Raw genomic sequence first — 229,813 nt, 5'->3', positions numbered from 1 at the left:
CGCCTCGACGGTGCCGGGAATCGTGACGAACATCGACTTCCTGCGCACCCTCATGAGCCTGCCCGAAGTCGTCGCCGGTGACCTCGACACCTCACTCATCGACAACCTCGGCGAGGATCAGCTGGCGCACACCGCCGGTGAGATCCACGCGCAGCTGGCGGCGGCAGCCGTCACCGCCACCGGGGGAGCGGCCGGCACGACCCTTACCGGGCCGGTCACGGCAGCCGAGCTCTCCGCGAATCGGTCGGCCGCCTCGGCGTGGGCCGGACCGAGTGCCTGGCGCAGCTCCCGACCGGACTTCCGCCCTACGATGGCCCTGGCGACCGGCGGGCAGACGACCGAGGTCGCCGCCGGTGCTGCAGCCGTCGACGTGGATGCCGACGGTCTGTGGCATGTCACTCTCGACGGGATTCAGCACACGGCGCGGATCTTCTCCGATGCCCGTGACCGCAGCATCTGGGTGAGCACCGACACCGGAATCCACGTCTTCACCCGGCCTCTGGCAGATTCGTCGCTGACGCCTGGGCTGGAAGGCGCCGAGGTGCTCGCACCGATGCCCGGCTCCGTCGTCGATATCAAGGTCGAGACCGGCGACACCGTCGCCCAAGACGACCCGCTCGTCGTCGTCGAGGCGATGAAGATGGAGCACGTGCTCACAGCGCCCGCCGACGGGATCGTCACCGTCGTCGCCGTCGAAGGGACTCAGGTCGGTCTCGACGAGGTGCTCGCCACCGTCGTCGACGAAGCCGCTGCCGAGGCCCCCGCGGACACCGGCGAGACCGCCGCCGAATGATCACCAGTCATCTCAACCACAACCACGCCACAAGCGGGGAGGAAACAATGGAGACCTTTGTTCCGGGCATGCTGCCCGAAGAATACGAAGACCTGCGCCAGGGCGTCGCGAAGTTCGCCGACGAAGAGGTCGCGCCCGTCTCGGCCGAACTCGACGCCAAGCACGAGTTCCCCTACGAGCTCGTCGCGAAGATGGGCGAGATGGGCCTGTTCGGCCTGCCCTTCGACGAAGAGTACGGCGGAATGGGCGGCGACTACTTCGCCCTGTGCCTGGCCATCGAGGAACTCGGCCGGGTCAACCAGTCCCTGGCCATCACCCTCGAAGCCGGCGTCTCGCTCGGTGCGATGCCGATCTACCGATTCGGCACCGAAGAGCAGAAGAGGGAATGGCTGCCGGGACTCACCGACGCCTCGGGCCTGGCCGCCTTCGGCCTGACCGAACCCGAAGCCGGATCCGATGCCGGAGGTACCCGCACCAAGGCCACGCTGGAGGGCGGCACCTGGACGATCAACGGCAGCAAGTGCTTCATCACGAACTCCGGCACCGACATCACCCGGCTGGTCACCGCGACCGCCGTGACCGGAACCCGAACCTCTGCTTCGGGCCGCGAAGTGCCTGAGATCTCGACGATCATGATCCCCACCGGCACACCGGGCTTCACCGCCGAACCGGCCTATGACAAGGTCGGCTGGAACTCCTCGGACACGCACCCGCTGACCTTCGACAACGTGCAGGTGCCCGAAGAGAACCTGCTCGGTGAGCGCGGCCGCGGCTACGCGAACTTCCTGCGCATCCTCGACGAGGGTCGCATCGCCGTGGGCGCACTGGCCGTCGGCGCCGCTCAGGGCTGCGTCGACGAATCCGTGAAGTATGCGAAGGAACGCCGGGCCTTCGGCAAGCCGATCGCCGACTTCCAGGGCATCTCCTTCAAGATCGCCCGCATGGAAGCTCGTGTCGTCGCCGCTCGCTCGGCGTACTACCTCGCGGCCTCGCGGATGCTGGCCGGACTGCCGTTCAAGAAGGAAGCCGCCATCGCCAAGATGATCGCCGGTGAGGCGGCCATGGACAATGCGCGTGACGCCACTCAGATCCACGGCGGCTACGGCTTCATGAACGAATACCTCGTCTCCCGCCATTACCGCGACTCGAAGATCCTCGAAGTCGGCGAAGGCACCACCGAGGTCCAGCTCATGCTCATCGCCCGCGAACTCGGACTCTGATCCGCACTCGCACCTCCCGATCGCCCGCCGCGGCGGACCCGCATCTCCGTACGGACGTGCCGGGCCGCCTCGGCGGGCGATATTCTGGTCCGACAACACCGTGAGGTGAGACGGCGACCGAAGGGGAAGTGGGAGCAGATGGATCTCAGCGTGGTGGCATCGGTGGTGACGACGACGTGGATCGTCATCGAATACATCGTGAAGATCATCGCGATCGGTGTGGTGCCGGAGAACCGCCGGCCGTCATCGTCGTCGGCGTGGCTGCTGCTCATCCTGTTCCTGCCGATCATCGGAATTCCCGCATTTCTGCTGCTCGGCAGTCCGTACATCGATCAGCGCCGGGCCCGGATCCAGGCCGAAGCCAATGAGCTCATGCACGAAGGTGCAGATGCTCTGCCCGACGTGCCGCCGTCGCTGGTCGCCGCACCCGAATTCGTGTCCGTCGCCAAGCTGGGACGGGCACTGACCGCGCTGCCGATGGTCACCGGTGACAGCCACGGTGTGCTCACGGACTACGAAGCCTCGATCGCGCGGATGGCCGAACTCGTCGACGAGGCCGAGGACTACGTCCACGTCGAGATCTACATCATGGCCTGGGATTCGACGACTGATGTCTTCTTCCGAGCGCTGGAGCGGGCGTCGGCGCGCGGGGTCGAAGTCCGCGTCCTCTTCGACCACATCGGGTCGAGGAAGTATCCGGGATTCCACAAGCTGGGCAGACGACTGAACGCCGCCGGAATCGAATGGCACCTGATGCTGCCGTTCATTCCATGGCGAGGCAAAGCCCGGCGCATCGACCTGCGCAACCATCGCAAGCTGCTCGTCATCGACGGCAAGAGGGCGATGATGGGTTCGCAGAACATGATCGACTCGAGTTATCTCAACAGGAAGAACTCGCAGATCGGTCGGAACTGGCACGACATCATGGTCGAACTCTCCGGGCCCATCGTCGCGGGAATCGAGGCGGCGTTCTCCACTGACTGGTACTCCGAATCGGGACAGGCACTGGGCATCCGACCCTACGAACGTGACGGCAATGAGCCCGAGGTCGGTGGGGCGACGAGCGCGATGCAGCTCGTTCCCTCTGGACCCGGGTTCACGACGTCTCCGAACCTCAAGGTATTCACCTCGATGATGTATCTGGCGCAGACGCGCCTGGCCATCGTCAGCCCCTATTTCGTGCCCGACGAATCCCTGCTTGCCGCAGTGGAGACCGCGGCCCGCCGCGGAGTCGAGGTCGAACTCTACGTCAGCGAACAGGCCGACCAGTACATGGTCGACCGAGCGCAGTCGTCCTATTATCGGTCGCTGCTCGAGGCGGGCGTGCGGATCTTCCTGTACCCGAAACCCGCCGTGCTCCACACGAAGTGCTTCATCGTCGACGACATCTATGCCGTCATGGGCTCATCGAACATGGACATGCGCTCCTTCGGTCTCAACTACGAGATCAGCCTGCTGACCACCGGCGGCGACCTCGTCGATGACATCATCGAGGTCGTCGCCGACTATCAGGACGTCAGCCGAGAACTCACCCTGGAGGAATGGGAGAAGCGGCCATGGCCCCGCCGCTATATGGAGTCGGTCATGCGCCTGACTTCCGCGCTGCAGTGAGGGCGCTACGACTGCTTCACCGAGAAACGGGCTGCGCGTCGAGAAACGCATGTGCGCACCCGTTTCTCGACATTCAGCCCGTTTCTCGCTGAATCGACGTCTTGATAGCTCGTTTGATCTCGGCGAAGATACGGGGTCTGAAGAGGTCGCCGAAGCTCAGGTTGAAGACCTTGAAGCCGGCATTGAGCAGATCCATGTTGCGCTGATGACTTGTTTTGGACGCTGCGTCCGGACCTTGAGGGTTGAGGTAGAACTTGCCGACACCGTGGACCTCCACTGCGACAGCAGCTGACTTGTGCCGAAAGTCGTTGCGTCCGATGAATCTGCCCGCTTCTGTGAAGGTGTCGACCTGCGGGACCATCCCGGTGATTCCGAAGCGATGGAATTTCACCGCGCAGACCGCCTCGGCCGGGGACTCGTATTCGGTGCTGGAGATCTCTACGGCCAATAGGGCTCGTCTGCGTCCCCGCTGCCCTTTCACCAGCAGGTCGGTGATGTCTGTCCGGTCCACCTTCCCCGAACGCAGCGCTTGAGAGATGAGCGGTACGGAAACCTCGAGCGAGCGGTCCAGAGCAACGTCAGCCAGGGTTCTGGGCAGCGTGGTGACCGGATAAGCAAACTCGGATGAGACCTCCTCCGGTGGAAGTCTCCGCGAGTAGATGAGCACGCCATCGTAGTTGCGCGTAGGGGAATCTCTGGAGATCTCGACTTTCGACGATTCGACCAAGGCTGGATCAAGACGGTGGATGAGCGCAGCCGAAACATGGGAGAACACGTCTCCCGGTAGAAGCGCATCGAGGCGGCATGCGATCTGGACCCGCAGTTCTTCGGCTTCATCCCGCAGATCTCCGAATACAGTCGGGAACGAAGTGTCGTGATCCGTGGAGAAATCGCGGATGGGTCCGTGATGTTTATCGTCACAGGCCTTGCGGATCACGTAGTGACCCTTCCTGACTCTGCGCAGGCAGCACCGTTCCGCTTCGGCTATCTGTGTACGGGACATGCCGAGTTCACGGAGCTGTCGTGTCGTCAGCACTTGCAACATCTATAAAGCATGAACGCAAAATTATCCAAATGCAAGCAAATAACAGTAAACGATCGTTGCATTCATGGTTAGCTGGCGGCAATTTCGATGACGACACGGGCAGGATGCAACGCTGGCCTGGATTGGTGGTCAATTCCAGCGAGAAACGGGCTGAGTGTCGAGACACGCATGTACACGCCCGTGTTTCAACACTCAGCCTGTTTCTCGGCGAAGCGGTGTCTGCCTCAGGCGGAGCCGGTGGTGTCGGGGCCGAGCTCGCTGCGGCTCTCCAGCGGCACATCCAGCAGCTCGTGGACTCCGTTGACGATCTCGTTGGGGCGGAACGGGAAGCGGCGGACATTCTCGGCGGTGGAGATTCCCGACAGCACGAGGATTGTGTGCATACCCGCTTCCATGCCGGCGATGATGTCGGTGTCCATGCGGTCGCCGATCATGGCGGTGCTCATCGAGTGGGCGCCGATCCTGTTCAGGGCCGAGCGGAACATCATCGGATTCGGCTTGCCCACGACATAGGGCTCACGGTTCGTCGCCTTCGTGATGAGTGCGGCGATGGCGCCGGTGGCCGGCAGGACCCCTTCGGGGCTGGGGCCGGTGGCATCCGGGTTCGTGACGATGAAGCGGGAGCCGGCATCGATGAGGCGGATGGCCTTCGTGATCGCCTCGAACGAATAGGAGTGGGTCTCGCCGACGACGACGAAGTCCGGATCGTGCTCGGTCATGACGAAACCGGCCTCATGGATCGCAGTGGTCAGCCCCGCCTCGCCGACGACATAGGCCGTGCCGTGCTCGACCTGATTGGAGAGGAAATCCGCGGTGGCCATCGCCGATGTCCAGATGTTCGACTCGGGGACATCGAGTCCGTTCGAGCGCAGCCGGGCGGAGAGATCACGGGCGGTGTAGATGGAGTTGTTCGTCAGCACCAGGTAGGGGATGTCTGCCTGACGCCATTGGGCGAGCAGCTCGGCGGCTCCCGGCAGGGGGTTGCTCTCCTTGACCAGGACGCCGTCCATATCGGTCAGCCAGCAGTCGATCGAATCGCGATCCATGTCTCTCCTCGAACTCGGGGTGGGCCGAAGCGGCTGCTTCCAGCCTAGTCGGGTTGAGCGCAAGTGTGCTGAGAAGTCCGATCCCGTGATGCCGTACCCCTTGACGAGATCCCCGTGAGGTGTATTGTAGTAATTACTTAATTAAGGGGATGCTTAAATGAGTATAGATCTCGTCTTCGCGGCGCTCGCCGATCCGACCCGTCGGGCGATCATCGATCGCCTGCGCGGGGGAGACAGGAGCGCAGGTGACCTCGCGGCACCGCTGCCGATCAGCCGTTCCGCGGTCTCCCAGCACCTCAAAGTGCTCGAGACCGCAGGGCTCATCACCCGATCGAAATCCGCGCAGCAGCGCATCGTCGCACTCAACGCGGGTTCCCTCACCGAGGCGGCCGAATGGCTGCAGGCGGCCCATGACGAATGGCAGCAGCGCTTCGACGACCTCGACCGCATCCTCGCCGAGGAGGTGCCCACCGACCTGCCGACGGCCGATCCGCCGCCAGCGGATCGAAAGACTGCGAACTGAACGATCACCTGAACGACTCAGACAACAGGCACGAACCAAGGAGGAGAACAGCGATGAAACCCGAGAACACAGACAACACAGTGACCGATCCCTTAAGCGCACAGTCCGAGGAACCCGGATTCACCATCGTCCGCGAATTCGCCGCACCACGAGCCCGCGTCTGGGAAGCCTGGACGAACCCGGACGTCATGGCCCGCTGGTTCCATCCCGAAACGCTGGTGACGCCACGCGAATCCGTGTCCGTCGATCTGCGCGTCGGCGGCGAATACACTTACACGATGCGCATTCCCGACGCGGGACAGGAATTCCCGACCGCGGGGAAGTACCTCCACATCGACGAACCCGCCCGACTCGACTTCACCTGGGGAAGCCCCGGAAAGATCGAAGACGCCCCACGCGTGAGCGTCGAACTCGAGGAGCTGGCCGCTGACCGCACCCGCATGACCTTCACTCTCACCGGCCTGCCGGGCGACTCGGGCTCGGACGAGAGCGCCTACGACGGGTGGTCCTCGGCGTTCAGCGAACTCGACGCCGAGCTCACCGACTGACCGATGCGCCGCCGATCAGGCGGCGAACTCGCCAGGTGACCGCCGAACTCACCGGCTGACCGGCGAGTGCTCGGTGCTCGCGGCGGTGGACCGCCTCAGGAATCGCCGAGGTGGTCCACTGCCGCCAGCGAGCGCAGGGTCCGATTGCCGAACAGATCGTCCTCGGTCAGTTCGGTGATGCACCCCGGCTGCGCCGCGAAAGTCGCCCGCCCCATCGCCTCGAGCGGCAGCTCGAGCCACCGGCCGATGACGAACGTATGGGTGAAGCCGTGCGTGACGACCACCTGGTGCGAAGACTGCCGGGCAAGGACCTCGTCGACCGTTGCATAGACTCTGGCGCCGGCCTCGCGTCGGGTCTCCGCGCCGTCGATGCCCTCGAAGTGATCGAGCCGCGTCGCATGGTCGAAGGCATCGTCGGGCACCGGCGGGAAGACGAAGCGCTCGTCCAGCCAGGACTGCTCCCGCCCCTCCGAGACTCCGTACGACTTCTCGCGCAGGCCCCTGAGCTCGATTGCGCGGCTGCCGAGCCGATCGGCGATCACTTCGGCGGTTGTGCGAGTTCGCCTGAGATCGGAGGTGAACACCTGCGCCGAGGCGGTCGACGGGATCCGTGAGCGCAGCTCGGCGGCGATGAGATCGGCTTCGAGTTCGCCGCGGACGGTGAGCTCGGAATCGTGCCACCCGCCGACCCGCGCCTCGAGATGGTGCCGAGCCTCCGGGTGGGTGACGACGAAGAGGGATCGCGTGATGGCCATGGTGGACTCGATCCTACCCACCCCGAGGTCGCAGGGGTCCAGTGAATGGCGATAAACTGAAATCACGACTAGTGAGGAGCGTTACATGAGCGACAAGGTCATTGCACAACGAGGTCTGTGGCTGGACGAGATGGAAGTCGGCGCCACCTATCGGCACGCGCCGGGCCGCACCATCACCGAGGCGGACAACACCCTGTTCACGGCCGTGACCATGAATACCCAGGCCCTGCACCTCGATGCGGCCTGGGCCGCGACCGAACCCTTCGGCGAGCGACTCGTGAACTCGATGTTCACCTTGGCCACTCTCATCGGTCTGTCCGTCTCCCAGCTCACCCAGGGCACGACGGTCGGCAACCTCGGCTTCTCCGAAGTCAGCTTCCCGGCTCCGATGTTCCACGGCGACACCCTCTACGCGGAGACGACGATCCTCGACAAACGCAATTCGAAGTCCCGGCCCGGCCAGGGCATCGTCACGTTCGAACACCGCGGCTACAACCAGGACGGCAAGCTCGTGGCCAAGGCCGTGCGCCAGGCGATGATGTTCGACTCCAGCCACGAATCAGCAACCGCGCAGTCCGCAGACACCACGGCCACCGCAGCCGACACCAGCGAATCCGGAAAGTGAGCACTCACATGGCACTCGACTTCAAACCCGCCTGGCTCTTCGTGCCCGGCGACCGCCCCGACCGGTACACGAAAGCGGCCGAACGCTCCGATATCGTCATCCTCGACCTCGAGGACGCCGTCAACGAAGCGGACAAAGCCGCCGCCCGAGAGTCCGTCGTCGACTTCCCACTCGACCCCACCCGTACGGTCGTGCGGGTGAACTCCCACGATTCCGGCCACCTCGGCGAGGATCTGAAGATGCTCGCACGCACCGAGTACAGGGCCGTGATGCTGCCGAAGGCGGAGCTCGCTTCGGATCTGACGATCCTGTCCGATTTCCAGGTCATCGCGCTCATCGAGACCGCGCTCGGGGCCGTCAACGTCGCCGAGATCGCCGCCGCCCCGAACGTCTATGCGCTGATGTGGGGCTCAGAGGATCTCATCGCCGACCTCGGCGGAGGGTCATCACGCAAGGACGATGGTGACTACCGGGACGTGGCCAAGCACGTGCGCGGCCAGACCCTGCTCGCCGCTCGGGCCCACCGCAAGTTCGCCCTCGACTCGATCTGGGCCGACATCCCGAACCTCGAAGGGCTGGCAGTCGAAGCCGAGGACGCAGTGCAGTCCGGGTTCTCGGGCAAGGTCTCCATCCACCCCAACCACGTCCCTGTCGTTCGCGAAGCGTTCCGTCCCAGCGACGAACAGCTGAGATGGGCGCAGTCCGTGCTCGACTCGGCGAAGACGGAGAAGGGTGCGTTCTCTTTCGAAGGCAAGATGATCGACGCTCCGCTGCTCAAACACGCCGAGCTCATCGTCGCCCGCGCGAGCTGAAGAGCGTATGACCATGACCGACGACGAGGTCATCGCCGATCAGATCCGCGCCGTCCTCACCGCCGCCGAGGCGGGGGACGGGACCGCGCCGATCGTCGAAGCCGGGGCCCCGTCCTGCGCACCGACACCCGTCCCTTCGACGGACAGGTCGACGATGCCGAGCTTCAGCAGCTCGCTGAGGTGATGCGCACGACCATGCTCGCCGCCCCCGGAGTCGGCCTGGCCGCCCCACAGGTGGGAGTGAGCTTGTCGATGTTCGTCGCCGAGGATCCCGGCGCCCGCGATCCCGAGGTCGCGAAGGTACGCGAACGGGAGCCGATGCCGCTGCGCGTCGTCCTCGACGCGAAGTACGAACGCGCAGGTTGTGACGACGTCGCCTTCTTCGAGGGGTGCCTGTCGATCCCCGGCTACCAGGCCGTCGTCGCCCGGCCCCGCGAAATCGCCTTGACGGGCATCGACCTGCAAGGCAACTCCATCGCCGAGGTGGTCTCCGGTTGGTCGGCACGCATCGTCGCGCACGAGACCGACCACCTGTCCGGAATCCTGTTCCTCGACAAGGCCGAGATGCGGTCGCTGGCGACGAACGCCTCGGTCGCGAAGCTCTGGAACCAGCCGTCGACGCAGCAGGCCGCCGCAGAGCTCGGTTTCCCACTGCCGTCCGGACTGGTCATGTGAGAACCCTCGGCCGGAAGCGGCACAGGCTCTCACCTGCGACTCAGGCGGACATGCTTCGATGAGGGCATGCGACTTCCCGACATCCCCCTTCGTCATCACCGAATCGTCCGCACCACCGCCGCATTCGGCACCGGCGCCCTCGCACTGGTGCGCCGCCGCGACGTCCCCGCCCAGCACCGAAGAAGCCTGAGAGCGGGCACCGCCCTGGCCAATGCGGGGCTGACCTGGCTGACCGGGTCGAGCGCCTTCCTCGGCAGAGTCGGCGGGTCGAGCGGCCTCGACGAGTTCCTCGAGCTCTTCACCAGCAGAGGCAGCGGACCGGTGCGATACGCCTCCGCGCCGGCTTGCGACTTCGGCGGCGAAGCGCTCGCGGGCGATGAGGAGCAGGATGCATGGTGGCACGAGCACGCGAGCGTGACATCACCGGCGTTCCTCAACGCGGTCACAGCCACGGCAGCGGGAGCGGCCAGCTGGGCGATGTGGCCGCTGACGGAACGGCTCGCAGAGAAGATCGACGAGAGGCTTCCGCGCGGAGTCGGCCGCGGACTCAACGCCGCCGTCAACGGCGGCCTGGTCGCACTGGCAGCGGTCCTCATCGACAAGATCGACGACTGGGCCGACGACGTTGAGGATGGCCACTGGGCCCCGCTCGAGATCGAACTCCCCGCCCATATCCGCAAGTCGGTCGAGGCGCTGCTGTCTCAGCCGCACCCGAACTCCCCGTCCACCGCCGAAGCGATCCGTGAGCAGTTCGCCTCCGCACAGTTCTTCGTCTGGGTCTCCTGCCCCGATGCCCTGCACTCGAGCGATGAGCCCGTCGTCCTCGACCCTGAGCAGGTCGAGCAGCTGCTCGAGGACGAGGACATCGTCTCGATCGACGTCCGACCCGACGAATCGGCCCCGAGTGTGACACCCGCCCGACACACCTACCCGGTGACGGGAACGACCGGCAGCATCGGCGACGAGGACGGCGCCGTCGGTCCTGGTGACCGCGCCGGCATGTCGACCGGACGACTGGAACTCACCCTCGACATCGTTGACGGTCGTCTCACCAGCGTGGATCTCAGCGAGGTCGACGACGAGCCGTTCGCAGACATGCTCACCGCCGAGGCCCTGCGCGAATCCGTGCCCGGCACCCTGCACCCGGAGAACCTCGACGACGAAGACGGGGGCCACTCCTCGAGCTTCGAGATCACCGACAGTGAATTCGAGGACGTCGCCCGCACCCTCGAGCGGTGGCCGCGCCCGGACGAATACACCTTCCGCACCGACGGGGGAGGCTCGTGAACTCCGACGAGGGACGGTCGCAGACGGGAATAACCTGAGCGCGTCATCGTTATACGTCCTATGAGCGATCTTCGTACCCTCACCCTCGGCGCCGGCTGCTTCTGGTGCCTCGACGCCGTCTACCAGCGGACCACCGGTGTGAGAGAAGTGGTCTCCGGCTACACCGGCGGACACACCGACAACCCCGGATACCGTGAGGTCTGCTCCGGCACGACCGGCCACGCCGAAGCACTGCAGGTGACCTTCGACGCCGACATCGTCCCCGAAGAGGTCATCCTCGGCCTGTTCTTCACCGGCCACGACCCCACGAGCCTCAACCGCCAGGGCTATGACGTCGGCACCCAATACAGGTCGGCCATATTCTACCGCGATCAGGCTGAGAAGCAGCATTTCGCCCAGGCCATCGAATCCGCGCAGGCCCTCTTCGACGATCCGATCGTGACCACGCTCGAACCCCTCGGCACCTTCTACACCGCCGAGGCGGTCCACCAGGACTTCTACACCGCGAACCCCGACAACGGCTACTGCCGTGTCATCATCGACCCGAAACTCAGCAGGGCCCGCACCGCCTTCGCCGAGTGGGTGAGCTGATGGGCAGCCACAAAAAGGACAAGTGCAAGAAGTCCAAACACAAGGACCGCAAGCGGTCCAAGGACGCGGGCGGCGATGCCTGCGAAGTGACCAAAGACCGTGTGCGCGCTCATTTCCTCGACGGCAACACCGGCCCGTGGGCCAAGAACCTCGCCGCGCAGGACGCACAGACTGCCAACTCGGCGCAGAGTGAAGCGAACACCGACCCTGCCGAGGCTGCTGCCGCCTCGGCGAAGGGCGGCACCGCAGCCATCGCGCCCACCCGCCGCGGACCCGACTATTCAGTGTCGGCATCGATCGACATCGTCGCCGATCCCGTTCTGCACGCACTGAGCACACGACGGTCGATCTCGAAGGTCGACCCGGAGACTCCGAACGACTCCGACCTGCTCGAGATCATCCGTTCGATCTCCTCGGTCGCCGACCACAAATCCCTGCGCCCCTGGCGCTTCCTCATCATCCGCGGTAATGACCGACACCGCCTCGGCGACGCCCTCGACGAAGCCGCCGGAGTGGACCGCGGGCCGGGTGAGTCCAACACGAAGCCTCTGCGGGCCGAACTTCTGCTCGCCCTCGTCTCCTCACCGGTCAAGCATGACAAGGTCCCCGAATGGGAGCAGCACGCCACCGCCGCCGGTGCCGGACATCTTCTCGAACTCGCCCTGTGGCAAGCCGGCTGGGGAGTGATGTGGCGGTCGGGGACCCTGACGAACACCGAACCGGTGCGTCGTCTCCACTGTCTGGACGATCACGAACTGCTCATGGGCTGGTTCTACATCGGAGCCGTTCCCGAACGCTACCGACAGCGACTGACCACGAGCACTCGCCCCCTGCCGAAACCCGAACAGTTCCTCGATACCCTGTGAGCACTCCCGACACCGAGACACCAGAGACGCGCCGCCTGCCCAAGGAGATCTACGTCCTCGTGGCAGCGGCCTTCATCGTGGCCCTGGGCTACGGCATCATCGCCCCTGTTCTGCCGCAGTTCGCGGCGAGCTTCGACTTCGGGGTCACCGCCGCGACCATCGTGGTCTCGTCCTTCGCGTTCTTCCGGTTCGTGTTCTCACCTTCGTCGGGCCGCCTCGTCGATGCCTTCGGCGAACGCCGCATCTACATCACCGGACTCCTCATCGTCGCCGCCTCCACAGCGGCCGTCGCATTCGCCCAGGACTACTGGCAGCTGCTGATCTTCCGCGGGCTCGGCGGCATCGGGTCGACGATGTTCAGCGTCTCCGCGATGGCGCTCATCGTCCGACTCGCCCCGATCGACGCCCGTGCGAAGGCCTCCTCGACCTATGCGACAGCGTTCCTCGTCGGCAATATCGCCGGTCCCGTGCTCGGTGGGGCGATGGCCGGATGGGGGATGCGCATCCCGTTCATCATCTACGCCGTCGGTCTGCTCATCGCCGCCATCGTCGTACGCGTCTTCCTCGCCTCCACCGCCGCCTTCGGCTCCTCGACGAAGTCCGGGCGCGCCCGTCTGGAAGCGGAGAAGGACGAGAAGCAGCAGGAAGTCATGTCCTTCAGGGAAGCCTGGAAGGATTCGGCGTACCGCTCGGCACTGATCTCCGCTTTCGTCCAAGGCTGGTCGGCGATGGGCATCCGCGTGGCCATCTACCCGCTCTTCGCCATCCAGGCGCTCAGAGCCGATACCGGTGTGGCCGGCCTGGCCCTGACCATGTTCGCCATCGGCAACGCCTCGGCCGTCACGGTCGTCGGACGCTTCGCCGACACCGTCGGGCGCAAGCCATTCATCCAATGGGGTCTGTTCGTCCTCGGTGTGACCACCGCGGCGCTGGCCTTCATCGACTCGATCTGGCTGTTCTTCGCCTTCTCCGTCGTCGCCGGGGTAGGCTCCGGACTGGCCAATCCGGCGCAGCAGGCCACCGTCGCCGATGTCATCGGCCGCGAACGCAAGGGCGGCCGAGTGCTCGCCCGCTACCAGATGGCCCTCGACGGCGGAGCGATCGTCGGTCCGATCATCGCCGGAGCCGTCGTCGACCGGTTCGACTATTCGTGGGCGTTCCTGCTCACCGGCCTCCTCGGCGTCATCGCAGCGGGACTGTGGTTCTTCGGCCGCGAGACCCGTCCTCGTCAGCCCGCTTCGGCGGGGTGACGCACCAGCTGCTGCCCGCGGTAGGCTCCTGATTCCGAGAAGTCAGGTTTTCCTCATGTGCTCTTCAGGGGACACTCACTAGGATGGTGGAGTCGGCGTTCTGCGTCGTCGCCCCGCCTACGACAAAGAAAGTCCCCTCTGTGAGTTTCCTGACCCGGCTGAGCTTGAAGAACCGGGCGCTCATCGCGCTCATCTCCGTCGTCGCCGTCATCTTCGGCGTCATCGGCGCCGGTGCCCTCAAGCAAGAGCTCTTCCCTTCCCTCGACAACCCGCAGGCCACGGTCACTGCCTCCTATGAGGGAGCCACCCCCGAGGCCGTCGAATCCGAAGTCACCGACCCCCTCGAAGGGGCGCTGACTGCACTTCCCGAGGTCGAGGACATGACCTCGACATCTTCGGCGGGCAGTGCGCAGATCACCGTGAGCACGAAGTACGGCGACGACTCCGACGACGTCGTCCGTGCCCTGCAGCGCGCAGTCTCTCAGGTGCAGCCCACCCTGCCCGACGGGGTCGAACCGAACGTCATGATGATGGGCACCGACGATATTCCGGTGCTCGCCCTGTCCGTGACCTCCGATGCCGACGAAGACCAGCTGGCGGCGAATCTCGAAGACATCGTCGAACCGGAGCTGAAGAAGGTCGACGGCGTCTCGCAGGTGCAGATCGCCGGAGCGAAGTCCAAACAGGTCGAGATCAGCATCCGACGCGACGATCTCGAAGACGAAGGGGCCAACCTCGACGAGGTGGCCGGAATCCTCCAGTCCAACGGTGTTCCCACCTCGGCGGGTGAGCTCAACGGCTCCGACGGCACGGCCCCGGTCGAGGTCGGCACACGCATCCGGTCGATCGATGCGATCAAGGATCTCGTCATCTCCGGCAAGGACGGACCGATCAAGGTCTCCGATGTCGCCGACGTCGAACTCGTCGACGAGCCGATCGAATCGATCTCGCGCACCAACGGCGAACCCTCACTGTCCGTGTCGGTGATGAAGGAATCCGACGCGAACACTGTCGACGTCTCGCACGCGGTGGCCGACAAGCTGCCCGAGCTCGAGAAGATGATGGGCGAGAACACGGAGTTCGTCTCCGCATTCGATCAGGCACCGTTCATCGAGCAGTCCATCCACGACCTGCTCAACGAGGGCGGGCTGGGCCTGATCTTCGCGGTCCTCGTCATCCTCGTCTTCCTGCTCTCGGTGCGGGCGACGATCATCACCGCCATCTCCATCCCGCTGTCCCTGCTCATCGCCATGATCGGGCTGTGGATGGGCGGAGAGACCCTGAACATGCTCACCCTCGGTGCGCTGACGATCTCCGTCGGCCGAGTCGTCGACGACTCCATCGTCGTCATCGAGGCGATCCGCAGGCGTCACGCCTCCGGTGGGGACAAATTCTCGAATATCCTCGCCGCCGTCTCCGAGGTGGCCGGAGCGATCACCGCATCGACGCTGACCACGGTGGCTGTGTTCCTGCCGCTGGCGTTCGTGACCGGGCAGACCGGAGAGATGTTCCGCCCCTTCGCCCTGACCGCGACGATCGCTCTGCTCTCGTCCCTGTTCGTGGCCCTGACGATCGTGCCCGTTCTCGCCTACTGGTTCCTGCGTCAGCGGGAGGCGAAGGTCAGACTCACCCGTGGGGAGAAGGCGGAGATCCGCCGCAGTCGCAAGTCGATGCTCTCGCAATGGCGGGCAGAGAAGAAGGAAGCGAAGAAGGCCGACAAGAAGCGCGACCTCGTCGCCGCCGGTGCCGAAGCCGAAGACACCGGCCCACGCGAGGGCACCGATTCCACGCTTCGGGCCGATGCATCCGCCTCCACTCGTTCCGAGCCGACAAGGGTCGCAGCGGGCGGTCCGCGCTACGGCGAATCCGAGGACGGAACGGAAGCAGTCGACGAGCTCGCCGGAATGCATTCGCCGGTGACCCGTCTGCAGAAGACCTATATGCCGGCGATCTCGTTCTCGACGAAGCACCCGATCGTCATGATCCTCATCGCCGTGCTCGTGCTTGCGGGCACAGGTGCGATGATCCCGCAGCTGAAGACCGAGCTCTTCGGCGACACCGGGCAGGATTCCCTGCAGGTCTCGCAGACCTTCGATCCGGGCACCGATCTCGATGAGGCGTCGAAGCAGGCGGAGAAGGTCGAGGACATCCTCGCCGACGAGTCCGATGTCGATAACTACCAGCTGTCGCTCGGCGGCACGACGTTCGGCTTCACCGACGACTCGTCGCTGACCGGCACGTATATCGTCAACACGAAGTCCGGAGTCTCGGCGCAGTCGATCTCGGCGAATCTGCAGAAGCAGTTCGACGACCTCGAAGGCGCCGGCGACGTCGAGGTGGCGAGTCAGAGCTCGACCCCGGGCGCGCAGACGATCGACGTCACGCTCACGGCCACCGATCCCCAGGAACTCGAGGACGCCACGGAGAAGGTCAGCGACAAGCTCGAAGGCGTGTCCTCGGCGCAGTCGGTGACCAGCGATATCGCTGCGGTCCAGCCCGTGATCGAGGTCAAGGTCGATCACGAGAAGGCCGCGGAGGAGAACCTCACCGAGGCGGCCATCGGCCAATATGTGCAGCGTGCCATGCATGGTCAGCAGATCGGTGAGGTCGTCATCGACGATGTCTCGCATTCGGTGCTGCTCTTCGACCGCAACGCCGACACCGTGGAGAAGCTGCGCGAACTCAAGATCCCGGGCAAGCCGGAGGAGACGGCCCCTGCCGGCGGTGCCGGTGCGGGCGGTGCTGATGCAGCCGGAGGCGCCGGTGGCTCAGGTGATGCCGGCGCGGCCGGTGGCGGCGCTGGAGGAGCCGGTGGTGCCGGAGCAGCAGGTGGAGCCGGGGGAGCAGGTGGCGCCGGAGGCGCCGGTGGCGGTGCCGGAGCAGCCGGTGATGCCGGCGCGGCCGGAGGCGATCCGAACGCCGGGGCTCCTGTGACTTCGGAGCCGCGCTTCATCGAGCTCGATGACGTCGCCGAGGTCAAGGAGGTCAAGACCGCTCCGACGATCCGCCACACGGATTCGCAGCGCTCGACCACCGTGTCCGTGACTCCGGAAGGCGATGACCTCGGGGCGGTGTCGACCGAGGTGCAGTCCGCCCTCGACGAGGTGGACCTGCCCGATACGGTGGCCGTCGACACCGGCGGTGCCACCCAGGAGCAGAACGAGGCGTTCTCGCAGCTGGGACTGGCGATGCTCGCGGCGATCCTCATCGTCTTCGTCATCATGGTCGCCACGTTCAAGTCGCTGCTGCAGCCGCTGATCCTGCTGGTCTCGATTCCGTTCGCGGCCACCGGTTCGGTTGCGCTCTCGCTCCTCACCGACACCCCGCTGGGGCTGACGTCGATGATCGGTCTGCTCATGCTCATCGGCATCGTGGTCACGAATGCGATCGTGCTCATCGACCTCATCAACCACTTCCGAGTACGCGGGGTCGATCTGCGCACAGCCATCGTCCACGGCGCCCGGCTGCGTTACCGTCCGATCCTCATGACCGCGGCCGCGACGATCTTCGCTCTGCTGCCGATGGCCCTGGGGCTCACCGGCGGGGGAGTGTTCATCTCGAAGCCGCTGGCGATCGTCGTCATCGGCGGTCTGGTCAGCTCGACCCTGCTCACGCTCATCCTCGTGCCCGTGCTCTACCTGCTCCTCGAGGGCGTGAAGGAACGCCGGGCGGAGAAGAAGTACGTGAAGAACATGGCCCGCGGAGAAGTCCTCGATGCCGCCGAAGCCCGGGCGAACGAGCGGGAGACCGCAGCGGTGCCCGCCGCTGCAGGGGCTGCAGCCGCCGATTCCGGCGCCGCCCGGACACGGACAGAGGGGGAGACGCCCACCGAGGCGGACCAACCGACCGCGGACTCGACGTCCGATGATTCGAAGTCGTCCGCCTCGGCGCCGAACGATTCGGAGGGGGCCGACCACGTCGCTGACGGACGGGATGAGGACGACGGAGGCCACGTCGACGACGGAGGGGGCGCTGCGTCGGGAACGGACTTCACTCTGCGCAGCCAGCACCCGCGCCGCGACGACGGGGACGGTGAACCCAAGCACTGAGCCGTCCCGGTTAGAGTTGAGTCCATGACGACCGAGCTCGAACCACAGGAGAGAAAGCGCCTGTGGTTCGAGCTCGGCGTCGTTGCGGCCCTGTCCTTGGGACAGTCCGCTGTCTATGCGTTCGTGCGCCTGGCCGATATCGCCACCCGCGGACCGATCAGCGATGCTCAGGCGAAACTCAACACCTCGATCTCGCCCCGGCCGGGTTTCGACCTGCTCTACCAGCTCCTGGACATCGCCTTCGCCCTTGTGCCCGTCGTCCTCGCCCTCTACCTGCTCACCCGCGATCGGGAGCACCGTGGCCTGGGTCCACGGTTGGGCGTCGTCGGGCACAGACTGCGCGACCTCGGCCACGGCGGTCTCATCTTCCTCATCATCGGCATCGGCACCCTCGGTGTGTACGCGGGCGGCCGGGCGCTGGGGATCACGGCCGAGATCCAGCCGTCCAACCTCGGCGATCACTGGTGGACGATTCCTGTGCTGCTGCTTTCGGCGGCGAAGAACGGCATCCTCGAAGAGGTGCTCATCTTCGGATTCGGGGCGCTGCGACTGCGGCAGCTGGGATACGGGCCCTGGACGATCATCATCTCCCTGGCGATCTTCCGCGCCAGCTACCACCTCTACCAGGGGATCGGCCCATTCCTCGGCAACGTCGCCATGGGCATCATCTTCGGCTGGTACTTCCTGCGCAAGGGCAGACTCATGCCGCTGGTGTGGGCGCACTTCATCATCGACGCCGTCGGATTCCTCGTCCCCGGAGTGCTCGCCCTCGTCGACATCGACTGAACGCCGAAGCCCGCGGCAGGGGACACTCATTCCTCCTTCCGGGTTCACTTCCAGTTCACCGACGGGTAGTTCCAGGGCCGCTTGCCGGTGACAGTCTCGATCGGGTGAGTCCTTCCGGCTCCGCCCCTGTACCGGGCGGGCCGCGAACTGGGAAGATAACCCGATACGAGGAGAGAACCGATGCGAACCCTTCTGCCGATGGCCGACCACGTGCGTGGCAAGCGCAGCCCCGTCACCTGCGCACTGAAGTGCGACAACGCCTGCCTGAAAGCCACCTGCAACACCTCGTCGAATGGGTACTTCCGCGATATCGTCAATGCGAAGCTCAGCCGTCGTGCGGTCCTCGGCGCCTCGGCCGCCGGTGCCTTGGCGATTGCTGTGACCTCCGCCCCGAGTCCGACCGCGCGCTCTGCCGCAGCCGCCACCGCAGGCAGCCTGGCCTTCACCGCCATCGACCCGATCCACCATGAGGTCGACGAATTCATCGTCCCCGACGGCTATTCCTGGCACCCGATCGTCCGCTGGGGAGACCCGCTGTTTCCCGACTCACCGAAGTTCGATCCGGAGAACCAGAGTCCCGAGGCGCAGCGCCGCCAGTTCGGCTACAACAACGACTTCCTGTCCATCCAGGTCGATGACAGTGATTCGAACCGTGCGCTGCTGTTCTCCAACCAGGAGTACACGAACGACGCCATCATGTACCCCGAGGACATGGACGGAGCCGATCAGCGGGCGATCAGCCGCGAAGCGCACGGACTGACGGTGGCCGAACTCGTCCGCACGGACGAGAAGTCGACGTGGACGGTCGACGTCAACGGGCAGAAGAACCGGCGATTCCTCATCGACACCGAATACGAGTTCACCGGACCCGCCGCCGGCTCCGACCTGCTGCGGACGAGAGACTACCCGAACGGCGACAAGGTGCAAGGCACCCTCGGCAACTGCGCCGGTGGACTCACCCCATGGGGCACCCTCCTCTCCGGTGAGGAGAACTTCAACTCGTACTTCAAAACCGCGGGGACCTCGGCGGCGGACAAACGCTACGGGCTGAGCAGCGAAGACTCGGCCAACGGCTGGGAGGCCGATGTCGACCGTTTCGACACGAACAGCTCCGGCTACGCGAACGAAGCGAACCGGTTCGGCTGGATCGTCGAGGTCGACCCCTGGGACCCGAAGTCCACCCCGCACAAGCACACGAACATGGGCCGCTTCAAACACGAAGGCGCGAACATCACGATCTCCGAATCGGGTCACGCCGTGGCCTATATGGGAGACGACGAGAAGTTCGACTACCTCTACAAGTTCGTGTCGAAGGGCACCTATGTCGAGGGCGATCGCGCACACAACAAGACCCTGCTGACCGCAGGCGACCTCTACGTCGCGAAGTTCACCGGCAACTCGCCGAAGTCCGAGATCGACGGCAGCGGCGATGTGCCCGCCGACGGCGAATTCGACGGCAGCGGCCAGTGGCTGCCGCTGCTCAAGGACGGCAAGTCCCAGGTCTCGGGCTTCTCCGCCGAAGAGGTCCTCGTCCACACGCGTCTGGCCGCCGACAAGGTCGGGCCGACGAAGATGGACCGCTGCGAAGACGTCGAACCGAACCCGGTCAACGGCCGCATCTACGTGGCGTGCACGAACAACTCCGATCGCGGCACCGATGGGAAGGCCGCCGCCGATGAGGCGAACCCGCGCACCGAGAACCGTGACGGGCACATCGTGGAGATCACCGAGCGCTCCGGCGACCACACGGGAACACAGTTCGACTGGACCCTGCTGCTGGTGTGCGGTGACCCGAAGCAGGGAGACGCCACCTACTTCTCCGGCTTCCCCGCCGACCAGGTCTCACCGATCTCGTGCCCGGACAACGTCGCGTTCGACACCGCCGGGAACCTGTGGATCTCCACCGATGGTGCTCCCGACGGCATCGGGTACTGCGACGGCCTGTTCAAGGTCACGATCGACGGTGACCAGCGCGGCCGTGTCGAACAGTTCCTCTCTGTGCCGCGGGAGGCCGAGGTCTGCGGACCGCTTGTGCACGACGAGTACGATTCGGCGTTCGTCGCCGTCCAGCACCCCGGCGAAGACGGCTCGTGGTCCGACCAGCATTCGCAGTTCCCCGACTACGTCGATGAGACCGACGTCGACAAGGGTGTGGCCGCGATGCCGCGACCCACGGTCGTGCAGGTGATCAAGGGCGACGGCGGCTCGGCACCGGATCCGACGGAACCGCCGAAGGACCAGGACGCCGACGCAGACGGCGCAGATGAGGGCTCGGAGAACTCGGACGAGAACGGCGACGCCGACGGCACCGGATCGGATGAGAACGCCGATGCCGAGGGCGACAAGACCGGAACGGATGCCGACGGCTCCGGTTCGACCGCAGGGTCGCAGGACGGTGCGAAGGAGGCTGCGGCTGCAGCGGCGGCGTCGGGCGCCGGAAGCGACGGCGGCTCCTCGAACGGAGGCTCCGGCGGCTCCGGTTCGAGCGGAGGCTCAGCCTCCGGCGGGTCAGGTTCGGGAGGGCCCGGTTCGGGCGGATCCGGATCTGAAGGCGGCGAACTGCCGTGGACGGGAACGGACAGCACCCTGCCTCTGCTCGGCGGAGGTGCCGGCCTGCTCGCGGTCGGCGGAGCCATGGCCACAGCCGCACATATGCGGCGGAAGAATGCAGCCGGAGCCGACAGTGCAGGCGATCCGGTCGAGGAGCCATCCGGCGAGACCGGAGCCGCATCCGACGCCTGACCGTCGGGAGCAGGCTGCCGGCGGCAAGGAGCCGTTGACGATGAGTTCAGGACGATCGGTGCGGAATCCGCCATCGGATTCCCGCACGGATCGTCCTGAACTTCTTCGTCCGGTTGAATCCTCCGGCCGACCAGTGTGCTCGACGGGTCAGCGACCCCGACCTGGGCTTCAGATGACGACGGGGCCGTTCGTCGTCTCGAAGCTCACCGACATGATGCCCGGCGTCCCGTGCGGCGAGGACCAGTCGATGTTGATCTCCGGGATCGGCTTGGCGTCCTGAGTCCCCAGCCAATCGCGCAGGCGATCACGGTCGCCCGCGATCTGCAGAGTGTCGATGGCGACGTCGGAATTCGTCTTGTACGTCGAGGGGTGCTGCGAGGAGTCGGCAGACCACTTGATGAAGAACGGCAGCTGGGGATCGGCGATGAGCCCCTTGACGCCGATCTGCAGCCACTTGAGTTCCAAACCGGACTCCGGAGTGCGGTTGCCGTCGACGGCCTTGCGTTCGAGGCGGGATTCGACCGCGGCGAGATCTTCGACCGAGACACACCAGCCCATCCAGCCGCCGCCGAGCTCGGAACGAGCCCGCACGGCCTGGCCGAACGGCGTTGACAGAGCGGCCGGGTGCTCCAAGGCTTCTACGACTTCGAGGTAGTGGCCGTTCGCGAGGGGGAAGATGAGATTTCTGGTGCCGAATCGAGGATGCACACCGCCGTCGTAGGGAACCACTCCGAGCTTCTGCGAGATCCGCTCGGCCGTCGCACGATATCCGTCTGGTTCACTGGCGAATGACACATGATCGAGTTTCATGACTCGACGATGGCATAACCTGGCTCAACCTGCCCCTTAGGGTCACCTAAGAAATCGTGATGATCGTCACGTCACGGGCGGCCGGACGGCGCCCGACACGACTCGGCCGCCCGGATGTCGTCATCCGGGCGGCCGAGATTCGGGAGTGCAGAAGGGAAGGCTCAGTGGCCCTCGGCCTTGAAGCGTTCGATGGAGGCGTTGATCTCCGCCTCGGCGGCTTCACGTCCGGCCCAGCTCGAACCCTTGACGTACTTGCCGGGTTCGAGGTCCTTGTACCGGTTGAAGAAGTGCTCGATCGAGTCGAGCATGAACTGGTCCACATCCGAGATGTCGGCAAAGGAGTCCCAGCGGGGATCTCCGGCAGGAACGGCGAGGACCTTGTCATCGCCGCCGGCTTCGTCTTCCATCTGGAACATGCCGATGGGCCGGATGTCGATGAGCACACCGGGGAACAGTGGCTCTGGCAGCAGCACGAGCACATCGAGAGGGTCGCCGTCGTTTCCGAGCGTGTCCTCGATATAGCCGTAGTCGGCGGGGTACTGCATCGAGGTGTAGAGGTAGCGATCGAGCTTGACCCGACCGGTCTCATGATCGACTTCGTATTTGTTGCGGGACCCCTGGGGGATCTCGATTGTGGCCAACAGTTCCATAGTGCTCCTTCACGTTAGGGGTGCATCACTAGAATAGATGGTACAAGTCCCCGTCACCGCCCACCGACGGCGACCACCGCACGGTCGTCGAGGAATGAGAGCCTGCGTTTGAACGACACCGATGCGCCGCAGAATCCGTCGGACTCCGGCTCCCCGCGCCGCGAGCGCAGAGCGGCGAGATCGCGGCGGAAGAAGGCCGGTGCGATCACCGCCGGTGCCATCGTCCTCGCTCTCGGTGCCTATGCCGCCGTCGACGCCTATGACCTCGTGCCCGGCCTGCCCGGCGTCCTCACCACCGAACCCCAGGTCGAGGTCCAGACCGTGCCCACCCCGCAGGCCCGCGCCCAGCAGGTGCCCGCCCCCGCCTCGGCGGTCGGCGATTCCGCTCCCGTGCCCACACAGATCCCGAAAGAGATCGACGCCGTGCTCAAGGAATCGAAGGTCAAGGGCTTCGGTCTCGAGGTCCGTGATGGGCTCAGCGACGATGTCCTCTACGCGAAGAATGAGACGAAACCGCGCACTCCCGCCTCCGTGACGAAGGTGCTCACCGCGGCTGCCTCCCTGTCCGCGATCGGCGGGGAGACGCGACTGGAGACGACGACGGACTTCGACGCGGACACGAACACCCTGACCCTCACCGGGGGAGGCGATGTGCTCCTGTCGGCAGGTGTTTCCGACCCCGGCTCGGTCAACGGGCACGGCGGGCTGCGGACCCTGGCCGAGGACACCGCGGCAGCTCTCAAGGACGAGAACATCACCGAGGTGGCGCTCAACCTGGACACGAGCCGTTATGTCGGCGAGGACTTCGACTCCGGGTGGGAACGGGTCGATATCGCCAAGGGCGTGATCACCCCGATCCAGCCGATCATGGTCGACACCGCCTATATCGGGTCGAAGCAGGCCGAATGGCGCGGCCGCAGCGAACACCCGGCCGAGGATGCGTTCACAATCTTCGAAAGAGAGCTGAAGAAGACCGGGATCACCGTCACCGAGGCGGCCGCCGAGTCCGAATCCGAGGACTCGAAGGAGCTCGCCCGGGTGGAGTCGGCGACGATCTCCGAGATCGTCGAGTACGCGCTCGTGCACAGCGACAATGTCGTCGCCGAGATGCTCGGCAACGAGGTCGCCATCGCCCAGGGCAAGGAAGGCAGCCTGGACAACGGCCCGGACGCGGTGCTCGAGGCCCTCGGCGAATCCGTCGACCTCGGCCGCACTCACCTCGTCGACACCTCGGGGCTGTCGTACGACAACCGGATCGCCCCGCACGATCTCACGACCGTCCTGCAGGCCTCCGTCGTCGCCGACGATTCTCTGGCCGGGCTCATCAGCTACTTCCCCGTCGGGGGTCTGACCGGGACCCTGCATGATCGGTTCGGGGATGAGGAGAACGCCTCCGGGGTGGTGCATGCGAAGACCGGGACACTCTCGACAGTGACCTCTCTGGCCGGGGGAGTCCTCGACGCGGAGGGGCGCTACCTCGTATTCTCCATCCAGATCGACGACGTGGATAAGGACAAGATCTTGGAAGCCAGGAAGACCGTGGACGATATCGTCACTGCACTCGCGAATTGCGGCTGCCGATGATCATCGATGAGGATTTCGCCGCCCGCACCGCCCGTGAGCTCGTCTCCGCGGCGAAGGTCCCCGAACCGGGGGTGCTCGACGCACTCGTCGAGGGGATGAAGGACAATGCGCTGACCGCCCAGGATCTCGTGCTCGACTCGTTCCTGCTGCCCTCGGAACATGCCGATGATGTGCGCGGCCGGCTCGCCGCCGGTTCCGTGCTCGTCCTCGACCAGGTCAGCTGGGTCAAAGCCAATGCCCAGTCCGTCAACGGAATGCTCGATGAGGCGGCCCTGCCCGCCCCCGTCAGCCCCGCCACCGCGAAGGCCGGTGCCGTCGAGGTCGCGGGAGTGCTCTCACTCCTGTCGACTCGCGTGCTCGGCCAGTTCGACCCCTTCGCCGTGGAGACGGGACGACTGATGTTCGTCGCCCCCGCCGTGCTCATCGCCGAGAAGGCCATGGACGTCGACCCGCGTGACTTCCGCATGTGGGTGGCCCTCCACGAAGCCACCCACCAAGTGCAGTTCGCGACCGCCCCCTGGCTGCGCGAGCATATGCGCACGCTGCTCTCCGGGGCCGTGTCGACCCGGCTGACGATGCCGGGAGTCGGCGGAATCGTCGACCTCTTCGCCACCTTCGGGCGCATCATCAAGGGCGACGCCAGTCTCGTCGACTTCATCCGCGACGAGACCATGCGCACCGCTCTCGACGAGGCCACCGCGATCCTGTCCCTGCTCGAAGGCCATGCCGATGTCGTCATGGACGAGGTCGGCGCCGGAGTCATCCCGAGCGTGCGCAAACTCCGCCGCAGGTTCGAGGCCCGCCGCGACGCCGGCCAGGGTGGGTTCCTCGCCAATCTGCTCGGAATGGACCTCAAGCTCGCGCAGTACCGTGACGGGGCGAAGTTCGTCCGCGCCGTCCGCCAGGAGGTCGGGCAGAAGGGCTTCTCCCGCATCTATGCGAGACCTGCGAACCTTCCGCGCACAGCGGAGATCCACGAACCGCAGCTCTGGCTCGACCGTGTCCACGGCTGAAGGTCCGCACGCCGGCTCCTCGCCGAGGCGGCCGACCCTCGACCCGGCCAGCGGAGCCGTCCGAGGCGCAGTCCGGGCCGGACTCGCAGCGGCAGGAACCTCGGATCCGGGGGTCATCGTCGCGGTGTCCGGGGGAGCGGATTCGATGGCGCTGCTCCACGCGAGCGCGTTCCTCCATCGTCGCGGTGAGATCCGTGCTCGTGCCGTCACCGTCGACCACGGACTCCAGACCGTCACCGCCGAGGTGGCAGCCAGGGTCGCCGCCGCCGCCGAATCCTGGGGTGTGCCCGCCGAGGTCGTGACGGTGAGCATCGACGCCGGCGAGGAAGGGCTCGAAGCCGCGGCACGCACCGCCCGCTACGCCGCCCTCGAAACCGCACGGGTCGCGGCCGGAGCCGACTGGATCCTCACCGCCCACACCCGCAGCGACCAAGCCGAGACCGTTCTGCTCGGCCTCATGCGCGGATCGGGCACCCGGTCTCTGGCCGGGATGAGTCCGCTGACCGGCCACCTGATGCGACCCCTGCTCGGACTCGACCGGGACCAGACCGAAGCGTCGTGCCGGGCGCAGGGAATCGGGATCTGGAACGACCCGATGAATGCCGACACCGCCTTCACCCGGGTCCGGGCCCGGCAGCTGCTGGCCGGACTCGAAGCCGAACTCGGCCGGCCGATCACCGCGAACCTCGCGCGGACCGCCGACCTCTGCCGAGCCGACGCCGACTTCATCGACGCCCGCGCCGAGGCGGCGGGACGGCAGATCCGAGGAACCGCCTCGGTGCCGGTGGACTTCTTCTCTGACTTTGACGAGGCGTTGATCGGCCGTGTGATCAGACGGTGGCTGATCTCGCTCGGCGTCCCGGCTCAGGAGTTCGGAGCCGTCCGGGTGGGTGAGATCGCGGCACTCGTTCGAGCGGGCCGATGCGGACGCCTGTCCTTGCCCCAGGACACCGAGGTTGTCGTCGCCGGCGACCGGATTATTCACAGACGTGCGTTGAAAGCCCGCTGAGAGCCCAATAAAAGCCGGTCATCTCGTTCTCGCCCCAAACTCAGTGGCCGAGCCCCGGGAGAACGCCCCCAACCCGGAGTTTGCGCACATTTTCGATCCGGTCCAGAGAATCCGCCCACAGGTGAGCGTTCCGGAAGGTTCATGCTCAACGTCACAGATCTTTGAACGACCTCGTCAGGTCTGACAGACAACATTGCATCAGCATGAGCAGTAGGTATGCAAAGAAATTGCGTGCCAGCGAGATTAACGTATCAATGTTTCCAAAGCTGTTGAGTGCGCCGCCGAACCGCGCTGAAGTTGATGCCATGACTAAAAACACCGAAAGTATCGTTGCTCAATGGCGGCAACATTTGCATGGAATCCCGGGCACAGAATTCGACGTGGGTGAAACAGCAAATTTTCTCGAGGAGAAATGCCTCGAATTTGGGTGGGAAGTGTCCAAAGGCATCGGTGGAGCCGGTCTGGTGGCATCGTACAAGGCTGGTACGAGTCCTAGGTCAATCGGCTTAAGGGCAGACATGGATGGACTTCCGCTCCGGGAAGAGAGCGGTGTGCCCTACAGCTCTCGCAATCCTGGCATCACGCATGCTTGTGGCCACGACGGTCATATGGCAATGCTTCTAGGTGTCGCATCCAAGTTGGTTGAGCGTGATGACTTCGATGGAACTGTGCGGTTACTCTTTCAACCGGCCGAGGAGCCTGGAACCGGGGCTCAAGCCATGCTCGATGACGACCTCCTCGAGCAGCTACCCATGGATGCTATTTACGGACTGCATAATACGCCAGGGCTTCCGGAAGGAGAGATTCATGTTAAGCCTGGGCCTATCATGGCGTCTGAGGACAATTTTGAGATTCGGATAACTGGGCGCGGGGGCCATGCCTCGACACCGCACGTCGTCATCGATCCAATGATCATTGCGGCCGAGATCGTACTGGCTTTACAGACGATAGTCTCACGAAGCATAGACCCTCTAGAATCCGTTGTCGTTTCCTGCACTGAGATCAGAACTGATGGTTCTCGGAACGCAATACCTGAAGAAATTGTAATAAGCGGTGACGTCCGAACGTTTACGGATCAGAATAGCCAGCTCGTTGAGACGCGAATGGGACAGCTGGTTCGAGGTATTTCGGACGCTCACCGCGCAGACTCCGCGCTAGTATACAACAGGGTATTCCGTCCTACGATAAATGCGGAGGCCTGCGTCGAACATGTCGTAGACGCTGCAACCTCCGCGCTGGGCTCGGATCGGGTCAACGGATCCTGCCGTGCAATCACTGCCAGTGAAGACTTCGCCGTATATGCGAGAAAGGTACCTGCATGTTTCGCCTTCCTCGGGGCAGGCGAAATTGGTGATACAGGCACAGCTCCTCTACATAGTCACAAATTTGACTTCAACGATTCCATCCTTGATGCCGGAATTGCATTTTACCTGGAACTTGTGCGTTCACGCCTGCCAAAGAAGTGGCGCTGATCGGGCCGAAAAGTCACGTCATGGGATCATATCTTTTTTGGAGGTTTGACGAGATTCCGTGTGCGGTGAAGTCACCTCGCTCCATATGCCGACTGTAATCATATATTGACACGATGCCTCGAGTCCGCGTTACTGCCGAAACGGGCTATACGTTAGCCCGTGGCATGTCAGGAATGTATACTTCAAATCAACGTAAAGACTATTTGTGTTTGAGCTGAAAATACGCCTAAGTCGCTTCTTTGATGTAGTCTTCCCAAGTCATAGCCTTGCCTTTCAGAATATTGTTACCGGTGTTTCAAATAACGGAACGCAAATTAAAATCAAGTAGAAAAACATCGCCTGATCGTAGATTTGGCGTAGAGGAACGAGAGGAATCGGCCAATGGTGACCGAGGAAACCAAACTGCACTCCGGGCTCAAGCGGAACATTTTCAAAATTCCCCATCCTTTTGTGATACTCACGTCCGCCGTCGCTATAATGGCGATGCTCACCTATATAATTCCTGCTGGGGTATATGATCGTATCACTAACGATGAAGGCGTGGAGGTGCTCGACCCTAAGAGTTACCATTTGGTCGAAAGCACGCCAGTAAGCATTCTGCAGTTCCTTACAGCGATTCCACGTGGATATGTCGAAGCGGGATGGATCATCGCGTTGTGCTTTTTTGTGGGTGCCGCGTTTGAAGTCATAAACCGTATTGGAATAATTCCGGCGATGGTTGAGAGTCTAGCGAGGCGATTCTCCACTAAGAGAACTCTGATTATACCCGTACTTGTATTTGTCTTCGCACTTATTGATGCGTTCATCGGAACGCCGGAACTGATCATTATGTATGTACCAATCGTAATGCCATTGATGAGGCGTCTGGGCTTTGACTCGGTTACCGGGGTTGCAGTTGTTTTATGTGGTTCAGCCGCTGGCTTTTCTGCAGCGATGACTAATCCGTTCACTATTGTCATCGGACAGACCATGTCGGGCCTGCCGGTCTATTCAGGCTGGCAGTTTAGAATAGTTATGTTCTTTGTGACGACTATATTCGCGGCCGGGTACGTGATGTATTACGGGTATCGGATTCTTAAGAACCCGGAAAAGAGTCTTACCTATGCATCTGATAGGGAGGCGCTCGAAAAAGACTCTGCTATTCAGAAACACGGAAATTCGGTTGTTTTGGGTTTTCGCGAAAGGGTTGCCGGTATTTTTTCGCTTGCGATTTTCGGTTTCATGGTTGTCGGTATGATACTATGGAAGTGGGATCTACCGGAGATGTGTGCGGCATTTCTCGTAATTGGTATCGGTGCTGGCCTCATCGTTAGAATGAATACCGACACTATGTGTGAGACAATGATGCTCGGCGCGCAGAATATGATGCTAGGTGCTCTTGTCATTGCAATTTCTAGAGCAATTTCCGTCGTGATGACGGATGGTCAGATCGTTGATACTGCTGTTCATACGCTTGCCGGTGTATTGTCCCAGTTGCCGCCAAGTGTGACAGTCTTCGGGGTACTCGCCGGTGTTACTCTTCTTAACTTTCTTATTCCTTCAGGCAGTGGGAAGGCTGTGATTCTTTTTCCAATTCTTTCCCCGTTGGCGGACGCAGTTGGGGTGACGCGGCAAACGATGGTTTTGACCTACCAGTTTGGCGACGGTTTCACAAACGTCCTATGGCCCACGGTTGGTCAGTTTATGGCAGCTCTGGTTTTGGCTGGCGTGAGTTGGACTAAGTGGTTCAGATTCTATTTTCCACTCCTGATTATTTTCCTGATTTTGTCTGCTGTCTATCTTATGATTGCTGAGTATATTAGTTACGGTCCATTCTGATCCTCGTAGGCGGGCGTCGATTTTTTTGCTTGTATCAATGCGAACGTTGATGGCGGCGAGGCGGGCGAACAGTGTTCAGCTCGTTAAATATCTTGGCCTGTAGAGTGGCGATGGTCTACGGGGCCCTGCGCTGGTGCTTGTCGGGTCTGAAAGGATGAGTCCATGACGACTTCGCCCGAGCAGGGATTCCGACGCTCCCGCGGCCTCGACGTTCTGGCCCTGGCCTGTCTCGTCCTCATCGCCGCCTCGCTGCGCCCAGCCGCCTCCTCGCTGGGGCCCGTGCTCTCCGAAGTCACAGACGGGTTCTCTCTGGCCGAATGGCAGACCGGTCTGCTCACCGCCCTGCCGGGACTCGTGTTCGCCGTCTGCGGCATCATCGCCGTGCCCCTGCTCAGACGACTCGGCCTGTTCTCCGCTCTGGCCATGAGCGCCGCCTTCATCGTCGCAGGCGTCGGACTGCGCGCGATCGCCACCGAATGGGTGGCCTTCGCTCTGCTCACCGTCCTCGCCCTGGCCGGAATGTCGATCGGCAACGTCATCCTGCCCGTCTACGTCAAGTCCCGCTTCCCGCATCGGCCCACGCTCGGAGCCACGACGTTCACCGTCTCGCTGGGCATCGGATCGATGCTGCCCTCGCTGTTCACGGCACCTTTGGCCGAGCAGTTCGGCGGGTGGCGTCTCGGCCTCGGCTTCTGGGCCGTGCTGCCCTTCTCCGCCCTCATCACCTGGACGGTGCTGCGGACCCTGAAGTCCGTTCCCGTGCTCTCCGAGCCGGCAGTGGAGGCCGGTGGGGAACGGGTGGAAGCGCCGCCTCGGCGAGCGGTCTTCACCTCACCCAAGGCCCGGTACATGGCGATGTTCTTCGGGCTCCAATCGGCCAACGCCTATGTCCAGTTCGGGTGGGTGCCCCAGATCTACCGCGACGCCGGACTCGACCCGTTCCTCGCCGGAATCATGCTCACGATCGTGACCTTCGGCGGCCTGCCCGGCGGATTCCTCGCCCCGCAGATCATCGTCCGGGGCATCGCCCCACGCGCCTTCCTCGTCTCCTTCGGCATCAGCGCCGTCGCCGGCTACACGGGACTGCTGCTCAGCCCCGCCGCCACCCCCTGGCTGTGGGCGGTTCTTCTCGGCTACGGCGGATTCGCCTTCCCCGCCGCGCTGGCACTGATCACCTCCCGCACCCGCGAGGTCTCCGTCACGGCCTCGACGTCGGCATTCGTCCAGTCTTCGGGCTATGTGCTCGCCGCGCTGGGCCCCCTGGCCGTGGGCGGACTCCTCGGGTGGAGCGGTGGCTGGCAGGTGCCGCTGTGGTTCATGGTCGTCGTCTCTGCGCTCATGGCGATCACCGGGTGGCTGTCTGCCGGTCCGGGGAATGTCGACGACGAACTGGCATCGGCACCCGGGCCCACTGGCACGGGTGAGGCGAAGTGACCCATAATGGAATCTCCAGGACCCACTTCTGAGGAGAATCGACACTCGTGGACATCAACGATCTCGGCAATGACATCGAAAAAGTACTCGTTTCGGAAGAACAGATAGCCGCACGACTCGTTGAACTGGCCGCCGCCATCGATGACGACTACAAAGACAAGGACATTCTCCTCGTCGGTGTCCTCAAGGGCGCTGTCATGGTCATGGCCGACCTCGCCCGCGCCCTGCACTCACCGGTGACGATGGACTGGATGGCCGTGTCCTCCTATGGATCGGGCACCAAATCCTCCGGCGTCGTGCGCATCCTCAAGGACCTCGACACCGACCTCACCGACCGTCACGTCCTCATCGTCGAAGACATCATCGACTCCGGACTCACCCTGTCCTGGCTGGTCCAGAACCTGCGCACCCGCGGGGCTGACACTGTCGAGATCTGCACCATGCTGCGCAAGCCCGAAGCCGTCAAGGTCGACATCGACGTCAGGTACGTCGGCTTCGATGTGCCCAACGAGTTCGTCATCGGCTATGGCCTGGACTATGCGGAGAAATACCGCAACGTGCCCTTCGTCGCGACCCTGGCCCAGCACGTCTACAGCTGAGCCCGCCCGCACCGCTTTTTACGCCCGCGGCGAACCCGGGCCGAGTCCGGGGCATGTGACGGAACAGATCTGGCGCGCATTCGGGCTATAGGGGTGCGAAGTACTAGGCTGTGGGGGATGTTCCCAGGCAGCCTCGGTAGCCTGAAGCGGTTGCCCACATCTTTTTCCTGAGAGGACTTATGGCCGAGTCGAACAAACGTCGCCCCCTGCTGAACAAGGCGACGAAGGGCCCATTGGTCTGGATCGTCCTGGCACTGCTCGTCGTATCGGTCGGTGCTCTGCTCTTCAGCCAGTCCGGATTCAGCCAGATCGACACCGAACAGGGTCTGCAGCTGCTCAAGGACGACAAGGTCGAACAGGCCAAGATCGTCGACAAGGACCAACGCGTCGACCTCACTCTCAAGGACGACTTCAAGGTCGACGACAAGGACTTCGGCAAGAAGGTCCAGTTCTTCTACGTCGAACAGCGCGGCGAACAGGTCGTCAAGGCCGTCGACTCCGCCGGCCCGGACAAGGGGTTCACCGACGAGGTGCCCAAGCAGAGCTGGCTGATGTCGCTGCTGGGCACGCTCATTCCGTTCGTCATCATCTTCGTCGTCTTCTGGTTCCTCATCTCGCAGATGTCGGGCGGGAAGATGATGAACTTCGGCAAGTCGAAGGCGAAGCTCGTCAACAAGGAGAACCCGGACGTCACCTTCACCGACGTCGCGGGAGTCGACGAAGCCCTCGAAGAGCTCGAGGAGATCAAGGAATTCCTCGCCGAACCGGAGAAGTTCAAGGCCGTGGGAGCGAAGATCCCCAAGGGGGTGCTCCTCTACGGTCAGCCCGGCACGGGCAAGACCCTGCTGGCCAAGGCCGTCGCCGGTGAGGCCGGAGTCCCGTTCTATTCGATCTCCGGTTCCGACTTCGTCGAGATGTACGTCGGCGTCGGTGCCTCGCGTGTGCGCGACCTGTTCGAACAGGCGAAGTCCAACGCCCCCTGCATCATCTTCATCGACGAGATCGACGCCGTCGGCCGCCAGCGCGGCGCCGGAATGGGCGGCGGCCACGACGAGCGCGAACAGACGCTCAACCAGCTGCTCGTCGAGATGGACGGATTCGACGTCAAGACCAACGTCATCCTCATCGCCGCGACCAACCGCCCCGACGTCCTCGATCCGGCGCTGCTGCGCCCCGGCCGCTTCGACCGCCAGATCCCCGTCGAAGCCCCGGACATGAAGGGCCGCAAGCACATCCTCGAGGTCCATGCCGCCGACAAGCCGCTGGCCGATGAGGTCGACCTCGGTCAGGTCGCGAAGCGGACCCCCGGATTCTCCGGTGCCGACCTGGCCAATGTCCTCAACGAGGCGGCCCTGCTCACCGCACGTGAGGACGCGAAGGTCATCGACAACCGGATCCTCGACGAAGCCATCGACCGAGTCATCGCCGGCCCGCAGAAGCGGACCCGACTGATGAACGACAAGGAACGCCTCGTCACCGCCTACCACGAAGGCGGACACGCCCTCGTCGCCGCGGCCATGAACCAGACCGACCCGGTCACGAAGGTCACGATCCTCCCGCGCGGACGGGCGCTGGGCTACACCATGGTGCTGCCGAGCGAAGACAAGTACTCGACGACCCGCAATGAGCTGCTCGACCAGCTCGCCTATGCGATGGGCGGCCGAGTGGCCGAAGAGATCGTCTTCCACGACCCGACCACCGGTGCCAGCAACGACATCGAGAAGGCGACGAACATCGCCCGCAAGATGGTCACCCAGTACGGCATGAGCGAGAAGCTGGGCATGGTCAAGATCGGCGACGACCAGTCCGAACCCTTCGCCGGACGCGGCTACGGCGGCGGTGACGAATACGGGGACTCGACCCTGTCGTCGATCGATGCCGAGGTTCGTGGTCTCATCGACTCCGCGCACGCCGACGCCTACTGGGCGCTGACTCACAACCGCGACATCCTCGACGACCTCGCCTACCAGCTGCTCGAACGCGAGACGCTCGACCAGGCGGCCCTCGAAGAGATCTTCGCACCAGTTGCCAAACGCCCCACCCGCGATGTGTGGCTGGCCCACGATGACCGTCCCGTATCCGAACGCGGACCCATCGACCCGCCCGCACCGCAGAGCGAACGCAGCGCCGATGATGGAACGACCGGCACCGAGGTGGACACCACCGACATCCCCGGAGCCGGGCCCACCGGGGTCAGCGGACCCCAAGTTCCGCACAACCCGCCGGGACCCGAGAACCCGAACGGTCCCACCGGCCCGACGGGCGGACCGACCGGCCCCACCGGCGGACCCGGAACCGGGGGACCGGCGACGAACGGCACGAACGAAGACAGAGGGAACAACGACTGATGGCCGATATCGAAGAGGTCTCCGCCGGTCTCGGCCCCGCCCCCGCAGGGCACGAGAACAAGGTCGACCAGGAGCGCATCGCCGCTGCAGTGCGTGAGATCCTCATCGCCGTGGGAGAAGACCCCGATCGGGAAGGTCTGCTCGAGACTCCGGGCCGAGTGGCTCGGGCCTATGAGGAGATCTTCGCCGGGCTCCACCGCGACCCGGCCGAAGTCCTCGGAGTCACCTTCGACATCAGCCACGAGGAACTCGTCCTCGTCCGCGACATCGACCTGTACTCCACCTGCGAACACCACCTCGTGCCCTTCCACGGCGTCGCCCATATCGGCTACATCCCGAGCAAGAACGGCAAGGTCACGGGACTGTCCAAACTGGCCCGCCTCGTCGAGGTCTATGCTCGTCGGCCCCAGGTGCAGGAACGCCTGACCGCACAGATCGCCGATGCACTCGTCGACCACCTCGACCCGCAGGGCGTCATCGTCGTCGTCGAAGCCGAACACCTGTGCATGACCATGCGCGGAGTCCGCAAACCCGGAGCCTCGACGATCACCTCGGCCGTGCGCGGGCAGCTGCGCGACAGCGCCTCCCGCGCCGAAGCGATGAGCCTCATCCTCGGTCGCTGAGACTCTAGCCAGGATCACACAGCGATGGACGATTCAGCAGTGAAGACGACGCAGATCATGGGCGTCCTCAACGTCACCCCCGACTCCTTCTCCGACGGCGGACTGTGGTTCGACCACGACCGTGCCGTCGCCCACGGAATCGAACTCATGGCCACCGGTGCCGACATCATCGACGTCGGCGGCGAATCGACGCGTCCGGGTTCGGCCCGCGTCGACGAAGCCGAAGAGCTGCGCCGCGTCGTCCCCGTCGTCCGTGAACTCGCCGCCGCCGGAGCCGTCATCAGCGTCGACACGATGCGCGCCGGTGTCGCCGCAGAATCCCTGGCGGCCGGCGCTCACATCATCAACGACGTCTCCGCCGGACAGTCGGATCCCGCCATGCTCAGCGTCGCCGCCGAGTCCGGCGCCCCCTTGGTGCTCATGCACTGGCGCGGCTACCTCGATCAGGCGTCGGCGACCTTCCACTACGACGATGTCGTCGCCGAGGTGATCGCCGAACTGCGCACCCGCATCGACGAAGCCATCGCCGTCGGCATCACACCTGCGAACATCATCGTCGACCCCGGTCTCGGATTCTCGAAGAACGCCGAACACAACTGGCAGCTGCTCTCCGCCCTCGACGAATTCGCGGCACTCGACCATCGTCTCCTCGTCGCCGCCAGCAGAAAGCGCTTCATCGCCTCCCTGCTCAGCCCCGACGACCCGAAGCAGGCAGAGCAGGCGGCGAAGGATCAGGCCACGGCCACGATCTCCGCGATCTCCGCGCAGGCCGGAGCCTGGGCGGTCCGTGTCCACGATCCGGCCACCTCGGCGATCGCCTGCAAGGTCATCGCCGCGGTCAGGGAACACTCCGCGGCAGCGGGCCCTGCAGCGAACTTCGGAACCGACGGAGTCGCGCAATGACCGGCACCGAGTCGGCCCCCGACCGCATCGAACTGCGCGGGCTGACGGTGCGCGGCAACCACGGGGTCTTCGACTTCGAGAAGCGCGAGGGGCAGGACTTCGTCATCGACGTCACCCTGCACACGTCGGTCGCACGGGCAGCAGCCACCGACGACCTCACCGAGACGATCCATTACGGAGAACTCGCCGAAGACGTCGTCGGCATCGTCGAGAACAACACCTTCGACCTCATCGAAACCCTCGCCGAACACATCGCCGACCACTGCCTGAGCCTGTGCGACCACGTCGAAGTCGTCGTCCACAAACCCTCCGCGCCGATCCAACGGACCTTCGACGATGTGCGCATCCGCGTCGAACGGTTCCGCACCACCCCCGTGGCCGCCTCGAAGGGGGAGACCGGCACCGCCGTGCCCGGTGCGGGCGGCACAGACGATGGTGGGACCGAGGCGTACCTCAACCTCGGGGCGAACCTCGGCGACGCCGCGGACACCCTCGACCAAGCGGTGGCCGCCCTCGACCGGCACCCGGACATCACCGTCACACGCCGGTCCTCCCTCTTCCGCACCGCACCCTGGGGCGGGGTCGAACAGAACGACTTCCTCAACCTCGGAGTGCTCGTGTCCACCACGCTGTCGGCGCTCGAGCTGCTGTCGGTGGCACAGGGAATCGAAGTCGCCTGCGGGCGAACGAGGCAGCTGCGGTGGGGACCGCGCACCCTCGACATCGACCTCATCCGCTTCGGAACCGAAGACGCAGAGCTCGGCAGCAGAACCCCGCGGCTGACGCTGCCGCATCCCCACGCCCACGAACGCGCCTTCGTGCTCGCCCCCTGGGCCGAACTCGTCGGCGACACCCGCATCGACACCCCGCAGGGGCGCCGGCCACTCAGCGCAGTTCTGGCGGAACTCGACGACCAGGACATCTCCCGGATCACCTCTGGATAACCGCCCGCGATCTGAGAGACTGGGAACCATGCAGAGAACCTCCACGTCCACCCTCGCCGTCTGGGCCGTGATCGGCACGGTTCTCGCGATCGTGGTCGATGTGGTGCTCGAACGCCAAGGATTCTCGCTGCCCGGTCTGCCGTGGTTCGCCGTCATCGGCATGCTCGTCCTCGCCGCCGTCCTGTTCCTGCTCGGCTGGCCCATCAAGAAATGGAACGACGGGGACCGGACGAAGGAGATCGACCCGATCCAAGCGGCGCGAGTGGCGATCATGGCCAAAGCCAGCGCCCTGACCGGGGCCGGACTCTCCGGCTGGTATCTCGGAAACGCGGGCTACTATTTCCTGTCCGCACCGGGAATCCGCAACGATTTGGCCGCAGGTATGCTTGTCGCAATGATCTCTGCCGCCGTGCTCATGATCGTCGGTATGATCGTCGAGGGATTCTGCGAGATCCCACCCCAAGACCCGCCGGGAGCTGAAACCGCATGAACCGCGACCATTCCTTCACCATCGGACCCGATGTGCCCTTCAACCGGGTCAGCCCGAAATACGGGACGAAGGAGGTCCTCGCCGGCCTGATCCTCCTCATCCCGCTGTTCATCGCCGCACTCGTCCTGGCCATCATCTTCACCTCCGAGGTGCCGTGGCTGCACCTGGCATGGGTCGCCGTCCTCGCATACGGCATCATCTCGACGCTCATCATCCTCCGCCAGGCCCGCGCCATCGGCTACGCCGAACGTGAGGACGACCTGCTCGTCCGCCGCGGCATCATGTTCCACCGCGCCACCGTCGTGCCCTACGGTCGCCTGCAGTTCGTCGACGTCGACGCCGGCCCCGTCGACCGCATGTTCGGCCTCGCCACCGTCAAACTCCACACCGCCTCCGCGGCCACCGACGCGACGATTCCCGGTCTGCCCCGCGCCGAAGCCGACCGCCTGCGCGACAGTCTCGCCGGACTCGGCCAGGCCAATCTCGCCGGACTGTGACCATGAGCGACGAATCCTCGCCCGGAAACCCGGACCCCGCCACCGAGGCGGCCGCCCCCGAAGTCTGGCACCGTGTCCACCCGCTCACGCCGATTCTCGAGAGCCTCGGCGTCCTCGTCGGCATCTTCATCGCTGCGGCCTATGGACTGCAGAACTTCTTCCAGAGCGCCGTCGAAGACCTGGCTTCCGGCCGCTCCGTCAACCTCACATTCGCCGATTGGCTGCGCAGCCATCCGCTGGTGATCCTCGCCGTCGTCGGCGGAATCATCCTCATCCTCTTACTCACCGCGCTCTTCAGCTGGTTGGCGTGGCGGGTCATGGGCTACCGGGTCGATGCCGAGGCGATCTACTATCGGCGCGGACTGCTGTCGAAGAAGCTGCGTAAGGCCCGTCTGGACCGAGTGCAGTCCATCGACCTGCAGCAGAAGCTGCTGCCGCGCGTGCTCGGAATGGCCGAACTCGTCTTCGACGTCGCCGGCGGCACCGACTCGAACATCTCGCTGAAGTACCTGTCGAAGAAGCGAGCCGAGGAGCTGCGCGACGAACTGCTCGCCGCCGTCCGCTCCCGCAGACAGGAACACAACCGCACCGAGGCGGCCCCCGGGCTCCCCGGTTCCGGTTCGACCGCAACCGGTTCGACCGGTCCCGGTTCGGCCGGTCCTGATGGGGCAGCGACCGGAGCGGCAGGGTTCGGTGCGTCAGGGAACTTCGCTGCGGGCCCGCCCGGGCCAGCCGTGTCCGTTTCCGACACCGGCGGACAGACCTCGGGACCTGGTGGGGAGACCGGAGTCGATCGGTCGGTGCCCGAACGAGGCGGGGACAGCCTCGGTGTGCGACTGAGCAAACGGCTCGGCAGCCTGGCCGACGATGTCTCGGGCGAAGCCGAATCCAGCCTCAGCGATCTGCTCGCCCCCTACCATCTCAAGCCTCGGGTCGGCGAAGAAGGCGAGATCATCCGGGTGCCCGTCCACCGGGTCGTCGTCGCCTCCCTGCTCAAGACCGAGACCCTGGTGTCCGTGGCCGTCGTCATCGTCGTCGTCATCGCGGCGATCGTGTTCTTGGCCCTCGGCATCAAGGAGGCGTTCATCCCGATGCTCGTCGGTGTTCTGCCGGGAGTCTTCGCGGCGTTCTCCGTGTTCCGGAAGAACCTCGACAATGCGAACTTCGTCGTCCGCCTCGGCGAGAACGGGCTGGCCGTCAACCACGGACTCTTCTCCACCTCACGCAAAGTCATCCCGCTCGACCGGATCCAGGCGGTGGCCCTGCACCAGCCGCTGCTGTGGCGGTGGGCCGGCTGGTGGCAGGCCCAATACAATATCGCCAGCGACGGTGGGACGACCGAATCGAATCTGCTGCTGCCCGTCGGCGACATCGACCAGGCCCTGCTCATGGTCGGCCTCTCACTGCCGGACCCGCAGCTGCCCGACGACATCGGCGCGGACACCTTGGTCCGTTCGGCGATGTACGACCGGAAGTCTGCCCACCCGAACGCCGCCGCGGCCGAGGAGCTGTTCCACCCGCAGCCGCGCTCGTCACGCCTGGTCGATCCGCTCGTCTGGAAACGGCGCGCCTATGCCCTGACCGATTCGATGCTGGTGCTGCGTCTGGGCGTCCTCGACCGCCGCGTCGACTTCGTGCCCCATGTCCGCGTCCAGTCCCTGCGCTACTATCAGGGACCGCTGATGCGGGCGCTCGACCTGGGCACCGTGGCCGTGCATTCGACCGCAGGGCCCATCACCCCGCTCGTGAAGCACCAGAGCGTGGACGGAGCCAAACGCTTCTTCACCGAACACGCCGAACGCACCCGGATCGCCCGCCAGCACTTCGACGCGGCGGCGAAGCGTGCACACACCGACCCGACACAGACTCCCGAGGAGGACGAAGGATGAGCCAAGGCGACGCACCGAGGCTGGGCATCGGAATCATCGGCTGCGGTCGAGTCGGAGCCAGCATCGGTGCCGCCTGGAGGCAGGCGGGTCACGCCGTCATCGGAGTCAGCGCCACCTCGGCGGCGAGCCTCGAACGCGCCGAGGACATGCTGCCCGGAGTGCCCGTCCTCGACCCGGACGAGATCACCGAGCGCGCCGAACTCGTGCTCCTCGCCGTTCCCGATGACGAGATCGCGCCGCTGGTCACAGGCTTGTCCGAGCTCGGACGCATCCACGCCGGGCAGATCCTCGTCCACTGCTCCGGCCGGTACGGAGCCGACGTCCTCGAAGCCGGGACCAGCCTCGGCGCTCTGCCCATCGCCCTGCACCCGTCGCTGACCTTCACCGGAACCGAGGTCGATCTCAGCCGCCTGCGGCAGGCGACGATCGCGGTCACCGCGCCCGCACCGATCCGGCCGGTGGGAGAAGCCCTCGTCGTCGAACTCGGTGCCGAACCGATCGACATCGCCGAGGCCGACCGTCCTCTCTACCACGCGGCCATCACCCACGCATCGAACCATTCGATCACGATCCTCACCGAAGCCATGGAGCTGCTCACCGAGGCGGGGGTCTCCGATCCATCAGCCGTCCTCCACGCCCTCGTCGATGCCAGCGTCGCCAACACGATGCAGAACGGACCCAAAGCACTGACCGGTCCGATCAGCCGCGGTGACGTCGGCACCATCGAAGCGCACCTGGCGGCACTGAGCGAATTCAGCCTCAGCCGGTCGAACCCGGCGGTGCGCAACAGCTACATCGCACTCGCCCGATCGACGACTGCGAAAGCCCTGGCGATGGGACGGATCACAGAGGCCCAGGCACAGCAGATCCTGACCGCTCTGGACTGACCGCCGAATTCCCCCGCACGGGCCGTCCACGGTAGCCTTGAAGCATGGCGAACACCGACTCGAAGACACCTGAGAACGCAGACCTTTCACCCGAACACCTCGATCCGGAACAGATCCGGATCCGAAAGGACAAGCGCCAGCGTCTCCTCGACAACGGAACCGACGCCTACCCGGTCACGGTGCCCCGCACCCACAGCCTCGCCGAGGTGCACGCCGCCCACGACGGTCTCGAAACGGGGGAGGAGACCGAGGATATCGTCGGCGTCATCGGTCGAGTCGTCTTCGTCCGCACCACCGGCAAACTCTGCTTCGTCACACTGCAGGCCGGTGACGGCTCCCGCCTGCAGGGGATGCTCTCGCTGCGCGAGGTCGGCCAGGAACGCCTCGACGACTTCAAGTCCGACGTCGACCTCGGCGATTTCCTGTTCCTGCACGGGCGTGTCATCAAATCCAAGCGCGGTGAGCTCTCCGTGCTCGCGGACTCCTGGACCATGGCGTCGAAGGCCATCCGTCCGCTGCCGGGACTGCACACCGAACTGGCCGAAGACACCCGTGTCCGCCAGCGCTACCTCGATCTCATCACCCGCGAACAAGCCCGGGAGACGATGCTCACCCGCGCAAAGGTGATGTCGTCGCTGCGGAGGACCTTCGCAGACCAGGACTTCATCGAGATCGAGACGCCGATGCTGCAGACCATGCACGGCGGAGCGTCCGCGCGTCCGTTCAAGACGCATATGAACGCCTACGACATCGACATGTACCTGCGAATCGCCCCGGAGCTGTTCCTCAAGCGGGCTGTCGTCGGCGGAATCGAGAACGTCTTCGAGATCAACCGCAACTTCCGCAATGAGGGCGCAGACTCCACTCACTCTCCGGAATTCGCGATGCTCGAGGCCTATCAGTCCTTCGGTGACTACCATTCGATCGCCGATCTGACGAAGACGCTCATCCAGAACGCCGCACAGGATGCCACCGGGTCGCTCGTCGTCACTCTCGACGACGGCACCGAATACGACTTCGGCGGCGACTGGCCGGTCGTGAGCATGTATGATTCCCTGTCCGAGGAATCCGGCGTCGCGGTGACCCCTGAGACCGGAATGGACGTGCTCGACAAGATCGCCGCTAACAACGACGTCGACCTGGGCGGTGTCTTCCGCTCGCACGGCAAGTACGTCGAAGAGCTGTGGGAGCACTTCTACCAGGACAAGCTGTGGGCTCCGACCTTCGTCACCGACTTCCCGGTCGACACCTCACCGCTGGTGCGCGAGCACCGGACGAAGAAGGGCGTCGTGGAGAAGTGGGACCTGTACGTGCGCGGCTTCGAGCTGGCCACCGGCTATTCGGAGCTCGTCGACCCGATCATCCAGCGTCAGCGCTTTGAGTCCCAGGCCGCGGATGCCGCGCGCGGAGACGATGAGGCGATGGGCCTCGACGAGGACTTCCTCATGTCGATGGAACACGGAATGCCGCCGACCGGCGGAATGGGAATGGGACTCGACCGTCTGCTCATGGCATTGACCGGTTTGGGAATCCGCGAAACCATTCTGTTCCCATTCACCAAGCCATTGGCTTCTTCGCAGGAGGACTCGGCTCAGGAGGGCTGATTATGATGTTGGATATCCTCAAAGCGCTGCTTCCGTCGATCTGTGTGGGATTGCTGTTCTGGTATGTGTTCCGCAATATCGTCCGCGCAGATCGCAATGAACGCGAACAGGTGGATAAATACTATTCAGAGATTGAAGTTAGCGGAGTCGACGATAATCCGGAAACGGATGTTAAGATGACATCGACAAAATCCTCTGATTACGAAAAGAGTGAACATGGCAAGGGAAATGCGCCTCGTTCTCACGGATGATTTCGACGGAAGCGAAGCGGCGGAAACCGTTCGTTTCAGCCTCGACCAGGCTACGTACGAACTCGAGCTCTCAACAGAGAATGCTGAAAAGCTCCGCGAGACGTTCGCCCCATTCATCGCCAAAGCACGTCGTGTAGCCAATACCGGTGGCCGTGGCCGCCGTGCGGGATCGTCGGGACCCAAGCGGGATACGGCGAAGATTCGCGAGTGGGCTCAGAGCAACGGATACCAGCTCGGTGATCGTGGACGGATCCCGCTGGAGATCGTCGAAGCATACGAAGCAGCGGAGAAGTGAGAGGCTCATTGGAAAGCCGATAACTTCCGAACAGACCTGAGGGGTCAGCGAATTGAAACGCTGGCCCCTCAGGTCTTTTATATGCGGTCTCGGCATTTCCAATACCCGGCATCCAGTGCTGCGGCAGAACAGCAGTGATGGAACATCACAGACAATTGCCAGGCAGGAAGTAGTTGAAACTCATAACGGTCAATGATGCGTGCAAATGATTCGATGATGTGAGCCACGAAGCAAGGGGCCCTGAACTGTGGTCGAGGAAAGTCTTCTGCTCATCGGGCAGATGATGAAGTCGGTTCAGACGTTCGGATTCAGTTGGGCTCTGGCCGCAGCCAGATGCTCTGGCTCTCCCGTCTGCAGTGCGAAGAGCCCCAACTCGACAGGAGAAGTCGAGTAGAGCTCGGCGCAGTGCTCGGCGAATCGGGGCCAGACCCGACCACCGTCTGCCACATATCGCGCCGTCGTCGCCTCGAATGCCGAAGCAGAGACGGTGGCGCAGTGGAACATGAAATCCTTGGCCGGATCGCCGATCGACGCGGTCGTCCAGTCGAGAATGCCCACATTGACCGGCCCATCCATCAGCTGGTGGGCCGGATACACCTCGCCATGAGTCACTGTCGTGAAAGTCGGCCAATAGCTGTCGTCGTCGAGCCACGCAGCCCAACGCTCGAGCAAGGTGGGCACCACATCGAACTCGGCGGTGACATGATCGATGTCCTCACGCTTGCGTTGTCGAACCTCGGTGGGGGAGAGCTCCGGGATCCCCGAGCCGCGAACGGCGGCGGGGTCGACGGTGTGAAGTTCGGCGAGGACGGAACCGAGCGACTCCGCGTATTCGGGGGACTCGACATCGAAATGCCACCGCGGCTGTCCATCGTCGTCGATGGTCAACCCGGGATGTCCCGGCCGCAGCGGGTAGGCGATGAGATTCTCTGAGTGGATCTGCCAATCCGGGACCGCGATGCTCAGGCGAGGTGCGATGGCAGTCAGGAAGCGGCCCTCGACGGCGGCGCGAGTGGCGACATCGGAGCGCCGAGGTATCCGAAGGACCCAGGATCGGCCGTCGACCGCCTCTGCCAAGGCGACCTGGAAGTCGAGGCCGAGCTCATTGACGACGATGGAATCGGCAATGATGTCGAGACCATGGGCCCGGGCCAGCTCGAGGATGGTCGAATGATCGGTGGGCATGTCTGCAGCCTTTCTGAACTCAACGATCACGGTTCAATGCTCACGCCTCGAGTTTAGTCTTCGCTCGGATGCGAATACGGCGAGTTATCGGGAACGATCCGGTGGAGGCAGATCCTCGATGGCAATGGAATTTCGCCCACAGCCAAACCCTTTCGGCTCATGGCGAAACCTGCAATAGATCCGCGCTCATGGTGGTTAGGCTCAGAAGAATCAGAAGACCGAGGAGGATGAATATGTTCGAGCGGTTCACCGACCGAGCACGACGCGTAGTGGTGCTCGCGCAGGAAGAAGCGAAACTTCTCAAACACAACTACATCGGCACCGAGCACATTCTGCTCGGCCTCATCCACGAGGGTGAAGGCCTGGCGGCGAAGGCTCTCGAGGGTATGGACATCTCCCTCGAGCAGGTGCGTGACCAGGTCCAGGAGATCATCGGCCAGGGCCAGCAGGCTCCGAGCGGCCACATTCCCTTCACACCGCGTGCGAAGAAGGTCCTCGAGCTCAGCCTCCGTGAAGCACTGCAACTGGGACACAGCTACATCGGCACCGAGCACATTCTGCTCGGCCTCATCCGTGAGGGCGAAGGTGTTGCCGCGCAGGTGCTCGTCAAGCTCGGCGCGGACCTCGGACGCGTCCGCCAAGAAGTCATCAAGCTTCTGTCGGGCTACCAGGGCAAGGAACCCGTGTCCGCCGGCGGCCGGGAAGAGGGAACTCCCTCGGGATCCCTCGTGCTCGACCAGTTCGGCACCAACCTCACCGCGGCAGCCCGCGAGGCCAAGCTCGACCCGGTCATCGGCCGTCACGAGCAGATGCAGCGCGTGATGCAGATCCTCTCGCGCCGCACGAAGAACAACCCGGTGCTCATCGGCGAACCCGGTGTCGGTAAGACGGCTGTCGTCGAAGGCCTTGCGCAGGCCATCGTCAACGGCGAGGTCCCCGAAATCCTCGCCGACAAGCAGCTCTACACCCTCGACCTCGGTTCGCTGGTCGCAGGTTCCCGCTACCGCGGTGACTTCGAAGAGCGCCTGAAGAAGGTGCTCAAGGAGATCCGCACCCGCGGCGACATCATCCTCTTCATCGACGAGATCCACACCCTGGTGGGTGCCGGAGCCGCCGAAGGCGCGATCGATGCCGCTTCGATCCTCAAGCCCATGCTGGCTCGCGGAGAGCTGCAGACCATCGGTGCGACCACTCTGGATGAGTACCGCAAGCACATCGAGAAGGATGCCGCTCTCGAACGCCGGTTCCAGCCGATTCAGGTTCCCGAACCGTCGCTGGCGCATTCGATCGAGATCCTCAAGGGTCTGCGCGACAAGTACGAAGCGCACCACAAGGTCACTGTCACCGATGGTGCCCTGGCTGCCGCCGTGAACATGTCCGATCGCTACATCAATGACCGGTACCTGCCGGACAAGGCGATCGACCTCATCGACGAAGCCGGTGCCAAGCTGCGCATCTCACGGCTGTCGGTGCCGCAGGAAGTGCGTGACCTGGAGGAGAAGATCCTCGAGGCCCGTCACCGCAAGGAAGCCGCCATCGATGCTCAGGACTTCGAACTGGCAGCCTCGGAGCGTGACTCCGAGATGAAGCTGGTCAAGGAGAAGGAAGAGCAGACCGAGGCCTGGCGCAGGTCCGGCACCGACACCTCGAAGGTCGTCGACGCCGATCTCATCGCCGAAGTGCTCGCCTCTGCCACCGGCATTCCGATCTTCAAGCTCACCGAGGAAGAGTCCTCGCGTCTGCTGCGGATGGAAGACGAGCTGCACAAGCGCGTCATCGGTCAGGACGATGCGGTCAAGGCGATCTCGCGGGCGATCCGTCGTACCCGCGCCGGGCTGAAGGATCCGAAGCGTCCCTCCGGCTCGTTCATCTTCGCCGGCCCCACCGGTGTCGGCAAGACCGAGCTGGCCAAGGCGCTCTCGGAGTTCCTCTTCGGCGATGAGGATTCGCTCATCAGCCTGGACATGTCGGAATACTCGGAGAAGCACACCGTGTCGCGACTGTTCGGTTCGCCTCCGGGATACGTCGGCTACGAAGAGGGCGGTCAGCTCACGGAGAAGGTCCGCCGCAAGCCGTTCTCGGTCGTCCTCTTCGACGAGGTGGAGAAGGCCCACTCGGACATCTTCAACTCGCTGCTGCAGATCCTCGAAGACGGTCGCCTGACCGACTCGCAGGGTCGTGAGGTGGACTTCAAGAACACCATCATCATCATGACGACCAACCTCGGTACGCGCGATATCTCGAGTGGACTCCAGCTCGGATTCCAGGTCGAGGGTGACACGAAGACCAACTACGACCGGATGAAGCAGCGGGTCAACGAAGAGCTCAAGCAGCACTTCCGCCCCGAGTTCCTCAACCGTGTCGATGACACGATCGTGTTCCCGCAGCTGAGCATGGTCGAGATCATCAAGATCGTCGATCTCTTCCTCGAGCGCCTCGACGTCCGTCTGGCCGATCAGGGCATGAAGGTCGACGTGACTGCTGCGGCCAAGGATCTGCTCGCCGAGCGCGGCTACGATCCCGTCCTGGGTGCCCGACCGCTGCGTCGGACCATCCAGCTCGAGATCGAGGACACTCTGTCGGAGAAGATCCTGTTCAAGGAGATCGGACGCGGAGAGACCATCAAGGTCGACGTCAAGGGTGAAGGTAAGGATGCTGAGTTCACCTTCGAGGGCATCGAAACCGAGAGCCTGAAGCCCGCTGAGGATGACGACAGTGAACTCGCCGGTGCGGGTTCGTCCGGTTCGAGCGGATCTTCGGAGACCTCGGCCTGATCGTCACGTTCTCGGATGACATCGAAGAGTCCGGGGAGTCGGCAGCCGTCGACTCTCCGGACTTTTTCGTGTCCGCGTCCGGTGATGGTGTTGAATGTCGTTATGAGCTCACACGCAGGCGACTTCGATCATGGACGGATCTCCGGGGACCACCATTCCAAGCATGAACTTCCCGGAGGTCTGTACCTGCGACGGGCGAGGACCGGCGACGTCAAGGACATCGAAGCCCTGGTCGCCCCGCTGGCCGGTGAGCGGATCCTGCTCGCCAAGGACACAGTGACGTACTTCGAATCTCTCCAGGAGTTCTGGCTGGTCGTCGACCCTCAGCCCGACGGTTCGGAGATCCTCGCCGGCTGCGGTGCCCTGCATATCATCTGGGCGGACCTGGCCGAGGCACGCACGGTCGCGACATCACCGGACTACAGGGGCAGAGGAGTGGGCAAGGCGATCATCAACCAGCTGCTCGCCGATGCCCGTGAGATCGGAGTCGACCGGATGTTCTGCCTGACCTTCGAGACCGGATTCTTCGGTTCGCTCGGCTTCGAACCGATCAAGGGCATCCCGGTCTCGCCCGAGGTCTATGTCGAGCTGCTGCACTCCACCGATGAAGGTGTCGCAGAGTTCCTCGACCTGGCCCGGGTCAAACCGAACACCCTGGGCAACTCACGGATGATCAGATACCTCTGACTCAGGTACGTGTCCCACCCGATCGGGTCTCACCCGCCGCCGGCGAACTGTCGGAGGCACTGCTCCTCAGCTCTTCGGCAGAGCCAATCGCCCATCGACCTGTTGAGCCAGACCGTCGGCGACGAGATCGGCGATGAGGCGAGAGATCCTGTCCTGGTCGGCGCTGAGTTCGCGCACCCGTGCCACCGCGGCGGCGGTCGATTCGGCCAGAGAGTCCAGAAGCGAGGGATCGAAGTCGGTCACCGAGGTGGTGAAGACGTCGAGGCCGACACCGCCCTGATCGTCCCCGGCGACATGTGCGGCCTTGAGCACGTCCATGATCGCTCCGCGCAGCTGTCGATCCGTGCCCGCCCATTTCTGAGTCTTCGGTTTCGTCACCGAGGTGGGTCTGCCCGACTGGTTCCATGTGCAGATGTCCTGGAGCGGGCAGGCGGGGCAATCGGGGCTGCGTGCCGTGCAGACGAGGGCCCCGAACTCCATGACTCCGGCGTTCCATTCCACATGCTTGTCTTCGGGCACGAAGTCGGCCGCCCAGGCGGTCTCCCTCCGGCCGGGTGAGGTGGTCGGGCGTTCTCTGCCGGCGAAGAGGCGGATGAGGACCCGACGCACGTTCGTGTCCAGGACGGTTGTCTTTCGGCCGAAGGCAAAGGAGGACACCGCGGCGGCGGTATAGGAACCGATGCCCGGCAGGCGTTCAAGTTCTTCGCTCGTCTCAGGCACCCGGTTGTCCAGTTCAGCCGCGATGACTTCGGCTGCTTCCTGCAGTCGGAGAGCCCGGCGGGGGTAGCCCAACCGGTCCCAGGCGTGGAGGACTTCGGCGGTCGGTGCGGCGGCGAGATCGGCCGGTGTCGGCCACCTGTCCAGCCAGTCGTGCCAGCGTGGTTCGACGCGGGCGACAGGGGTCTGCTGAGACATGATCTCGCTGACGAGGATCGCCCAGGCGCTCGTGTTCGGATGTCTCCACGGCAGGTCGCGAGCGGCCTCCTCGAACCAGGCGATGATGGTGTCCTGAACGCGTCTGAGCACCGGTTCTGTCACCTCGGGGAAGACGGCGGAAGACCCGGAGGGATTCGTTTCGGGGCCGGCTCGGTGTGTCATTTGGATGCTCGTTCGCTTCGGCCTAGGCTCAAAGCGATGACTCCTTCCAATCGTGGTTCGCAGCCGAACAGAGCTGCCGGGCAGCCTCGCCAGTCTAGCGGGAAGCTGCCTGCTCACGTGTACCGCAGACGCCGCGTCATTCTCGGCGTGGCCAGTCTCCTCGTCCTGGGACTGCTTGTGCTCGGAATCGTCGGCATCGTCAAGGCGATCGGCGGCCGCAGCGACGAATCGGGCAAGGCAGGCGTCGAGGAGACGACTCCGGCCGAATCGACGACGGCGGCACCGGTACCGGATGAGAAGGCAGCGAGCGGAAAATGCCCCGAGGGCAAGGTCTCGCTGAAGGCGAAGGTCGATCCGAGATCCGTGAAGGACGGCAAAGAACCCGAATTCGGCATGGTCATCGAGAACAACCACACCGCCACCTGTCTCATCGAGGTCGGCACCGACGAACAGGAGTTCATCGTCGAGAAGGACGGTGACGTCGTGTGGTCGTCGAAGTACTGTGCGGCCTCAAAGGATGAGAATGCGGAGGCTTCGACCGAGTTCGCACCGCAGTCGGAGAAGACCGCGAAGCTCAAGTGGAACCGGATCAAGGTCGATAAGAACTGCAATCGCACCGATGAGGACTTCGCCCCGGGCGACTATGACCTCATCGTGAAGCTCGACGACAAGAAGAGCGAACCGACGACATTCACACTCGAAAAGGACGCTGCCGCCAAGGCCAAGGAGAAGAAGGCCGCGGAGGAGAAGAAGAAAGCCGAAGACGAGAAGAAATCGGAGGAGGAGTCCGGCGAGAAGGCCTCCTCGGATGAGGAGAAGTCAGAGGAATCGCAGGACTGAGGTCTCAGGCTCCGCGGTAGGAGCCGACTCCCCAGGAGTTCCCGTCGTGGTCGCGGAAGTCGAATTCGCGGCCGCCGTGGTCTTGGGTCGCGACCGGTCGGACGATGGCATGCCCCATGTCGACGATCTCCTGGTAGAGCCGGTCGACTTCACGTTCGGTGTCGACGACGACGTAGATCGAGCTGCCGCCCACTGCGTCGAGGGCTGATCCGTCATTGCGGACCGAGCCGATCATGATTCCACCGGTGTCGCCGAGCGCGAATTCGGCATGATCGACGAACGCAGGATCCTGCTCGTTGCGCACCATCAGCCGTTCGGTGAATCCGAGCGTGACCAGCAGTTCGATTGTCGCTTGTGCATCCGTGGTCCGAAAGGCCGGAAAAACTGTCGTGGTCATGACACCAGGATGCTCCAAAACCGTGTGAAAGTCCCGAACTTTCTCATTTCGGCTCCCGAAGTCCTTCGTTCGTCAGCATGAGTTCGACCGCTCCGGCGATGTGTTCGCACTCCTTGATCTCCATCTTGTCGGGTGCCGCGACATTGGTCATCGCTCCCTTGGCCACGACGGCATGGGTGATGCCTAAGCGTTTGGCTTCGTTGAGGCGCTGGCCGAGGTTGGGGACGTTGCGGATCTCTCCGGACAGGCTGACCTCGCCGATTGCGACGAGGTGGCGAGCCAGTGGTCTGCCGAGCAGCGCCGAGGCCAGGGACATGCAGATCGCCAGGTCACTGGCCGGCTCCGACAGCTTCGCTCCGCCGACCGTGGCCGTGAAGACATCGCTCTTGGCCAGGTTCGCCTGCGTGACGTTCTGGCTGAGCACGGCCAGCATCATCGCCACTCGGGATGAGTCGACTCCGGAGACGGACCGGCGGGACTGTCCGCCGGCGGACTCGGTGATCAGCGATTGGACTTCGACGAGCAGCGGCCGCTTGCCCTCCTGGGTCACCGTCAGGCAGGTGCCCGGCGGGTTCGCTCCGCTGCGGGAGAGGAACAGGCCCGAGGGGTCTTCAAGGCTCTTGATCCCGTTCTCCTCCATATCGAAGCAGCCCACATCGTCGGTGGGACCGAAGCGGTTCTTCACCGCCCGCAGCATACGCAGTCGCGAATGTCGTTCTCCTTCGAAGGTGCAGACGACATCGACGAGGTGCTCGAGCAGTCGGGGACCGGCGATCGTGCCGTCCTTCGTGATGTGGCCGACGAGCACGGTGGGCAGCGATCGGGCTTTGGCTTCTCGGATGAGAGCAGAGGCGACTTCCCGGACCTGGGTGACTCCACCGGGGATGCCCTCGACCTCGGAGGAGGCCAGTGTTTGGATCGAGTCGACGACGAGCAGCTCCGGCTGTTCGGCTTCGATCATCCCCAGCACCGAACCCAGATCGGTCTCGGCGGCGAGCAGCAGCGAATCGGCCAGGGCGTTGATCCGTTCGGCGCGCAGCCTGACCTGACCGGCGGATTCCTCACCGGTGACGTAGAGGACCTTGACTCCGAACATGGCGATCTTCGCAGCGACGTCGAGGAGCAGAGTCGACTTGCCGACACCGGGCTCGCCGGAGAGCAGAACGACGGCGCCGGGGACGATGCCACCGCCGAGCACCCGATCGAATTCGGGGACGAACGTCGACCTCGCCTGTGCGAGCGTCGAGTCGATCTCGCTGATCGGCTTCGCGCCGCCGGACTTCTTGACCTTCGTCTTCACCTTCGACGAGTTCGCACCCTTTTCCTCAAGGGTGCCCCAGGCCTGGCATTCGGGGCAGCGCCCCAACCATTTGACCGTCGAATAGCCGCATTCGGAACACGTGAAAGACATATCGCAATTCTGGCACGGACGACTGACACGAGAATCCGGGCACAGGAGTCCCGGCCCGAGTGAGAGCGGGAGTCAGCCCGCGCGAAAAGCAGTGGGGGATTGGCGGCGAACCAAAACGGAGGCAGGGGAGCTGCGGCGATTGCGAAGGGGCGCCCGACGATCAGTTCGTCGGGCGCCCCTTGAGCGCAGGTGCGGAAGCTCGATCAGTCGAGCGTGGTGAGGATTCGGGGACCATCCTCGGTGATGGCGATCGTGTTCTCCGAATGGGCACCATTCGAACCATCGGCCAGACGCAGGGTCCAGCCGTCCTTGTCGACGGAGAGCTTCTTCGACGTGAACGACCACCACGGTTCGATCGCCAGGGTCAGACCCGGTTTGAGGACCAGGCCGCGACCGCCCTTGCCCCGGTTGGGGACGTGCGGATCCTCGTGCATCGTGTGGCCGAGGCCGTGCCCGCCGAAGTCGAGATTGACTGGGATGCGGTGGGCGTCGGCGACGTCACCGATGGCCTTCGAGATATCGCCGAGGCGGTTGCCTGCCTGGGCGGCATCGATTCCGGCTTCGAGGCCGGCCCAGGTGGTGTCGATGAGGCGCTGGTCCTCTTCGCTGCCATTGCCGACGACGACGGAGCGGGCGGCGTCGGCGACCCAGCCGTCGATGGACACGGCGAAGTCGAGGGTGAGCAGGTCGCCGTCCTTCATCACATAGCTGTGCGGCTTGCCGTGGAGGACGCCGTCGTTGACGGACAGGCAGATGACGTTGCGGAAGGGGCCGGAGCCGAAGGAGGGGGCGTAGTCCCAATAGCAGGACTTCGCGCCGGCGTCTTCGATGAGCTTCCGGGCGGTCTTCTCCAGGTGCATGATGTCCATGCCCGGTTCTGCGATCGAGGTCAGCTCAGCCAAGGTCTTGGCGACGAAACGGCCGGTCACCGCCATCTTGTCGATCTCGGCGGGCGTCTTCAGCTCGATCACAGGGGTCTCCTTCTACGAAGTGCAGGGTTTATGCGGCGTTCACCGGTCCAAGCTCGATTTTAGTCCTCGGCAGTCCCGAAGTCGCGGCCGCGCCCACATCTGTGGGCAAGGAGACAGCCGCAGGAAGGGAGCCCGGCCCGCCGTGGGCGTGCTGGCGCTGCGGACTCTTCATCCCGCCGCGATCGGCGTGAGGTAAGGCGAATCTCGAAAAAGTCGTCGCCGGTGACGCGTTCTTCGAGATTCGCGTGACTTGAGCGGAGCGACGCACTATAGGACGGGATAGTCGTGCTGCTTGAGCGGAGTCCTGAGGTGGCAGCAAGACGTCTTGTGTTGTGGTGTTTCGGAACCTAGAGTACGGGGCATGAGGGACATCATTGTGGCGTTCTGCGTGGGTATGGGGCTGGCGAGCTCGGTGCTGGCGGGCGAAGAGGATCTCCGGACCGGCGGCCCTTGGATTCTCACGCTCATCGTCTTTCCCGCCTGCGCGCTGCTCTGCCTCGCGTTCATTATCCGCGACCACCGGCGACGGGTGTCAGCGGAGGAGAGGCGTTCAGACTCAGCAGAGGAGAGGCATTCGGACTCGGTGGCGGAGAAGCGTTCGAACTCTTCGGCTCGTGCGGCTGATCGCGATGCGCGCTCAAGCCCCTTCAGCTGAGGTCGGTGTCCGATTTCTGCGATCGCGCGATGAGCCAGCAGATCGGCCCGACGACGGCAGCAGCGGATTCTCATTCACGTCATCAGGATACCTTGTCCTGTTGTGTGCGTCCGGTTCGCTCGGTCAACGCGAAACTCGAAAAAGTCGTCACTGGCGACGACTTTTTCGAGTTTCGCGTGACCTGAGGGCGATCGCGCGTCAGAGGAACTCCACACCCTGCGCCAGCGGCAGCTCGCCGGAGTAGTTGATCGTGTTCGTGGCCGGCCGCATGTAGGCCTTCCACGAGTCCGAGCCCGACTCGCGTCCGCCGCCGGTCTCCTTCTCGCCGCCGAAGGCGCCACCGATCTCAGCTCCCGAAGTGCCGATGTTGACGTTGGCGATTCCGCAGTCGGAGCGGGACAGGAACCTCTCGGATTCGGCGAGTTCGGCAGTGAAGATCGCCGAGGACAGGCCCTGCGGCACACCGTTGTGGATCTCGAGTGCCTCATCGAGATCCGAATAGGTCACGACGTAGAGGATCGGGGCGAACGTCTCCTCCTTGACCACTGCGCTCTGTCCGGGCATGCGCACCACGGCCGGTTCGACGTAGTGGGCCTCAGGGCGTTCATCGGCGAGCACCCGGCCGCCGCCGCAGAGGACCTCGCCGCCTTCGGCCTCTGCCTGCTTGAGGGCCGCCTGCATCGCCGCGAACGACGTCTCATTGATGAGCGGTCCCACGAGCACCCCGTCATCGGTCGGCGATCCGATGCTCAGCGTCTTGTACGCGGCGACGACCTTGTCGACGAACTCATCGGCGATCGACTCGTGCACGATGAGCCGCCGCAGGGTCGTGCACCGCTGACCTGCGGTGCCGGCGGCGGCGAAGACCACTCCGCGCAGAGCCAGGTCGATGTCCGCGCTCGGGGCGACGATGGCGGCATTGTTGCCGCCGAGCTCGAGCAGGATCTTGCCGAAGCGCTCGGCCACGACGGGTCCGACCTCGCGGCCCATCCGCACCGATCCGGTCGCAGAGACCAAGGCCACGCGTTCATCCCGGACCATGACATCACCGATGTCCCGGCCTCCGACGAGGACGGGTGCGAGGTTCTCCGGGGCCCCCACCTCGGCGGCGGCCCGGGCCAGCAGGGACTGTGCCCCGAGGGCCGCGAGGACGGCGTTCTCCGACGGTTTCCACACGACCGCATCACCGGCGACCAGGGCCAGGGCGGTGTTCCAGGAGTACACCGCCACGGGGAAGTTGAACGCGGAGATGACCCCGACGACGCCGAGGGGGTGCCACGTTTCCATGAGCCGGTGACCAGGGCGTTCGCTGGGCATGGTCTTGCCCCACAGCTGCCGGGACTGACCGAGTGCGAATTCGCAGATGTCGATCATCTCCTGCACCTCACCGGCCGCCTCCGATGGGGTCTTGCCGGCTTCGACGGTGATGACCTTCGCCAGATCCTCCTTGTGCTCGCCGAGCAGCTGTCCCCACCGCTGCACCAGCTGGCCGCGGACGGGAGCGGGCACGTCCCGCCAGGTCTCGAACGCAGTCTGAGCTGCGGCGACCTTGTCCGCCGCCGTCTCTGCAGTGTCCGCGGCGATCGTGCCGAGGTCCTGTCCCGTGATGGGGGAGCGGGCAGGAAGGCTCGCCGAGGCGGCCGACCCCTCAAGCACGGAGGTGTCCACCCCGCAGGCGCTCAGTCCCGAGGTGAGGAGGTCGGTGATGGTCTGGTCGGTGGGCAGTGCGGTCATTGCTGTCCTTTCGTTGTGCCGGTCGGCTGCTTGGCCGGTCGGAGGTGGGTGGCCGATTCCGGGGAGGTCGGGTGGCGAGGTCGCGTGGGCGGAGGGCTCAGATCACATTGAGCTCCTTGCGCAGTCCGGTGGTGGTGAAGCGTCGTTTGTCCATGGGGGTCACGTCGACGAACGGGGTGCGACCGGTCATGAGGTCGGCGACGACCTCTCCGACGGCCGGGCCCATGAGGAAGCCGTGACCGGAGAACCCGCAGGCGTAGAAGAATCCCGGCAGCTCCTCGGCCTCACCGATGAGCGCATTGTGGTCGGGAGTCATCTCATACAGTCCCGCCCACCCGTGCCCCGCTTCGACATCGTCGAGGTCCGGGGTGCGGGCTTCGATGTGCTCGGCCAGGGTGGCCAGCCAGTTCGGGTCGCGTTTGTCATTGAAGGACCAGTCATCGACCTCATCGGGGCAGCCGAACAGCAGACCTGACCCTTCCGGGTGCACGTAGTAGCTGGTGGAGAAGTCGATCGTGAAGGGCATCCGCGAGGTATCGAAGCCGACGGGTTCGGAGACCATGATCTCCCGCCTCAAGGGCTTCACCGGCAGGTCGACCCCGGCCATGTCCCCGATGGGCCCGGACCAGGCTCCCGCCGCGACGACGACCTGTTCGCACTTGATCGTGCCCAGATTCGTGATCACCGAGGCGACCCTGCGATCCGTCCCGCCGTCGGTGTCGAACCCGGTGACCTCACAGTGCTTGACCACCGTGACTCCGCGCTCGCGGGCGGCGGTGACGTAGCCTGCGACGACGGCCTCGGGGGTGCAGTGGCCGTCGCCGGGGTTGAAGGCCCCGGCCACCAGCCCCTCGGTGTTGACGTACGGGGCCAGCTCGGCCACCTCGGCGACGGTGAGCATCCGGGAATCAAGCCCCATCTTCCGCTGCAGGGCCACATTCGCGGCGAAGGTCTGTGCGCACTCGTCGGAGTCGAGGAGGAATAGGTAGCCGTTGCTGACCAGATCGATGTCGACGCCGAAATCGTCCTCGAAGTTCCGCAGCACCTCGAGCCCGCGGGCGGCCAAAGCGATGTTGACCTCGTCGGAGAACTGGCAGCGCACCCCTCCGGCGGCCTTCGACGTCGATCCGGCTCCGGGAGTGTCGCGTTCGACGATGACGATGTCCTCGACTCCGCGTTCGGCCAGATGGTAGGCGATGGCTGCCCCCATGACGCCGGCGCCGATGATGACGACGGAGGCCTCGGCGGGCAGGGTTCCGGTCGTGTCTGGGTCGGTGGTCGATGCGGTTGTGGATTCCATGGTTCACCTCGCTGTCTGCCGCTGAGGCGACCGCCGTTGATCGCCTCGGCAGCGGAGAAGGCCGACGACGATGTCGGCGATTGTGCCTTGACTTCATTGTGGTTGCCATCACACTTAAGGGCAAGGGAGAGTTTGTGAACACTGCGTTCAAGAAACCTAAAGACAGAGGAGTGCTGGTATGACATGGACGCTCGGACAGCTGCGCACCTTCGTGGCTGTGGCCGAACTCGGATCGATGACGCGGGCGGCCGACCATCTCGGCTACAGCGTCGGTGCCGTGTCCCAGCACATCGCCGCGCTGCGCAAGGTCGTCGCTTCCGATCTGTTCCGGCGACGCGGTCGTGGTCTCGTCCTCGCTGAGGCCGGGCGGACACTCTTGCCCCGAGCCCGGAACATCCTCGCCGCTCAGCAGCAGGCGGAGATGGCGATGCTCGGCCGGGACTTCCGCAGCGAAGCCATGGTCACCCTCGGCGTCTTCGGGTCCGCGTCGACGACGGCGCTGCCGAAGGTGGTGCGGGAACTGGCGCAGCGTCATCCGCATATCGAGGTCCGGGCGCGGGAGATCAACGTCGAAACCATGTCGGCGGCCGTGATCGACGGAGTCATCGACTTAGGCATCGGAATCAACTATCCGGCCGTGCCGCTGCCGCCGATGCGCGGACTGCGCTGGGAGGCCGTGGCGGACGAGAACTTCGGCATCGTCGTCCCCGCGGGGACGCCCCGACCCGGCAATGCCGATCTGGCCGACGCCGATTGGATCCTCCCGCCTGCCGATGAGCTCTTCGGCCGAGCGATGCGGTTGGCCACCTCGGCGCTGGGAATCAATGCGAAGGAGACCCACATTGTCACCGACACAGCGGTCGCACTGGCGCTCGCCGGAACCGGGCTCGGCCTGACCCTGGCGACGCCGATCATGATGTCGTTGGGCGGGCCCGATGTCGACCTCCATCCCGTCGCCGAGGCGGGCGGACGAGAGATCATCGTGCTGACCTCCCCGGATCCCAGCGATCCGGTCCGCGCCGTCGCCGAGGTGGTCGCCGACGTCTTCGCATGAGGTTCCGGCCTAGGATGAGGTCATGAGCTTCGACCATCAGTGGAACAGAGTACGCAGGGCCAACCCCGACCATTCGGCGAATTACGCGCAGCGGTGGCGAGATCTCGCCGCCGCCGGTCACGACATCGGCGGCGAGGCGCGGTTCGTCAACGCCATGGCCCCGCGAGGCTCTCGCATCCTCGACGCGGGCTGCGGAACCGGCCGGGCGGGCGGACTGCTCATCGATGAAGGACACACCGTCTTCGGCGTCGACCTCGACGAATTCCTCATCTCCGTCGCCGAGGAGGACTTCCCCAGCGGTGAATGGCACACCGGCGACCTCGCCGACTTCGACTTCGCCGGTGCCGGGGTCAACGAGATCGACGTGGCCTTCTGCGCCGGAAACGTCCTGTCCTTCCTCGACCCGGCCTCCCGCCGACAGACCCTGGGCAACATCAAATCAACGCTCAAGCACGGCGGTCGCTTCGTCTCGGGCTTCGGAGCAGGCCGCGGCTACGACTTCGACGAATTCATCGACGACGTCAAGGCCACGGGGATGTTCGTCGAGCAGAAGTTCTCCACCTGGGAACTGCGCCCCTTCGACTCCGACAGCGACTTCCTCGTCCTCATCGCCGAAAGGCTGTAGTCCGGTCGATTCGCAGGTGCGTCCGAACTAAGCTGGGAACGACCCGCACAACTGATCAGCTGAAGGAGAGACCACCATGATCTTCATCGTCGTGAAGTATGACGTGAAACCCGAAAGCGTCGAGAAGTTCCCCGAGGCCGTTCGGGCCTTCACCGAGGCGACCCGCGCCGAACCCGGCAATCTCTTCTTCGAATGGTCGAAGAGCCTGGAGAACCCGAACGAGTTCGTCCTCGTCGAAGCGTTCACCGACGAAGGAGCCGAACCGCACGTCACCAGCGATCATTTCGCCGCCGGTCTCGAAGCGATGCGTCCGCATCTGGTCTCGACCCCGAAGATCATCTCCCGCAAGATCGACGGCGAAGGCTGGGACGAGATGGGCGAACTCAAGATCGACTGATCCGTCCCTGCGTTACCGAGCCGCCTCGGCGCGGCCGACTGCACATCTCTCACCAGGGCCCCTGGAACTCCTCCAGGGGCCCTCTCGACATCGCGATGAAGGCCTCGGTCGCCGGGGAGAGCTCGGCATCGCTGCGCGAGATGAAGGCGAAGTCGACGGGGAACGCGGGGGAGAGGTGGGCCCAAGACAGTTCGTTGCGCAGAGGATGACGCTGCAGTTCGACGAGCGGCAGGATCGTGTCGAAAGTCCCTCTCGCGACGATCTCCAATGCCGCATCGCCGTATTCGACCTGGATGAACGGATCGAGGTCGACCAGCTCGGACTGTGCTCTTTCAGCGAGCAGACGGCGCATCGGGTCTCGGATGCCCCAGCTCGCCTCGGCAAGGATCAGCCGACTGGGCGCGATCTGATCGAGGGCGACCGGTCGCCGGGTCCGCACACGATGAGCGCTGATGTAGACGACATCGTCCGAAAGTACCGGAGCAGAAACCTGCAGGCCGTGCGGATCGACGGGCAGCTCGACTAGGCCGGCCTCGAGATCCCCGCGACGGACGGCATCGGCGACATCGGATGAGTTGAGGCCGACCACCCTGATCCGCACGTTCGGAAACCGCTCGTTGAAGGCGAGGATGAGCGGGGCCAGCAGGTAGTGCTGGGCGCTGCGGAACGAGCCGAAGGAAACCTCTCCGCCCGAGAGGTCGGTGGTCACCTTCGCGACCCGTGAGACCTCGGCCGCGGCCTCGATTGCCGCCTTCGCTTTCGGGACCAGCTGTCGGCCGACGTCGGTCAGCCGCAGACGTGAGTTGGTGCGCACGAACAGCGTCGTCCCCAGTCGCCGCTCGAGCCGTCTGATCTGTTCGGACAAGCTCGGCTGCGCCATGTGCTCCTTTGCCGCCGCTGCCGCGAACGACCCCTCGTCGACGGTGCGGATGAAGTATTCCAGCTGCCTGAGCGTCGGTCCCTCACTCATGGGCACAGCATAACTCGTCTAAGGGTAAACCTTGGGCCGATGCTCTGAATTACCGTCTTCCACCTGTGCCAAGTTCTCGGCAGACTGTTGCCACCTGGTCAGAACGACGGATCCAAAGGGGGACCCATGGCCGCAGTCACCTATCGCAGTGATGCACGATTCAAACGCAGCATGACTCTGCAGTCCGCGATGTTCATCGCCATCGGCGGACAGATCGGTTCGGGATGGCTCTTCGCTGTGCTCTCGGCCGCAGGCATGGCCGGTCCATCGGCCGTGATCTCCTGGCTCATCGGCGGAGCACTCGTCACCCTCATCGCCCTGTCGTGGATGGAAGTCGGTGCGGCCCTGCCGTTCTCCGGTGCGATCGTGCGCTACCCCTATCTCTCCCACGGCGGGCTCACCGGCTGGCTGATGGGCATGTCGTACTGGCTGGCCAACCTCGCGCTGCCGCCGATCGAAGCCGTCGCCGCGATCACCTACGTCGGCGGACTGTTCCCGAACCTCGGCCTCCTCGAGACCCGGCAAGGCATCTCCATGCTCGCCTGGCCCAACGGCATTATCACCGGCATCGTCGTGATGTTCGTCTTCATGCTCATCAACATCTTCGGCGTCAAGCTGCTCAGCGAGGCCAACCGGTGGATCACCTGGTGGAAGATCATCATCCCCACGGCCACCTTCGCCCTCCTCTTCCTTGTCTTCAATGCCGGGAACTACACCGACTATGCATTCTTCGGCAATGCGGGAGGGACGAAGGAGGGATTCGGCGCGACCTTCCAAGCTGTGGCGATCTCCGGCATCGCGTTCGCCATGATGGGCTTCCGCGGGGTCATCGACTTCGCCGGAGAGGTGAAGAATCCCAAACGCAACATTCCCCTCGGCACCATCGGATCCATCCTCATTCCTCTCGGCATCTACACGGGACTGCAGATCGCCTTCATCGGTGCGATCAATTGGGCCGACGCGGGCGTCGCCCCCGGTGACTGGGCATCCCTGATGTCGAGTTCCTGGGCCGATGGTCCGCTCGGCGCAGCACTCAAGGCTTCCGGCATCGCCCTCCTCGGCGCGTTCGTGTCCCTGCTCCTCCTCGACGCGGTCATCTCTCCCGGAGCCGCCGGGTACCTCTATCTCGGCAGCGCCTCCCGGGTGGCCTACGGGTTGGCCACGAACAAGTTCTTCCCGTCCATCCTCACCCGGATGAACCGGCACGGCGTCCCCGCCTGGGCGATCATCGTCAACTTCGCCATCGGGCTGGCTTTCTTCCTCCCGGCCCCGAGTTGGTACCGCCTCGTCGGGTTCATCTCCTCCGCCCTCGTCCTCTCCACGCTCACCGCACCGGCCGCGATCCGCGTCATGCGCCACCACGCCCCGCAGCTGCACCGGCCCTACCGCCTGCCCTGGTCGAAGGTACTCGCTCCGATAGGCTTCATCGCCTCGACGATCATCATCTTCTGGTGCGGGTTCATCACCTTGGCCAACCTCGATGCCCTCCTGCTCGGCTCGATGGTCTGCTACGCGATCTTCTTCAGCGTGAAGAACGGTTGGACGAAGCGAGCCCCTTCGATCGTGCTCTCCGTCGTCTTCCTCATCGCTTGGGTGATCGTGTGCGTCCGCGGAGGGTTCATCCTCGCCCCCTCAGACACGGCGGTCGATGGCCCAGGCCAGGTCTATGAGTTCCTCGTCGGCATCACCGTGCTCACCGTCGCCTTCCTGCTCATCCTCCGTCTGATGACGAAGAAGGAAGGCGTCCGCCACCTCCGCGCCGGCTATTGGCTCGTCTTCCTGCTGCTGGCCGAACTCATCCTCTCCGCCTTCAGCGAGTACGGACCCCTGCCGACTCCGGTCGTCATCTTCCCGTGGGATTCGCTCATCGCGATCGTCATCGGCTACATCGCCTACCTCGGAGCCGACAAGACCGGTTTCGCGACCCCCGAACTCAAGGCACTCGAGCAGGAGAGTATCGAACGCGAGGCCGCCGGAGGCGACGAGGACCCATCGGAATCCAATGTTGAGCCGACTCCTGAAGACGATCACAGCATCAGTGCAACAGACAGGAAGGACTGACATGCCCACAGCAGTCGTCACCGGGGCCGCCAGCGGAATGGGCCTGGCCACCGCCCGCGCGCTCAGCGGTGAGGGGTGGGCGGTGATCGGAATCGACATCGCCGAGGTGACCGAAGACGTCCCGAACGTCACCGCCGTGCGCACCGATATCACCGACCGTGAGAGCCTCACCGAGGCGATCGACTCCGCCTGCGAGACCACCGGTCCCGAGCACGGTCGCATCGACCTCGTGGCGAATATCGCCGGCATCTTTCCACCGACGACCATCGAGACCTATACGACCGAGATCTTCCGAAAGATCTTCGACGTCAACGTCCTCGGCACACTCAACGTCATCGCCGCCAGCCTGCCGCACATGAGCCGAGGCGCAGCGGTCGTCAACTTCGCCTCGGTCGACGCGTTCACCGTCTCACCCGGACAGCTCGTCTACGGAGCCTCGAAGGCCGCAGTGGTCATGGCGACGAAGAGCCTCGCCCTCGAACTCGCCGACCAGGGCATCCGCGTCAACGCGATCGCCCCCGGCTGGGTCGACACGCCGGGCAACAACGCTACCGGCCGGATGGCTTCTGCTGCCGCAGGCGTCCCGCTGGGCCGGGTCGCTCAGCCCGAGGAGATCGCCCGCTGGGTGTCCATCCTCGGATCTGCAGACGCCGGGTTCATGACGGGGGAGACGATCGTGCTCGCCGGAGGAGACGTGATCCGCTGATGGCCCCGACCGATACCGCCGATGTCTGCCCACCCCAGACCACCACGCATGAAGGATCACAGACCATGACCTCACCGAACAAGAAGAAATACGCGATCATCGGCGCCGGCGCCGCCGGACTCTCTGCCCTCGCACAGCTGCACGCTGCCGGAATCGACGCCGACTGCTTCGAGAAGTCCGACCGCGTCGCCGGTCACTGGAACACCGATTACGAAGCCCTACACCTCATCACCGCCCGCGACCAGACCCACTTCGAGTGCTTCCCGATGCCCGACGACTACCCGCACTTCCCGCGACGGGACCAGGTCCGGGACTACATCTCCTCCTACGCCGACGAATTCGGGCTGCGCGAGCACATCACCTTCGACACGGCCGTCGAAACCGTCGACCCGATCGGAGGCGCCGAGGCGGCCGGCCGTCGCGGCTGGAGAGTGCGGACCCGCAACTCCGCCGGGGAGACCACCGAGAACGAGTACGAGGCAGTGCTGGTGGCCAACGGCCACCTCCGCGACCCGAAGATCCCGCAGGTCGAAGGGACGTTCGTAGGCAAGCAGCTGCACTCCTCGCAATATGCGAACACCGACGACATCGAGGGCCGACGGGTGCTCGTCGTCGGCGCCGGCAACTCGGGCTGCGACCTCGCCGTCGATGCCGCACAGCACCGCTTCGACGTCGACATCGTCGTGCGCAAGGGCGTGTTCTTCCAACCCAAGACCTACTTCGGCCGGCCCCGGCAGATGCTCGAATGGATGAACCAATTCACCCCTGAGGAACAGGACTTCATCTCCCGCATGCTTGCGAAGGTCTCCCTGGGCGACAACTCCGAATACCCAGGTCTGCCGTCTCCGGCCGAATCGACGCTGGCCGACGGGTACGCGGTGGTCAACGATCTTCTCCTCTACTGGATTCACCATGGTCGGATCGCCGTGTGTCCCGGAGTGGACCGCTTCGACGGCAACACTGTTCATTTCACCGACGGCACCTCCGGCGAGTACGACACGATCCTCTACGCCACCGGATTCCATCCGAGCCTGCCGTTCCTCGACGACGGACTCGTGGAGAAGGACGGCACCATGCCGGTCAAGCATGCGGCCGGAATCATCCCGGCCGGACTCGACAACCTCTACTACATCGGGCTCATCGCACCGCGGGGTCCGCAGATCCCCATCTACGGCATGCAGGCCAAGCTGGTCGCGAAGATGCTCCGCCTTCGTGAGGCCGGAGACGTCGCCCTGTCCGAATTCCTGGCAGGACGGTTCGAACCGGAGACCGGGATCGACATCGTCAGGGCACCATGGCTTCACGAACTCGCCGAGGTCGAGACCGTCCTCGACTCGCTGGCCTTCGCTCAGGAATCCCGGACCGAAGCGACGACAGGAGCGCGCGCATGAGAACAGCACTCATCACCGGAGCCGCCCGCGGCCAGGGACTCTCGCACGCTCGCCGTCTGACCGACCTGGGGTGGGCAGTCATCCTCGCCGACGTGCTTGATGAGGTGGGGGCCGCCTCGGCGCAGGAGCTTAGAAACGCAGGCCACCGCGCCGACTATCTCCACCTCGACGTCTCGGACCCGGACAGCTGGGCGGAGGTCGCCGAGTTCGTCCGCGACACATGCGGAACTCTCGACGGACTGGTCAACAATGCGGGCATCATCAATGTCGCACCGCTCACCGACGAAACGTTGCAGACCTGGAACCGGATCCTCTCGGTCAACCTCACTGGAACGTTCCTCGGGCTGCAGACTCTCGAACCGCTCCTGCGCGACGGATCCGGGGTGGTCAACGTGTCCTCGGTGTTCGGACCGGTGGGAGCGGCCGGATACGCCGCGTACTGTTCGTCGAAGTCAGGCATCATCGGCCTGACGAAGGTCGCCGCGCTCGAACTCGCACCGAGGCGGATCCGCGTCAACGCAATCTGCCCCGGCGGAGTCTCGACCGAGATGAACGCGAATGAACCCGAAGGCGGAGTCGCTAACGACACTCCGTTCGGGCGGCGGGCCGTGGTCGAGGAGATCTCCGGGACGGTGGCCTTCCTCCTCGGCGACGATTCCAGTTTCATCACAGGTACCGAGATCACCATCGACGGGGGGCTGACGGCCAAATAGGCTTCTGCCATGGCGACCAAGGGGATGAACATTCCGGCAATCGAAAAGGCCCTCGGCGAGAAGTGGGAAGACACCTGCGCTCGCCTCGAAGCGGCCGGGGGAGCGTCGGCGAGCCACAAAGAACTCGCCGACGCTCTCTACCCCCAGTTCGAGGGCAGAGTCGACAACCATGGGTGGTGGGTCCAAGGCGCAGTCGTCGCCTATGAGCAGGAAATCGGTCGTCGCGTGCCCGGTCAGCGTGCCGATGGCACTTTCGACGTCGCCGTGTCCCGCACGATCCCCGGCGACCGTTCCGAACTCATCGTTAAGTTCGCCTCCCTGATCGACTCCACCCTCAACGAGGTGGCCCTCGACGGTGAACCCCGCACCTCGGAGACGGCGAAGCGCTCCTTCTGGCGGGCCGACCTCGACGGCGGCATCAAGGTCGAAGCCGCCGCCGAGACGAAATCCGAGGGCAAGACCCTCTTCGTCCTCACCGTGTCAAAGCTGCCCAGTCCCGAAGCCCTTGAGGTATGGCGGGGGTTCGGCAAGGACTTCCTCAAACAGCTCTGACCGTTCGGTAGCGCAGCCGCTCCGACGATCCGCCTTCGTCTCAGCCGATGATCGGGTTCCATACTCCGAGCAGGTGAGCAGCACCGATCGCGATCCCACAGACAGCCAGGCTGATGAGCAGCGCCGCGTAATCTCGAGCCGCGAAGCTCGACTGTCTGCGCCAGGTGCGCCCCGGTCGGCCGAATGCCCGACCCTCCATCGCCATCGCCAAGGTCGTTGCCCGGCGAATCGAGACGACGAGCAGGACGAACACCCCGCTGAAGAGGCTGCTCGTGCGCCGCAGCAGCGAACCGCCGGCGACGCCTCGGGCCCGCCTGGCCATCGCCAGCACCTGCCACTCACTGACGAGCAGTCCGAGCAGACGGGACGCCGCTAGGACGGAGACCACGACGACCTCGGGCAGACGCAGATGCTGAATGAGCGCATCGGACAGATCGCGCGGATCGATCGTCGACGCGAGCACGATGAGCGGAATCGCCAGGGCCAGTGCACGGACGAAGATCGCCGCGGCCGCGGCCAGCGAACCCGTGGTGAACAGAACGGGTCCGAAGTCGACGACCACGTCTCCGGTCTTCTCCGCCAACAGAGCCGTGCCCCAGGCGGCGAGCAGAGCACCCGCCGGGAGGAACCACAGCCTCGTGGCCGCGGCCACCAGATCGAGTCCCGTCGCCGGCAGCGCCAGCACTGCTGCGAGCAGCACCACCCCGGCAGAGACCAGATCGATGCTCAGCAGCGCTCCCACCATGAGGATGAGCGCGACACCGATCTTCGTCAGCGGATTGCACCGAGCCAAAGCGGTAGAGCGCACCGTGGGGATGAGTCGGCCCGGATCCTCAACGGCAGCCTCGGGGGAGGGGCGAACATGCTGATCGAGACTCTCACTCACCGCGATCACCGGCCCTGAGACGCGAATCCGGCTCGCAGACGGCGCCTCGTTCTGCGCTGCTGCGGTCACCGAGTTCGAGGAATTCGGCGCCGATGGCCTCAAGGAACGAATGATCATGGCTGACCGCGACCACTGCGGATCCGTGGTCCAAGGCATCGAGGAACATCTCCACCAGCCCCGCCCAGGTCAGGGCATCCTGACCGAAAGTCGGCTCATCGACGACGAGCACACGTGGCCGGGGAGCCAGCATCGCCGCCACCGCCAGGCGACGCTTCTCACCACCGGACAGACTCTGCGGATGCGCGCGTGCGAGCTCGGTGAGACCGAGACCCTCAAGCAGCTCGGCCACCCTCGCCTGCGACTCGGCGGCAGACCAGCCGGCCAGCCGCGGACCCAGCTCGAGTTCGGCAGCCACACTCGAGGTGAGGAACTGATGAGCCGGTTCCTGGAAGACCATGCCGATGCGCGCCGCCAACTGCTTCGACGGCCAGGCGAACGGGCGAGCCCGCTTGGCACCTTCCCGCAGCGCCGCCTCGGCGATGACCTGACCGGAGAATTCGGGCAGCAGCCCCGCCAAGGTCAAGGCCGTGGTCGACTTGCCGACCCCGTTGGCTCCGACGATCCCGAGCGCCTGACCGGACCGCAGACTCAGATCCAGATCGGCCGCCGCCGGGGTGCGCATGCGCGGACGAGCAGCACTGAGCTGATCGGCGCGCAGCAGAACCTCGCCGAGGCGGCCGGAGATCCTCTCGGTTTCGCCGTCACTGCCTGACGGGGGCCCCGCCCGAGATGTCGCCGACAGCGGGGACGGGGACACCGAACGGCCGCCTCGGCGAGGGGCGGGGGAGTCCTGCGGCATCCAGATGCCGCAGCCGATGAGGGTGTCGGCGAGCTCCGGATCGGTGAAGATCTGATCGGGCGGACCTTGGGCGACGATTCCGTCGCGGCCGAGCACGATGACCCGGTCGACGTGGTCGATCCACAGCTCCACCCGGTGTTCGACGACGAGCATGGTCGCCGCGGACTCGGCTTGCACGGTGAGCACGGCATCGCGGACCTCGGCCGCCGAGGCGGGATCGATATTGGCGGTGGGTTCGTCGAGGACGATGACGTCCGGGGCCATCGCATGGATGCCGGCCAGTGCCAGCCGCTGCTTCTGCCCACCGGAGAGGGCGGCACTCGGATGCTCCGGCGGCAGATCGAGTCCCAGCGCCCGCAGGGAAGAGGGGACCCGGGCCTCGATGACCGTCGCCGGGAGCCCGAGGTTCTCCATTCCGAACGCCACATCGTCGCCGATGCGGGAGAAGATCACCTGCGAATCGGGATCTTGGAGGACCAGCCCGGTGCTGCCTCGGCGAGGATCCGGTGCCTCGCCGCCGACGAGGAGCTCACCCGTGGCCTCACCGGACTCCACGGGCAGGACACCGGCGACGGCATGGAGGAACGTCGACTTCCCGACCCCGGAGGCACCGAGCAGCAGCACCTTCTCACCGGCGGCGATCTGAAGATCGAGCGGACCGATCGCCGGCTCGTCACGGTCGGTGTGGGTCCATGAGAAGCCTGCGGCCGTGATCGGCAGCGCCATCAGCGCAGACGACCGGAGGCGAAGGAGCTCAGCGCCCCGGTGGCCGCGATCGCCCGGTAGGCGAACCATGCGCCGATTCCGGAGATGACGAGACCGGAGGCGATCGCGCACACGGCGTAGATCGCCTGGAAGCCGAACTGCCATTCGGCATTGTACATGATGTTCTCGCTCACCGCCATGAACGCGGCGGCCAGCATGCCCGAAGCCGCGGTGACCCACAGGGTGAAGCGCTTGTAGCCGAAAGCGGCGAAGACGAGTTCGGCACCGAGGCCCTGCAGCAGTCCAGAGAGCAGAACTGTCGCTCCGAAGTGCGAACCGAGGACGGCTTCGACGATGGCAGCGATGAGTTCGCACAGGAGCGCGGCACCGGGTTTGCGGATGATCGCACCGGCCAGCGGGCCGGCCAGCACCCAGAGGCCGGCGATGAGGCCGATCGACGGCGGGAAGGCCTGGAAGGCGAGTTCGAGGACCTTCCAGCTCAGGGCCAACACCCAGAATACGAGTCCCACGGCGATGCCGAGCACTGCGGTGGTGACATAGTCGACCACCCGCCACTGCTTGGATTTCGGCGCCGCGGTGAAGGCGCGAGCGGTGGGGACGGTTTTCGGTGTGGTGGTATTCGGCATTTCGCCTCCTCTGATCAAGGAGGGGTGAAGAGTCTCGACTTCCTTCGGCGGTGCTAACCGCATCAGGTTCGAGGGTCTGCAGCTTCCTCTGCACTCTCAGCGCCCCTGACGGCGCTCCCCTGTCGTAGCCACCACTGTACAACAGAGGAGCGCGGCGGCGGCCGCGACCGGTTCACTTCCCGTGCCCCTGCTCGTCGACGGGTCTCGAACGACCGGACGCTGCTGATCAGACCACCATGACCGGGCCCTCGGCGTGGTTGAGGACGCCGCGTGAGACGGATCCCAGCAGAGCGCTGCGGATCCGTCCGCGCCCGCGAGTGCCCATCACAGTCAGCTGTGCGCGTGAGGTGATCTCGACCAGCGTCTCGGTGGGGTCGCCGACCGGCACCGAGGTGGTCACCGTCAGATCCGGGAACTGCTCGGACAGAGTTCCGGCCTCCTTCTCCAGCCCTTCGGTCAGCTGCTTCTGCCGACGTGCGGTGACCTCGGAGCTGAGTTCCAGGTCGGGGTACCAGTAGAGCCATTCCTCGCCGGCCGGCAGCACTGCGACGAGTTCGAGTTCCGCCCCGCGCACAGCGGCCTCGGCGGCAGCCGTGAACATGGCGACCCGACCGGTGTCCGAACCGTCGACGGCGACGACCACCGGAGCCTTGTCTGCGGATTCCGAGGTCGACCGTTCGGGGACGACGATCGTCGGGCAGTTCGCATGGGCCGGCAGAGCCGTGGATACGGATCCGAGGACGCGGCCCATGAAGCCGCCGCGCCCGCGGGCACCGACGATGACGACCTCGGCGTCGGCGCTGAGCGTGACGAGCGCACCGGCGGAATTGCCGGGTGCTGTGCGGAAGGACGTCTCACCGGAGTAGTCGCCCAGGAGTTCGACCGCCTTGGCGAGTGTCTTCTCTGCTTCCCTCTTCGCCTTGTCATCCTCGGGTTCGCTGGGGATGGAGGCCATATTCGGATAGATCATCGTCGGCAGCTCATAGGCGGTGACGACGGTGAGAACGGTTTTGCGGCGTTCGGCCTCGACGGCGCCGTAGCGGACAGCCCGGGCGGCGAGTTCGGAGCCGTCGAAGCCGACGAGGACGCCGAGTTCGAGGTTCAGGCCGGATTCGGACGAACTGGATTGAGCAGACATCTCGCACCTCTCGATCGGGGCCTGTCCAACCCAGACGCCGACGACGGCCCCGACTGGCGGTATCGTCTGCGTCGCTTTCAGTCTACCAACAGAGTTCTACGCTATGTAGAAAAACGTGTGCGGCGAGAATCTTCGTCTCACCGGCAAGGGCCCGGACCTCAGACGCGGAAGCCCAGGTGAGCCAGGGCGATGCGCAGGATATGGTCCTGCCCGTAGCAGAGCTCGCCGACGATGTCGGGACGCAGAGTCTCCTCGGGAGTCAGCCAATCGAGGCTGAGCGCATCGGCACGCGGAGTGCATTCGCCGCGGACCTCGAGGATGAAGCACATGGCGATCGCATGCTGGCGCGGATCATGGAGCAGGGCCGAACCTTCGGTGGGGAAGTATTCGGCGATGTGGAACGGGCTGATCGCAGGCGGAATGACCGGCAGCGCCATCGGGCCGAGGTCGTTCTCGGCGTGGCGCATCAGCGAGGTGCGGATGGTCTCGTGGAAGCGGATCCGCCCACCCACGAGCTCTCGTCCGAGGGTGCCGTCCTCGAGGCTGCGCAGCAGCAGGCCGATGCGCTCGACATTGCCGCTCTCGCCCACCCGCACGGGGATGGCGTTGACATAGGGGATCGGCATGCGTCTGCGCAGGCGTGCGTACTCTGCGTCGTCGAACCAGTTCTCATCGAAGTCCAGTGCAGTCCGGGTCATGACCCAATATTCCCATAACCTCTCTCGCGGCAGAAGAGTCCGGAGCCCCTGTTGGTGAACCAGGACACGTATCGGGTAAAGTATCTTGATGTCGAGATAAATTTCCGACCGGCAGAGATCTGCCAAGTGACGTGGCCTACAGTTGTGTCAGCACTATGTGACCATTTCCGGTCAAGGACTATGAAGGGGTATCCATGATCAATCATGAAGTCCGTACCTACAAGAGCTCAGAGAACCTGGCTCGTGAGGATCAGCTCGCATGGAAGATCGCCGAGGTCGCATCCGACCCGACGCCGGTCGATTCCGATGTCACTGAGATGGTCATCAACCGCGTCATCGACAACGCTGCCGTCGCTGCGGCATCCGTGCGCCGGTCCGCTCCGACCCACGCTCGTGAGCAGGCCCAGACCCACCCGTTCAATCCCGGTGCCAACATCTTCGGCCTGCCGGTGAGCGACCGCTTCTCCCCGGAATGGGCCGCTTGGGCCAACGGTGTGGCCGTGCGCGAACTCGATTTCCACGACACCTTCCTCGCCGCCGAATACTCGCATCCCGGTGACAACATCCCGGCCGTGCTCGCCGTCGCACAGCACAAGGGCATCGGCGGCAAGGACCTCATCAACGGTGTGGCCACCGGCTACGAGATCCAGGTCGACCTCGTCAAGGGAATGTGTCTGCACGAGCACAAGATCGACCACGTCGCCCACCTCGGCCCCTCGGCCGCAGCCGGCATCGGTGCGCTGCTCCACCTGCCCACCGAGATCACCTTCCAGGCCGTCCAGCAGGCCCTGCACGTGACCACCGCGACCCGTCAGTCGCGCAAGGGCGAGATCTCGTCGTGGAAGGCCCACGCTCCGGCTTTCGCCGGCAAGATGGCCGTCGAATCCGTCGACCGTGCGATGCGCGGCGAGGGTGCACCGAACCCGATCTACGAAGGTGAGGACGGCTTCATCGCCTGGATCCTCTCCGGCCCCGAGGCCCGCTACACCATCCCGCTGCCGGGCAAGGGCGAAGCGAAGCGCGCGATCCTCGACACCTACACCAAGGAGCACTCGGCCGAGTACCAGGCCCAGGCGCTCATCGACCTCGCCCGCAAGCTCGGCGGACAGATCGAGGACCTGTCGAAGATCAGACGCATCGTCATCCACACCTCGCACCACACCCACTACGTCATCGGCACCGGTGCGAACGATCCGCAGAAGATGGATCCGGGGGCCAGCCGTGAGACCCTCGATCACTCGATCATGTACATCTTCGCCGTGGCCATGCAGGATCAGGGCTGGCACCACGAGCACTCCTATGCTCCCGAGCGTGCCGGCCGTCCCGACACCGTCGAGCTGTGGCACAAGATCGAGACCACCGAGGATCCCGAGTGGACCCGTCGATACCACTCGATCGACCCGAACGAAAAGGCCTTCGGCGGACGTGTGGAGATCGAATTCGAGGACGGCTCGACGCTGACCGACGAAATCGCCGTCGCCGACGCTCACCCCTTCGGCGCGCGTCCCTTCGCCCGTGCGAACTACATCGAGAAGTTCAAGACCCTGGCCGAGGGCATCGTCTCCGACTCGGAGCAGGCTCGCTTCATCGACCTGGCTGAGAACCTCGAGAGCCTCGATGCCGAGGGCGTGGGCGAACTCAGCTTCACAGTCGACGGGCTCGAGCACAGCGGATCGAAGGGCATCTTCTGATGCTCGGCGCACAGGCAACCCCCGCCGAGCGCCGCGCCAAGTTCCGCGAGCTGCTCGCAGGCGATGAGATCGCCGCGTTCCCCGGCGCCATCAACCCGATCAACGCCCAGATCATCGAGCAGATCGGATTCGAGGGCGTCTACATCTCCGGCGGAGCGTTCTCCGCGGCCATGGGCCTGCCCGACATCGGGCTGACCACGCTGACCGAGGTGGCCGACCACGGACGCAATATCGCCCGGGTGACGAACCTGCCGACCTTCATCGACGCCGACACCGGTTGGGGCGAGGCCATGAATGTGGCCCGCACCGTCCAGGAGTTCGAGGACGCCGGAATCTCGGGCATGCACCTGGAAGACCAGGTCAATCCGAAGCGCTGCGGCCACCTCGACGGCAAGGAGGTCGTCACCGCGGCCGAGATGTCCAAGCGCATCAAGGCAGCCGTCAAGGGGCGCCGGGACGAGAACTTCGTCATCTGCGCCCGCACCGACTCCCGCGCCGGGGAAGGCCTCGACGCCGCCATCGACCGGGCGAAGGCCTACGCCGATGCAGGTGCGGACATGATCTTCCCCGAAGCGATGCGCGATCTCGGAGAGTTCGAGAGATTCGCTTCCAGCGTCGATGTGCCGATCCTGGCGAACATGACAGAATTCGGAAAGAGCGAACTGTTCACCACCGAACAGTTGGCGAATGTCGGAGTCAAGCTTGTGATCTACCCGGTCACGACTCTGCGTCTCGCCATGGGTGCGATCAAATCGGGCCTGCAGACCATTCGGGACAAGGGCACTCAGGTGGACCTGCTCGAGGGCATGCAGACCCGTGCGGACCTGTATGACACGATCGACTACGCGGCGTACAACGAGTTTGACGCCGCAGTCTTCAACTTCTCACAGGAGGGTCACCAGTGACCGAAGAAATCAAGAAGGGCCTCGCCGGTGTCGTGGTCGACACCACCGCAGTGTCCAAAGTGGTCCAGGAGACCAACTCCCTGACCTATCGCGGGTATCCCGTTCAGGAGCTCGCCGCCGAACGCAGCTTCGAGGACGTCGCCTACCTCATCTGGAACGGCGAACTGCCCACCGAGGCGCAGCTGAGGGAATTCCAGGAGCGCGAGCGCGCCCAGCGTGCCATCGACGACAAGCTCGTCCAGCTCATCCTCGACCTGCCCAAGGACTGCCACCCGATGCACGTCGTGCAGACGGCCGTGGCCTACCTCGGTGCCGTCGACCCCGAGGCCGACGTCGAAGGCGAAGAGGCCAACCTGGCCAAGGCCGAGCGTCTCTACGCCCAGCTGCCGACGATCGTGGCCATCGACCACCGTCGCCGTCACGGCCTCGACCCCATCGCACCGACGAAGGACCTCGGCTACGCCGCGAACTTCTTCAAGATGGTCTTCGACGAGGTTCCCGCCGACGCGGTCGTGCGCTGCTTCGACGTGTCGATGATCCTCTACGCCGAGCACTCGTTCAATGCCTCGACCTTCACCGGTCGCGTCATCACTTCGACCACGTCGGATCTGTACTCGGCTGTCGCCGGTGCCGTCGGTGCGCTCAAGGGGCCCCTGCACGGCGGAGCGAACGAAGCCGTCATGGCGATGCTCGAAGAGGTCGGCTCTGCCGACAAGGCCTCGGCTTGGATCGACGACGCACTGGCCGAGAAGGCGAAGATCATGGGCTTCGGCCACCGCGTGTACAAGAACGGCGATTCGCGCGTTCCCACCATGCGCAAGGCCTTCGAGGACATGGTCGAGGTCAAGGGGGCGACCGATCTGCTCGATCTGTACAACGCCTTCGAAGAGGACTTCGTCGGGCGCAAGGGCATCTACCCGAACCTCGACTATCCCTCGGGTCCGGCCTACCACCTCATGGGCTTCGACACCGAGCAGTTCACGCCGATCTTCGTGATGGCCCGCATCACCGGGTGGACCGCTCATATCTTCGAACAGCAGGCGGACAACGCACTCATCCGGCCCCTGAGCGCCTACGACGGTGAGGACCAGCGCGAGGTTCCCGACAGCCGGGGCTGACCTCTCGAAAGGCAGAACACAGATGAGACCAGACGGTTCGTACCGTCCGGTCGATCTCGAGGGTTTCGACTTCACCGTCTCCGGTGGGGTCGGAACCCTCGTCATCGATCGGACCGAAAAACGCAATGCGATCTCCCGTTCCATGTGGCGGGCGCTGCCGCAGATCATCGCGAACGTCGACGCCGATGATTCGATCGGGGCGCTCGTGATCACCGGGGCCGGCGGGCATTTCTCCGCCGGTTCGGACATCGCCGACCTCGACGTGCCGCTCGCCGACTTCTGGGATCTCAATTCCACCGCCGAGGCGGCCCTGGCGAACTCTCAGACCCCGACGATCGCAGCCATCACAGGCAATTGCGTGGGTGGGGGAACGGAGATCGCCGCGGCCTGCGATATCCGCATCGCCGCTCCCGGATCGATCTTCGGCGTCACCGCAGCCAAGCTCGGACTCGTCTACCCCGCCGGCCCCACGAAGCGCCTGGCCCAGATCCTCGGCGACGCGTGGGCCAGGTACCTGCTGATCACGGCCTCGATCGTGAAGTTCGAGAAGATGGCCGAACTCGGCTTCTTCCACGAGATCTCCGATACCCCGCTGGCCGACGCGCAGGTTCTGGGGGAGCGGATCGTGGGGCTGTCCCGACTGAGTCAGGTCGGGGCCAAAGCGATCCTCGACGGCGAGCTGCCCGAGGGCGCGGAGCCGCCTCGGTGGCTCGCTGATGCCTACCGGGCAGAGATCACCCGCGGTCAGGAAGCATTCTTCGCCAAGGAGCCGCCGGAATTCGGCTTCACCAAATCTGCGTGGCAGAACGGTTCCCAACTCCGTGATCGCTGAGCCCAGCGGAGAGGATAAACTGGGCGAATGCGCCTAGCAGTCCTCGATATCGGCTCCAACAGCGTCCACCTCCTGGTCGTCGACGCTCATGTCGGAGCACCGCCCCTGCCGGCCACCTCGCACAAGGAGGTGCTCCGACTCGCTGAGTACCTCAGCGACGACGGAACGATCGACGCCGAAGGTCAGGAACGACTGCGTTCCTTCATCACCGATGCCGTCGAGATCGCCGAAGACCAAGGGGCGGAACAGATCCTCGCGTTCGCCACCTCGGCGGTCAGGGAGGCCCCGAACGGGGTCGGGCTCATCGAGTCGATCAACGCTCAGCTCGGGGTCACCCTCAACGTCATGTCGGGTCGGGACGAAGCCCGTGTGACGTTCCTCGCCACCCGCCGCTGGTTCGGGTGGTCGGCGGGAAAGATCCTGCTGCTCGACATCGGCGGCGGTTCACTGGAGATCGCGGCGGGTCAGGACGAGTACCCGCAGGCGGCCGTGTCGATTCCGCTCGGGGCCGGACGAACCTATTCGGACTTCCTGCCCGACCCGATGCCCACGGAAGACGACATCCACCGACTGCGCAAGCATGCCCGGGCGCAGATCGGACGCATCGCCGGCGACATCAACCGGGTCGGAGTGCCCGACCAGGTCGTCGGTTCGTCGAAGACCTTCCGCTCTCTGGCCCGCATCGCCGGAGCCGCCCCGAGCGGAGACGGAATCTATGCGCCCCGGAAGCTCTTCCGCCTCGACCTCGACGGCATCATCGACACCCTCGCCTCACGCACTCCCGAGGAGCGAGCGACCCTGCCCGGCGTCTCCGAAGCCCGTGCCGGTCAGGTGCTGGCAGGAGCGATCATCGCCGAGGCGGCCTTCACGATCTTCGACATCGGCGTCATGAACATCTCCCCCTGGGCGCTGCGCGAAGGCATCATCATGCGCAAGCTCGATCTTCTCGACTCGGCCGAGCAGTCCTCGGCGATGCGCGTCGAACCCGTCGCCGCCCTGGACTGAACCTCCGCCGGAGTTCATTTCAGCGTCTCCCCGACACGGCTGAGCCTTCTGTGCGTCTGTCGGTCGGTATCGGAATTCAGGTTCGCCTGCTAGTTTTTGATTAGTCGCCGAGGTGGCACTCGCACTCATCTGCACGTGCCGACATCGGCCGAGACCCGATACTTCTGACAGAAAGCACGAACCTGCCGATGCGAAATGGTGAGCTGTCCCCGAACTTCCGTGACCAGGCGCTGGAGACTCTGAAGACGACGAGTGCGGCCGACCCGCTCGACGTCTTCGTCGTCGGCGGGGGAGTGACCGGTGCCGGATCGGCCTTCGACGCAGCCACCCGTGGACTCAAGGTCGGTGTCGTCGACGCGAAGGACTGGGCATCGGGAACCTCCTCCCGGTCCTCGAAGCTCATGCACGGCGGACTGCGCTATCTCGAGATGCTCGACTTCAAACTCGTCGCCGAGGCGCTGAAGGAACGCGACCTGCTGCTCCAGCACACCGCGCCCCACCTCGTCGAACCCGTCGCCTTCGTGTTCCCCTTCGAACACCGCCTCATCGACCGGGCCTTCATCGGATCCGGTGTGCTACTCTACGACACGATGGCCACCCGGCCGGGTCGCAAACGCGCTGTGCCGATGCACCGTCATCTGGGGAAGAAGGCCCTGAGCGCCCACTTCCCGGGCCTGGCCGACGACGCCGCCGTCGGCGCCCTCGAATACTATGATGCGAAGGTCGACGACGCCCGCTTCGTCATGACCCTGGTCCGCTCGGCCGTGAGCTACGGAGCCGCTGCCGCCAACCACGTCTCCGTCATCGGCTACCTCCACGACGGCGACCAGGTCACCGGCGTCCACGCCCGGGACGAGATCAGCGGCGAAGAGTTCGACATCCACGCCCGCCGCACCATCCTCGCCGGAGGCGTCTGGACCGAAGAGCAGCAGGATCTGGCGAAGGCCGACGCCGGGCTCAAGGTGCTCGCCTCCAAGGGCGTGCACATCACCGTGGCCGAGGACAAGATCAAGGCCGACCCCAACACGGGAATCATCTCGAAGACGGAGAAGTCCGTCCTCTTCGTCATCCCGTGGGAAGGCTATTGGGTCATCGGCACCACCGACACCCCGTGGACCGAAGACGTCGACGCACCGGTGGCGACCTCGCAGGACATCGACTATCTGCTCGAACACGCCAACGCCATCCTCGCCGACAAGCTCACCCGCGACGACGTCATCGGCGTCTACTCCGGACTGCGCCCGCTGCTCCAGCCGGTCGTCAAGGAGGGACAGGCCTCGACGAAGGTCTCCCGCGAACACACCGTGATGGAAGTCGAGCCCGCTCTGGCCGCGATCGCCGGAGGCAAGTTCACCACCTACCGGGTGATGGCCGAAGACGCCGTCGACTTCGTCCTCGGCGACGATGCGAAGGACCGCCGGTCGCTGACCGAATCCGTGCCGCTGCTCGGAGCTCAGGGAGTGGGGGCGCTGCGGCGCGGCGAGTCCGGGATCGCTGAGAAGTACGGATTGGACGAAGATCGCGTCAAACGGCTCATCCGCCGCTACGGCACTCTCATCGAGGATCTGCTCGATCTCGTCGATGAGGACCCCGAGCTCGGTCAGCCGCTGGAAGGAGCCGAACGCTACCTGCGCGTCGAAGCCCACTACGCGGCCGCCGCGGAGGGGGCCGTCCACCTCGGCGACATCCTTGAGAGACGGATGCGGCTGAACTATGAAACCCGGGACAGGGGAAAGAACGCCGCCGAGGCGGTCGCCGCCATCGTCGCTCCCGTCCTCGGATGGGACGCCGACCGTGAGGCGACAGAGGTCGCGGACTTCCATGCTCACGTCGACGCCCAGGTCGCGGCCGAGACCACGGAGGACGACGCCTCGGCGGCGGCTCTGGTCGGTGCGACCCTCCACTGAAACGGTCACAGCGAAGTGCGGGACCACAACCGAATACCGACAATCGAATATCGAGCGACCCCGGAGCACCCACCGGGTCGGCCATCGACCGGAACACCCACCGGAAAGACAAACAACAGGAGTTTGTGAGATATGGGCACTATCTTCCTCTACGAGATCGCCGGTACGGCGATGCTCATGCTGCTCGGCGTCGGCGTCGTCGCCAATGTCGTCCTGACCAAGACCAAGGGCAATGGGGGCGGCTGGCTGCTGATCTCCTTCGGCTGGGGACTCGCCGTCTTCGCCGGTGTCTACGTCGCCTACAAGACCGGCGCACACCTCAACCCCGCCGTGACGTTCGGCATCCTCACCAGCGGGGCCAGCGAATATGCCGAGGGCATACCGGTCAACTTCGTCAACACGGTGGCGTACCTCGCCGCCGAACTCATCGGTGCGATGCTCGGTGCCTTCCTCGCCTGGGCCGTGTACAAGAAGCACTACGACGAAGAGAAGGACGCCGGGAACATCCTCGGCACCTTCTCCACCGGGCCGGAGATCCGCTCCTATGGGTGGAACTTCGTCACCGAGGTCGTGGCCACGTTCGTGCTCGTCATCGTCATCCTCCTGTTCGGAGGAACACCGGACAGGCTCGGACCGCTGGCGGTCGCGCTGATCGTCGTCGCCATCGGCGCATCCTTGGGCGGACCGACCGGCTACGCCATCAACCCGGCTCGTGACCTCGGACCTCGTATCATGCATGCGCTGCTGCCGATCCCGAACAAGGGCGGCTCCGACTGGGCATATTCGTGGGTTCCGGTCTTCGGCCCGCTCGTCGGTGCTGTGCTTGCCGGCGTCATCTCCCGAGCCCTCATCTGAGCAGACCACCAATAACCACATCGACACAGGAGTCAGAATGAGTCAGGAAAAGTTCATCCTCGCCATCGACCAGGGCACCACCTCGTCGCGGGCGATCGTCTTCGACTACGACGGACAGATCGTGTCCTCCGGCCAGCTCGAGCACGAGCAGATCTTCCCTCGCGCCGGCTGGGTCGAACACGACCCGGTGGAGATCATCAAGAACACCAACGAGGCGATCGGTCAGGCGCTGACCCGGGCGAACATCAACCGCCATCAGCTCGAAGGCGTGGGCATCACGAACCAGCGTGAGACCACCGTCATCTGGAACAAGCACACCGGTGAACCCGTCTACAACGCCATCGTGTGGCAGGACGCGCGCACCCAGAAGGTCTGTGACGAACTCGCCGGGGACGAAGGCGCCGATAAGTACAAGGACCGGGTCGGGCTGCCTCTGGCGACGTACTTCGCCGGGCCGAAGGCCAAGTGGATCTTCGACAACGTCGGCGGGGTCAAGGAAGCCGCCGCGGCCGGCGACCTCCTCTTCGGGACCATGGACACCTGGGTGATCTGGAACCTCACCGGCGGCGTCAACGGCGGAATCCACGTCACCGACGTCACGAACGCCTCGCGGACGATGCTGATGAACATCGACACCCTCGACTGGAATCCTGATATCGCGGCAGATATGGGCATCCCCGTCGAGATGCTGCCCGAGATCAAGTCCTGCTCGGAGGTCTACGGATACGGGGCGAAGAACGGACTCATCATCGACACCCCGATCTGCGGCATCCTCGGCGATCAGCAGGCGGCGACCTTCGGTCAGGCCTGCTTCGAGGTCGGTCAGGCGAAGAACACCTATGGCACCGGCAACTTCATGCTCATCAACACCGGCACCAAGCCAGTGGCCAGCAAGAACGGTCTGCTCACCACGGTTGCGTACAAGATCGGCGAAGACGAAGCCGTCTATGCGCTCGAGGGATCGGTGGCAGTGACCGGTTCGCTCGTGCAGTGGCTGCGCGACAACTTCGGAATCATCAATGACGCCCCCGAGGTCGAGACCCTGGCCAAGCAGGTCGATGACAACGGCGGCTGCTATATCGTGCCCGCGTTCTCCGGACTCTTCGCTCCGCACTGGGAGTCCGATGCCCGCGGAGTGATGGTGGGGCTGACACGGTACGTGAACAAGAACCACATCGCCCGTGCGGCCCTGGAGTCCGTGGCCTTCCAGTCCCGTGAGGTCCTCGACTCGATGAACCTCGACTCCGGCGTCGAGCTCACCGAGCTCAAGGTCGACGGGGGCATGGTCGCGAACGAGACGCTCATGCAGTTCCAGGCCGACCTCCTCGGCGTGCCCGTCATCCGTCCCGAGGTCATCGAGACCACGGCGCTGGGCGCGGCATATGCGGCGGGGATCGCCGTGAAGTTCTGGAACAGCGGGGAAGACGTGCGCAAGAACTGGCGCGAGGACAAGCGCTGGAACCCGTCGATGGACGACGAGACCGTCGACCGTCTCTACCGCCTCTGGAACAAGGCAGTGGAACGGTCGAAGGGCTGGGTAGACGAGGACACCGAAGCCCTCTACGGCTGATTACTACCTGACGGCGGCCCAGCAACCTCGCGCGAGGTTGCTGGGCCGCCGTCAGGTAGTTCGGGGGCGGGGCGTCCGCGTTAGACTGGAATGGATGAGCAAGAAGTCGAAGTCCCAGCGGAAGGTGTTGACCACCAAGAACTCTGCGCGCTCGAATTCGCGGCGCCACAAGGAGTACTTCGACAGTCACGAAGTCTACGAACACGACGCCCATCACGTCTCGGACCACCGAATCCGCCTCGGCCTGTCGAGCTCGTCGGTGTCCCCGATGACCGTCGAGGAGACCTTCACCCAGGCCGCGAAACACGGCTATGACGGCGTCGAGATCATGGTCACGCACAACGCCGAGACGCGAGACGTCGACCTCATCAACGGACTCGCCCGCGACACCGGCCTCGACGTCATGTCCCTCCACGCCCCGACTCTTCTCTTCCTGCCACGGGTGCTGCACAAGGACCACTGGGAGAAGCTGCGGATCACCGCGAACCTCGCCAGAGAAGTGAATGCGGAGACCGTGGTCCTCCATCCGCCCTTCCGCTGGCAGGGCGAATACGCCCTTGGTTTCGTCGACGGGGTCCGAGAGGTCTCCCGGGAGACAGGTGTGAGACTGGCCGTGGAGAATATGTACCCGTGGCGAGCGGGGCTGCGCGAAGTCCAGGTCTACTATCCTGACTGGAACCCGTTGGATGAGGACTACGACGATCTCACCTTCGACTTCTCCCACGCCTCGACGGCCGGGATGAACGCGGTGGAGACGGTGGCCGAGATCTTCGACAAACTCCGACACGTCCACCTCACCGACGGGGCGGGCTCACTCAAGGACGAGCACCTCGTCCCGGGGGCCGGAACTATGCCGGTGGCCGAAACCCTGCAGTACCTGGCCAAATACAACTGGGCCGGCGACGTCGTCGTCGAGGTCAACACGCGCTTCGTGCGCAGACAGTCCACCCGTGAGAAGATGCTCGCCGACTCGATCGCCTTCGCCCGCGATCACCTCGGCCTGGCCGAGGCGCCCCCGCGACGCAACTCCCACAGTCACACCCGCACCTCGGAACGCGGTCCGTCGACCACCGACGGACCCGCCGGCGACTGACCCGCTGGCGACTGACCGCCGACTGTGGAGACCGCCTGCTGCCTCCGGGCGCAGAAGACTGCAGCAAACAGACGACAACCTCGAAAGGCTGACTCGATTTGACCACCATCGCCTCCATCGGAACCGGCAACATGGGCACGGCACTGATCCAGGGGATCCTCAGCGCTGACGCGGACATCACCGTCCGCGCGACGACGAATTCGACCGCCTCGGCGCAGCGTCTGAGCAAGGAACTGCCGTCAGCGACGGTGACGGCAGTGGAAGACGACGCAGAGGCGAACGGAAAGGCCGCGGCCGGAGCCGATTTCGTATTCGTCGGCGTCAAACCCTGGATGATGGCCGAGACCCTCCGCGAACTCGCCCCGAACCTCGATGCAAGCGCCGTGCTCGTGTCGATGGCCGCCGGAGTCGCGGCCTCGGATCTCGCGAAACTGGCCCCCGAGAATCCGATCGTGCGGATCATGCCGAACACCCCGAGCTCCCTCGGCCACGGCGTCATCGCGCTGGCCCCCGACGCCGAGGTGCCCGCCGACAGCGTCGACACACTTCGTCAACTCCTGTCCGGAGCCGGGCTCGTCGTCGACCTCGACGAATCCCAGATCCCGGCGATGACCGGCATCTCCGGGTCCGGAGTCGCCTACTTCTTCCTCCTCGCCGAAGCAATGATCGCCGCCGGAGTCAAGCAGGGACTCAGTGAGGATGACGCCCGACAGATGGTCGTGGCCACCGCCGACGGCGCCGGCCGCCTGCTCAGCCGGAAGCCCGATCCGGGCGCCCAGCGTCAGGCCGTGAGCAGCAAGGGCGGAACGACGCTGGCCGGTCTGTCGAAGTTCATCGATGCCGGGATCTTCGACATCGCCGAGGCGGCTGCGCAGGCGGCGGCTGACCGTTCCCTGGAGATGGAGCGGGAGAATTCCGAGGTCATCGACGGCTGAGGCGTGTCGAGGGCTGAGGTCCGTCGACGGCGCTCGATCGTCGTTCAGGGGAGGACGTTCGAGGACCGAGCGATGGAGACCGCCTCGTGGCGGGTCCTTGCCGAGAGCTTGACCATGGCCGTGTTGAGGTAAGACTTCACCGTCGACTCACGCAGGCTCAGTGCGTCGGCGATGCGGGCATTCGACCAGCCCAACGCGACATGGGAGAGGATGTCTGTCTCCCGCGGGGACAGGCGCACGGCTGGGACCGGCGACGGATAGTTCTCCGAACTGTGTCCTGAGAGGATGTCGGCCAGCCGGGCCTCGACACCGCTGAGCTTCTCGCGAGTCTCATCGTCGAGTATGCCCGAGCGGATGGCTCGCAGCTCCGCATAGGTGTGGCGCAGCGCCTCCCTGCCCGATGGTTCGAGGTCGGGGTAGGACTGTTCGCTTCTGGATCCGCCGCGGGCCTCCTGCCGATGGGCCAGCCGGGCGAGATCGACCGAGAGCTGCCGTACGCGTCTGACGAGGTCCCCCGTCTGCGGAGCCGCGGCATCGTAGTCCGAGCGGTGCCCGCAGTAGACCATGCCCGTGACCTCCCCGCCGAGCAGGGTCGGGACGGCGACGAGGACGCGGATGCCCTCGCCGAGCACCTCCTCATCGTAGTGGTGGGTGATATAAGGATCGATTTCGTAATCGCGGGTCAGCTGGGGAGTGCCTTCGGTCATGGCCCGGCCGCCGAGGCCTCGCCCAGTGGAGACGATGAGCGAGGAGAGCAGATCCTGGTCGGCCCCGGCGACGGCCTCGACAGCGACCGATCCCTCATCGACCGTGCCTCCGAAGACAACGTCCCCCGTGCCGGTTCGATGGAGCGAATCGACGGCCTCGACGAACAGGCGGCGGGTCTCGGCCCTGAGTGCCCGCGTTTTCCTGGCGTTCGCATTCATGTGAACAAGCTACCAACTTTCGGTGGTATTCCCTAGCGCATGCTGAACGTTACCTTTGGGTCATGTGATTCAGGACACGGATGTTCTGGCCATTCAAAGGAGAGAGAATGACTGACTCTGTCAACACCGGGGTTGACTTCCTCGCAGAGGAGGAGCGCCCTGAATTCAAAGCACTCAAACGCAAGAGGTTCTCGGTGGTGATACCACTGTCCATCGCCTTCCTCGTCTGGTACTTCCTCTACGTCATCCTCAGCACGTACGCGCACGACTTCATGTCCACGAAGGTCGCAGGGGAGATCAACGTCGGCCTCGTCTTCGGGCTGCTGCAGTTCGTCACGACGTTCGCGATCACGATGTTCTACGTCTCGTTCGCCAACAAGAAGCTCGACCCGCCGGCGGAAGCGATCCGTGAACGCCTTCAGAACGAAGCGGAAGGACGTCCGTCATGAGCGCACTGGCATTCGGCGACATGCTCGCCTCGGGCAGAGACCTGCTGACCGCAGCGACGGCCGAGGTCGAGAACAATCCCATCCTCAACATCGCGATCTTCGCCGCCTTCGTCGCGGTGACGATGTTCATCGTCCTGCGGGCCAGCCGCAACAACAAGTCCGCCTCCGACTACTACGCAGGAGGCCGGTCCTTCACCGGTCCGCAGAACGGCTTCGCCATATCCGGTGACTACCTGTCTGCCGCGTCGTTCCTCGGCATCTGCGGTGCGATCGCCGTCAACGGCTACGACGGGTTCCTCTATTCGATCGGCTTCCTCGTCGCGTGGCTCGTCGCCCTGCTCATCGTCGCCGAACTCATGCGCAACACCGGCAAGTTCACCATGGCCGATGTGCTCTCCTTCCGCCTCAAGCAGCGGCCCGTGCGCATGGCCGCGGCCCTGTCGACCCTGGCCGTGTGCTTCTTCTACCTGCTCGCCCAGATGGCCGGTGCCGGCGGTCTGGTGTCCCTGCTCATGGGCATCGACGGCAAGATCGGACAGTCGCTGGTCATCGCCGTCGTCGGCGCGCTGATGATCATCTACGTCCTCGTCGGCGGGATGAAGGGCACCACCTGGGTGCAGATCGTCAAGGCCATCCTGCTCATCGCCGGGGCCTTCGCAATGACCGTCTGGGTGCTCGCACTCAACGGATTCAACCTCTCCACGCTGCTCGCCTCGGCGGTGGAGAACGCGGCCGAGGGAGTCGGGGACGGGGTCCTCAACCCCGGTCTGCAGTATGGTGAGAACCCGCTCGACTTCATCTCCCTGGCACTGGCGCTCGTGCTGGGCACCGCAGGGCTGCCGCATGTGCTCATGCGCTTCTACACGGTTCCCACAGCCAAAGAGGCCCGCCGTTCCGTGGTGTGGGCGATCTGGCTCATCGGCGCCTTCTACCTCTTCACACTCGTCCTCGGATACGGTGCGGCCGCACTCGTCGGAGCTGAAGAGATCAAGAACGCTCCCGGCGGCGTGAACTCGGCGGCACCGCTGTTGGCGCTCCACCTCGGCGGGCCCATCCTCATGGGCTTCATCTCTGCCGTCGCCTTCGCCACGATCCTCGCTGTGGTGGCGGGTCTGGCGATCACCGCAGCGGCGTCGTTCGCCCACGACATCTACGCCAACGTGATCAAGAAGGGCAAGGTCGAGGATTCCGAGGCCGAGGTCAAGATCGCGCGTCGAACGGTGATCGTCATCGGCGCTGTCGCGATCATCGGCGGCATCGGCGTGCAGGGGCAGAACATCGCATTCCTCGTGGCCCTCGCCTTCGCCGTGGCCGCCAGCGCGAACCTGCCCACGATCGTGTACTCGCTGTTCTGGAAGCGCTTCACCACCCGCGGCGCGGTGTGGTCGATCTACGGCGGTCTGATCTCGGCGATGGTGCTCATCGCGTTCTCGCCGGTCGTCTCCGGTTCCGAGACCGCAATGATCCCGGGCGCCGACTTCGCGATCTTCCCGCTGTCGAACCCCGGAATCATCTCGATTCCGCTCGGGTTCCTCCTCGGCTGGATCGCTTCGGTGACCGATAGGACGGTGGAGAGTCCGGAGCTCGCCGCCGAGATGGATGTTCGCGCCCACACCGGGTTCGGCGCCGAGGAGGCTGTCGAGCACTGACCCATCTGCCATCCGCGTGTTCAAAGTGCAGGGGCGACCCGCTTCGGTTCGGGCGCGGATGCACTTTGAACACGCGGTTGTCGCTGGCTGCGTCACGCTACTGAGTGGCGGGGGTGTTTGTTCGCCTCGGCAGGGGCAATTGGAGGATGCGCGTGTGCAGAGGAGGTCCGCTGCCGGGCGCTCGTGTGTCGGGAAAGGCAGCTGGAGGATGCGCGTGAGGCGAGACGCTGTAGACTGGTTCGAGTCGCCGACCACGGCATGCTTGCACCGGGTCTACCTGGGCGGGCGGTTGCATTTCGGTGGCGACGCGCGGGCGTAGCTTAATGGTAAAGCTTCGGCTTCCCAAGCCGATGACGCGGGTTCGATTCCCGTCGCCCGCTCTCTTTGTGCCCGCATAATGCGTTTCTTTGTGGAGGCTGCGTGCGCTGCGGCGGGTTGTGAGTCTCGAAACGTATCTGCAGACTGCAGTCCGCGAAATGGTACTGATTTCTCTGAACTGCACACGGAAGAACGTGATCAGTTCAGAGAGACCAGTACCATTCCCGGTGTGAAGCTGGCGCGACGGAGATGCGGCAGGGCGGCGCAAGCGGCCCGCGCCGTGCGGCCTATGGGGCGTCAGATCTACGGGCCGCCAGATCTACGGGCGGCCGGCGAAGCGGCCGAGGAGCTCCACATGCCCGGCGACGATGAGCAGGTCCTGTTTGCCCACACGTGTCGTCGGGTCGGCGTAGGTGAAGTCCCGGCCGGGGCTCTTGATGCCCACGATGGTCACGCCGTATTTGTCGCGGACACCGGACTCGCTGAGCGTGAAGCCCTGGATCTCCCGCGGCGGACGCATCTTCACGACAGCGAAATGGCCCTCGTCGAACTCGATGTACTCCATCATCCGGGAGCTGACCAGATGGGCGACGCGGCGACCGGCATCCGACTCCGGATAGAGCACATGGTGGGCGCCGATGCGATGGAGGATCTTGCCGTGCGACGGTGAGATCGCCTTCGCCCACACCTGCGAAACGCCGAGGTCAACGAGGTTTGCGGTGGTGAGCACACTGTCTTCGATCGAGGTTCCGATACCGACGACGGCAGTCGAGAAGTCACCGGCACCCACCTGACGCAGAGCGTCGATGTTCGTCGAGTCGGCCTCAACGACGTGCGTGAGCTTGCCGCTCCAGTCCTTGACGAGCTCGGGATTGTGCTCGATGGCCATGACCTCGCGCCCCAGACGTGCAAGAGTCGCCGCCGTCGAGGACCCGAAACGTCCCAGTCCGATGACCAGGATAGAAGAGTGTTCGTTAGCCAACGACCGGCCTTTCTTCGGGGTAGCGGTACAGGCGCACCGAATCCTGCATCGACAGTGCGGCTGCCAGTGTAATCGTACCGAGTCGGCCGATGAGCATGATCACCGACAGCACATAGAGTCCCGAGTCCGGCGAGGTCGCCGACACCCCGGAACTCAGGCCCACGGTGCCGAAGGCCGAGATCACCTCGAACAGCACCCGATCGAGAGGCTCGGCACTGATCTGCAGCATCGTCAGGGTGCCGATGAAGACGATCATCGCCCCCGTGAGCAGGATCGAGATCGAGAGTTTGATCGTCGAGGAGGTCAGCCGCCGACCGAACACATGCACGTCCTGCAAGCCCCTGGCCTCGGCGAACGCGGCGAGGACGAGCACTGCCACCGTTGTCACCTTGATGCCGCCGGCCGTCGACGACGAACCCCCGCCGATGAACATCATGAGGTCCATGAGCAGGTGCGAAGCCTGGCTCATATCCGCGACCTCCATCGTCGCGAACCCGCCGGAACGGGGCATCACCGCCATGAACAGGACTTCGACGAAGGTGTGGCCGGCGTTCTTATCACCCAGGGTCGCCGGGTTCGCCGACTCGAACAGCGCCAACAGCAGCAGCCCGACGGCCAAGACCGTCGTCGTGGTCGTCAGCGTCAGCTTCGTATGCAGATCCCACCGGCTGGGACGGTTCCAGAACATCGCGACCATGAGCACGACCGGGAAGCCCAGCGAACCGACGAACACTCCGGCCATGAGCAGCGACAGAATCCACGGATCAGAGGCGAAGTAGGCCGCCCCGCCCTCGTGGATGGTGAACCCGGCATTGTTGAATGCCGAGATCGAGTAGAACACCGAATACCAGACGGAGTCGCCGAGTGATTCCCCGCGGATGAGGAACCGTGGGAACAGCAGCACGGCGAGAATCGATTCGGCGGTGAGAATGGTGATGACCACGGTCTTGAGCAGTGAGCCGACCTGACCCAGATTGAGCGCCGAGGTGGCCTGCTGCGCGATCAGGCGCTGCCGCACTCCCAGCCGACGTGAGACCGCCATTCCCAACACCGAGGCGAGGGTGAGGATTCCGAGTCCGCCGACCTGGATGCCGGCGGTGATGACCGAGATCCCGAAGTCCGACCAGTACTCCTCCGTGACGACAGGGGTCAGTCCGGTCACACACACGGCCGAGACCGCTACGAACACGGAGTTCGCGATGTGCGTGGCCTGATCCACCGAACCGGGATGGCGCATGCTCGCCGGCAGGATCAGCAGGATCGCGAACGCTGCGACGACGGCGACGAAGGAACCGATCGCCAAACGCGCCGGTGATGCCACGGCGAGGTCGTCGACGAAGTCACGGACCCACCGACCCGGCTTGAGCAGCCGGTCGTAGCGCGGCGAGGAATTCTTGGACACAAGCACCATGGTAGAGCCGGTCGCCCCGGAATCGGCGCAAGTGAGCTGTGCCATATAGCATGGTGGGCATGGCCGAAAATGATGTGTATGTCGTTTGGGACGACGAGGTGACCGGTTACAACTTCGGTCCCAGCCACCCCATGCACCCCCTCAGGCTCGACCTGACAGCGAAGCTCGCCGCCGACTTCGGACTCTTCGACGCCGACAACGTCCACGTCAATCCCATCGGTGACATCGATGAGGCGAAGCTGGCCCGCCTCCACGACCCCGACTTCATCGCAGCGGTCAAGCGGGCCGGCACCGAAGAGGGCCTCGACGAGCAGAACGCGAACAGATACGGAATCGGCACCGAGGACGTGCCCGGGTTCGAGAATATGCACACCGCCTCGGCGCTGCTGTTCCAAGGCAGCATCGACGCCGCGAATGCGATCATCTCCGGGGATTACCTGCGCGCAGTGAACTTCTGCGGCGGAATGCACCACGCGATGCCGGACAGGGCCAGCGGCTTCTGCGTCTACAACGATGCAGCCGGAGCGGTCACCGAATTCCTCGAGGCCGGATACGAACGCATCGTCTACCTCGACACCGACGCACACCACGGCGACGGTGTGGAGAGGTTCTTCTGGGACGACCCGCGAGTGCTCACGATCTCGATCCACGAATCAGGGAAGTTCCTCTTCCCCGGCACCGGATATCCTGCCGATATCGGAGGACTCAAGGCAGCCGCCTCGGCGGTGAACATCGCCCTGCCTCCGCGCACCGGCGACGCGGACTGGCTGCGCGCCTTCGACGCCACAATCCCCCAGGTCGTCGCCGCATTCGAGCCTCAAGTGATCGTCTCCCAGCACGGCTGCGACGGCCACCGCGCGGACCCGCTGACTCATATGCGCCTGAGCGTCGATGCCATGCGCATCGCCGCCGAACGCATCCGCGACCTCGCCGTCCAGCACGCCGAAGGACGCTGGCTGTCCGTCGGGGGAGGGGGATACGCGATCATCGACGTCGTGCCCCGCGCCTGGACGAATCTCCTGGCCGTGGCGGCGGGCCGTGATATCGATCCCGGTGCCCGGATCCCCGGCCGATGGGCCGCCTACGCGCAGACGACGACCGGACGAGAGGCGCCGCTGTCGATGACCGACGGATTCGACGGTGCCTTCGAACCCTGGTTGAAGGGCTTCGACCCCGAGGCCGAGCTCGACCGGGCCGTGATGGGCACCAGGAAGAACATCTTCCCCTTCTACGCCCTCGATCCCTACTTCGACTGAGACCCGATCCCTGCTTCGACCCAGCGGAGCGGTCGGCCCACCCGAACCGAGCGCGGTTCCTCACCGAGCCCGGCCCCGCCCCGCGCGCCGCCTGAACCGGCCCCGTCCCGCACGCCGCCTGAGTCGGACCCGAACCCCGCCGCCGCGCGGATCGGTCGGGGACGCCGTTGTGGATCTGGACACAGTTTTGGGAAAGCAGGCGCCCAAGCGATAGAATTGCACGGTTAGTTCAATGGGTGGGCACCTGCTGTTCACCCTCCACCGACAAGCACAAGGGGTACCCGAGTGGGCTCAGTCATCAAGAAGCGCCGCAAGCGTATGTCGAAGAAGAAGCACCGCAAGCAGCTTCGCAAGACACGTCACCAGCGTCGCAACAAGAAGTAAGACCCAACGGTCCTACGCCCCCGCTCGAGTGATTTCTCGGCGGGGTTTGTTGCACCCGATGAGGAGTGAGCCATGGTCGAACTGACCTTCCTCACGCGCGTCGACTGCCATCTGTGCGCTGCTGCGCTGCAGACCGTCACCGAGGTGGCTGCGGGCAGAGACGTGATCGTGACCGAGATCGACATCGACAGCGATGACGATCTGGCCGCACAGTACGGCTGGGATGTTCCCGTCGTTCTCCTCAACGGGCGACAGCACAGTTTTCATCGAGTCGATAAGGATCGGCTGTCCAAGGCGCTCGACGCCTTGGGCGCATGAGATCGATTGAAGGAGTGAGACGGATTCGTGGGCGAGATTCTGTCCGCCAACAGGATTGAGGGTGTCGTTCGCAAGGACGTACCCGAGCGCGTGATATCCCGACTCCCGATCTATCTGCAGACCGTCGAGACGATTGCCGCCACCGGCCAGGACACCGTGTCGTCGGAGGACCTCGCCGCACGCAGCGGGGTGTCCCCGTCGATACTGCGCAAAGACCTGTCCCAGCTGGGACGATCGGGAACCCGCGGTGTCGGCTACTCCTGTCCGGAGCTGGCCGCTACTCTGCGGACCTTCCTCGGCCTCGACCGAGATCGTCGCGTCGCCATCATCGGCGCCGGACGCCTCGGCTCGGCACTGGCCGACTACGCGGGATTCCGTCGCCGCGGCCTGCGCCTGACCGCCGTCTTCGACATCGACGAGGAGAAGATCGGCACCGCCATCGGTGACCTGACCGTCTCCTCCTTGGACGACCTGCCCGCCTGGTCTGAACACATCGACCTGGTGGTCATGGCCGTCCCCGCAGCCGCGGCGCCCGCGGCGGCCCAGAAGGCCGTCGAAGCAGGTGTGCGCGGCATTCTCAATTTCTCACCCACCGTGCTCGACGCACCGGATACCGTCCGTGTCCATCAAGTCGACTTGGCCAGTGAGCTGCAAGTACTCGCATACTATTCGGCGCTGGACACGGCACCGCTCAACCCTGGTTTTGAGGAGCACAGGAATTGACTCTCTTGGTTCTCGGCATTTCACATCAGTCGGCTCCGATCGACATGCTCGACCGAATGGCCTTCGGCGCCGGTGAGGTCGGCACTCTGCGCCGGGACGCCCTGGTCGGAGAGAGTGTCGAGGGCCTCGCGGTGCTCTCGACCTGCAACCGCCTCGAACTCATCGCCGACGTCTCGGCCTTCCACGGCGGACTCGCCGACCTCGGCAACGCGCTCGTGACCTCGATCGACAAAGAATGGTCCGATATCGCCGGGCACTTCTACGCCCACTACGACCACCAGGCCATGGAGCACCTGCTCAGGGTCGCCTGCGGGCTCGACTCGATGGCCATCGGCGAGGCCCAGATACTTGGCCAGCTTCGGTCGGCGTTCACGGATTCGCAGTCGGACAAGGCCCTGACCTCCGAACTCTCCCAAGCACTGCAGCAGGCGCTGCGCGTGGGCAAGCGCGCCCATTCGGAGACCGACCTCGGAGAGGTCGCGCGCTCCCTCTTCGGCGCCGGCATCGAAGCCTCGGCCGCGCACATCGGATCCCTGCGGGCTGCCAATGCGCTGGTCATCGGCGCCGGAGCCATGTCCGGGCTCGTCGTGTCCGGGCTGCACAAGGAGGGCGTCGCCCACATCACGGTGCTCAACCGCACCCTCGACAAGGCCGAACGCCTCGTCGCCGAGGTGGGCGGACGTGCCCGCGAACTCACCCCGCGCATCATGGCCGAAGAGATCGCCGACGCAGACCTCATCGTCTCCTGCACCGGTGCCCGCGGAGTCGTCGTCAGCCGAGATGACATCGTCGCCGGCCTCTCGCAGAACCCCAAAGGCGCTGCGAACAAGGCCTTCATCGACCTCGCCCTGCCGCACGACATCGACCCCAGCGTCCGCGAGTTCGAACATGTCGCCCTCTTCGGCCTCGGGGAGATCCGCGAACTGCTGCGCAGCTCCGACAAGGAAAGCGATGCGAAGGTCGCCGGCACCATCGATGCAGTCCGCACGATCATCTCCGCCGAACTGGACAACATCGCCACCGGCAACAAGGAACGCTCCGTCGCCCCGACCGTGACCGCCCTGCGCTCCCATGCCAAGGACGTGCTCGCCTCGGAGACGCAGCGGCTGGAGAAGAAGCTCGGTGGTGCCGTCGACGAGAAGGCGTTCGCCGAGATCCGCAAGTCCCTGCACCGGGTGGCTGAGAAGCTCATCCACACCCCCACAGTGAAGGTCAAGGAACTCGCCGTGACCGAATCCGAGGTCGACTACGCCCAGGCTCTCATGCAGCTCTTCGACCTGCCCGTGAACAAGGTCGCCCACGCCAAGACGCCGCCGGAGACAAAGGTCGCGACGGCCGCCAGCGCCCACCACGTCGAGGCCGACGGCATCCGCCCGGTCGCCGACCACACCCTCGACATCGTCGAACCCGAGCACTTCAGCGGCCGCACAGTGCGTCTGGGCACCCGCCGGTCACAGCTGGCCCGCTCCCAGTCCACCGCGATCGCCCATCAGATCGCGGCTCTGACCGGCTGGCGCGTCGAGATCGTCGAGGTCGTCACCGAGGGTGACGTCAACATGTCGCCCCTGGCCGGGTTCGGCGGCACCGGAGTCTTCGTCTCCGCCGTCCGTCAGGCCCTCCACCAGGGCAAGATCGACCTGGCCGTGCACTCGCTCAAGGACCTGCCCACCACCCCCGAGGCGGGCATTCAGATGGCTGCCATCCCGCCGCGCGTCGACCCTGCCGATGTCCTCATCGGCCGTGACGGGCTGAGTCTGAATGATCTGCCCGCCGGGTCCGTCATCGGCACCGGTTCGCCGCGTCGCGCCGTGCAGCTGCGTGCCGCACGTCCCGATATCGAGGTCCGCGGTGTGCGCGGAAACGTCGACACCCGCATCGCCCATGTCCGCGACGGCCGCCTCGACGCCGTTGTGCTCGCCGCCGCCGGTGTCCGTCGCATCGGCCGCCTCGCCGAGGCCACGGATTCGCTCAACTTCGATGTCATGCTGCCGGCACCGGGCCAGGGCGCCCTGGCCGTGGAGACGCGCGGGGCCGACAGTGCCTTTGCGACCTCCCAGGACATCCTCGACGGAGACGCCGAGGTTCGTGCTGCCCTGCGCCGGATCCACGACCAGACCACAGACCTCGCCGTGACCTGCGAGCGGGCGATCCTCTCCCGCGCCGAAGCCGGCTGCTCGGCACCCATCGGCGCGCTGGCGAAGATCGAAGGCACCGAATTCGTCGTCGACGCCGTCATGGCCGACGACGACGGCAAGCTCGCCCGCACTCGCCAGAGCACCGAGCTGCCCGCCCTCCTCGACGTCGACTGGAGCACCGGCGGCGAACAGCAGCTGTCTGTGACCGCGAAGGAGCTGGCACGCGTCGCCGACGAACTCGGCACCGCCGCAGCCGAGGACCTCTTGGGACGTCTCGGCATCGACCCGGCCACCAGCGCCGGTCACCTCACCCCCGTCAAGGTTCAGGAGCAGGGATGAACAGCCAACCGACAACGGGTCAGGTGCAGCCGCGCCGACTCCTGCCGGCAGCCCCACGCGTCGTCTTCATCGGCAGCGGCCCCGGCGAATCGGGTCTGATGACGATGCGCGGCGCCGAAATCCTCGCCACCGCCGAAACCGTCGTCTATGACGCCGACGTCCACTCCGAGATCGTCACCGCGTACGTGCCGCAGGCCGCGACCCTCATCGATGCCGCAGACCTCGGAGTCGCCGCCTCGACCCGTGGCCGCCGCATGGCCGAACTCGCCCGTCCGGACAAGACCGTGGTGCGGCTGAGCTCCGATGACGGAATCATCTTCACCACCACGACCGCAGAAGCCGCTGTCTGCCGGAAGGAACAGGTCGAGGTCGAAATCGTGCCCGGAGTCGGACTCTCCGCCTCGACGGCGGCCTACACCGGAACGGCGCTGACGACCAACCGAGTCCGATCCGTGCGCTTCATCGAAGCCGGACCGCAGACCCATGTCGACGTCTCCCGCCATCGCAACACCACCCATGTGCTCACCGGCACCGCCGCCGCCCACGAACAGGCCATCGAGGCACTGCTGGCCGACGGCTGGGACGAGGACACGAAGGTGCTCCTCGGCTGGGGGATCTCCACGATCGAACAGACGAGCGTGGAGACGACCTTGAAGCAGGCGCTGTCCATGGCGCAGTCAGGAACTGATCGTATGGTGGTGATCATGGGGCAGGGAGTGGAATCCAGAGGTGAGCTCGGCTGGTTCGAATCCAAACCGCTCTTCGGCTGGCAGGTGCTCATCCCGCGGACGAAGGAACAGGGAACCTCCACTGCAGAAGCCCTGGCCGAACTCGGTGCCGTCGGCACCGTCGTGCCCACCATCGCCGTTCAGCCCCCGCGCACGCCGACCCAGATGGAGAAGGCGATCCGCGGCCTCGTCGACGGATCCTACGAATGGGTCGGCTTCACCTCGGTCAACGCCGTACGCGCTGTGCGCATGTGGTTCGAAGACTTCGGACTCGACTCCCGCTCGATGGCCGGAGTCAAGGTCGCAGCCGTCGGCGGCCGCACCGCCGCAGCCCTGGTCGACTGGGGAATCACCCCCGACCTCGTTCCCGACGGGGAGCACTCAGCACGCGGCCTGGCCGCGGCCTGGCCGGACTTCGTCGATGACATCGACCCGATGAACACCGTGCTCCTGCCCCGTGCCGATATCGCCACCGAGGTGCTCGTGGCCGGGCTGCTCGAGAAGGGCTGGGACCCCGACGACGTCACCGCCTACCGCACCGTGCGCGCCTCTCCGCCACCGGCGCCGATCCGCGAATCCATCAAGGCCGGCGACTTCGACGCCTTCCTCTTCACCTCGTCCTCGACGGTGCGCAACCTCGTCGGCATCGCCGGCAAACCCGCCCCCACCTCGGTGATCTGCTGCATCGGTCCGGCGACGGCGAACACCGCAGCCGAACACGGACTGCGCGTCGACGTCCTCGCCGAGGAGGCCAACCTCACCTCGCTCATCGACGGTCTCGTCGAATTCGCACTCACCCAGCGCGCCGAAGACGTGGAAACCGGGATCTCCCCGCAGCGTCCGAGTCAGAAGCGCCGCAGAAGGAAGGCCTGACATGTCATTGGTCCCCGGATCCATCCGCCCCCGTCGGCTGCGGTCGACCCCGGCCCTGCGTCGCCTCGTCTCCGAGGTGCGCCTCCACCCCTCCGAACTCATCCTGCCGATGTTCGTCAAGGAGGGCCTGAGCGAACCGCTGCCGTTGGGCGGAATGCCCGGAGTCGTTCAGCACACGCTCGACTCCCTGCTCGAGGCCGCCCGGGAAGCGGTTGCGGCCGGAGTCGGCGGACTCATGCTCTTCGGCATCCCCGAACACAAGGATGAGATCGGCTCACAGGCCGACGACCCCGAGGGCATCCTCAACCGGGCCCTGTCGCTGCTGGCCCGCGAAGTCGGCGACGACACCGTGGTCATGGCCGACCTGTGCCTCGACGAATTCACCTCCCACGGCCACTGCGGAGTCCTCGATCAGGCCGGGGGAGTCGACAACGACGCCACACTCGATCGCTACGCTTCGATGGCACTGGCCCAGGCCCGTGCCGGAGCCGAAGTGCTCGGACTCTCGGGGATGATGGACGGGCAGGTCGCCTACTGCCGGGAGGCCCTCGACGCCGCCGGATTCACCGACACCGTCGTCATGGGCTACACCGCGAAGTACGCCTCCGCCTTCTACGGTCCCTTCCGCGAAGCGGTGGACTCCGAACTCAAGGGCGACCGCAAGACCTACCAGCAGGATCCGGCGAACGGCCGCGAGGCGCTGCGCGAACTCGGCCTCGACCTCGCCGAAGGCGCCGATATCGTCATGGTCAAACCGGGACTGCCGTACCTCGACGTGCTCGCCGAGGTGGCTCAGGAATCCATCGTGCCCGTGTGGACCTACCAGGTGTCCGGGGAATACGCGATGATCGAATTCGCGGCCGCCGCCGGAGCCATCGACCGGGAGAAGGCGATCGACGAATCCCTCATCGCCTTCAAACGCGCCGGCACCGACGCGATCCTCACCTACTGGGCCACCGAGGTCGCCCAGCGCCTCCAAGCCGACGCCGCAGGTCACACCTCGAGCCGCAGCGCAGTCGGGGGCCGGTGATGACCGAGCCTCGCTGGCTGTCCGCCGTCGACCAGAAAGCCTGGCGCAGCTACCTCAACGGCTCTCAGCTGCTCAGCGCACAGCTGGACAAGGAGCTGCGTGAGAGGCACGGCATCGGCCTGCCCGAGTACGAGATCCTCGTGCGACTGTCCGAACACGAGGACCGGACGATGCGGATGGCGCTGCTGGCCACAGACACCACCATGTCGCGGTCCCGGCTGACCCACAGCGTCGCCCGGATGGAGAAGCGCGGACTGCTCGAGCGCTCCGCCATCCCCGAGGACGGCCGCGGCGTCAACTGCGTGATGACCACAGCCGGGTGGCAGCTGCTCCAGGCCGCCGCCCCCGATCATGTCTCCGGAGTCCGCAGCCACCTCGTCGATCTCCTCGACCCTGAGGAGATGGAGACCCTGGGCCGGATCTTCACCAAAGTCTACGACCATATGACCGACATCGACGGCGCCTGAGCCGTCCCCACACGTATCCGACAACGTTCCCGGGACGAAACCCGACTCGCGAAGAATCAGAGGAGAACCATGACGACAGCAGAGACGAACGGTCACACCACCGATCGGTCCGCCGCCCTCTTCACCCGCGCCGAGGCGGTCATCCCCGGCGGAGTGAACTCCCCGGTCCGCGCGTTCAAGGCCGTCGGCGGCACCCCCCGTTTCATCACCGAGGCGACCGGCGCCTGGCTGCGCGACGCCGATGGCAACGACTACATCGACCTCATCGGATCCTGGGGTCCGATGATCATGGGCCATTCCCGTCCCGAGGTGGTCGCGGCCGTCCAGGAAGCCGCCGTCAAGGGGTTCTCCTTCGGCACCCCGTCGACCGGGGAGGTCGAACTCGCCGAGGAGATCGTCAACCGCATCGATCCCGTCGACCAGGTGCGCCTCGTGTCCTCGGGCACCGAGGCGACGATGTCGGCGATCCGCCTGGCCCGCGGATACACGGGACGGTCCAAGGTCGTGAAGTTCGCCGGCTGTTACCACGGTCACGTCGACTCCCTGCTGGCCCAGGCCGGCTCCGGACTGGCCACGTTCTCCCTGCCCGACACCCCCGGAGTCACCGGAGCTCAGGCGCAGGACACGATCGTCGTCGACTACAACGATGCCGCCGGACTCGAAGCCGTGTTCGCCGAACACGGTGAGGACATCGCCTGCGTCATCACCGAGGCCAGCCCCGGCAATATGGGCGTCGTGCCTCCCCGCGACGGTTTCACGAACACCATCCGCCGCCTGACCAAGGCCCACGGTGCGCTGATGATCAGCGACGAAGTGATGACCGGCTTCCGCGTCTCGGCAGCCGGCTGGTACGGCTTCGAAGCCGAAACCCTCGGCTACCCCGAAGGCCCGGCCGACCTGTTCACCTTCGGCAAGGTCATGGGCGGCGGCTTCCCGGCGGCGGCCTTCGGGGGTCGCGCCGAGATCATGGCCCATCTCGCCCCCTCCGGCCCCGTCTACCAGGCAGGAACGCTCTCGGGCAATCCCGTGGCCACCGCCGCCGGGTTGGCCACGCTCAAGCTCACCACCGAACTCGATGTGTACTCGCATATCGGTCGTGCCGCGGACATTCTGCGCCCGGCGGTCGCGGCGAGCCTGGAGGCCGAAGGCGTCGCCCACGTCATCCAGTCCGCGAACTCGATGTTCTCCGTGTTCTTCACCGACACCGACGTGACGAACTACGAGCAGGCACGGGCCCAGAACGTCGACCGCTACACGGCGTTCTTCAATGCCATGCTCGACCAGGGCATCCACATGCCCCCGAGCGCATTCGAAGCCTGGTTCCTGTCCTACGCCCACACCGATGAGATCCTCGACCGGATCATCACCGCCCTGCCCGCAGCTGCCAAGGCTGCGGCCGCGGTGCCGGAGGCCGGAAAGACGCAGTCATGACCACCATCCACCTCGTCCGTCACGGCGAAGTCGACAACCCCGACGGCATTCTCTACGGTCGTCTGCCGCATTTCGGTCTCACCGAGCGCGGGCATGAGATGGCGGCCCGTGTGGCCGAGCATTTCGCGTCGACGGCGAACCGGCCGGTCGAACTCGTCGCGTCACCGCTGCTGCGGACCCAGCAGACGATCGCGCCCCTGTCCGAGGCTCTCGGACTGCCGGTGTTCGACGACGATCGCGTCATCGAAGCGGCGAACTCCTTCGAGGGGCAGAAGGTGGGCGTGCGACGTCTGGCCGAACCGAAGAACTTCGTGCGCCTGTACAACCCGCTCACCCCCTCCTGGGGAGAGCCGTACAAGCAGATCGTGCTGCGCATGCGGGCCGCGATGGCCAGCCTGCGAGCCAAGCTCGACCTCCGCGGTCCGGATGCCGAGGGAGTCATCGTCTCCCACCAGCTGCCGATCTGGATGACCCGCCTGTCGGGGGAGGGGCGCTCGCTCGTCCACGACCCGCGCAGGCGCGAATGTGACCTGGCTTCTATCACCAGTTTCACATTCGATTCATCCACACTGGTGTCCGTGAGTTACGAGAGCATCTGTGCCGATCTGCAGCCGGGCACCGCGGTGGCGGGAGCATGAGTTTCGGTCGCCGCTCCCTCAATCGTCGGGCCCTCTTCACCTCCGCTGTCGCCGCCGGCACAGCCCTGGTCCTCAGCGCCTGCAGCGAGAACGATGAGCTGGCCGATCAGGCCGGATCCGACCAGGGCTATGTCTCCGGTTCGGGAGTCGTCTCGCAGGTGGCGGTCGAGGACCGCGGCGAACCTCTGGACCTGAGTTTCGAGACGCTCGACGGGAAGGCGGTGTCCCTGGCCGATCTGCGCCCCACCCCGGTCGTCATCAACCTCTGGTATGCGGCCTGTCCGCCGTGCCGGAAGGAAGCCCCGGACCTCAAGTCCGTGTCCGAGGAATTCGGGGACGAGGCACAGTTCATCGGCGTCAACGTCCGTGACCAGGAGGCTGCTGCCAACGCGTTCATCCAGAACTACCAGGTGCCGTACCCGAACATGCTCGACACGAACGGTGAGATGGTCTCCCTGCTCTCCGGCGTCCTGCCCCCGCAGGCCACCCCCTCGACGGTGGTCCTCGATGCGAAGGGCCGGGCCGCGGCCAGAGTCGTCGGTGAGGTCGACGCATCGACACTCCAGGGACTCATCGAGGACGTGCTGGCCGAGTGAGTGGGCTCGGGGCGGAATTCGCCCAGACCATTCTCTCGGGACCGCTGCTGCTGGCTGCCGGCGCGGCGGCCCTGGCCGGACTCGTCTCGTTCGCTTCCCCGTGTGTGCTGCCCTTGGTGCCCGGCTACGTCGGGTACGTCACCGGACTCTCCGGATCATCGCTGAAGGACAAACAGACGTGGCGAGTGGTCGTGGGCATCAGCCTGTTCGTCCTCGGCTTCACCGTCGTCTTCGTGCTGCTGGGAACCAGCTTCTCCGCTCTCGGAGCGCTGTTCTCCCAATGGCAGTCGATCATGCTCCGGGTACTCGGCGTCATCGTCATCCTCGCCGGCTTCGTGTTCATGGGCGGTTTCGGTCTGCTCCAGAACGAGCATCGCATCCGCGCCCGACCGAGGGCTGGCCTCTGGGGCGCACCGGTGCTCGGAGCGACCTTCGCCCTCGGCTGGGCGCCGTGTGTGGGGCCGACCCTGTCGGCTGTGCTGAGCATGTCGGTGAGCTTCGGCGGTGACGGGACGATCTGGCGCGGAGCATTCCTCGCCTTCGTCTACTGCCTGGGTCTGGGCATCCCGTTCATCCTCCTGGCGCTGGCGATCCACAAGGGCGCCGGACGACTCGAATGGGTGCGGAGGCATCAGACCGCGATCGTGCGCGCCGGCGGCATCATGCTCATCATCCTCGGTGTGCTCATGGCCAGCGGCGTATGGAACATGTGGATGACCTCTTTGCAAGGTCTCATCAATGGATTCGAAGTGGTGATCTAGTGGCGGGCTCAACCGAAGGCTCGGAGAAGACGCAGCCGGAATCGGGCACGAAACCGACGCCGAAGCAAGGGAAGACACCTGCCGCGAAGTCGACCGTGACCCAGCCGCAGCTCGGTTTCCTCGGGATGTGCCGGTGGGCCTGGACCCAGCTGACGACGATGCGTGTGGCTCTGATCCTCCTGCTCGTCCTCGCTCTCGCCGCGATCCCCGGATCTCTGCTGCCGCAGCGCATCCAAGACCCGGGCCGTGTGAACACGTTCCTGGAGAACAACGGTGCCTGGGGGCAGTTCCTCGACACCATCCAGATGTTCGATGTGTACTCGTCCATCTGGTTCTCCGCGATCTACCTGCTGCTGATGGTCTCGCTCATCGGCTGCATCATCCCGCGGACGAAGCAGCACTGGAAGGCGATGCGCTCGTCCCCGCCCAAAGCACCGAGGCGTCTGTCCCGGATGCCCGGATACGCCGCCTTCGCCTCGGCGCAGGGCGACGCAGAGACCCGCGAGGACGCGGATGAGACGTTCCTCGACGCCGCCGAAACCCGGCTGAAGAAGTCCGGGTACCGCATCAACCGACAGTCCGATCACATCGCCGCCGAACGCGGCTATCTGCGAGAGACCGGCAACCTCGTCTTCCATATCGCCCTGCTCATGGCGACCCTGACCATGGCGATCGGATCGCTGTTCGGCTACGAAGGTCAGCGCATCCTCGTCGAGGGTGAGACGTTCTCGAATTCGCTGGTCTCCTACGATTCCTTCGAACCCGGCTCCTACTACGATGCGGACAATCTGCCGGACTTCCGACTCAAACTCGATTCCTTCACCTCCACCTTCGACGATCAGGCGACGGGCAACCAGTTCGGTCAGCCGCGCAGCTTCGATGCGAAGGTGACGACGACGGCGGACGGGAACAGCGAATCGCACGTCCTCAAGGTCAACGAACCGGTGCGCGTGGGCGGCGTCGGCGTCTACCTCACCGGCAACGGCTACGCCCCCGAGGTGACCGTGCGCGATGCGAAGGGCGATATCGTCCACTCCGGTCCGCAGGTGTTCATCCCGGACGGAGGGGATCCCGGATATTCTTCCGAGGGCGTCATCAAGGTCCCGGATTCGGCCGGCACGCAGATGGGCTTCGTCGGGGTGTTCCTGCCCACCGCGGCCCAGAATCAGGACGGGGAGCTGATCTCGAGCTTCGCCGAACTGCGCAACCCCTACCTCGTGATGAGCGGCTACACCGGTGACCTCGGCCTCGATTCGGGCGTCCCGCAGTCCGTGTACTCCCTCGACGCCGAGAACATGACGGAGATGACAGATGACTCGGGCAATCCGCTCGTCATCCAGCTCGCCGAGGGGGAGACGCAGAAGCTGCCCGGCGGCGGTTCGGTGACCTTCGACGGAGTGAAGAAGTACATCGCCGTCGACATCTCCCAGGACCCGACGCAGGCGCTCATGCTCATCAGCGCGATTCTGGTCCTGGCGGGCCTCGGCCTGTCCCTGTTCGTGCCTCGCCGCCGCGTGTGGGTCCGGATCAGGAACGGCGACGCCGAGGTGGCCGCCCTGGCCCGCGGAGAGGATCCCATGGTCGAACGCGCCGTCGCAGACCTGGTGAAGAACCTGCGCGATCCGGAACCCGAAGACGGCGATGACGACGAAAGATGAACCCGAAGTACTACGCGGAGTAGAATAGCCGCGGAGTGCGCATCGTCTCCGGCTTCTTCACGGAGTCGGGCGGGCGTACAGACAGTCAGTCAGCATGCGATAGAAGAGCACTCTTGTGGTGCGGAGGATGAATGGACGTCAACACTGACCTCGCAATGTGGTCGAATCAGTTGGTCATCTCGGCGATGATCGTCTACGCGGTCGCCATGATCTTCTACGCCTTCGATCTCTTCGGCGCGCGTGAGCTCAAGACGTCGGATTCCGAGGTCGCGAGCTCTGCCAAGGCCAGCACGGTGCGGCGGACGAACCGGAAGACGGCAACGACTGCGGTCCTCGACCGGCCCGACGACGATGTCTCCGGGGCGGTGAAGCCGTCCCGGAAGAACCGGCACCGCGGAGCCCGCATCGGCACCTCGCTGCTCGTACTCGCCATGCTTCTCCACGTCGGCGGAGTGCTCACCCGTGCGCTGTCCGTGGCCCGCGTGCCGTGGGGCAACATGATGGAGTACGTCCTCACTGCCACTGCGATCACCGTCATCGTCTACCTCGTCGTGCTGACGAAGAAGGACGTGCGCTACCTGGGGACGTTCGTCTCCGGGGGAGTGCTGCTGTGCCTGGGCCTGGCGATCACTGTCTTCTACACCCCGGCCGCGAAGCTCATTCCGGCCCTGGACTCGTACTGGATCGCCATCCACGTGCCGATCGCGATCCTCTCGACGTCTCTGCTCTACATCTCTGCGATCCTCGCTGTCTTCCAGATCCTCAAGAGCGTGCACGAGACCAAGGATCCGAAGTGGCTGCGGTTCCTGCACCGTCTGCCCTCGAGCACGGACTTGGAGCGCACCTCGTACACGATTGCGGCCGTCGGCTTCATCACGTGGACCTTCACCCTCATCGCCGGCGCCATCTGGGCCGAGGTGGCCTGGAGCCGCTACTGGGGCTGGGACTCGAAGGAGATCTGGACGTTCGTCGTCTGGGTCATCTACGCCGCGTACCTGCACGCGCGTGCGACCCGCGGTTGGGGCCCGACGAAGGTGGCCGTGCTCAACCTCATCGGCATCGCCTCGGTGATCTTCAACTTCACCGTCGTCAACATGTACTTCAACGGCCTGCACTCGTACTCCGGCCTCGACTGACTCTTCAGGCCGCCCTCCAGGCCGCTCGAACGTACCGCATCGGCAACCAGATCTGCTGACGGCCCAGTTCGAGGTGAATAGCCCAAGTTCAGATGTGTGCTATTCACCTCGAACTGGGCCGTCAGCGTACTGTACGCGTGGACTGGCTGCCTGCGGCGGCGTCAGTCATGATTCCAGCGAGGGGATTTCGCCGTTGGACCGAATAGGTCTCGGCTCTGACAGAAGCGCGGGCCGAAGACGGTTGTGGTCTTGTATTCTCTGAACTCATCACGTTCTTCGGTGGGCAGTTCAGAACAAGGTGTACCGATTCGTCGGAGCGTGCCGTTGCAACGCGCCGCTGTGACTGTTCCGGCGTCCTCATGTGACAGTGTGGCTCACCGCGTCGAAATGCGACCATGCCGGCGGCGACATGTGACAGTGTGCCCCAACCGCGGCGAACGAGATCTGGCTCAAACGCCCCACCGCGGCGAGCGGATGAGGCTCAAATACCCTACCGCGGGGAGCAGGATGTGGCCCAAGGGGGCTCCAGAGTCGGCGACTGTGTGCTGACGCGTGCGGGGCAGGCTCAGTTGGAGCGGCCGCGACCGTCGCCCTTGCTTCCCCGGTCATCGGTGTCGGCTGAGGAATCAGCGGGATCGCTGTCGTCATCCGACTTCCCGGAGTCATCGCGCGGGGGCTCCTGCTCGTCGCTTTCCTGAGCCGGAGGCGCATGCTTGCCGAGTTTGAGCTCGCGATCGACCTGTCGCAGGTAGTCCGGGTCGTCATCGGGAGCGACCTGCCCGCGGGGGCGGGTACCGCGCGAGGGCTTGTCTTCCGAACCGCGTCCGAACAGGTACCAGAGGATGAACCCGAGGACGGGGATGAAGAGGATGATGAGCGCCCACGCGGGTTTGGGCAGGACTCGAATCAGACCCCGATCACGCAACAGGCAATCGAAGAGTCCGTACAGTGTCACCGCTGCCGCCAGGACGATCGCGGCAATGAGTAGTCGAGCCATGCATCAAGGATAGTCCACCAACCTGAGCGCGGCCTCCAGCGGGCGGTGACAAGACTGTCACGATCGGAGGCTAAAATGAGGACAATGCGCACCTTCTGGCTCTACACACTCGCTCGCTTCGGCCTCATCATCGCCGTCGGCCTCGTCCTGTTCCCGTTCCTCGGCCTCAATCTGGTCATGGCAATCGCCGCAATCATCATCGGCGCACTGCTGAGCTACCTGTTCCTCGGAAAGCTCCGCGCTCGAGCGGCGACCGAGATCGAAACGAAGGTGGCCAAGCGGGCGTCCAAGCCCAAACGCGTCGGCGCCGATGAAGCGGCAGAGGATGAGATCGTCGAAGAGCGTCTCGGCGACGACCGCGACCAGCCCAAATGAGCTGAGGCCGCGGCCGAGGCGCTTCAGAGCGCCAGGCCGAGGCCCATCAGCCCGGCAAAGGCCAGCCCGGTCAGTCCCGTGGACTTGATCGGCGGGATCAGCCCTGGACCCGTCGTGCCGCTGAGCACGGTCTTGAGCGGACTGAGCGCCGGGACGAGGGCGAGGATCGCCAGCGCCACAGCGGGATGACCGTCGAGGATCGCCAGCGCCAGCAGCCCGAATGGCAGCAGCACGAGCACCGCGTAGGTGATCCGTGCGGCATTGTCCCCCATCTTCACGGCCAGAGTGATCTTGTCCGCCTCGATGTCGGTGGGGATGTCGCGGAGGTTGTTGACCATGAGTACGGCAGATGCCAACGATCCGATCGCCACGGCGCCGGCCCAGCCGCTGAGGCTGAGATGGTCGACCTGCATCCACATCGTGCCCAAGGTCGCCACGAGGCCGAAGAACACGAACACGAAGACCTCGCCGAGACCCATATAGCCATAGGGCCGTCTGCCGCCCGTGTAGAACCAGGCGGCGGCGACGGCGGCGGCTCCGACGACGAGGAACCACCACGCCTGTGAGATGAGGATGAGCACGATGCCCGCGACTCCGGCCAGACCGAAGAAGATGAAGGCCGCGCGTTTGACGGCACGTGGTTCGGCCAGTCCGGTCGCCGTCAGCCGGACGGGTCCGACGCGTTCGTCATCGGTGCCGCGGATGCCGTCGGAATAGTCGTTGGCGTAGTTCGAACCGATCTGCAGACACAGTGACACGAGGAGGGCGAGGAAACCGCGAAGCAGGATCTGCCCGAAGCTGACATGGTCGTCAGTGCCGGAGATGTCGTCGAGGATGAACGCGGTGAACCCGCCGAGAGAACCGATCGCGGCGCCGGTTCCGATGAGGACGGGTGCGAGAGCCAGGGGCAGAGTTCGCAGTCGAGCTCCAGAAATCCACTGTGCGGCATCAGCCATAGGTCTCGCTCCCCTTCCTGTTGAGTTGTGGAGCCGTCTTATATTACCGATTGTTCACCGGTATGGGTATTCGGTCCGGCCGTCATGAGATCGGCGGCGATCCGGGCCGCAGCGCTGCGATCGGGTTTGCCGATCGACCGGTGGGGGATCTCGGCGACCGGGAAGACGAGCTGCGGCAGCAGCTGCCCGGTCATCCCGTGGTCGAGGGCATTGAGTCGCTGTGCCGATTCTCGCGGATTCTCCGCTCCGGCTCCAGTGCCGTCGGCGAGCCGAACGAGTGCGACGATCCGTTTTCCCCACTCCTCGTCGGGCACCCAGGTCACGAGCATCTCGGCTATTCCCGCCTTCTGCCAGCTCGGCAGCAGTCCGGTCTCCAGGGCATGCGGGGAGACGTTCGTGCCCCCGGAAACGATGATGTCATCGGCACGACCGAGCACACTGAGCACGCCGGAATCGATCCGGCCCAGATCGCTGGTGTGCATGGTCCGCCGTCCCGCCTCGTCGACGGTGAGGTCGGGGGAGACGATCGGGGCGATGGTCCCGTCGGCGCTGATCTCGACGTAGCCGTCGGCCACGACGGGTCCGGTCAGATCGATCGTTCCCGCCTCGGTGATGGTCACCTCGACCCCGTCGAAGGGTACCCCGTCATAGACGCAGCCGCCCGCCGTCTCGCTCATCCCGTAGGTTCGCACGATCGCCAGTCCCGCGGCTTCGGCGCGCTCGAGCAGCGACGGTGAGATCGCCGCCCCGCCGAGGAGGATGTGCGAGACCCGTCCCGCCGCCGCGGTGGCGCGGTCATCCTCGAGGATCCGGTGGAGTTGGGTGGGCACGATCGAGGTGTACGTGGGACGGTCGCCCGCCCGCTCCAGCAGGTCGCCGACCTCGGTGGCGAAGGACTGCGCCGTGAACCTCGCCGAGGCGGCTCTGACCGGTGCACGGCCGGCCAAGCGGGCGCGCAGCTCGACTTGGAAGCCGGCGATGTGGTTGACCGGTAGGCACAGGTGCCAGTCGCCGGGTCCGGAGAGGAACCGTTCGGTCGCCCGCGCCGAGGTGGTCAGTGCTCGGGCGGACAGAGCCACGGCCTTCGCCGTCCCCGTCGACCCGGAGGTGAAGAGGATGAGGGCCGGGGCGCGGCCGTGACCGGCCCACACATTTGGAGCCGCCTCGGTGACGGCACCATCCCGATCCGACGGGAGGATGAGGATCGATTCGCCGGCGAGCGCCCGATCGATGGCGTCGGGCAGCTCGTCGGGGCGCAGTTCGCGTGCAGTCATGCGTGGACCGGGCTCAGTAGTACCAGGGGAACGGTGACCAGTCGGGGTCGCGCTTTTCGAGGAAGGCGTCGCGGCCTTCTACGGCTTCGTCGGTCATATAGCCCAGTCGGGTGGCTTCCCCGGCGAAGACCTGCTGGCCGACGAGCCCGTCGTCGACGAGGTTGAAGGCGAACTTGAGCATGCGCTGCGCGTTCGGGGACTTGCCGAGGATCTCGCGTGCCATCTGCATGCCTGCGGTTTCAAGGTCGGCGTGGTCGACGACCTCGTTGACGGCACCCATATCGGCCATCTCCTGCGCGGAGTAGGTGCGGCCGAGGAAGAAGATCTCGCGGGCCTTCTTCTGCCCGACCATCTTCGCCAGGTACGCGGAACCGTAGCCGGCGTCGTAGGAGCCGACATCGGCATCGGTCTGCTTGAACTTCGCATGCTGAGCCGAGGCGATCGTCATATCGCAGACGACGTGGAGGCTGTGGCCTCCGCCGGCGGCCCAGCCGGGGACGACGGCGATGACGACCTTCGGCATGGTGCGGATGAGACGCTGGACCTCGAGGATGTGGAGGCGTCCGGCCTGTGCCGGGTCGACGCTCTCACGGGTCTCACCGGAGGCGTACTGATAGCCGGAGCGGCCGCGGATGCGCTGGTCCCCGCCGGAGCAGAACGCCCAGCCGCCGTCCTTCTCGCTCGGGCCGTTGCCGGTGAGCAGGACGGCGCCGACGTCCGAGGTCTGGCGGGCATGGTCGAAGGCACGGTAGAGCTCGTCGACCGTGTGCGGGCGGAAGGCGTTGCGGACCTCGGGGCGGTCGAAGGCGATGCGCACACAGCCGATGTCGTCGCCGGTGGCGGGGTCGATGGCCCGGTGATAGGTGATATCGGTGAAGTCGAAGCCGGAGACTTCGCGCCAGGCCGTGGGGTCGAAGATGTCTGAAACCGTCATGGCCCCAAGCCTAGCGCTTGGCCCTTTCCAAACGGTCCCGGGTCGGCCGGTGAGCGTTAGTCTGGGGGCATGGCCGATACTGCGCGACCGCACCCCGGTGCACCTGCCCCCGAACCCATCGCTTCCGCACCGCTCGATCTGCCCGAACGCTTCGATGAGGCCATCGAGGATCTGCATGTGGTGCGGCTGCCGATGGTCACCCGTTTCCGGGGGATCACCGAGCGGGAAGTGGCGCTCTTCTCCGGCCCTGCAGGGTGGGCGGAGTTCTCCCCGTTCGTCGAATACGACACCGAGGAGGCCAGCCGGTGGCTGCGCGCCTCCCTCGAATTCTCCGGGCTGATCCCGCAGAACACCGCCCTCGCCGAGGCGGCCCCCTCCGCAGACCCCGGGCGCGGTTCCGTCCCGGTCCCGGATGGGAGCGGTGAAACCGTCGCCGTCAACGGCACTCTGCCCGCCTGCCCGCCGGATCAGGTCGAATCGATCCTGTCCCGCTACGGTCGGGTCGGCACAGTCAAGGCGAAGGTCGCCGAGCGCGGCTTCGCCTCCCTTGACGATGACCTGGGGCGCCTGCGGGAGTTCCGCAGTCTCTTCCCGGACACGACTCTGCGGCTGGACGCGAATGCCGGATACACGCTGACCGAAGCAGTCGAGGTGTGTGAGGCATTCGCCGATTTCGATCTCCAATACTTCGAGCAGCCGGTGCCCGGCGTCGAGCAGCTCGCAGAGCTGCGCGAAGAACTCGCCCGGAGAGGGCTGCCGATCGTGATCGCCGCCGACGAATCCATCCGCAAGGCCGAGGACCCGCTGCGCGTGGCCGAACTCGGGGCCGCCGAGGTCATCATCGTCAAGGTCCAACCGCTGGGTGGAATCGGTGCGGCCCTCGACGTCATCGGCGCCTCGGGTCTGCCAGCCGTCGTGTCCTCGGCTCTCGAGTCCTCCGTCGGCTTGGCCGCCGGAGCCGAACTCGCCGCCGGGCTGCCGCGCACCGACCGCAGCCGGGACATCCTCGGTGATCGGGTGGCCTGTGGACTGGGCACCGGCCGTCTCTTCACCGCCGATATCGTCGCCGAAGACGAGGCCCTGACTCCGGTCGACGGGGCCATCCCGGTGACACGAATCGTCCCGGACCCTGACCGCCTGCAGCAGCTGGCGGTGGATCCGGGACGATACGAGTGGTGGGCCGGGCGGCTCCAGAACTGTTGGAGCGCCCTGCGCGGTTGAGCCGACTCTGGCTGAACCGGACCGGGGCCGAACTGAGTCAGCCGGCTTTCTTCACAGACTCGACGAAAGCGTCAGCGGCATTCGTCACTGTCGCTTCTTCGACATCAGCGACGTTTGTCACAGCGACAAGGTTGTTGTCGACACGTGCGGCGACGTAGCGAATCTCGGTGGCGGTCTGACCTCCGGTTTCGACTGTGGCGACGATTCCGGCGGTCTCATCGGCTCCGGCCACATCAGGGTCAGAAGCTTCCATCTTCACCTGCATTTCGAGGCCAGCGGTCGTCAACTTCACATCACTGCACTCTTCGGCGACGTTCTCAGTTCCGTCGAGCTGCATCTGAGCATCGTCGACGCTGTCGAAGCTGGAGAGGCCCGCGGACAGAACATTGTCGTTTGAGGCCCCTGTCACAGTCGTGCCGCCCTGGACGAGCTTCGAATTGATCAGGTTGAGAGTGATGTCCTTGCACTTGGCAGGCTCGAACTTCGAACCTTCCAGGGCTTTGGCCATTTCGCCAGTGGCGCCGCTGTCCTTGAACGACTGACCGTCAGCCTGAGTTGATTCGAGGATCTCCTTGAGCTGGGCTTCGTCCAGCTTCTCGGCTTCCGGCTGCGCCTCGGTTGCGGTAGAGGATCCGCCGTCGGCAGTTTGGTCCGGTTCGTCTCCTCCGCCAGTGCAGCCGGCGAGGGAGAGTCCGGCGACGAGAGCGATGGCTGGGAGAATGCGTTTCATTGTGTGCCTCTCTGCTCAGCGTTCTGAGGAATCAGCGGCCGGCGATTCGCGACCGCTCTCAATATAAACGCCAGCGGTCTCTTGCGTCGTTTCTCCGGGGAATTGATCCGGATCATCAGCTGTGTACAGCCCTTCGTCTACCGCCGCCTTACCGTCGGCCTCGGCCGCAGCTGTGTGCCGGCGATCAGCCACCGCCCTGTCGACCTCAGCCGAGCTGTGCCTGCGGTTTTCTGCCGCATCCACCGGCGCCGAGGAGATCCTCACCGTGGTCACTTCGTCCTGTCCCAGCGCGGTGAAGTGCGCAGTGCGCTTCCCGGGGATGATCGGATCGTGCATGGCCGCGGCCAGCCGACCGGTGAACGTCAGCCGCCCCTTCTTGTCCGCCTTCTGCTGGTAGGCGTTGTCTCCGCCGGGCCCGGACACACTGATGTCGTAGCGTCGGCCGGGATCGAAGAGCGCTGGAGTGCGTACACGGAAGCTGCCGGTGCCGGTCAGGGAGAAACCGGCGGCACTGACGGCGTCGAAGCGCACGACCTGCGCGCGACGACGGGAGAGCTCCACCCGCCACCCGTGGATGTCGAAGAGGGCATGACCGCTGAGATAGGTGAATTGTCCGCCATCGGCCACGCGATCGGTCCGGCCACGGTCCGAGCTCGCATAGTCGCGTCGTCTGGCGAGTGTTTTCAGCCATGCTCCGAGTTCCCGTTCCCAGCTCGTCCAGTTGTGGAGGCCGCTGGTGCGCGGAAACCAGGAATGGCGGATGCCGAGGGCGTTGAGACGGGCGGAGAAGCGCTCGCCCTGAGAGCTGATCATCGTCTCCAGCAGGTCGCGATCCTTCGCCCCTTCGAGGCTGCCGGATCCGGCGCTGAACCACAGATCGAGGCCGCGGAGATTCTCAGCCAGAGCATAGGGGGAATTCGCCAGCCATTCGCTGCGGTCGAGGCCGGGATCACCGAACAGGCTCAGCGACCGGGCGCCTTCGCGCATCGCGATGATGTCGAAGGCCGGAACGGTCGACAGCGGATCCAGGGGAGAGGAGAACGCGGCGGCCGAGCCGTACCGGTCGGGATGCCAGGCCGCGTACTTCATCGCCCCGTAACCGCCCATCGACAGTCCAGCCAGCAGCTGGCTGCCCGGTGCCCAGTCGACGGAGAAGTTCGCTGTGAGAAAGGCCGGGATCTCCTCGGTGTGGAAGCGCGGCCAGTCGTGGACCTCGCTGCCGACGGCCAGTCGCGAATACGTCCCGGCCCCGCCGTCGGGCATGACGACGAGGTACGGCGAGTCGAGGGTGAGCTCCTCAGCGGAGCCGAAATCCGTCCATGACCGGAAATCGTCGCCGCCTCCGTGGAAGAGGCAGATGACGGGGCTGACCTCGGCGGGAATCCCCGGCAGCAGCACACGCACGCCGACTGTGCGGCCGAGTGCGGGGGAGTAGAGGAAGAATTCGCGCAGCCTCGGTGAGAGTTTCCGTTTGTCCCGGATATGCCAGGTCCGGGCGTCCTTCCCGCGGGGTTCGGGGCCGAGGAAGGAGGTGGTCTGGTCGCGGGCGGGGTAGCGTCCGCGCTGGGAGCGAGCCGCGGTCAGGGTGCGGATGGCTCGTGCTCCCATCGCGATGATCAACGAGCGGCGCATTTCTCGAGGCTAGAGGGCAGAGATGAACCACAGGTGGTCAGGTGGTTGAATATCAGGTGATGTCGAATTCGAGCGCGGTGGCGCAGCAGATTGCCCGAAGCCTGGTCCTGACCGGGGTCAGTGACGTCGTCTTTGCCCCCGGTTCGCGGTCCGCTCCCTTGGTCTACGCGGTGGCTCCCCTCGCCGAGGCGGGGCTGATCCGCACTCATGTGCGCGTCGATGAGCGCGATGCCGCCTTCCTCGCCCTCGGCCTGGCTCGCGGTCTGCGTGCGCGCGGCAGCGAGTCCGTCGTGGCGGTCGTGACGACATCCGGATCGGCCGTGGCCAATCTCCATCCCGCCGTCCTCGAAGCCGCGTACGGTCACCTGCCGCTGCTCGCGCTCACCGCGGATCGCCCTGCCCGGCTGCGGGCGACCGGAGCCAACCAGACCATCGATGATCAGTCGCAGGTGCTCTCGGACGTCCGTGCCCGCTTCGACATTCCCGCAGGTGACACCGCCGAAGCGGTCGGCCGTGCGGTGGCCGGGGCCGTGACCGCGGCCTCGGGGCGAACCGGAGGCACCCTCGCCGAGGCGGCCGGCCCGGTCCAGTTCAATGTGCAGTTCGACACCCCGCTCGTCCCCACCGAAGACGAGTTGAGGTCGTGGTCGGAGGAGATCGGCGAGTTGATCGAGACCGGTACGGCGGGTGATGGGCAGCGTTCTGCACAGATCGCGCCGGACTCTGCAGCACCCGGACCGCGTGTGAGCGTCGGTGTGACCATCACCGATGGGACGGTCATCGTCGCCGGAGACGCCGGCGGCCATCCGGCCGAGTCCCTGCGGGCGCTGGCCGCCGACCATCACCTTCCGATGCTCGCCGAACCCTCGAGCACGCTGGCGTGGACGTCGACACACTCGGCCGGAAGGTCAGCCGAACCTTCACCCTCGGTGCCTGCTCATGCCCGCGTGCTCGGCGACCACACCGAGCTGCGCGAGGCGATCCGCACCGTCATCGTCCACGGCAAACCGACCCTGACCAGACCCGTCGCCGCCCTGCTCGCCGACGAATCGGTGGATGTGCAGCGGGTGCCCGACGACATCGACGCGGCTGACCTGACCGTCACGGATGAGACGACCGTCGACTCGACGGCCGCAGGAGAGGCACAGAGCAGCGCCGCCTCGGGACCGACCTGGGCGCGCGCGTGGATCGAAGCCGGGACGTCCCTGGTTGCAGCTGCTCGGGCAGAACGGTCCGCGGAACCGGACACAACCGGATCCTCAGGCCCCGCCTCGGCGAGGGAATTCCAGTCGACCGCACGGGCGATCACCGAGCATCTGGCGGCACAGGACATCACCCTGTTCGTGGCGAGTTCGAACTCGGTGCGCTACCTCAGCGACGCCACCGACATCCGCGCCCGCATCCACGCCTCGCGTGGGCTGGCCGGAATCGACGGACTGGTTTCCACCGCCACGGGGCTGTCCCTGGGGTTGGGCGAACCAGTGGTCCTGCTCATCGGCGATATCGCCATGCTCCACGACATCGGCGGACTCCTCACCCCGAGTGCCGAAGATGCCGGGGACGTGACGATCGTGGTGCTCAACGACGACGGGGGAGCGATCTTCTCCGGACTCGAACATTCCCAGTCCCACCTCGAAGGCTTCTTGGAACGGTATTTCACGGTCCCGCACGGACGCGGATTCGAGGGCCTCGCCGCCGCCTACGGCTGGGACCATGTGCAGGTCACCGGCGCGGAGGAATTCGAAGCGACTCTCGGCATGCTCGACGGACAGCGGAACGCAGGCACGAGTGCCCGCCGCATCATCGAGGTGACCGCGTCGCACTGAGCTTCGGAACTCTCAGCGGCCCCCGGAGCGCCGGGAGCACCGGTGAACGACGGAAGGTCAGTCTCGGTCGAGACCGAGCGCCCGACGCATGGGAGCGAGCTTCGCATTCGTCTCGGCGACCTCGGTGGCGGGATCCGAATCGGGCATGATCCCGGCACCGGCATACAGCCGGATCCGATTGCGATCCTCGAGCTGACCGCAGCGCAGAGCGATGCCGAACTGGCCGTTGCCGCGCCCGTCCATCCACCCGACGGGGCCGGAGTAACGGCCGCGGTCGAGGGGTTCGAGTTCATCGACATGGGCGACCGCGCTCGCCTGCGGATACCCGCCGACGGCGGCAGTGGGGTGGACCGCTGCGGCGACGTCGAGGGCGGTGAGCCCGGAGTCGGGGGAGAGGCTCGCCTGCGCGTCCGAGGCCGAATGGATGACATTGGCCAAGGGCAGCAGGTGGGGGCGCTCATCGACGGTGACATCCTCGGCGACCGAACCCAGGCTGCGCTGCAGCGAGGCGATGGCGAATGCATGCTCGGTGCTGTCCTTGTGGGCACTCAGCAGCTTCCGGGCCGCCGGCATCTCCTCCATCGGGTTCTTCTCCACCCGGTAGGTTCCGGCGAGGACACGTGAGGTGACTCTGTTGTTCTCGACTCCGATGAGCAGCTCCGGGGTCGACCCGATGAGACCGGCGATGTCGAAGGTCCAGCAGCTCGGGTAGCTGCGGTTGAGCGCGCCGAGCACCGCACGCACGTCGATGTCCTCCTCGGTGGTGACCACCTCGTCACGGGCGAGGACGACCTTGCGCAGAGTCGGATCATCCGAGAACGCGTCCACTTCCGCCGAGGTGTCGATCGGGGTGAGCACGTCAGCGACCTGCTCGACGAGCCGGGACCACCTCTCGGGATCGAGGTCCCCGGCCTCGGCGTGGGCGGAGTGCACGCGCTGCAGCGGTTCGGCCTGGAGGATCGGCGGCAGAGGAGGCACCTCGGCTGTCGAGATCGACGTCAGCCACACACGGCCGCCGCGACGACCGAGGACGAACTCGGGGACGTGGATGATCGAATCGACAGCGGATTCGCCCGAATACGCGACCGTGGCAAAGCACATGAGTCCGGAGCCGAGCAGATCGACCTCGTCCTCGACCTCAGCCGCCTCGGTGATGGCCTTCCAGGCATCCGACAGGTCGGTGAACCTCTCGGGACCGCGGGCTCGGATGCGCAGGGTGCGACCGAAGCCGATGAGACCGGAGGTATCACGGACCCAGCAGGAGAAGCCGTCGGTCGGCAGCAGTTCGAGGGTCTGCTCCACGGTCGTGGGCAGGCCTGATTCGAAGGGGAAGCCGGGCCCGGGATCGACGTCGTCGACGAAACGGGAGCGCACGTGCAGACGCGGAGGGGCGGAGAGGATGTCGGAAGTGCCGGAAGTCAAAGTCATGTCGCCTCGATTCTAGACGAGGATGTCGGCGGACCGGGATCCGGATTCGCCCTCCCGGTTCAGGTGTTGAGAGAATGTGGTCATGAACCGTGCCAAGCTCGACAAGCAGCCCGCCGACGTCGCGTCGATGTTCGATGATGTCGCCTCCCGATACGACCTGACGAACGACGTCCTCTCCTTCGGACTCGCCCGGGCCTGGAGGCGCACCGTCGCCCATTCCGTGGCCGCCGGACCCGGTGAGCGCGTGCTCGATCTGGCCGCTGGAACCGGCACCTCGTCGATGACGTTCACTCACCACGGCGCCGAGGTGGTGGCCGGGGACATCTCCACCGGGATGCTCACCGAGGGTCGACGCCGGCACCCGAAGATCGATTTCATCTACGCCGATGCGATGGATCTGCCCTTCGCCGATTCCAGCTTCGATGTCGTCACGATCTCCTTCGGCATCCGCAACGTCAATGACGTCGATACGGCCCTTGACGAGATGCTGCGCGTGCTCAAGCCCGGCGGACGCCTCGTCATCTGCGAGTTCTCCACCCCGACGTTCGATGCTTTCAGCCTTGTGTACAAGGAATACCTGATGAGGGCCCTGCCGGCCGTGTCCCGTGCCGTGTCCTCGAATCCGGAGGCCTATGTCTACCTGGCCGAGTCGATCCGCGCGTGGCCGAACCAGGACGCCTTCGCCCACCAGATCCTCGACGCCGGCTTCGATCAGGTGAAGTACCGCAATCTCACCGGCGGAATCGTCGCCGTCCACCATGCCCTCAAACCCGCCGAAGCGACCACGGACTCGGTAGCAGCGGCGGACACCGCGGAGCCAATCAAGCCTTGACGATGAATGAGTTCGATGCCGAAGTCGTCGTCGTCGGAGCCGGCCCGGCCGGCTCGGCGATCGGCGCCTACCTCGCCCAGGCCGGGCACGAGGTCATCATCCTCGAGAAGTCCGGTTTCCCCCGAGACAAGATCTGCGGCGATGCCCTGACCCCGCGTGCGGTCAAGGAAGCCGGCTACCTGGGGATGGATCTGCCGGCCTCCGACGGCTGGCACCCGAACAAGGGACTGCGCCTCATCGGCGGCGGCCACCGGCTCGAACTCGATTGGCCCGACATCGACGGCACCCCGAACTATGGGCTGACCCGTCCGCGGATGAGCATGGACGAGGCCTTCGCCCGTCATGCTCAGCGGTCCGGGGCCAGGCTCTTCGAACAGGTGCGGGCCATGTCTCCGGACATCGGCGATGACGGGTGGATCAAGGGCGTGCATGCCTCGGGCACCGACCACCGGGGTCGCCGAGTCGGCCCCGAAGCCCACTTCAGAGCCCCGATCGTCATCGCCGCCGACGGAGTCTCCTCCCGCCTGGCCGTGTCCATGGGCCTGGAGAAGCGCGATGACCGACCGATGGGCATCGCCGCCCGCGCCTACCACACGACGCCCCGGCACGCCGATGACTACATCGAATCCTGGGTCGAGATGCGTTCGACGAACGCGGCCGGGGAATCCGAGACCCTGCCCGGGTACGGATGGATCTTCCCCCTCGGCGACGGCACCGTGAACATCGGCGCCGGCCTCCTCGACTCCTCGCCCCAGTTCAGATCCGTGGACCTGCGCGCCATGATGAACCAGTGGATCGCGGACATGGGCCATGAGTGGGGCATCGACGAATCGACGTCTCTGGGCCCGATCAAGTCCGCGGCCCTGCCCATGGCATTCAACCGGACACCGCACTTCCACCGCGGTCTGCTGCTCGTCGGCGACTCCGGCGGCATGGTCAACCCGTTCAACGGCGAGGGCATCGACTATGCGCTGGAGTCCGCGCGCATCGCCGCCGAGGTGATCTCCACCTATTCGCGCTACCCGCAGGCCGTGATGCGCCGCCGACTCGAGGAGTACCCGGCGCTGCTCGGGGACTCCTTGGGCGGATACTTCACTCTCGGCCGGGTTTTCGCCTCGATCATCGGCCACCCGGCCCTCATGCAGTTCGGAATCAAGTACGGTATGGGTGTTGACGTTGTGATGGAGTTCGTCGTCAAATTGTTGGCGAACCTCTACCGCGACCCGAAGGTCTCCGAGGCCGATCTCATCGACAGGGTGATCTCTGCCCTGACCCGAATCGTTCCAGCCACCAGCAACGGCACACGGACGACGCTGAGACCACAGTGAAGAACTCTGAGCGCAAGGGCGAGGACAACGGCATGCCGAGACCGACTACGACGAATGACGAGGACATGAGCCACCTAGCCTCTCCGGCCACCTTCACCGGTGACGACGCCCAGCTCGCGGCGGAGATCTCGACTCAGTTGGAAACCGTGGAGTCCCGTCTCTACGAGGTCACCGAGCAGACCCGCAGGCTGCCCGACGCAACCTCGAAGCACCTGCTGGCCGCCGGCGGCAAGCGGGCACGTCCGAATCTCGTCCTGCTCACCGCCCGCCTCGGCGATGCTGACAACGAGGACATCATCGATGCGGCTGCCGCCGTCGAACTCATCCACCTGGCTTCGCTCTACCACGACGATGTCATGGACGACGCTCCCGTGCGACGCGGTGCGAAGGCCGCGCACGAGGTGTGGGGCAATTCGGTGGCGATCCTCACCGGCGATCTGCTCTTCTCCAAGGCCTCCGGGGTGACCGCGAAGCTCGGACCCGAGGCCGTGCGCGTCCAGGCCGAGACCTTTGAGAGGCTCGTGCTCGGACAGCTCAACGAATTCGCCGGCCCGCCCGAAAACGCCGACGAAGTCGAGCACTACATCCAGGTGCTTGCGGACAAGACCGGATCGCTCATCGCCACCTCGGCGCGGTTCGGAGTCATGTTCTCCGGCGCCGACCAGGAACTCGCCGAACCCGTGCGAGTCTTCGGCGAACGCGTCGGCGTGGCCTTCCAGCTCGCCGACGACATCATCGACCTGACCACGACATCCTCGGAGTCGGGGAAGACCCCGGGCACGGACCTGCGCGAACGGGTCCCCACCCTGCCCGTACTCTACGTGCGCGCCGCCGCTGCTGCGGGCGATGACACCGCCGCCGAGGTGGTCCGACTTCTCGATGCCGACCTCAGTTCCGATGAGGCGTTGGAAGCAGCGCGCTCGGCCCTGGCGGCCCATCCCGTGACCGAACGGGCCCGCGCCGAGGCGTCGCGCTGGGCGGATGAGGCCAAAGCCGCATTGGCACCGCTGCCCGAGGGTCGAGTGAAGGAAGCGCTGTTCGCCTTCGCCGATTCCGTCGTCTCCCGCAGTTCCTGAGTTCCCGCCCCTTACCGTTCTCGACTGTTTCTCCGCCGTTTCGGCACTGGCGCAAAGGACGTACCGCGATGACGCACACCTCGGCTTCGGCACCGATGAGGTCTCCGCAGAGACTGGGCGCCGCCGATTGGATCGGACTGGGCGTGCTCGCGCTGCTGCTCGTGATCGGTCTGAGCTGGTCGAAATGGCTGCCGTACTGGGACAAGGCGTGGACGCTGAGCGAGACCTCGCTGTGGGAGGGCACTCCGCTCTTCGATGCCGCGGGGCAGGCGATGTCACTGTCCGGGGCATGGGACTTCACGCTGGTGTATTTCACCGCAGTGTGGAAGGCCCTGCTCGTGGCGCTGCTCGTCGCGGCCGCCATCGACGCTCTGGTTCCTCGCGACTGGCTGCTGCGGCTGCTGAATCGGCGCAGCCAGACCGGTCAGTCCCTCGTCGGCGCGGTCCTGTCGATGCCGTCGATGATGTGCACCTGCTGCGCGGCCCCCGTGGCCGCGAGCCTGCGTGATTCGGGAGTGAGACGCTCTGCGGCCCTGGCGTACTGGGTGGGCAATCCGTTGCTCAACCCTGCAGTGCTCATCTTCCTGGCACTCGTCCTGCCGTGGCAGTACACGGCTGTGCGAGTGGTCTTCGCCGTTGCCATCGCGGTCGGGGCAAGCGCCCTGATCGGAAGGTGGGTGTCCGGGCGGAACGATTCGGCGCCCGAGCCGAGCCCCGCCTCGGTGACGGTGTCGTCCCTACCCGTGCGCTACCTGCGGTCCTTGGGCCGCTTCGCGCTCATCCTCGTGCCCGAGCATCTCCTGCTCGTCTTCCTCATCGGGCTACTCGCCCCATGGCTGACCGGCGTATACGGCCTCGAAGCCCACTTGGGCGCCGGAGCGGTCATCATCGTCGCGATCATCGGCACCCTGCTCGTCATCCCCACCGGCGGAGAGATCCCGATCATCCTCACCCTTGTGCCTCTCGGCGTCGGTGCCGGAGTTACCGGCGCCCTGCTCATCGCCCTGCCGGCGCTGAGCATCCCCTCGATGGTCATGGTCGGCAGGGCCATGGGGTGGAGGACGACCGCGGCCATGGGTGCCGCCGTCGCCGTGGCCGCGGTGCTGGCCGGGGGAGCGCTCGCGGTGCTGAGCTGAGCTTCGGCACGATTCGGCCGCCTCGGCGATGGCGACTGCGGGTCGCCTCGGCGATGGCGACAGCGGGTCGCCTCGGTGAGGCTCCCGCGGTCAGCGGCGGCGTCGGTTCGTGCGCACGAGATCGGTGCAGAGCAGGACGACGGCGATCCAGATGATGAAGAAGCCGATCCACCGCGTCGTCGACATCATCTCGCCGAGGACCGTGACGCCGAGGATGAACTGGATCGTCGGGGTGAGGTACTGTAGCATGCCCACCCAGGACAGGGGGATGCGGCGGGCGGCGGCGCTGAAGAGGATGAGCGGGATCGCGGTGGCGGGCCCGGTGACGATGATGACCAAGACGTGCCAGCCGCCGAACCCGGTGAACGTCTGCAGGCCCAGAGAACCGAGGACGATGAGGTAGATCGCCGAGGGCACGGCGAGGACGAGGCTTTCGACGGCCATGCCTTCGAGCGCTCCCACACGGCTGCCGACCTTGTTCTTCACCAGCCCGTAGAGGCCGAAGGACAGGGCGACGGTGAACGCAAGGTAGGGGACGCGGCCGAGGCCGATGCCGACGATGATGACGGCGAGCAGACCGAAGCCCACGGCCGTCCACTGCAGTCGACGCAGCTTCTCACCGAGGAAGACCACGCCCAAGCCGATGGAGATGAGCGGGTTGAGGTAGTAGCCGAGCGAGATCTCGACGAGCTGATTGGTTTCGACCCCGAAGATGAACGTCGTCCAGTTGATGGCGATGAGCACGGAGGCCAGAAGCAGGAGGCCGAAAAGGCGCGGCGAGCGCAGGATCTGCCAGGTGCGGAGGAACCCGCCGGTGAAGATGAGGAGGATGGCGCAGAAGCCCAGCGACCAGATGACTCGGTGGGAGACGAGTTCAAGGGCGCCGGTGGGTGCCGCTGCTGCGAAGAGCAGCGGCATCACGCCCCACAACAGGTAGGCGGAGAATCCGTTGATCAGGCCGGCACGGCGAATTGCGCTCTCATCGGGGGCAGGGTTCTGGCTCACAGGCTTCAGTCTAATGAGGTGGGGGTGCGGTGGGGGTCGTGGGCCCGTCGGCGAGACGGCAGAGCGTGGAGGACTGCGGCCTGCCGATGAGGCCGTGGAAATGCGAGTTTGATCACGTCATTGTAAGGATGACCTACATTGACGATAGACTCGGTGGGACTGAATAGAGAGGTGTGAGAATGACTCGTCCCTTCCGGGTGGCCATCGTCGGCGCCGGTCCTGCCGGGATCTACGCTGCTGATCTCATGACGAAGGCGGAGCGTGATTTCGATCTGAGCATCGATCTCTTCGACCGCTTGCCGACTCCCTTCGGGCTCGTCCGCTACGGGGTCGCTCCCGACCATCCGCGGATCAAGGGCATCATCAATGCCCTGATCAAGGTCCTCGACCGAGGTGACATCCGTCTGTTCTCCAACGTCGAATACGGTGTCGACCTCCACCTCGAAGAGCTCACCGACCGCTATGACGCAGTGGTCTTCTCAACCGGCTGCTTCGTCGATGCCGCACTCGATCTGCCCGGAATCGATCTGCCCGGATCCTATGGCGCCGCGGACTTCGTCAACTGGTACGACTCGCATCCCGACGTCGGCCGGGAGTGGCCGCTGGACGCCGAACGCGTCGCCGTCATCGGCAACGGCAACGTCGCCCTCGACGTCGCACGCGTTCTGGCCAAGCAGGCCGACGACATGCACACCACGGAGATCCCCGACCACGTGTACGAGGGCCTCAAGACCTCCCGCGTCACCGACGTCCACATCTTCGGTCGCCGAGGACCGGCTCAGGCGAAGTTCACTCCGCTGGAGCTGCGCGAGCTCGGTCAGGTCAAGGACGTCGACATCATCGTCTACCCCGAGGACTTCGAGTTCGACGAAGGGTCGATGCAGGCGATCGAGTCGAGCAACCAGACCAAACAGGTCGCAAAGACGCTCACGGACTTCACCATGCGTGAACCCACCGGAGCGAAGCGGCGTCTCCACCTGCACTTCCTCCACGCACCGGTCGCCATCCTCGGCGAGGACAAGGTGACGGGACTGCGCACCGAACGCATGGAACTCGACGGTTCCGGCGGAGTCAGCGGCACCGGCAGCTTCCACGACTGGGAGCTCGATGCCGTCTACCGCGCCGTCGGATATGCGGGCACCCAGCTGCCCCAGCTGCCGTTCGATGATCGCAGACGGGTCATCCCGAACCACGAGGGACGGGTCGTCGACTCCGACGAACAGGCCAAGGCCGCCGACGCCGACGTCGTTCAGGGCGTCTACACCACCGGGTGGATCAAGCGCGGGCCCGTCGGACTCATCGGCCATACCAAGGGCGACGCGCTCGAGACCATCGGCCACATCCTCGATGACCGGGCAGCCGGGGTGCTCACCGATCCGGTGTACCCGGACGAGTCGGCCATCGTCGAACTCCTCGAGTCCAAGGGCACCGACTTCGTCGACTGGGAGGGCTACCACCGGGTCGAGGCCGCGGAGAAGGCGGCCGGTGAGGTCGAGGGCCGTGAGCGGGTCAAGCTCGCCACCCGTGAGGCGATGCTGGTCGAGGCGCGCGGGCACGTCACCGCCGAATCCGTCGGCCAGCCGTCCGCCGGCAACTGACGTGAGGTGACTGACTCGGGGCGGGTGACCCGAGGCGGCTGACCCGAGGCGGCTGACTCGGAGCCATCGCCCACCGGCAACGTCGCGTTCTCCGCTTGAGCGCCACAACGCCCCGGCAATGACTTCTCCTCCCGTTGCACTGGGAGGACGAGTCGCTGCCGGGGCGTGGTGCGTCTACCGCGTAGAGTCAGAGCATGCGGACCGGTGCGCACCAGGCACCGGCACACACCGGTCGTCCATCAGAATCCGCCGTCGGCAGGCAGGGGAGACCTCGTGAGAAGCGAATCGCTGCTCAAGACGATCGTCGAACGCGCGTATGCCGAACGACTCGACGCCTGGCAGACGGCGGCCGTGCGGATCAAGCACTGGCTGACCGAACAGCAGAAGGGTCTGCTCAAGGACAAGGACATCTCCCGACTCGACGTCGACGGGCACCGGATCAAGGATGCCGCCCGCACCCTCGCGAAGGTGACGGAGAAGATCGAGGACGACCCGCAGCTGACGATCACCTCCACCGAGGATGTCGAAGACCAGATCCGTGACATCGTCGGCATCAAGGTGCTGTGCAAATCCCCGCGCGATCAGCGGATGATGTTCTCTGCCCTGCGCGACCCCGAGCAGCTCGGCTCGTTCGAACTCATCGAATCGCGTGACTACACGGACCCGCCGAAGGCCAGCGGATACCGTGCCTGCCACGTCATTCTGCGCATCCCCTCGGACCAAGGTCAGCCGGTCTTCGCCGAGATCCAGGTGAAGACCCGACTCCAGGACGCGTGGAGCGAGCTCACCCATGAGGACATGTACAAACCCGGTGCGGCGATGAAGCCGAGCAAGCTCCACGGAGAATTCGCCCGCGCTATGGCGAACATGCTCGCCACCGTCGATGACATGGCCGATACCCTGGCCGTCGAGCTCACCGCGCTGACGAACCCGGAACCCGTGCGAGAACTCGACGAACTGCGCGAACAGGTCACCGGCATCGATGTCCGAGTCCGCGCGACGGGCCCGAAATACGCGCTCGCCGTCGACGGTTCGGGACGTCAGGGCCTCATCCCCGCGTTCGCGATCCGCCGCCTCAGCGGTCAGAAGGGCACCATCAAGGTCAACGACTTCATCCACCTCGACGATCGCCTCCGGGCCAGCGTCGAAGAGGACTCGAAGGGCCTGTACTACATCCCGCTCGAACTCCCCGAACACTGACCCGAACCTCGCCGAGGCGGCTCGGACCGTCCACCGAACCTCGCCGAGGCGGCTCAGGCCGTCCACCGAACATCGCCGAGGCGGCTCAGACCGTGACCTGGACCGAATCGAGCATGGCCTGCCGTGCGGCGACGAGGTTGGCCAGGGAGGCGCGCACCTCCGGGTAGTCGCGCGTCTTCAGCCCGCAGTCGGGGTTGATCCACAGGCGGTGCGCGGGAACATGTTTCAGCGCCGCCTCGATGAGTTCGCGCAGCTCCTCGACGGTCGGCACGCGCGGGGAATGGATATCGTAGATGCCGGGGCCGATTCCGCGTCCGAATCCGAATCCGGCGATATCGTCGAGGACCTCCATCCGTGATCGGGCGGCCTCGATGCTGGTGACATCGGCGTCGAGGGCATCGATCGCCTCGATGATCTCTCCGAACTCCGAATAGCACAGGTGAGTGTGGATCTGTGTCTGTGGGGAGACATGGGCGCTGACGAGACGGAAGGCACGTACCGACCAGTCGAGGTACTCGGCGCGGGCGCGGCTGCGCAGGGGCAGCAGCTCTCGCAGCGCCGGTTCGTCGACCTGGATGATGCCGATGCCCGCCGCCTCGAGATCGGCGACCTCATCAGCCAGCGCCAACCCGATCTGGTCGGCAGAGACCCGCAGGTCGACGTCGTCGCGGACGAACGACCACGCGAGGATCGTCACCGGGCCGGTGAGCATGCCCTTGACCGGGTGCGGTGTCCGGGACGCGGCGTAGCGTGTCCAACCGACGGTGATCGGATCCGGGCGGGACACATCACCGAACAGGATCGGCGGACGCGTGCACCTCGACCCGTAGGACTGCACCCACCCGTGCTCGGTGGTCGTGAAGCCGTCGAGGTGCTCGGCGAAATACTGGACCATGTCGTTGCGCTCGGGTTCCCCGTGGACGAGGATGTCGAGACCCAGCTCCTCCTGCAGGTCGATGACCCGGTCGATCTCGGCTCTCATCGCCTGCTCGTAGGCGGCATCATCGACACGTCCGGCTCGGTGATCGGCCCGTGCCCGACGGACTTCGGCTGTCTGCGGGAAGGAACCGATGGTCGTCGTCGGCAGATCCGGGATCCCCAGCGACTCCTGGGCGGCGATCCGTGTCGCAGCATCGGCGCGGAAGCCGTCATTGGTCGCCTCGGCCGCGGTGCGGGCGGCCACCTCGGCGTTGTGGACTCGGGTCGACGAAGCGCGGGTGCGCCGGACGCGTTCGGCACGGTTGAACGCCTCCGGTCGGGCTTCGGCCCCCTCGGCGAGGGCGGTGGCCAGGGCCTCGACCTCGGTCACCTTCTCCTCGGCGAAGGACAGCCAGAAGGCGACGTCGACGGGCAGCGTGGTCTCCTGGGAGACCGTATAGGGCACGTGCAGCAGCGAGGTGGAGGTGGACACGCTCAGCGATTCCCGACCCAGACCGGTGAGCACGTCGAGGCTGGCGGCCAGATCATCGGCCCAGACGTTGCGTCCGTCAATGGCCCCGGCGACGAGGTGGACCGACGGGGGCAAGGTCGCCGCCAGCCTGGGTGCATAGTCCGGGTCGGCCCCGCGGGTCGCGGCGGACAGGTCGACACCGAGGGCGTCGATGCCGGATTCGGCGAGTGCGGGCAGACCGTTCTCGAGGCTTCCGTAGGGGGCAGTGACGAACAGCTGCGGACGAACGGTTGCGGAACTCAGCGTCGCATAGGTGCGTCGGGCCGCCTCGGCGAGCCTGGCATCGGTGGTGCCGGGGATGTCGGCGACGAGAGCCGGCTCATCGAACTGCACCCAATCGACGCCAGCGTCACTGAGTCCCGTGAGAATGTCTCGATAGACGAGGGTGAGCTCGTCGAGTCGGTCGAGCGGCAGAGTCGTGGCACCGGGTGCGGGTTTGGCCAGTGCGAGCAAGGTGACAGGTCCGACGAGGACCGGTCTGACCAAGTGTCCGGCGGCCCTCGCCTCGGCGACGAGGGAGAGCAGATGGTGCGGGCGGGCTGTGAAGACCGTGGAGTCGGCGAGCTCGGGGACGAGGTAGTGGTAGTTCGTGTCGAACCATTTCGTCATCTCCAACGGACTGCGCTGGGATGTACCGCGGGCGAGAGCGAAGTAGGCATCGAGGCCGGCGGCAGCGCCTGTGTTGGTGCCGCCGGTGTCCGTGGGGATGAGCCCGACGGTCAGTGCCGTGTCGAGGACGTGATCGTAGTGGCTGTAGGAGGCCGGGATCGCATAATCCTCGCGCAGCCCCAGCTCGGCGAGTCGGTGGTAGGTCTCGACGCGCAGCGTATGTACGGAACGGGTGAAGTCGTCGGCGTCGATGCGGCCGGCCCAGTAGGCCTCCAAGGCCCTCTTCTGTTCGCGGCGGGCGCCGATGCGCGGGTAGCCGGTGACGGTGGCTGTCGGGAATGGGGTGGTCATGCGTGGTTCTCCTTCGCGGTCGTTGGTGTGTCGTCGGTCGCTGGCGGCCATCGCCGAGGCGGTGGCTGGGGTGGGAATGAGCTCACGGAGATCCCTTTCTGTTCGAGTGCGGTGAGCAGGTCTTCGGTCGTGTTCTGGTCGTTGAAGGTGTAGAAGTGCAGTCCGTCGGCATCGTTCTCGAGGATCGCTGCGGTGTGTTCGGCAGTGATCTCGAGTCCGATCCGCCGCGCGGAGGCGGGGTCGGAGATTCCGTCGAAGCGTGCGAGGAGATGGTCGGGAACGGGCAGACCCGAGAGTCGGGACATCGTGTGCAGGCGGCGAGCATCGGTGAACGGCAGGATGCCGGGGATGATCGGGAGCGTGATGCCGGCGTGTTCGGCACGCCGGCGCAGACGGGCGTAGGCGGTGGGGTCGAAGAAGAGCTGGGTGATGGCGAAGTCGGCGCCGTTGCGCTGCTTGGCCGCGAGCACGTCGAGGTCCTCTTCGGGTCCGGTCGACTCCGGATGGCCCGAGGGGTAGGCGGCGACGCCGATGCCGAGGCGACCGGCGGCCAGGCGAGCGACATTGTCGGATTCGATGCGGCGGAGGAGGCCGACGAGCGCATCGGCGTGGGGGAGGTGCCCGGCGGGGAGACTCGTCCGACCGGCGGGGATGTCACCGCGGATGGCGAGGAAGCCGCGCACGCCGACGCTGAGGAGATGGTCGATCCAGGTGAGCAGCTCGGATTCGGTGCCGGCGGTGCAGGCGAGGTGGGCCAAGGGCCGCAGCGTGGTCGTGGAGGTGACCTCGGCGATGAAGTCGGCCGTGCCCTGCAGCCAGCTGCTGGTGGCCGATGAGGTGACGGCCAGATAGTCAGGACCGAGCGAATCGAGGAATCTCAGCAGTCCCGGCATCCGCGCCGCTTGGGCCGCGGACCGGGGTGGGATGACTTCGAAGGACAGAGCTCGCCGCAGCCGGCGTCGACGGACGGGCAGCCGATCGGGTGCGCTGCCCGGGGCCGAGGCCGAGAGCCGCGGGGTGACGAAAGTGGATGACATGTCGCCATCCTGACGGGGGACCGGGGAACGTGCGGCACGGATGCATGATCGGTGTCACGACCCGTCATGAGCGAGTCTCAGAACGTCCGCGGACGTCAGACGATGACGTGTTCCGACATATTCGCGGGGTGGGGGATGAGGGGAGTGCTGCCTGAATCGTCGACCGGCCGAGCTAGACCGGCTGAGCCGAGCCGTCCGACGGCCCAGCTCAAACCGAGGTGGGATCAGCGGTAGTTGATGAACTGCAGGTCGACGTCGAGGTCCTGTCCCTTGAGCAGGGCGATGACGGCCTGCAGGTCATCGCGCTTCTTCGAGCTCACGCGCAGCTCGTCGCCCTGGATCTGGGCCTTGACGCCCTTGGGCCCTTCGTCGCGGATGATCTTCGAGATCTTCTTCGCATTGTCCTTGTCGATGCCCTCCTTGAGGGAGGCGTCGATGCGGTGCTCTTTGCCCGAGGGGTACGGTTCACCGTCTTCAAGGGACTTCAGCGAGATTCCGCGCTTGACCAGCTTCGACTGGAAGACATCGAGGATGGCCTTGACGCGGTCTTCGCTGCTGGCCTTCATCTGCACGGCTTCGCCGCTCCAGGCGATCGACGCATCGGTGCCGCGAAAGTCGTAACGGGAGTTGATCTCCTTTGCTGCCTGGTTCAGTGCGTTGTCGGCTTCCTGGCGGTCGACCTTGCTGACGATGTCGAATGAGGACTCGCTGGCCATGAATGCTCCTTAGTCTGCGATGGTGTGTGCCCGTCGGGAACGGGCATGGCTGTTGCCTCCGAGTCTAGTCGAGGCCTCGAATTGTGATCTGCGTCTACCGAGTTGGAGATTCGGGTCCGGGCCTTGTATTCTTTTCAGGTGCTCATCGAGCGCCACCTGCGGCAGATTGCCCGAGCGGCCAAAGGGAGCTGACTGTAAATCAGCCGGCATTGCCTTCGAAGGTTCGAATCCTTCATCTGCCACGCAGAGGGAAGCGGTCTCGCGACTTGTGGAAACACAGGACGCGGGGCCGTTTTCCATTTCCCCGCCGAACAACGCTTCCCCACCGACAAGTGGACGCCCACTTCGCCGGCACTGGGCACAGAAGTGGTCGCCCACTGCAGGCGCTGCGCCGAGAATAGGTCGCAAACGGACATTTCCGCCGAAAAGTATCCGATTGTGACCCAAGTTCGGTCCTCTCTGTTCTCAAGCCGCCGGGTGCCCCCTTGCGAACCTCTTGCCGAGGCGCCTACCGTGTGAGGACACTTGGCCGGGGTGCCGCGTCGAGGCGAGCCGCGGCGTTCAGCCCACGGCGTCTGGTGCCGGGAGCCACGGCACTGTGGACCGGGGAGAGGCGAGACCATGAGTAAGGACCCGAGTGAGGGCGAAGCGCCTCGGCGCCTGAATTCGCTCGAGGATCGCAATGCCGTCGTCGAATCGGCCCTTGACAGGGCAATCAAGCGCGGTGATTTCGATGATCTGCCGGGTTTGGGCAAGCCGCTGAGCGGGCTGCACAGTTCCTCTGACCCCGATTGGTGGATCAAGCAGAAGATGGACGCCGAGGGCATCAACGGCGTCGCTCCGGCTGCGTTCCAGCTGAAGAAGGAGAACGCCGTCCTCGAAGACACCGTCGACGCCTTCACCACCGAATCCGAGGTCCGCGATTACCTGACCGGGTTCAACGCCCGGGTGCGGGAGGCTGTGATGGACCTGCGTGACGGCCCTCCGGTCTTCACACCTCCGCGGGATATCGACGCCGAGGTCGCGGCCTGGCGGGAACGACGCGTGAAGAAGACAGACACCGGTTCCGAGGCGGAGCCGAGCGTCCCTGACCTGGAGCGGGGCACGGATGGCTCCGAGCCGGGCGGCCCGCCTCGGCGGTGGTGGCATCTCTTCCGCAGTCGATGACGCCGCTGAGCGGACTGACCTCGGTCGGTGAGTTCAGCGCTCTCAGGAGCTGGCGGGCGGCCCCGCACCGGTCGCCTTCTTCAGTCGCGCGATCGCCAGATGAGCGAGGATCGCGGCCTGGTCGCCGAGCACAGAATCATCGAAGACGACGTTCGGGGAATGATTGTCGCTCTGACGCTCCGGCGGCACGTCCTCACGTCTCGCACCGAGCATGAGATATGTTCCCGGCACCTCTCGCAGCACGAACGAGAAATCCTCGCTCGGCATGATGGGCTGATCCAGCTCGACGACCCTGTCCGCACCGAGCGTTCCGGTGAGCTCGTTGAGTGTCCAGCGCGTCTCGGCAGCGTCATTGACCGTCACCGGATACTGGACCTGGAAGTCGACCTCGGCGGTGCAGTCGTGTGCGGCCGCGATGCCGTCGGCCAGTCGGCGAGACCGGGAGCGGACGATGTCGAGTGACGATTCGGAGAGTGTCCGGATGGTCGCACCCATGCTCGCCGAGGCGGGGATGATGTTGACGGCATCGCTGGCTTTCAGCTGGGTGATGCTCATGACGATGGGATCGAAAGTGCTGATGCTTCGCGTGATCATGTTCTGGCATGCGGTGACGAGTTCGGCCAGCGCAGGCACGGGATCGATGGCCGACTGCGGTTGCGAACCGTGTCCTCCGCGTCCGTGGATGGTGACGTTGAGGACGTTGGAGCCGGCCTGGAGAGTGCCGGGCTTCGTGCCGAGGATTCCTCGCGGGCTCGTCGTGACGTGAATGCCGAACGCCGCGATCGCGGGACGTCCGGCAGCTTCGAGCACGCCTTCGCGGATCATCACCGAGGCGCCGTTGTACCCCTCTTCGCCGGGTTGGAACATCAAGACCACATCTCCGCGGAGCTGATCGCGGTGTGCATGGAGCAGTCGTGCGGCACCGACAAGTCCCGCGGTGTGCAGGTCGTGTCCGCAGGCGTGCATGTTCCCATTGGTCGAAGCGAACGGTTCGTCGGTGTCCTCTTCCAGGGGCAGGCCGTCCATATCGCCGCGCAGCAGGACTGCGGGGGCGTCGGTCGGCCTGTCCGGGTGCGAACCACGGAGGATCGCGACCACCGAGGTGGATTCCTGACCCGTGGTCACCTCGAGATCGAGATCGGCCAGTGCAGAGATCACGGCTGCCTGTGTGCGGGGCAGATGGAGGCCGATCTCGGGATTCGCGTGGAGCTCTCGGCGCAGCTCCTGCAGTTCGGGAAGGAGGGTCTTCCCCTCGGCGAGCAGTTCGTGCATAGCGTCCTTTCGGATGAGGCTTCGGAGCGGTGAGAGATCGTCAGAGCAGACTGACAAGCACACTGGCGATGACGACGGAACCGGCACTGACCGAGGTGAACCCGCCGACGAGCATGGGCGGAAGCATCACATTGAGCAGTGCTTCCTTCTCATCGTCATCACGGGCGATCGATCGCGCGACCTCGTTCGTCAGAAGGTAGTCGGCAGGGAAGCCGTACATGGCGGTGAGGGCGACCGACATTCCGAGCCCGGACTTCCAGCGCAGGAGCTTCGTGGCGACGAATCCGCCGATGACGATGCCCGAGCCGCCGACGACGAGAATGGTGATCGTGGGGAGGAAGGCGTTGATGACGTCTTGGACGGATGCGGTGACGAGCGGTGCCATGACGATGGCGATGACACCGGCCATGGCGATGCCGAACGAGTTCGACCGTTCCATGGCCTTGTCGGGGGAGAGGCCGATCGCAGTGGCGAGGATGCCGAGGATCAGGGCGAGGATGGATGAGGGAATGTGGGTCGGGACAGCCAACAGCGTCGCGAGCGATCCGCCGACGAGGATGAGGAAGAGCATGAACAGCTGATTGTCGACGAGGAATCCCGGCAGCGTGACGAGCTTCTTCTTCTGCGCGGCCGCCTCTTCCTCCTCGTGATGGGCACGAGCGAGTTCGTGCAGCTCTCCGCTGTCTCGCAGCTTCGTGGCATAGCGACGCAGGAGGTAGTTCGTCAGCGGCATCGACGGCAGCGACTGCAGCATGAGGACCAGGGCGGGAAGCACGACGATCGACGAGGCGGCACCGGTGGCGGTGAGCCCTTCTGTCGTCAGGCTGGTGGCGACGATGCCGCCGGCCAACGGGCCGGACCCTGCTACGAAGGTTTCGAAGCCGAAGAGCGGAGCGACGATCGCCAGAATGAGCAGTACGGCCACGAGCATGCCTGAGACGGCGATGATCACAGAACGCCATTGTTTGAGCATCACGCGCAGCGGGATCAGCGAGCCCATGTGGAAGAGCAGAGGTGCCACGAGGAACGAGTAGGCCTGAAGCAGCAAGGAGTCGTCGATGACCGTCTCCGGGACCACGCCCAACTTGGCGAAGACGAAGATGCCGAGCATCGCAACCAGAAGACTGGGAACTCGGGCTTTCGACCAGATTGAGACCAACTCGCCGAGAGCGATGAAGGCGAGGACGATCGCGGCAGCGTAGATAGCTTCCATGGTGAACCTTCGTGTATAGGAAGTGAGGTAACTCACAAGATATCCGCTGAGACCCGGTCTGTGTCGAAATCGAGTTGACTTCCCATCATCTGGGAATTGCTCAGGTGGAGGTGAAGCGGTCACCTGCGCCGAGGCGGGAGCGTGGGTGCGATGGCGGTCGCCTCGGTGGCGGTGGCCGTCATGCGGCTTTGAGCGGTCAGGGCATAGGGTGAACTCATGAGCTTTCTGCAGTTCCTGAACGAACGAGGCATCCATGAGCGCCCCGGCCCCGGGAGTCGACCACTGGTGATCGCGCATCGAGGGTATTCGGCAGTCGTGCCCGAGAACAGTCTGGCCGCGGTCGACGCGGCCCGCGCGCTCGGAGTCGACTTCATCGAGGTCGACACCTCGACCAGCGCCGATGGTGTGCCCGTGATCCTCCACGACCCGGATCTGGACCGGACCACCAATCGCAAAGGCCCAGTTGCCAGCCTCACCGCCGAAGAGCTGTCGTTCGTCGACGCGGGCTCTTGGATGGGGCCGGGATTCCACGGAGTGCGGATCCCCACCCTGTCGGCGGTGATGCGCGATATCCAGCACCGAGGCGGCGAGCTCCTGCTCGAGCTCAAGGGGGAGTGGTCATCGGGTGCGGTGGCGAGGATCTCCGAGTTGGTTGTGGAGACCGGAATCGCCGACCGGATGATCGTCCAGTCGTTCAATATAGAGACGCTCGAGACCTGCCGAGACATGCTGCCGATGGTGGCTCGCTTCCTGTTGCGCATGGTTCCCAAGCCCGAAGATATCGAGATCGCTCGTGAGCTCGGAGCGGTGGCGATCAATCCTTCCTACAAGGGGTTTTCCATGCGCAGATCGGTGGTCACCGAGATCATGGACAACGACCTCGGTGTCTTCGTCTGGACCGTGGATGGGATGAACGAATGGCGGGAGCTCCTCGGGGCCGAGGTCGACGGGATCATCACGAACCACCCCGGTCGCCTGCAGGGATTCCTCGCGGGTCGATTCGACCCCGTGAAATAGGAACCCCCAGTGGTCGTGACGCTGAGGCTGCGAGGACTTCTGCGAGCCTCGGTACGGAATCGATCGCCTGTGAGTGAGGTCACTTTGCCCCGATTTGCCCTAGGAATGCGAACCCGTGTAAATTCTTACCTGTTGCCCCGATAGCTCAGTCGGCAGAGCATCTCCATGGTAAGGAGAAGGTCAAGGGTTCGATTCCCTTTCGGGGCTCTCGTGCCGCCTGGAATGCGGCGCTGGGGCGGGGTAGCTCAGCTGGTTAGAGCGCACGACTCATAATCGTGAGGTCGGGGGATCGAGTCCCCCTCCCGCTACCGTTCAACTCCCTCATCGCGACGAAGAGTCCGGTGGGGGAGTTTCTGTATTCGGGAACTCCCCGTCCCGGTATTGCGCGTCTCCTGCCGACCGTGCAAGTCTTGCCGTGTGAAGCGCGCCACTGGAAATGATGACAGGGAGTCCCGCACGGCGGCTGCCTACCTTCCCACCACGCCTGACGGCGGCGACCGACTCATCCTCCGGGGCGCCAGGCTCATCGACGGCACCGGCGGTGAGGTTGTCGCCGACGCCGAGATCGAGGTCGACGGCGGACGTATCGTCTACGCAGGCCCCGCCCGCCGATGTGACGAGTCCGTGGAAGGCGGCAGGCGCGACGAGCCGACTGTCACTGTCGTCGATCTGACCGGCAAGACCATCCTGCCGGGGTTCATCGATGCGCATGTCCACCTGGGCCTGTCCATCGAAGACCAGCCTGCCGAGGCGGCGCGATTCGGTTCCGAGCGCGTGTTCCGGATGGGGCTGCGAGCGAATCAGACTCTGATGGCCGGTGTGACGACGGTCCGCGATCTCGGCGGAATCGACCGCGGAGTCAGAGACGCCGTCGAGGCCGGCCTCATCCGAGGACCGCGCATGCACATCGCCATCGTCCCGCTCTCCCCGACCGGCGGTCACGCCGACTTCACTCTGCCCAACGGCCGGCCGGTGCCGATGGGGCTGCCGATGGACCCGATCATCGACACCGATGACGACGTTCGGCGGGTGGTGAGGCTTCTCGTGCGAGGAGGGGCTGACGTCGTCAAGGTCTGCACGACCGGCGGAGTGTCGAGTCCGACGGACACCCCGGATGACATCGGTGTCCCCGAGGAGCATGTGCGACTCATCGTCGCCGAGACGGCGAAGCGTTCACACCAGCCGGTCGCCGCCCACGCCCAAGGGGCGGAAGGAATCAAGGCGGCCATCCGCGGCGGCGCCGCATCGATCGAACACGGCTACGGAATCGACGATGAAGGCATCGACCTCATGCTCGAACATGGGATGTTCCTGGTCCCCACGCTCACGAGTGCCCTGCGCGTGCCGGATCCCCGGGACGTTCCCGCTTACCTCTACGAGAAGAAGGCCAAGTGGTCGGCGATCGCCCGCGAACGCGTGGCGGTAGCGCTCGAGGCAGGGGTCCGGACGGCTCTGGGCACGGACTCCGGAGTGTGCCCGCACGGGCAGAACCTGTGGGAACCAGTCCATGCCGTCGAACTCGGGCTGAATCCGATGGAGGCCATCGTGGCCGGCACTCGCAGCGCCGCCGAACTCCTCCGTCTCGACGGCGACATCGGCACACTCGAAGCGGGAAGACTCGCGGACCTCATCATCGTCGACTTCGATCCCATCACCGACATCACGCCGCTGGCCGAACCGGACAACGTCAAAGCGATCCTCCAGGGCGGGGTCCTCGTCAAAGACAGCGACGCATGGTTCCCCGACCCTCCGAAGCGAGCACTGATCTCCCGCTGACCCGTTCAGCGGATGTCTGCGGTGGGCCAGAAGGACGACCTGCCGCTTCCTGCGCCGACTCCCAGAAGGACAGCACACCGTGCCACTCGATTTCACCAGCGAAGCCCGCGCCCTTGCCGACGATCTGCGCGAACTGCGCCGCGATCTCCATCGCAATCCCGAAGTCGGTCTCAACCTGCCGGAGACGCAACGGCGCGTTCTCCGAGCCCTCGAAGGACTGCCGCTCGAGGTCACCCTCGGTCAGGGGCTCAGCTCGATCGTCGCTGTCCTGCGGGGAGCACACCCCGGCCCGACAGTGCTGCTGCGCGGGGACATGGACGCTCTGCCCGTCGTCGAGGCGACCGGACTCGATTTCGCGTCGGCGAACGGAAACATGCACGCCTGCGGACACGATCTCCATGTCTCGGGACTGGTCGGAGCCGCACAGCTGCTGTCCGCCCATCAGGCCGACCTCTCAGGGACCGTGGCCTTCATGTTCCAACCCGGCGAAGAGGGCATGGGCGGGGCGAAGATCATGCTCGAAGAAGGGATGTTCGAAGCCATCGGGCAGAGGCCCGATGCCGCCTACGCGATCCACGTGGCCCCGGGACCGCCGGGAACCTTTGTGACCAGGCCGGGCACGATCATGGCTGGAGCGAATACGCTGCACGTGACCATGCACGGCAGCGGCGGACACAGCTCACGACCGGAAGATGCCGTCGACCCGGTCCGTCCGATCCTCGAACTCGGACAGGCACTGCAGTCGATGGTCACCGGATCATTCAGCGTCTTCGACCCCATCGTCGCCCAGGTGACCCAGCTGGAGGCAGGAGAGGCCGTCAACGTCATCCCCGCCTCGGCGAAACTCGGGGCCTCCGTGCGCACTCTCTCCCACGAGACGACGCGGAAGTTCCCCGAACTCGCCGCACGGCAGGCAGAGTCGATCGCGGCAGCACACGGGTGCACGGCCGAGGTGGTCTGGACCGAGCAGTACCCCGTCACGGTCAATGACGGCGACGAAGCCGCCTTCGCATTGGCCTCTCTGACCGATCGATTCGGCGTCGAGCGAGTGGTGCAGGTCCCGGATCCGCTCATGGGGTCCGAGGACTTCTCCTTCGTGCTCGAGCAGGTGCCCGGTGCCTTCGTGTTCTTCTTCGTGTCACCCGAAGGCATCGATCCGGAGACGGCTGCGATCAATCATTCACCCGAGGTTCTGTTCGACGATGCTCACCTCCCCGACCAAGCAGCCGCGCTCGCGACCTTGGCTTGGGAGCGGTCACTGCGCGGCTGAGCGTAGCTCTGATCTCCCCGTTTCGGAGTCATGCGTCCGCCTCTTCTCGATCCTCCACACCAGCACCACAGCGATCGCCTGGGCGAGGATGAACAGCAGCATGTACGGTCCTGCGGCACCGGCCGAACGGTCCTGGCTGATCCCTCCGCCGAAGGCGAAGAGCGAACCGATCGCCATGGCGAAGACGTTGTTCATCGCGTGGAACGCAATGGACGCCTCCAGGCCACGACCGAGCAGCGCCATGAGAGCCGTGCTCGCACCGAGCCCGAGGTAGCTGAGGAACATCCACGGATCCGAAGTCGTGTGCAGGAGCGCGAACAGCAGGGTCGACAGGCTGATTCCGACGATAAGCGCGGGGCGCGCGGCACGGATCCACGACGCGTACGATGCCGTGAACACTCCCCGGAAGGTGATCTCCTCGGCGGCGGCCTGAAGCGGGGTGGTCAGCAGCACGACTGCCAGCAGCAGGGTCGTCGTTCCGGTGACCTGGAAGGCCGAACCGGGAGAGGGCTGAACGAAGGCGAGGATTACGTTGAGGACGATCATCAGCCCCGCAAGCAGCAGCGTATAGCTTCCGAGCCGGCGCCAGGAGAACCCGGCGGATGGTGGTCATGACGCTGCGCCACGGCGTCTTCGTCGCCAGTCGCAGGACCATGAGCGTCAGCGGAGCCAACAGGATGATCGCGAGGTTCGTCGCCAGATAGGTCAGCGGTGTCAGGGTGGCATCGTGGGGGTCCTTGTCCCACAGGCCGACTTCGATGATCGCGGCGGCGGAGAGGAACAGCGCCTGCAGCGCGTAGGTGGCGCCGACCACGAGGACGGTCAGCAGAATGGGCACCCACCAGCGCATCGTGAGCTGAGCACCGAAGGGACGGGGAGCCTCGTCCAGGCTGTTCGCAGCAGACATCGTCAAGTCCTTTCACTGGTCGTCTCTGTCTGACTGCCATGGAAGCCCCTGTGCTCGGAACAGGGTCAAGGCCCGCCTCGGCGACAATCCTTTCAGCCGTCTTCCGCGACTGGGGTATGGTCATCGCACGGTTCGGCACCTACTCTCGAAGAGACTGTTCGACCGACGTGGGAGATCAACGATGATCAGCACACAACTGTCCGACTGGCTGCTCGATTCCGATCCGGCACTGCGGTGGCAGGTCGAACGCGACCTGCTCGGTGCCGAGGAAACGAGCTGGCAGGCAACCCGAGCGAAAGTCGCCCACGAGGGCTTCGGCGCCGCTCTGCTGTCCCACCAGGGCTCGGACGGGCAATGGGCCGGCGGGGCGTTCTTCCCGTCCGACTTCACCTTCGACGATGACCGAGCACAGCCCTGGACGGCGACGACGTGGGCGCTGAAGGACCTGCGCGAATGGGGGTTGGCCGCCTCGGCGTTGGAGGGAACGGCCGAGAGGCTCAGGGCCGCGCGGTGGGAATACGAAGACCTTCCCTACTGGGACGGTGAGGTCGACGTGTGCATCAATTCGTGGACGCTGTCGAACGGTCTGTGGCTGGACGCCGATGTCGACGGCCTCGTCGACTGGTTCCTCGAGCACCAACTTCCCGACGGCGGATGGAACTGCGAATGGGTCGAAGGCTCGGAGGTCTCGTCCTATCACTCCACCCTCAACGCTCTGATCGCCCTCCTCGACTACCAGAAGCACACCGGTGACGGCCCACGTGTGCAGCGCGCCAGAGCCGGGGGAGAGGAGTACCTCCTCTCCAGGAATCTGTTCCGCCGCCGAGGCACCGGTGAACCCTTCGACGAACGCGCCCTCGCACTGTTCCATCCCAGGCGGTGGTTCTACGGAATCCTGCCCGCCCTCGACTACTTCCGCGAAGCGACGAGCATCGACGGAACCGAACCGGATCCGCGGATGAGCGAGGCCGTGGAGTCGATCCGTTCCCGCAGGAGCGAGGACGGACGCTGGGAACAGGAGCACCGACTCGATGGCGACGTCTGGCTCCACACCGATGTGCCCGCCGGTGAACCGTCGAAATGGGTGACATTGCAGGCCCAGCGGGTCCTCGACTGGTGGGACGGAACTCAGCCCGCCTGAGCATCTACAGTCGCGGCCCAGGAACGCCACAGTCCTGCGCCAGAGCCGGTCACCACGATGGTGTCATCACATCATCGAAGGAAGGACAGCTCATGGCTCGCGTACCCGAACCCGACCAGACCTCGAACGGACCCGCCTACGAAGGACGGCTCCTCGACCGTCCCGACGAGGAGGTCGTCGATCAGGGCGCCTCGTTCGACATCCGCACCCTCTTCAGCCGCCGCGGAGTTTTCGGACTCGTCGGCGCCGGTGTCGGCACCATGGCCCTGGCCGCGTGCACCTCCGCAGCCTCCGGCACGACGGATTCGGCCACGAGCGGCGGCGGATCGGTCACCGAGATCCCCGACGAGACGGCCGGACCGTATCCTGCAGACGGCTCGAACGGCCCGGACATCCTCGAAGAGTCCGGAATCGTGCGCTCGGACATCCGGGCGAACATCGACGGCACCGACACCGTCGACGGTGTGCCCCTGACCTTCACCCTCAAGGTCACCGATATGGCCGGTGACAATGCCCCGTTCGAGGGCGTCGCCGTCTACGCCTGGCACTGTGACGCTCAGGGCCGCTACTCGATGTATTCCGACGGAGTCGAGGACGCGACCTGGCTGCGCGGTGTCCAAGTCGCCGATGCCGCCGGTGAAGTCACCTTCACCTCGGTCTTCCCCGGTTGCTACTCCAGCCGGTGGACCCACATCCACTTCGAGGTCTACCCGGACGTCGACTCCATCACCGATGCCGAGAACGCTATCGCCACCTCGCAGATGGCCCTGCCCGAGGATGCCTGCGACGCCGTGTTCGCCCTCGACGCCTACGACGGATCGGCGAAGAACCTCTCGGCCATCACTCTCGACGATGACAATGTCTTCGGCGATGACGGAGGAGAGCACCAGCTCGCCACGATCAGCGGCGACACGGAGTCCGGGTACTCCGCCTCACTCGACGTCTCCGTCGACACCGACACCGAACCGGCCGGCGGCGCAGCCCCAGGAAGCGGCGGCGGTCAGGGCGGAACCCCTCCTGAGGGCGGAAACCCTCCTGAAGGAGGGGCCGGACCGGACGGCGGAACACCGTCTGCGGGCGGATCGTCCGCAGACGGTTCATCCGGAAGCGACGACAGCTGAACGCCCCGACCGAGAAGTGACCAACCGACACGAACCCGATGGCATAGCCACACCAGACCACCCATTCGAAAGGCCGACCATCATGCTGCACAACCTCACGGGCTGGCACGCCCTCGTCATCCTCGCCATCATCATCCTCGTCTTCGGCGCAGCCAAACTGCCCGCACTCGCCAAGAGCCTCGGACAGTCCGTGCGCATCCTCAAGGACGAAACGACCGACAAGCGGTCGGATGATTCGGCGCCTGCACCGCCCCACCACGAGGCGGTGACCGACCCGGTCATCGCCGATCCCAACCCCACGCCCGCCTCGGCGAGGGTCGATTCCACCGCTGCGGACACCGCATCCGACACGACGCGACCACGGTCATGACCACCGCCGCGGAGAAGACGCCGCTGTCCGCGCACCTGCGGGAGGCGCGGACACGAGCGGTGCGCGCGGCGGTCGCGCTGCTCATCGGCACCGTCATCGGCTATCTCACCTCGGATCTCGTCATGGACGGCCTTCGTGCTCCGATCACCGAACTCGCCGCATCCCGCAGCGCCTCGCTCAACTTCGACAGCGTCACCGGCGCCTTCGACCTTCAGCTGCGCATCGCCGTGTACTCCGGAATCATCCTCTCCAGCCCGGTGTGGCTGGGGGAGGTCTTCGGCTTCCTCACCCCAGGGCTGACGGCGAAGGAGAAGAAGTACACCTTCGGCTTCCTCGGCGTCGCACTTCCCCTCTTCGTCGGCGGCTGCCTCACCGGCCTGTTCATCTTCCCGCGGATGGTCGAGGTGCTCACCTCCTTCGCTTCGTCCGAGGACAGCACGATCCTGCAGGCGTCGTACTACTTCGACTTCGTGTTCAAGATCGTCATCGCCACCGGCATCGCCTTCGTCCTCCCGGTCTTCCTCGTCGTCCTCAACTTCATCGGCCTGCTCTCGGCACGGGCGATCGCCCGGGCCTGGCGTGTGAGCATCGTGGCCATCGTGGTCTTCGCCGCTCTGGTCACGCCGGCCGCCGATGTCCTCTCGATGTTCTTCGTCGCAGCCCCGATGGCGCTGCTCTTCCTCGCAGCGCTGGTCATCGCGTGGATCCACGATCGGGCTCGCGGAGACGTCGATCCCACGCGGATCGAACGGTCACAGGCCGCGCGATCGCAGAACTCGATCACCAGACAGACTCCGCCCGCGGAAAGGACTCGGACATGTTCGGCCTGAATTTCGAGAAGATGATCATCGTCGGCGTCATCGCCGCGATCATCATCGGCCCGCGGCGGCTGCCGCACTGCGCGCAGAAGCTCGGCGAGCTCGTCCGCCTGCTCCGTGTCCAAGTCGACACGGCACGGACTCGTGCGACCGAATCGATGGGCGCCGAGGACTGGCAGACGCTCGATCCCCGACAATACGATCCGCGGCGGATCATCCGCGAGGCCCTGGACGAACCGAGTCGACCTCCCACCGAGGCAGGCGGGCGTTACGTCATCAGCGGTTCGTCCGGTCATCCCCGGAAACGGCTCGTCGCCCGTAAGAGCGAAAGCTCTGCGGACGACGAAAGGAGTGCAGCCGGGCACTCGGCGGCCGAGCGATGACCTGAGGACCCGTCGGTGACCTGGGGACCGCCTCGGTGACCTGAGCGTCACCTCGGTGGCCCGACGGTCCCCTCGGTGGTCAGTCCTTGAAGTCGAAGTCATCCTTGTCGATGCCGGGGAACATGAGCTCGTACTTGACCATCTTGTCCTTGTGATCGACGATCTTCACCGATCCGAAGTACTTCTTCTCACCGTTGTAGGCCTCTTTGTCCTTGATGGTGACCTGGCACGATTTGTATCCGTACCATTCCCTGAGCTCCATATCGGAATCGCATGCGGCTTCCTTGACCTTCAATTCGAGCTTGTTCTCGAACAGGTCGACGAGGTCGGCTTCGATCGATGAAGCGGGCACGACGCCGTTGCCCTTCTTGTCGATCTTCATCCCGGCGTCACTGGCCCAGTTCGTCGTCTTCGCAGCGTCGGCGAACGGGTCGGTCGACTTCGTGTCGGTGGGCTCCGCCTCGGCGGGTTCAGAACCCGGGGCTTCGGCCGCTTCCGACTCGACGGCACCGCCGCCGAACCCGCCCTTTTCGGTCTGGGCTGCTTCGGACTTCTGATCCTCTGCCGGCTTGTCGTCTCCGGAGCCTCCGCACGCTGTCAGGGACAGGGCGAGAGCGGTTCCAGCCGCCGCCGTCAGCAGGCGGGGCGTCCAAGTGGACCGGCGAATCGGGGCCATCTGTTTCTCCTTCGCGCTCTGGCGATCACAAGCGTTGTCGATACACCACGATTCTGCCACGGCCCATTGCCGCAGATCCCCGGTTCGGTGTGCAGATCCGGCGACACCTGTGACGATTCGGGCACATCCGGGCAGTGGAATGATCATCTTTCGGGCAGAGAAGTGAGCATCACTCACCGCTCCTCGCATAACCACCCTTTGCAGCGGGTGTTCATGCGAGGAGCGAGGAGTGATGGGTGAGTACCTGTAGGGGAGCGCGTGGCCGGTGCGGTGCACGAGTGACCGTGCGGTGTGCGGGCAGCGGTGCGTGATGCTCCGCGGTGTCCGGTTCCGACTGCTCCGCGTGGGTGATGACGTTCAGTTCGATGAGGTGGTGGTGACGCTCATTCCGCGGCGGGGGAGTTGACGGCGTTCGCGAGGGCCTCGAAAGCCCGGATCGTCGGGAACATCTTCGTCGCATCCTGCGGCAGCCCCCAACTCGAGAGTTTGACTCCGAGGACGTTCGCACCCGGGTTCATGTAGATCATCTGCCCGTGGATGCCGAGAGCGAGGAAGGCATGAGAGTCGGGGAACGGGAACCAGAACTGGTTGTGATACGCCCCGCCCGGCATCCGATTGTCTCCGGGCCCATCGGCGAACGCTTGCCGCACGTCGTCGGAGGTGGTGAGCGTATCGCCGATCCACGTCGTCGGAGCAACCTGCTGACCGGTCAGCGACTGACCGCGGTTGGTGTAGACGAAGCCGAAGCGGGCGAGATCGCGCAGAGTCGTGTTGATGCCGCCGTCGAACATCCCGACCCCGTACTGGTCGGTGGCGATGAGCGCATCCTGTTCGGCACCGATCCGCGACCACAGAACTCGCGACATGAGCGACTGCATGCGCTCGCCGGCGATCTTCTCACACACCCAACCGAGCACATCGGTCTCGCACGACCGGTATTCGAAGACCCCGCCGTGCTCGGACTTCGCCTCAAGAGTGGTGAGGAACTCGTACATGCCGATGCCCGGGTTCTCCCGCCTCGCCTCTGACCAGCCGATCGACTCCTCGATCTGCCTGACCTCGGAGTTCGGGTCGAGGTAGTTCTCGGAGAAGCGGATGCCCGAACGCATGTCGAGGATGTGGCGCACCGTGGCACCGGCATAGCCGGAGTCGGCGAGTTCGGGCACATAGTCGGAGACGAGGCGGTTCGGGTCGAGGTCGCCGGAACCGACGAGGACCCCGGCGACGGTGCCGACGAGCGATTTGGACACCGACATGAGCAGATGCTCGGTCGACGGGGTCATCTCCCCGAAGTACTCTTCGGTGAGCACTATCCCGTTGTGCATGAGCATCCAGGCATCCGTGTCGGTGGATTCGATCACGCTGCGGACGCTGCGAGCTTCCGAGTACTCCGTCGCGGGAACTTCGACCGCGCCGAGATCCTGCAGATCGGCGGGCAGCTCCGCCACCGGCCCGACGCCCCGGGAGATCGGCGTCGTCGGCAGGACCCGTGCGACGTTCTGGAACGACCAACGGACATTGTCGGGGTCCTGCCAGTTGTCCCGGTCGATTCCGGCCGCCGGATCGACGGGTGCCAACGGGGTCACGGCTTGGTCCGCCGGGGGAGTGGCCGCAGTCTGCTTCGGTGACGGTTCGATCACTCTTCACCTCTGATTCTCGGGTCGGTCTGTCCGCGGAACGGGTCCGCGGACGGCAGCTGAGCGCCGCCTCGGGTCATTTTGAGATTATCACCGAGGCGGCCCGGGTCCGGTTCAGTCGCCCTTGGCTCCGGGCCCGCCGAGGGCCGGTGACGGATCGTCCGGGACGACCGGAACTCCGGCGTACATCGCACGGATCGAATCGATGAAGTGCTTGGCACGGATGCTCAGCGCATCGGGCCCGCCGACGTTCGTCTGCAGCGGATTCTTCGTCACCAGCACTCCGAGGTCCGCGCCCTTCCACCGGTAGTCCCCGGCACCGAAGATGCGCAGGAAGAACACCTCGCTGCCGTTCTGCAGCGGGTGCCAGTCCAGGGCCGCGCGCTTGTAGGTCAGCGTCCCGTACTGATCGAGATAGTACTGACCCGTCAGCGGCGAATGCGTGATGTACTCGGTGATCGGAGCCGTCTCCTTGATGATCATCTGGCTCCACTCATCGGCCCCGGAGAGCTCCTCCCACCGCTCGTTGATCTCCTTGACATCGAGGTCGAATTCGACCTCGAGGTACTCGAGCAGGTGGAACAGGAACAGCGGCACGTCGGCATAGGCTCCGGCGGTGACGTTCGTGATCGCCGACGCACCGGAGATCCGCGGATTGAGTTCGCCGAGGTAGCAGTCGTCGTTGTCGAGGTCGACGAGGACGTCGACTTCGAAGAAGCCTCGATAACCGCGTTTGCGCAGACCTTCGCCCATCCTGCGCACGAGCTCGCGGGTCTTCTCCCGCTGTTCGGCGTTGAGGACATCGGGTTTCATCTCATTGCCGCACCAACCGCCCTTGTACGGGGTGAGCTCGGCGAAACCGGCCAGCTCGGTCAGATACGGACCGACGACGACACCGCTGGAGGTGATGACCGCCTCGACGGCGACCGGGGTGTTGTTGATCCGCTTCATCACCTTCAGCTGCTCGCCGACGATGTCGTCCTTGTGCGTCTGCCAACCTGAGGAATCGGAGATGAAGAACGTCGTCTTGCCCGAATCACCGTACGGAGTCTGCACGACGAGATCCGTGCCCAGCCCCGCCTCGGCGGCCCGCTCATTGAGCTCTTCATAGGTGTCGGCAGTGGTCAGCACATTCGGGACGGAGAACGCACCGGCCTCATTGCCCAGCTTCGTCGTCTCGATCTTCGAATCGAGCTGATTGCGCAGCGCCGCCGAAGGCAGGATGAGGTCGTAGCCGAGTTCCCGGCAGATCCGCTCCGTCTCCTCATCGAAGAAGACCATCGCGACCTTGACCCGCTCACCATGGGGAACACTGCGCGTCATATGAGCACGCACCTCGGCGTTGAGCAGGAGCCAATTGTTGATCGCCTCACCCGATTCGAACTCGACATAGGGCTTGTAACGCGGGGAGAACACCCGCGGATGTCCGCCGTCCCACCCGTCGTAGTAGGTGATGTAGGAGAAATTGCGCACCCACCGGTCGAGGCCGAGCAGGTTGAACGGGGTGGCTCCGACGAAATAGATCGGCGTCTGATTCGTGCGGAAGAAGTGCCGGACCTCGGAGATGTTGCGCAGCGGTCGGCGCAGCTGGACTCTGTCGGCTTCCTTGCCGGCATAAGCTGCATCGGTGGCCACGGCCACCTCGACCTGAGGCGGGGTGAGATCGGCAGGAACAGGCGCCGGACCGGATCCGGAAGCGGCGGCTGCTGGTGCGGCAGCTGCGGGGGCAGCGGGACCGGGCGCTTGCGGTGAGGGGACCGCGACTGCGTCTTTGACTCGGGCCCCGGGTTTCACCGCCTGTGGCTCGGGGCTCGTCGGGTCAGCACTGGGGGACTCGTTCGTCATCGCACTACTCCTTAGCTGATGTGATGTGGACAACATATACCAGTTTCGGGGCCATGAGCCTGATGGTGCAGGAATTGTGTGAACCGGACACGAACGCGCGATCAATTCTTCGCCGGTGAGCGTCGCCCGAGGGCCGTGCTTTAGGCTGGTGTCGATACCGACCCCAGTGGAAGAGAGAGCGCATATGCCGGTGAATACGGAGAAGCAGGGGGCCTCGTTCTCCCTGCCTCGGCCCTACGAGGTCTCCAGGGAGGCGATCGCGGAATTCGCGCTCGCCACCGGAGCGAAGGCCGATTACCATTTCGACACCGAGGCGGCCACCGCGCTGGGTTACCGCGACGTCGTCGCCCCGACCACCTTCGCCGTGATCATCGCGCAGAAATCCGAGGCCGCCTATATCGCCGATCCCGATTCGGGCATCGACTTCTCGAGGGTCGTCCACGGCTCCGAGCAGTTCTCGTTCACCCGCCCCATCGTCGCCGGTGACGTCCTGTCCGCCGTCACCCACGTCGACGGAGTCCGGGCCGCCGGCAGCAACGCCATGATCACCACCCGCACCGAGATCGCCGATGCCGCGCAGCAGCCAGTCGTCACCGTGACCTCGACCATCGTCGTGAGAGGAGACGGAGAATGAGCACCATCGACTTCTCCACACTGACCATCGGTGACACCGTCGTGGAAGCCGAGATCCCGCTGTCGCGCGCTTCTCTGGTCGACTACGCCGCCGCCTCGGGCGACCACAATCCGATCCACTGGAACGAACGCTTTGCCCGCGAGGTCGGACTCGACGATGTCATAGCCCACGGAATGCTCTCGATGGCAGCCGTCATCGCCCCCGTCGCCGAATGGCTCGGCGACCCCGGTGCGATCGTGGACTACCGGACCCGCTTCTCCGCACCCGTCGTCGTCCCCGATGCCGAAACCGGATCACCGGCGACCCCGACGGCCTCGCTCAAGCTCACCGGCACGGTCGGCGCCGTCGACCCCGCGGTCGGCACCGCCCGCATCGACATCACCGTGAAGTCCGGTGAGGCCGATGTCCTCAGCCGCACCCAGGTTCGGATCTCGCGGTGACCGAGGCTCTCAAGCAGGAACTCGCGGCCTTCACCACCTTCCGCCTCGGCGGATCGGCCTCGCAGGTCACCGTCGCGAACACCCGCGACGAGCTGCTCGACTTCTGCCGTGCCCATCCGCTCGAACTCAGCGGTCAAGAGAGGTCCGGGGTGCTCTTCATCGGCGGAGGATCGAATCTGCTCATCTCCGATGCAGGGTTCGACGGCGCGGTCTGTGTGGTCCGGACCACCGGAGTGGAGACGACCGAGACCACGACGACCGACACCCGGGTCACCGCCGAGGCGGGGGAGGACTGGGATGCGTTCGTCTCCCATACGCTCGACCTCGGCCTCTCCGGGCTCGAAGCGCTGTCCGGGATCCCCGGATCGGTCGGTGCGACCCCGATCCAGAACGTCGGCGCCTATGGCACCGAGGTCGGTGAGCTCATCTCCTCGGTCGAGGTCTTCGACCGTGTGGCCGGGCAGGTCCGCCACCTCACCGCCGTCGAACTCGAATTCGGCTACCGCACCTCGGCGCTCAAACGCGCCCAGATCGCGGTCGGCACCCCGCAGTTCGTCGTGCTCTCGGTGACCTTCGACCTCCGACGCAGTGACGAGTCGCTGCCGGTGCGCTACGCTCAGCTGGCCTCGACCCTCGACGTCGAAATCGGTGCCTGCGTCCCGGCGAAGCGCGTGCGCGAGAACGTCATCGCGCTGCGCCGCTCGAAGGGCATGGTCCTCGATGCGGCCGACCATGACTCCTGGTCGGCCGGTTCCTTCTTCACCAACCCCATCGTCGAGGATGCAGAGATCCTGCCGGCCGAGGCTCCTCGCTACCCGGTGACCGATCCGCTCAGCGGAGCGAAGCTCGAGGGGAAGACGAAGACTTCGGCGGCCTGGCTGATCGAGCATGCCGGTTTCGCCAAAGGCTTCAGCATCGGCGAGGGACGGGCATCGCTGTCGACCAAGCACACCCTGGCACTGACGAACCGGGGACACGCGAGCACGGACGATGTGATCGAACTCGCCGCGACCGTCGTCACCGGTGTCGAGGACGCCTTCGGCATCACACTCGAGCCCGAGCCGACCTTCATCGGGTGCTCCATCGATGACGGGCAACGTCCTTAGACTGGTGGCCGTGTCATCACGTCGCAGAATCACCGCGCTCGTCATCACCCTGGCAACGGTTGCACTCGCGACCCTGCCCTGGGCGCTGTTCTCCTCGCGAGCCGACCTCACCTTCGGCCCCCATGAGGCTCAGTACCGGGTCACCGCGGACTCCCGGCTCACCGTCGACTTCGGCCCCCTCGGCAAACTGCTGGTGCCCACCGACGATGTCATCCCCCTCGGCCTGGGTCTGCACGTCGACATCGGCGAGATCCCCGTCTCCGGCGACTCCAGCGACGAAGAGCGCCCCGCGGCCGACCCCGAGGCGGTAGCCGACCCCGGTGGGGGAGCCGTCGACGCCCTCGGCGGCGACATCGCCTCCTACGCCTCTCTGTTCTCGGCCCCGCAGGCGCAGATCGACCAGGTCATCGAAGGACTCAGCCAAGAGATCCTCACCCGGTGGGCGCTGGCCGTCTGCGTGATCACCGGCGGACTCGTGGGTCTGGCCCTCTTCCTCGGACCCATCCGGTTCGACTCCGTCATCCGAGCCTTCGTCGGCAAAGAACTCCTCGGCATCGGCCTGGTGCTCGTGCTCGTGCTCACGGGGCTCGGCGCCGTCGTGCTCAACCGTCCGAAGCCGATCACCGCCGATCCGGCGTTCGAGGGCACGCCCCTGGCCGGTTCCCAGGTCACGGGCCGCCTCGGCGGGATCATCGACACCGCGTTCGGCGCGGTGCAGGACTTCGCCGACGACAACGATGCCTTCTACGACGACGTTCTGGAGACTCTGCGGGCGCAATGGAACGATCGCCCGCTCACCGGCAGCTGGACCGAACGGGGGCTCGTCCCGCCCGCCGGGGTCGGAGGCTCCGCCGCCGACAGCGGTGAGGGCCAGGGACAGAAGGGCGTGTCCACATTCGTCCTCGGCACCGATATCCACTGCAATATCGGAATGGCCCGCGTCGTCGGTGCGGTCGCAGGAATGAGCAGGGCCGACGCGTATATCGACGGCGGTGACATCTCCATGACCGGAACCTCGGCAGAGAACTACTGCCTCGACGTCCTCGACGACGAACTGCCGGATAGACTGCCGCGCATGATCGTCAAGGGCAATCACGATTCCAGGGGCACGACCCAGCATGCGAAGACCCGCGGCTGGAGGGTTCTCGAAGACTCCACCGCGGAGATGGCCGGGGTGACTTTCTTCGGTGCCGCCGACCCCCGCCGCACCGTGTTCGGGTCCGGGCCGCAGCTCGAGACCGACCTCACCGCCGACCAGTATGCGCAGCGGCTGCGTGATGAAGCCTGCGCGGCCGACTTCGACATCATGCTCATCCACGATCCCGCCGTCGGCGGACCGACTCTGCGCTCGGGGTGCGCCGACTACGCTCTGAGCGGACACTGGCACCGCCGGGTCGGACCGGAGAACTTCGGTTCGGGAACCCGCTACGTCAGCTCCACGACCGGGGGAGCACTGGCGAATGCGCTGACGCCGGGGCCCCTGAAGATGAACGCGGAACTGAGCATCATCCGCGTCGACAATGAGACGAAACGCCCCATCGACGTGCAGATCATCACCGTCACGCCGGACAAGAAGGTGCAGATCGACCCGTGGGTGCGGTTCCCCGAACCCAGGCCGCTCGTGGGCCAGCCGCCGGTCGATGAATCCGGCCGGTAGTTGAGCGTCGACACGTTCGAGACAATGCTTCGAGACTCGGTTCGACGAACGACGGTCGGGCACGGTATGCTCGTTTCTCGTGGTCGGACACCACAGAGATCGACAAGATCTCCCAGGTCCGATCAGAGGGGTGTGGCGCAATTGGTAGCGCAACGGTCTCCAAAACCGTAGGTTGCAGGTTCGAGTCCTGTCACCCCTGCGCAGTTGACTCTGCCGAAGTCTCATCGGCCAGGCGCCGTCCTCGACCGGCACGAACAATTGTGAAGCCAAACGAAACCGACCGAGTGAGGATGTGTGAGCGACACACCGGCAAAGAAGACTGGCAGCGCACCCAACAGTGCCTCCAGTCCCAAGAAACTCGGATTCTTCGGACGAATCCTGCAGTTCTTCCGCGAAGTTGTGGCAGAGCTCAAGAAGGTCGTCACTCCGACCCGGAAGCAGCTGCTCAACTACACGCTCGTCGTGCTGGGCTTCATCCTGTTCATGATGCTTCTCGTCACGGGGCTCGACCTGGTCTTCGGCAAGCTCGTCGGATTCGTCTTCGGCGGAACTCCGCTGTGGCCCCTGTGGTGACACGGCCTCAGCCGTGACCCACCCTAAACTCAAACTTCATCCCCATCGGGGAATCACAAAACGCGAAGCGAGGAATTGATCGGTGTCGGATACCAACTCACCTGAGCAGGAGACCCCTGAGACCCAGGACGTCACTCCCGAAGAGTCGGGTGCCGCTGTGGTGCCCGAAACCGAGGAGGCGGCCAACGACGCCGAGGCGACCGCCGCCGAGAACGCAGACGTTGCCGAGTATGCAGACGCCGAGCAGGACGATTCCGCTGAAGTCGGCGACGCTGCGCAGGACGATGCCGCTGAAGCCGCCGACGTTGCCGACGAGGTGGACCCGGCCGAGGAATTCAAGGCCGAGCTGCGCATGCAGGAAGGTGACTGGTACGTCATCCACTCCTACGCAGGCTACGAGAACCGCGTCAAGCAGAACCTCGAGAACCGCACCGTCAGCCTCAACCTCGAGGACTTCATCTTCGAGTCGCAGGTTCCGATGGAAGACGTCGTCGAGATCAAGAACGGTCAGCGCAAGCAGGTCCGCCGTGTGCGCATCCCCGGCTACGTGCTCGTGCGCATGGAACTGACCGACGAATCGTGGGGTGCCGTCCGCCACACCCCTGGTGTCACCGGATTCGTCGGCAATGCCTACGACCCCACTCCGCTGTCGATCGACGAAGTCTTCTCGATGCTCGCTCCGATCTTCGAGGAGCGCCAGGCCGAAGCCGCCGCTGCCGAAGGTCCGGCCGCCGAAGCCGCTGCGAAGTCCGCTCCCGTCACCGAGGTGGAGTTCGAGGTCGGCGAGTCCGTGCTCGTCAAGGAGGGCTCCTTCGAGGGCCACCCCGCCACGATCCAGGAGATCCGTCCGGAATCGCAGAAGCTCACCGTGCTGCTGTCGATCTTCGAACGCGATGTTCCCGTCGAACTCGGCTTCGATCAGGTCTCGAAGCTCTGAGACCACACAGATCTGTCTGATCGTCTCGCCGCTCAACGGCGCGATCATCAACGAAGGGGCCCGGACCATTCCGGGCCCCTTCTGTGTTGCCTGGGCGGCCGCCTCGGCGACGATATCGTCTCATTCAAGGCCGGGCCCGGATGTCTGACCGTCCTCGGCACGGTATTCGCGCCTGCGCTTGAACGACGGCCGGCCCTCGCGCTTGAACGACGGTCGGCCTCGCGCTTGGCGGGGGGCCTCGACGGGACTGAGTCGGGATGGCGGCGTGAGCGTGACGGCGTCGGGGAGGGGGAGGGATCGGCCGCCTCGGCGAGATTTTGCTCCGGTGATGCGCCTCACGCGCATTTGCCCGCAGGTGTGCGCGCATGGAATACTGGTGTGGTTTGATTGCGGCCCTTATCGGAAGGCCGCCGTCGAACGATGTGCTGTATATGTCTGGCACATCGAAACCTCAAGATTAAGGACCGTACATGCCTCCCAAGAAAAAGGTAGCCGGCCTCGTCAAGCTCCAGATTCAGGCAGGTGCCGCTAACCCGGCTCCTCCGATCGGTCCGGCGCTTGCCCAGCACGGCGTCAACATCATGGAATTCTGCAAGGCCTACAACGCCGCCACAGAATCCCAGCGTGGAAACATCGTTCCCGTCGAGATCACCGTGTACGAAGATCGTTCATTCGACTTCGTCCTCAAGACCCCGCCGGCAGCCGAGCTGATCAAGAAGGCCGCCGGAGTGAAGTCGGGTTCGGCCACCCCGCACACCGTCAAGGTCGCTCACCTGAGCGCCGACCAGGTGCGTGAGATCGCCACGACGAAGTTGCCCGACCTGAACGCCAACAACCTGGATCAGGCCGACCGCATCGTCGCCGGAACCGCGCGTTCCATGGGCATCACCACCGACATCGAGGTCTGAGACCTCACCCCACACAGTGGCAGGGCCCACGCAGCCCACACCACGACTGCAAGGAGTAAAGCAGATGGCAAAGCGTTCCAAGGCCTACCAGGCCGCGGCTGAGAAGATCGCCGCAGATGTGAACTACGAACCGGCTCAGGCAATCGCCCTGGCCAAAGAGACCACCGTGGCGAGGTACGACGCCACCGTCGAGGTCGCTCTCCGCCTGGGTGTTGACCCCCGCAAGGCGGATCAGATGGTGCGCGGCACCGTCAACCTTCCGCATGGTACCGGTAAGACCGCTCGGGTCCTGGTGTTCGCTGCCGGCGACCGTGCAGAAGCTGCCCGTGAAGCAGGTGCTGACTACGTCGGTTCCGATGACCTGCTGGAGAAGGTGGCCGGAGGGTTCACCGACTTCGATGCCGCTGTTGCGACCCCCGACATGATGGGCAAGGTCGGTCGTCTCGGTAAGGTGCTGGGTCCCCGTGGCCTGATGCCGAACCCGAAGACCGGCACCGTGACCATGGATGTCGCCAAGGCCGTGACCGACATCAAGGGCGGAAAGATCGAATTCCGCGTCGACAAGCACTCGAACCTGCACTTCATCATCGGAAAGGTCTCCTTCTCCGAGGACGCTCTGCAGGCGAACTTCGATGCTGCGATCGAGGAGATCCTGCGTCTGAAGCCGTCCTCCTCGAAGGGCCGCTACATCAGCAAGGCCACGATCACTACGTCGAACGGCCCCGCCGTTCCGGTCGACCACTCGGGTCTGCGCATCTGATCGATGCACTGTGAGAGGGCGGGAAGCGAGCAATCGCTCCCGCCCTCTCTCTTTCCCCAATTGCTACCCGACGGCGGCTGAACAACCTCGCGCGAGGTTGCTCAGCCGCCGTCAGGTAGATCTGATGAGTGGACGGGCTCTTGTCCAGCGACGGGTTCGCGATTAGATTATGAGCAGTTGAGACTCTCTTCCGAGAACCGCCGATGGAGGTGGACCGTCCGCCATGGATTCGACGCTGCTGCTCGAAGACGCCTATCAGCGCGCCGTTCGACGCGCGCATGAGCGTCTGGCCGGCCCGTCGGACACGAGTCTCCACACCCACTCGTCAGGTCCTGGGGTGCGCACCTCGGTACTGGAATCGTGGGATCGGTCTCTGGCCCGGCTGCGTGACCCCGACAGCGTGCAGGTCCGTGTCGCGTTCGAAACCGACAGGCTCGCCGAGGTGCGGCGACGTCATCCCTTCCACACGATCATGCCCCTGCTGCGGTCTCACCTCATCGAACCCGCCAAGGACGCCGGACTGCTCGCCGCTCTCGGCGACGAACAGGGTCGACTGCTGTGGGTCGAGGGGGAGCGGGGCGTGCGCAACCGTGCCGAAGCCATGGGATTCGTCTCCGGTTCTGACTGGTCAGAAGAGGTCATGGGCACCTCCGCTCCGGCGCTGGCGCTGCGTTCGGGCCGGCCCGTGCAGGTCAGCCGGGCCGAGCACTTCGCGCCCGACGTTCACTCCTGGAGCTGCAGTGCAGTTCCCGTCACGCACCCGCTGACCGGACACGTCATCGGCATCATCGACGTCACCGGGGGAGACGACGCCGTGTCCTCCATCGTGCTGCCCCTGCTGTCCTCGACGGCGAAGGCCGCAGGTGCCCAGCTGTCCCAGCTCTTCACGCCGCATCAGATGCACACCGGCACCGAGGCGGCCGGAACCAGACTGACCGTGCTCGGTCCCAGCCCCGCCCTGGTCGGTCCCGGCGGGACCCGGATCGCCTTGACCCGCCGCCATGCCGAGATTCTGCTCCTGCTCCACCGGTTTCATGACGGCATCAGCGGTGCCGGGCTCGTGGAGCGGCTGTGGGCGGTCGGCGGCAGCGAAGTCACGGTCCGGGCGGAGATCAATCGTCTGCGCAGAACGATCGGCAGCCTCGGCGATCTGCGCATCGACGCCCGACCCTACCGACTGTGCGGGGACGTCGATTCGGATCTCGACCGGACCGTTCAGGCCCTGGCGAGCGGAGACGCGGATTCGGCCCTCGAACAGTACACGGGAACCGTGCTTCCGGACTCCGAAGCGCCGGGAGTGCGCGAGATCGGAGCGGAGGTCGATGCGCTCATGCGCGAGACCCTGCTGCAGGACGGGACCTGGCAGCAGCTGTGGCGGTTTGCGAACCTGCCGGACTTCCGCGACGACGTCGAAGTGCTCATGACCGTGCTGCGCCTCGCCCCTCCCGAGGCCGCCGAACGCAACGCCGCGGTCGTGCGTCTGGAGGCGCTGGGCCTCTGACCCCGCCGAACCCGCTGCGGCTCGGTGTCTGAGGCGGTGCGGCCGCCTCGGCGATGTGATGCAACCCATATGCAACGTCGGACTCGGTAGCGTCGTGGTCACACGGAGACAATCCGGTGGAATCAGACGCATCAAAGGAGTTGCAATGACTGTCTACGCACAGCCTGGTCAGGACGGGTCGCTCGTCACCTTCAAGTCGCGCTACGAGAATTACATCGGCGGTCAGTGGGTGCCGCCGGTCAAGGGCAACTATTTCGAGAACCCCAGCCCGGTCACCGGCAAGGCCTTCACGGAGGTCCCGGCCGGCACTGCTGAGGACATCGAACTCGCTCTCGACGCCGCCCACAAAGCGGCTCCGGCTTGGGGCAGGACGGCGGTCGCCGAACGGGCCAACATCCTCAACAAGATCGCCGATCGCATCGAGGACAACCTCGAGATGCTCGCCGTCGCCGAAACCTGGGACAACGGCAAGGCGATCCGTGAACCTCTCAACGCAGACCTGCCGCTTGCGGTCGACCACTTCCGCTACTTCGCCGGAGCGATCCGGGCGCAGGAAGGCGGACTCTCGCAGATCGACGACGACACCGTGGCCTACCATTTCCATGAGCCGCTCGGCGTGGTCGGACAGATCATCCCCTGGAACTTCCCGCTGCTCATGGCCACGTGGAAGCTCGCACCCGCACTGGCCGCCGGCAACTGCGTCGTCCTCAAACCGGCGGAGCAGACCCCGGTCTCGATCCTCGTGCTTGCCGAACTCGTCGGCGACCTGCTGCCGGAAGGCGTGCTCAACATCGTCAACGGCTTCGGTCTGGAGGCCGGCAAACCTCTGGCGTCGAACAAACGGATCTCGAAGATCGCGTTCACCGGTGAGACCACGACCGGCCGACTGATCATGCAGTACGCTTCGCAGAACATCATCCCGGTGACCCTGGAGCTGGGCGGCAAATCGCCGAACATCTTCTTCGAGGATGTGCTGGCCAAGGACGACTCTTTCGCGGACAAAGCCCAAGAGGGCTTCACGATGTTCGCACTCAACCAGGGTGAGGTCTGCACCTGCCCGTCCCGTGCACTCATCCAGGAATCGATCGCCGATCCCTTCCTCGAAAAGGTCGTGGCCAGGACGGAGCAGATCGTCCAGGGGAACCCGCTCGACACCGACACGATGATGGGCGCGCAGGCCTCCAACGACCAGTTCGAGAAGATCATGTCCTACCTCGACATCGGTCGTCAGGAAGGTGCCGAAGTGCTCACCGGCGGCGGCAAGGCCGAGCTGGACGGGGACCTGGCCGGCGGCTTCTACGTCCAGCCGACGATCTTCAAGGGCACGAACACGATGCGCGTCTTCCAGGAGGAGATCTTCGGACCCGTCGTCTCGGTGGCGACGTTCGGTGACTATGCCGATGCGCTGGCCACCGCCAATGACACGCTCTACGGCCTCGGAGCCGGAGTCTGGTCACGTGATGGCAACACCGCCTACCGGGCCGGACGTGAGATCCAGGCCGGACGTGTGTGGGTGAACAACTATCACGCCTACCCGGCGCATGCGGCCTTCGGCGGTTACAAGGCCTCGGGCATCGGTCGCGAGAACCACAAGATGATGCTCGACCACTATCAGCAGACGAAGAACCTGCTCGTCAGCTACTCCGAGAACGCCCAAGGCTTCTTCTGACCCCAATTGCTGCCCGACGGCGGCCCAACAACCTGGCGCCACGTAGCTGGGCCGCCGTCGGGTAGTTCGACCTCAAGCTCAAACCCCGCATCGTCCCATGAACCATCATCACAAAGGAGCGAATGATGTCCGCAATGAAAGCTGCAGTTGTCGAGGGCTTCGGCCAGGAACTCGTCGTCGGAGACAATGCGATTCCCGAACCCGGCCCCGGTCAGGCGCTGGTCAAACTCATCGCCTCCGGCGTCTGCCACACCGATCTCCACGCCGCACATGGTGACTGGCCGGTCAAGCCGAAGGTCCCGCTCATCCCGGGTCACGAAGGAGTCGGCATCGTCGAAAAGGTCGGCGAGGGCGTCACCGATGTCGAGGTCGGCCAGATGGTCGGCAACGCGTGGCTGTGGGGCGCGTGCGGAACCTGTGAGCATTGCCGTCAGGGCTGGGAGACCCTCTGCGAATCCCAGGTCAACGGCGGCTACGGCGTCGACGGATCCTTCGGCGAATACATGCTCGTCGACACGAGGTTCGCAGCGATCATCCCCGAAGGCGCCGACCCCTATGAGATCGCCCCGGTCCTGTGCGCCGGAGTCACCGTGTACAAGGGGCTCAAACGCACCGAAGTCCAGCCGGGCCAATGGGTCGTCATCTCCGGAATCGGCGGTCTCGGACACATCGCCGTCCAATACGCCGTCGCCATGGGCATGCGCGTCGTTGCTGTCGATGTCGCCGACGACAAGCTGGCGCTGGCGAAGAAGCACGGGGCAGAGATCACCGTCAACGCCTTCGCCGAGGACCCGGCCGAGATCATCCAGGAGAAGATCGGCGGCTCCCATGGAGTCCTCGTCACCGCCGTGCATCCGGCAGCATTCGGTCAGGCGATCGGAATGACTCGCCGAGGCGGCACCATCGTCTTCAACGGACTGCCGCCCGGTGACTTCCCGGCCCCGATCTTCGACATCGTGCTCAAGGGCCTGACGATCCGCGGTTCGATCGTCGGCACCCGGCAGGACATGGTCGAAGCGCTCGAGTTCTACGCCGCAGGGAAGATCCATCCGACGTTCACGAAGCGACCGCTCGAGGACATCAACGCGATCTTCGATGAGATGATCCACGGCAAGATCGACGGTCGCGTCGTCATCGAATACTGACGAACCAGCAACACCCGCCCCAGAACTACCTGACGGCGGCCCAGCAACCTCGCGCAAGGTTGCTGGGCCGCCGTCAGGTAGTGTGGGAGGGGTCTCGGCGGGTGGATTGGACTTGCCGGGACGGACTTAGCTAGACTTGAAATACCCAAGACCGTCGGTCTCTGCGGAATCATCAGGATTCGCCATCGGATTCCGATGCCCGCAGACGAAGACTCCCAGTGAGTGACCCACGCAGGTGAGCTCGAGATTCTTCCGTCGGATTCCCTATGGAATCGTCGGCCAAGCGTTTCACGCCTTCCTGCGTGGAGCGCTTTTTCTGTTGTCGGGACAGACCGGACGACTTATGAAAGGAACACCATGGCGAGGCCAGACAAGGCAGCCGCAGTCGAGGAGATCAAACAGCAGTTTGAGAACTCCGACGCTGTGTTGCTGACCGAGTACCGCGGTCTCACCGTCGCGCAGATGAAAGAGCTGCGCGTCTCTCTCGGTGAGAACGTCAGCTACGCCGTGGTAAAGAACACGCTGACCAAGATTGCAGCCAAGGAAGCCGGAGTCACCGGTCTCGATGAGCACCTCAATGGGCCCACCGCGATCGCGTTCGTCAACGGCGAACCACCTGAGGCTGCCAAGGCTCTGCGTAACTTTGCCAAGGCGAACGACAAGCTCGTGGTGAAGGGCGGCTACTTCGATGGAGCCGCACTCAGCCCCGAACAGGTCAACCAGCTCGCCGACCTCGAATCCCGCGAAGTGCTGCTTGCAAAGGCAGCCGGTGCCATGAAGGCAAGCCTCCACCAGGCGGCTTACCTCTTCACCGCTCCGCTGGTCAAGGCCGTGCGCACTGTCGATGCCCTCCGCGAGAAGCAGGACGACGCTCCTGCTTCCGACGCCTGAGCATCACCCCAAACCCAATCGGTCACCGACCGTGACCAAAACAGGAAGGACTAGCCACCATGGCTAAGCTCACCACCGACGAGCTCCTCGACGCTTTCAAGGAGCTCACCCTCATCGAACTGTCCGACTTCGTCAAGAAGTTCGAAGAAGAGTTCGACGTCGAGGCCGCCGCTCCGGCCGCCGCCGTCGCCGTTGCCCCTGCCGCCGGTGGCGGAGAGGCCGCTGCTGAAGAGCAGACCGAATTCGACGTCATCCTCGAATCGGCCGGCGAGAAGAAGGTTCCCGTCATCAAGGAAGTCCGTGGACTCACCTCCCTCGGACTCAAGGAAGCCAAGGACCTCGTCGACGGAGCCCCCAAGGCCGTCCTCGAAGGCGCTTCGAAGGAAGACGCCGAGAAGGCCAAGGAGACCCTCGAGGCTGCCGGCGCCACCGTCACCCTCAAGTGATCTTCTTCGCAGCAGCCTGACTGCTGCCTAGGCTTCGAACCCCCACAGTCCGCTGTGGGGGTTCTTCGCATCCCGCACCGAGGCGGCCCACTTCGGGTCCCCGGCTGCCCACCGAGGCGGCTCGCATCCCCGAGTGTGACCGATTCGGAACACCACCGGACAGAGGCTGGGCAGAAGCTGAACTATCCTTGACTGGTGACTGAGACGACGAGCTACGCCCGCGCACAACAGCAGCTGCGCGACCGCATCCGCGGCACCTGGGCGCGGCGTCCCCTCTATATCGATGAGATCATCAGGCCCGGACTGACGGCGAACCAACTCGCCTCCATCAGGTACGCCTCGAAACAGACCGAAGACACCGGCCTCACCCATTTCCTCGCCATCGTCCCCGGCCTCCAGAGCATGGGCTACGGAGACTGGGCGAAGTTCACCTCCGATTTCGCATTCGCGATGCACGAGGAGTCAGCAGAGGAGCAGACCCTCGTCCTCTTCAGCGAAGGCGAGACCTCCGCCCGCTCGTTCGCCTACCTCGTCACCGACAACGGGCCCGTCGTCCCCTCGGGTGCTCCGGAGCTGATGCGGTCCCGCAGCGACGACTTCCTCCCCGTCGAACTCGCCGTCCCCTACTATCTGCAGGTTCTCGTCGCCGCCGCCCACGGCACCGAACCTCCGCCGGCGCCGGATTTCGACACCCGCGACCCCGGTTCTCGCAGCGAGGACTACATCGAACGCTTCGGCCTCGACAACGCCGACCCCGACACACTCGTCTTCGGTGCGACCGCCGCCGCGGCCCTCGGCGCGACCGTGTGGCTGCTGCGCCGTCGCAATCGGTATTCCTGGCGAACCGAGCTGACCACAGAACCTGAACTGGTCAGGGCCCGAAACCTGAAGACCGCCGTCGCCGAGGCGGCCGCACCGATCCCCGAACCCGACCATCCCGATGACGCGACGTGGGCCCTCTACGACCGGGGCAGACGAATCCAGGATGCGCTGGCGATCCTGACGAAGGTTCACCCGGACTGGTCCGAATCCGCCGACTTCTCCCACCGCAACGGTGTCTTCGTCCTCGTCACCCTCGACCGCTGGGTGCGCCGCCAGCTGCGCAGACGCTCGACTTCAGCAGAGGACGAACCGCGCTTCTGCTTCCTCTTCCCACACCATCGCAGTGGCATCGACGACCATGTGCTCAAACAGTCCGGCCGCAGCCTCACCGTGGCGCTGTGCGCCGACTGCCGGCAGGAGCTGGACGCCGGCCACGACCCGGAACGACTGATGGTGCCCAAACGCCCCGGCTCCACCCGCGCAGTCCCGTACTTCCAGCGCACGGACGCCTACGCACTCTCCGGTTTCGGCAGCTTCCAATACCTCGACGAGGCGGTGCTGGACGAAATGAGCCCACAGTCGTCCGCTGTCGGAAGGAGCCGATGATGGCAGCTGCCGGGCCCCCGCGACCTGCCGGTGCACTCGACTGGATCATCGCCGTCGTCGCGGTCGCCGCAGTGTCGGTCGGTGCCACTCTGCTCAGCGGATTCCTCTTCGACCAGACGAAGACCGAACGCATCGAGATCGCCGACAGCGGCAGGGTCGACGTCGAATCGATCTACACCGACCGCATCAAGGGATCCACCGACCCCGACTACGACCCGTCCCGCTATCAGGCGATCGCGAAGTCGTTGGCCACAGACCCCGTCTATTTCGACGGGTACCCGGAATTCGACATCAAGGACGAGGAGATCACAGCGATCAGGACCGTCGTCGCCGACGCCGATACCCCCATCTTCGTGGCGTTCCTCAACGCCTCCGACCTCGACGACGCCGACGGCGACCTCGACCTGCTGGCGGCCCGGATCGTCAACGAGATGGACGACGCCGAGGCGGCCGTGCTGACCGTCGACGCCACCGGACTCATGGGAGTCGGTGAGAAGGGGGTGCACCGCCCCGAGATGTCCTACCTGAGCGGTGAGTACGAAGACACCGACTCCCGCAATGCTCTGACCGGTGTCGAACAGCTCCGCTCCGCGGAGACCGTCGACCTCGCCACGAGCCATTCGTACAAGCACGACGACAACGGCAGCCCGCTGCCGGTCAGACCGGAATCCGCGACCGCTCCCCACGACCTCGAGTACAGCACCGGCGGTGCCGTGGCCGGCGCCGTCATCGGCATCATCGTCGGCGGGGGAGCCGGAATCGGAATCCACTTCGTCCGCCGCGCTCTGAAGAAACGGACAGCGAAACAGTGACTCAACAGGCTCAGAAGATCGCCGAGGCGCTCACGACCGATCCCGTCTACGTGACGAACAGCGCGAAGGGCGAGGTCAATGAGACGCTCCTGCAGAAGGCGGATGAGAAGATCGACTCCCTCGACTTCGACGTCTTCGTCGTCGTCACCGGTGAGGCAGGAGCCGACCCGGAGCTGCTCGAACAGATCAAGGTCTTCAACGGCGGCGAAGGCTCCTACATCATGATCGACACGAGCACGGATCTCGCCGTGGACTACTCCTTCGGCGACGACTTCGACCAGCACACTCAGGCGATGGAGCAGCTGTCCGCCGGCCGCGAGCAGTGGAGCTACAGCACGCCGTCGGTGACGAAGCTCAACATGCTCCTCGACCTCTACGCCGACCCACAGGAAGCCCCGAAGCACGAAAGCGGGCAGGAGGCGCCGGGCAGCGATGTGCAGACGGTCGACGGATCCAGCTCGACGGCGACACTGTTCCTCGGGGGAGCCGTTCTGGTCCTGGCGATTGTCATCGCCCTCATCTGGTTCGCACGCTCTCGGCGGGAACGATTGAGCGCCGCACGCACCCGCCGTCGATTCGAACTGCCCGCACGGCTGCTCGAGCGGGTCGATGACCTGCAGCGGAAGACACTTCGGGAAGGTCTCAGCGAGGACACCACGGAGCTGGCCGCCGAGATCACGCAGCTGCAGACCCAGGACCTCAGCAGCGCCGACGCCGAAGGGGTGGAGCGTGCACTCGACGCCTACCAGATGGCCAGAACCATCGTCGATGACGCAGAGGCCGAACGCATCGACCTCGCCGGAGCCATGGTGCTGCTGCGCCAGGCCGGTCGCGAGATCGCCGAGGTGAAGCTGCACAGATCGGCCAAGCGCGGGATTCGAACACGGAAGGCCGGCAGCACACGGGCCTCCGGCTCGACGAGGTCAGCACAGACCAGGGGGCTCCCGCAGAGCCTGTGCACGGTCAACCCCCTCCACGGAGAAGCACGGTCGACGACGCTGGTGAGCACGGAGCGCAAGGGCCATCTGGCCGGAAAGAGCGTCCGCGTACCCGTGTGCGGCAGCTGCCTGTCGGATCTGCACGCCGACCGCGAGCTGCAGTGGATCTTCGACGGCGACCGACCCTACGTCGAGGGCGGCAGCGTCTGGGCGCAGACGCTGTTCGGCGCCATCGGCGGTGATCTCGTCACCGCCCTGCATCGGCGAGGAGCCTAGCCCCGGCCGCTCACACCAGCCGGACCTCCCGCGGTATCGCCCGGTCGTGCTCACCCGGCATGGAGCGGGCGGGCAGGGCCACCTCGGCGTCTCCCTGATCGACCATCAGCCCCTCGATATCGGCGAGCTGCCGGGTGAGGAAATCACGGTCGACCGGGATCCCATGCCCGGGAACGAATGTCTTCGCTTCGGGAAACGACAGCAGAGTGCGCAGGCTCGAGGCCCATTCGCTCAGGGCGGCGTCGGCACCGGCCTGCGGGGGAGAGGCCTCCTCGACGAGGTCGCCGGTGAAGACGATGCCGAGCTCGGGCAGCCGGACGACGAGGTCGGCCGTCGAATGCCCGCCGAGGACATGGAATTCGACCGGGCAGTCGCCGAGGTCGAGGTGCCAAACATCACCGGGCGACGGATCGACGGGCGAGACCTCGACGATGAGGTCGCCGGGATCGTCGGGGAGACTCACCCGGTAGTCATCCGGGAAGTCGCCGCCCGCGACCCCGTCGAGAGCGATCCAGGCCGTGGCCTCCTGATCGGCGGCGAATGACGACGACGCGTACACGGCGGTGACGCCGGCGGACACGGCCGCGGCGGCACCGAAGAAATGATCCCAATGATCATGGGTGATCGCGAGGCCGATCCCGCGCCGATGACCATCGCCGATCTCCTCGCCGAGGCTGCCCGCCCGCTCCACCAGATGTGCGGCGGCCGCGGGGCCGGGCCCCGCATCGACGAGCAGGATGTGATCGGTGCCGACGATGATTCCGCAGTTGACCGCGGCAGGATCGAAGCTGAGAACATTCACTCGTGTCATGCCCGCAGTCTAGAATGTCTGGCATCGCCTGTCGCGCGACGAAGCGCACGACGGTCCGTCTGCGGCCCGCCCGGCGATGCCGTCGAGTGAGGGAAGGCGCGGAGGACCCGGATGGAGATCACGCGGATACGCGCGGGCACGCGGGCTCCTGCCGATATCGATGCGATTCTGCCTGAGATCCTCGCCTTCGACCTCGAGATCAATCGGGCAGCGGGGCTGGAGGAGGACTTCGATCCGATTCCCGACGAGGTGCGTCACTCACTGACCAGCACGAGCGAGTACCGGACATCCGTGATCTGGCTCGGCCGCATCGACGGGGCGGTCGTGGCCAAAGGCGTGGCCGAACTCCGCCTGGACAGCGACACCGACACCGCGGAGGTCTGGACCGGCGTGCACCCGGACCACCGCCGTCGCGGACTGGGTGCCGCACTGCTGACGGTCATGGAGAACGATCTGCGGGCAAAGGGCCGGTCAGCGCTGTCGAGCTACTGTGAGATTCCGCAGTCTGTCAGGAATGCCGATCTGCGCGGTGCCCATCTGGCCGCCGAGACCGGTGCGGGGTCCCTGCCGGTCGCTCTGCCCGAGGTGTCTTTCCTCAGCAGCCGCTGCTACGGGCTCGCTCAGATCGAACGGTGCTCGGTCGCACCGACCGCAGCCGCAGCCGAACTCGACCTCGGCACAGACGCCGACGACTACGTCATCGAGACATGGCGAGGGCCGGTCCCGGAACATCGGCAGGAGCACATCGCTCTGCTCAAGCGTCGGCTGAGCACCGACGTGCCGGGAGCGGCGAAGTTCGGGGGAGAGGAGAGCTGGGACGGAGAGCGCGTGAGGGCCCTCGACGCAGAGAAGAAGGCGAAGGGCGAATCCATGGCCACGGCACTCGCCCTCCTCGGCGGGGAGCCGGCAGGGTACACGCAGGTCGGGCACTCGACCGACAGGCCGACCGTGGGGTGGCAGGGCGGAACCTTGGTGCTGAGGGAGCATCGCGGGCACCGCCTCGGTGCGCGTCTCAAGGTCGCCAATCATCGCAGCCTCGCGGCGAACTCGGCGGTCGAGCGCATCTACACGTGGAATGCGGTGGAGAACAGGTGGATGCTGGCGATCAACGATCAGGCGGGATTCGCCACCTGGGCGTGGGTGGGACTGTGGACGAAGAGCCTGCGCTGAAACCGTCTTGCGAGACTTGACCAGATGCTATAAGCTTGATATTTGCATCGTTCTGCCTGTGGTGTGCCTTCATATAGCGGTGGGCACAGCATTTCCACTCAAGTGAACCATGCCGACGCCGGGAGTCGAAATCCGACACACCCCGTGGACGTCGCCGGAGCGAGTGGGCAGACGAAGTATCAGATGGTGAAGCACTCGGAAGGAACCAATTGGCCGCCGCCAACGACAACACCAGGACCGCTAATCCCCCCAAGAGAATTTCCTTCGCGAAGATTCGCGAGCCCCTCGAGGTTCCCGATCTGCTCGGTCTGCAGACGGACAGCTTCGACTGGCTGATCGGATCGGAGGCGTGGCAGGACCGCGTCGCCGAGGCCATCGAGATCGGGGACGACTCCGTCGCAACCACCTCGGGCCTCGAAGACATCTTCGAAGAGATCTCGCCGATCGAAGACTTCGGCGGATCCATGTCGCTGTCGTTCCGCGAGCACCGGTTCGAAGCTCCCAAGTACTCGATCGATGAGTGCAAGGAACGCGATATGACCTACTCGGCGCCGCTGTACGTCACCGCCGAGTTCATGAACAACAACACGGGCGAGATCAAGAGCCAGACCGTGTTCATGGGTGACTTCCCCCTCATGACCGACAAGGGCACGTTCATCGTCAACGGCACCGAGCGTGTCGTCGTCTCCCAGCTCGTGCGTTCGCCCGGCGCCTACTTCGAATCCAGCGTCGACAAGACCACGGACAAGGACATCTTCACTGCGAAGATCATCCCGTCCCGCGGTGCCTGGCTGGAGTTCGAGGTCGACAAGCGCGACCAGGTCGGCGTTCGCCTCGACCGCAAGCGCAAGCAGTCCGTGACCGTTCTGCTCAAGGCCCTCGGCTGGTCCGAAGCGAAGATCCTCGAAGAGTTCGGCGAGTTCGAGTCGATCCGCGAGACGATGGCCAAGGACACCGTCACCACGCAGGACGAAGCGCTGCTCGACATCTACAAGAAGCTGCGCCCGGCAGAGCCCGCGACCGCTGAAGCCGCCCGCAACCTGCTCAACAACCTGTACTTCAACCCGAAGCGCTACGACCTTGCCAAGGTCGGCCGCTACAAGGTCAATCGCAAGCTCGGCGTCGAAGCCCCGCTGTCGGACTCGGTGCTCTCCACCGACGACGTCGTCGCCACCATCCGCTACCTCGTGTCGCTGCACGCCGGAGTGGACACCGCCAAGGGCACCCGCGACGGCGAAGAGGTCGAGATCAGCGTCAAGCTCGACGACATCGATCACTTCGGCAACCGCCGCATCCGCGCCGTCGGTGAGCTCATCGAGAACCAGATCCGCACCGGTCTGTCCCGCATGGAGCGCGTCGTGCGCGAGCGCATGACGACTCAGGACGTCGAAGCGATCACGCCGCAGACCCTGATCAACATCCGCCCCGTGGTGGCTGCGATCAAGGAGTTCTTCGGCACCTCGCAGCTCTCGCAGTTCATGGATCAGAACAACCCGCTCGCGGGCCTGACCCACAAGCGCCGTCTCTCCGCACTGGGACCGGGTGGTCTCTCGCGTGACCGTGCCGCCATGGAAGTCCGTGACGTGCACCCCTCGCACTACGGCCGCATGTGCCCGATCGAGACCCCCGAAGGTCCGAACATCGGTCTGATCGGTTCGCTGGCGTCCTACGCCCGCATCAACCCCTTCGGCTTCATCGAGACGCCGTACCGCAAGGTCGTCGACGGAGTCGTGACCGATGAGACGCAGTACCTGACCGCCGATGACGAACTCGAGTTCAACATCGCCCAGGCCAATGCGCCGCTGACCGAGGACCAGCGTTTCGCCGAGGTCGAGGTCCTGGCCCGTCCGAAGGGCGGCGGCGGTGAGGCCGAACTGGTCCAGCACGACCAGATCGACTTCATGGACGTCTCCGCACGGCAGATGGTGTCAGTGGCTTCTGCGCTGATCCCGTTCCTCGAGCACGACGACGCCAACCGCGCCCTCATGGGTGCGAACATGCAGCGTCAGGCCGTGCCGCTGGTGATGGCCGAATCCCCCGTCGTGGGCACCGGCATGGAATACCGTGCCGCCGTTGACGCCGGCGATGTCATCACCGCTGAGAAGTCCGGTGTCATCACCGAGGTCTCGGCCGACTTCGTCACCGTCCTCGCCGACGACGGAACCCAGCTGACCTACAAGGCTGCGAAGTTCAAGCGTTCGAACCACGGCACTTCGTACAACCAGCGCATCCTCGTCGACGAAGGCGACCGCGTCGAAGCCGGCACCGTCCTCGCCGACGGACCGTCCACCGAGAACGGTGAGATGGCTCTGGGCAAGAACCTCCTCGTGGCGTTCATGTCCTGGGAAGGCTACAACTACGAGGATGCGATCATCCTCTCCCAGCGCCTCGTCCAGGACGATGTGCTCTCCTCGATCCACATCGAGGAGCACGAGGTCGATGCCCGCGACACCAAGCTCGGTGCCGAAGAGATCACCCGGGACATCCCGAACATCTCGCCCGATGCGCTGGCCGACCTCGACGATCGTGGAATCATCCGCATCGGCGCTGAAGTCACCGATGGCGACATCCTCGTCGGCAAGGTCACCCCGAAGGGTGAGACCGAGCTGACCCCGGAGGAGCGCCTGCTGCGCGCGATCTTCGGCGAGAAGTCCCGCGAGGTCCGCGACACCTCGCTGCGCGTTCCCCACGGCGAGATCGGCACCGTCATCGGCGTGCGCGTCTTCGACCGGGAGGACGACGACGAGCTCTCGCCCGGTGTCAACCAGATGGTCCGCGTCTACGTGGCGCAGCGCCGTAAGATCACCATCGGTGACAAGATGGCCGGTCGTCACGGCAACAAGGGCGTCATCTCGACGATTCTGCCGGTCGAGGACATGCCGTTCCTCGCCGACGGCACCCCTGTCGACGTCATCCTCAACCCGCACGGTGTTCCCCGTCGTATGAACATCGGCCAGGTCTTCGAAGTCCACCTCGGATGGATCTCGAAGCAGGGCTGGAAGATCGAGGGCAGCCCCGAGTGGGCCGCCGAGCTGCCCGAGGCCGCTCGCGAAGCGGAGGCCGGCACCAACCTGGCCACCCCGGTCTTCGACGGTGCGCACGAGCAGGAGCTGCGCGGACTGCTGGATTCGACGACCCCGAACCGCGATGGGGACCGCCTCATCGACTCCTCGGGCAAGGCCCAGCTGTTCGACGGCCGCTCGGGTGAGCCGTTCCCGTACCCGATCTCGGTCGGCTACATGTACATGCTCAAGCTCCACCACCTCGTCGACGACAAGATCCACGCGCGTTCGACCGGACCGTACTCGATGATCACCCAGCAGCCGCTCGGTGGTAAGGCTCAGTTCGGTGGTCAGCGCTTCGGTGAGATGGAAGTCTGGGCCCTCGAGGCCTACGGCGCCGCCTACACCCTGCAGGAGCTTCTGACGATCAAGTCCGATGACATTCCGGGCCGTGTGAAGGTCTACGAAGCCATCGTCAAGGGTGAGAACCTGCCCGATCCGGGAATCCCCGAGTCGTTCAAGGTCCTCATCAAGGAGATGCAGTCCCTGTGCCTCAACGTCGAAGTCCTGTCTTCCGACGGAGGCCATGTCGAGATGGGCGAATCGGAGGACGAGGTCTACCGTGCCGCCGAGGAACTCGGCATCGACCTCTCCCGCCGCGAAGCACAGACCGTAGAAGAAGTCTGAGGACTTCCACTTCAACCGACACAACTTTTTGATGAACGATTCGTTCATCGCCAGGAAAGAGGATTTACGTGCCTGACGTCAATTTCTTTGATGAACTGCGCATCGGTCTTGCCACCACGGAGAACATCCGCGGCTGGTCACACGGTGAGGTGAAAAAGCCTGAGACCATCAACTACCGCACCCTGAAGCCGGAGAAGGACGGACTCTTCTGCGAGAAGATCTTCGGACCCACCCGCGACTGGGAGTGCGCCTGCGGAAAGTACAAGCGAGTCCGCTTCAAGGGCATCATCTGCGAACGCTGCGGCGTCGAGGTGACCCGTGCCAAGGTGCGTCGTGAGCGGATGGGCCACCTCGAGCTCGCCGCTCCCGTGACCCACATCTGGTACTTCAAGGGTGTGCCCTCACGTCTGGGCTACCTGCTGGACCTGGCTCCGAAGGACCTCGAGAAGGTCATCTACTTCGCGGCCTACATGATCACCTCGGTCGACGAGGACTCCCGTCACCGCGATCTGCCCAGCCTGCAGAACAAGATCGACGTCGAGAAGCAGCAGATCGGCACCCGCCGTGACGCCGATATCGATCGTCGTGCCAAGAAGCTCGAAGAGGATCTCGCCGCACTCGAGGCCGACGGCGGAACCGCCCAGGCCAAGAAGAAGCTGCGCGACACCGCCGAGAAGGAAATGGACAAGCTGCGCAAGAACGCCGACCGCGAGGTCGACCGTATCGAGCAGGTGTGGGACCGGTTCAAGAACCTCAAGGTCAACGACCTCGAAGGTGACGAGAGCCTGTACCGCGAGATGTTCCACCGTTTCGGCCTGTACTTCACCGGTGCCATGGGCGCCGAAGCCATCCAGAAGCGCCTCATCGACTTCGACCTCGAAGCCGAAGCCGAGAAGCTGCGTGAGCTCATCGCCACCGGCAAGGGACAGCGCAAGACCCGTGCACTCAAGCGCCTCAAGGTCGTCAACGCGTTCCTGACCACCGACAACAACCCTGAGGGCATGGTCCTCGACGTCGTCCCGGTGATCCCGCCGGAACTGCGCCCGATGGTGCAGCTCGATGGCGGACGCTTCGCGACCTCGGACCTCAACGACCTCTACCGTCGTGTCATCAACCGCAACAACCGCCTCAAGCGTCTGCTCGACCTCGGTGCTCCCGAGATCATCGTCAACAACGAGAAGCGGATGCTGCAGGAGGCCGTGGACTCGCTGTTCGACAACGGACGTCGCGGACGTCCGGTGACCGGACCGGGCAACCGTCCGCTCAAGTCGCTGTCGGACATGCTCAAGGGCAAGCAGGGACGTTTCCGTCAGAACCTGCTCGGAAAGCGTGTGGACTACTCGGGCCGTTCGGTCATCGTCGTCGGTCCGCAGCTGCACCTGCACCAGTGCGGTCTGCCCAAGACCATGGCCCTGGAGCTGTTCAAGCCCTTCGTGATGAAGCGTCTGGTCGATCTCAACCACGCTCAGAACATCAAGTCGGCCAAGCGCATGGTCGAGCGTCAGCACCCGCAGGTGTGGGATGTCCTCGAAGAGGTCATCACCGAACACCCGGTGCTGCTCAACCGTGCACCGACCCTGCACCGTCTGGGCATCCAGGCGTTCGAGCCGCAGCTCATCGAGGGTAAGGCCATCCAGCTGCACCCGCTCGTCTGCTCGGCGTTCAACGCTGACTTCGACGGTGACCAGATGGCCGTGCACCTGCCGTTGAGCCCCGAGGCGCAGGCCGAGGCCCGCATCCTCATGCTCTCGGCCAACAACATTCTCAAGCCCTCGGACGGCAAGCCCGTGACCATGCCTTCGCAGGATATGATCATCGGTCTGTTCCACCTCACCTCCGAGCGCAAGGGACTGGCCGGCGACGGACGCGCATTCTCCGGAATGGGCGAAGCCATCATGGCCTTCGACCGTGGAGAGCTCGACCTCGGTTCGCCGATCACCATCCGCTTGGAGGACGTCGTTCCCGGTGCGGACATGGAGGTTCCCGAAGGCTGGGAGGCAGGCGATCCGCTGGACGTGCAGACCACTCTGGGCCGCGCACAGTTCAACGAGTACCTGCCTGCCGACTACTCGTTCGTGAACTCGACGATCGACAAGAAGGCTCTGAGCCGGATCGTCAACCACCTGGCCGAGGAGTACCCGAAGGTCGAGGTCGCACACACGCTGGACAACTTCAAGGCCGGCGGCTTCTACTGGGCCACACGCTCGGGCATCACCATTGCGATGTCGGACGTCGTCTCACCCGAGGCGAAGACCGAGATCATCGATGATGCCGAAGCCATCGATACGAAGGTCCAGCAGCAGTACGAACTCGGAGCACTGACCGACGACGAGCGCCGCAACGAGCTCGTCAAGCTGTGGACCGAGACGACCGAGAAGGTCGACCAGATCATGCGCACGAACTTCCCCGAAGAGAACTCGGTGCTGCGTCTGGTCGAGTCCGGTGCGTCCGGCAACTGGATGCAGGTGCGTCAGCTGGCCGGTATGCGTGGTCTGGTGACGAACCCGCAGGGTGAGATCATCCCGCGCCCGATCGTGTCGAACTACCGTGAGGGACTCGCAGTCCTCGAGTACTTCATCGCCTCGCACGGTGCTCGTAAGGGTCTGGCCGACACCGCTCTGCGTACCGCCGACTCCGGTTATCTGACCCGTCGTCTCGTCGACGTCTCGCAGGATGTCATCATCCGCGCCGCAGAAGCCGAGTCGAACAAGGGCATCACCCTGCCGATCGCCGAACGCGATCACGAGGGCAACCTGGTTCCGCACGAGTACGCCGAGACCAGCGTGTACGGCCGTCTCTCCGTCTCCGACGTCACCGACGCCGAGGGCAATGTGCTCCTGCCGGCGAAGTCCGATGTCACCGGCGCTGTGGTGGACATGCTCGTGGCCAACGGCATCGAGGAGCTCAAGGTCCACTCCGTGCTCACCGCGGACTCCGATGCGCAGATCTCCGCCGAGCACTACGGTCGCTCGATGGCGACCGGCCAGCTCGTCGACATCGGCGAGGCCATCGGCACCGTCGCTGCCCAGTCGATCGGTGAGCCCGGCACCCAGCTGACGATGCGTACGTTCCACACCGGTGGTGCGGCCGCATCATCGGGTGATATCACGCAGGGTCTGCCGCGTGTGACCGAGCTCTTCGAAGCTCGCACACCGAAGGGCTTCGCCCCCATCGCCGAGGCGACCGGACGGGCCAAGATCGACGACAGCCGCAAGACCCGCTTCGTCATCATCACCCCCGACGACGGCAGCGAAGAGATCGAGCACGCAGTGTCCAAGCGTGCCCGTCTCATGGTCGAGGACGGCCAGCACGTCAAGGCCGGAGAGCAGCTCATCGTCGGTGCTGTCGATCCGAAGCAGGTGCTGCGCATCCGCGGTCGCCGTGAGGCCGAGCGCTTCCTCGTCGAGGAAGTCCAGAAGGTCTACCGTTCCCAGGGTGTGGGCATCCACGACAAGCACATCGAGGTCATCGTGCGGCAGATGCTGCGTCGCGTGACCGTGATCGAGTCGGGCGATACGAACCTGCTGCCCGGCGAGCTCGTCGACCGTGGCCGCTACCAGGCGGAGAACCGCCGTGTGGTCGCCGAAGGCGGCCAGCCGGCATCGGCTCGTGACGAGCTGATGGGCATCACGAAGGCTTCGCTGGCCACCGAGTCGTGGCTGTCGGCCGCGTCCTTCCAGGAGACCACCCGCGTCCTCACCGAGGCGGCCATGGAAGGCAAGTCGGATACGCTCATGGGTCTGAAGGAGAACGTCATCCTCGGTAAGCTCATCCCTGCCGGCACCGGACTGCAGACCCACCGCAACCTCGTGGTGGAGCCGACAGAAGAGGCCAAGGCAGAGATGTTCACGAACAGCTACGGCGACTTCTACGCGGGCATCGGGGCCGATTCCGGTTCCGCCATCCCGCTGGAGGACTACGACTACGGAGCGTTCAGCTGATCTGCTGATCCGTCAGCCGTAAGGCAGACATGAGGGGCATCCACCATTCGGTGGGTGCCCCTTCTGCATGTCTCGGCAGGTCGGTCCTAGCCGAAGAGCACCTGAGCCTCGTCCCAGCGGTGCAGCGGCACCGATTTGAGGCTGTGCACGGCCGAGGACATCTCGACGGAGACGATGTCCGTGCCTTTGAGACTCGCCATCTTCCCCCAATGACCGTGCTGGGCGAGGTCGACGGCAGCCATGCCCAGCCGGGTGGACAGCACACGGTCGTACGCGGTGGGGGACCCGCCTCGCTGCAGGTGTCCGAGGATGGTGGCCCGGGATTCGATTCCGGTGATCTCTTCGATCTTCGGTGCGAGGTAGTTCGCGATGCCGCCGAGGCGGACGCGGCCCTGGTTGTCGACGCCGTGGTCGGCGACCTGGGAGTCGAAGCCTTCGGGAACGAATCCTTCGGCGACGACGACGATCGGGGCGCGACCGCGTTCTCTGGCCGAGGTCACCCAGTCGGCGATCTGGTCGAAGGAGACGGGGAATTCGGGCATGAGGATCGCATGGGCGCCGGCGGCCATGCCGGCGTGCAGAGCGATCCACCCGACGTTGCGGCCCATGACCTCGATGACCATGCAGCGGTGGTGGGATTCGGCTGTGGTGCGCAGACGGTCGATCGCTTCGGTGGCGATGGACTGGGCGGTGTCGAAGCCGAAGGTGTAGTCGGTGTTGCCGAGGTCGTTGTCGATGGTCTTGGGCACGCCGACGATGTGCAGACCCTCCTCGTTGACCAGTCTGGAAGCGCCGGCGAGGGTGCCTTCGCCGCCGATGGCGATGAGCGAATCGATGCCGTGGGCGGCCATGACCTCGCGCATGCGTTCGGGACCGCCGTCCTCATAGGGGTGGGTGCGGGAGGTGCCGAGGATGGTGCCGCCGCGACCGGAGAGGCCCCGGACATCGAGCATCGTCATATCGAACATGTCGTCGTGGAGCAGACCCCGCCAGCCATCGCGGATGCCGACGAACGAGGCGTTGTGAGTGCGGATTCCCTTGCGGACGATTCCGCGGATGACAGCGTTGAGGCCCGGGCAGTCTCCGCCCGACGTGAGTACACCGATCTTCATTCCAGTTGACCCTGATCCTTTGCTCGGTAGCCTTTTGCCAGCCGGACGTCATGTCCGGCCATGAGTGAGAAACCTCTGAGGACGACGGTGCCGTTCGAACCGTCGCCCTGGGCAGAACGCCGGATCTCGTTCCCGGCCATGATGTTGATCGTCTCGTCACGGATGTGCACGCCCGGCGGGACGTAGATGCTGTTGCCGGCCCACATCGCATAGGCGTTGAGCACGATCGTCACCTCGGGTCCCATGACATCGCAGAGGTCGATATCGTCTCCGCCCATGAGGGAGTAGCTCGTGACTTCGGCCGTGCCGGGCCGGACATCGATCTGGCGTCCGGACATGATGGCCACGGAGCTCATCGGCGGGGCCGACCCCGGATCCGCGGCAGGACTGAGCTCTGCGGCACCGCGGCGCTGCAGCTGCGCACCGGGAGCGGCCGGACCGCTTCCCTGACCGGTCTGCCGGGCGAATCTGCGGTGGAGTGCCGCACCTTCGGGAAGATCGTCGAGGAGGGGCAGCAGTTCGTCGATGAACTTCGCAGAGATGGCAGCGTCCTGGCGCTGCGCGGTCTCCTCGGGGTCGAGGCGTCCGTTCGTCACCGCCTCGGTGATGACGGAGAGAACCTCGTCACGGTCCTTGTCGGAGGCACGGATCCGGCGCTGTGGGGCAGGGGAGTCATCATCGGCCATGGCCCCCAGTGTAGCGGGATTCACCTGCACAGACCGGGCGGCCCGGTGAGGCGGTCGGACAGGGCGGTCCGGTGGGTCGCTATGTCCACAGCCGGGCCACAGGTGCGACCGATGCTGGGCCTAAGCGGGGACGCGAATGTGGACTCCATGAGATACGAGAACAGCGCCGGGAACCAGCCCGCAGCACCCCCACGGCCCCCGTCCCTCCGGCCGACCACGACCGTCGACCTCGTCGTCCCGGTGTATGACGAGGAGGTGACTCTGGCTTCCTCCATCGAGACCCTCCTCGCCGCCGACACCGGCCCCGGAACCGAGGTCACGATCATCATCGCCGACAATGCGAGCACCGATTCGACCCCGCGCATCGCCGCAGCTCTTGCGGCCGTGCACCCGAACGTCGAATACGTGCGGCTCGAGCAGAAGGGGCGCGGCCGCGCACTGTCCGGGGTGTGGCAGTCCTCGACTGCGGACATCGTGGCCTATACGGATGTCGACCTCGCCACGGACATCAGAGTCCTCGAACCGATGGTCGAGGTGATCCGCTCCGGGCTGGCCGATGTGGCCGTCGCCTCTCGTCTGCAGCCCGGTCTCGAGATCGAACGCGGAATCAGACGCGAGATCATCTCTCGCTGTTACAACCGACTGCTCAAGCTCAGCCTCGGAGTCGGCTTCAGCGATGCCCAATGCGGGTTCAAGGCGATGTCAGCGCGTGCGGCACGGGAGCTGCTGCCGCTCGTGGAGGACACCGAGTGGTTCTTCGACACGGAGCTGCTCGCTCGTGCCGAATGGTCCGGGTACCGCATCCACGAGTTCGGCACCGACTGGATCGACGATCCCGATTCCTCCGTCGACGTCATCGGCACGGCGTGGAAGGACATCAAAGGCATCGTCCGCCTGCGCAAGGAGGACCGGGCCCGGGCCTCGGCCGAGCCGCCGGCACCGAACACGGGTGCTCAGATCCTCCACTTCATCGACGTCGGAATCATCAGCACCGTCCTCTACGCGACGATCTTCCTCTTCGGCTCCCAGGTCGTCTCCGCCGTCACGGCGAACATCATCGCCCTGCTCCTGTCGACGGTGGCCAATACGGCGCTCAACCGCAGCCACACCTTCGGAGTGCGCTCACCGCATCGGCGGGCGACCTCCCAACTGAAGGGTCTGGCGGCCTTCGGACTGTGTCTGGCCTTCACCACTGCAGGGCTGGAGGTGGCCGATGGGTTCACCGGTGCGTGGGCGAACCTCGGCACACTCGCCGTGCTCACCGTGGCGAACCTCGCCGCCACCGTGGTCCGCTTCGTGCTCATGCGCACCTGGGTGTTCGCGCGGGGAACCCGACTGAGCGCGTCGCCCGCTGACAGGCCGGCGGCGACGTCCAGATCCGGGCGCCTCGCGGAGGCAGGGTCCGACCATGACTGAGACCCGCACGTCACCGACCCCCGAGCGATCCCACACGACCAGACTCCGACGCAGCTGGTATCCGGCGGCACTGACCGTCCTCACCCTCGGCACCATAGCTGCCTACCTCGTCAACCTCAGCGCGAACGGGTGGGCGAACTCCTTCTACGCGGCGGCCGTCCAGGCCGGCTCGGAGGACTGGGAGGCCTTCCTCTTCGGCTCCCTCGACTCGGCGAACGCGATCACCGTCGACAAACCCCCGGCAGCTCTGTGGCTGATGGCGCTGAGCGCCCGCGTCTTCGGATTCTCATCGTTCTCGATGCTGCTGCCGCAGGTTCTTCTGGCCGGAGTCAGCGTGCTGCTCATCGTCCACTCGACGAGGTTGGGCCTGCGCTCCCACGTCGGTACCGGAGTTGAGAGAGCAGCGGCGCTGGGTGCCGGCGCGATCTTCGCGGTCTCCCCGGTCGTGGCGCTCATGTTCCGATTCAACAATCCGGACGCTCTGCTCGTGACCCTGATGATCGGCGCGGTCGTCGCGACCCAGCGCGCCCTGCGAGCGGTGCACGCTCGCCCCAGAGAGAACCCGACCGGGGACGGCCGCTCGGGCACCGCGCGCAGCGTGACACTGTGGCTGATCCTCGCCGGGATCTGCCTCGGTCTGGGGTTCCTCACCAAGCAGTTCCAAGTCCTTCTCATCGTCCCCGGAATCGCTCTCGCCTGGGTGCTCTTCGCCCGAACATCGTGGCCGCGACGTCTGCTGTGGCTGCTCATTCCCATCGCGTCGACCGTGCTCAGCGCCGGCTGGTGGATCGCGCTCGTCGAACTCACCCCCGTGGACTCCCGCCCCTACGTCGGAGGTTCGCAGACGAACTCGTTCCTCGAACTCACTTTCGGCTACAACGGGTTCGGTCGGCTGACCGGCGATGAGACCGGGTCCGTCGGCGGCGGTGGCGGCGGCTGGGGCGAGACGGGGCTGACGCGCCTGTTCACGGGCAGCTTCGGCCAGCAGGTGTCGTGGTTCCTGCCCACCGCGCTCTTCCTCCTCGCCGTCACCGCGGTTCTTCTCATCCTCGCCGAGGCGGCCCGCCGCAGAGTCGCCCCCGCCGTCACCGTCGGCGATGGTTCGGACACGACCGACAGGGGCAGCCTCGGTGCCGCCGTGCTCATCTGGGGCGGCTGGCTCATCATCACAGGGCTCGTCCTGTCGATGATGAATGGAATCGTCCACGAGTACTACACGGTTGCTCTCATCCCCGCGATCGCCGTCGTCATCGGCCTCGGTGTCGGGGTGCTGCTCGACCGGCCCGGTGTCGTCTCGCGACTGCTGCTCGCGGTGGCCTGGGCGCTGACCGGAGCGTGGCAGTTCATCATCAGTTCGTCGATGACCGGTCTCCCGGGGATCCTGCGGTGGAGCGTGCTCATCGTCTCAGTGCTCGGTGCACTGGTGCTCATCGCCACTTCCCAGAGGCGGATCGGTGCGGCAGTCTCCTCGGCGCTCGTCGCGGTCGCCATCATCGGCAGCGCAGCGATTCCCGCACAGCTGAGCGTGCGCACGATCGCCGGGACGACTCAGGGATCGATCGTGACGATCGCAGGCACCGGCTCCGGAATGGGCGGTGGGCCCGGCGGTGGAGGGATGCCGCGCGGCGGCGGTCCCGACGGCGGCGCCGGTCTCCCCGGCGGAGGGGCCGGTCTCCCCGACGGCAGTGCCGAGCGTGCCGGAATCCCCGGCGGCGGTGGAGGCATGGGCGGTCTGCTCAACGGCTCGGAACCGTCGGATGAGCTCATCCAGCGCCTCGATGAGGATGCTTCGGACTACACGTGGGTCGCAGCCACCACGGGAGCCAACCAGGCCGCCGGATATCAGCTCGGCCTCGAAGAGCCGGTGATGGCGATCGGCGGCTTCAACGGCACCGACCCGTCACCGACCCTCGAACAGTTCAAACAGCTCGTGGCCGAGGGCCGGATCCACTACTACATCGGGTCGAGCTCCGGAGGCGGTCAAGGGCCTGGAGGAGCGGACTCCGGATCCTCCTCGGCGCAGATCGCAGCCTGGGTGGAAGCGAACTTCGAATCCACGACTCTCGACTCAGCGACGCTCTACGACCTCAGTGCCGGTTGAGAGGGATAATCGTACTATGACTCCGACAGAGAACCCGCCGGCACGCATCCTCATCGTCGATGACGAAGCGAACCTCGCTGAGCTCCTCGTCATGGCCTGCCGGGTCCGCGGGTGGGACGCCGAGGCGGTCGGCGCGGGCCGTGAGGCGGTGGCCGTGGCCCGAAGCGAGCACTTCGACGCGATCGTCCTCGATGTCATGCTGCCCGACCTCGACGGTTTCGCAGTCATCGAAAAGATCAGGGGCGAGGGCATCGACACCCCGGTGGTCTTCCTCTCCGCTCGGGACGAGGTCGATGACCGGCTCACGGGCCTGCGCCTCGGCGGGGACGACTATGTGACGAAGCCGTTCAACCTCGACGAGGTCATCGCGCGGATCGAGGCCCGTCTGCGGCGCAGCGTGCCGGCGGGGCCGGACGACGACGAGGATGTGCTGCGAGTCGGCGACCTCGAACTCGACGAACGTTCGCATGAAGTCACTCGTGCCGGCCGGCAGATCGAGCTCACGGCTCGCGAATTCGAGGTCCTGCTGCTGTTCATGCGCAACCCGCGGGCGGTCCTGTCGAAGGCGCAGATCCTCGACCGGGTCTGGGACTACGACTTCGGCGGCAACGGAAATATCGTCGAGCTCTACGTGTCCTACCTGCGGAAGAAGATCGACGCACCGTTCCCGGACCTGCCGAACCTCTTCCACACGAAGCGCGGGGCCGGCTACATCCTGCGGGCGGAGCAGTGAAACTGCGACGGTGGCGGCTGCAGACGAGGCTCATCCTCCTCGCCGGACTCGTGCTGCTGCTCGTCGGCACCGGAATCGGCGCCGCCTCGTGGCTGAGCGTGCGCACCTCTCTGATGTCCGACCTCGACGCGCAGCTGACCTCGATGACTTCGCACGCGCGGACCGACGGTCCCGGTGCCGGTCCCGGCGCGGGACCGGGCACCGAATCATCGTCGGCGGTCGATTCGGCTCTGCGATTCCTCTTCCAGCCGGGAGTCGGTGATGGTGCACTCGCCGTCGTCGACTCCGGCAACGGGGGAGAGGGGCTCATCGCCGAGGCGGGGCTGACCCGTCCCCGGTCTCTGTCCTCGGACGCGATCGAAGCCCTCCTGGCCGTCGAACCCGGCGTCAGCGAGACCAGCCACGAATCCGTGCGCGTGCCCGGGTTCGGCGCCTACCGGGTCGTGGTCTTCGAAGACGACGGAGCGAGGACCGTCTATGGGGTTCCGCAGGGCAGCGTCGACGCCGCGTTGGACCGCACCGCCTGGACGACCGCGGTCGTCGTCCTCATCGGCGTCCTCATCACCGCCGGTCTCATGGCCGTGATCATCCACCGCCAGCTGCGCGACCTCAGGGACGTCGCCCGCACTGCCCGCGACGTCACGGACCTTGAGCTCAGTGCCGGCAGACCCGAGCTCGCGCTGCGGGTACCGGCGGAACTCGCCGTTCCCGGGACCGAGGTCGGCGAGGTCGGAGCCGCGGTCAATCGGATGCTCGACCACGTCGGGACCGCTCTCGACGAGCGCTACCGGGGCACGGAGCAGATGCGCCGCTTCGTCGCCGATGCCTCCCATGAGCTGCGCACTCCGATCGCGACGATCCGCGGGTGGGCCGACCTCACCCGACCGTACCGTGAGGATCTGCCCACCGAGGTGACCACTTCCTTGGCGAAGATCGATTCCGGTGCGATGCGGATGTCCACCTTGGTCGATGACCTGCTGCTCCTGGCCCGCCTGGAGGCCGGCAGGCAGCCGGTGAAGGAAGACACGGTCGATGTGTCGGCGGTGCTGGTCGAACTCGTCGAAGATGCCCATGTGGTCAATCCCGACCATTCGCTGATCCTCGATGTGCCGCCGGAGGCTCTCGAGGTGTGTGGTGCTCTCGACCATGTGCGGCGTGTCGTGTCGATCGTGCTGACGAACGCCTGCGTGCACACTCCTCCGGGAACGCGGGTGACTGTCGAAGCCGCGACCGTGCGGAAGGCGGTGGCGGGACAGATCCCCGGTGATGTCGTGGCCATTCGCATCAGCGACGACGGCCCCGGCATCCCGCCGGAGATCCGGGAGACGGTCTTCGACCGATTCGTCCGCGGAGACCCGTCACGGTCGCGTCAGGCAGGAGCCGAGGGCGGGTCATCGGGTCTGGGCCTGGCGATCGCCTCGGGCCTCGTCGAGCTCATGCACGGCAGCATCACCATGTCGAGCTCGGACGACGGCACGGTCTTCGAAATGCGGCTTCCCGCGGCCTGAACGGATGGGCTCTGCGCTCATCAGACTGATGACCGGCAGGGTGCTGAGAAGCCACAGGCTGGCCACAGCGTCGGCTGGGATGGGCTACAGCGGCGGGGCCGACAGTGGACTCACTGTCAACCAGAGGAGATTCCATGACCGAGAACCACCACCCCAACCAGGGCCCCGGCACCGACCACAACCAGATCCCGAGCCAGCACCCGACTGACGGTCCCGATCAGGGACTGGGCCGGCCTCTTGAGCAGAATCCGGTGCAGCCGATATCCGGCTCGCCGACCACGGGCGCGGCCGAACCGAAGCGCCGTGTACCGCTCGTCCCCGCGATACTCGCAGGCTCCGCGCTGTTCATCGTCGGCGGACTGGCCGGAGGTGCGGTCGGGGCATCGGCCGTCATGGTTGCGGACAGCTCCGGAACGAGCCAGGGGCAGGGAGGACAGAACGGTCCGGGAGGAATGGGCGGGCAGACCGGGAACGGCACCCAGCCCGGCGGACACTCCGACGATGGTCAGCCCGGCGGACAATCCGACGGCGCGGGAGTGCCGGGAGGACAGTCGAACGGAGGAGCGCCGAACGGTCAGTCGAACGGCGTGCCCGGTGTCCAGAACGGGACCTCCTCGGCCGGGGTGATCGGGAATGCAGGCGTCACCCATTTCGACCAGATCTTCACCGGATTCGCCGTTCTGGGCAGAGAGGACTGAACGACTCCGGATATGACGATGCCCCCACCGATTCCGGTGGGGGCATCGTTCGCGATCATCCGAGTGCCGCCTCGGCGGGGGAGCGCCGAAGAGTCACCTCACCGAGGGGATCAGCCGAATCAGCGCTTGAGATCGTAGCGATCGGCCTCGATGAGCTTGGTCCAGACCTTGACGAAATCGGCAACGAACTTCTCATTCGCGTCATCGGATCCGTAGACCTCGGCGATGGCGCGCAGTTCGGAGTTCGCACCGAAGAGCAGGTCGACGCGGCTGCCGGTCCACAGCTTCTCTCCGGCAGGTGAGAAGCATTCGTACTCTTCGGCGGTCTCCGAGTCGCCGACCGGCTTCCACGCGTTGCCGAGTTCGAGGAGGTTGACGAAGAAGTCGTTCGTCAGCTCGCCCGGACGATCGGTGAAGACACCGAGCTCGGAGTCTCCGTAGTTGACGCCGAGGACGCGCAGTCCGCCGATGAGCACGGTCAGCTCCGGCGGGGTCAGCCCGAGCAGGCTGGCCTTGTCGAGCAGCAGGTACTCGGCCTTGAGCGGAAGTCCTTCGGTGAGGTAGTTGCGGAAGCCGTCATGAGTCGGCTCGAGGAAGCCGAAGGAATGCACATCGGTCTGTTCCTGAGTGGCGTCCCCACGACCGGTGGACACCGGCACGGTGACCTCATGTCCAGCGGCCTTCGCCGCGGTTTCGACTCCGACGGCACCGGCAATGGCCAGCACATCGGCGAATGAGGCACCGGTCGACTCGGCGATGCCTTCGAGGACGGGAAGCACCTGCGCCAGCTCGGCCGGTTCATTGACGTCCCAGCTGCGCTGCGGCTCGAGGCGGAGACGTCCGCCGTTGATGCCGCCGCGCATATCCGAGACACGGTGGGAGGAGGCAGCGGCCCATGTGGTCGAGACCAGCTGGGACACGGTCAGATCCGAATCGCGAACAGCAGCCTTCACGGCGGCGAGTCCGGCTTCGTCGAGCGGAGTGCCCGCGGGAACCGGATCCTGCCAGATGAGCTCCTCGGTGGGCGCCTCGGGCCCGAGGTAACGCGTGGCCGGTCCCATATCACGGTGGGTGAGCTTGAACCAGGCGCGAGCGAAGGCATCCTCGAAGGCCCTCTGGTCGTCCTTGAAACGACGCGAGATCTCTCCGTAGATCGGGTCGAAGCGCAGGGCCAGATCGGTCGTGAGCATGCGGGGTTCACGACGTCCCGCGCCCTGGGCCATCGGCACCATATCGTCGCCGCCGCCGTCGATGGGACGCCACTGCACGTGACCGCCCTCATTCTCGAAGACCTCCCACTCGTAGGCGAAGAGGATGTGGAAGAACTCGTTGTCCCAGCGTGTGGGGTGGTAGGTCCAGGTGACCTCGATGCCGCTGCCGACTGTGTGGTTGCCCTGACCGGATTCGAAGTCGCTGCGCCAGCCCAGACCCTGCTCTTCGAGGGGAGCCGCCTCGGGATCGGCGCTCTTGTGCGACTCGGGAGCCGCACCATGGGTCTTGCCGAAGGTGTGGCCGCCGGCGATGAGAGCGACGGTCTCCTCATCGTTCATCGCCATCCGGGCGAAGGTCTCACGGATCTCGACCGCCGACTTCAGCGGGTCGGGTTCGCCCTCGGGACCTTCGGGGTTGACGTAGATGAGGCCCATGGTGGTCGCGGCCAGCGGCTTCTGCAGCTCACCGTTGCCGACATAGCGCTTGTCGGTGCCCAGCCATTCGCTCTCCGAACCCCAGTACACATCGTTGTCGGGCTCCCACACGTCGACGCGACCGCCGGCGAAGCCGAAGGGCTTGAAGCCCATCTGCTCGAGAGCGACGTTGCCGGCCAGGATGAACAGATCGGCCCAGGAGATCTTCTTCCCGTACTTCTTCTTCACCGGCCACAGCAGGCGACGCGCCTTGTCCAGCAGGACATTGTCGGGCCACGAGTTCAGGGGAGCGAAGCGCTGCTGGCCCTCTCCGCCTCCGCCGCGGCCGTCCTGGACGCGGTAGGTGCCCGCCGAGTGCCAGGCCATGCGGATCATGAAGGGGCCGTAGTTGCCGAAGTCAGCAGACCACCACTCCTGGTTCTCCTTCTGCAGCGCTTCGATGTCGGCCTTGAGTGCGAAGTAGTCGAGGCTGTTGAACTCCGCGTCGTAATCGAAATCCGGATCCATGGGGTCGCGTGCCGGCTGGCCCTTGGCGAGGATCTTGAGGTTGAGGCGGTTGGGCCACCACTGTGCGTTGGCATCACCCTGGACGGGGTTGACCAGCTGGTCGGAATCCGGCTCCGTCGCCGGCTCCGTGGAAGTGTGGGCGACCGGGCAGCCGCCGGTGGTCGTCTGGGTCATTGTGTTCCTTTCACAGTCGAGCCGCGGTCGACGACTCGGATGACGGGATGGGCCACCCTCGCTAAAAGGGCATACTCGTGTCCTCGGGAGAAGACGGGTGGTGGTGAACGGAAGCCGGGAATCACACGGCCGAGGGCTGACCGCCGCCGGTCGTCTGCGCACCGACATGCGCACAGTCGGGGCACAGACCCCAGAACGTCACTTCAGCCTGTTCGATGACGAAGCCGGCATCGTGAGACGGGGTCAGGCACGGAGCCTGCCCGATCGTGCAGTCGACATCGACGATGAGATTGCACGATCGGCACACCAGATGATGATGGTTGTCACCGATCCGACGCTCGTACCGAGCCACCGAGCCCGAAGGCTGGATGCAGCGGACGAGTCCCACCTCGGTGAGCGTGTGGAGCGAATCATAGACGGCCTGGTGGGAGACCGCCGGCAGCGATTCGCGGACGGAGCCGATGACAGTCTCGGTGTCCGCGTGCGGATGGTCCCGCACGGCATCGAGCACTGCGACCCGCTGTTTCGTCACGCGCAGCGACGTCTGCCGCAGAGCCGCGGCGGCGTCTTCGTCGTGTTCATGCTTCGTCCCGTTCACAGCACCAGAATGCCTGCTTCTTTTGAATCAGTCAAGGAAAGCATCGGCGGGTCCTCGCCGAGGCGGCCGACCGGGACTCAGGGAAGCGCGGCTGACACGCGAGTGCAGTTCGCAGGCGGTCGTGGTGAGCGCCGCCGTTCCGTGATTTCCGAGGCAAAGGGCGTGCCGCGTGATTTCGGCAGCGGGGCGAGGTAGGATCGACGATCGCCATTTTGACCAGACGTGCTCGGGAGAGATATTCTGGTAGGCGACTGATTGTGTTATCTGCGTCGTCGATTGATCCTGCCGGGTGTTCTGTGAGGCCCGGAATCCCTGAGAGAAGTCAACGCTGCAGGCCGCCGAGAAGTCGTTGCTGCGCTTACGTGTCCTTGCGACACACCCGGGCGCAGGGGCCGACGACTCGCGTGGTTACTGGCATCGGGAGCCGAGCTTCACCCGGTGTCCGGTCGGATATGTCCCACGGTTCACAGAGGCGACTGCGGTCGTGGCCGAAATTGGGAATTAGGTCTATCGAGAAGCAAATGGAGAACGCTTAGTGCCGACTATCCAACAGCTCGTCCGCAAGGGACGGCATGTCAATACAGCAGGATCGGACGCTCCTGCCCTCAAGGGCAGCCCGCAGCGTCGTGGAGTGTGCACCCGTGTGTACACCACTACCCCCAAGAAGCCGAACTCGGCTCTTCGCAAGGTCGCTCGTGTCAAGCTTTCGAGCCAGATCGAGGTGACCGCCTACATTCCGGGCGAGGGACACAACCTGCAGGAGCACTCGATCGTGCTCGTGCGCGGTGGCCGCGTCAAGGATCTGCCCGGTGTTCGCTACCGGATCGTCCGCGGTTCGCTCGACACCCAGGGCGTCAAGGGTCGCCAGCAGGCCCGCAGCAAGTACGGTGCGAAGAGGGAGAAGAAGTAATGCCACGTAAAGGTCCTGCACCCAAGCGACCGATCGTCGTTGACCCGGTCTTCAGCTCACCGCTCGTCACGCAGCTGATCAACAAGATCCTGCTCGACGGCAAGCGCTCGACCGCAGAGCGGATCGTCTACGGTGCCCTCGAAGGCACTCGCGAGAAGAACGGCAACGATCCCGTTGTCAACCTGAAGAAGGCTCTCGACAACATCCGTCCGTCCCTCGAGGTCCGTTCCCGCCGTGTCGGCGGCGCGACCTACCAGGTGCCGATCGATGTTCGTCCGGCTCGTTCGACCACCCTGGCTCTGCGGTGGCTCGTGGGATACTCCCGCCAGCGTCGTGAGAAGACCATGACCGAACGACTCATGAATGAGATCCTCGATGCCGGCAACGGTCTCGGTGCAGCAGTCAAGCGCCGCGAGGACACTCACAAGATGGCCGAGTCCAACAAGGCCTTCGCCCACTACCGCTGGTAATCGTCTGTCCTGTGCTCTGGTCGGCGGATCTCGTGCGCGAGTTCTGCCGGCCGGCAGCCCAGGGGAGTCGAGCAAATCATCGATTGAGAGAGAGACACCGTGGCACTTGACGTGCTCAGCGACCTGAACAGGGTCCGTAATATCGGCATCATGGCCCACATCGATGCCGGTAAGACAACGACGACCGAACGCATCCTCTTCTACACCGGCGTCAACTACAAGATGGGCGAGACCCACGACGGCGCCGGCACCATGGACTGGATGGACCAGGAGAAGGAGCGCGGCATCACGATTACGTCCGCCGCGACGACCTGCTACTGGGACGACAACCAGATCAACATCATCGACACCCCCGGTCACGTCGACTTCACGGTCGAGGTCGAGCGCTCCCTGCGCGTCCTCGACGGTGCCGTTGCTGTGTTCGACGGCAAGGAGGGCGTTGAGCCCCAGTCCGAGACCGTGTGGCGCCAGGCCGACAAGTACGACGTTCCGCGTGTCTGCTTCGTCAACAAGATGGACAAGCTCGGTGCTGACTTCTACTTCACCGTCGACACCATCAAGGAGCGCCTCGGCGCGAAGCCGCTGGTCATCCAGCTGCCGATCGGCGCCGAGAGTGAATTCGCCGGTGTCGTCGACCTGCTTGAGATGAAGGCCTACGTCTGGCCCGACGAGTCCAAGATGGGTCAGGACATGACCGAGATCGAGATCCCTGATGATCTCAAGGAGAAGGCTGTTCAGTACCGTGCGCAGCTCGTCGAGGACGTCGCCGAGAGTTCGGAAGAGCTCATGGAGAAGTACCTCGAGGGCGAAGAGCTCACGACCGCTGACGTCAAGGCCGGTATCCGTGAACTCGTCATCAAGTCCGAGGCCTTCCCGGTCATGTGCGGTTCCGCTTACAAGAACAAGGGCGTGCAGCCCATGCTCAACGCGGTCATCGACTACCTCCCTTCGCCGCTCGACGTGCCGCCGATGATCGGCCACAACCCGAGCAACGACGAAGAGGAACTGACCCGCAAGCCTTCGACGGACGAGCCCTTCTCGGCTCTGGCCTTCAAGGTCGCCTCCCACCCGTTCTTCGGATCGCTGACCTACGTGCGCGTCTACTCCGGTCACGTGAAGTCCGGTGAGCAGGTGCTCAACACGTCCTCGGGCAAGAAGGAACGCGTCGGCAAGCTCTTCCAGATGCACTCCAACAAGGAGAACCCCGTCGAAGAGGCTTTCGCCGGCCACATCTACGCCTTCATCGGTCTCAAGGAGACCACGACGGGCGATACTCTCAGCGACCCGGCGAACCCGATCGCTCTCGAATCGATGACCTTCCCGGAGCCTGTGATCTCCGTGGCCATCGAGCCGAAGACCAAGAGCGACCAGGAGAAGCTGTCCTCGGCCATCCAGAAGTTCGTCAAGGAAGACCCGACCTACCAGGTCGAGCTTGACGAGGAGACCGGCCAGACCGTCATCCGCGGAATGGGCGAGCTCCACCTCGACATCCTCGTCGACCGCATGCGTCGCGAGTTCAAGGTCGAGGCGAACGTCGGCAAGCCGCAGGTCGCCTATCGTGAGACCATCCGTCGCACTGTCGAGAAGTACGATTACACCCACAAGAAGCAGACGGGTGGATCGGGACAGTTCGCGAAGGTCCAAGTCACCTTCGAACCTCTCGAGGTCGAAGGCGATACGATCTACGAGTTCGAGAATGCCATCACGGGCGGACGCGTTCCGCGCGAGTACATTCCGAGCGTCGACGCCGGCATCCAGGACGCCATGCAGCTCGGTGCCCTGGCCGGTTACCCGATGGTCGGTGTCAAGGCCACCCTGGTCGATGGCGCCTACCACGATGTCGACTCCTCGGAGATGGCATTCAAGATTGCCGGTTCGATGGTCTTCAAGGAGGCCGTCCAGCGGGCGAACCCGGTTCTGCTCGAACCGGTCATGGACGTCGAGGTGCGTACCCCTGAGGAATACATGGGTGACGTCATCGGCGACCTGAATTCCCGGCGTGGACAGATTCAGTCGATGGACGATGCTTCCGGTGTGAAGGTCGTCAAGGCTGTGGTCCCGCTCTCGGAGATGTTCGGCTACATCGGTGATCTGCGGTCGAAGACCCAGGGCCGTGCGGTGTACTCGATGACTTTCTCCAGCTATGCGGAGGTCCCGAAGGCTGTTGCCGAGGAGATCATCCAGAAGGTGCGCGGCGGAGAGTAATCTCCGAATTCCGGTCGCCCCGGTGATCAAGAACATGATCACCGGAATGAAAGATAACCAACAAAAGGTCTAAGATATGAACCGCATATCTTTTGACAACCACGAGGAGGAACCCAGTGGCAAAGGCTAGTTTCGAACGGACTAAGCCGCACGTCAACATCGGCACCATCGGCCACGTTGACCACGGAAAGACCACCCTGACCGCTGCGATCACCAAGGTCCTGGCGGATCAGTACCCGGATCTCAACGAGGCGCGCGCCTTCGACCAGGTCGACAACGCACCTGAGGAGAAGGAGCGCGGCATCACGATCAACGTCTCGCACGTTGAGTACCAGACGGAGAAGCGTCACTACGCTCACGTCGATGCCCCGGGCCACGCGGACTACGTGAAGAACATGATCACCGGTGCCGCTCAGATGGACGGTGCGATCCTCGTCGTTGCCGCCACCGACGGCCCGATGCCCCAGACCCGTGAGCACGTGCTGCTCGCGCGTCAGGTCGGCGTTCCCTACATCGTGTGCGCGCTGAACAAGTCCGACATGGTCGATGACGAGGAGCTCCTCGAGCTCGTCGAATTCGAGGTTCGCGACCTGCTCTCGAGCCAGGACTTCGACGGCGACAACGCTCCGGTCATTGCGGTCTCCGCTCTCAAGGCGCTGGAAGGCGACGAGAAGTGGGTCAAGAGCGTCCAGGACCTCATGGCTGCTGTCGATGAGAACGTTCCGGAGCCCGAGCGCGACGTCGACAAGCCGTTCCTCATGCCCGTCGAGGACGTCTTCACGATCACCGGTCGTGGAACCGTCGTCACCGGTCGTGTCGAGCGCGGCGTCCTCCTGCCGAACGACGAAATCGAAATCGTCGGCATCAAGGAGAAGTCGTCCAAGACGACCGTCACCGCCATCGAGATGTTCCGCAAGACCCTGCCGGATGCCCGTGCAGGTGAGAACGTCGGTCTGCTCCTGCGCGGTACCAAGCGCGAGGACGTGGAGCGCGGTCAGGTCATCGTGAAGCCGGGTTCGATCACCCCGCACACCAAGTTCGAAGCCCAGGTCTACATCCTGAGCAAGGACGAGGGCGGACGTCACAACCCGTTCTACTCGAACTACCGTCCGCAGTTCTACTTCCGGACCACGGACGTCACCGGCGTCATCACGCTGCCTGAGGGCACCGAGATGGTCATGCCCGGCGACAACACCGACATGTCGGTCGAGCTCATCCAGCCGATCGCCATGGAGGACGGCCTCCGCTTCGCTATCCGCGAGGGCGGACGCACCGTCGGCGCCGGTCGAGTCACCAAGATCAACGCCTGATCTGACTCACTGAGCACCACCAGGCAGGGGCCGCAGTTCTTCGGAACTGCGGCTCCTGCCGCATGTCCGGGCGGGTTACGCGTCGGCATCCGGCCGGATGATGCAGGTGGGGGAGCTGGGGCACCAGGTGCGAGACCCGCTCGAATCCGGCGCGCCCGGATCGTGAGAGTTCCATCACAGGAACCGTTCCCGGAATTGCGCGGGTTCAGTGCACTATGACAAGATAGTGAGGTTGCGTTTTGGGCGTTGACCCCTGCACTGCGGTAGTGATACCGCGAACAGCCCGAAACACTATCGGATCGATGAATCTGCACCATGCGGGTTCGGACCGAGCAGCCAATGAGTAGAAGCGCCGTCGGTGCTTGGGCGGAGAAGTGAGAATTTCTCCGTCAGGAACAGCCGACACGCCCGACCTCGGGGGTCGGTCATGGTCAGCCGGCGCAGACGGCAGAGAGTCCGAGACGCTCTGCGAGTTGATGGCCGGAAGCAACTAAAGAAAGAGACGACGCCATGGCGGGACAGAAGATCCGCATTCGGCTCAAGTCGTACGACCACGCTGTGATTGACAGTGCCGCACGCAAGATCGTGGACACCGTCACTCGCGCAGGTGCGACTGTAGTGGGCCCCGTGCCGTTGCCAACGGAGAAGAACGTGTACTGCGTCATCCGTTCGCCGCACAAGTACAAGGATAGCCGTGAGCATTTCGAAATGCGCACGCACAAGCGTCTGATCGACATCGTCGACCCGACGCCGAAGGCAGTCGACTCGCTGATGCGTCTCGACCTCGCTGACGACGTCAACATCGAGATCAAGCTCTAAGGGAGGCAGCAATGGCGAACACTCGTTCATCCGCTCTCCCGACCACCCGCAAGGTCAAGGGCCTTCTGGGAACCAAGCTGGGCATGACCCAGGTCTGGGATGAGCAGAACAACCTCGTGCCGGTGACCGTTGTGGCCACCGGAAACAACGTCGTAACTCAGGTCCGCAACGAGGAAACCGATGGTTACCCCGCTGTGCAGATCGCGTTCGGCGAGATCGATCCTCGCAAGGTCAACAAGCCGACCGCAGGCCACTTCGAGAAGGCCGGTGTGACCCCGCGCCGTCACCTCGTCGAACTGCGCACTGCTGATGCTGCTGACTACGAGCTCGGCCAGGAACTCGGCGTCGACGCGTTCGAGGCCGGACTCAAGGTCGATGTGACCGCGAAGACCAAGGGCAAGGGAACCGCCGGTGTCATGAAGCGTCACGGCTTCGCCGGTGTCGGTGCCTCCCACGGTCAGCACCGCAACCACCGCAAGCCAGGTTCGATCGGCGGAGCCGCGACACCTGGTCGCGTGTTCAAGGGTATGCGCATGGCCGGCCGTATGGGCGCTGTCAAGCACACCACCCAGAACCTCACGATCCACGCCGTGGACAACGAGAACAACTTCCTGCTCATCAAGGGTGCCGTTCCCGGCCCCAAGGGTGGAGTCGTCCTCGTTCGCTCGGCCGTGAAGGAGGCCTGAACGTAATGACTGATGTCAAGACAGTCGACGTCATCGACGCCGCTGGTGCCAAGGCCGGCTCCGTTGATCTGCCCGCCGAGGTCTTCGGCGTGCCGACCAACGTGTCCCTGATCCACCAGGTCGTCGTTGCACAGCTGGCTGCGGCCCGTCAGGGTACGCACAAGACGAAGACCCGCTCCGAGGTTCGCGGCGGCGGTCGCAAGCCCTACCGTCAGAAGGGAACCGGCAACGCCCGTCAGGGTTCGATCCGCGCTCCTCAGTACAACGGTGGCGGTATCGTGCACGGACCGGTCCCACGCGACTACTCGCAGCGGACCCCCAAGAAGATGAAGGCCGCCGCTCTGCGCGGAGCCCTGTCTGATCGTGCACGCCTCGATCAGGTCTTCGTGATGAAGAACCTGGTCACCGGCGACGCCCCGTCGACCAAGCAGGCGAAGGCCGCACTGGCCGGCCTGTCCGAGCGCAAGAACACTCTCGTGGTGCTCGAGCGTGACGACGAGCTCACCTACCTGAGCGTGCGCAACCTGCCCCACGTTCACGTGCTCACCTCCGATCAGCTCAACACCTACGATGTGCTGCTCGCCGATGACATCGTGTTCACTGAGGCAGCTCTTGGCGCGTTCCTGAGCGGAAACCGCAAATCGGAGGACGCATCATGAGTCTGAACTTCAAGGACCCGCGCGACATCATCGTCGCACCGGTCGTCTCGGAGAAGACCTACAGCCTGATGGACGAGGGCAAGTACACCTTCCTCGTCGACCAGGACTCGAACAAAACCGAGATCAAGCAAGCCATTGAAACGATCTTCGATGTGCAGGTCGCCAAGGTCAACACCCTGAACCGTCAGGGCAAGCGCCGCCGCACCCGCACCGGTTGGGGAAAGCGCAAGGACACCAAGCGTGCCATTGTCGCTCTCAAGGACGGATCGATCGACATCTTCGGTGGATCGCTCTAAGCGATCCTTCGTCAAAGAAGGACAAGACTCATGGGAATCCGTAAGCACAAGCCGACGACCCCGGGCCGCCGTGGCTCGTCGGTCGCCGACTTCGTCGAAGTGACCCGGTCTACACCGGAGAAGTCGCTTCTGCGCCCGCTGCCGAAGCGCGGCGGCCGCAACAGCCAGGGACGCGTGACCACCCGCCACCAGGGTGGCGGTCACAAGCGTCAATACCGTGTCATCGACTTCCGCCGCCATGACAAAGATGGCGTTCCGGCGAAGGTCGCACACATCGAATATGACCCGAACCGTACGGCTCGCATCGCTCTGCTGCACTATGCAGACGGAGAGAAGCGCTACATCATCGCCCCGCAGAACCTCAAGCAGGGTGCACAGGTGGAAGCCGGTCCGGGTGCAGACATCAAGCCGGGCAACAACCTTGCCCTGCGCAACATCCCGGTTGGCACCGTGGTGCACGCAGTTGAAATGCGTCCCGGCGGCGGTGCCAAGATCGCTCGTTCTGCAGGCTCGTCCGTGCAGCTCGTGGCGAAGTACGGCCGTTTCGCACAGTTGCGGATGCCTTCGGGCGAAATCCGCAACGTCGATGCGCGCTGCCGTGCGACGATCGGCGAGGTCGGCAACGCCGAGCAGTCGAACATCAGCTGGGGCAAAGCAGGCCGTATGCGTTGGAAGGGCAAGCGCCCAGGCGTCCGCGGTGTCGTGATGAACCCGATCGACCACCCGCATGGTGGTGGCGAGGGCCGTACTTCGGGTGGTCGTCACCCAGTCAGCCCGTGGGGTCAGTTGGAGGGCCGCACACGCCGGCCGAACAAGGAGAGCGACAAGTACATCGTGCGCCGTCGCCGGACCGGCAAGAAGCGCTGATTGGAGTACTGACTTATGCCTCGTAGCCTCAAAAAGGGTCCTTTCGTCGACGAACACCTCTTCCAGAAGGTGGCTCGTCAGAACGAGAAGAACACCAAAAATGTCATCAAAACATGGTCTCGTCGCTCGATGATCGTCCCGGACTTCCTGGGACACACCATCGCAGTACATGACGGACGCAAGCATGTCCCCGTCTTCATCACTGAGTCGATGGTCGGACACAAGCTCGGCGAGTTCGCACCGACACGGACGTTCCGTGGCCACGAAAAGGACGATCGCAAGGGGCGCCGCCGCTGAGGCGGGGCACTCTTTCGATCCTAGAGAAGAGAGAAGGAAGCGATGGAAGCCAAGGCTAAGGCGCGGTACCTGCGCGTTACGCCTCGCAAGGCTCGGCGCGTCATCGACCTCATTCGTGGTCAGCAGGCGACCGAAGCACTTGCAGTGTTGAAGTTTGCAGAACAGTCGGCATCAGATCCGATTTACAAGCTCGTGGCCTCCGGCATCGCCAATGCGCGTGTCCGGGCCGACGAGGAAGGCGTTGCGTTCGATGAGAACGAACTGGTCATCTCCGAAGCCTTCGTGGATGAGGGGCCGACCATGAAGCGGTTCCGTCCGCGTGCCCAGGGTCGCGCTTTTCGCATCGAGAAGCGCACCAGCCACGTGACAGTGGTCCTGGCCAGCGGTGACGACCTGCCTCAGCGCAAGAGCCGGAAGGGGAACCGTTAATGGGCCAGAAGATCAATCCGAACGGATTCCGACTCGGAATCACCACGGATCACAAGTCAAAGTGGTTCGCTGACTCGACCAAGCCGGGGCAGCGCTACAAGGACTACGTGCTCGAAGATGTCAAGATCCGCCAGATGATGAATACCGGCCTCGAACGGGCCGGCATCTCGAAGGTCAACATCGAGCGCACGCGTGACCGTGTCCGCGTCGACATCCACACCGCACGCCCGGGCATCGTCATCGGTCGTCGCGGAGCCGAAGCAGACCGCATCCGCGGTCAGCTCGAAAAGCTCACCGGCAAGCAGATTCAGCTCAACATCCTTGAGGTGAAGAACCCCGAGGTCGACGCACAGCTCGTCGCTCAGGGAGTTGCCGAGCAGCTCGCCAGCCGTGTGGCCTTCCGCCGTGCGATGCGCAAGGCCATCCAGAGCGCCCAGCGCGCAGGTGCCAAGGGCATCCGTGTGCAGTGCTCGGGCCGCCTCGGCGGAGCTGAGATGAGCCGGTCCGAGTTCTACCGCGAAGGTCGTGTGCCGCTGCACACCCTGCGCGCGAACATCGACTTCGGCGTTCACGAAGCCCACACCACTTTCGGACGCATCGGCGTCAAGGTGTGGATCTACAAGGGCGACATGACCGACAAGGAGCTTGCCGCCGAGCAGGCCAAGGCTCCTGCTGCTCGTGGCCCGCGTGGCCGTGGGCGCGGTCGTGGAGGCCGCGGACGTGGTCAGGAAGGCGCACCGCGCCGAGGCGACCAGGCCCGTAATACTGAGAACAGTGCTGAAGCCCCCGCGGCTGAGGCCGGATCGGAGGGCTGAGATATGCTGATCCCTCGTCGAGTGAAATTCCGCAAGCAGCATCACCCCAACCGGGGCGGCGCCGCCAAGGGAGGCACGACGGTGTCCTTCGGTGACTACGGCATCCAGGCTCTCGAGCCGGCTTATGTCACCAACCGTCAGATCGAGGCCGCACGTATTGCCATGACTCGCTACATCAAGCGCGGCGGCAAGGTGTGGATCAACATCTACCCTGATCACCCATTGACGAAGAAGCCTGCCGAAACCCGCATGGGTTCCGGTAAGGGTTCGCCGGAGTGGTGGATCGCCAATGTCAAACCCGGTCGAGTCATGTTCGAACTCGGCGGTGTGTCCGAGGAAGTTGCTCGCGAGGCCCTGCGCCTGGCGATCCACAAGCTTCCGCTGAAGGCCCGTATCGTGGCCCGCGAAGGTGGTGAGTGAGAATGGCTATCGGTTCGAAGAACCTTTCCATCGACGCGCTGGACGGTTACGACAACGAGCGTCTGCAAGAAGAGCTCAAGAAGGCCAAGGCCGAGCTGTTCAACCTGCGTTTCCAGTCGGCCACCGGTCAGCTGGAGAGCCACGGTCGCCTCAAGGCCGTGCGTCGCGACATCGCTCGTATCTACACCGTGCTCAACGAACGGGAGCTGGACATCCGTCCGAACCCCGCTGATGCCAAGGAAGAGAGCAAGTGATGGCGGAGACCACGAACACCGAGGCCACTGCTGCGGAACGCAACTCCCGCAAGACCGCACGTGGTTACGTAGTATCCGACAAGATGGACAAGACCATCGTCGTCGAGGTCGAGGAGCGCATGAAGCACCGCCTCTACGGCAAGGTCATGCGCCAGTCGGTCAAGTACAAGGTTCACGACGAAGAGAACACCGCCGGTATCGGCGACCTCGTCCTCGTGGCCGAGACGCGGCCCCTTTCGGCCGCGAAGCGTTGGCGGCTCGTCGAGATCATCGAACGCGCCAAGTAGTCAACGCCACCCCACCCACCCGGTCCCGCCCGCGGCCTCTCGGAGGCCGCGGGCGGCTACCGGGAACGGGGTGAAATGTCAATGAATCCGTTCCGCAAGGCTCGCGCTCAGGCGTGAGAACCAGCGCGACGACAGGAGAGAATAGTGATTCAGCAAGAGTCGCGACTCAAAGTCGCCGACAACACTGGCGCCAAGCAGATCCTGGCAATCAGGATCCTGGGTGGCTCCGGTCGGCGCTACGCCTCGATCGGTGACACCATCGTGGCAACCGTCAAGGATGCAATCCCGGGCGGCAATGTGAAGAAGGGTGACGTCGTCAAGGCCGTCATCGTTCGCACTGCCAAGGAACGTCGTCGTCCCGACGGTTCCTACATCAAGTTCGACGAGAATGCTGCTGTCATCCTCAAGAACGATGAGGAACCACGCGGTACCCGTATCTTCGGACCCGTGGGACGCGAACTCCGCGACAAGAAGTTCATGAAGATCGTCTCCCTGGCACCGGAGGTGTTGTGAGCATGGCGAACAAGCTCAAGATCAAGAAGGGCGACCTCGTCCAGGTCATCGCCGGCGCTCGGCAGTCACGTGGTGGCGATCGTGGGAAGCAGGGCAAGGTCCTTGCCGTCTACCCCGAACGCAACCGCGTCCTCGTTGAGGGCGTCAACCGCGTGATCAAGCACAAGAAGGCTACGCAGACTCAGGCCGGCGGCACCGCTGGTGGCCGTGAGACCCACGAAGCCCCCATCCACGTGTCCAACGTGGCGCTCGTTGATCCCAAGGACAACAAGCCCACCCGCGTCGGATACCGCGAGGAGAGCGTCGAACGCGACGGTCGCACCAAGACTGTCCGGGTTCGCGTCTCGCGTCGCACCGGGGAGGAGATCTGATGACGGAAACAACCACCAGCCGTCCCGCACCGCGTCTCAAGCAGATTTACCGCGAAGAGATCGTTGCGAAGCTGCAGGAAGAGTTCAACTACGCCAACCCCATGCAGGTTCCCGGACTGACCAAGGTCGTCGTGAACATGGGTGTGGGTGACGCAGCACGCGATTCCAAGATGATCGAAGGCGCGATCAACGACCTGACTCTGATCACCGGTCAGAAGCCCGTCGTGACCCGCGCTCGGAAGTCCATCGCACAGTTCAAACTGCGCGAAGGTCAGCCTATCGGCGCTCACGTCACCATGCGTGGAGCACGGATGTGGGAGTTCATCGACCGCGTCATCTCTTTGGCACTGCCGCGTATCCGCGACTTCCGCGGACTCTCGGATCGTCAGTTCGACGGAAACGGTAACTACACCTTCGGTCTCACGGAGCAGTCCATGTTCCACGAGATCGATCAGGACCGGATCGACCGCGTCCGCGGTATGGATATCACCGTCGTCACCACCGCGGCAACCGATGACGAGGGACGTGCACTGCTGCGTCACCTCGGGTTCCCGTTCAAGCAAAAATAATCGCTACGTTGCAGGTCCAAGCACAGTACGTGGGCGGAAACCGTAACGAGGAAGGGCAAGTGCCCAAATGACAATGACTGATCCAGTCGCAGATATGCTTACGCGTCTGCGCAACGCCAACTCGGCTTATCACGAGGACGTCAGCATGCCGTTCTCGAAGCTCAAGTCGAACATCGCCGAGATCCTCAAGACCGAGGGCTACATCACTGGCTGGAGCGTCGAAGACGCCGAGGTCGGCAAGACGCTGCTCCTGGACCTGAAGTTCGGACCCAACCGGGAACGTTCGATCGCCGGCCTGCGCCGAGTCTCCAAGCCGGGACTGCGCGTCTACGCGAAGTCCACGAACCTGCCCAAGGTTCTCGGCGGCCTCGGCATCGCCATCCTGTCGACCTCGTCAGGCCTCCTGACGGACCGTCAGGCCGCCAAGAAGGGTGTGGGTGGGGAAGTCCTCGCCTACGTCTGGTAAAGGAAGGAGAGAAGAACATGTCACGTATTGGCAAGAACCCGATCTCCGTTCCCAGCGGCGTCGAGGTCAAGGTCGACGGCCAGGATGTCGCCGTCAAGGGACCTAAGGGCGAGCTGTCCGTCACCATCGCCGAGCCGATCACCGTATCGCTTGAAGACGGTGTCATCACAGTGGTCCGTCCGGACGAAGAGCGCGAATCGCGTTCGCTGCACGGACTGTCCCGCACGCTCATCAACAACATGATCGTCGGTGTGACCGAAGGCTACTCCAAGGCCCTCGAGATCGTCGGAACCGGTTACCGTGTCCTGGCCAAGGGATCGAACCTCGAGTTCGCCCTCGGCTACAGCCACCCGATCGTCGTCGAACCGCCGGAGGGCATCTCCTTCAGCGTCGACGGTCAGACCAAGGTCGCTGTCCATGGAATCGACAAGCAGCTCGTCGGTGAGACCGCTGCGAACATCCGGAAGCTGCGCAAGCCCGAGCCTTACAAGGGCAAGGGTGTGCGCTACGCCGGCGAAATCGTCCGTCGCAAGGTCGGAAAGGCTGGTAAGTAAAGATGGCCTTTGGCAAGAAGGAAAGCTACGGCAAAGGCAGGGCAGCTGCTCGCAAGCGTCGTCACGCTCGACTGCGCAAGCATGTCAGCGGCACGGCCGAGCGCCCTCGCCTCTCAGTGACTCGCTCCACGCGCCACGTCTTCGTCCAGGTCATCGACGACACCGTCGGCAAGACCCTGGTCTCGGCCTCCACCATGGAAGCCGACCTGCGGACATTCGAAGGCGATAAGACCGGCAAAGCCCGCAAGGTGGGCGAGCTGGTTGCTCAGCGCGCCAAGGACGCCGGAATCGAAGCCGTCGTCTTCGACCGTGGAGGCAACGCCTACCACGGCCGTGTGCAGGCAATCGCCGAAGGTGCCCGTGAAGGAGGATTGGCCCTATGAGCACTGAAGAGAACAACGAACAGCAGCCAGCTGCTGAGACCCGCACCGACAACAGCGGTGACCGTTCCTCCCGTGGCCGCGGCCAGGGTGGACAGGGCGGTCAGGGTCGCGGACGCGGCGAAGGCCGTGGACGCGGCGGTCGCAACGACCGTGAAGACAAGAACCAGTTCATCGAACACGTCATCACGATCAACCGCGTGTCGAAGGTCGTCAAGGGCGGACGTCGGTTCTCCTTCACGGCTCTCGTCGTGGTCGGAGACGGCGACGGCATGGTCGGCATGGGCTATGGCAAGGCAAAGGAAGTTCCTGCCGCCATCGCCAAGGGTGTCGAGGAAGCGAAGAAGAACTTCTTCCGCGTTCCCCGCATCCAGAAGACCATTCCGCACCCGATCCAGGGAGAGGAAGCCGCAGGCGTCGTCCTGCTGCGTCCGGCTGCTCCTGGTACCGGTGTCATCGCCGGTGGACCCGTTCGTGCGGTCCTCGATGCGGCAGGTGTCCAGGACGTTCTGTCCAAGTCGTTGGGTTCGGCGAACGCGATCAACATCGTGCACGCTGCGATCGCCGCGCTGAAGGGCCTCGAGCGTCCGGAAGAGGTCGCGGCTCGCCGTGGCCTGCCCGTCGACGAGGTTGCTCCGCACGCACTGCTGCGGGCAGCTGCTGAAAGTGGGGCGAAGTCCTGATGGCAAAGCTCAAGATTACTCAGCGCAAGTCCGCAATCGGATACCGTCAGAGCCAGCGTGACACGCTGCGTTCGCTCGGTCTCAAGCGGACCAACGACGTTGTGGTGCAGGAAGACCGCCCCGAGATCCGGGGAATGGTCAACACTGTCCGCCACATCGTGACTGTGGAAGAGGTCGATTGATATGTCGAACAACGACTCGCTGAAGCTGCACGATCTGCGCCCTGCCCCCGGAGCCAAGACCTCCAAGACCCGCGTCGGTCGTGGTGAGGCTTCGAAGGGCAAGACCGCCGGACGCGGAACCAAGGGCACGAAGGCCCGTTACCAGGTTCCGCACGGCTTCGAGGGCGGCCAGACCCCGATGCACATGCGTCTGCCGAAGCTGCGTGGGTTCAAGAACCCCGCCAAGGTGGAGTTCCAGGTTGTCAACCTCGACAAGCTGTCCAGCCTGTTCCCCGAGGGCGGAGACGTCACCGTCGCCGATCTCGTGGAGAAGGGCGCTGTGCGCGCAAAGCAGCCCGTCAAGGTTCTCGGCACCGGTGAGATCACCGTGGCCCTGAACATCACTGCAGACAAGTTCTCCGGCTCCGCGGCCGAGAAGATCAAGGCTGCAGGCGGAAGCGCCAACGAGGCCTGATCCGTTCCACTCGGAACGGTTTCCCGGCTTCAACGCTGGTAAGGGGGCGGTCACTTCGGTGACCGCCCCCTTCTGCCTCCCCGGAACCAGGACGGAGACAGGCTGGGAACCTGCCGGAGGCCACTCGGATGCCTCCCGGATCACTGCCTGAGACGAGCCTGAACGGGGCTTCGCCGGTTTCGGCCTGGAGGGCATACCCTGATAGTCTTTTGCAGGTATTTGTCTCATTCGCCAGGTCGCGACCACGACTCTGACTTTTCATCCCCCAACGAGGAGGACGCTTGATCGGCGCAATCCGGAGGGCCTTCAGAACGCCCGACTTGAGGAAGAAACTCCTCTTCACCCTGGGCATTCTTGTCATCTTCCGACTCGGCTCGTTCATTCCTTCGCCTGGCATCGATTACACCAAGGTGCAGGAATGCGTGGCTTCGCCTCAGCTCAACGAGGGCGGATTCGCCATGATCAACCTCTTCAGCGGCGGCGCGCTGCTGCAGCTGTCGATCTTCGCCCTGGGCATCATGCCCTACATCACCGCGAGCATCATCGTCCAGCTCCTGCGCGTGGTCATTCCGCGCTTCGAAGCCCTCCACAAGGAAGGCGCATCCGGTCAGGCGAAGCTGACTCAGTACACCCGCTACCTCACCATCGGCCTCGCGATCCTGAACTCGACGACCCTCGTGGCGACCGTCCGCTCCGGCGCACTGTTCGGCAACGTCGAGGGCTGCCAGGACCTCATCGCCAATGACACCTGGTGGGGCATCGCAGTCCTCGTCCTCACTCTCACTGCAGGCACAGGCCTGATCATGTGGCTGGGCGAGCAGATCACCGAACACGGTGTGGGCAACGGTATGTCGCTGCTCATCTTCACCTCCGTCGCATCCGCGTTCCCGTCCTCGCTCGGCGCGATCTTCCGCGAGCAGGGCGTCGACATCTTCCTCATCGTCATGGCCGTCGGACTCGTCCTCGTCGCCCTCGTCGTCTTCGTCGAGCAGTCGCAGCGCCGGGTGCCCGTCCAGTACGCCAAGCGCATGGTGGGCCGTCGCATGTTCGGCGGGACCTCGACCTATATCCCGATCAAGGTGAATATGGCCGGTGTCATCCCCGTCATCTTCGCCTCTTCGGTGCTCTACCTGCCGAGCCTGGTCTCGCAGTTCTTCGACCCGGAGTCCCAATGGGTCGAATGGATCAACACCTACTTCACCCGCGGTGATCACCCGATCTACATCACCGTGTACGCGCTGCTGACGATCTTCTTCGCCTACTTCTACGTCGCCATCACCTTCAACCCTGAAGAGGTTGCGGACAATATGAAGAAGTACGGCGGCTTCATCCCCGGCATCCGGGCCGGTCGCCCGACCGCCGAATACCTGAGCTACGTGCTCAGCCGCATCAACTTCCCCGGCTCGCTCTACCTCGCCTTCGTCGCCCTCATCCCGCTGATCGCGCTGGTGCTCATCAACGCGAACCAGAACTTCCCGTTCGGCGGCACCTCGCTGCTGATCGTCGTCGGCGTCGGCCTCGAGACGGTCAAGCAGATCGACGCGCAGATGCAGCAGCGCCACTATGAGGGGCTGCTGCGCTGATTCGACCGGACGCTGACGTTCAGCGGACATCCCACTGGAAGGACACCTTATGAGTTCACGCATCATCCTGATCGGCCCTCCCGGCGCCGGCAAGGGCACCCAGGCCGCACGCCTGTCCGAGGCGCTCGGCGTCCCGGCCATCTCGACCGGAGACATCTTCCGGGCCAATGTGAAGGGCGAGACCGAGCTGGGCAAGCTGGCCAAACGCTATATGGATGCCGGCGAATACGTGCCCGACGAGGTCACGAACTCGATGGTCGCCGACCGTCTGGCACAGGATGATGCTGCCGAAGGCTTCCTTCTCGACGGATACCCCCGCACCAGCGCCCAGGTCGATGAGCTCGACCGGATCCTCGCGGCCGAGGACAAGGCCGTCGAACACGTCGTCGAACTCACGGCCGACACCGACGAGGTCGTAGCCCGTCTGCTCGCCCGTGCTCAGACCGAGGGCCGCAGCGATGACAGCGAAGACGTCATCCGCCACCGCCTCGACGTCTACGAAGAGCAGACGCAGCCGCTGACCGACATCTACCGCAGCCGCGGGCTGCTGCGCCAGGTCGACGGTCTCGGCGAGGTCGACGACATCACCGAACGCATTCTGTCGACTATTCGATGATCTTCGGACCTCGTATCGAGCTGAAGACTCCTGCGGAGCTTGAGCTCATGCACCGGGCCGGGCAGCTGACCTCTCAAGTGCTCTCAGCGGCCCGGTCCGCGGCCGTTCCCGGGGCCACCACCGCTGAAGTCGACGCCGCCGCCGAAGCCGTCATCGACTCCGCCGGAGCCCGCTCGAACTTCAAGGGCTATCAAGGATTCCCCGCGGTCGTGTGCGTCTCCGTGAACGAGGAGATCGTCCACGGCATCCCGGGACCACGTGTGCTCGAAGCCGGCGATATCGTCTCGATCGACGGCGGCGCCATCGTCGAAGGCTTCCATGGGGACTCGGCGCTGACGACGGTCGTCGGCGGCGACGAAGCAGGCACTGCTGCCGACCGTGAGCTGTCATCTGCCACCGAGGCGGCCATGTGGGCCGGCATCGCCGCATTCGCGAGCGGCACAAAGGTCAGCGACATCGGAGATGCCATCGATGACTTCGTCACCGAGGCGTTCCCGCATCTGGGCCTCGTCGAGGAATTCACCGGCCACGGCATCGGCACCTCCATGCATATGGCACCCGAGGTGCTCAACTACCGTGCGCGGTCGAACGGCCCGAAGATCAAGCCCGGAATGTGCCTGGCGATCGAGCCGATGCTCACCACCGGCGGTGCGGACACCCGCACACTCGCCGACGACTGGACGGTCGTGACGGCAGATGGCTCACGGGCGAGCCACTGGGAACACAGCGTGGCTCGCCATGATGGGGGAGTCTGGGTGCTCACAGCCGTCGATGGGGGAGCGGCCGGGCTGGCGCCGTTCGGAATCACTCCGATGCCTCCGAAGGGTGCCTGAGGGGAGAACCCGGGGGAAGTGCCTGAGGGGAGAACTCAGGTCGCCGGTATCTGCTTTCGCAGGGCCGACCTGCCGACGAAGTAGACTGCGGCGAAAGTTCCGGATGCCGCCATCAGCGCGAGTGCGAACATCCACGTCGCGGTCTCGGCGATGGTGAATCCGAAGATCTGGAAGGCGCAGAAGGCGATGAAGGCCGTGATGGCCCCCGCCAGCAGTCCCGATGTCCGGGACATCTGATACGCGCGCTGATCTATTGTGTGCTTCTCGTCATCCATGTCGGGGCTCCTTCGTCGCTTCGCTGCGATCTCGGTCCTGTCGGCACCGTTCCTTGTGTCCTCACGGTAGGATCAGGCCATGGCGAGTGTCCACGATGTCCCGAAACGTCGGACAGATGTGGGTGATCGCTATCGGATGACTCGGATCGCCTTCGATGTGATCTCCGTTTTCGGGTGTCTGCAGGCGAGCGGACTGCCGGGTCCTGTCATCGTCAGCGTGCTGCGCGAGCACGGATATTCGTCCTCGAGCGTGCACAACCAGCTCGTGCGGATGGTCCGACGCGGCATCATCAGCAGTGAGCGGGCCGGGCGGGTCTCCGTCTACCGCCTGAGCGAGCACATCCTCTCAGACTTCGGCGACATCGCCGGGGACCATGTCTTTCCCGACTATGGGGGGACACCTCCACACGATTGTGTATTCGGTTCCGGAGGCCGAGCGTGGTCTGCGCGACCGACTGCAGTACATCTCCCGGAGCCTCGGCTTCAGGCAGCTCCGACCGGGAATCCTCATCGGCTTCGCAGACCGGTCCACTCAGCTCCTGGCGCGGCTGCCCGAGATCCCCGGGCCCGGCTGGTCTGAGGCGGGAGTGCTGACACCCGACTCCATCGCGGCGGCACGCAGGATGACGGCTCGGGCATTCGAACTCGACGCCGCCTTCGCCCAGCTGCTCCTCTGGAGGAGCGCATGAGGGCACTGAGTTCGGGCGGATCAGCGCCGGGCACCGGATGCGCCGGGCTGAGCCTGGGAGGCTTCTTCGATCTGTACTACGACGTCGCCCGTGCCGTCATGACCCACCCGCTGCTGCCCGAAGACCTCGTGACCGGCAGGCAGCCGGCCCTGCGGTTCCGCGACCTGATGCAGCAATGCAACCTCGAATTCTACCTGCGCTTCGATCAGCAGATCCGCGAGTGCGCGGCAGCCAGCTCATCCTTCGACCTCATCGAATGGCTGCCCGAGCACTGAGCCGCAGGGTGGCAGCGGACGGGAATGGACGTCAGAGGATTCGGGCGATCCTCTCGACCGCCTCGGTGAGCAGAGGGCGGGGGAGTGCGAAGTTGAACCGGATGTGACCGGCTCCGACCTCACCGCACAGTCGTCCCTCGGTCACGGCCACCTCGGCGCGGGAACGGATGTGATCGGACAGGCCCGACTCGAAGCCGTAGCCCCGCAGGTCCAACCACGCCAGATATGTGCCTTCGGGCTCGATATAGACGGCGCCCGGCAGCAGCGAGCCGACGAGATCGGTGAAGTGATCGCGATTGCCCTTGAGATAGCCGTTGACCTCGCTCAGCCAGTCGTTCGCACAGGTGTAAGCAGCGGTGGTCGCCAGGATTCCCGGGTTCGAGGCCGCTCCGGAGACGAACTGTCCCTTCTTCGACCAGACGTCACGGTCGGCGGGGGAGGTGAGGATGAGCTGGGCGCATTTGAGGCCGGGGATGTTGAAGGCCTTCGACGCGGCCGTCGCGGTGGCGGTGTGGGCCGCGGTCGCCTCGGTGAGGGTGGCATACGGGATGTGCCGCGCGGGGGCATAGATGACTGGGGCATGGATCTCGTCGGAGAACACGCGAGCTCCGGCCTCCTCGACGACCTCCGTGAGGGCGAGCATCTCGGCCTCGGTGTAGACCTTGCCGATCGGATTGTGCGGATTGCACAGGACGAACGTCGCGCCGTGGGTCAGAGCGGAGGCGATGGCGTCGAGGTCGAGGGACCAGCCGGTCTCCGACCGCAGCATCGGAACCTCGATGAGTTCGCGTCCGGTCACGCGTGCGACGTCGAAGAAGGGCATATAGGCCGGCGTCGGCAGCACGATCGGAGTGTCGGCCGGGGTGAGGTGGGTGAGCACGCCGAGGAATGCGGCCAGCACATCGCTGGCCGGTTCGATGTGGCCCACGGGGATCCGCCAGCCGTAGTGCTCGGAGCAGAAGCTCGAGGTCGCAGTTCTCAGGTCGGCGACCAGATCGGCCGGAGCGTAGCCGTAGAGGTCGCGGTCATCGATGGTCTGCAGCGACTGGCGCACTGCTGGAGCGACGCCGAAGTCCATCTCGGCGATGAAGGCGCCGATGGAACCGGGGAAGGACGACCATTTGCGGCCGCCCTTCGACACCAGGGATTCTTCGGTGATGGCATCGAAATCGGACATCTCTGTACTCCTCTTCGGGGACTGCGTCGGGTGCGGTTCTCACGCTAGCAGTCGGGGCGGCGGCGGTGGGGTCCGATCGACGTCAGGGGTCACGGGAAAGGTGGACCGCCTCGGCGAGGATGGGATTGTAAGGGACTTCACGCCCAGAAGCGAACACCGTGTGGAAGATTCTTTCTCCGTAGTGTAGGGTTGATGATTGGTCTGTTCTCATTCAACTCATCCTTTTTCAGATGTGGGCGGCTTCTGCCATCCACTTCTTTTCATGTGGTGACGAGGACTGCAGGCCGAGGGGTCACCGGCATTGAGTCGGTGATACACGATTACGTCGAACGCGATGGTTTCGCGGGAATACGAGGTTAGCGAACGATATGGCCAAAAAAGAAGGGGTCATTGAGATCGAAGGCACCGTTGTCGAGGCTCTTCCGAACGCATCGTTTCGGGTTGAGCTGAGCAACGGGCACAAGGTGCTCGCACACATCTCCGGAAAGATGCGTCAGCACTATATCCGCATCCTTCCCGAGGACCGGGTCATCGTGGAGCTGTCTCCATACGATCTCTCGCGCGGACGAATCGTTTACCGCTACAAGTAAGGATCTTCGATCATTCGCGTCCTGCCCTGCCGGGCAGGGACCGAAAGAAGGAAAAACGATGAAGGTTAAGCCCAGCGTCAAGAAGATCTGCGAGAACTGCCAGATCACCCGCCGTCACGGCCGGGTCATCGTCATCTGCTCCAACCCGCGCCACAAGCAGCGCCAGGGCTGAGCAGCTCGTTCTGAGCAGATCGAGGCTCCTCTGAAGAGGGGCTTCAGCAGCACCACACCCGCGCAAACCTCGCCATCTGCGTTCGGATCCATCGGAAGTGAGAGCTTCCGGGCAACGAGCACAGGACGATACCTCCGGTCGGGGGCCGGAGACCCTGGGAGACCAGGGACAGGTTTGCATCAGCACCTCCGAACCAACAACAGGAGACAGTACCCATGGCACGACTTGCCGGAGTCGACATCCCGCGTGAAAAGCGCGTGGAAGTCGCCTTGACTTACATCTATGGTGTGGGCCGCACCCGTGCGCGCCAGACCCTGACCGAAACGGGAATCAGCCCTGAGACCCGTGTGAAGGACTTGAGCGACGCAGAGCTCGTCCAGCTGCGTGACTACATCGAGGGCACATTCCAGGTTGAGGGTGACCTCCGTCGTGAGGTGGCCGCCGATATCCGCCGCAAGGTCGAAATCGGAAGCTATGAAGGCCTGCGTCACCGCCGCGGTCTGCCGGTTCGCGGTCAGCGGACCAAGACGAATGCGCGTACCCGCAAGGGACCCAAGCGCACCGTGGCCGGTAAGAAGAAGTAACTCGCTCACCCGGTTGGCCAGACCCAACCACCTCGATCAGGAGTAGGACATATGCCTCCCAAGTCACGCGCCGCTACAGTGCGCAAGCCTCGCCGCAAGCTGAAGAAGAATATCGTTGCCGGCCAGGCTCACATCAAATCAACCTTCAACAACACCATCGTGTCGATCACCGATCCGACCGGTGCTGTCATCTCCTGGGCCTCCTCAGGTGAGATCGGCTTCAAGGGTTCGCGCAAGTCGACCCCGTACGCCGCTCAGATGGCTGCCGAATCGGCTGCTCGTCGGGCGCAGGAACACGGCCTGAAGAAGGTCGACGTGTTCGTCAAGGGACCGGGCTCGGGCCGCGAGACGGCTATCCGTTCGCTGCAGGCCGCCGGCCTGGAACTGGGAACCATCCAGGATGTCACCCCCGTTCCGTTCAACGGCTGCCGTCCCCCCAAGCGCCGCCGCGGCTGATCCTTCCGTGGAACTGCAACGGATGACGGGCACGAGCCCGACATCGGTCGCAGAACGGATTCCCAGATAACCCGAACCGTTCTTCATGGCCCCACGGCCATGACGTGCAGTGCGAACGTCATATAGCGGATGTTCGCTGAAAGGAAGCCCACGTGCTCATTGCACAGCGCCCAACGCTCACGGAAGAAGTCGTCTCCGATAACCGCTCACGGTTCGCCATCGAACCACTCGAGCCCGGATTCGGCTACACCCTCGGCAACTCGCTTCGCCGGACCCTGCTGTCCTCGATCCCTGGTGCCGCCGTCACGTCCATCCGGATCGACGGAGTGCTCCACGAGTTCAGCACCGTGCCGGGAGTCAAAGAGGATGTCACCGAGTTCATCCTCAACCTGAAGTCCCTGGTCGTATCGTCCGAATTCGACGAACCGGTCGTCGCCTACCTGCGCAAGCAGGGACCTGGCACCGTGACCGCTGCCGATGTCTCTGCTCCTGCCGGGGTCGAGATCCACAATCCGGACCTGCACATCGCCACGCTGAATGGTGAGGGTCGTCTGGACATGGAACTGACCATCGAACGCGGACGCGGATATGTTTCGAGCGCTCAGAACAAGAACGCGGATGCAGAGATCGGCCGGATCCCGGTCGATTCGATCTACTCCCCGGTTCTCAAGGTCACCTACAAGGTCGAAGCCACGCGTGTCGAACAGCGCACCGACTTCGACCGTCTGGTCCTCGACGTCGAAACTAAGCCCTCGATGACCCCGCGCGATGCCATCGCATCTGCGGGCAAGACCCTGGTCGAACTCTTCGGCCTGGCTCGAGAGCTCAACGTCGAAGCTGAAGGCATCGAGATCGGGCCCTCGCCTGTGGACGCGGCACTGGCCGCCGACCTGGCGCTGGCGATCGAAGATCTCGACCTGACCGTGCGCTCCTACAACTGCCTCAAGCGCGAAGGCATCCACACCGTCGGTGAGCTCGTTGCTCGCAGCGAAGCCGACCTGATGGATATCCGCAACTTTGGTTCGAAGTCGATCGACGAGGTCAAGGCGAAGCTCAACGAGCTCGGCCTGAGCCTCAAGGACAGTCCTGCCGGGTTCGAGCCCGGTCTCGTTGATGAGGACCAGTCCTACGTCGAAGACGAACAGTACTGATTAAGACCTAGGAGTAACTGACAATGCCAACCCCAACCAAGGGCCCGCGCCTCGGCGGTTCGCCCACACACGAGCGCATGATGCTCAACAACCTGGCAGCCCAGCTGTTCGAGCACAAGCAGATCAAGACGACCGTGACCAAGGCCAAGCGCCTGCGCCCGGTCGCCGAGCGGATGATCACGAACGCCAAGAAGGGTGACCTGGCTGCACGTCGTCGCGTGCTCGGCCAGATCTCCGACAAGTCGATCGTGCACGAGCTCTTCACCTCGATCGCCGAAACGATGGCCGAGCGTCCCGGCGGATACACCCGCATCACCAAGATCGGTCCGCGCCCCGGCGACAACGCCCCGATGGCCGTCATCGAACTGGTCCTCGAGCCCTACTCGCCGAAGCAGGCAACCGTGAAGGAAGCCGAGCAGGCCACCGCCGCTGCTGCCGCTCCGGCAGCCGAGGCTCCGGTTGAGGCCGAGGTCGTCGACGAGGCTCCGGCCGAGGACGCCGCTGTCGAGGCCGACGCCGAGACAGCTGAAGAGTCTACCGAGGCTGCCGAGGAGAAGTAAGCTCCTCGACCGGCTCGGAGCTCCGCAGCCGCAGTCGCACACTCAGGCGGGCACCCGCGGGTGCCCGCCTGAAGTGTATTCACCGCGGCCCGGCCTACCGCCTCGGCGCCGCTGATCACCTTTCGTTCCATTCATCAGGGTCGACCCTGATGACCTGTCCGAAAGGCGGCTCTTGCCGCGACGAAATCTGATGACGTTGTGGACGATAGGTGATGATGTTCGGGACGGAACGCGAAGGAGGCCGGGGCATCGTCATGCCCCGGCCTCCGCTCGATTCGCGTCGGCGTCTACTTCACACGGGAGAGCTCCACGGACTCGTCGAACTCGATGTCGGAGGCCTCATCGTGCTTGTACGTGAAGCGGCTGACGACGACGGCCACGATGAGGTTGACGATGAAGCCGGGGATGATCTCGTAGATCGCATCCGTCAGCGGGGTGCTCACCTGGCCCCAGACGAAAGCCACGACCGCGCCGGAGAGCAGACCGAACAGGGCGCCCCAGTTGCTCAGACGCTTCCAGAACAGCGTGAGCAGGACGACCGGGCCGAACGACGCGCCGAAACCGGCCCACGCGAACGCGACGAGGTCGAGGATGCTGTTCGACGGTGAGATCGCGAGCACGACCGCGATGACGGCCACGACAAGCACTCCGAGGCGGCCGAGCAGCACATAGGTCTTGTCCTGCAGTGTGCGCGTCGACCCGGTGCGCAGGGCCACGATCTTGAACAGGTCCTCGATGAGTGCCGAGGAAGTGACGACGAGCTGCGAGGAGATCGTCGACATGATCGCCGCCAGCACCGCGGCCAGCACGAGGCCGGCGATGAACGGGTGGAAGAGGATCTGCGCGAGATCGAGGAAGACGGTCTCGGCGTCGGCGGGTTCCATATCCGCGTGCTGGGAGAAGTAGGAGATGCCGACGATGGCGGTGGCGACGGCGCCGAGGGCGGAGATCGCCATCCAGCCGACGCCGATGCGACGCGCGATGCTGGCGTCTGCGGGAGTGCGCAGAGCCATGAAGCGGACGATGATGTGCGGCTGCCCGAAGTAGCCGAGCCCCCACGCCAAGGAGGAGACGATGGATGCGATCGTCGCGAAGGTCCAGAAGCCTTCCGAGCCGAAGAGACTGAGCAGCCCGGGATCGATCTCGGAGACGTTGTCGATCACGGTCGCGGGCCCACCGGCGTTGAGGACGGCGACGATCGGCACAGCCACCAGGGCGGCGAACATCAGCAGCCCCTGGGCGACGTCGGTGAGGGTCGCACCGAGGAAGCCGCCGAAGAGTGTGTAGATCATCGTGACGGCGGCGACGAGGAGCATTCCACCGAGATAGTTGAGTCCGAAGCTCGACTCGAAGAACTTGCCGGCCGCCACCATGCCCGAAGAGACATAGAAGGTGAAGAACACGAGGATGATGACGCCGCAGACGATGCGCAGCAGTCGTGTCCGATCCTTCAGACGCTGCTCGAAGAAGCTGGGGATCGTGATCGAGTCGCCGGCCTTCTCCGTGAACGCCCGCAGTCGAGGAGCGACGAGCTTCCAGTTGATCCAGGCACCGATGGTCAGGCCGATGGCGATCCATGCCTCGATGAGACCGGAGACGTAGATGGCGCCGGGCAACCCCATCAGCAGCCAGCCGGACATATCCGAGGCGCCGGCGCTCAGAGCCGCAACGCTCGGGCGCAGTCCACGCCCCGCGAGCATATAGTCATCGAGGTTGTTCCTCGTCCTCCGGTAGGCAAACCAGCCGATGGCCAGCATGCCGATGAAGTAGAGGACGATTGCGATCGTGCGGAAGGTGGTTTCGGACATCTGTGCTCAGCTCCTTCGATAGGCCGAGCCGACCTTACAGCACAAGAGGTCGCAGGTGTGAATTACCTGAGTGCCTACCTGCTGTGAGGATACACCTCGAAGTGCCTCCGACGGCAGGGCTAGAGCGGTGACAATCGGGGTGCACGGGGGACCGGCGTCGTGGAGGCGCCCACCGTGAATGCGGCGATCGGTCGGTCGAACCCCTGACTGTGGGTGCGGTCGGCCGCCGGGTCATCGTCGAGCGCGTTCCGCGTCCGGCCACCGTCCTGAGCCTGTTCTCTTTCCCGTTCCCGTTTCCGTGCTCGAACGCGAAGGCAGGTCGCCAGTTCGCTCCGGACAGTCGGGCTGTCCTTGAGCTCGGAATGGACATCGACGCGCAGCCCGTGCCGGTCGAGCGTCAGCCAGACCCGCAGCAGGATCCGTCCGATCTCGACCTCGTCCGCGGCCGACAGCGCCGGTCGGTCGGGGACACAGAGGACCAGATGATGAGGCTGTCTTCGCTCGGGACGAGCTGCCGCCGCGGGTTTCGTCGCCGCAGACGCCCGGGGGAACCTGTCACGCAGCGAATGAGTCAGCATCGCGAGTCGTGACCTCGCGAACGGCTTCATCGCCGCGCCTGCCAGCGAGACCGGTGTGAGGCCTGCCGATGCCAGGCCGACGATCCAGGGATGCAGCCAGGGCCGATCGAGGACTGCTGCGGCTCGCGCGGCCACCGCGGGGATGCGCAGACACTCGGCGGTGAGACCGTCCTGGCGGTAGCGCGGATCGTCGGTGTCGAAGCGCAGCCAGCGCAGGGTCTCTGCAAACACCGACCGGTCACCATAGGAATGCAGTGCGGCTCGACGCAGCCATCTGCGCCAGGCGCGGTCGGGGATCTCCACCAGGCGCACCGCTGTTTCGGACATGGCGTGGCGGCAGATCGCCGTGGCCTCGGCGAAACGGGCATCGGCCCGGACCAAGGGGCCGCGGTCGACCTGTCGATGGCGGAGGTCGGCAGCCGTGAACGTGGGCCACGCGTTCCCGTCCGTCGCTGCCGAGTCCGTCCCGGTGGGGTCTGCCTTGGATTCCGCTGGGGTGAGGCGCAATCGGATGTCCACGGCGGGACCGCGCCCGCGGACGGCGACCGATTCGGTGTGCACTCCCGCCTCGGCGGCGGCGATCGCCAACGATTCGATCCAGCAGCCCATGCTCAGGTGGAGATCCTCCCCGCGCGGGTCCCCGTGCGGCAGTGCGCGAGCGGGATCGACGCCGACCCGCACCTCGGCGATCGCGGGCGTGCAGTCCGTGATCTCGGGTACCCACGGCTGGGTGTTGTGGGCGGAGGGGGCGGAGGCCGCGACGGCCAAGAGCGATTCGACGAGGGTGGTGGACAGCATCATCGGCGCTCCTCAGACGGGGGCAGGCTGCGATCGACGAACACGAGCCGGTGCATCTCCCTGCCGCCGGAGCGGGCGAAGACCGCCGCCGAGGCGGGATTGTCGTCGGCGATGAATGTGACGCGCAGCCGTCGATATCCGTTGGCGATCAGTGCCGAGTTGAGTTCGCGGATGGCGAGGCTGAGCAGGCCTGACCCCTGATGTCGGGGGTCGGTGCCCTGAATGACGAGCACGGCGTCTCTCATCGTGCGGCGGTGCCGGAGCAGGTCGACAACGGCTCGGACACCGAGGCGGCCGCCGTGGCGGCGCAGGGTCGGCACCGGGTCGGGGACGACGAGTGCGAAGCATCGAGGCGGGGCCTCGGCGGGATCGTCCGCACCGGTGATATCGACGATGAGATCAGGATCCATCAGTGCGGACAGTCCCTGCATCTGCGAGCGCAGCTGCTCGGGTGAGATGTCTGTGTAATAGGGCAGATCGGAAAAGGCCGCGTTGAGAGTCGGCAGCAGCCGGTCGGCGAGGCGGCGCAGGCCGAACCGAGAGACGTGGCGGCGACGCAGACCTCGTCTGTCCCATTCGGCGGCGGTGACCGCGGTGGCCCGGGTCGCAGGTATGGAGCCGACGGGCAACTCCCACGTGTGCGCGGGACCCCAGGCGGCGAACCCGGCCTCGGCGAAAGCCGGCCAATAGAAGGCGGGATTCCATGCGGTGTCGAAGAAGCCGGGACGGTGCTGACCCTCGGTGAGCAGGCCGCCGGTGACGTTCGGCAGTGGTGAGACCGGACCGAAGATCCGCGGTGCTGCCACTTGCTCGGCTCGCTCGACGAGGAAGGCAATCAGCTCGCCCAGCGCCTGCGCGTCGGCGGCTTCGACGGCACCGAAGAACAGAGGCGGTGCGGAAACCTCATCGGTGTGCAGTCTGGCCGCCAAGGCAGCCGAGCGGTGGCACATGACTCGGGCCGCCGCTTCTCCCGCACCGTCGTCGAACAGCCACAGTTCGACGGGTTCGTCGAACCAACCTCGCCCAGCGAACCAGTCGCGGATATCGGCGGCGAAGAGAGGGACATAGTGGTCCTCTTCGCCGCGCGCCCGCGACAGGCGCGGGGCCAGGTCGATGAATTCCGCGAGATCGGCCCGGGAGCTCACCCGCCGCGGTCTCATTCGGAACTGAGCTTCGTGAACTCGTCGATCATGCCCAGCCGGCCGTCCTCGGCCCGGTACTCACCATTCGTGTATCCCCATTCCTCAGCCGTGAGGATCCGGATGAAGCCGCCTCGGGCCGGGGAGTCCTTGCCGTTTCCGACCAGCCACTTCATGATCTCTCGATGTTCGGGTGTCCGCGCATACGCCAGGAGATCGTCCTGGGTGGCGAAGGCGACCATCAGCCCGATCCGGTCGGGGAACTCGAAGTAGCTGCGATGCCACAGGTATCCGGCGGAGGCTTTCAGCCCTTTGGCCACCCGCGGCCACCGCCGCAGCTGGCCCATCATCGCCAGCGGATTGCGGTAGCGGTTCGCACCGAGGAAGAACGCCTCGGCGCGGGCCTGGGGCGGGGCCTGGGAGAAATCATTCGATCGCATTGTCACCCTCCTGTGTTCTCTGCACATAGACGTTCTTGATCTTCGTGTTCGCCGTCGCGAACGGACCGGTGGCGTGAGCATGGATCTCGACGTGGATCTCCGCGGTGGTCGGGTCCTCCTCCAGACTCTGCGCGAAGTCCCTCGACACCGACGCCAGATGCCCGAGCACCCCGGCCCGGATCGTCTCCGCGAGCTCGTGCCGTGCGGCAGCGGACATGGTCGGTGCTTCTTCCCGCAGCTGGATGTGCAGGGCCGGGCGCTGTTCATGGCCGGCGATCTCGCGCAGCTCGATGCGGAAGGACTCGATGAGGTGGGCCCGGGGATTGTCGCGGTAGAGCCCGTTCTCGATGTCGAGGGGGTAGATATTCGCGCCCATATACGAGATCGTCGAATCCGCGCGCCCGAACAGCAGCACGAACGGCAGCTTCATCCCGTTGCCGGCGAACGCCGCCGAACAGGCCCGCGCCAGATCCGGATGGCGGCGGGTGAGTTCGACCATCGTGGGGAAGTCGATGAGCGTGGCCTCGTCGCCGATGTTGTAGCGCAGCCGAGGACTCATCACCGCGGCCGAGTTGATCGTGACGACCAGTTCACCCTTCTCCGTGGTCTCCAGGTAGGTCTCCAAGGGGTTGTACTGGAAGACCATCGGCACCCGCGACTCCTCGGGGCCGAGCACATCGGCACGGAAGTCGAGATCGTGGGCAAGCGCCCGGCGGATGACGACGGAGAGGTCGGATTCGCCGGCCATCCCGATCGTCAGGTCGCTGGCCCCGTACCCGGAGTACACCCGGTCGAAACGCACCTCGAGGTAGTCGCGCAGACCTTCCGTCATCGCCTCTCCGCCGACGAACCCGTTGAGCCGGTAGTCGGCCCATCTCTCGGGTTCGGAGTCCAACCGGTCGACGAGATGTTTGAGGAACGGGGGATAGGCGCTGATGAGGTAGGTGTGGTTCGGTCCGAAGTGCTGCATCGTGTCGAGGATCTTCTCGAGATCCGGGCCCGTGTTCTTCACCATCGCCACTTTGGCCATGGCCAGCCCCGTGTTCGTCCCCGTCGCCCAGGCCCCCATCGAGAAGGCGTTGATGCAGAACAGGTCCGTGTGGTCGAAGAGCATCGTGACGTAGCCGGCGACATTCCTATGGACGGTGTCGAGCTCCTTCTTCGACCGCATCCAGTTGAACGGGGTGCCCGAGGACCCCGAGGACTCGTCGACGACGGTGCCTATGCGGTCGATCCGGCCGCCCCAGCAGCGATGCTCCTCGCTGTAGCGGCGAACGAACTCGTCCTTCGACGTCGGTGTGTAGGCCTCGAGGTCCCACCACCGGAACTCGAATCCGGAGCGGGCCAGGTAGTCCTGGTACGCGGGCACATCGAGGGAGGCCTGCTGGCAGATCATCCACGCGTTGAGTCTGGCGAAGGGCTCGAGTCTCGGGTTGTAATGGCGGGCGGTGAAGCGCCAGATCGCCGGATGCGCCCGGTAGGCGCCGTAGGCTGCGGTGAGTCCGACGTTCGCCAGGCGCAGCACGGCCTGCCGGGCCAGGTTCACCGGACCGCGGGGGATGGGCAGACGGCGGAGTTCGGCTTCCGGTGTGAGGTGGGTCTCTCTCATGATCCGAGGCTAACCCAGCCTCTGGGCCCAGGATACGGAAAAACGGAAGTTGTGTCAGAACCGCATCAAACGACGACGCGGACCACGACGATCACCGAAGCGGTCCACCGAACGACGGAGCACCTCGGCGAGGCATTCTGACACGGCAGTTCCCCTCACCGAGGCGGCTCTGTGAGGGTCTGGCCACCTCGGCGAGGTGACGGCTCAGTCGAAGACGACCGTGCGGTGACCGTCCATGAGGACCCGGCCCTCCGCATGCCAGGCAACGGCCCGGGCGAGCACGGCAGCCTCGACGTCCTGACCGTGTCGGACGAAATCGGCGATCGCCTGATTGTGATCGACGCGGGCCACATCCTGTTCGATGATCGGGCCCTCGTCGAGGTCGCTGGTGACATAGTGTGCGGTCGCGCCGATGATCTTCACACCCCGGGCATGCGCCTGATGGTACGGTTTCGCGCCCTTGAAGCTGGGCAGGAACGAATGGTGGATGTTGATGACCCGACCCTCGAGGCGGTCGCAGAGCTCGGGCGAGAGGATCTGCATGTACCGGGCCAAGACGATGAGTTCGACATCGAGCTCGTCGACGAGGACCGAGAGCCTCGCCTCGGCTTCGGCCTTCGTGTCCCGGGTGATCGGAACATGGTGGAAATCGTGGCCGTGGAACTCGGCGAGCGGGCGCAGATCATCATGATTGCCGACGACGCCGACGATGTCGATGGGCAGCTGACCGGCCGAATGACGGAACAGCAGAGTATTGAGGCAGTGCGCGGCCTTGGAGACCATGATCAGGGTGCGGGTCTTCTTCTCCACCGGCTGCAGGCTCACGGTCATCGAGAACGGGGGAGCCACCTCGGCGAGGGCGTCTTCCACGGCCCGGGCCGTGATCTCAGCGGGCGTCGAGAACTGCAGGCGCAGGAAGAACTGACGGGAGTCAGGAGAGGAGAACTGCTGGGATTCGGTGATGTTGCCGCCGAGGCCTGCGAGCACCCCGGTCACGGCATGGACGATGCCGGTCGAATCGGGGCAGGTGACTCTCAGGATCCATTCGCAGCTCATGGTCTCGATCCTAATCGGTGGACGTGGATTCCACCCATCCGGTGTCGGCATCCGGATCGCAGTCGCGGCCCCAGAACAAGGCGACGTCGCTGTTAGCATGGTGCCGGGTGACGGCCGCAGTCTGCGCGCTGTCTCGCTCCCATCATCGGATGCCACAGGAGAGTACTCATGACCGAAAACTCGATGCAGGCTTCGCTTGCCGACATCGACCCGCAGATTGCCGAAGTCCTCGACCTCGAGCTGGGCCGCCAGCGTTCGACGCTTGAGATGATCGCCTCGGAGAACTTCGTCCCCCGCGCCGTGCTCGAAGCACAGGGGTCGGTGCTGACGAACAAATACGCCGAGGGCTATCCCGGTAAGCGCTACTACGGCGGCTGCGAATACGTCGACGTCGCAGAGAACCTCGCCATCGACCGCGCCAAGAGCCTCTTCGGAGCCGAGTACGCCAACGTCCAGCCCCACTCGGGAGCCTCGGCCAACGCTGCAGTCATGCACGCTCTGGCCCGGCAGGGTGACAAGATGCTCGGCCTGTCCCTGGCCCACGGCGGCCACCTCACCCACGGCATGAAGATCAACTTCTCCGGCCGCCTCTACGATGTCGCCTCCTACGAAGTCGACCCCGACACCCACCGCATCGATATGGACAAGGTGCGCGAGAAGGCTCTCGAGCATCGACCCGATGTCATCGTCGCCGGCTGGTCGGCCTATCCCCGTCAGCTGGACTTCCAGGCCTTCCGAGACATCGCCGACGAAGTCGATGCGAAGCTGTGGGTCGATATGGCCCACTTCGCCGGACTCGTCGCCGCCGACCTGCATCCGAACCCCGTGCCCTTCGCCGACGTCGTGTCCTCGACCGTGCACAAGACCATCGGCGGTCCCCGCTCCGGTTTCATCCTCGGCAAGGAGGAATACGCGAAGAAGCTCAACTCCGCCGTCTTCCCCGGCCAGCAGGGCGGACCGCTCATGCATGTCGTCGCCGCGAAGGCCGTGGCCTTCAGACTCGCAGCCTCCGCGGAGTTCAAGGAACGTCAGGAACGCACCGTGCGCGGTGCCCAGATCCTGGCCGAACGCCTGCTGGCCTCCGATGTGGCCGAAGCCGGAGCCACCGTGCTCACCGGCGGCACCGATGTCCACCTCGTGCTCGTCGACCTGCGCAACTCCGCCCTCGACGGACAGCAGGCCGAGGACCTCCTCCACTCGGTCGGCATCACCGTCAACCGCAATGCTGTGCCTTTCGACCCGCGCCCTCCGATGGTCACCTCGGGGCTGCGCATCGGCACCCCCGCCCTGGCCACCCGCGGATTCGGCGACGACGAGTTCACCGTGGTCGCCGACGTCATCGCCGAGGCGCTCAAGCCCGGAGCCGACGTGGAGGCGCTCGCCGCCCGCGTGAAGAAGCTCAGCGACGATTTCCCCCTCTACGAAGGCCTGGAGCAGTACTGATGAGTGCACAGATCCTCGACGGCAGAGCCTGCGCGAAGCAGATCAAGGCCGAACTCACCGAGGCGGTGGCGGCCCTGGCGGAATCCGGGATCGTCCCGGGCCTCGGCACCGTCCTGGTGGGGGAGGACCCGGGATCGACGTGGTACGTCGCGGGCAAGCACCGTGACTGTGCCGAAGTCGGGATCCACTCGATCCGCCGCGACCTTCCGGAATCAGTGAGCCAAGACGAGCTGTTGGCCGTCATCGACGAGCTCAACAACGATGACGCCTGCACCGGCTACATCGTGCAGCTTCCGCTGCCGGACCACATCGACACGGACACGATCCTCGAAGCCATCGATCCGGCCAAGGACGCTGACGGTCTGCACCCGACGAATCTCGGGCGCCTCGTGCTCAATGTCAATTCGGAGATCACCACACCGCTGCCGTGCACTCCGCGCGGAGTCATCGAACTGATCACGCGCAACGGGATCGATCTGGCCGGCAAACACGTCGTGGTCATCGGTCGCGGGGTCACCGTGGGTCGGTCCATCGGCGCCCTGCTGACCAGGCGTGAGCACAACGCGACGGTGACGCTGACACACACCGGCACACGAAACCTCGACGAGCTGCTGGCTCAGGCCGATGTCATCGTCGCGGCCGCCGGTGCCGCCCGAATCGTCAAGGCAGAGGCCGTCAAGCCCGGTGCGATCGTCCTCGACGTGGGCGTCTCCCGTGAGACCGACCCGGAGACGGGAAAGTCGAAGATCGTCGGAGATGTGGATCCGGCGGTCGCCGAGGTGGCGTCCTGGGTCTCACCGAACCCCGGAGGCGTCGGACCGATGACCCGAGCCCTGCTGCTCAAGAACGTCGTCGACACCGCTCAGCGAGCCGCCGCAATCCCCAGTTGAAAACCCCAACTGCTACCTGACGGCGGCCCAGCAACCTCGCGCAAGGTTGCTGGGCCGCCGTCAGGTAGTTCTGGGAGGTGGCTGCCGGGCGGTCAGTCCTCAGCGAGCTTGAGCTCGAAGAAGACACGCGGGTTGCCGACACCGGCATAGTCCTCGATGAGTTCGCCGTTGAACCCCATGGATGAGTGGAAGGAGATCGCGCCCGACGATTCCGGCAACGTCGTCGCCTGGACCGAATCCACACCGAGGTTGCGCGCGTGGTCGATGAAGTGCTGGTAGAGGTGACGACCGATTCCCTGGTGCCGGAAATCGGTGCGCGCTGCCACCAGGTGGATGTAGGCGGGTCCGTCGTGCGGGATGACGCCGAGGAGGTACCCCACGATCTCGGAACGGTAGCGGGCGACGAGTCCCGAGGTCACGAACTGACGGAACCAGTAGGCGTCGTGGTCACCGCTGAGGTCGCGGTCTCCCCAGAAGTTCGCCTGGGCGTCGAGCAGGAATTCGCGCATCTCGCGGGCGTCGACCTCATCGAGCGGACTGATGCTCAGCTGCTCGGTTTCGATAGTTTCGTCAACGGCCATTGCGCCTCCTGATGTGTTCGTTCTTACCCTCACTCTATAACGCCCTGTCCCTGAAGAATAGTGCGCTCCATGTCATCATAGATCACATGATTCGGATTGCTTCAGTCAACGTCAACGGAGTCCGCGCAGCATGGCGAAAGGGGATGCCCACCTGGGTCGATGCAGCGAAACCCGACTTCATCACCCTCCAGGAGGTGCGCGCTGCCAACGACATCGCGCACGGTGTCCTCGCCGACACCGGCTACACCACGATCAGCCATGATGCCGAAGCCAAGGGCCGCGCCGGCGTCGCCGTGATGGCGCGCACCGAACCGGAGGCGGTGCGTGAAGGACTCGGCGACGACGGCTACTTCGACCGTGCCGGGCGGTGGGTGGAGACGGACTTCCGCCTCGGTGACGGAACACTGCTCACCCTCGTGTCCGCCTACGTCCATTCCGGTGAGGCCGACACTCCCAAGCAGGATGACAAGTACCGGTTCCTCGACCGCATGATCGAACGGATGCCGCAGCTGGCAGAGACCGCCGACCATGTGCTCATCACCGGCGACCTCAACGTCTGCCACACCGAGCGCGATCTGAAGAACTGGAAAGCCAACCGAAAGAAGTCGGGATTCCTGCCCGAGGAACGCGCCTACTTCGACAGGTTCTTCGGCGAGATCGGCTATGCCGACGTCCACCGCCGTCTCAGCGGCGACGTCGACGGCCCCTACACCTGGTGGTCGATGCGCGGGCAGGCCTTCGACAACGACACCGGATGGCGCATCGACTATCACATGGCCACCCCGAACCTGGCCGACACCGCAGTCAAGGCCACCGTGGACAAGGCCGACAGCTGGGCCGAACGCTGGTCGGACCACGCTCCGCTGGTCATCGACTACGACCTCCCGGCCGTCAGGGCCTGAAACAGACAGACCCTCGCCGAGGCGGCTGTCCGAGATCTGTACACCGCCAGAGGCGCTGAGGTCGTTCCGCGGCACCGCGGCAGACCGCACCGCGGCCATACCGCTTCCTCGCGGCAGACGGTACTGTGAGTCACAAAGAGCCCGGGTGCTCAGGACGAAGTGTCCTGAGCACCCGGGCTCTTGAATGACTGGTCGCCGATCAGAGGCTCCGGCGATTGAGCACCTCAGCAGCAGCGGGCCTTGGGATTGCGATCCTGCTCATCCGTGAGATCACGCCAGAAGGCCTTCTCCTCCATCGCTCCCTCACGGGTGCCGTGGCGGCGTTCGTAGGACTCGAGGTAGTGGATGTAGGCGTTCTCGCCCATGATCTCCTTGAGGTACCAATGCAGCCAGGAGACGCCTCCGCGCAGGGATCCCCATGGATCGCTGGCGATGCGGCTGAGCGGATGTGCGGTGCTCATTCCTTCTGCCTTCCTGCTGCGTGCTCGTCCCACTGTGCCTGCAGCTCACGCTCGGGCTTGCGAGCGATGAGACCGGCCGGGGCGAACATCTTCGTCTCGACGAAGGGTTCCTCCGTCGTCGGCAGGGAACCCTTCTTGATGGCCTCGATGGACTTCCAGACTGCCATGACGACGACCATTGCGACAAGGAGTGCGAAGACGATCGACAGGGTGCCCTGGACGAAGGTGTTGCGCACGACGGCGCTCATCGCTTCCACGCCCTGGGTGTTGCCCATCGAGGTCTCCCCGGCCGCCAGCGCGTCCTTGTAGGCGAAGTGCTGAGCCCAGTAGCCGAGCTTGGGGTCGGAGGAGAAGATCTTCTGCCAGGAGGCGACCATCGTGACCAGCAGGTCCCAGACGAGGGGAATGCCGGGGATCCACGCCCATTTGGCCAAGCCCATCTTGCACACGATGGCGAAGATGACGGCCAGGGCGATCGCGGCCAGCAGCTGGTTCGAGATGCCGAAGAGCGGGAACAGCGTGTTGATTCCGCCGAGGGGGTCGGTGACTCCCATGAGCAGGATCGATCCCCAGGCGGCGACCATGATCGCAGTCGTCAGCCAGGCGCCCGGCGTCCACGAGGGATCCCGGAAGCGCTTGGAGAAGTTGCCGAGCGCATCCGAGAGCATGAAACGGGCGACGCGGGTGCCCGCATCGATCGTGGTCAGGATGAACAGCGCCTCGAACATCACGGCGAAGTGGTACCAGAACGACATCCAGGCCGGCCCGCCGAAGACATTGTGGAGGATGTGCGCCATTCCCATGGCCAGCGTCGGGGCACCTCCGGTGCGCGAGACGATGCTCTCCTCACCGACGTCCTTGGCCGCCTGGTCGAGGACCTCCGGGCTCGTCTCGACCCCGGACATGCCCAAGGAGTTGTTGATGAAGTCCGAGGCTCCTTGGACCGTCCCACCGGTCAGCGGTTCGGCGGCGTTCATCGCGAAGTAGAGACCCTTGTCGAGGCAGATCGCGGCGACCAGGGCCATGATCGCGACGAAGGACTCCATGAGCATTCCGCCGTACCCGATGAGGCGAGCCTGCGTCTCCTTCTCGATGAGCTTCGGCGTCGTGCCCGAGGAGATGAGGGCGTGGAAGCCCGACAGCGCTCCGCAGGCGATGGTGATGAACAGGAACGGGAACAGGGCGCCTGCGAAGGCCGGACCCGCCGTGTTGAACGCGAACTCGGTCAGAGCGGGCATCTGCACGGTCGGGTTGACGATGAGGATGCCCACGGCCAGCAGCACGATGGTGCCGATCTTCATGAACGTCGACAGGTAGTCGCGCGGGGCCAGCAGCACCCACACGGGCAGCACGGCGGCGAGGAAGCCGTAGATCATCAGGCACCAGGCCAGAGTCACCTTGTCGAGGTGGAAGACCTCGGACCAGAACGGGGAGTTGTGGACCCAGCCGCCGGCGATGATGGCGATGACGAGGAGCACGATGCCGATCACCGAGGTCTCGATGACCTTCCCGGGGCGCAGGTAGCGCATGTAGATGCCCATGAACACAGCGATCGGGATGGTCATAGCGATGGAGAAGACGCCCCAGGGGCTTTCGGCCAGAGCGTTGATGATGACGACGCCGAGGACCGCGATGAGGATGACCATGATGAGGATGATGCCGATGGAGGCGATGATCCCGCCGGTGCGTCCGAGCTCGTCACGGGTCATCTGGCCCAGGGAGCGGCCGTTGCGGCGCATGGAGAAGAACAGCACCATATAGTCCTGGACGCCGCCGGCGAGGACGACGCCGAAGACGATCCACAGAGTTCCGGGCAGATAGCCCATCTGTGCGGCGAGGATCGGTCCCACGAGCGGGCCCGCACCGGAGATCGCAGCGAAGTGGTGGCCGAACAGGACGCGGCGGTCGGTCGGCGCAAAATCGCGGCCGTTGTCGTTGAGCTCTGCGGGGGTGGCACGTTTCGGGTTCGGACGGCAGATCTTCCATTCGATGAGCTTCGCGTAGAAGCGGAAGCCGATGAGGTAGCTGCCGACGGCGGCGGCGACGAACCAGCTGGCGGACAGCTCTTCACCGCGCACGAACGCGATCATCGACCAGCCCGCACCGGCGATGAGGGCGATGACCACCCAGAGCACGATCTTCGCCGGCGTCCAGCGTGGCTTCTCGACCACGGCGACCGGCGGCAGGTCGTCCTCGGTCTTGATGTATTCGACCGACATAGTCCTCCTCCTTGAGAGATGACGCATCAGGATTATTGAGTACTCAGCATGATCGGACCGTCGCTGGCCACTGCTCGACAGATGTTCGAGGACTGGGAGACACCTTGGTGAATCATGTGATCTGCTACGTCACTATACCGCTGGTGCGCATGTATGCGTGATCCCCGACACCAGACCGAGCACCTGATCAGACCCCGACAAGGGGAGATGGCATCATAGGACTATGACGAACTCTTCACAGCCGCGCACTGTCTCAGGTATCCAAGCCACCTCCGATTCCCTTCACCTGGGCAACTACATCGGAGCCCTGCAGCAGTTCGTGACTCACCAGGAGTCGCACGACGCCTTCTACTTCATCGCGAACATGCACGCGATCACCGTCGAGCAGGATCCTGCCGAGCTGCGGGAGCGCACCCTGCGCACTGCTGCGCAGTTCATCGCCGCCGGCCTCGACCCGGAGAAGTCGACGATCTTCGTCCAGTCCCAGGTGCCCGCCCATCCGCAGCTGTCCTGGGTCCTCGAATGCACCACCTCGATGGGCGAGGCGAGTCGGATGACCCAGTTCAAGGACAAGTCCGCAAAGCAGGACCATGTGTCCCTGGGGCTGCTCACCTACCCGGCGCTGATGGCCGCCGACATCCTCCTGTACAACCCGCAGCTCGTTCCCGTCGGTGAGGACCAGCGCCAGCACCTCGAGCTGACCCGCAACCTCGCCGAGCGCTTCAACTATCGTTTCGGCAAGACCTTCACCGTGCCCGAGGCGCAGATCCTCAAAGCGACCGCGAAGATCTACGACCTGCAGAACCCGGGCGCGAAGATGTCGAAGTCCCAGCCCAGCCCGCAGGGCCGCATCGACATCCTCGACGATGCGAAGGCCCTGACGAAGAAGATCAAATCCGCCGTCACCGATGACGGAACCGAGATCGCCTTCGACCCGGAGAGCAAACCGGGAGTGTCGAACCTGCTGACCATCTACTCGTCACTGACCTCGCGTCCGGTCGACGATATCGTCGCCGAATACGAAGGGAAGATGTACGGTCACCTCAAGGTCGACCTCGCCGAGGTGGCCGTGGAGACCCTGACGCCCGTGCGGGAGCGTACGGTGGAACTCCTCGAAGACCGGGCCCAGCTGCAGACGATCCTCGACCGCGGGGCCGAGAAAGCCAGTGCCATCGCCGAGGCGACCCTGCGCGAGGTCTATGACAAGATCGGCTTCATCTGATCGTGGCGAAGAAGAAGCCCGAAGAGGGCCCGCTCAACCTCACACCGGATATGCTCCACACCGCTGCGCGGGTGGAGGACCGGTTCAATGGGTGGATCCAGAATCGGGCCACCGACCACGCCTACCATCGCACCGTCATCGCCTACGACACTTACGGCGGGACCGGGTGGGTCCGGGTGCTCGGGCGTCTGGTCCTCACCCCGAACGGCCAGCCGGCCGCCGATGTCCACGCGAGCATCCGCGGGTGGAAGTCCTTCGTCAGCGTGCCTCTGCCCAATGACACCGCATGGGTGCGCGTCAACGACGAAGAGCATATGGTCACCTCCGACCGCGGCGGCATCATCGACACCGTGATTCCCGGCGAGTTCGAACCGGGGGAGACGGAGATCGAATTGTGGACCGACGGTTCGCTCGTCGACTCTGCGGCGGTTCGCATCATCGGCGAGGACTCGACCTTCGGCATCATCTCCGATATCGATGACACGGTCATGGTCACCTCGCTGCCCCGGCCCTTCCTCGCCGCCTGGAACACCTTCGTCCTCAGCGAGCATGCGAGATCCCCGGTGGCGGGAATGGCCGTACTCTATGACCGGATCACCTTCATGCGCCCGGACACTCCGATGATCTACCTGTCGACGGGGGCGTGGAACTCGGCGCTGACGCTCAAACGCTTCCTCTCCCGCAATCTCTACCCGATGGGTCCGCTGCTGCTCACCGACTGGGGTCCGACGACGACCCGCGTGTTCCGGTCGGGCAAGGAACACAAACGCAACTCCCTGGAACGTCTGGCCAGGGAATTCCCATGGATGAAGTGGCTGCTCATCGGTGATGACGGTCAGAACGACGAGGAGATCTACGGTGAGTTCGTCGAGAACCACCCGAAGAACGTCGCCGCTGTCGCGATCCGGCAGCTCACCGTCGGCGAGGCGGTGTGGGCCGGCGGCCGGTCGAAACGACATGGTCGCGGCCAGGGTGTGCCGTGGATCTATGCTCCTGACGGTGCGGGCCTGGCCTCCCGTCTGACCGAACGCGGAATCATCTCGACCATCTGAACGGAACCTCACCGCTACCTGACGGCGGCCCAGCAACCTGGCGCTGGGTTGCTGGGCCGCCGTCAGGTAGCAATTGAGGCCGAGGTGGTCTTTGAGGTGCTCGGTCGGGTCAGCGCAGCTGTGCGATCAGCTGCTGCTTCGCCTCATCGAACTGGGCAGCGAAGGCCTCGACGAGCTCACCGGTCGTCCGCTTCTGGCCGAGTGCGCCGATGCCCTGGCCCGAACCCCAGATATCGCGCCACGCCTTCGAATCCGAATCAGGATCGGAGCCGAAATCCATCTTCATCGGGTCGGCATCGGGCAGATTGTCCGGGTCGAGGCCCGAAGCGACGATGGATCCGCGCAGGTAGTTGCCCTTGACCCCGGTGAAGTAGTTCGAGTACACGACGTCATCGGCACCGGATTCGACGATCATCTTCCGGTAGTCTTCGACGACATTGGCTTCGGGTGTGGACAGGAAGGCCGAACCGACGTAGGCGAGGTCGGCACCGGCCGCCAGAGCGGCGAGGATCGAACGTCCGTGGGCGATGGCGCCCGACAGCAGCAGCGGGCCGTCGAACCAGGAACGGATCTCCTGCACGAGAGCGAACGGCGACTGAGCTCCGGCGTGCCCGCCGGCGCCGGCGGCCACGGCGATGACTCCGTCGGCGCCCTTCTCCACGGCCTTGTGGGCGAAGCGATTGTTGATGACGTCGTGGAGGACGATGCCGCCGTAGGAATGGACGGCCTCGTTGACCTCTTCACGGGCACCGAGCGAGGTGATGACGATGGGCACCTGGTGGCGGACCACCTCGGCGAGGTCGGCCTCGAGGCGATTGTTCGACCGATGCACGATGAGGTTGACGGCGAACGGGGCAGCCGGTCGATCCGGATTCGCCGCAGTATGGGCGGCATTCGATTCGGTGATGTCGTCGAGCCAGTCGGTCAGCGCCGATGCCGGCCGCGCGTTGAGCGTGGGGAAGGACCCGACGATTCCGGCCTGGCACTGAGCCTTGACGAGCTCGGGTCCCGAAGCGATGAACATGGGGGAGCCGACGACGGGCAGACGGAGTTGGGAGCGCAGATCGGTGAAGGAACTCACGGTGCCTCCTTGTGAAGATGAATGCATAACTCCACTCTAACTGAACGTTTGTTAAATGCGATGCGTGACACATTGCCCGGTGATGTATCCCGGCCCTGATTGTCCGACCGAACACCGGATTCGCAGAAGCCGCACGCGTGCCTCGAACCGCAGCCGAAACGACAGCGGTGCAGACTCCGCAATGGAGTCTGCACCGCTGGGATCGCAATCGGCCGAGGTTCGAACGGCTCCTGCGAAGAACTCAGGAATCCGTGAAGTTCGGGTCCCGCTTCTCGACGAAGGCAGCCATGCCCTCGGACTGATCGTTCGTGGCCAGTGAGGAGTGGAAGAGGCGACGTTCGTAGCGCAGGCCCTGTTCGAGGGTCGTCTCGAACGCGGTGTTCACCGCTTCCTTGACCATCGCCGAGGCGATCCGGGACTTGTGAGCGATCGTCTGTGCGATCTCGTTGGCTGTCTCCAGCAGCGCCTCGGGCTCGACGATGCGAGCGACGAGACCGGAGCGTTCGGCCTCCTCGGCACCCATCATCCGTCCGGTCAGGCACATGTCCATGGACTTGGCCTTGCCGATGGCGCGGGTCAGGCGCTGCGATCCGCCCATGCCCGGAAGCACACCGAGGTTGATCTCCGGCTGGCCGAACTTCGCCTTCGTCGAGGCGATGAGGATGTCGCCCATCATCGCCAGTTCGCAGCCGCCGCCCAGAGCGTAGCCGCCGACGGCGGTGATGACCGGCTTGCGGACATCGGTCAGCCGGGTCCAGCCGGCGAACCAGTCGGCCTTGTACGCGGTGGAGAAGTCGAGGCTCGACATCTCCTTGATGTCGGCGCCGGCGGCGAAGGCCTTCTCGCTGCCGGTGATGATGATCGCCTTGACCGAATCATCGGCGTCGAAGGCGGTCGCGGCATCGGTGATGTCGGTGAGCACCTGCAGGTTCAGCGCATTGAGCGCCTTCGGCCGGTTGATGGTGATCGTCGCGACTCCGGAGTCGACGGCGGTGAGGATGGTTTCGAATTCGCTCATGAGAACACCTTGTCTTCGTGGTCGGTGGTGAGGATGGAGTGGACCTGTGCGTCGCTGACTTCGGCCAAGGCAGCAGGGTTCCACTGCGGATTGCGGTCCTTGTCGATGACCTGTGCGCGGATGCCTTCCTTGAGGTCCGGCAGTCCGGTCAGGGCCACGGCGACGCGGTAGTCCTGTTCGAGGACTTCGGCCAGGGTCATGGACGCGGCCCTGCGGATCGCGGCCAGGGTCACCTTCACCGAGGTGGGGGCCTTCGTGCCGATGAGCTCCGCGGTGGCCTGCGCGTCGGGGTTCTCGTGCGCGCCGAGAGCCGCGACGATGGCCTCGGCGTCATCGCCGACGTAGCAGGCGTTGATCCAGTCGGCCGCCTCGGCGAGATCATCGGCAGGAGCCTCTCCGACGTACTTGCCGAGGACGGACTCGAGGTCCTCACCGGCGGTGAGGTCGGCGATGAGATCGGGGATCTGTGCATCGGGGACGAAGCAGTCGGCGAGCCCGAGGCTGATCGCGGTGCCCCCGCCGACGGGCTGCCCGGTGAGCGCGAGGTGCGTGCCGAACTCTCCGGGACCATTGGCCAGCAGGTGGGTGCCGCCGACGTCGGGGAAGAGCCCGATTCCGGTCTCCGGCATTCCGATCTTCGTCGAATCGGTGACGATGCGGTGCGATCCGTGTCCGGAGATGCCGACTCCGCCGCCCATCGTGATGCCGTTCATGATGACGACGTAGGGCTTGGGGAACTCTGAGATCGCGTGGTTCATCTTGTATTCGCGGTTCCAGAACCTCGCGTTCTCGTCGCTGCCGGCCACGATGTCGTTGTACACGGCCTTGATGTCGCCTCCCGCGCACAGTCCGCGTTCCCCGCGGCCGGTGACGAGGACGAGCTTGACCGCGTCATCGTCGCGCCAGGCCTTGAGGGCGTCATCGATGCGTGCGACCATGTCCTGGCTGAGCGCATTGATCAGCTTCGGTCTGTTGAGTTCGATTCGGCCGACCCCGTTGGATACCGAGGTGATGACGGAGGCGTCCGCCTGCTCTGCCGAAGGTTCTGTCATATCAGCCCACTCCTGTGCTCTTGCGCGAGATGATCACGCGCATGATTTCGTTGGTGCCTTCCAGAATCTGGTGGACTCGCAGGTCACGCACCAGCTTCTCAATTCCATACTCTGTCAGATAGCCGTAGCCGCCGTGCAACTGGAGTGCCCTGTTCGCGACTTCGAAGCCGGTGTCGGTGGCCTTGAGCTTGGCCATGGCCGAGAGCAGTGAGGTGTTCGGGTCTCCTGTGTCATAGGCGCTTGCTGCCCGCCACAGCAGGGATCGGGCACCCTCGAGGTCGGCCTGCATCTGCGCGACCTCGAAGCGCAGCGCTTGGAATCCCGAGAGCTCGGTGCCGAAGGCCTGGCGTTCGCCCATGTAGGAGACGGCTTTCTCCAGCGCCGCCTGTCCGCCGCCCAGAGAGCAGGCACCGATGTTGAGGCGCCCGCCGTCAAGTCCGGACATCGCGATCTTGAAGCCCTGGCCGGGTTCGCCCAGCATGTTCTCCTTGGGCACACGCACGTTCTCCATGATGACCTGGCGCGTCGGCTGGGCGCGCCAGCCCATCTTCTGCTCGTTGGGGCCGAAGCTCAGGCCTTCCATGCCCTTCTCCAGGATGAAGGCGGAGATCCCCCGTGCACCTTCCTGACCGGAACGCGCCATGACGAGGTAGGTCTCGGACGTGCCGGCACCGGAGATGAACTGCTTGGCTCCGTTGAGCACATAGTGATCACCGTCCTCGCGGGCGGACGTGCGCAGAGCGGCGGCGTCGGAGCCGGCGTTGGGTTCGGTCAGGCAGTAGCTGCCGAGGTGCTCCATGGAGACGAGCTTCTCGAGGTACTTTGCCTTCTGGTCGTCATTGCCGAACTTGTCGATCATCCACGCGACCATGTTGTGGATGGAGATATAGGCGGCGACGGACGGGCATCCGGTCGACATCGCTTCGAAGATGAGAGCGGCATCCATCCGGCCCATTCCGGTTCCGCCGGATTCTTCGCTGACGTAGATTCCGCCCATCCCGAGGTCGGCGGACTTCCTGATCACATCGACTGGGAAGAAGTGCTCGGCGTCCCACTCGAGGGCGTGCGGGGCGATCTCGGTATCGGCGAACTCGCGCACCATCCCGGCGACGGTCTGCTGTTCGTCGGTGAGACCGAAAGGTAGGGCAGCGGCTGTACTGCGGGACATGATTCCTCCAAGAATCGGACGCGTATGTGGTGTTCGACACCACGATACGTCCATATTACTTGGACATCCAACTAATTTCTCGCCGAGGTGGCCCCTCCGTCCGTCCACCGACCGACGGTGGGGTGGTGGAGCGGTTTCCGGGGTGAGCGCCTGCGGTCGATTCCGTCGCCGCAGCCGGCGCCGTCTGCGGCGGTCCGGTTCAGCTGTCGGTATCCAGGCCCGAACGCAGCATTTCGAGATGGGGGAGCAGAGAGTCGAGGTCGATCCCGGCGAAATCGGGGGAGGAGAACACCTCGGCGTTGAGTGCCGTCGTCGCTTGGGCGGCGAGCTCTCGTCCGGCATCCGTGAGATCGACAAGGGTCGTCCGGCGATCATCGGGGTGGCTGCGCCTGGCGACCAGTCCGGCCTTCTCCAGACGGTCGACCGAGTTCGTCGTCGACGTCGCATGCACCTGCAGGCGAGCGGAGATCTTCGACATCGGCAGGGTGCCGGCCCTGGTGAACGACAGCAGAGTGAGGACCTCATAGCGCGAGAACGTCAGCGCGAAGGGTTTGAGCGCAGCGTCGACTCGAGCCAGGAACAGCTGGTGGATCCTCATCACCGAGATCACTGTCGTCATTCCGTCGGCTGCGTCGTCCCATCCGTGGGCCAGCCACTGCCGACGGGACTCTTCGATCGGATCGAATCCGGTGCCTGTATTCTCTTCTGCCGCCATTGTCGACAGTGTAGTGAAGTGAGAAGATGGGCGCATGTGCGGTCGACTCAATATGTCTTTCGATCCGGCAGACCTCGCCGACGAGCTGCGGTTGGACGTCGTCTCCTATGACTACACGCCACGCTTCAACGTGCCGCCGGGATCATTCGTGCCGATCGTCGTCGAACGCCTCGACGAGGATGCTCAGCTGCACCGTCGGCTCGAAACCGCCTCCTGGGGACTGGTCCCGGGCTGGGCCAAAGACCCCAAGATCGGTTTCAAGGCATTCAATGCCCGTTCCGAGTCCGTGCTCGAAAAGCCGATGTTCCGGCAGGCCGTCAAGCGCCGTCGCTGTGCATTGCCGATCCCGGGCTACTACGAATGGGAGAACACAGAGGACGGCAAGCAGCCGTGGATGATGACCGCCGCCGGCAAGGACCCTCTCTTCATGGCCGGGCTCTTCGAATTCTGGAAGCAGCCGGATGAGACCTGGCTGGTCTCCGCGACGATCTTGACCATGGAATCCGCAGGGCACCTCAGCGATGTCCACCACAGGATGCCGGTGTTCCTCGGGCGCGACCAGATCAGCGACTGGATCGACCCGGGAGTGCTGACGAACGATGTGCCGGGCCTGCTGGGAGCGACTCTCGACCAGGTCGATCCCGCGAGCGTGACTCGACACAAGGTCGGCAGAGCGGTGGGCAACGTCCGCAACGATTCCCCGGAGCTCGCCGAACCCGTGGCGTGAGTCTGTCCACCTGTCACCTGAACCCTCAGGCAGCTGTCGTCGGAATTCGGTCCGAACCTGTTTCCTCGAGTGCTGATCTCAACCCCGCATTGCAATGAGTGCGACCGATCTGAGGGCCGTTGCTCTGGTCGTTCTCGCCCGAGATGTCGGGGATCCGTAGGTCAGGGGAGAGGGTGCGGTCGGAGCGGTTTTGCAGGTGGCCGCAGATGTGTGTATTGTTGTCCAGGTTGCCAGGACGCAAGGAACGGCAGCAGTCGCTCTGATCGGGGACGATGCGAGCAAATCGAAGGTGAACTTCGAGTTGCGCGGATCAGAACAAGCATGTAGAGTAGACATCCGCTGGCACAGCGAGTCGCAAGACGAAAAGTGCGCAGAGAAACTGATACCCCCAGTGAACACGCTGCTTTTGTGTGGTGTGGTGATGGGTGTGTGTTTGTGGTTTGAGAATCCAATAGCGTGTTTGTTTGAACAAGTTGTGATGCCAGAATATTGTATTTTTCTGGTGAGACAATCACCTGATCGAACATGTGGTTCACCCTGGTGGGTGGTTCTTCGCCGAACCGTCCGCTGTTTGTGGGTGGATGGTGTGTTTGGTCGGGATATTTTTTGGTCAACCTTCTCACCCCGTGAGGGGTTGGCTGTCTTGCTGGGATTCATTCGTAACATAATTTTTTTATGGAGAGTTTGATCCTGGCTCAGGACGAACGCTGGCTGCGTGCTTAACACATGCAAGTCGAACGCTGAAGCCGGGTGCTTGCACCTGGTGGATGAGTGGCGAACGGGTGAGTAACACGTGAGTAACCTGCCCCTGATTTCGGGATAAGCCTGGGAAACCGGGTCTAATACCGGATACGACCGGAGAAGGCATCTTCTCTGGTGGAAAGTTTTTTCGATCGGGGATGGGCTCGCGGCCTATCAGCTTGTTGGTGGGGTAATGGCCCACCAAGGCGACGACGGGTAGCCGGCCTGAGAGGGCGACCGGCCACACTGGGACTGAGACACGGCCCAGACTCCTACGGGAGGCAGCAGTGGGGAATATTGCACAATGGGGGAAACCCTGATGCAGCGACGCAGCGTGCGGGATGACGGCCTTCGGGTTGTAAACCGCTTTCAGCAGGGAAGAAGCCGTAAGGTGACGGTACCTGCAGAAGAAGTACCGGCTAACTACGTGCCAGCAGCCGCGGTAATACGTAGGGTACGAGCGTTGTCCGGAATTATTGGGCGTAAAGAGCTCGTAGGTGGTTGGTCACGTCTGCTGTGGAAACGCAACGCTTAACGTTGCGCGTGCAGTGGGTACGGGCTGACTAGAGTGCAGTAGGGGAGTCTGGAATTCCTGGTGTAGCGGTGAAATGCGCAGATATCAGGAGGAACACCGGTGGCGAAGGCGGGACTCTGGGCTGTAACTGACACTGAGGAGCGAAAGCATGGGGAGCGAACAGGATTAGATACCCTGGTAGTCCATGCCGTAAACGTTGGGCACTAGGTGTGGGGGACATTCCACGTTCTCCGCGCCGTAGCTAACGCATTAAGTGCCCCGCCTGGGGAGTACGGTCGCAAGGCTAAAACTCAAAGGAATTGACGGGGGCCCGCACAAGCGGCGGAGCATGCGGATTAATTCGATGCAACGCGAAGAACCTTACCAAGGCTTGACATACACTAGACCGTTCTGGAAACAGTTCTTCTCTTTGGAGCTGGTGTACAGGTGGTGCATGGTTGTCGTCAGCTCGTGTCGTGAGATGTTGGGTTAAGTCCCGCAACGAGCGCAACCCTCGTTCTATGTTGCCAGCACGTGATGGTGGGAACTCATAGGAGACTGCCGGGGTCAACTCGGAGGAAGGTGGGGATGACGTCAAATCATCATGCCCTTTATGTCTTGGGCTTCACGCATGCTACAATGGCTGGTACAGAGAGAGGCGAACCCGTGAGGGTGAGCGAATCCCTTAAAGCCAGTCTCAGTTCGGATCGTAGTCTGCAATTCGACTACGTGAAGTCGGAGTCGCTAGTAATCGCAGATCAGCAACGCTGCGGTGAATACGTTCCCGGGCCTTGTACACACCGCCCGTCAAGTCACGAAAGTCGGTAACACCCGAAGCCGGTGTCCTAACCCCCGTTTGGGGGAGGGGGCCGTCTAAGGTGGGACTGGTGATTGGGACTAAGTCGTAACAAGGTAGCCGTACCGGAAGGTGCGGCTGGATCACCTCCTTTCTAAGGAGCACACATTAAGATCCTCATGGCATGACCCGCATGTGGTCATCATGAGAGCTCAAGGGTGGAACATCACAACACTCGCTCGCCCACACAGCCTGGCTGGGGTCAATGCCCCGGGTGCGGTTGTTGATTGGGTGGGCTAGAACGAACACGTTATTGGGTCCTGGAATCACAAACCCCAACCTTCGGGTTGGGTGTGGTTTCAACCAACAGGACCAACCCGGTCATTGTGCAGCCACGGTGTGGTTGTGGGGTGGTGNNNATCGTATAGTGGACGCGAGCATCAAATGACACAATTTTTTGTGTTGTTTATGTAATGTGATTTTTCTTGTCATCATCTAGTAAAGGTGAATGAAATAATTTTTCGCGCACAGTCAGCCGGCCCCTTGGGGGTGGGTGAGTGTGTAAGAGCGCATGGTGGATGCCTTGGCATCAGGAGCCGATGAAGGACGTGGAAATCTGCGATAAGCCTCGGGGAGCCGATAAACAGGCGTTGATCCGAGGGTGTCCGAATGGGGAAACCCCGCCACTCGTGAGGGTGGTGACCCGTGTCTGAATATATAGGGCATGTGGGGGGAACGCGGGGAAGTGAAACATCTCAGTACCCGCAGGAAGAGAAAATAACAATGATTCCGGCAGTAGTGGCGAGCGAAACCGGATGAGCCTAAACCCTGTCAGTGTCAAGCGTGCTGGTTTTGCTGGCGGGGTGTTGTGGGGTGTGCATGGTCTGGTCCAGCATGGCCGGTCTGTGATGGTGTTGGTGTAGTCGAACCTGGTGGGAAACAGGACCGGAGTGGGTGAGAGTCCCGTAGGCGAAACGTCAACACGTCATGGTGTGTGCGTTGCCCGAGTAGCACGGAACTCGTGGAATTTCGTGTGAATCTGCCAGGACCACCTGGTAAGGCTAAATACTTCCTGATGACCGATAGCGGATAGTACCGTGAGGGAATGGTGAAAAGTACCCCGGGAGGGGAGTGAAAGAGTACCTGAAACCATGTGCTTACAATCCGTCAGAGCAGCATCTAGATGGCTGTGATGGCGTGCCTTTTGAAGAATGAGCCTGCGAGTTAGCGGTGCGTGGCGAGGTTAACCCGTGTGGGGTAGCCGTAGCGAAAGCGAGTCCGAATAGGGCGTCCCAGTCGCGTGTCCTAGACCCGAAGCGGAGTGATCTAGCCATGGGCAGGGTGAAGCGTGTGTAAGAGCGCGTGGAGGCCCGCACCCACTTCAGTTGAAAATGGAGGGGATGACCTGTGGTTAGGGGTGAAAGGCCAATCAAACTCTGTGATAGCTGGTTCTCCCCGAAATGCATTTAGGTGCAGCGTTGCGTGGTTCTTGCTGGAGGTAGAGCTACTGGATGGCTGATGGGCCCTACCGGGTTACTGACGTCAACTAAACTCCGAATGCCAGTCAAGGTTCAGCGTGGCAGTGAGACAGTGGGGGATAAGCTTCATTGTCGAGAGGGAAACAGCCCAGACCATCAACTAAGGCCCCTAAGCGTGTGCTCAGTGGGAAAGGATGTTCAGTTGCGAAGACAACCAGGAGGTTGGCTTAGAAGCAGCCATCCTTGAAAGAGTGCGTAATAGCTCACTGGTCAAGTGATTGAGCGCCGATAATGTAGCGGGGCTAAGTACACCGCCGAAGTTGTGGCAGCACCACAGGTACCGTAATGGTGTGGTGTTGGGTAGGGGAGCGTCGAGTTGCTGGTGAAGTCGCCGTGTGAACGAGTGGTGGAGGCGATTCGAGTGAGAATGCAGGCATGAGTAGCGAAAGACGGGTGAGAAACCCGTCCACCGGATGACCAAGGGTTCCAGGGCTAGGCTAATCCGCCCTGGGTAAGTCGGGACCTAAGGCGAGGCCGACAGGCGTAGTCGATGGACAACCAGTTGATATTCTGGTACCGACACACAACCGACAGTACCAAAACACACGAAACTAACCCCGTCGCTCACCCCTGACATCTTCGGATGTTGGTCTGGGTGAGAAATNNNATGGACAACCAGTTGATATTCTGGTACCGACACACAACCGACAGTACCAAAACACACGAAACTAACCCCGTCGCTCACCCCTGACATCTTCGGATGTTGGTCTGGGTGAGAAATGGGGGACCTGAGTGTGGAGTCGGTAAGCGTGAGGTGTGACGCAGAAAGGTAGCCAGGCCGTGCGATGGTAGTCACGGTCTAAGGTTGTAGCACGTGGGGGTAGGTAAATCCGTCCCCACATAGAGTGTGAGAGCTGATGGGCGCCCCACATTTGGTGGGGTGATCTGGTGATCCTCTGCTGCCGAGAAAAGCATCGACGTGAGGGTGTGTGTTGCCCGTACCCTATAACCGACACAGGTGGTCGAGTAGAGAATACTAAGGTGATCGAGAGAATCGTGGTTAAGGAACTCGGCAAAATGCCCCCGTAACTTCGGGAGAAGGGGGACCATCCCGGTGAACCCACTATGCGTGGGGATGTGCTGGTGGTGGTCGCAGAGGCCAGAGAGAAGCGACTGTTTATTAAAAACACAGGTCCGTGCGAAGATGTAAGTCGATGTATACGGACTGACGCCTGCCCGGTGCTGGAAGGTTAAGAGGACCTGTTAACCCGTAAGGGTGAAGCGGAGAATTTAAGCCCCAGTAAACGGCGGTGGTAACTATAACCATCCTAAGGTAGCGAAATTCCTTGTCGGGTAAGTTCCGACCTGCACGAATGGCGTAACGACTTCTCTGCTGTCTCAACCACGAACTCGGCGAAATTGCATTACGAGTAAAGATGCTCGTTACGCGCAGCAGGACGGAAAGACCCCGAGACCTTCACTATAGTTTGGTATTGGGATTCGGTGTGGTTTGTGTAGGATAGGTGGAAGACTGGGAAACCTCGACGCTAGTTGGGGTGGAGTCGATCGGTGAAATACCACTCTGACCATAGTGGATTCCTGAACTTCGGACCCTGATCGGGTTCAGGGACAGTGCCTGATGGGTAGTTTAACTGGGGCGGTTGCCTCCTAAAGAGTAACGGAGGCGCCCAAAGGTTCCCTCAGCCTGGTTGGCAATCAGGTGTCGAGTGTAAGTGCACAAGGGAGCTTGACTGTGAGACGGACGTGTCGAGCAGGAGCGAAAGCTGGGACTAGTGACCCGGCCATGGCTTGTGGAAGCGTGGTCGCTCAACGGATAAAAGGTACCTCGGGGATAACAGGCTGATCTTGCCCAAGAGTCCATATCGACGGCATGGTTTGGCACCTCGATGTCGGCTCGTCGCATCCTGGGGCTGGAGTCGGTCCCAAGGGTTGGGCTGTTCGCCCATTAAAGCGGTACGCGAGCTGGGTTTAGAACGTCGTGAGACAGTTCGGTCCCTATCCGCTGCGTGCGTAGGAAATTTGTGGAGGTCTGTCCTTAGTACGAGAGGACCGGGACGGACGAACCTCTGGTGTGCCAGTTGTTCCGCCAGGAGCATGGCTGGTTGGCTACGTTCGGGATGGATAACCGCTGAAAGCATCTAAGCGGGAAGCCTGCTCCGAGATGAGATTTCCGACCAACACTTTTGTTGGGGGAGGTGTCCTATAGATGATGGGGTTGATAGGCCGGGTATGGAAGCACAGCAATGTGTGGAGTTGACTGGTACTAATACACCGATCACTCATCAACCATCCAAA

Annotated in this window: 215 protein-coding genes, 5 tRNA genes, 2 rRNA genes, 1 pseudogene and 1 riboswitch (1 of these 224 cut by a window edge); of the genes and pseudogenes, 164 read left to right on the top strand and 59 right to left on the bottom strand. The window is 64.6% G+C overall.

Annotation, left to right across the window (positions count from 1 at the left end; all coding sequences use genetic code 11):
* The 3 genes from FHG09_RS15650 to cls form a co-directional block, all read left to right on the top strand.
* A protein-coding gene (locus FHG09_RS15650) for an acetyl/propionyl/methylcrotonyl-CoA carboxylase subunit alpha (RefSeq protein WP_152348608.1) crosses the window boundary here: on the top strand, positions 1–793 show its 3' portion. 1,229 nt of this gene lie to the left of the window's left edge; 793 of the gene's 2,022 nt are visible here — the last part of the coding sequence; its start codon lies beyond the left edge, outside the window; its stop codon occupies positions 791–793.
* Between the two features lie 47 nt (positions 794–840).
* On the top strand, positions 841–2,013 hold the full coding sequence (locus FHG09_RS15645; protein ID WP_152348564.1) for an acyl-CoA dehydrogenase family protein: 1,173 nt from the start codon (positions 841–843) through the stop codon (positions 2,011–2,013).
* A gap of 138 nt (positions 2,014–2,151) precedes the next feature.
* Positions 2,152–3,624: a cardiolipin synthase gene (cls, locus tag FHG09_RS15640; RefSeq protein WP_152348563.1), complete on the top strand. Its 1,473-nt coding sequence runs from the start codon at positions 2,152–2,154 to the stop codon at positions 3,622–3,624.
* A gap of 73 nt (positions 3,625–3,697) precedes the next feature.
* On the opposite strand, the gene FHG09_RS15635 is transcribed toward cls, so the two are convergent.
* Complete coding sequence (locus tag FHG09_RS15635) at positions 3,698–4,561, bottom strand: hypothetical protein (protein ID WP_152348562.1); 864 nt, start codon at positions 4,559–4,561, stop codon at positions 3,698–3,700.
* Positions 4,562–4,893: 332 nt separating this feature from the next.
* Positions 4,894–5,715 carry an HAD-IIA family hydrolase gene (locus tag FHG09_RS15630; protein ID WP_152348561.1) on the bottom strand — a complete coding sequence of 274 codons (822 nt, stop codon included), beginning with the start codon at positions 5,713–5,715 and terminating at the stop codon, positions 4,894–4,896.
* 157 nt (positions 5,716–5,872) lie between these two features.
* Here FHG09_RS15630 and FHG09_RS15625 point away from each other — a divergent pair, with 157 nt between their 5' ends.
* Positions 5,873–6,238, top strand: coding sequence for an ArsR/SmtB family transcription factor (locus FHG09_RS15625; RefSeq protein ID WP_152348560.1), 366 nt, complete (start codon positions 5,873–5,875; stop codon positions 6,236–6,238).
* Between the two features lie 53 nt (positions 6,239–6,291).
* Entirely contained in the window at positions 6,292–6,786 is a 495-nt protein-coding gene (locus FHG09_RS15620; protein ID WP_152348559.1) for an SRPBCC family protein, read from the top strand.
* 95 nt (positions 6,787–6,881) lie between these two features.
* Here the strand turns inward: FHG09_RS15620 and FHG09_RS15615 are convergent, their stop codons facing one another.
* Entirely contained in the window at positions 6,882–7,541 is a 660-nt protein-coding gene (locus FHG09_RS15615) for a histidine phosphatase family protein (protein ID WP_152348558.1), read from the bottom strand.
* A gap of 85 nt (positions 7,542–7,626) precedes the next feature.
* Here FHG09_RS15615 and FHG09_RS15610 point away from each other — a divergent pair, with 85 nt between their 5' ends.
* From FHG09_RS15610 to FHG09_RS15565, 11 genes are all read left to right on the top strand, one after another.
* A complete protein-coding gene (locus FHG09_RS15610) occupies positions 7,627–8,166 on the top strand; it encodes a MaoC family dehydratase (RefSeq protein ID WP_152348557.1) in 540 nt (179 codons plus the stop codon).
* A gap of 8 nt (positions 8,167–8,174) precedes the next feature.
* The gene (locus FHG09_RS15605; protein ID WP_152348607.1) at positions 8,175–8,978 is read left to right on the top strand and encodes an HpcH/HpaI aldolase/citrate lyase family protein; all 804 of its coding nucleotides are present in this window, start codon (positions 8,175–8,177) and stop codon (positions 8,976–8,978) included.
* Between the two features lie 7 nt (positions 8,979–8,985).
* Positions 8,986–9,162: a hypothetical protein gene (locus tag FHG09_RS20285; RefSeq protein WP_319803267.1), complete on the top strand. Its 177-nt coding sequence runs from the start codon at positions 8,986–8,988 to the stop codon at positions 9,160–9,162.
* Positions 9,093–9,653, top strand: coding sequence for a peptide deformylase (locus FHG09_RS15600; protein ID WP_319803268.1), 561 nt, complete (start codon positions 9,093–9,095; stop codon positions 9,651–9,653). The genes FHG09_RS20285 and FHG09_RS15600 overlap by 70 nt, the downstream gene beginning before the upstream one ends.
* 66 nt (positions 9,654–9,719) lie before the next feature.
* A complete protein-coding gene (locus FHG09_RS15595) occupies positions 9,720–10,940 on the top strand; it encodes a hypothetical protein (RefSeq protein WP_152348556.1) in 1,221 nt (406 codons plus the stop codon).
* A 60-nt stretch (positions 10,941–11,000) separates the two neighbouring features.
* A complete protein-coding gene (gene msrA / locus FHG09_RS15590; RefSeq protein WP_152348555.1) occupies positions 11,001–11,531 on the top strand; it encodes a peptide-methionine (S)-S-oxide reductase MsrA in 531 nt (176 codons plus the stop codon).
* Positions 11,531–12,397: a nitroreductase family protein gene (locus FHG09_RS15585; RefSeq protein ID WP_152348554.1), complete on the top strand. Its 867-nt coding sequence runs from the start codon at positions 11,531–11,533 to the stop codon at positions 12,395–12,397. Before msrA ends, FHG09_RS15585 begins: the two co-directional genes overlap by 1 nt.
* On the top strand, positions 12,394–13,647 hold the full coding sequence (locus tag FHG09_RS15580; protein WP_152348553.1) for an MFS transporter: 1,254 nt from the start codon (positions 12,394–12,396) through the stop codon (positions 13,645–13,647). Before FHG09_RS15585 ends, FHG09_RS15580 begins: the two co-directional genes overlap by 4 nt.
* 140 nt (positions 13,648–13,787) lie before the next feature.
* The gene (locus FHG09_RS15575; protein WP_227492807.1) at positions 13,788–17,696 is read left to right on the top strand and encodes an efflux RND transporter permease subunit; all 3,909 of its coding nucleotides are present in this window, start codon (positions 13,788–13,790) and stop codon (positions 17,694–17,696) included.
* Positions 17,697–17,720: 24 nt separating this feature from the next.
* Complete coding sequence (locus FHG09_RS15570) at positions 17,721–18,482, top strand: CPBP family intramembrane glutamic endopeptidase (protein ID WP_152348552.1); 762 nt, start codon at positions 17,721–17,723, stop codon at positions 18,480–18,482.
* Between the two features lie 180 nt (positions 18,483–18,662).
* Positions 18,663–21,224, top strand: coding sequence for a PhoX family protein (locus tag FHG09_RS15565; RefSeq protein ID WP_152348551.1), 2,562 nt, complete (start codon positions 18,663–18,665; stop codon positions 21,222–21,224).
* Between the two features lie 168 nt (positions 21,225–21,392).
* On the opposite strand, the gene FHG09_RS15560 is transcribed toward FHG09_RS15565, so the two are convergent.
* Together FHG09_RS15560 and FHG09_RS15555 are read right to left on the bottom strand one after the other, a co-directional pair.
* Complete coding sequence (locus FHG09_RS15560; RefSeq protein WP_152348550.1) at positions 21,393–22,034, bottom strand: VOC family protein; 642 nt, start codon at positions 22,032–22,034, stop codon at positions 21,393–21,395.
* 161 nt (positions 22,035–22,195) lie between these two features.
* Positions 22,196–22,684, bottom strand: coding sequence for an inorganic diphosphatase (locus tag FHG09_RS15555; protein WP_152348549.1), 489 nt, complete (start codon positions 22,682–22,684; stop codon positions 22,196–22,198).
* A gap of 108 nt (positions 22,685–22,792) precedes the next feature.
* On the opposite strand from FHG09_RS15555, the gene dacB reads away from it, so the two are divergent.
* From dacB to FHG09_RS15465, 18 genes are all read left to right on the top strand, one after another.
* Positions 22,793–24,268, top strand: coding sequence for a D-alanyl-D-alanine carboxypeptidase/D-alanyl-D-alanine-endopeptidase (gene dacB / locus FHG09_RS15550; RefSeq protein WP_227492806.1), 1,476 nt, complete (start codon positions 22,793–22,795; stop codon positions 24,266–24,268).
* Positions 24,265–25,281, top strand: coding sequence for a zinc-dependent metalloprotease (locus tag FHG09_RS15545; protein ID WP_152348548.1), 1,017 nt, complete (start codon positions 24,265–24,267; stop codon positions 25,279–25,281). Before dacB ends, FHG09_RS15545 begins: the two co-directional genes overlap by 4 nt.
* Positions 25,268–26,290 carry a tRNA lysidine(34) synthetase TilS gene (gene tilS / locus FHG09_RS15540; RefSeq protein WP_227492805.1) on the top strand — a complete coding sequence of 341 codons (1,023 nt, stop codon included), beginning with the start codon at positions 25,268–25,270 and terminating at the stop codon, positions 26,288–26,290. Before FHG09_RS15545 ends, tilS begins: the two co-directional genes overlap by 14 nt.
* 203 nt (positions 26,291–26,493) lie before the next feature.
* On the top strand, positions 26,494–27,762 hold the full coding sequence (locus tag FHG09_RS15535; RefSeq protein WP_227492804.1) for an amidohydrolase: 1,269 nt from the start codon (positions 26,494–26,496) through the stop codon (positions 27,760–27,762).
* A 381-nt stretch (positions 27,763–28,143) separates the two neighbouring features.
* Positions 28,144–29,580 carry a YfcC family protein gene (locus FHG09_RS15530; RefSeq protein WP_152348546.1) on the top strand — a complete coding sequence of 479 codons (1,437 nt, stop codon included), beginning with the start codon at positions 28,144–28,146 and terminating at the stop codon, positions 29,578–29,580.
* Positions 29,581–29,742: 162 nt separating this feature from the next.
* Positions 29,743–31,014: a CynX/NimT family MFS transporter gene (locus tag FHG09_RS15525; RefSeq protein WP_152348545.1), complete on the top strand. Its 1,272-nt coding sequence runs from the start codon at positions 29,743–29,745 to the stop codon at positions 31,012–31,014.
* Between the two features lie 47 nt (positions 31,015–31,061).
* Positions 31,062–31,613, top strand: a complete 552-nt coding sequence (gene hpt, locus FHG09_RS15520; RefSeq protein WP_152348544.1) for a hypoxanthine phosphoribosyltransferase — start codon at positions 31,062–31,064, stop codon at positions 31,611–31,613.
* Positions 31,614–31,792: 179 nt separating this feature from the next.
* A complete protein-coding gene (gene ftsH, locus FHG09_RS15515) occupies positions 31,793–33,961 on the top strand; it encodes an ATP-dependent zinc metalloprotease FtsH (protein WP_152348543.1) in 2,169 nt (722 codons plus the stop codon).
* Entirely contained in the window at positions 33,961–34,584 is a 624-nt protein-coding gene (folE, locus tag FHG09_RS15510) for a GTP cyclohydrolase I FolE (protein ID WP_152348542.1), read from the top strand. Before ftsH ends, folE begins: the two co-directional genes overlap by 1 nt.
* Positions 34,585–34,608: 24 nt before the next feature.
* Positions 34,609–35,487 carry a dihydropteroate synthase gene (gene folP / locus FHG09_RS15505; protein WP_227492803.1) on the top strand — a complete coding sequence of 293 codons (879 nt, stop codon included), beginning with the start codon at positions 34,609–34,611 and terminating at the stop codon, positions 35,485–35,487.
* A complete protein-coding gene (gene folK, locus FHG09_RS15500; RefSeq protein WP_152348541.1) occupies positions 35,484–36,431 on the top strand; it encodes a 2-amino-4-hydroxy-6-hydroxymethyldihydropteridine diphosphokinase in 948 nt (315 codons plus the stop codon). The genes folP and folK overlap by 4 nt, the downstream gene beginning before the upstream one ends.
* Positions 36,432–36,459: 28 nt before the next feature.
* Positions 36,460–36,921: a DUF3180 domain-containing protein gene (locus FHG09_RS15495; RefSeq protein ID WP_152348540.1), complete on the top strand. Its 462-nt coding sequence runs from the start codon at positions 36,460–36,462 to the stop codon at positions 36,919–36,921.
* The gene (locus FHG09_RS15490; protein ID WP_152348539.1) at positions 36,918–37,418 is read left to right on the top strand and encodes a PH domain-containing protein; all 501 of its coding nucleotides are present in this window, start codon (positions 36,918–36,920) and stop codon (positions 37,416–37,418) included. The genes FHG09_RS15495 and FHG09_RS15490 overlap by 4 nt, the downstream gene beginning before the upstream one ends.
* 2 nt (positions 37,419–37,420) lie before the next feature.
* The gene (locus FHG09_RS15485) at positions 37,421–39,307 is read left to right on the top strand and encodes a PH domain-containing protein (protein ID WP_152348538.1); all 1,887 of its coding nucleotides are present in this window, start codon (positions 37,421–37,423) and stop codon (positions 39,305–39,307) included.
* Positions 39,304–40,194, top strand: a complete 891-nt coding sequence (locus FHG09_RS15480) for a Rossmann-like and DUF2520 domain-containing protein (RefSeq protein WP_152348537.1) — start codon at positions 39,304–39,306, stop codon at positions 40,192–40,194. The genes FHG09_RS15485 and FHG09_RS15480 overlap by 4 nt, the downstream gene beginning before the upstream one ends.
* A 44-nt stretch (positions 40,195–40,238) precedes the next feature.
* Positions 40,239–41,798, top strand: coding sequence for a lysine--tRNA ligase (gene lysS / locus FHG09_RS15475; RefSeq protein WP_152348536.1), 1,560 nt, complete (start codon positions 40,239–40,241; stop codon positions 41,796–41,798).
* A gap of 2 nt (positions 41,799–41,800) precedes the next feature.
* On the top strand, positions 41,801–42,049 hold the full coding sequence (locus tag FHG09_RS15470) for a hypothetical protein (protein WP_152348535.1): 249 nt from the start codon (positions 41,801–41,803) through the stop codon (positions 42,047–42,049).
* Positions 42,015–42,344: a histone-like nucleoid-structuring protein Lsr2 gene (locus FHG09_RS15465; protein WP_025778016.1), complete on the top strand. Its 330-nt coding sequence runs from the start codon at positions 42,015–42,017 to the stop codon at positions 42,342–42,344. The genes FHG09_RS15470 and FHG09_RS15465 overlap by 35 nt, the downstream gene beginning before the upstream one ends.
* 294 nt (positions 42,345–42,638) lie before the next feature.
* On the opposite strand, the gene FHG09_RS15460 is transcribed toward FHG09_RS15465, so the two are convergent.
* Positions 42,639–43,529, bottom strand: coding sequence for a macrolide 2'-phosphotransferase (locus tag FHG09_RS15460; RefSeq protein WP_152348534.1), 891 nt, complete (start codon positions 43,527–43,529; stop codon positions 42,639–42,641).
* 233 nt (positions 43,530–43,762) lie between these two features.
* On the opposite strand from FHG09_RS15460, the gene FHG09_RS15455 reads away from it, so the two are divergent.
* Positions 43,763–46,303: an ATP-dependent Clp protease ATP-binding subunit gene (locus FHG09_RS15455; protein ID WP_152348603.1), complete on the top strand. Its 2,541-nt coding sequence runs from the start codon at positions 43,763–43,765 to the stop codon at positions 46,301–46,303.
* A 102-nt stretch (positions 46,304–46,405) separates the two neighbouring features.
* On the top strand, positions 46,406–46,990 hold the full coding sequence (locus FHG09_RS15450; RefSeq protein WP_152348533.1) for an amino-acid N-acetyltransferase: 585 nt from the start codon (positions 46,406–46,408) through the stop codon (positions 46,988–46,990).
* Between the two features lie 66 nt (positions 46,991–47,056).
* Here FHG09_RS15450 and FHG09_RS15445 read toward each other — a convergent pair whose 3' ends face one another.
* Positions 47,057–48,088, bottom strand: coding sequence for an A/G-specific adenine glycosylase (locus FHG09_RS15445; protein WP_152348532.1), 1,032 nt, complete (start codon positions 48,086–48,088; stop codon positions 47,057–47,059).
* 36 nt (positions 48,089–48,124) lie between these two features.
* On the opposite strand from FHG09_RS15445, the gene FHG09_RS15440 reads away from it, so the two are divergent.
* Entirely contained in the window at positions 48,125–48,928 is an 804-nt protein-coding gene (locus tag FHG09_RS15440; RefSeq protein WP_227492802.1) for a hypothetical protein, read from the top strand.
* Positions 48,929–48,932: 4 nt separating this feature from the next.
* Here the strand turns inward: FHG09_RS15440 and FHG09_RS15435 are convergent, their stop codons facing one another.
* The 3 genes from FHG09_RS15435 to map (FHG09_RS15425) all read right to left on the bottom strand — a co-directional run bounded on the left by FHG09_RS15435 (position 48,933) and on the right by map (FHG09_RS15425) (position 51,707).
* Positions 48,933–49,325 (bottom strand): VOC family protein, encoded by a 393-nt coding sequence (locus FHG09_RS15435; protein ID WP_152348531.1) that lies wholly within the window; start codon positions 49,323–49,325, stop codon positions 48,933–48,935.
* Between the two features lie 43 nt (positions 49,326–49,368).
* Positions 49,369–50,736 carry a DNA repair protein RadA gene (gene radA, locus FHG09_RS15430; protein WP_152348530.1) on the bottom strand — a complete coding sequence of 456 codons (1,368 nt, stop codon included), beginning with the start codon at positions 50,734–50,736 and terminating at the stop codon, positions 49,369–49,371.
* A 203-nt stretch (positions 50,737–50,939) separates the two neighbouring features.
* Entirely contained in the window at positions 50,940–51,707 is a 768-nt protein-coding gene (gene map / locus FHG09_RS15425; protein WP_152348529.1) for a type I methionyl aminopeptidase, read from the bottom strand.
* Between the two features lie 361 nt (positions 51,708–52,068).
* Here map (FHG09_RS15425) and FHG09_RS15420 point away from each other — a divergent pair, with 361 nt between their 5' ends.
* Positions 52,069–52,362, top strand: coding sequence for a hypothetical protein (locus FHG09_RS15420; protein ID WP_152348528.1), 294 nt, complete (start codon positions 52,069–52,071; stop codon positions 52,360–52,362).
* A 29-nt stretch (positions 52,363–52,391) separates the two neighbouring features.
* Entirely contained in the window at positions 52,392–52,547 is a 156-nt protein-coding gene (locus tag FHG09_RS19860) for a hypothetical protein (protein ID WP_193627399.1), read from the top strand.
* A gap of 13 nt (positions 52,548–52,560) precedes the next feature.
* Here the strand turns inward: FHG09_RS19860 and FHG09_RS15415 are convergent, their stop codons facing one another.
* Positions 52,561–54,096: an aldehyde dehydrogenase family protein gene (locus tag FHG09_RS15415; RefSeq protein WP_152348527.1), complete on the bottom strand. Its 1,536-nt coding sequence runs from the start codon at positions 54,094–54,096 to the stop codon at positions 52,561–52,563.
* A gap of 97 nt (positions 54,097–54,193) precedes the next feature.
* Complete coding sequence (locus tag FHG09_RS15410) at positions 54,194–55,396, bottom strand: NAD(P)/FAD-dependent oxidoreductase (protein ID WP_152348526.1); 1,203 nt, start codon at positions 55,394–55,396, stop codon at positions 54,194–54,196.
* 178 nt (positions 55,397–55,574) lie between these two features.
* On the opposite strand from FHG09_RS15410, the gene FHG09_RS15405 reads away from it, so the two are divergent.
* From FHG09_RS15405 to FHG09_RS15395, 3 genes are all read left to right on the top strand, one after another.
* On the top strand, positions 55,575–56,450 hold the full coding sequence (locus FHG09_RS15405; protein WP_152348525.1) for a LysR family transcriptional regulator: 876 nt from the start codon (positions 55,575–55,577) through the stop codon (positions 56,448–56,450).
* Between the two features lie 22 nt (positions 56,451–56,472).
* Entirely contained in the window at positions 56,473–57,075 is a 603-nt protein-coding gene (locus FHG09_RS15400) for a class I SAM-dependent methyltransferase (protein WP_152348524.1), read from the top strand.
* Between the two features lie 76 nt (positions 57,076–57,151).
* Positions 57,152–57,472, top strand: a complete 321-nt coding sequence (locus FHG09_RS15395; RefSeq protein WP_152348523.1) for a putative quinol monooxygenase — start codon at positions 57,152–57,154, stop codon at positions 57,470–57,472.
* A gap of 49 nt (positions 57,473–57,521) precedes the next feature.
* Here the strand turns inward: FHG09_RS15395 and FHG09_RS15390 are convergent, their stop codons facing one another.
* The gene (locus FHG09_RS15390; protein ID WP_152348522.1) at positions 57,522–58,442 is read right to left on the bottom strand and encodes a LysR family transcriptional regulator; all 921 of its coding nucleotides are present in this window, start codon (positions 58,440–58,442) and stop codon (positions 57,522–57,524) included.
* A 126-nt stretch (positions 58,443–58,568) separates the two neighbouring features.
* On the opposite strand from FHG09_RS15390, the gene FHG09_RS15385 reads away from it, so the two are divergent.
* The 5 genes from FHG09_RS15385 (at position 58,569) to FHG09_RS15365 (ending at position 63,865) form a co-directional block, all read left to right on the top strand.
* A complete protein-coding gene (locus tag FHG09_RS15385) occupies positions 58,569–60,503 on the top strand; it encodes an APC family permease (protein WP_152348521.1) in 1,935 nt (644 codons plus the stop codon).
* A gap of 1 nt (position 60,504) precedes the next feature.
* Positions 60,505–61,209, top strand: coding sequence for an SDR family NAD(P)-dependent oxidoreductase (locus FHG09_RS15380; protein WP_227492801.1), 705 nt, complete (start codon positions 60,505–60,507; stop codon positions 61,207–61,209).
* A 65-nt stretch (positions 61,210–61,274) separates the two neighbouring features.
* Positions 61,275–62,600: a flavin-containing monooxygenase gene (locus tag FHG09_RS15375; RefSeq protein WP_152348520.1), complete on the top strand. Its 1,326-nt coding sequence runs from the start codon at positions 61,275–61,277 to the stop codon at positions 62,598–62,600.
* Complete coding sequence (locus FHG09_RS15370) at positions 62,597–63,313, top strand: SDR family NAD(P)-dependent oxidoreductase (RefSeq protein ID WP_152348519.1); 717 nt, start codon at positions 62,597–62,599, stop codon at positions 63,311–63,313. The genes FHG09_RS15375 and FHG09_RS15370 overlap by 4 nt, the downstream gene beginning before the upstream one ends.
* Positions 63,314–63,322: 9 nt before the next feature.
* Positions 63,323–63,865: a hypothetical protein gene (locus FHG09_RS15365; protein ID WP_152348518.1), complete on the top strand. Its 543-nt coding sequence runs from the start codon at positions 63,323–63,325 to the stop codon at positions 63,863–63,865.
* Between the two features lie 40 nt (positions 63,866–63,905).
* On the opposite strand, the gene FHG09_RS15360 is transcribed toward FHG09_RS15365, so the two are convergent.
* The 5 genes from FHG09_RS15360 to FHG09_RS15340 form a co-directional block, all read right to left on the bottom strand.
* Entirely contained in the window at positions 63,906–64,751 is an 846-nt protein-coding gene (locus FHG09_RS15360) for an energy-coupling factor transporter transmembrane component T family protein (RefSeq protein ID WP_193627402.1), read from the bottom strand.
* Entirely contained in the window at positions 64,744–66,336 is a 1,593-nt protein-coding gene (locus FHG09_RS15355) for an ABC transporter ATP-binding protein (protein ID WP_152348516.1), read from the bottom strand. Before FHG09_RS15355 ends, FHG09_RS15360 begins: the two co-directional genes overlap by 8 nt.
* Complete coding sequence (locus tag FHG09_RS15350; RefSeq protein WP_152348515.1) at positions 66,336–66,962, bottom strand: ECF transporter S component; 627 nt, start codon at positions 66,960–66,962, stop codon at positions 66,336–66,338. Before FHG09_RS15350 ends, FHG09_RS15355 begins: the two co-directional genes overlap by 1 nt.
* 22 nt (positions 66,963–66,984) lie before the next feature.
* Positions 66,985–67,093, bottom strand: a riboswitch (TPP riboswitch).
* A gap of 95 nt (positions 67,094–67,188) precedes the next feature.
* Positions 67,189–68,100, bottom strand: coding sequence for a universal stress protein (locus FHG09_RS15345; protein WP_152348514.1), 912 nt, complete (start codon positions 68,098–68,100; stop codon positions 67,189–67,191).
* 158 nt (positions 68,101–68,258) lie between these two features.
* Positions 68,259–68,798 carry a DUF4916 domain-containing protein gene (locus FHG09_RS15340; RefSeq protein WP_152348513.1) on the bottom strand — a complete coding sequence of 180 codons (540 nt, stop codon included), beginning with the start codon at positions 68,796–68,798 and terminating at the stop codon, positions 68,259–68,261.
* A 194-nt stretch (positions 68,799–68,992) separates the two neighbouring features.
* Here FHG09_RS15340 and FHG09_RS15335 point away from each other — a divergent pair, with 194 nt between their 5' ends.
* From FHG09_RS15335 to proC, 10 genes are all read left to right on the top strand, one after another.
* Positions 68,993–70,489, top strand: a complete 1,497-nt coding sequence (locus FHG09_RS15335) for an MmgE/PrpD family protein (RefSeq protein ID WP_152348512.1) — start codon at positions 68,993–68,995, stop codon at positions 70,487–70,489.
* Positions 70,489–71,394: a methylisocitrate lyase gene (gene prpB, locus FHG09_RS15330; RefSeq protein ID WP_152348511.1), complete on the top strand. Its 906-nt coding sequence runs from the start codon at positions 70,489–70,491 to the stop codon at positions 71,392–71,394. The genes FHG09_RS15335 and prpB overlap by 1 nt, the downstream gene beginning before the upstream one ends.
* Complete coding sequence (locus tag FHG09_RS15325) at positions 71,391–72,512, top strand: bifunctional 2-methylcitrate synthase/citrate synthase (protein WP_152348510.1); 1,122 nt, start codon at positions 71,391–71,393, stop codon at positions 72,510–72,512. The genes prpB and FHG09_RS15325 overlap by 4 nt, the downstream gene beginning before the upstream one ends.
* 22 nt (positions 72,513–72,534) lie before the next feature.
* Positions 72,535–73,344 (top strand): enoyl-CoA hydratase/isomerase family protein, encoded by an 810-nt coding sequence (locus FHG09_RS15320; protein ID WP_152348509.1) that lies wholly within the window; start codon positions 72,535–72,537, stop codon positions 73,342–73,344.
* 27 nt (positions 73,345–73,371) lie between these two features.
* Entirely contained in the window at positions 73,372–74,349 is a 978-nt protein-coding gene (locus tag FHG09_RS15315) for a Ppx/GppA phosphatase family protein (protein WP_152348508.1), read from the top strand.
* Positions 74,350–74,537: 188 nt separating this feature from the next.
* Entirely contained in the window at positions 74,538–76,256 is a 1,719-nt protein-coding gene (locus FHG09_RS15310; protein WP_152348507.1) for a glycerol-3-phosphate dehydrogenase/oxidase, read from the top strand.
* Between the two features lie 132 nt (positions 76,257–76,388).
* Entirely contained in the window at positions 76,389–77,111 is a 723-nt protein-coding gene (locus FHG09_RS15305; protein WP_152348506.1) for an MIP/aquaporin family protein, read from the top strand.
* 37 nt (positions 77,112–77,148) lie between these two features.
* Positions 77,149–78,681, top strand: coding sequence for a glycerol kinase GlpK (gene glpK / locus FHG09_RS15300; protein WP_152348505.1), 1,533 nt, complete (start codon positions 77,149–77,151; stop codon positions 78,679–78,681).
* Positions 78,682–78,775: 94 nt separating this feature from the next.
* Entirely contained in the window at positions 78,776–79,774 is a 999-nt protein-coding gene (locus FHG09_RS15295) for a sugar phosphate isomerase/epimerase family protein (RefSeq protein WP_152348504.1), read from the top strand.
* 98 nt (positions 79,775–79,872) lie between these two features.
* On the top strand, positions 79,873–80,709 hold the full coding sequence (gene proC / locus FHG09_RS15290; RefSeq protein WP_152348503.1) for a pyrroline-5-carboxylate reductase: 837 nt from the start codon (positions 79,873–79,875) through the stop codon (positions 80,707–80,709).
* Between the two features lie 44 nt (positions 80,710–80,753).
* On the opposite strand, the gene FHG09_RS15285 is transcribed toward proC, so the two are convergent.
* Entirely contained in the window at positions 80,754–81,635 is an 882-nt protein-coding gene (locus tag FHG09_RS15285) for a helix-turn-helix transcriptional regulator (RefSeq protein ID WP_152348502.1), read from the bottom strand.
* A 107-nt stretch (positions 81,636–81,742) separates the two neighbouring features.
* On the opposite strand from FHG09_RS15285, the gene FHG09_RS15280 reads away from it, so the two are divergent.
* From FHG09_RS15280 to FHG09_RS15270, 3 genes are all read left to right on the top strand, one after another.
* Positions 81,743–82,084 carry a DUF485 domain-containing protein gene (locus FHG09_RS15280; RefSeq protein WP_152348501.1) on the top strand — a complete coding sequence of 114 codons (342 nt, stop codon included), beginning with the start codon at positions 81,743–81,745 and terminating at the stop codon, positions 82,082–82,084.
* A gap of 20 nt (positions 82,085–82,104) precedes the next feature.
* Positions 82,105–83,733, top strand: a complete 1,629-nt coding sequence (locus FHG09_RS15275; protein WP_152348600.1) for a cation acetate symporter — start codon at positions 82,105–82,107, stop codon at positions 83,731–83,733.
* Between the two features lie 309 nt (positions 83,734–84,042).
* Positions 84,043–84,113 (top strand) — tRNA-Gly (locus FHG09_RS15270).
* Positions 84,114–84,370: 257 nt separating this feature from the next.
* On the opposite strand, the gene FHG09_RS15265 is transcribed toward FHG09_RS15270, so the two are convergent.
* Positions 84,371–85,033 carry a potassium channel family protein gene (locus FHG09_RS15265; protein WP_152348500.1) on the bottom strand — a complete coding sequence of 221 codons (663 nt, stop codon included), beginning with the start codon at positions 85,031–85,033 and terminating at the stop codon, positions 84,371–84,373.
* Positions 85,026–86,444 (bottom strand): TrkH family potassium uptake protein, encoded by a 1,419-nt coding sequence (locus tag FHG09_RS15260; protein WP_227492812.1) that lies wholly within the window; start codon positions 86,442–86,444, stop codon positions 85,026–85,028. The genes FHG09_RS15265 and FHG09_RS15260 overlap by 8 nt, the downstream gene beginning before the upstream one ends.
* A 59-nt stretch (positions 86,445–86,503) precedes the next feature.
* On the opposite strand from FHG09_RS15260, the gene FHG09_RS15255 reads away from it, so the two are divergent.
* The 14 genes from FHG09_RS15255 (at position 86,504) to ccsB (ending at position 100,917) form a co-directional block, all read left to right on the top strand.
* Positions 86,504–87,700 carry an acetoin utilization protein AcuC gene (locus FHG09_RS15255; protein WP_152348498.1) on the top strand — a complete coding sequence of 399 codons (1,197 nt, stop codon included), beginning with the start codon at positions 86,504–86,506 and terminating at the stop codon, positions 87,698–87,700.
* A gap of 285 nt (positions 87,701–87,985) precedes the next feature.
* Positions 87,986–88,084 (top strand): 30S ribosomal protein bS22, encoded by a 99-nt coding sequence (locus FHG09_RS15250; RefSeq protein WP_009882927.1) that lies wholly within the window; start codon positions 87,986–87,988, stop codon positions 88,082–88,084.
* Between the two features lie 72 nt (positions 88,085–88,156).
* On the top strand, positions 88,157–88,402 hold the full coding sequence (locus FHG09_RS15245; RefSeq protein WP_152348497.1) for a glutaredoxin family protein: 246 nt from the start codon (positions 88,157–88,159) through the stop codon (positions 88,400–88,402).
* Between the two features lie 27 nt (positions 88,403–88,429).
* On the top strand, positions 88,430–89,125 hold the full coding sequence (locus FHG09_RS15240) for a redox-sensing transcriptional repressor Rex (RefSeq protein WP_152348496.1): 696 nt from the start codon (positions 88,430–88,432) through the stop codon (positions 89,123–89,125).
* On the top strand, positions 89,122–91,599 hold the full coding sequence (gene hemA / locus FHG09_RS15235) for a glutamyl-tRNA reductase (RefSeq protein ID WP_152348495.1): 2,478 nt from the start codon (positions 89,122–89,124) through the stop codon (positions 91,597–91,599). Before FHG09_RS15240 ends, hemA begins: the two co-directional genes overlap by 4 nt.
* Complete coding sequence (locus tag FHG09_RS15230; RefSeq protein WP_152348494.1) at positions 91,596–93,200, top strand: uroporphyrinogen-III synthase; 1,605 nt, start codon at positions 91,596–91,598, stop codon at positions 93,198–93,200. Before hemA ends, FHG09_RS15230 begins: the two co-directional genes overlap by 4 nt.
* 1 nt (position 93,201) lies before the next feature.
* Positions 93,202–94,230 carry a porphobilinogen synthase gene (gene hemB / locus FHG09_RS15225; protein ID WP_152348493.1) on the top strand — a complete coding sequence of 343 codons (1,029 nt, stop codon included), beginning with the start codon at positions 93,202–93,204 and terminating at the stop codon, positions 94,228–94,230.
* Positions 94,230–94,697, top strand: a complete 468-nt coding sequence (locus FHG09_RS15220) for a MarR family winged helix-turn-helix transcriptional regulator (protein ID WP_152348492.1) — start codon at positions 94,230–94,232, stop codon at positions 94,695–94,697. The genes hemB and FHG09_RS15220 overlap by 1 nt, the downstream gene beginning before the upstream one ends.
* A gap of 69 nt (positions 94,698–94,766) precedes the next feature.
* The gene (gene hemL / locus FHG09_RS15215; protein WP_152348491.1) at positions 94,767–96,128 is read left to right on the top strand and encodes a glutamate-1-semialdehyde 2,1-aminomutase; all 1,362 of its coding nucleotides are present in this window, start codon (positions 94,767–94,769) and stop codon (positions 96,126–96,128) included.
* Positions 96,125–96,766: a histidine phosphatase family protein gene (locus tag FHG09_RS15210; protein WP_152348490.1), complete on the top strand. Its 642-nt coding sequence runs from the start codon at positions 96,125–96,127 to the stop codon at positions 96,764–96,766. The genes hemL and FHG09_RS15210 overlap by 4 nt, the downstream gene beginning before the upstream one ends.
* Positions 96,763–97,362 (top strand): TlpA family protein disulfide reductase, encoded by a 600-nt coding sequence (locus FHG09_RS15205; protein ID WP_152348489.1) that lies wholly within the window; start codon positions 96,763–96,765, stop codon positions 97,360–97,362. Before FHG09_RS15210 ends, FHG09_RS15205 begins: the two co-directional genes overlap by 4 nt.
* Positions 97,359–98,123: a cytochrome c biogenesis CcdA family protein gene (locus FHG09_RS15200; protein ID WP_152348488.1), complete on the top strand. Its 765-nt coding sequence runs from the start codon at positions 97,359–97,361 to the stop codon at positions 98,121–98,123. The genes FHG09_RS15205 and FHG09_RS15200 overlap by 4 nt, the downstream gene beginning before the upstream one ends.
* Positions 98,123–99,781, top strand: coding sequence for a cytochrome c biogenesis protein ResB (locus FHG09_RS15195; protein ID WP_227492800.1), 1,659 nt, complete (start codon positions 98,123–98,125; stop codon positions 99,779–99,781). The genes FHG09_RS15200 and FHG09_RS15195 overlap by 1 nt, the downstream gene beginning before the upstream one ends.
* Before the next feature lie 131 nt (positions 99,782–99,912).
* Positions 99,913–100,917 (top strand): c-type cytochrome biogenesis protein CcsB, encoded by a 1,005-nt coding sequence (gene ccsB, locus FHG09_RS15190; protein ID WP_152348487.1) that lies wholly within the window; start codon positions 99,913–99,915, stop codon positions 100,915–100,917.
* A 565-nt stretch (positions 100,918–101,482) separates the two neighbouring features.
* On the opposite strand, the gene FHG09_RS15185 is transcribed toward ccsB, so the two are convergent.
* Positions 101,483–101,914 carry a PLD nuclease N-terminal domain-containing protein gene (locus FHG09_RS15185; protein WP_152348486.1) on the bottom strand — a complete coding sequence of 144 codons (432 nt, stop codon included), beginning with the start codon at positions 101,912–101,914 and terminating at the stop codon, positions 101,483–101,485.
* A gap of 84 nt (positions 101,915–101,998) precedes the next feature.
* Between FHG09_RS15185 and FHG09_RS15180 the strand changes: the two genes are divergently transcribed.
* On the top strand, positions 101,999–102,289 hold the full coding sequence (locus FHG09_RS15180) for a DUF4229 domain-containing protein (RefSeq protein ID WP_152348485.1): 291 nt from the start codon (positions 101,999–102,001) through the stop codon (positions 102,287–102,289).
* 23 nt (positions 102,290–102,312) lie between these two features.
* Here FHG09_RS15180 and FHG09_RS15175 read toward each other — a convergent pair whose 3' ends face one another.
* Genes FHG09_RS15175 through FHG09_RS15165 form a run of 3 tightly spaced genes read right to left on the bottom strand, consistent with a single transcriptional unit; the run spans position 102,313 to position 105,453 of the window.
* Positions 102,313–103,245 (bottom strand): 1,4-dihydroxy-2-naphthoate polyprenyltransferase, encoded by a 933-nt coding sequence (locus FHG09_RS15175; protein ID WP_152348484.1) that lies wholly within the window; start codon positions 103,243–103,245, stop codon positions 102,313–102,315.
* Positions 103,246–103,283: 38 nt separating this feature from the next.
* Positions 103,284–104,519 carry an AMP-binding protein gene (locus tag FHG09_RS15170; protein ID WP_152348483.1) on the bottom strand — a complete coding sequence of 412 codons (1,236 nt, stop codon included), beginning with the start codon at positions 104,517–104,519 and terminating at the stop codon, positions 103,284–103,286.
* Positions 104,520–104,532: 13 nt separating this feature from the next.
* Positions 104,533–105,453 (bottom strand): 1,4-dihydroxy-2-naphthoyl-CoA synthase, encoded by a 921-nt coding sequence (locus FHG09_RS15165; protein ID WP_152348482.1) that lies wholly within the window; start codon positions 105,451–105,453, stop codon positions 104,533–104,535.
* Between the two features lie 69 nt (positions 105,454–105,522).
* Between FHG09_RS15165 and FHG09_RS15160 the strand changes: the two genes are divergently transcribed.
* Positions 105,523–106,674, top strand: a complete 1,152-nt coding sequence (locus FHG09_RS15160) for an o-succinylbenzoate synthase (RefSeq protein WP_152348481.1) — start codon at positions 105,523–105,525, stop codon at positions 106,672–106,674.
* A gap of 37 nt (positions 106,675–106,711) precedes the next feature.
* On the opposite strand, the gene FHG09_RS15155 is transcribed toward FHG09_RS15160, so the two are convergent.
* Together FHG09_RS15155 and FHG09_RS15150 are read right to left on the bottom strand one after the other, a co-directional pair.
* Entirely contained in the window at positions 106,712–107,404 is a 693-nt protein-coding gene (locus FHG09_RS15155; RefSeq protein ID WP_152348480.1) for a hypothetical protein, read from the bottom strand.
* A gap of 15 nt (positions 107,405–107,419) precedes the next feature.
* Complete coding sequence (locus FHG09_RS15150) at positions 107,420–109,036, bottom strand: alpha/beta hydrolase (RefSeq protein ID WP_227492799.1); 1,617 nt, start codon at positions 109,034–109,036, stop codon at positions 107,420–107,422.
* 59 nt (positions 109,037–109,095) lie between these two features.
* Between FHG09_RS15150 and menD the strand changes: the two genes are divergently transcribed.
* Positions 109,096–110,862 carry a 2-succinyl-5-enolpyruvyl-6-hydroxy-3-cyclohexene-1-carboxylic-acid synthase gene (gene menD / locus FHG09_RS15145; RefSeq protein WP_227492798.1) on the top strand — a complete coding sequence of 589 codons (1,767 nt, stop codon included), beginning with the start codon at positions 109,096–109,098 and terminating at the stop codon, positions 110,860–110,862.
* A gap of 57 nt (positions 110,863–110,919) precedes the next feature.
* Here menD and FHG09_RS15140 read toward each other — a convergent pair whose 3' ends face one another.
* Complete coding sequence (locus tag FHG09_RS15140; RefSeq protein ID WP_152348479.1) at positions 110,920–112,290, bottom strand: isochorismate synthase MenF; 1,371 nt, start codon at positions 112,288–112,290, stop codon at positions 110,920–110,922.
* Between the two features lie 82 nt (positions 112,291–112,372).
* On the opposite strand from FHG09_RS15140, the gene FHG09_RS15135 reads away from it, so the two are divergent.
* From FHG09_RS15135 to FHG09_RS15120, 4 genes are all read left to right on the top strand, one after another.
* A complete protein-coding gene (locus tag FHG09_RS15135) occupies positions 112,373–113,122 on the top strand; it encodes a demethylmenaquinone methyltransferase (protein WP_152348478.1) in 750 nt (249 codons plus the stop codon).
* Between the two features lie 2 nt (positions 113,123–113,124).
* Entirely contained in the window at positions 113,125–114,450 is a 1,326-nt protein-coding gene (locus FHG09_RS15130) for a geranylgeranyl reductase family protein (RefSeq protein ID WP_152348477.1), read from the top strand.
* 32 nt (positions 114,451–114,482) lie between these two features.
* Positions 114,483–115,526 (top strand): polyprenyl synthetase family protein, encoded by a 1,044-nt coding sequence (locus FHG09_RS15125; RefSeq protein ID WP_413773154.1) that lies wholly within the window; start codon positions 114,483–114,485, stop codon positions 115,524–115,526.
* Positions 115,527–115,594: 68 nt separating this feature from the next.
* Positions 115,595–116,662, top strand: coding sequence for a permease (locus tag FHG09_RS15120; protein WP_152348476.1), 1,068 nt, complete (start codon positions 115,595–115,597; stop codon positions 116,660–116,662).
* A gap of 90 nt (positions 116,663–116,752) precedes the next feature.
* Here the strand turns inward: FHG09_RS15120 and rarD are convergent, their stop codons facing one another.
* Positions 116,753–117,667: an EamA family transporter RarD gene (gene rarD, locus FHG09_RS15115; RefSeq protein WP_152348475.1), complete on the bottom strand. Its 915-nt coding sequence runs from the start codon at positions 117,665–117,667 to the stop codon at positions 116,753–116,755.
* A gap of 179 nt (positions 117,668–117,846) precedes the next feature.
* Between rarD and FHG09_RS15110 the strand changes: the two genes are divergently transcribed.
* Both FHG09_RS15110 and FHG09_RS15105 read left to right on the top strand, forming a co-directional pair.
* Entirely contained in the window at positions 117,847–119,265 is a 1,419-nt protein-coding gene (locus FHG09_RS15110) for an FAD-dependent oxidoreductase (RefSeq protein ID WP_152348474.1), read from the top strand.
* Between the two features lie 273 nt (positions 119,266–119,538).
* A complete protein-coding gene (locus FHG09_RS15105) occupies positions 119,539–120,465 on the top strand; it encodes a GTP pyrophosphokinase family protein (protein ID WP_152348473.1) in 927 nt (308 codons plus the stop codon).
* 85 nt (positions 120,466–120,550) lie between these two features.
* On the opposite strand, the gene metE is transcribed toward FHG09_RS15105, so the two are convergent.
* The 3 genes from metE to FHG09_RS15090 form a co-directional block, all read right to left on the bottom strand.
* Positions 120,551–122,875 carry a 5-methyltetrahydropteroyltriglutamate--homocysteine S-methyltransferase gene (gene metE / locus FHG09_RS15100; protein ID WP_152348472.1) on the bottom strand — a complete coding sequence of 775 codons (2,325 nt, stop codon included), beginning with the start codon at positions 122,873–122,875 and terminating at the stop codon, positions 120,551–120,553.
* Positions 122,872–123,912 carry a methylenetetrahydrofolate reductase gene (locus FHG09_RS15095; RefSeq protein WP_152348471.1) on the bottom strand — a complete coding sequence of 347 codons (1,041 nt, stop codon included), beginning with the start codon at positions 123,910–123,912 and terminating at the stop codon, positions 122,872–122,874. Before FHG09_RS15095 ends, metE begins: the two co-directional genes overlap by 4 nt.
* A gap of 224 nt (positions 123,913–124,136) precedes the next feature.
* Positions 124,137–124,628, bottom strand: coding sequence for a YajQ family cyclic di-GMP-binding protein (locus tag FHG09_RS15090; protein ID WP_152348470.1), 492 nt, complete (start codon positions 124,626–124,628; stop codon positions 124,137–124,139).
* A gap of 160 nt (positions 124,629–124,788) precedes the next feature.
* Here FHG09_RS15090 and FHG09_RS15085 point away from each other — a divergent pair.
* Positions 124,789–124,870: transfer RNA gene (locus FHG09_RS15085), tRNA-Tyr, on the top strand.
* Between the two features lie 379 nt (positions 124,871–125,249).
* Positions 125,250–125,795: a DUF1992 domain-containing protein gene (locus tag FHG09_RS15080; RefSeq protein WP_152348469.1), complete on the top strand. Its 546-nt coding sequence runs from the start codon at positions 125,250–125,252 to the stop codon at positions 125,793–125,795.
* Between the two features lie 42 nt (positions 125,796–125,837).
* Here the strand turns inward: FHG09_RS15080 and FHG09_RS15075 are convergent, their stop codons facing one another.
* Together FHG09_RS15075 and FHG09_RS15070 are read right to left on the bottom strand one after the other, a co-directional pair.
* The gene (locus FHG09_RS15075) at positions 125,838–127,067 is read right to left on the bottom strand and encodes a M20 metallopeptidase family protein (protein WP_152348468.1); all 1,230 of its coding nucleotides are present in this window, start codon (positions 127,065–127,067) and stop codon (positions 125,838–125,840) included.
* 40 nt (positions 127,068–127,107) lie between these two features.
* Positions 127,108–128,280: a hypothetical protein gene (locus FHG09_RS15070; RefSeq protein ID WP_152348467.1), complete on the bottom strand. Its 1,173-nt coding sequence runs from the start codon at positions 128,278–128,280 to the stop codon at positions 127,108–127,110.
* Positions 128,281–128,496: 216 nt separating this feature from the next.
* On the opposite strand from FHG09_RS15070, the gene FHG09_RS15065 reads away from it, so the two are divergent.
* The 5 genes from FHG09_RS15065 to FHG09_RS15045 all read left to right on the top strand — a co-directional run bounded on the left by FHG09_RS15065 (position 128,497) and on the right by FHG09_RS15045 (position 132,343).
* Positions 128,497–129,297, top strand: coding sequence for a glycerophosphodiester phosphodiesterase (locus FHG09_RS15065; RefSeq protein WP_152348466.1), 801 nt, complete (start codon positions 128,497–128,499; stop codon positions 129,295–129,297).
* Positions 129,298–129,431: 134 nt separating this feature from the next.
* A tRNA-Thr gene (locus FHG09_RS15060) sits at positions 129,432–129,504 on the top strand.
* Between the two features lie 27 nt (positions 129,505–129,531).
* A tRNA-Met gene (locus FHG09_RS15055) sits at positions 129,532–129,605 on the top strand.
* Between the two features lie 109 nt (positions 129,606–129,714).
* A complete protein-coding gene (locus FHG09_RS15050; RefSeq protein WP_193627397.1) occupies positions 129,715–131,073 on the top strand; it encodes a metal-dependent hydrolase family protein in 1,359 nt (452 codons plus the stop codon).
* A gap of 79 nt (positions 131,074–131,152) precedes the next feature.
* Entirely contained in the window at positions 131,153–132,343 is a 1,191-nt protein-coding gene (locus FHG09_RS15045; protein WP_152348465.1) for a M20 metallopeptidase family protein, read from the top strand.
* Here FHG09_RS15045 and FHG09_RS15040 read toward each other — a convergent pair.
* Positions 132,329–132,889, bottom strand: coding sequence for a CPBP family intramembrane glutamic endopeptidase (locus FHG09_RS15040; RefSeq protein ID WP_152348464.1), 561 nt, complete (start codon positions 132,887–132,889; stop codon positions 132,329–132,331). The genes FHG09_RS15045 and FHG09_RS15040 overlap by 15 nt on opposite strands.
* 542 nt (positions 132,890–133,431) lie before the next feature.
* Between FHG09_RS15040 and FHG09_RS15035 the strand changes: the two genes are divergently transcribed.
* From FHG09_RS15035 to FHG09_RS15015, 5 genes are all read left to right on the top strand, one after another.
* Positions 133,432–134,391, top strand: a complete 960-nt coding sequence (locus FHG09_RS15035) for a squalene cyclase (protein ID WP_152348463.1) — start codon at positions 133,432–133,434, stop codon at positions 134,389–134,391.
* A gap of 92 nt (positions 134,392–134,483) precedes the next feature.
* Positions 134,484–135,512 carry an intradiol ring-cleavage dioxygenase gene (locus tag FHG09_RS15030; protein ID WP_152348462.1) on the top strand — a complete coding sequence of 343 codons (1,029 nt, stop codon included), beginning with the start codon at positions 134,484–134,486 and terminating at the stop codon, positions 135,510–135,512.
* Between the two features lie 82 nt (positions 135,513–135,594).
* Positions 135,595–135,882 carry a twin-arginine translocase TatA/TatE family subunit gene (locus FHG09_RS15025; RefSeq protein ID WP_152348461.1) on the top strand — a complete coding sequence of 96 codons (288 nt, stop codon included), beginning with the start codon at positions 135,595–135,597 and terminating at the stop codon, positions 135,880–135,882.
* On the top strand, positions 135,879–136,712 hold the full coding sequence (gene tatC / locus FHG09_RS15020) for a twin-arginine translocase subunit TatC (RefSeq protein ID WP_152348460.1): 834 nt from the start codon (positions 135,879–135,881) through the stop codon (positions 136,710–136,712). Before FHG09_RS15025 ends, tatC begins: the two co-directional genes overlap by 4 nt.
* The gene (locus FHG09_RS15015; protein ID WP_152348459.1) at positions 136,700–137,083 is read left to right on the top strand and encodes a twin-arginine translocase TatA/TatE family subunit; all 384 of its coding nucleotides are present in this window, start codon (positions 136,700–136,702) and stop codon (positions 137,081–137,083) included. Before tatC ends, FHG09_RS15015 begins: the two co-directional genes overlap by 13 nt.
* Positions 137,084–137,162: 79 nt before the next feature.
* On the opposite strand, the gene FHG09_RS15010 is transcribed toward FHG09_RS15015, so the two are convergent.
* The 3 genes from FHG09_RS15010 to FHG09_RS15000 all read right to left on the bottom strand — a co-directional run bounded on the left by FHG09_RS15010 (position 137,163) and on the right by FHG09_RS15000 (position 141,241).
* A complete protein-coding gene (locus FHG09_RS15010; protein WP_152348458.1) occupies positions 137,163–137,759 on the bottom strand; it encodes a hypothetical protein in 597 nt (198 codons plus the stop codon).
* A gap of 383 nt (positions 137,760–138,142) precedes the next feature.
* Positions 138,143–139,399 carry a serine hydrolase domain-containing protein gene (locus FHG09_RS15005; protein WP_227492797.1) on the bottom strand — a complete coding sequence of 419 codons (1,257 nt, stop codon included), beginning with the start codon at positions 139,397–139,399 and terminating at the stop codon, positions 138,143–138,145.
* 111 nt (positions 139,400–139,510) lie between these two features.
* Entirely contained in the window at positions 139,511–141,241 is a 1,731-nt protein-coding gene (locus FHG09_RS15000; RefSeq protein WP_227492796.1) for a biotin carboxylase, read from the bottom strand.
* Positions 141,242–141,425: 184 nt separating this feature from the next.
* On the opposite strand from FHG09_RS15000, the gene FHG09_RS14995 reads away from it, so the two are divergent.
* The 17 genes from FHG09_RS14995 to FHG09_RS14915 all read left to right on the top strand — a co-directional run bounded on the left by FHG09_RS14995 (position 141,426) and on the right by FHG09_RS14915 (position 157,362).
* Entirely contained in the window at positions 141,426–141,875 is a 450-nt protein-coding gene (locus FHG09_RS14995; RefSeq protein WP_152348457.1) for a MaoC family dehydratase N-terminal domain-containing protein, read from the top strand.
* Positions 141,872–142,315: a MaoC family dehydratase gene (locus FHG09_RS14990; RefSeq protein ID WP_152348456.1), complete on the top strand. Its 444-nt coding sequence runs from the start codon at positions 141,872–141,874 to the stop codon at positions 142,313–142,315. Before FHG09_RS14995 ends, FHG09_RS14990 begins: the two co-directional genes overlap by 4 nt.
* Positions 142,312–143,421: a UDP-N-acetylmuramate dehydrogenase gene (locus FHG09_RS14985; protein ID WP_152348455.1), complete on the top strand. Its 1,110-nt coding sequence runs from the start codon at positions 142,312–142,314 to the stop codon at positions 143,419–143,421. The genes FHG09_RS14990 and FHG09_RS14985 overlap by 4 nt, the downstream gene beginning before the upstream one ends.
* Positions 143,422–143,431: 10 nt before the next feature.
* A complete protein-coding gene (locus tag FHG09_RS14980) occupies positions 143,432–145,078 on the top strand; it encodes a metallophosphoesterase family protein (protein ID WP_227492795.1) in 1,647 nt (548 codons plus the stop codon).
* A gap of 126 nt (positions 145,079–145,204) precedes the next feature.
* Positions 145,205–145,277: transfer RNA gene (locus FHG09_RS14975), tRNA-Trp, on the top strand.
* 95 nt (positions 145,278–145,372) lie between these two features.
* Positions 145,373–145,651: a preprotein translocase subunit SecE gene (gene secE, locus FHG09_RS14970; RefSeq protein WP_135809908.1), complete on the top strand. Its 279-nt coding sequence runs from the start codon at positions 145,373–145,375 to the stop codon at positions 145,649–145,651.
* 82 nt (positions 145,652–145,733) lie between these two features.
* Positions 145,734–146,588, top strand: coding sequence for a transcription termination/antitermination protein NusG (gene nusG / locus FHG09_RS14965; RefSeq protein ID WP_152348454.1), 855 nt, complete (start codon positions 145,734–145,736; stop codon positions 146,586–146,588).
* Between the two features lie 470 nt (positions 146,589–147,058).
* The gene (rplK, locus tag FHG09_RS14960) at positions 147,059–147,496 is read left to right on the top strand and encodes a 50S ribosomal protein L11 (protein WP_152348453.1); all 438 of its coding nucleotides are present in this window, start codon (positions 147,059–147,061) and stop codon (positions 147,494–147,496) included.
* Positions 147,497–147,560: 64 nt separating this feature from the next.
* Positions 147,561–148,256 (top strand): 50S ribosomal protein L1, encoded by a 696-nt coding sequence (rplA, locus tag FHG09_RS14955; protein ID WP_152348452.1) that lies wholly within the window; start codon positions 147,561–147,563, stop codon positions 148,254–148,256.
* 223 nt (positions 148,257–148,479) lie between these two features.
* A complete protein-coding gene (locus FHG09_RS14950) occupies positions 148,480–149,757 on the top strand; it encodes a helix-turn-helix domain-containing protein (protein ID WP_152348451.1) in 1,278 nt (425 codons plus the stop codon).
* Between the two features lie 145 nt (positions 149,758–149,902).
* Complete coding sequence (locus FHG09_RS14945; protein WP_152348450.1) at positions 149,903–151,426, top strand: aldehyde dehydrogenase family protein; 1,524 nt, start codon at positions 149,903–149,905, stop codon at positions 151,424–151,426.
* 125 nt (positions 151,427–151,551) lie between these two features.
* Entirely contained in the window at positions 151,552–152,571 is a 1,020-nt protein-coding gene (gene adhP, locus FHG09_RS14940) for an alcohol dehydrogenase AdhP (RefSeq protein ID WP_152348449.1), read from the top strand.
* A gap of 357 nt (positions 152,572–152,928) precedes the next feature.
* Positions 152,929–153,462: a 50S ribosomal protein L10 gene (gene rplJ / locus FHG09_RS14935; RefSeq protein WP_062244493.1), complete on the top strand. Its 534-nt coding sequence runs from the start codon at positions 152,929–152,931 to the stop codon at positions 153,460–153,462.
* Positions 153,463–153,521: 59 nt separating this feature from the next.
* The gene (gene rplL / locus FHG09_RS14930) at positions 153,522–153,908 is read left to right on the top strand and encodes a 50S ribosomal protein L7/L12 (protein WP_152348448.1); all 387 of its coding nucleotides are present in this window, start codon (positions 153,522–153,524) and stop codon (positions 153,906–153,908) included.
* 195 nt (positions 153,909–154,103) lie between these two features.
* Positions 154,104–155,336, top strand: a complete 1,233-nt coding sequence (locus FHG09_RS14925) for a hypothetical protein (RefSeq protein WP_152348447.1) — start codon at positions 154,104–154,106, stop codon at positions 155,334–155,336.
* Positions 155,333–156,148 carry a hypothetical protein gene (locus tag FHG09_RS14920; RefSeq protein WP_152348446.1) on the top strand — a complete coding sequence of 272 codons (816 nt, stop codon included), beginning with the start codon at positions 155,333–155,335 and terminating at the stop codon, positions 156,146–156,148. The genes FHG09_RS14925 and FHG09_RS14920 overlap by 4 nt, the downstream gene beginning before the upstream one ends.
* A complete protein-coding gene (locus FHG09_RS14915; RefSeq protein ID WP_152348445.1) occupies positions 156,145–157,362 on the top strand; it encodes a hypothetical protein in 1,218 nt (405 codons plus the stop codon). Before FHG09_RS14920 ends, FHG09_RS14915 begins: the two co-directional genes overlap by 4 nt.
* A 10-nt stretch (positions 157,363–157,372) precedes the next feature.
* Here FHG09_RS14915 and FHG09_RS14910 read toward each other — a convergent pair whose 3' ends face one another.
* Positions 157,373–158,173, bottom strand: coding sequence for an MBL fold metallo-hydrolase (locus tag FHG09_RS14910; protein WP_152348444.1), 801 nt, complete (start codon positions 158,171–158,173; stop codon positions 157,373–157,375).
* A 111-nt stretch (positions 158,174–158,284) separates the two neighbouring features.
* On the opposite strand from FHG09_RS14910, the gene FHG09_RS14905 reads away from it, so the two are divergent.
* The 3 genes from FHG09_RS14905 to FHG09_RS14895 all read left to right on the top strand — a co-directional run bounded on the left by FHG09_RS14905 (position 158,285) and on the right by FHG09_RS14895 (position 166,973).
* Positions 158,285–159,343 (top strand): GNAT family N-acetyltransferase, encoded by a 1,059-nt coding sequence (locus FHG09_RS14905; RefSeq protein ID WP_152348443.1) that lies wholly within the window; start codon positions 158,285–158,287, stop codon positions 159,341–159,343.
* Positions 159,344–159,552: 209 nt separating this feature from the next.
* Complete coding sequence (rpoB, locus tag FHG09_RS14900; RefSeq protein WP_152348442.1) at positions 159,553–163,032, top strand: DNA-directed RNA polymerase subunit beta; 3,480 nt, start codon at positions 159,553–159,555, stop codon at positions 163,030–163,032.
* 68 nt (positions 163,033–163,100) lie between these two features.
* On the top strand, positions 163,101–166,973 hold the full coding sequence (locus FHG09_RS14895; RefSeq protein ID WP_152348441.1) for a DNA-directed RNA polymerase subunit beta': 3,873 nt from the start codon (positions 163,101–163,103) through the stop codon (positions 166,971–166,973).
* 86 nt (positions 166,974–167,059) lie between these two features.
* Here the strand turns inward: FHG09_RS14895 and FHG09_RS14890 are convergent, their stop codons facing one another.
* Positions 167,060–168,085 (bottom strand): ATP-dependent 6-phosphofructokinase, encoded by a 1,026-nt coding sequence (locus FHG09_RS14890; RefSeq protein WP_152348440.1) that lies wholly within the window; start codon positions 168,083–168,085, stop codon positions 167,060–167,062.
* Complete coding sequence (locus tag FHG09_RS14885; protein ID WP_152348439.1) at positions 168,082–168,771, bottom strand: DUF1707 domain-containing protein; 690 nt, start codon at positions 168,769–168,771, stop codon at positions 168,082–168,084. The genes FHG09_RS14890 and FHG09_RS14885 overlap by 4 nt, the downstream gene beginning before the upstream one ends.
* Before the next feature lie 147 nt (positions 168,772–168,918).
* Between FHG09_RS14885 and FHG09_RS14880 the strand changes: the two genes are divergently transcribed.
* From FHG09_RS14880 to FHG09_RS14860, 5 genes are all read left to right on the top strand, one after another.
* Positions 168,919–170,187, top strand: a complete 1,269-nt coding sequence (locus FHG09_RS14880; protein ID WP_152348438.1) for a glycosyltransferase — start codon at positions 168,919–168,921, stop codon at positions 170,185–170,187.
* Positions 170,180–172,288, top strand: coding sequence for an ArnT family glycosyltransferase (locus tag FHG09_RS14875; RefSeq protein WP_152348437.1), 2,109 nt, complete (start codon positions 170,180–170,182; stop codon positions 172,286–172,288). The genes FHG09_RS14880 and FHG09_RS14875 overlap by 8 nt, the downstream gene beginning before the upstream one ends.
* A 16-nt stretch (positions 172,289–172,304) precedes the next feature.
* Positions 172,305–173,021, top strand: a complete 717-nt coding sequence (locus FHG09_RS14870; protein ID WP_152348436.1) for a response regulator transcription factor — start codon at positions 172,305–172,307, stop codon at positions 173,019–173,021.
* On the top strand, positions 173,018–174,529 hold the full coding sequence (locus FHG09_RS14865; protein WP_152348435.1) for a sensor histidine kinase: 1,512 nt from the start codon (positions 173,018–173,020) through the stop codon (positions 174,527–174,529). The genes FHG09_RS14870 and FHG09_RS14865 overlap by 4 nt, the downstream gene beginning before the upstream one ends.
* A gap of 134 nt (positions 174,530–174,663) precedes the next feature.
* Entirely contained in the window at positions 174,664–175,227 is a 564-nt protein-coding gene (locus FHG09_RS14860) for a hypothetical protein (protein WP_152348434.1), read from the top strand.
* A 119-nt stretch (positions 175,228–175,346) separates the two neighbouring features.
* On the opposite strand, the gene katG is transcribed toward FHG09_RS14860, so the two are convergent.
* Positions 175,347–177,554, bottom strand: coding sequence for a catalase/peroxidase HPI (gene katG, locus FHG09_RS14855; RefSeq protein WP_152348433.1), 2,208 nt, complete (start codon positions 177,552–177,554; stop codon positions 175,347–175,349).
* A 121-nt stretch (positions 177,555–177,675) separates the two neighbouring features.
* Complete coding sequence (locus FHG09_RS14850; RefSeq protein ID WP_152348432.1) at positions 177,676–178,152, bottom strand: Fur family transcriptional regulator; 477 nt, start codon at positions 178,150–178,152, stop codon at positions 177,676–177,678.
* A 535-nt stretch (positions 178,153–178,687) separates the two neighbouring features.
* Between FHG09_RS14850 and rpsL the strand changes: the two genes are divergently transcribed.
* From rpsL to map (FHG09_RS14715), 27 genes are all read left to right on the top strand, one after another.
* Positions 178,688–179,062, top strand: coding sequence for a 30S ribosomal protein S12 (gene rpsL / locus FHG09_RS14845; RefSeq protein ID WP_025777935.1), 375 nt, complete (start codon positions 178,688–178,690; stop codon positions 179,060–179,062).
* On the top strand, positions 179,062–179,532 hold the full coding sequence (gene rpsG, locus FHG09_RS14840; protein WP_039206341.1) for a 30S ribosomal protein S7: 471 nt from the start codon (positions 179,062–179,064) through the stop codon (positions 179,530–179,532). Before rpsL ends, rpsG begins: the two co-directional genes overlap by 1 nt.
* A gap of 99 nt (positions 179,533–179,631) precedes the next feature.
* Positions 179,632–181,737: an elongation factor G gene (gene fusA / locus FHG09_RS14835; protein ID WP_152348431.1), complete on the top strand. Its 2,106-nt coding sequence runs from the start codon at positions 179,632–179,634 to the stop codon at positions 181,735–181,737.
* A 116-nt stretch (positions 181,738–181,853) separates the two neighbouring features.
* Complete coding sequence (gene tuf / locus FHG09_RS14830; protein ID WP_152348430.1) at positions 181,854–183,047, top strand: elongation factor Tu; 1,194 nt, start codon at positions 181,854–181,856, stop codon at positions 183,045–183,047.
* Positions 183,048–183,557: 510 nt separating this feature from the next.
* Complete coding sequence (gene rpsJ, locus FHG09_RS14825) at positions 183,558–183,866, top strand: 30S ribosomal protein S10 (protein WP_009379191.1); 309 nt, start codon at positions 183,558–183,560, stop codon at positions 183,864–183,866.
* Between the two features lie 11 nt (positions 183,867–183,877).
* Positions 183,878–184,552, top strand: a complete 675-nt coding sequence (rplC, locus tag FHG09_RS14820; RefSeq protein WP_152348429.1) for a 50S ribosomal protein L3 — start codon at positions 183,878–183,880, stop codon at positions 184,550–184,552.
* A gap of 5 nt (positions 184,553–184,557) precedes the next feature.
* The gene (gene rplD / locus FHG09_RS14815) at positions 184,558–185,211 is read left to right on the top strand and encodes a 50S ribosomal protein L4 (RefSeq protein WP_152348428.1); all 654 of its coding nucleotides are present in this window, start codon (positions 184,558–184,560) and stop codon (positions 185,209–185,211) included.
* Positions 185,208–185,507, top strand: a complete 300-nt coding sequence (gene rplW, locus FHG09_RS14810; RefSeq protein WP_025777929.1) for a 50S ribosomal protein L23 — start codon at positions 185,208–185,210, stop codon at positions 185,505–185,507. The genes rplD and rplW overlap by 4 nt, the downstream gene beginning before the upstream one ends.
* A 30-nt stretch (positions 185,508–185,537) precedes the next feature.
* Positions 185,538–186,374: a 50S ribosomal protein L2 gene (gene rplB, locus FHG09_RS14805; protein WP_152348427.1), complete on the top strand. Its 837-nt coding sequence runs from the start codon at positions 185,538–185,540 to the stop codon at positions 186,372–186,374.
* Between the two features lie 15 nt (positions 186,375–186,389).
* Entirely contained in the window at positions 186,390–186,671 is a 282-nt protein-coding gene (gene rpsS, locus FHG09_RS14800) for a 30S ribosomal protein S19 (RefSeq protein WP_039206333.1), read from the top strand.
* A gap of 42 nt (positions 186,672–186,713) precedes the next feature.
* Positions 186,714–187,100, top strand: a complete 387-nt coding sequence (gene rplV, locus FHG09_RS14795; RefSeq protein ID WP_025777926.1) for a 50S ribosomal protein L22 — start codon at positions 186,714–186,716, stop codon at positions 187,098–187,100.
* Complete coding sequence (rpsC, locus tag FHG09_RS14790) at positions 187,100–187,915, top strand: 30S ribosomal protein S3 (protein ID WP_039206332.1); 816 nt, start codon at positions 187,100–187,102, stop codon at positions 187,913–187,915. The genes rplV and rpsC overlap by 1 nt, the downstream gene beginning before the upstream one ends.
* A gap of 3 nt (positions 187,916–187,918) precedes the next feature.
* Complete coding sequence (rplP, locus tag FHG09_RS14785; protein WP_025777924.1) at positions 187,919–188,335, top strand: 50S ribosomal protein L16; 417 nt, start codon at positions 187,919–187,921, stop codon at positions 188,333–188,335.
* Positions 188,336–188,337: 2 nt separating this feature from the next.
* Entirely contained in the window at positions 188,338–188,589 is a 252-nt protein-coding gene (gene rpmC, locus FHG09_RS14780) for a 50S ribosomal protein L29 (RefSeq protein ID WP_025777923.1), read from the top strand.
* A complete protein-coding gene (gene rpsQ, locus FHG09_RS14775) occupies positions 188,589–188,876 on the top strand; it encodes a 30S ribosomal protein S17 (protein ID WP_152348426.1) in 288 nt (95 codons plus the stop codon). Before rpmC ends, rpsQ begins: the two co-directional genes overlap by 1 nt.
* A gap of 144 nt (positions 188,877–189,020) precedes the next feature.
* Positions 189,021–189,389, top strand: a complete 369-nt coding sequence (rplN, locus tag FHG09_RS14770) for a 50S ribosomal protein L14 (protein ID WP_025777921.1) — start codon at positions 189,021–189,023, stop codon at positions 189,387–189,389.
* A gap of 2 nt (positions 189,390–189,391) precedes the next feature.
* Positions 189,392–189,760 carry a 50S ribosomal protein L24 gene (gene rplX, locus FHG09_RS14765; protein ID WP_152348425.1) on the top strand — a complete coding sequence of 123 codons (369 nt, stop codon included), beginning with the start codon at positions 189,392–189,394 and terminating at the stop codon, positions 189,758–189,760.
* Positions 189,760–190,329: a 50S ribosomal protein L5 gene (gene rplE / locus FHG09_RS14760; protein WP_152348424.1), complete on the top strand. Its 570-nt coding sequence runs from the start codon at positions 189,760–189,762 to the stop codon at positions 190,327–190,329. The genes rplX and rplE overlap by 1 nt, the downstream gene beginning before the upstream one ends.
* 67 nt (positions 190,330–190,396) lie before the next feature.
* Positions 190,397–190,795 carry a 30S ribosomal protein S8 gene (gene rpsH / locus FHG09_RS14755; protein WP_025777918.1) on the top strand — a complete coding sequence of 133 codons (399 nt, stop codon included), beginning with the start codon at positions 190,397–190,399 and terminating at the stop codon, positions 190,793–190,795.
* Between the two features lie 17 nt (positions 190,796–190,812).
* Positions 190,813–191,349 carry a 50S ribosomal protein L6 gene (gene rplF, locus FHG09_RS14750; RefSeq protein ID WP_152348423.1) on the top strand — a complete coding sequence of 179 codons (537 nt, stop codon included), beginning with the start codon at positions 190,813–190,815 and terminating at the stop codon, positions 191,347–191,349.
* Between the two features lie 2 nt (positions 191,350–191,351).
* A complete protein-coding gene (gene rplR, locus FHG09_RS14745) occupies positions 191,352–191,732 on the top strand; it encodes a 50S ribosomal protein L18 (protein ID WP_135537115.1) in 381 nt (126 codons plus the stop codon).
* Positions 191,729–192,412: a 30S ribosomal protein S5 gene (gene rpsE / locus FHG09_RS14740; protein ID WP_227492794.1), complete on the top strand. Its 684-nt coding sequence runs from the start codon at positions 191,729–191,731 to the stop codon at positions 192,410–192,412. Before rplR ends, rpsE begins: the two co-directional genes overlap by 4 nt.
* Positions 192,412–192,594, top strand: a complete 183-nt coding sequence (gene rpmD, locus FHG09_RS14735) for a 50S ribosomal protein L30 (protein WP_152348422.1) — start codon at positions 192,412–192,414, stop codon at positions 192,592–192,594. The genes rpsE and rpmD overlap by 1 nt, the downstream gene beginning before the upstream one ends.
* Before the next feature lies 1 nt (position 192,595).
* On the top strand, positions 192,596–193,048 hold the full coding sequence (rplO, locus tag FHG09_RS14730; RefSeq protein WP_152348421.1) for a 50S ribosomal protein L15: 453 nt from the start codon (positions 192,596–192,598) through the stop codon (positions 193,046–193,048).
* 281 nt (positions 193,049–193,329) lie between these two features.
* Complete coding sequence (gene secY, locus FHG09_RS14725; RefSeq protein WP_152348420.1) at positions 193,330–194,631, top strand: preprotein translocase subunit SecY; 1,302 nt, start codon at positions 193,330–193,332, stop codon at positions 194,629–194,631.
* Between the two features lie 49 nt (positions 194,632–194,680).
* The gene (locus FHG09_RS14720) at positions 194,681–195,247 is read left to right on the top strand and encodes an adenylate kinase (RefSeq protein WP_152348419.1); all 567 of its coding nucleotides are present in this window, start codon (positions 194,681–194,683) and stop codon (positions 195,245–195,247) included.
* Positions 195,244–196,080, top strand: coding sequence for a type I methionyl aminopeptidase (map, locus tag FHG09_RS14715; protein WP_152348418.1), 837 nt, complete (start codon positions 195,244–195,246; stop codon positions 196,078–196,080). The genes FHG09_RS14720 and map (FHG09_RS14715) overlap by 4 nt, the downstream gene beginning before the upstream one ends.
* A gap of 35 nt (positions 196,081–196,115) precedes the next feature.
* Here the strand turns inward: map (FHG09_RS14715) and FHG09_RS14710 are convergent, their stop codons facing one another.
* Entirely contained in the window at positions 196,116–196,355 is a 240-nt protein-coding gene (locus FHG09_RS14710) for a hypothetical protein (RefSeq protein ID WP_152348417.1), read from the bottom strand.
* 79 nt (positions 196,356–196,434) lie between these two features.
* Here FHG09_RS14710 and FHG09_RS20090 point away from each other — a divergent pair.
* The 3 genes and pseudogenes from FHG09_RS20090 to FHG09_RS14700 all read left to right on the top strand — a co-directional run.
* Positions 196,435–196,683: pseudogene (locus FHG09_RS20090) on the top strand (PaaX family transcriptional regulator); the annotation flags it as partial.
* A 46-nt stretch (positions 196,684–196,729) separates the two neighbouring features.
* Positions 196,730–197,044, top strand: a complete 315-nt coding sequence (locus FHG09_RS20085; RefSeq protein WP_227492814.1) for a hypothetical protein — start codon at positions 196,730–196,732, stop codon at positions 197,042–197,044.
* Positions 197,041–197,319: a hypothetical protein gene (locus tag FHG09_RS14700; protein ID WP_152348415.1), complete on the top strand. Its 279-nt coding sequence runs from the start codon at positions 197,041–197,043 to the stop codon at positions 197,317–197,319. The genes FHG09_RS20085 and FHG09_RS14700 overlap by 4 nt, the downstream gene beginning before the upstream one ends.
* 31 nt (positions 197,320–197,350) lie before the next feature.
* Here the strand turns inward: FHG09_RS14700 and FHG09_RS14695 are convergent, their stop codons facing one another.
* Complete coding sequence (locus tag FHG09_RS14695) at positions 197,351–198,496, bottom strand: MalY/PatB family protein (RefSeq protein ID WP_152348414.1); 1,146 nt, start codon at positions 198,494–198,496, stop codon at positions 197,351–197,353.
* Positions 198,497–198,864: 368 nt separating this feature from the next.
* Between FHG09_RS14695 and infA the strand changes: the two genes are divergently transcribed.
* The 6 genes from infA (at position 198,865) to rplQ (ending at position 202,009) form a co-directional block, all read left to right on the top strand.
* Complete coding sequence (gene infA, locus FHG09_RS14690) at positions 198,865–199,086, top strand: translation initiation factor IF-1 (protein ID WP_009379245.1); 222 nt, start codon at positions 198,865–198,867, stop codon at positions 199,084–199,086.
* Between the two features lie 58 nt (positions 199,087–199,144).
* A complete protein-coding gene (gene rpmJ / locus FHG09_RS14685; protein ID WP_009884960.1) occupies positions 199,145–199,258 on the top strand; it encodes a 50S ribosomal protein L36 in 114 nt (37 codons plus the stop codon).
* Between the two features lie 215 nt (positions 199,259–199,473).
* Positions 199,474–199,842, top strand: a complete 369-nt coding sequence (rpsM, locus tag FHG09_RS14680; protein ID WP_152348413.1) for a 30S ribosomal protein S13 — start codon at positions 199,474–199,476, stop codon at positions 199,840–199,842.
* 51 nt (positions 199,843–199,893) lie between these two features.
* Positions 199,894–200,298 (top strand): 30S ribosomal protein S11, encoded by a 405-nt coding sequence (gene rpsK / locus FHG09_RS14675; RefSeq protein WP_025777904.1) that lies wholly within the window; start codon positions 199,894–199,896, stop codon positions 200,296–200,298.
* A 152-nt stretch (positions 200,299–200,450) separates the two neighbouring features.
* Positions 200,451–201,449, top strand: a complete 999-nt coding sequence (locus tag FHG09_RS14670) for a DNA-directed RNA polymerase subunit alpha (RefSeq protein ID WP_152348412.1) — start codon at positions 200,451–200,453, stop codon at positions 201,447–201,449.
* Positions 201,450–201,472: 23 nt separating this feature from the next.
* Positions 201,473–202,009, top strand: coding sequence for a 50S ribosomal protein L17 (rplQ, locus tag FHG09_RS14665; protein WP_152348411.1), 537 nt, complete (start codon positions 201,473–201,475; stop codon positions 202,007–202,009).
* Positions 202,010–202,296: 287 nt separating this feature from the next.
* On the opposite strand, the gene putP is transcribed toward rplQ, so the two are convergent.
* From putP to purU, 6 genes are all read right to left on the bottom strand, one after another.
* On the bottom strand, positions 202,297–203,817 hold the full coding sequence (gene putP / locus FHG09_RS14660; protein WP_152348410.1) for a sodium/proline symporter PutP: 1,521 nt from the start codon (positions 203,815–203,817) through the stop codon (positions 202,297–202,299).
* A gap of 119 nt (positions 203,818–203,936) precedes the next feature.
* Positions 203,937–205,196, bottom strand: a complete 1,260-nt coding sequence (locus FHG09_RS14655) for a hypothetical protein (protein ID WP_152348409.1) — start codon at positions 205,194–205,196, stop codon at positions 203,937–203,939.
* Entirely contained in the window at positions 205,193–206,338 is a 1,146-nt protein-coding gene (locus tag FHG09_RS14650) for a hypothetical protein (RefSeq protein ID WP_152348408.1), read from the bottom strand. The genes FHG09_RS14655 and FHG09_RS14650 overlap by 4 nt, the downstream gene beginning before the upstream one ends.
* Positions 206,339–206,349: 11 nt before the next feature.
* On the bottom strand, positions 206,350–206,772 hold the full coding sequence (locus FHG09_RS14645) for a hypothetical protein (protein WP_152348407.1): 423 nt from the start codon (positions 206,770–206,772) through the stop codon (positions 206,350–206,352).
* The gene (locus FHG09_RS14640) at positions 206,759–208,381 is read right to left on the bottom strand and encodes a phenylacetate--CoA ligase family protein (RefSeq protein WP_152348406.1); all 1,623 of its coding nucleotides are present in this window, start codon (positions 208,379–208,381) and stop codon (positions 206,759–206,761) included. Before FHG09_RS14640 ends, FHG09_RS14645 begins: the two co-directional genes overlap by 14 nt.
* A 204-nt stretch (positions 208,382–208,585) precedes the next feature.
* A complete protein-coding gene (gene purU / locus FHG09_RS14635; protein WP_152348405.1) occupies positions 208,586–209,437 on the bottom strand; it encodes a formyltetrahydrofolate deformylase in 852 nt (283 codons plus the stop codon).
* 168 nt (positions 209,438–209,605) lie between these two features.
* Here purU and glyA point away from each other — a divergent pair, with 168 nt between their 5' ends.
* Both glyA and FHG09_RS14625 read left to right on the top strand, forming a co-directional pair.
* Positions 209,606–210,880 (top strand): serine hydroxymethyltransferase, encoded by a 1,275-nt coding sequence (gene glyA, locus FHG09_RS14630; RefSeq protein ID WP_152348404.1) that lies wholly within the window; start codon positions 209,606–209,608, stop codon positions 210,878–210,880.
* Entirely contained in the window at positions 210,880–211,770 is an 891-nt protein-coding gene (locus FHG09_RS14625; protein WP_152348403.1) for a bifunctional methylenetetrahydrofolate dehydrogenase/methenyltetrahydrofolate cyclohydrolase, read from the top strand. Before glyA ends, FHG09_RS14625 begins: the two co-directional genes overlap by 1 nt.
* Positions 211,771–211,862: 92 nt before the next feature.
* Here FHG09_RS14625 and FHG09_RS14620 read toward each other — a convergent pair whose 3' ends face one another.
* On the bottom strand, positions 211,863–212,351 hold the full coding sequence (locus FHG09_RS14620) for a GNAT family N-acetyltransferase (protein ID WP_152348402.1): 489 nt from the start codon (positions 212,349–212,351) through the stop codon (positions 211,863–211,865).
* A gap of 86 nt (positions 212,352–212,437) precedes the next feature.
* On the opposite strand from FHG09_RS14620, the gene FHG09_RS14615 reads away from it, so the two are divergent.
* Positions 212,438–213,253: an exodeoxyribonuclease III gene (locus tag FHG09_RS14615; protein WP_152348401.1), complete on the top strand. Its 816-nt coding sequence runs from the start codon at positions 212,438–212,440 to the stop codon at positions 213,251–213,253.
* A 224-nt stretch (positions 213,254–213,477) separates the two neighbouring features.
* On the opposite strand, the gene FHG09_RS14610 is transcribed toward FHG09_RS14615, so the two are convergent.
* Positions 213,478–213,714 carry a YbdD/YjiX family protein gene (locus FHG09_RS14610; protein WP_152348400.1) on the bottom strand — a complete coding sequence of 79 codons (237 nt, stop codon included), beginning with the start codon at positions 213,712–213,714 and terminating at the stop codon, positions 213,478–213,480.
* A complete protein-coding gene (locus FHG09_RS14605) occupies positions 213,711–215,933 on the bottom strand; it encodes a carbon starvation CstA family protein (protein ID WP_152348399.1) in 2,223 nt (740 codons plus the stop codon). The genes FHG09_RS14610 and FHG09_RS14605 overlap by 4 nt, the downstream gene beginning before the upstream one ends.
* Positions 215,934–216,156: 223 nt before the next feature.
* On the opposite strand from FHG09_RS14605, the gene trpS reads away from it, so the two are divergent.
* Both trpS and FHG09_RS14595 read left to right on the top strand, forming a co-directional pair.
* Positions 216,157–217,155, top strand: a complete 999-nt coding sequence (gene trpS, locus FHG09_RS14600) for a tryptophan--tRNA ligase (protein ID WP_152348398.1) — start codon at positions 216,157–216,159, stop codon at positions 217,153–217,155.
* A gap of 2 nt (positions 217,156–217,157) precedes the next feature.
* Positions 217,158–218,207 carry an App1 family protein gene (locus FHG09_RS14595; protein WP_152348397.1) on the top strand — a complete coding sequence of 350 codons (1,050 nt, stop codon included), beginning with the start codon at positions 217,158–217,160 and terminating at the stop codon, positions 218,205–218,207.
* Positions 218,208–218,316: 109 nt separating this feature from the next.
* Here FHG09_RS14595 and FHG09_RS14590 read toward each other — a convergent pair whose 3' ends face one another.
* From FHG09_RS14590 to FHG09_RS14570, 5 genes are all read right to left on the bottom strand, one after another.
* A complete protein-coding gene (locus FHG09_RS14590) occupies positions 218,317–219,288 on the bottom strand; it encodes an NAD(P)H-dependent flavin oxidoreductase (RefSeq protein WP_227492793.1) in 972 nt (323 codons plus the stop codon).
* Between the two features lie 241 nt (positions 219,289–219,529).
* Positions 219,530–220,306, bottom strand: coding sequence for an enoyl-CoA hydratase (locus FHG09_RS14585; RefSeq protein WP_152348395.1), 777 nt, complete (start codon positions 220,304–220,306; stop codon positions 219,530–219,532).
* On the bottom strand, positions 220,303–221,358 hold the full coding sequence (locus FHG09_RS14580) for an enoyl-CoA hydratase/isomerase family protein (RefSeq protein WP_152348394.1): 1,056 nt from the start codon (positions 221,356–221,358) through the stop codon (positions 220,303–220,305). Before FHG09_RS14580 ends, FHG09_RS14585 begins: the two co-directional genes overlap by 4 nt.
* Position 221,359: 1 nt before the next feature.
* Complete coding sequence (locus FHG09_RS14575; protein WP_152348393.1) at positions 221,360–222,526, bottom strand: acyl-CoA dehydrogenase family protein; 1,167 nt, start codon at positions 222,524–222,526, stop codon at positions 221,360–221,362.
* 199 nt (positions 222,527–222,725) lie between these two features.
* Positions 222,726–223,241 (bottom strand): MarR family winged helix-turn-helix transcriptional regulator, encoded by a 516-nt coding sequence (locus tag FHG09_RS14570; RefSeq protein WP_152348392.1) that lies wholly within the window; start codon positions 223,239–223,241, stop codon positions 222,726–222,728.
* Between the two features lie 52 nt (positions 223,242–223,293).
* Here FHG09_RS14570 and FHG09_RS14565 point away from each other — a divergent pair, with 52 nt between their 5' ends.
* The 3 genes from FHG09_RS14565 to FHG09_RS19855 all read left to right on the top strand — a co-directional run bounded on the left by FHG09_RS14565 (position 223,294) and on the right by FHG09_RS19855 (position 229,805).
* Positions 223,294–223,968 carry an SOS response-associated peptidase gene (locus tag FHG09_RS14565; protein ID WP_413773153.1) on the top strand — a complete coding sequence of 225 codons (675 nt, stop codon included), beginning with the start codon at positions 223,294–223,296 and terminating at the stop codon, positions 223,966–223,968.
* A gap of 672 nt (positions 223,969–224,640) precedes the next feature.
* A 16S ribosomal RNA gene (locus FHG09_RS14560) occupies positions 224,641–226,173 on the top strand.
* A 397-nt stretch (positions 226,174–226,570) separates the two neighbouring features.
* Positions 226,571–229,805 (top strand): 23S ribosomal RNA (locus tag FHG09_RS19855).
* Together the 16S and 23S rRNA genes form the textbook arrangement of a ribosomal RNA operon.
* The last annotated feature ends 8 nt before the right edge of the window (positions 229,806–229,813 follow it).

Origin of the sequence: Brevibacterium sp. CFH 10365, from assembly GCF_009299785.1 — a bacterium.
Lineage (GTDB): Bacteria > Actinomycetota > Actinomycetes > Actinomycetales > Brevibacteriaceae > Brevibacterium > Brevibacterium limosum.
The sequence above is the reverse complement of the archived record's forward strand: the minus strand, read 5'-3'. Positions and strand labels throughout refer to the sequence as shown.

Excerpts from the sequence above, each read along its gene's own strand:
- FHG09_RS15645 (WP_152348564.1), top strand. The coding sequence starts at position 841 with ATGGAGACCTTTGTTCCGGGCATGCTGCCCGAAGAATACGAAGACCTG.
- cls (WP_152348563.1), top strand. The coding sequence starts at position 2,152 with ATGGATCTCAGCGTGGTGGCATCGGTGGTGACGACGACGTGGATCGTC.
- FHG09_RS15630 (WP_152348561.1), bottom strand. The coding sequence starts at position 5,715 with ATGGATCGCGATTCGATCGACTGCTGGCTGACCGATATGGACGGCGTC.
- FHG09_RS15625 (WP_152348560.1), top strand. The coding sequence starts at position 5,873 with ATGAGTATAGATCTCGTCTTCGCGGCGCTCGCCGATCCGACCCGTCGG.
- FHG09_RS15620 (WP_152348559.1), top strand. The coding sequence starts at position 6,292 with ATGAAACCCGAGAACACAGACAACACAGTGACCGATCCCTTAAGCGCA.
- FHG09_RS15615 (WP_152348558.1), bottom strand. The coding sequence starts at position 7,541 with ATGGCCATCACGCGATCCCTCTTCGTCGTCACCCACCCGGAGGCTCGG.
- FHG09_RS15610 (WP_152348557.1), top strand. The coding sequence starts at position 7,627 with ATGAGCGACAAGGTCATTGCACAACGAGGTCTGTGGCTGGACGAGATG.
- FHG09_RS15605 (WP_152348607.1), top strand. The coding sequence starts at position 8,175 with ATGGCACTCGACTTCAAACCCGCCTGGCTCTTCGTGCCCGGCGACCGC.
- FHG09_RS20285 (WP_319803267.1), top strand. The coding sequence starts at position 8,986 with ATGACCATGACCGACGACGAGGTCATCGCCGATCAGATCCGCGCCGTC.
- FHG09_RS15595 (WP_152348556.1), top strand. The coding sequence starts at position 9,720 with ATGCGACTTCCCGACATCCCCCTTCGTCATCACCGAATCGTCCGCACC.
- msrA (WP_152348555.1), top strand. The coding sequence starts at position 11,001 with ATGAGCGATCTTCGTACCCTCACCCTCGGCGCCGGCTGCTTCTGGTGC.
- FHG09_RS15585 (WP_152348554.1), top strand. The coding sequence starts at position 11,531 with ATGGGCAGCCACAAAAAGGACAAGTGCAAGAAGTCCAAACACAAGGAC.
- FHG09_RS15570 (WP_152348552.1), top strand. The coding sequence starts at position 17,721 with ATGACGACCGAGCTCGAACCACAGGAGAGAAAGCGCCTGTGGTTCGAG.
- FHG09_RS15565 (WP_152348551.1), top strand. The coding sequence starts at position 18,663 with ATGCGAACCCTTCTGCCGATGGCCGACCACGTGCGTGGCAAGCGCAGC.
- FHG09_RS15560 (WP_152348550.1), bottom strand. The coding sequence starts at position 22,034 with ATGAAACTCGATCATGTGTCATTCGCCAGTGAACCAGACGGATATCGT.
- FHG09_RS15555 (WP_152348549.1), bottom strand. The coding sequence starts at position 22,684 with ATGGAACTGTTGGCCACAATCGAGATCCCCCAGGGGTCCCGCAACAAA.
- FHG09_RS15545 (WP_152348548.1), top strand. The coding sequence starts at position 24,265 with ATGATCATCGATGAGGATTTCGCCGCCCGCACCGCCCGTGAGCTCGTC.
- FHG09_RS15535 (WP_227492804.1), top strand. The coding sequence starts at position 26,494 with ATGAGCAGTAGGTATGCAAAGAAATTGCGTGCCAGCGAGATTAACGTA.
- FHG09_RS15530 (WP_152348546.1), top strand. The coding sequence starts at position 28,144 with ATGGTGACCGAGGAAACCAAACTGCACTCCGGGCTCAAGCGGAACATT.
- FHG09_RS15525 (WP_152348545.1), top strand. The coding sequence starts at position 29,743 with ATGACGACTTCGCCCGAGCAGGGATTCCGACGCTCCCGCGGCCTCGAC.
- ftsH (WP_152348543.1), top strand. The coding sequence starts at position 31,793 with ATGGCCGAGTCGAACAAACGTCGCCCCCTGCTGAACAAGGCGACGAAG.
- folE (WP_152348542.1), top strand. The coding sequence starts at position 33,961 with ATGGCCGATATCGAAGAGGTCTCCGCCGGTCTCGGCCCCGCCCCCGCA.
- folP (WP_227492803.1), top strand. The coding sequence starts at position 34,609 with ATGGACGATTCAGCAGTGAAGACGACGCAGATCATGGGCGTCCTCAAC.
- folK (WP_152348541.1), top strand. The coding sequence starts at position 35,484 with ATGACCGGCACCGAGTCGGCCCCCGACCGCATCGAACTGCGCGGGCTG.
- FHG09_RS15495 (WP_152348540.1), top strand. The coding sequence starts at position 36,460 with ATGCAGAGAACCTCCACGTCCACCCTCGCCGTCTGGGCCGTGATCGGC.
- FHG09_RS15490 (WP_152348539.1), top strand. The coding sequence starts at position 36,918 with ATGAACCGCGACCATTCCTTCACCATCGGACCCGATGTGCCCTTCAAC.
- FHG09_RS15485 (WP_152348538.1), top strand. The coding sequence starts at position 37,421 with ATGAGCGACGAATCCTCGCCCGGAAACCCGGACCCCGCCACCGAGGCG.
- FHG09_RS15480 (WP_152348537.1), top strand. The coding sequence starts at position 39,304 with ATGAGCCAAGGCGACGCACCGAGGCTGGGCATCGGAATCATCGGCTGC.
- lysS (WP_152348536.1), top strand. The coding sequence starts at position 40,239 with ATGGCGAACACCGACTCGAAGACACCTGAGAACGCAGACCTTTCACCC.
- FHG09_RS15470 (WP_152348535.1), top strand. The coding sequence starts at position 41,801 with ATGATGTTGGATATCCTCAAAGCGCTGCTTCCGTCGATCTGTGTGGGA.
- FHG09_RS15465 (WP_025778016.1), top strand. The coding sequence starts at position 42,015 with ATGGCAAGGGAAATGCGCCTCGTTCTCACGGATGATTTCGACGGAAGC.
- FHG09_RS15460 (WP_152348534.1), bottom strand. The coding sequence starts at position 43,529 with ATGCCCACCGATCATTCGACCATCCTCGAGCTGGCCCGGGCCCATGGT.
- FHG09_RS15455 (WP_152348603.1), top strand. The coding sequence starts at position 43,763 with ATGTTCGAGCGGTTCACCGACCGAGCACGACGCGTAGTGGTGCTCGCG.
- FHG09_RS15450 (WP_152348533.1), top strand. The coding sequence starts at position 46,406 with ATGAGCTCACACGCAGGCGACTTCGATCATGGACGGATCTCCGGGGAC.
- FHG09_RS15445 (WP_152348532.1), bottom strand. The coding sequence starts at position 48,088 with ATGACACACCGAGCCGGCCCCGAAACGAATCCCTCCGGGTCTTCCGCC.
- FHG09_RS15440 (WP_227492802.1), top strand. The coding sequence starts at position 48,125 with ATGACTCCTTCCAATCGTGGTTCGCAGCCGAACAGAGCTGCCGGGCAG.
- FHG09_RS15435 (WP_152348531.1), bottom strand. The coding sequence starts at position 49,325 with ATGACCACGACAGTTTTTCCGGCCTTTCGGACCACGGATGCACAAGCG.
- radA (WP_152348530.1), bottom strand. The coding sequence starts at position 50,736 with ATGTCTTTCACGTGTTCCGAATGCGGCTATTCGACGGTCAAATGGTTG.
- FHG09_RS15420 (WP_152348528.1), top strand. The coding sequence starts at position 52,069 with ATGAGGGACATCATTGTGGCGTTCTGCGTGGGTATGGGGCTGGCGAGC.
- FHG09_RS19860 (WP_193627399.1), top strand. The coding sequence starts at position 52,392 with ATGAGCCAGCAGATCGGCCCGACGACGGCAGCAGCGGATTCTCATTCA.
- FHG09_RS15415 (WP_152348527.1), bottom strand. The coding sequence starts at position 54,096 with ATGACCGCACTGCCCACCGACCAGACCATCACCGACCTCCTCACCTCG.
- FHG09_RS15410 (WP_152348526.1), bottom strand. The coding sequence starts at position 55,396 with ATGGAATCCACAACCGCATCGACCACCGACCCAGACACGACCGGAACC.
- FHG09_RS15405 (WP_152348525.1), top strand. The coding sequence starts at position 55,575 with ATGACATGGACGCTCGGACAGCTGCGCACCTTCGTGGCTGTGGCCGAA.
- FHG09_RS15400 (WP_152348524.1), top strand. The coding sequence starts at position 56,473 with ATGAGCTTCGACCATCAGTGGAACAGAGTACGCAGGGCCAACCCCGAC.
- FHG09_RS15395 (WP_152348523.1), top strand. The coding sequence starts at position 57,152 with ATGATCTTCATCGTCGTGAAGTATGACGTGAAACCCGAAAGCGTCGAG.
- FHG09_RS15390 (WP_152348522.1), bottom strand. The coding sequence starts at position 58,442 with ATGAGTGAGGGACCGACGCTCAGGCAGCTGGAATACTTCATCCGCACC.
- FHG09_RS15385 (WP_152348521.1), top strand. The coding sequence starts at position 58,569 with ATGGCCGCAGTCACCTATCGCAGTGATGCACGATTCAAACGCAGCATG.
- FHG09_RS15380 (WP_227492801.1), top strand. The coding sequence starts at position 60,505 with ATGCCCACAGCAGTCGTCACCGGGGCCGCCAGCGGAATGGGCCTGGCC.
- FHG09_RS15375 (WP_152348520.1), top strand. The coding sequence starts at position 61,275 with ATGACCTCACCGAACAAGAAGAAATACGCGATCATCGGCGCCGGCGCC.
- FHG09_RS15370 (WP_152348519.1), top strand. The coding sequence starts at position 62,597 with ATGAGAACAGCACTCATCACCGGAGCCGCCCGCGGCCAGGGACTCTCG.
- FHG09_RS15365 (WP_152348518.1), top strand. The coding sequence starts at position 63,323 with ATGGCGACCAAGGGGATGAACATTCCGGCAATCGAAAAGGCCCTCGGC.
- FHG09_RS15355 (WP_152348516.1), bottom strand. The coding sequence starts at position 66,336 with ATGGCGCTGCCGATCACGGCCGCAGGCTTCTCATGGACCCACACCGAC.
- FHG09_RS15350 (WP_152348515.1), bottom strand. The coding sequence starts at position 66,962 with ATGCCGAATACCACCACACCGAAAACCGTCCCCACCGCTCGCGCCTTC.
- FHG09_RS15345 (WP_152348514.1), bottom strand. The coding sequence starts at position 68,100 with ATGTCTGCTCAATCCAGTTCGTCCGAATCCGGCCTGAACCTCGAACTC.
- FHG09_RS15340 (WP_152348513.1), bottom strand. The coding sequence starts at position 68,798 with ATGACCCGGACTGCACTGGACTTCGATGAGAACTGGTTCGACGACGCA.
- FHG09_RS15335 (WP_152348512.1), top strand. The coding sequence starts at position 68,993 with ATGATCAATCATGAAGTCCGTACCTACAAGAGCTCAGAGAACCTGGCT.
- prpB (WP_152348511.1), top strand. The coding sequence starts at position 70,489 with ATGCTCGGCGCACAGGCAACCCCCGCCGAGCGCCGCGCCAAGTTCCGC.
- FHG09_RS15320 (WP_152348509.1), top strand. The coding sequence starts at position 72,535 with ATGAGACCAGACGGTTCGTACCGTCCGGTCGATCTCGAGGGTTTCGAC.
- FHG09_RS15315 (WP_152348508.1), top strand. The coding sequence starts at position 73,372 with ATGCGCCTAGCAGTCCTCGATATCGGCTCCAACAGCGTCCACCTCCTG.
- FHG09_RS15310 (WP_152348507.1), top strand. The coding sequence starts at position 74,538 with ATGCGAAATGGTGAGCTGTCCCCGAACTTCCGTGACCAGGCGCTGGAG.
- FHG09_RS15305 (WP_152348506.1), top strand. The coding sequence starts at position 76,389 with ATGGGCACTATCTTCCTCTACGAGATCGCCGGTACGGCGATGCTCATG.
- glpK (WP_152348505.1), top strand. The coding sequence starts at position 77,149 with ATGAGTCAGGAAAAGTTCATCCTCGCCATCGACCAGGGCACCACCTCG.
- FHG09_RS15295 (WP_152348504.1), top strand. The coding sequence starts at position 78,776 with ATGAGCAAGAAGTCGAAGTCCCAGCGGAAGGTGTTGACCACCAAGAAC.
- FHG09_RS15285 (WP_152348502.1), bottom strand. The coding sequence starts at position 81,635 with ATGAATGCGAACGCCAGGAAAACGCGGGCACTCAGGGCCGAGACCCGC.
- FHG09_RS15280 (WP_152348501.1), top strand. The coding sequence starts at position 81,743 with ATGACTGACTCTGTCAACACCGGGGTTGACTTCCTCGCAGAGGAGGAG.
- FHG09_RS15275 (WP_152348600.1), top strand. The coding sequence starts at position 82,105 with ATGCTCGCCTCGGGCAGAGACCTGCTGACCGCAGCGACGGCCGAGGTC.
- FHG09_RS15260 (WP_227492812.1), bottom strand. The coding sequence starts at position 86,444 with ATGGTGCTTGTGTCCAAGAATTCCTCGCCGCGCTACGACCGGCTGCTC.
- FHG09_RS15255 (WP_152348498.1), top strand. The coding sequence starts at position 86,504 with ATGGCCGAAAATGATGTGTATGTCGTTTGGGACGACGAGGTGACCGGT.
- FHG09_RS15245 (WP_152348497.1), top strand. The coding sequence starts at position 88,157 with ATGGTCGAACTGACCTTCCTCACGCGCGTCGACTGCCATCTGTGCGCT.
- FHG09_RS15230 (WP_152348494.1), top strand. The coding sequence starts at position 91,596 with ATGAACAGCCAACCGACAACGGGTCAGGTGCAGCCGCGCCGACTCCTG.
- hemB (WP_152348493.1), top strand. The coding sequence starts at position 93,202 with ATGTCATTGGTCCCCGGATCCATCCGCCCCCGTCGGCTGCGGTCGACC.
- FHG09_RS15220 (WP_152348492.1), top strand. The coding sequence starts at position 94,230 with ATGACCGAGCCTCGCTGGCTGTCCGCCGTCGACCAGAAAGCCTGGCGC.
- hemL (WP_152348491.1), top strand. The coding sequence starts at position 94,767 with ATGACGACAGCAGAGACGAACGGTCACACCACCGATCGGTCCGCCGCC.
- FHG09_RS15210 (WP_152348490.1), top strand. The coding sequence starts at position 96,125 with ATGACCACCATCCACCTCGTCCGTCACGGCGAAGTCGACAACCCCGAC.
- FHG09_RS15205 (WP_152348489.1), top strand. The coding sequence starts at position 96,763 with ATGAGTTTCGGTCGCCGCTCCCTCAATCGTCGGGCCCTCTTCACCTCC.
- ccsB (WP_152348487.1), top strand. The coding sequence starts at position 99,913 with ATGGACGTCAACACTGACCTCGCAATGTGGTCGAATCAGTTGGTCATC.
- FHG09_RS15185 (WP_152348486.1), bottom strand. The coding sequence starts at position 101,914 with ATGGCTCGACTACTCATTGCCGCGATCGTCCTGGCGGCAGCGGTGACA.
- FHG09_RS15180 (WP_152348485.1), top strand. The coding sequence starts at position 101,999 with ATGCGCACCTTCTGGCTCTACACACTCGCTCGCTTCGGCCTCATCATC.
- FHG09_RS15175 (WP_152348484.1), bottom strand. The coding sequence starts at position 103,245 with ATGGCTGATGCCGCACAGTGGATTTCTGGAGCTCGACTGCGAACTCTG.
- FHG09_RS15170 (WP_152348483.1), bottom strand. The coding sequence starts at position 104,519 with ATGACTGCACGCGAACTGCGCCCCGACGAGCTGCCCGACGCCATCGAT.
- FHG09_RS15165 (WP_152348482.1), bottom strand. The coding sequence starts at position 105,453 with ATGACGGTTTCAGACATCTTCGACCCCACGGCCTGGCGCGAAGTCTCC.
- FHG09_RS15160 (WP_152348481.1), top strand. The coding sequence starts at position 105,523 with ATGGCCGATACTGCGCGACCGCACCCCGGTGCACCTGCCCCCGAACCC.
- FHG09_RS15155 (WP_152348480.1), bottom strand. The coding sequence starts at position 107,404 with ATGAAACGCATTCTCCCAGCCATCGCTCTCGTCGCCGGACTCTCCCTC.
- FHG09_RS15150 (WP_227492799.1), bottom strand. The coding sequence starts at position 109,036 with ATGCGCCGCTCGTTGATCATCGCGATGGGAGCACGAGCCATCCGCACC.
- menD (WP_227492798.1), top strand. The coding sequence starts at position 109,096 with ATGTCGAATTCGAGCGCGGTGGCGCAGCAGATTGCCCGAAGCCTGGTC.
- FHG09_RS15140 (WP_152348479.1), bottom strand. The coding sequence starts at position 112,290 with ATGACTTTGACTTCCGGCACTTCCGACATCCTCTCCGCCCCTCCGCGT.
- FHG09_RS15135 (WP_152348478.1), top strand. The coding sequence starts at position 112,373 with ATGAACCGTGCCAAGCTCGACAAGCAGCCCGCCGACGTCGCGTCGATG.
- FHG09_RS15130 (WP_152348477.1), top strand. The coding sequence starts at position 113,125 with ATGAATGAGTTCGATGCCGAAGTCGTCGTCGTCGGAGCCGGCCCGGCC.
- FHG09_RS15125 (WP_413773154.1), top strand. The coding sequence starts at position 114,483 with ATGCCGAGACCGACTACGACGAATGACGAGGACATGAGCCACCTAGCC.
- FHG09_RS15120 (WP_152348476.1), top strand. The coding sequence starts at position 115,595 with ATGACGCACACCTCGGCTTCGGCACCGATGAGGTCTCCGCAGAGACTG.
- FHG09_RS15110 (WP_152348474.1), top strand. The coding sequence starts at position 117,847 with ATGACTCGTCCCTTCCGGGTGGCCATCGTCGGCGCCGGTCCTGCCGGG.
- metE (WP_152348472.1), bottom strand. The coding sequence starts at position 122,875 with ATGACCACCCCATTCCCGACAGCCACCGTCACCGGCTACCCGCGCATC.
- FHG09_RS15095 (WP_152348471.1), bottom strand. The coding sequence starts at position 123,912 with ATGTCATCCACTTTCGTCACCCCGCGGCTCTCGGCCTCGGCCCCGGGC.
- FHG09_RS15090 (WP_152348470.1), bottom strand. The coding sequence starts at position 124,628 with ATGGCCAGCGAGTCCTCATTCGACATCGTCAGCAAGGTCGACCGCCAG.
- FHG09_RS15080 (WP_152348469.1), top strand. The coding sequence starts at position 125,250 with ATGAGTAAGGACCCGAGTGAGGGCGAAGCGCCTCGGCGCCTGAATTCG.
- FHG09_RS15075 (WP_152348468.1), bottom strand. The coding sequence starts at position 127,067 with ATGCACGAACTGCTCGCCGAGGGGAAGACCCTCCTTCCCGAACTGCAG.
- FHG09_RS15070 (WP_152348467.1), bottom strand. The coding sequence starts at position 128,280 with ATGGAAGCTATCTACGCTGCCGCGATCGTCCTCGCCTTCATCGCTCTC.
- FHG09_RS15065 (WP_152348466.1), top strand. The coding sequence starts at position 128,497 with ATGAGCTTTCTGCAGTTCCTGAACGAACGAGGCATCCATGAGCGCCCC.
- FHG09_RS15040 (WP_152348464.1), bottom strand. The coding sequence starts at position 132,889 with ATGATCGTCCTCAACGTAATCCTCGCCTTCGTTCAGCCCTCTCCCGGT.
- FHG09_RS15035 (WP_152348463.1), top strand. The coding sequence starts at position 133,432 with ATGATCAGCACACAACTGTCCGACTGGCTGCTCGATTCCGATCCGGCA.
- FHG09_RS15030 (WP_152348462.1), top strand. The coding sequence starts at position 134,484 with ATGGCTCGCGTACCCGAACCCGACCAGACCTCGAACGGACCCGCCTAC.
- FHG09_RS15025 (WP_152348461.1), top strand. The coding sequence starts at position 135,595 with ATGCTGCACAACCTCACGGGCTGGCACGCCCTCGTCATCCTCGCCATC.
- tatC (WP_152348460.1), top strand. The coding sequence starts at position 135,879 with ATGACCACCGCCGCGGAGAAGACGCCGCTGTCCGCGCACCTGCGGGAG.
- FHG09_RS15015 (WP_152348459.1), top strand. The coding sequence starts at position 136,700 with ATGTTCGGCCTGAATTTCGAGAAGATGATCATCGTCGGCGTCATCGCC.
- FHG09_RS15010 (WP_152348458.1), bottom strand. The coding sequence starts at position 137,759 with ATGGCCCCGATTCGCCGGTCCACTTGGACGCCCCGCCTGCTGACGGCG.
- FHG09_RS15000 (WP_227492796.1), bottom strand. The coding sequence starts at position 141,241 with ATGACGAACGAGTCCCCCAGTGCTGACCCGACGAGCCCCGAGCCACAG.
- FHG09_RS14995 (WP_152348457.1), top strand. The coding sequence starts at position 141,426 with ATGCCGGTGAATACGGAGAAGCAGGGGGCCTCGTTCTCCCTGCCTCGG.
- FHG09_RS14990 (WP_152348456.1), top strand. The coding sequence starts at position 141,872 with ATGAGCACCATCGACTTCTCCACACTGACCATCGGTGACACCGTCGTG.
- rplK (WP_152348453.1), top strand. The coding sequence starts at position 147,059 with ATGCCTCCCAAGAAAAAGGTAGCCGGCCTCGTCAAGCTCCAGATTCAG.
- rplA (WP_152348452.1), top strand. The coding sequence starts at position 147,561 with ATGGCAAAGCGTTCCAAGGCCTACCAGGCCGCGGCTGAGAAGATCGCC.
- FHG09_RS14950 (WP_152348451.1), top strand. The coding sequence starts at position 148,480 with ATGGATTCGACGCTGCTGCTCGAAGACGCCTATCAGCGCGCCGTTCGA.
- FHG09_RS14945 (WP_152348450.1), top strand. The coding sequence starts at position 149,903 with ATGACTGTCTACGCACAGCCTGGTCAGGACGGGTCGCTCGTCACCTTC.
- adhP (WP_152348449.1), top strand. The coding sequence starts at position 151,552 with ATGTCCGCAATGAAAGCTGCAGTTGTCGAGGGCTTCGGCCAGGAACTC.
- rplJ (WP_062244493.1), top strand. The coding sequence starts at position 152,929 with ATGGCGAGGCCAGACAAGGCAGCCGCAGTCGAGGAGATCAAACAGCAG.
- rplL (WP_152348448.1), top strand. The coding sequence starts at position 153,522 with ATGGCTAAGCTCACCACCGACGAGCTCCTCGACGCTTTCAAGGAGCTC.
- FHG09_RS14920 (WP_152348446.1), top strand. The coding sequence starts at position 155,333 with ATGATGGCAGCTGCCGGGCCCCCGCGACCTGCCGGTGCACTCGACTGG.
- FHG09_RS14910 (WP_152348444.1), bottom strand. The coding sequence starts at position 158,173 with ATGACACGAGTGAATGTTCTCAGCTTCGATCCTGCCGCGGTCAACTGC.
- FHG09_RS14905 (WP_152348443.1), top strand. The coding sequence starts at position 158,285 with ATGGAGATCACGCGGATACGCGCGGGCACGCGGGCTCCTGCCGATATC.
- FHG09_RS14890 (WP_152348440.1), bottom strand. The coding sequence starts at position 168,085 with ATGAAGATCGGTGTACTCACGTCGGGCGGAGACTGCCCGGGCCTCAAC.
- FHG09_RS14885 (WP_152348439.1), bottom strand. The coding sequence starts at position 168,771 with ATGGCCGATGATGACTCCCCTGCCCCACAGCGCCGGATCCGTGCCTCC.
- FHG09_RS14880 (WP_152348438.1), top strand. The coding sequence starts at position 168,919 with ATGAGATACGAGAACAGCGCCGGGAACCAGCCCGCAGCACCCCCACGG.
- FHG09_RS14875 (WP_152348437.1), top strand. The coding sequence starts at position 170,180 with ATGACTGAGACCCGCACGTCACCGACCCCCGAGCGATCCCACACGACC.
- FHG09_RS14870 (WP_152348436.1), top strand. The coding sequence starts at position 172,305 with ATGACTCCGACAGAGAACCCGCCGGCACGCATCCTCATCGTCGATGAC.
- FHG09_RS14860 (WP_152348434.1), top strand. The coding sequence starts at position 174,664 with ATGACCGAGAACCACCACCCCAACCAGGGCCCCGGCACCGACCACAAC.
- katG (WP_152348433.1), bottom strand. The coding sequence starts at position 177,554 with ATGACCCAGACGACCACCGGCGGCTGCCCGGTCGCCCACACTTCCACG.
- rpsG (WP_039206341.1), top strand. The coding sequence starts at position 179,062 with ATGCCACGTAAAGGTCCTGCACCCAAGCGACCGATCGTCGTTGACCCG.
- rpsJ (WP_009379191.1), top strand. The coding sequence starts at position 183,558 with ATGGCGGGACAGAAGATCCGCATTCGGCTCAAGTCGTACGACCACGCT.
- rplC (WP_152348429.1), top strand. The coding sequence starts at position 183,878 with ATGGCGAACACTCGTTCATCCGCTCTCCCGACCACCCGCAAGGTCAAG.
- rplD (WP_152348428.1), top strand. The coding sequence starts at position 184,558 with ATGACTGATGTCAAGACAGTCGACGTCATCGACGCCGCTGGTGCCAAG.
- rplW (WP_025777929.1), top strand. The coding sequence starts at position 185,208 with ATGAGTCTGAACTTCAAGGACCCGCGCGACATCATCGTCGCACCGGTC.
- rplB (WP_152348427.1), top strand. The coding sequence starts at position 185,538 with ATGGGAATCCGTAAGCACAAGCCGACGACCCCGGGCCGCCGTGGCTCG.
- rpsS (WP_039206333.1), top strand. The coding sequence starts at position 186,390 with ATGCCTCGTAGCCTCAAAAAGGGTCCTTTCGTCGACGAACACCTCTTC.
- rplV (WP_025777926.1), top strand. The coding sequence starts at position 186,714 with ATGGAAGCCAAGGCTAAGGCGCGGTACCTGCGCGTTACGCCTCGCAAG.
- rpsC (WP_039206332.1), top strand. The coding sequence starts at position 187,100 with ATGGGCCAGAAGATCAATCCGAACGGATTCCGACTCGGAATCACCACG.
- rplP (WP_025777924.1), top strand. The coding sequence starts at position 187,919 with ATGCTGATCCCTCGTCGAGTGAAATTCCGCAAGCAGCATCACCCCAAC.
- rpmC (WP_025777923.1), top strand. The coding sequence starts at position 188,338 with ATGGCTATCGGTTCGAAGAACCTTTCCATCGACGCGCTGGACGGTTAC.
- rpsQ (WP_152348426.1), top strand. The coding sequence starts at position 188,589 with ATGGCGGAGACCACGAACACCGAGGCCACTGCTGCGGAACGCAACTCC.
- rplX (WP_152348425.1), top strand. The coding sequence starts at position 189,392 with ATGGCGAACAAGCTCAAGATCAAGAAGGGCGACCTCGTCCAGGTCATC.
- rplE (WP_152348424.1), top strand. The coding sequence starts at position 189,760 with ATGACGGAAACAACCACCAGCCGTCCCGCACCGCGTCTCAAGCAGATT.
- rpsH (WP_025777918.1), top strand. The coding sequence starts at position 190,397 with ATGACAATGACTGATCCAGTCGCAGATATGCTTACGCGTCTGCGCAAC.
- rplF (WP_152348423.1), top strand. The coding sequence starts at position 190,813 with ATGTCACGTATTGGCAAGAACCCGATCTCCGTTCCCAGCGGCGTCGAG.
- rplR (WP_135537115.1), top strand. The coding sequence starts at position 191,352 with ATGGCCTTTGGCAAGAAGGAAAGCTACGGCAAAGGCAGGGCAGCTGCT.
- rpsE (WP_227492794.1), top strand. The coding sequence starts at position 191,729 with ATGAGCACTGAAGAGAACAACGAACAGCAGCCAGCTGCTGAGACCCGC.
- rpmD (WP_152348422.1), top strand. The coding sequence starts at position 192,412 with ATGGCAAAGCTCAAGATTACTCAGCGCAAGTCCGCAATCGGATACCGT.
- rplO (WP_152348421.1), top strand. The coding sequence starts at position 192,596 with ATGTCGAACAACGACTCGCTGAAGCTGCACGATCTGCGCCCTGCCCCC.
- FHG09_RS14720 (WP_152348419.1), top strand. The coding sequence starts at position 194,681 with ATGAGTTCACGCATCATCCTGATCGGCCCTCCCGGCGCCGGCAAGGGC.
- map (WP_152348418.1), top strand. The coding sequence starts at position 195,244 with ATGATCTTCGGACCTCGTATCGAGCTGAAGACTCCTGCGGAGCTTGAG.
- FHG09_RS14710 (WP_152348417.1), bottom strand. The coding sequence starts at position 196,355 with ATGGATGACGAGAAGCACACAATAGATCAGCGCGCGTATCAGATGTCC.
- FHG09_RS20085 (WP_227492814.1), top strand. The coding sequence starts at position 196,730 with ATGTCTTTCCCGACTATGGGGGGACACCTCCACACGATTGTGTATTCG.
- FHG09_RS14700 (WP_152348415.1), top strand. The coding sequence starts at position 197,041 with ATGAGGGCACTGAGTTCGGGCGGATCAGCGCCGGGCACCGGATGCGCC.
- FHG09_RS14695 (WP_152348414.1), bottom strand. The coding sequence starts at position 198,496 with ATGTCCGATTTCGATGCCATCACCGAAGAATCCCTGGTGTCGAAGGGC.
- infA (WP_009379245.1), top strand. The coding sequence starts at position 198,865 with ATGGCCAAAAAAGAAGGGGTCATTGAGATCGAAGGCACCGTTGTCGAG.
- rpmJ (WP_009884960.1), top strand. The coding sequence starts at position 199,145 with ATGAAGGTTAAGCCCAGCGTCAAGAAGATCTGCGAGAACTGCCAGATC.
- rpsM (WP_152348413.1), top strand. The coding sequence starts at position 199,474 with ATGGCACGACTTGCCGGAGTCGACATCCCGCGTGAAAAGCGCGTGGAA.
- rpsK (WP_025777904.1), top strand. The coding sequence starts at position 199,894 with ATGCCTCCCAAGTCACGCGCCGCTACAGTGCGCAAGCCTCGCCGCAAG.
- rplQ (WP_152348411.1), top strand. The coding sequence starts at position 201,473 with ATGCCAACCCCAACCAAGGGCCCGCGCCTCGGCGGTTCGCCCACACAC.
- putP (WP_152348410.1), bottom strand. The coding sequence starts at position 203,817 with ATGTCCGAAACCACCTTCCGCACGATCGCAATCGTCCTCTACTTCATC.
- FHG09_RS14655 (WP_152348409.1), bottom strand. The coding sequence starts at position 205,196 with ATGATGCTGTCCACCACCCTCGTCGAATCGCTCTTGGCCGTCGCGGCC.
- FHG09_RS14645 (WP_152348407.1), bottom strand. The coding sequence starts at position 206,772 with ATGCGATCGAATGATTTCTCCCAGGCCCCGCCCCAGGCCCGCGCCGAG.
- FHG09_RS14640 (WP_152348406.1), bottom strand. The coding sequence starts at position 208,381 with ATGAGAGAGACCCACCTCACACCGGAAGCCGAACTCCGCCGTCTGCCC.
- purU (WP_152348405.1), bottom strand. The coding sequence starts at position 209,437 with ATGAGCTGCGAATGGATCCTGAGAGTCACCTGCCCCGATTCGACCGGC.
- glyA (WP_152348404.1), top strand. The coding sequence starts at position 209,606 with ATGACCGAAAACTCGATGCAGGCTTCGCTTGCCGACATCGACCCGCAG.
- FHG09_RS14625 (WP_152348403.1), top strand. The coding sequence starts at position 210,880 with ATGAGTGCACAGATCCTCGACGGCAGAGCCTGCGCGAAGCAGATCAAG.
- FHG09_RS14620 (WP_152348402.1), bottom strand. The coding sequence starts at position 212,351 with ATGGCCGTTGACGAAACTATCGAAACCGAGCAGCTGAGCATCAGTCCG.
- FHG09_RS14615 (WP_152348401.1), top strand. The coding sequence starts at position 212,438 with ATGATTCGGATTGCTTCAGTCAACGTCAACGGAGTCCGCGCAGCATGG.
- FHG09_RS14610 (WP_152348400.1), bottom strand. The coding sequence starts at position 213,714 with ATGAGCACCGCACATCCGCTCAGCCGCATCGCCAGCGATCCATGGGGA.
- FHG09_RS14605 (WP_152348399.1), bottom strand. The coding sequence starts at position 215,933 with ATGTCGGTCGAATACATCAAGACCGAGGACGACCTGCCGCCGGTCGCC.
- trpS (WP_152348398.1), top strand. The coding sequence starts at position 216,157 with ATGACGAACTCTTCACAGCCGCGCACTGTCTCAGGTATCCAAGCCACC.
- FHG09_RS14585 (WP_152348395.1), bottom strand. The coding sequence starts at position 220,306 with ATGAGCGAATTCGAAACCATCCTCACCGCCGTCGACTCCGGAGTCGCG.
- FHG09_RS14580 (WP_152348394.1), bottom strand. The coding sequence starts at position 221,358 with ATGACAGAACCTTCGGCAGAGCAGGCGGACGCCTCCGTCATCACCTCG.
- FHG09_RS14575 (WP_152348393.1), bottom strand. The coding sequence starts at position 222,526 with ATGTCCCGCAGTACAGCCGCTGCCCTACCTTTCGGTCTCACCGACGAA.
- FHG09_RS14570 (WP_152348392.1), bottom strand. The coding sequence starts at position 223,241 with ATGGCGGCAGAAGAGAATACAGGCACCGGATTCGATCCGATCGAAGAG.
- FHG09_RS14565 (WP_413773153.1), top strand. The coding sequence starts at position 223,294 with ATGTCTTTCGATCCGGCAGACCTCGCCGACGAGCTGCGGTTGGACGTC.